This window comes from Rhizobium binxianense, assembly GCF_028994275.1.
Lineage (GTDB): Bacteria > Pseudomonadota > Alphaproteobacteria > Rhizobiales > Rhizobiaceae > Rhizobium > Rhizobium binxianense.
In genome coordinates, this window is the sequence record NZ_CP118713.1 from 2193777 (window position 1) to 2421079 (window position 227303).

General features: G+C 61.8%; 217 protein-coding genes, 6 pseudogenes and 1 riboswitch (2 of these 224 cut by a window edge). Of the genes and pseudogenes, 111 read left to right on the forward strand and 112 right to left on the reverse strand.

Features of this window, described 5'->3' with window-relative positions; all coding sequences use genetic code 11:
- The 5 genes from PO860_RS10955 to cobU all read right to left on the reverse strand — a co-directional run.
- A protein-coding gene (locus tag PO860_RS10955; RefSeq protein ID WP_273883847.1) for a cysteine hydrolase family protein crosses the window boundary here: on the reverse strand, window positions 1-498 show its 5' portion. The gene continues 159 nt to the left of window position 1, outside the view; the window shows 498 of its 657 coding nt (coding positions 1-498); it begins with the start codon at window positions 496-498; its stop codon lies off the left edge, out of view.
- A gap of 129 nt (window positions 499-627) precedes the next feature.
- Complete coding sequence (cobO, locus tag PO860_RS10960; protein ID WP_273883848.1) at window positions 628-1266, reverse strand: cob(I)yrinic acid a,c-diamide adenosyltransferase; 639 nt, start codon at window positions 1264-1266, stop codon at window positions 628-630.
- Complete coding sequence (cobN, locus tag PO860_RS10965) at window positions 1266-5198, reverse strand: cobaltochelatase subunit CobN (RefSeq protein ID WP_273883849.1); 3933 nt, start codon at window positions 5196-5198, stop codon at window positions 1266-1268. The genes cobO and cobN overlap by 1 nt, the downstream gene beginning before the upstream one ends.
- Before the next feature lie 3 nt (window positions 5199-5201).
- Complete coding sequence (gene cobW / locus PO860_RS10970; protein WP_273883850.1) at window positions 5202-6257, reverse strand: cobalamin biosynthesis protein CobW; 1056 nt, start codon at window positions 6255-6257, stop codon at window positions 5202-5204.
- Window positions 6258-6261: 4 nt separating this feature from the next.
- Entirely contained in the window at window positions 6262-6786 is a 525-nt protein-coding gene (cobU, locus tag PO860_RS10975; protein ID WP_273883851.1) for a bifunctional adenosylcobinamide kinase/adenosylcobinamide-phosphate guanylyltransferase, read from the reverse strand.
- A gap of 41 nt (window positions 6787-6827) precedes the next feature.
- Between cobU and PO860_RS22330 the strand changes: the two are divergent.
- Together PO860_RS22330 and PO860_RS10980 are read left to right on the forward strand one after the other, a co-directional pair.
- A pseudogene (locus tag PO860_RS22330) lies at window positions 6828-6983 on the forward strand (tRNA lysidine(34) synthetase TilS); the annotation flags it as partial.
- Window positions 6984-7134: 151 nt separating this feature from the next.
- Window positions 7135-7527, reverse strand: a riboswitch (cobalamin riboswitch).
- A 252-nt stretch (window positions 7528-7779) separates the two neighbouring features.
- Window positions 7780-9570: a chloride channel protein gene (locus PO860_RS10980; protein ID WP_273883852.1), complete on the forward strand. Its 1791-nt coding sequence runs from the start codon at window positions 7780-7782 to the stop codon at window positions 9568-9570.
- 64 nt (window positions 9571-9634) lie between these two features.
- Here PO860_RS10980 and PO860_RS10985 read toward each other — a convergent pair whose 3' ends face one another.
- The 3 genes from PO860_RS10985 to PO860_RS10995 form a co-directional block, all read right to left on the reverse strand.
- Entirely contained in the window at window positions 9635-10723 is a 1089-nt protein-coding gene (locus PO860_RS10985; protein ID WP_411196252.1) for an adenylate/guanylate cyclase domain-containing protein, read from the reverse strand.
- Window positions 10724-11126: 403 nt separating this feature from the next.
- Window positions 11127-11897 carry an SDR family oxidoreductase gene (locus tag PO860_RS10990; RefSeq protein WP_273883853.1) on the reverse strand — a complete coding sequence of 257 codons (771 nt, stop codon included), beginning with the start codon at window positions 11895-11897 and terminating at the stop codon, window positions 11127-11129.
- Between the two features lie 332 nt (window positions 11898-12229).
- Window positions 12230-13684 (reverse strand): cobyric acid synthase, encoded by a 1455-nt coding sequence (locus tag PO860_RS10995; protein ID WP_273883854.1) that lies wholly within the window; start codon window positions 13682-13684, stop codon window positions 12230-12232.
- Between the two features lie 565 nt (window positions 13685-14249).
- Between PO860_RS10995 and PO860_RS11000 the strand changes: the two genes are divergently transcribed.
- Together PO860_RS11000 and PO860_RS11005 are read left to right on the forward strand one after the other, a co-directional pair.
- The gene (locus tag PO860_RS11000) at window positions 14250-15251 is read left to right on the forward strand and encodes a glycine betaine ABC transporter substrate-binding protein (protein WP_272782375.1); all 1002 of its coding nucleotides are present in this window, start codon (window positions 14250-14252) and stop codon (window positions 15249-15251) included.
- Window positions 15252-15285: 34 nt separating this feature from the next.
- A complete protein-coding gene (locus PO860_RS11005) occupies window positions 15286-15636 on the forward strand; it encodes a hypothetical protein (RefSeq protein ID WP_183607010.1) in 351 nt (116 codons plus the stop codon).
- Between the two features lie 124 nt (window positions 15637-15760).
- On the opposite strand, the gene PO860_RS11010 is transcribed toward PO860_RS11005, so the two are convergent.
- From PO860_RS11010 to PO860_RS11020, 3 genes are all read right to left on the reverse strand, one after another.
- On the reverse strand, window positions 15761-15916 hold the full coding sequence (locus PO860_RS11010; RefSeq protein WP_003560194.1) for an entericidin domain-containing protein: 156 nt from the start codon (window positions 15914-15916) through the stop codon (window positions 15761-15763).
- Between the two features lie 98 nt (window positions 15917-16014).
- Window positions 16015-16956: a LysR family transcriptional regulator gene (locus PO860_RS11015; RefSeq protein WP_183607009.1), complete on the reverse strand. Its 942-nt coding sequence runs from the start codon at window positions 16954-16956 to the stop codon at window positions 16015-16017.
- A gap of 268 nt (window positions 16957-17224) precedes the next feature.
- The gene (locus PO860_RS11020) at window positions 17225-17833 is read right to left on the reverse strand and encodes a LysE/ArgO family amino acid transporter (RefSeq protein WP_272782374.1); all 609 of its coding nucleotides are present in this window, start codon (window positions 17831-17833) and stop codon (window positions 17225-17227) included.
- Between the two features lie 100 nt (window positions 17834-17933).
- Between PO860_RS11020 and PO860_RS11025 the strand changes: the two genes are divergently transcribed.
- Complete coding sequence (locus PO860_RS11025; protein ID WP_183607007.1) at window positions 17934-18827, forward strand: LysR family transcriptional regulator ArgP; 894 nt, start codon at window positions 17934-17936, stop codon at window positions 18825-18827.
- Between the two features lie 197 nt (window positions 18828-19024).
- Here PO860_RS11025 and greA read toward each other — a convergent pair whose 3' ends face one another.
- From greA to PO860_RS11040, 3 genes are all read right to left on the reverse strand, one after another.
- Complete coding sequence (gene greA, locus PO860_RS11030) at window positions 19025-19507, reverse strand: transcription elongation factor GreA (RefSeq protein ID WP_183607680.1); 483 nt, start codon at window positions 19505-19507, stop codon at window positions 19025-19027.
- Between the two features lie 193 nt (window positions 19508-19700).
- On the reverse strand, window positions 19701-19886 hold the full coding sequence (locus PO860_RS11035) for a DUF3008 family protein (protein WP_028756545.1): 186 nt from the start codon (window positions 19884-19886) through the stop codon (window positions 19701-19703).
- Window positions 19887-20011: 125 nt separating this feature from the next.
- Window positions 20012-20245, reverse strand: a complete 234-nt coding sequence (locus PO860_RS11040) for a DUF2171 domain-containing protein (RefSeq protein WP_171602806.1) — start codon at window positions 20243-20245, stop codon at window positions 20012-20014.
- A 277-nt stretch (window positions 20246-20522) separates the two neighbouring features.
- Between PO860_RS11040 and PO860_RS11045 the strand changes: the two genes are divergently transcribed.
- Window positions 20523-20723 (forward strand): hypothetical protein, encoded by a 201-nt coding sequence (locus PO860_RS11045; RefSeq protein ID WP_183607006.1) that lies wholly within the window; start codon window positions 20523-20525, stop codon window positions 20721-20723.
- Window positions 20724-20909: 186 nt separating this feature from the next.
- On the opposite strand, the gene PO860_RS11050 is transcribed toward PO860_RS11045, so the two are convergent.
- Window positions 20910-23702, reverse strand: coding sequence for a DEAD/DEAH box helicase family protein (locus PO860_RS11050; RefSeq protein ID WP_275038314.1), 2793 nt, complete (start codon window positions 23700-23702; stop codon window positions 20910-20912).
- Between the two features lie 460 nt (window positions 23703-24162).
- Between PO860_RS11050 and PO860_RS11055 the strand changes: the two genes are divergently transcribed.
- Window positions 24163-25182: a GlxA family transcriptional regulator gene (locus PO860_RS11055; RefSeq protein WP_273880898.1), complete on the forward strand. Its 1020-nt coding sequence runs from the start codon at window positions 24163-24165 to the stop codon at window positions 25180-25182.
- Window positions 25183-25275: 93 nt separating this feature from the next.
- Here PO860_RS11055 and PO860_RS11060 read toward each other — a convergent pair whose 3' ends face one another.
- The 6 genes from PO860_RS11060 to PO860_RS11085 all read right to left on the reverse strand — a co-directional run bounded on the left by PO860_RS11060 (window position 25276) and on the right by PO860_RS11085 (window position 29955).
- A complete protein-coding gene (locus PO860_RS11060; protein ID WP_183607004.1) occupies window positions 25276-26607 on the reverse strand; it encodes a diguanylate cyclase in 1332 nt (443 codons plus the stop codon).
- A 186-nt stretch (window positions 26608-26793) separates the two neighbouring features.
- Entirely contained in the window at window positions 26794-27624 is an 831-nt protein-coding gene (locus PO860_RS11065) for a response regulator (protein WP_183607003.1), read from the reverse strand.
- Window positions 27625-27770: 146 nt separating this feature from the next.
- Complete coding sequence (locus PO860_RS11070; protein WP_183607718.1) at window positions 27771-27914, reverse strand: hypothetical protein; 144 nt, start codon at window positions 27912-27914, stop codon at window positions 27771-27773.
- Between the two features lie 248 nt (window positions 27915-28162).
- A complete protein-coding gene (locus PO860_RS11075) occupies window positions 28163-28777 on the reverse strand; it encodes a TetR/AcrR family transcriptional regulator (RefSeq protein WP_272782368.1) in 615 nt (204 codons plus the stop codon).
- 16 nt (window positions 28778-28793) lie between these two features.
- Window positions 28794-29297 carry a DinB family protein gene (locus tag PO860_RS11080; protein ID WP_272782367.1) on the reverse strand — a complete coding sequence of 168 codons (504 nt, stop codon included), beginning with the start codon at window positions 29295-29297 and terminating at the stop codon, window positions 28794-28796.
- A gap of 133 nt (window positions 29298-29430) precedes the next feature.
- On the reverse strand, window positions 29431-29955 hold the full coding sequence (locus PO860_RS11085; RefSeq protein WP_183607000.1) for a DUF6428 family protein: 525 nt from the start codon (window positions 29953-29955) through the stop codon (window positions 29431-29433).
- Between the two features lie 42 nt (window positions 29956-29997).
- Between PO860_RS11085 and PO860_RS11090 the strand changes: the two genes are divergently transcribed.
- The 6 genes from PO860_RS11090 to arsK are packed head-to-tail and all read left to right on the forward strand — an operon-like array spanning window position 29998 to window position 33924.
- Window positions 29998-30354 (forward strand): ArsR/SmtB family transcription factor, encoded by a 357-nt coding sequence (locus tag PO860_RS11090; RefSeq protein ID WP_183606999.1) that lies wholly within the window; start codon window positions 29998-30000, stop codon window positions 30352-30354.
- On the forward strand, window positions 30351-30878 hold the full coding sequence (locus tag PO860_RS11095; RefSeq protein ID WP_272782366.1) for an arsenate reductase ArsC: 528 nt from the start codon (window positions 30351-30353) through the stop codon (window positions 30876-30878). Before PO860_RS11090 ends, PO860_RS11095 begins: the two co-directional genes overlap by 4 nt.
- The gene (locus tag PO860_RS11100; RefSeq protein WP_275038315.1) at window positions 30878-31573 is read left to right on the forward strand and encodes an MIP/aquaporin family protein; all 696 of its coding nucleotides are present in this window, start codon (window positions 30878-30880) and stop codon (window positions 31571-31573) included. The genes PO860_RS11095 and PO860_RS11100 overlap by 1 nt, the downstream gene beginning before the upstream one ends.
- Entirely contained in the window at window positions 31570-31992 is a 423-nt protein-coding gene (arsC, locus tag PO860_RS11105) for an arsenate reductase (glutaredoxin) (RefSeq protein ID WP_272782364.1), read from the forward strand. The genes PO860_RS11100 and arsC overlap by 4 nt, the downstream gene beginning before the upstream one ends.
- The gene (gene arsH, locus PO860_RS11110; RefSeq protein WP_272782363.1) at window positions 31967-32692 is read left to right on the forward strand and encodes an arsenical resistance protein ArsH; all 726 of its coding nucleotides are present in this window, start codon (window positions 31967-31969) and stop codon (window positions 32690-32692) included. Before arsC ends, arsH begins: the two co-directional genes overlap by 26 nt.
- Window positions 32689-33924: an arsenite efflux MFS transporter ArsK gene (gene arsK / locus PO860_RS11115; protein WP_273880906.1), complete on the forward strand. Its 1236-nt coding sequence runs from the start codon at window positions 32689-32691 to the stop codon at window positions 33922-33924. Before arsH ends, arsK begins: the two co-directional genes overlap by 4 nt.
- Window positions 33925-33941: 17 nt before the next feature.
- Here arsK and PO860_RS11120 read toward each other — a convergent pair whose 3' ends face one another.
- The 4 genes from PO860_RS11120 to PO860_RS11135 all read right to left on the reverse strand — a co-directional run bounded on the left by PO860_RS11120 (window position 33942) and on the right by PO860_RS11135 (window position 39611).
- Window positions 33942-34208: a hypothetical protein gene (locus PO860_RS11120; protein WP_003560251.1), complete on the reverse strand. Its 267-nt coding sequence runs from the start codon at window positions 34206-34208 to the stop codon at window positions 33942-33944.
- Window positions 34209-34320: 112 nt separating this feature from the next.
- Window positions 34321-36858 carry a mechanosensitive ion channel family protein gene (locus tag PO860_RS11125; RefSeq protein WP_272782361.1) on the reverse strand — a complete coding sequence of 846 codons (2538 nt, stop codon included), beginning with the start codon at window positions 36856-36858 and terminating at the stop codon, window positions 34321-34323.
- Window positions 36859-36949: 91 nt separating this feature from the next.
- Window positions 36950-37501, reverse strand: coding sequence for a DUF924 family protein (locus PO860_RS11130; RefSeq protein WP_272782360.1), 552 nt, complete (start codon window positions 37499-37501; stop codon window positions 36950-36952).
- 337 nt (window positions 37502-37838) lie between these two features.
- On the reverse strand, window positions 37839-39611 hold the full coding sequence (locus tag PO860_RS11135; protein ID WP_272782359.1) for a hypothetical protein: 1773 nt from the start codon (window positions 39609-39611) through the stop codon (window positions 37839-37841).
- A gap of 263 nt (window positions 39612-39874) precedes the next feature.
- On the opposite strand from PO860_RS11135, the gene PO860_RS11140 reads away from it, so the two are divergent.
- On the forward strand, window positions 39875-40342 hold the full coding sequence (locus tag PO860_RS11140; RefSeq protein WP_183606990.1) for a hypothetical protein: 468 nt from the start codon (window positions 39875-39877) through the stop codon (window positions 40340-40342).
- 25 nt (window positions 40343-40367) lie between these two features.
- Window positions 40368-40871: a CYTH domain-containing protein gene (locus PO860_RS11145; protein WP_272782358.1), complete on the forward strand. Its 504-nt coding sequence runs from the start codon at window positions 40368-40370 to the stop codon at window positions 40869-40871.
- A gap of 122 nt (window positions 40872-40993) precedes the next feature.
- Here PO860_RS11145 and PO860_RS11150 read toward each other — a convergent pair whose 3' ends face one another.
- From PO860_RS11150 to PO860_RS11160, 3 genes are read right to left on the reverse strand one after another with little or no spacing between them, the layout of a single operon-like run.
- Window positions 40994-41932 (reverse strand): DUF2950 family protein, encoded by a 939-nt coding sequence (locus tag PO860_RS11150; protein WP_183606989.1) that lies wholly within the window; start codon window positions 41930-41932, stop codon window positions 40994-40996.
- 29 nt (window positions 41933-41961) lie between these two features.
- Complete coding sequence (locus PO860_RS11155) at window positions 41962-43350, reverse strand: DUF3300 domain-containing protein (RefSeq protein ID WP_272782357.1); 1389 nt, start codon at window positions 43348-43350, stop codon at window positions 41962-41964.
- 42 nt (window positions 43351-43392) lie between these two features.
- On the reverse strand, window positions 43393-43707 hold the full coding sequence (locus PO860_RS11160; protein WP_183606987.1) for a hypothetical protein: 315 nt from the start codon (window positions 43705-43707) through the stop codon (window positions 43393-43395).
- 312 nt (window positions 43708-44019) lie between these two features.
- Here PO860_RS11160 and PO860_RS11165 point away from each other — a divergent pair, with 312 nt between their 5' ends.
- The 5 genes from PO860_RS11165 (at window position 44020) to PO860_RS11185 (ending at window position 49449) form a co-directional block, all read left to right on the forward strand.
- Window positions 44020-44361 (forward strand): DUF3302 domain-containing protein, encoded by a 342-nt coding sequence (locus tag PO860_RS11165; RefSeq protein ID WP_272782356.1) that lies wholly within the window; start codon window positions 44020-44022, stop codon window positions 44359-44361.
- Window positions 44361-45518 carry an HlyD family secretion protein gene (locus tag PO860_RS11170; RefSeq protein WP_183606985.1) on the forward strand — a complete coding sequence of 386 codons (1158 nt, stop codon included), beginning with the start codon at window positions 44361-44363 and terminating at the stop codon, window positions 45516-45518. The genes PO860_RS11165 and PO860_RS11170 overlap by 1 nt, the downstream gene beginning before the upstream one ends.
- Before the next feature lie 51 nt (window positions 45519-45569).
- Window positions 45570-47261, forward strand: a complete 1692-nt coding sequence (locus PO860_RS11175) for a SulP family inorganic anion transporter (RefSeq protein ID WP_272782355.1) — start codon at window positions 45570-45572, stop codon at window positions 47259-47261.
- 26 nt (window positions 47262-47287) lie between these two features.
- Window positions 47288-48130: a polyphosphate kinase 2 gene (ppk2, locus tag PO860_RS11180; protein ID WP_183606983.1), complete on the forward strand. Its 843-nt coding sequence runs from the start codon at window positions 47288-47290 to the stop codon at window positions 48128-48130.
- A gap of 164 nt (window positions 48131-48294) precedes the next feature.
- Window positions 48295-49449, forward strand: coding sequence for an AI-2E family transporter (locus tag PO860_RS11185; RefSeq protein ID WP_272782354.1), 1155 nt, complete (start codon window positions 48295-48297; stop codon window positions 49447-49449).
- Window positions 49450-49484: 35 nt separating this feature from the next.
- Here the strand turns inward: PO860_RS11185 and PO860_RS11190 are convergent, their stop codons facing one another.
- The 5 genes and pseudogenes from PO860_RS11190 to PO860_RS11215 form a co-directional block, all read right to left on the reverse strand.
- Window positions 49485-49721 carry a hypothetical protein gene (locus PO860_RS11190; RefSeq protein ID WP_028756251.1) on the reverse strand — a complete coding sequence of 79 codons (237 nt, stop codon included), beginning with the start codon at window positions 49719-49721 and terminating at the stop codon, window positions 49485-49487.
- 121 nt (window positions 49722-49842) lie between these two features.
- Window positions 49843-50208 carry a potassium channel family protein gene (locus PO860_RS11195; protein ID WP_272782353.1) on the reverse strand — a complete coding sequence of 122 codons (366 nt, stop codon included), beginning with the start codon at window positions 50206-50208 and terminating at the stop codon, window positions 49843-49845.
- Window positions 50205-51299 (reverse strand): calcium/proton exchanger, encoded by a 1095-nt coding sequence (gene cax, locus PO860_RS11200; protein WP_272782352.1) that lies wholly within the window; start codon window positions 51297-51299, stop codon window positions 50205-50207. Before cax ends, PO860_RS11195 begins: the two co-directional genes overlap by 4 nt.
- A 183-nt stretch (window positions 51300-51482) precedes the next feature.
- Window positions 51483-52286, reverse strand: a pseudogene (locus tag PO860_RS11210) (arginine deiminase family protein); the annotation flags it as partial.
- A gap of 148 nt (window positions 52287-52434) precedes the next feature.
- The gene (locus PO860_RS11215) at window positions 52435-52641 is read right to left on the reverse strand and encodes a hypothetical protein (RefSeq protein WP_183606980.1); all 207 of its coding nucleotides are present in this window, start codon (window positions 52639-52641) and stop codon (window positions 52435-52437) included.
- A 455-nt stretch (window positions 52642-53096) separates the two neighbouring features.
- Here PO860_RS11215 and PO860_RS11220 point away from each other — a divergent pair, with 455 nt between their 5' ends.
- From PO860_RS11220 to PO860_RS11230, 3 genes are all read left to right on the forward strand, one after another.
- Complete coding sequence (locus PO860_RS11220) at window positions 53097-54347, forward strand: two-component system sensor histidine kinase NtrB (protein ID WP_275038316.1); 1251 nt, start codon at window positions 53097-53099, stop codon at window positions 54345-54347.
- Window positions 54313-54981 carry a response regulator transcription factor gene (locus PO860_RS11225; RefSeq protein ID WP_183606978.1) on the forward strand — a complete coding sequence of 223 codons (669 nt, stop codon included), beginning with the start codon at window positions 54313-54315 and terminating at the stop codon, window positions 54979-54981. Before PO860_RS11220 ends, PO860_RS11225 begins: the two co-directional genes overlap by 35 nt.
- Before the next feature lie 92 nt (window positions 54982-55073).
- Window positions 55074-56876, forward strand: a complete 1803-nt coding sequence (locus tag PO860_RS11230) for a hypothetical protein (RefSeq protein WP_275038317.1) — start codon at window positions 55074-55076, stop codon at window positions 56874-56876.
- A 373-nt stretch (window positions 56877-57249) separates the two neighbouring features.
- Here the strand turns inward: PO860_RS11230 and PO860_RS11235 are convergent, their stop codons facing one another.
- Window positions 57250-58209: a hypothetical protein gene (locus tag PO860_RS11235; protein WP_272782349.1), complete on the reverse strand. Its 960-nt coding sequence runs from the start codon at window positions 58207-58209 to the stop codon at window positions 57250-57252.
- A 157-nt stretch (window positions 58210-58366) separates the two neighbouring features.
- Here PO860_RS11235 and PO860_RS11240 point away from each other — a divergent pair, with 157 nt between their 5' ends.
- Window positions 58367-59008 (forward strand): helix-turn-helix domain-containing protein, encoded by a 642-nt coding sequence (locus PO860_RS11240; RefSeq protein ID WP_273880920.1) that lies wholly within the window; start codon window positions 58367-58369, stop codon window positions 59006-59008.
- Between the two features lie 77 nt (window positions 59009-59085).
- Window positions 59086-59445, forward strand: coding sequence for a hypothetical protein (locus PO860_RS11245; protein WP_275038318.1), 360 nt, complete (start codon window positions 59086-59088; stop codon window positions 59443-59445).
- A gap of 28 nt (window positions 59446-59473) precedes the next feature.
- Here PO860_RS11245 and PO860_RS11250 read toward each other — a convergent pair whose 3' ends face one another.
- From PO860_RS11250 to PO860_RS11270, 5 genes are all read right to left on the reverse strand, one after another.
- Entirely contained in the window at window positions 59474-61408 is a 1935-nt protein-coding gene (locus PO860_RS11250; protein ID WP_275038319.1) for a mechanosensitive ion channel family protein, read from the reverse strand.
- 11 nt (window positions 61409-61419) lie between these two features.
- The gene (locus tag PO860_RS11255; protein WP_275038320.1) at window positions 61420-62631 is read right to left on the reverse strand and encodes an alpha/beta hydrolase; all 1212 of its coding nucleotides are present in this window, start codon (window positions 62629-62631) and stop codon (window positions 61420-61422) included.
- Window positions 62632-63318: 687 nt separating this feature from the next.
- Window positions 63319-64383, reverse strand: coding sequence for a sensor histidine kinase (locus PO860_RS11260; RefSeq protein ID WP_272782345.1), 1065 nt, complete (start codon window positions 64381-64383; stop codon window positions 63319-63321).
- Window positions 64384-64662: 279 nt separating this feature from the next.
- Entirely contained in the window at window positions 64663-66108 is a 1446-nt protein-coding gene (locus PO860_RS11265; protein WP_272782344.1) for an MFS transporter, read from the reverse strand.
- 174 nt (window positions 66109-66282) lie between these two features.
- Window positions 66283-66555 carry a hypothetical protein gene (locus PO860_RS11270; protein WP_272782343.1) on the reverse strand — a complete coding sequence of 91 codons (273 nt, stop codon included), beginning with the start codon at window positions 66553-66555 and terminating at the stop codon, window positions 66283-66285.
- Between the two features lie 71 nt (window positions 66556-66626).
- Here PO860_RS11270 and PO860_RS11275 point away from each other — a divergent pair, with 71 nt between their 5' ends.
- The 13 genes from PO860_RS11275 (at window position 66627) to PO860_RS11335 (ending at window position 78447) form a co-directional block, all read left to right on the forward strand.
- Window positions 66627-67952: an ABC transporter substrate-binding protein gene (locus PO860_RS11275; RefSeq protein ID WP_126829532.1), complete on the forward strand. Its 1326-nt coding sequence runs from the start codon at window positions 66627-66629 to the stop codon at window positions 67950-67952.
- A 121-nt stretch (window positions 67953-68073) separates the two neighbouring features.
- The gene (locus PO860_RS11280; protein WP_272782342.1) at window positions 68074-69042 is read left to right on the forward strand and encodes a carbohydrate ABC transporter permease; all 969 of its coding nucleotides are present in this window, start codon (window positions 68074-68076) and stop codon (window positions 69040-69042) included.
- A complete protein-coding gene (locus tag PO860_RS11285) occupies window positions 69039-69992 on the forward strand; it encodes a carbohydrate ABC transporter permease (protein WP_097619133.1) in 954 nt (317 codons plus the stop codon). Before PO860_RS11280 ends, PO860_RS11285 begins: the two co-directional genes overlap by 4 nt.
- A complete protein-coding gene (locus PO860_RS11290) occupies window positions 69989-70207 on the forward strand; it encodes a hypothetical protein (RefSeq protein WP_272782341.1) in 219 nt (72 codons plus the stop codon). The genes PO860_RS11285 and PO860_RS11290 overlap by 4 nt, the downstream gene beginning before the upstream one ends.
- Before the next feature lie 3 nt (window positions 70208-70210).
- Entirely contained in the window at window positions 70211-71308 is a 1098-nt protein-coding gene (locus tag PO860_RS11295; protein WP_273883861.1) for an ABC transporter ATP-binding protein, read from the forward strand.
- A complete protein-coding gene (locus PO860_RS11300; protein WP_275038321.1) occupies window positions 71301-72308 on the forward strand; it encodes an ABC transporter ATP-binding protein in 1008 nt (335 codons plus the stop codon). The genes PO860_RS11295 and PO860_RS11300 overlap by 8 nt, the downstream gene beginning before the upstream one ends.
- Before the next feature lie 53 nt (window positions 72309-72361).
- Window positions 72362-74005, forward strand: coding sequence for a dihydroxyacetone kinase subunit DhaK (locus PO860_RS11305; protein WP_275038322.1), 1644 nt, complete (start codon window positions 72362-72364; stop codon window positions 74003-74005).
- A 47-nt stretch (window positions 74006-74052) separates the two neighbouring features.
- Window positions 74053-74673 carry a dihydroxyacetone kinase subunit DhaL gene (dhaL, locus tag PO860_RS11310; protein ID WP_183606964.1) on the forward strand — a complete coding sequence of 207 codons (621 nt, stop codon included), beginning with the start codon at window positions 74053-74055 and terminating at the stop codon, window positions 74671-74673.
- A 14-nt stretch (window positions 74674-74687) separates the two neighbouring features.
- The gene (dhaM, locus tag PO860_RS11315; protein WP_273883864.1) at window positions 74688-75086 is read left to right on the forward strand and encodes a dihydroxyacetone kinase phosphoryl donor subunit DhaM; all 399 of its coding nucleotides are present in this window, start codon (window positions 74688-74690) and stop codon (window positions 75084-75086) included.
- Complete coding sequence (locus tag PO860_RS11320) at window positions 75086-75430, forward strand: HPr family phosphocarrier protein (protein WP_273883865.1); 345 nt, start codon at window positions 75086-75088, stop codon at window positions 75428-75430. Before dhaM ends, PO860_RS11320 begins: the two co-directional genes overlap by 1 nt.
- Complete coding sequence (locus PO860_RS11325; RefSeq protein ID WP_275038323.1) at window positions 75414-76994, forward strand: putative PEP-binding protein; 1581 nt, start codon at window positions 75414-75416, stop codon at window positions 76992-76994. The genes PO860_RS11320 and PO860_RS11325 overlap by 17 nt, the downstream gene beginning before the upstream one ends.
- 1 nt (window position 76995) lies before the next feature.
- Window positions 76996-77403, forward strand: a complete 408-nt coding sequence (locus tag PO860_RS11330) for a hypothetical protein (RefSeq protein WP_183606961.1) — start codon at window positions 76996-76998, stop codon at window positions 77401-77403.
- Window positions 77404-77454: 51 nt separating this feature from the next.
- Window positions 77455-78447, forward strand: coding sequence for a dihydroxyacetone kinase subunit DhaK (locus PO860_RS11335; protein ID WP_183606960.1), 993 nt, complete (start codon window positions 77455-77457; stop codon window positions 78445-78447).
- 16 nt (window positions 78448-78463) lie between these two features.
- Here PO860_RS11335 and PO860_RS11340 read toward each other — a convergent pair.
- The 4 genes and pseudogenes from PO860_RS11340 to PO860_RS11355 form a co-directional block, all read right to left on the reverse strand.
- Window positions 78464-79191: pseudogene (locus tag PO860_RS11340) on the reverse strand (esterase family protein).
- Window positions 79188-80147, reverse strand: coding sequence for an acetylxylan esterase (locus tag PO860_RS11345; RefSeq protein ID WP_275038324.1), 960 nt, complete (start codon window positions 80145-80147; stop codon window positions 79188-79190). The pseudogene PO860_RS11340 and the gene PO860_RS11345 overlap by 4 nt, the downstream one beginning before the upstream one ends.
- A 246-nt stretch (window positions 80148-80393) precedes the next feature.
- Window positions 80394-81176, reverse strand: coding sequence for an alpha/beta fold hydrolase (locus tag PO860_RS11350; RefSeq protein ID WP_275038325.1), 783 nt, complete (start codon window positions 81174-81176; stop codon window positions 80394-80396).
- A gap of 140 nt (window positions 81177-81316) precedes the next feature.
- Complete coding sequence (locus PO860_RS11355) at window positions 81317-81622, reverse strand: hypothetical protein (protein ID WP_275038361.1); 306 nt, start codon at window positions 81620-81622, stop codon at window positions 81317-81319.
- Between the two features lie 326 nt (window positions 81623-81948).
- On the opposite strand from PO860_RS11355, the pseudogene PO860_RS11360 reads away from it, so the two are divergent.
- Window positions 81949-82720: pseudogene (locus tag PO860_RS11360) on the forward strand (siderophore-interacting protein).
- A 153-nt stretch (window positions 82721-82873) separates the two neighbouring features.
- Here the strand turns inward: PO860_RS11360 and PO860_RS11365 are convergent.
- The 6 genes from PO860_RS11365 to PO860_RS11390 form a co-directional block, all read right to left on the reverse strand.
- Window positions 82874-84085 carry an FAD-dependent oxidoreductase gene (locus tag PO860_RS11365; protein WP_275038326.1) on the reverse strand — a complete coding sequence of 404 codons (1212 nt, stop codon included), beginning with the start codon at window positions 84083-84085 and terminating at the stop codon, window positions 82874-82876.
- Window position 84086: 1 nt separating this feature from the next.
- Entirely contained in the window at window positions 84087-85316 is a 1230-nt protein-coding gene (locus PO860_RS11370) for an Atu1372/SO_1960 family protein (RefSeq protein WP_273883872.1), read from the reverse strand.
- Window positions 85317-85339: 23 nt separating this feature from the next.
- Window positions 85340-86002, reverse strand: coding sequence for an amino acid ABC transporter permease (locus PO860_RS11375; RefSeq protein ID WP_273883874.1), 663 nt, complete (start codon window positions 86000-86002; stop codon window positions 85340-85342).
- A complete protein-coding gene (locus PO860_RS11380; protein ID WP_183606952.1) occupies window positions 85999-86658 on the reverse strand; it encodes an amino acid ABC transporter permease in 660 nt (219 codons plus the stop codon). Before PO860_RS11380 ends, PO860_RS11375 begins: the two co-directional genes overlap by 4 nt.
- Window positions 86659-86665: 7 nt before the next feature.
- Window positions 86666-87418, reverse strand: coding sequence for an amino acid ABC transporter ATP-binding protein (locus PO860_RS11385; protein ID WP_273883875.1), 753 nt, complete (start codon window positions 87416-87418; stop codon window positions 86666-86668).
- A 183-nt stretch (window positions 87419-87601) separates the two neighbouring features.
- Window positions 87602-88480, reverse strand: coding sequence for an ABC transporter substrate-binding protein (locus PO860_RS11390; protein WP_183606950.1), 879 nt, complete (start codon window positions 88478-88480; stop codon window positions 87602-87604).
- Window positions 88481-88642: 162 nt separating this feature from the next.
- Between PO860_RS11390 and PO860_RS11395 the strand changes: the two genes are divergently transcribed.
- The 3 genes from PO860_RS11395 to PO860_RS11405 all read left to right on the forward strand — a co-directional run bounded on the left by PO860_RS11395 (window position 88643) and on the right by PO860_RS11405 (window position 90756).
- Window positions 88643-89698, forward strand: a complete 1056-nt coding sequence (locus tag PO860_RS11395) for a GlxA family transcriptional regulator (protein ID WP_273883876.1) — start codon at window positions 88643-88645, stop codon at window positions 89696-89698.
- A 116-nt stretch (window positions 89699-89814) separates the two neighbouring features.
- Window positions 89815-90318 (forward strand): MarR family winged helix-turn-helix transcriptional regulator, encoded by a 504-nt coding sequence (locus tag PO860_RS11400; protein ID WP_273880938.1) that lies wholly within the window; start codon window positions 89815-89817, stop codon window positions 90316-90318.
- A gap of 27 nt (window positions 90319-90345) precedes the next feature.
- Window positions 90346-90756, forward strand: a complete 411-nt coding sequence (locus tag PO860_RS11405) for an NUDIX hydrolase (protein WP_273881014.1) — start codon at window positions 90346-90348, stop codon at window positions 90754-90756.
- A 43-nt stretch (window positions 90757-90799) separates the two neighbouring features.
- Here the strand turns inward: PO860_RS11405 and PO860_RS11410 are convergent, their stop codons facing one another.
- From PO860_RS11410 to PO860_RS11435, 6 genes are all read right to left on the reverse strand, one after another.
- The gene (locus PO860_RS11410; protein ID WP_273883877.1) at window positions 90800-92098 is read right to left on the reverse strand and encodes an epoxide hydrolase family protein; all 1299 of its coding nucleotides are present in this window, start codon (window positions 92096-92098) and stop codon (window positions 90800-90802) included.
- Between the two features lie 131 nt (window positions 92099-92229).
- A complete protein-coding gene (locus tag PO860_RS11415) occupies window positions 92230-93294 on the reverse strand; it encodes a DUF3095 family protein (protein ID WP_183606945.1) in 1065 nt (354 codons plus the stop codon).
- Between the two features lie 107 nt (window positions 93295-93401).
- Window positions 93402-93797, reverse strand: coding sequence for an Ohr family peroxiredoxin (locus PO860_RS11420; protein WP_183606944.1), 396 nt, complete (start codon window positions 93795-93797; stop codon window positions 93402-93404).
- A gap of 318 nt (window positions 93798-94115) precedes the next feature.
- Window positions 94116-94463: a CAP-Gly domain-containing protein gene (locus PO860_RS11425; protein ID WP_097619117.1), complete on the reverse strand. Its 348-nt coding sequence runs from the start codon at window positions 94461-94463 to the stop codon at window positions 94116-94118.
- 113 nt (window positions 94464-94576) lie between these two features.
- Window positions 94577-95923, reverse strand: coding sequence for an extensin-like domain-containing protein (locus PO860_RS11430; RefSeq protein ID WP_183606943.1), 1347 nt, complete (start codon window positions 95921-95923; stop codon window positions 94577-94579).
- A gap of 157 nt (window positions 95924-96080) precedes the next feature.
- Complete coding sequence (locus tag PO860_RS11435; protein WP_097619115.1) at window positions 96081-97901, reverse strand: methyl-accepting chemotaxis protein; 1821 nt, start codon at window positions 97899-97901, stop codon at window positions 96081-96083.
- Between the two features lie 236 nt (window positions 97902-98137).
- Between PO860_RS11435 and PO860_RS11440 the strand changes: the two genes are divergently transcribed.
- Together PO860_RS11440 and PO860_RS11445 are read left to right on the forward strand one after the other, a co-directional pair.
- The gene (locus tag PO860_RS11440) at window positions 98138-98524 is read left to right on the forward strand and encodes an acyl-CoA thioesterase (protein ID WP_183606941.1); all 387 of its coding nucleotides are present in this window, start codon (window positions 98138-98140) and stop codon (window positions 98522-98524) included.
- Between the two features lie 19 nt (window positions 98525-98543).
- Complete coding sequence (locus PO860_RS11445; protein ID WP_183606940.1) at window positions 98544-99131, forward strand: hypothetical protein; 588 nt, start codon at window positions 98544-98546, stop codon at window positions 99129-99131.
- Window positions 99132-99430: 299 nt separating this feature from the next.
- On the opposite strand, the gene PO860_RS11450 is transcribed toward PO860_RS11445, so the two are convergent.
- The 3 genes from PO860_RS11450 to PO860_RS11460 all read right to left on the reverse strand — a co-directional run bounded on the left by PO860_RS11450 (window position 99431) and on the right by PO860_RS11460 (window position 102660).
- A complete protein-coding gene (locus PO860_RS11450) occupies window positions 99431-100603 on the reverse strand; it encodes a DUF1501 domain-containing protein (protein ID WP_273883878.1) in 1173 nt (390 codons plus the stop codon).
- Window positions 100604-100615: 12 nt separating this feature from the next.
- The gene (locus PO860_RS11455; protein WP_273883879.1) at window positions 100616-102127 is read right to left on the reverse strand and encodes a DUF1800 domain-containing protein; all 1512 of its coding nucleotides are present in this window, start codon (window positions 102125-102127) and stop codon (window positions 100616-100618) included.
- Between the two features lie 185 nt (window positions 102128-102312).
- Window positions 102313-102660, reverse strand: a complete 348-nt coding sequence (locus PO860_RS11460) for a DMT family protein (protein ID WP_003560330.1) — start codon at window positions 102658-102660, stop codon at window positions 102313-102315.
- 285 nt (window positions 102661-102945) lie between these two features.
- Between PO860_RS11460 and PO860_RS11465 the strand changes: the two genes are divergently transcribed.
- Window positions 102946-103776, forward strand: coding sequence for an RDD family protein (locus PO860_RS11465; protein WP_273883880.1), 831 nt, complete (start codon window positions 102946-102948; stop codon window positions 103774-103776).
- A 62-nt stretch (window positions 103777-103838) separates the two neighbouring features.
- On the opposite strand, the gene PO860_RS11470 is transcribed toward PO860_RS11465, so the two are convergent.
- Entirely contained in the window at window positions 103839-104648 is an 810-nt protein-coding gene (locus PO860_RS11470; RefSeq protein WP_183606936.1) for a class I SAM-dependent methyltransferase, read from the reverse strand.
- Between the two features lie 231 nt (window positions 104649-104879).
- Window positions 104880-105761 carry an NmrA/HSCARG family protein gene (locus PO860_RS11475; protein WP_272782319.1) on the reverse strand — a complete coding sequence of 294 codons (882 nt, stop codon included), beginning with the start codon at window positions 105759-105761 and terminating at the stop codon, window positions 104880-104882.
- A gap of 100 nt (window positions 105762-105861) precedes the next feature.
- Here PO860_RS11475 and PO860_RS11480 point away from each other — a divergent pair, with 100 nt between their 5' ends.
- On the forward strand, window positions 105862-106782 hold the full coding sequence (locus tag PO860_RS11480) for a LysR family transcriptional regulator (protein ID WP_272782698.1): 921 nt from the start codon (window positions 105862-105864) through the stop codon (window positions 106780-106782).
- A gap of 33 nt (window positions 106783-106815) precedes the next feature.
- Here the strand turns inward: PO860_RS11480 and PO860_RS11485 are convergent, their stop codons facing one another.
- Both PO860_RS11485 and PO860_RS11490 read right to left on the reverse strand, forming a co-directional pair.
- Window positions 106816-107055, reverse strand: a complete 240-nt coding sequence (locus PO860_RS11485; RefSeq protein WP_411196864.1) for a hypothetical protein — start codon at window positions 107053-107055, stop codon at window positions 106816-106818.
- Between the two features lie 64 nt (window positions 107056-107119).
- Entirely contained in the window at window positions 107120-107503 is a 384-nt protein-coding gene (locus PO860_RS11490) for a response regulator (protein ID WP_272782317.1), read from the reverse strand.
- 328 nt (window positions 107504-107831) lie between these two features.
- Between PO860_RS11490 and PO860_RS11495 the strand changes: the two genes are divergently transcribed.
- Window positions 107832-108422: an ankyrin repeat domain-containing protein gene (locus tag PO860_RS11495; RefSeq protein WP_183607677.1), complete on the forward strand. Its 591-nt coding sequence runs from the start codon at window positions 107832-107834 to the stop codon at window positions 108420-108422.
- A gap of 44 nt (window positions 108423-108466) precedes the next feature.
- Window positions 108467-108991 (forward strand): YHS domain-containing (seleno)protein, encoded by a 525-nt coding sequence (locus tag PO860_RS11500; RefSeq protein ID WP_183606932.1) that lies wholly within the window; start codon window positions 108467-108469, stop codon window positions 108989-108991.
- Between the two features lie 19 nt (window positions 108992-109010).
- Here the strand turns inward: PO860_RS11500 and PO860_RS11505 are convergent, their stop codons facing one another.
- The gene (locus tag PO860_RS11505; RefSeq protein ID WP_275037830.1) at window positions 109011-111227 is read right to left on the reverse strand and encodes an adenylate/guanylate cyclase domain-containing protein; all 2217 of its coding nucleotides are present in this window, start codon (window positions 111225-111227) and stop codon (window positions 109011-109013) included.
- Between the two features lie 338 nt (window positions 111228-111565).
- Here PO860_RS11505 and PO860_RS11510 point away from each other — a divergent pair, with 338 nt between their 5' ends.
- Together PO860_RS11510 and PO860_RS11515 are read left to right on the forward strand one after the other, a co-directional pair.
- Window positions 111566-112333 (forward strand): adenylate/guanylate cyclase domain-containing protein, encoded by a 768-nt coding sequence (locus tag PO860_RS11510; protein WP_273883886.1) that lies wholly within the window; start codon window positions 111566-111568, stop codon window positions 112331-112333.
- A gap of 161 nt (window positions 112334-112494) precedes the next feature.
- On the forward strand, window positions 112495-112950 hold the full coding sequence (locus PO860_RS11515; RefSeq protein ID WP_097619096.1) for a DUF805 domain-containing protein: 456 nt from the start codon (window positions 112495-112497) through the stop codon (window positions 112948-112950).
- A gap of 268 nt (window positions 112951-113218) precedes the next feature.
- Here the strand turns inward: PO860_RS11515 and PO860_RS11520 are convergent, their stop codons facing one another.
- From PO860_RS11520 to PO860_RS11535, 4 genes are all read right to left on the reverse strand, one after another.
- Complete coding sequence (locus PO860_RS11520) at window positions 113219-113596, reverse strand: hypothetical protein (protein ID WP_097619095.1); 378 nt, start codon at window positions 113594-113596, stop codon at window positions 113219-113221.
- A gap of 220 nt (window positions 113597-113816) precedes the next feature.
- Window positions 113817-114206, reverse strand: coding sequence for a hypothetical protein (locus PO860_RS11525; RefSeq protein WP_273883887.1), 390 nt, complete (start codon window positions 114204-114206; stop codon window positions 113817-113819).
- Window positions 114207-114352: 146 nt separating this feature from the next.
- Window positions 114353-114586: a DUF982 domain-containing protein gene (locus PO860_RS11530; RefSeq protein WP_245433135.1), complete on the reverse strand. Its 234-nt coding sequence runs from the start codon at window positions 114584-114586 to the stop codon at window positions 114353-114355.
- A gap of 377 nt (window positions 114587-114963) precedes the next feature.
- Window positions 114964-115305 carry a lipoprotein gene (locus PO860_RS11535; RefSeq protein ID WP_097619213.1) on the reverse strand — a complete coding sequence of 114 codons (342 nt, stop codon included), beginning with the start codon at window positions 115303-115305 and terminating at the stop codon, window positions 114964-114966.
- 388 nt (window positions 115306-115693) lie between these two features.
- Between PO860_RS11535 and PO860_RS11540 the strand changes: the two genes are divergently transcribed.
- Together PO860_RS11540 and uvrB are read left to right on the forward strand one after the other, a co-directional pair.
- A complete protein-coding gene (locus PO860_RS11540; RefSeq protein WP_273880957.1) occupies window positions 115694-117484 on the forward strand; it encodes a glycoside hydrolase family 15 protein in 1791 nt (596 codons plus the stop codon).
- 276 nt (window positions 117485-117760) lie between these two features.
- On the forward strand, window positions 117761-120712 hold the full coding sequence (uvrB, locus tag PO860_RS11545; RefSeq protein ID WP_273883888.1) for an excinuclease ABC subunit UvrB: 2952 nt from the start codon (window positions 117761-117763) through the stop codon (window positions 120710-120712).
- A gap of 766 nt (window positions 120713-121478) precedes the next feature.
- On the opposite strand, the gene PO860_RS11555 is transcribed toward uvrB, so the two are convergent.
- A complete protein-coding gene (locus tag PO860_RS11555; protein ID WP_272782307.1) occupies window positions 121479-122177 on the reverse strand; it encodes a hypothetical protein in 699 nt (232 codons plus the stop codon).
- Between the two features lie 122 nt (window positions 122178-122299).
- Window positions 122300-123022, reverse strand: a complete 723-nt coding sequence (locus tag PO860_RS11560) for an SOS response-associated peptidase (RefSeq protein ID WP_273883889.1) — start codon at window positions 123020-123022, stop codon at window positions 122300-122302.
- A 334-nt stretch (window positions 123023-123356) separates the two neighbouring features.
- Here PO860_RS11560 and PO860_RS11565 point away from each other — a divergent pair, with 334 nt between their 5' ends.
- The 4 genes from PO860_RS11565 to dusA all read left to right on the forward strand — a co-directional run bounded on the left by PO860_RS11565 (window position 123357) and on the right by dusA (window position 126358).
- On the forward strand, window positions 123357-123743 hold the full coding sequence (locus PO860_RS11565) for a GNAT family N-acetyltransferase (RefSeq protein ID WP_273883890.1): 387 nt from the start codon (window positions 123357-123359) through the stop codon (window positions 123741-123743).
- 83 nt (window positions 123744-123826) lie between these two features.
- Window positions 123827-124294 (forward strand): DUF3828 domain-containing protein, encoded by a 468-nt coding sequence (locus PO860_RS11570; RefSeq protein ID WP_273883891.1) that lies wholly within the window; start codon window positions 123827-123829, stop codon window positions 124292-124294.
- A 660-nt stretch (window positions 124295-124954) separates the two neighbouring features.
- Window positions 124955-125167 carry a cold-shock protein gene (locus PO860_RS11575; protein WP_003540801.1) on the forward strand — a complete coding sequence of 71 codons (213 nt, stop codon included), beginning with the start codon at window positions 124955-124957 and terminating at the stop codon, window positions 125165-125167.
- Window positions 125168-125356: 189 nt separating this feature from the next.
- On the forward strand, window positions 125357-126358 hold the full coding sequence (dusA, locus tag PO860_RS11580) for a tRNA dihydrouridine(20/20a) synthase DusA (protein WP_183606920.1): 1002 nt from the start codon (window positions 125357-125359) through the stop codon (window positions 126356-126358).
- Between the two features lie 38 nt (window positions 126359-126396).
- On the opposite strand, the gene PO860_RS11585 is transcribed toward dusA, so the two are convergent.
- Window positions 126397-127353, reverse strand: a complete 957-nt coding sequence (locus PO860_RS11585) for a S1C family serine protease (RefSeq protein ID WP_273883892.1) — start codon at window positions 127351-127353, stop codon at window positions 126397-126399.
- A gap of 499 nt (window positions 127354-127852) precedes the next feature.
- On the opposite strand from PO860_RS11585, the gene PO860_RS11590 reads away from it, so the two are divergent.
- The 5 genes from PO860_RS11590 (at window position 127853) to PO860_RS11610 (ending at window position 130904) form a co-directional block, all read left to right on the forward strand.
- Window positions 127853-128689: an alpha/beta fold hydrolase gene (locus PO860_RS11590; protein ID WP_273883893.1), complete on the forward strand. Its 837-nt coding sequence runs from the start codon at window positions 127853-127855 to the stop codon at window positions 128687-128689.
- Between the two features lie 73 nt (window positions 128690-128762).
- Window positions 128763-128999 (forward strand): hypothetical protein, encoded by a 237-nt coding sequence (locus PO860_RS11595; protein ID WP_179874152.1) that lies wholly within the window; start codon window positions 128763-128765, stop codon window positions 128997-128999.
- Window positions 129000-129184: 185 nt separating this feature from the next.
- Complete coding sequence (locus tag PO860_RS11600) at window positions 129185-129394, forward strand: hypothetical protein (protein WP_272782299.1); 210 nt, start codon at window positions 129185-129187, stop codon at window positions 129392-129394.
- Window positions 129395-129605: 211 nt separating this feature from the next.
- Window positions 129606-130094 carry a BA14K family protein gene (locus tag PO860_RS11605; RefSeq protein WP_273883894.1) on the forward strand — a complete coding sequence of 163 codons (489 nt, stop codon included), beginning with the start codon at window positions 129606-129608 and terminating at the stop codon, window positions 130092-130094.
- Window positions 130095-130313: 219 nt separating this feature from the next.
- Complete coding sequence (locus PO860_RS11610) at window positions 130314-130904, forward strand: GNAT family N-acetyltransferase (RefSeq protein ID WP_273883895.1); 591 nt, start codon at window positions 130314-130316, stop codon at window positions 130902-130904.
- Between the two features lie 26 nt (window positions 130905-130930).
- Here PO860_RS11610 and PO860_RS11615 read toward each other — a convergent pair.
- Window positions 130931-131071: pseudogene (locus tag PO860_RS11615) on the reverse strand (NAD(P)H-dependent oxidoreductase); the annotation flags it as partial.
- 176 nt (window positions 131072-131247) lie between these two features.
- On the opposite strand from PO860_RS11615, the gene PO860_RS11620 reads away from it, so the two are divergent.
- The 3 genes from PO860_RS11620 to PO860_RS11630 are packed head-to-tail and all read left to right on the forward strand — an operon-like array spanning window position 131248 to window position 133870.
- Window positions 131248-132267 (forward strand): ABC transporter ATP-binding protein, encoded by a 1020-nt coding sequence (locus PO860_RS11620; RefSeq protein WP_273883896.1) that lies wholly within the window; start codon window positions 131248-131250, stop codon window positions 132265-132267.
- Entirely contained in the window at window positions 132264-133064 is an 801-nt protein-coding gene (locus PO860_RS11625) for an ABC transporter permease (protein WP_183606914.1), read from the forward strand. Before PO860_RS11620 ends, PO860_RS11625 begins: the two co-directional genes overlap by 4 nt.
- A 2-nt stretch (window positions 133065-133066) precedes the next feature.
- Entirely contained in the window at window positions 133067-133870 is an 804-nt protein-coding gene (locus PO860_RS11630) for an ABC transporter permease (protein WP_273883898.1), read from the forward strand.
- Between the two features lie 15 nt (window positions 133871-133885).
- Here PO860_RS11630 and PO860_RS11635 read toward each other — a convergent pair whose 3' ends face one another.
- Window positions 133886-134407 carry a winged helix-turn-helix transcriptional regulator gene (locus PO860_RS11635; protein ID WP_273883899.1) on the reverse strand — a complete coding sequence of 174 codons (522 nt, stop codon included), beginning with the start codon at window positions 134405-134407 and terminating at the stop codon, window positions 133886-133888.
- 90 nt (window positions 134408-134497) lie between these two features.
- On the opposite strand from PO860_RS11635, the gene PO860_RS11640 reads away from it, so the two are divergent.
- Window positions 134498-135139, forward strand: coding sequence for a dihydrofolate reductase family protein (locus PO860_RS11640; protein WP_272782293.1), 642 nt, complete (start codon window positions 134498-134500; stop codon window positions 135137-135139).
- A 469-nt stretch (window positions 135140-135608) separates the two neighbouring features.
- Window positions 135609-135812: a hypothetical protein gene (locus PO860_RS11645; protein ID WP_273880966.1), complete on the forward strand. Its 204-nt coding sequence runs from the start codon at window positions 135609-135611 to the stop codon at window positions 135810-135812.
- A gap of 135 nt (window positions 135813-135947) precedes the next feature.
- On the opposite strand, the gene PO860_RS11650 is transcribed toward PO860_RS11645, so the two are convergent.
- On the reverse strand, window positions 135948-136823 hold the full coding sequence (locus PO860_RS11650; protein WP_273883901.1) for a bifunctional helix-turn-helix transcriptional regulator/GNAT family N-acetyltransferase: 876 nt from the start codon (window positions 136821-136823) through the stop codon (window positions 135948-135950).
- A gap of 278 nt (window positions 136824-137101) precedes the next feature.
- On the opposite strand from PO860_RS11650, the gene PO860_RS11655 reads away from it, so the two are divergent.
- Entirely contained in the window at window positions 137102-137914 is an 813-nt protein-coding gene (locus tag PO860_RS11655) for a hypothetical protein (RefSeq protein WP_273883902.1), read from the forward strand.
- Window positions 137915-137941: 27 nt separating this feature from the next.
- Here the strand turns inward: PO860_RS11655 and PO860_RS11660 are convergent, their stop codons facing one another.
- Window positions 137942-138319, reverse strand: coding sequence for a winged helix-turn-helix transcriptional regulator (locus PO860_RS11660; protein ID WP_183606907.1), 378 nt, complete (start codon window positions 138317-138319; stop codon window positions 137942-137944).
- Window positions 138320-138447: 128 nt separating this feature from the next.
- On the opposite strand from PO860_RS11660, the gene PO860_RS11665 reads away from it, so the two are divergent.
- Window positions 138448-139287, forward strand: coding sequence for an SDR family oxidoreductase (locus PO860_RS11665; RefSeq protein ID WP_273883903.1), 840 nt, complete (start codon window positions 138448-138450; stop codon window positions 139285-139287).
- A 189-nt stretch (window positions 139288-139476) separates the two neighbouring features.
- Here PO860_RS11665 and PO860_RS11670 read toward each other — a convergent pair whose 3' ends face one another.
- On the reverse strand, window positions 139477-139944 hold the full coding sequence (locus tag PO860_RS11670) for an Lrp/AsnC family transcriptional regulator (RefSeq protein WP_273883904.1): 468 nt from the start codon (window positions 139942-139944) through the stop codon (window positions 139477-139479).
- Window positions 139945-140069: 125 nt separating this feature from the next.
- Between PO860_RS11670 and PO860_RS11675 the strand changes: the two genes are divergently transcribed.
- The 5 genes from PO860_RS11675 (at window position 140070) to PO860_RS11695 (ending at window position 143507) form a co-directional block, all read left to right on the forward strand.
- Window positions 140070-141284: an argininosuccinate synthase gene (locus PO860_RS11675; RefSeq protein WP_183606904.1), complete on the forward strand. Its 1215-nt coding sequence runs from the start codon at window positions 140070-140072 to the stop codon at window positions 141282-141284.
- 245 nt (window positions 141285-141529) lie between these two features.
- Entirely contained in the window at window positions 141530-141703 is a 174-nt protein-coding gene (locus PO860_RS11680) for a hypothetical protein (protein ID WP_164735915.1), read from the forward strand.
- A 264-nt stretch (window positions 141704-141967) separates the two neighbouring features.
- The gene (locus PO860_RS11685) at window positions 141968-142744 is read left to right on the forward strand and encodes a phosphodiester glycosidase family protein (protein WP_183606903.1); all 777 of its coding nucleotides are present in this window, start codon (window positions 141968-141970) and stop codon (window positions 142742-142744) included.
- 155 nt (window positions 142745-142899) lie between these two features.
- Complete coding sequence (locus PO860_RS11690) at window positions 142900-143349, forward strand: LysE family transporter (protein WP_246718257.1); 450 nt, start codon at window positions 142900-142902, stop codon at window positions 143347-143349.
- A gap of 5 nt (window positions 143350-143354) precedes the next feature.
- Window positions 143355-143507 (forward strand): hypothetical protein, encoded by a 153-nt coding sequence (locus PO860_RS11695; protein ID WP_246718256.1) that lies wholly within the window; start codon window positions 143355-143357, stop codon window positions 143505-143507.
- A 19-nt stretch (window positions 143508-143526) separates the two neighbouring features.
- Here the strand turns inward: PO860_RS11695 and PO860_RS11700 are convergent, their stop codons facing one another.
- Window positions 143527-145395 (reverse strand): ABC transporter ATP-binding protein, encoded by a 1869-nt coding sequence (locus PO860_RS11700; RefSeq protein ID WP_183606902.1) that lies wholly within the window; start codon window positions 145393-145395, stop codon window positions 143527-143529.
- 428 nt (window positions 145396-145823) lie between these two features.
- Here PO860_RS11700 and PO860_RS11705 point away from each other — a divergent pair, with 428 nt between their 5' ends.
- Window positions 145824-146225, forward strand: coding sequence for a GFA family protein (locus PO860_RS11705; RefSeq protein WP_275037831.1), 402 nt, complete (start codon window positions 145824-145826; stop codon window positions 146223-146225).
- Between the two features lie 103 nt (window positions 146226-146328).
- On the opposite strand, the gene PO860_RS11710 is transcribed toward PO860_RS11705, so the two are convergent.
- Window positions 146329-146802: a VOC family protein gene (locus PO860_RS11710; protein ID WP_183606900.1), complete on the reverse strand. Its 474-nt coding sequence runs from the start codon at window positions 146800-146802 to the stop codon at window positions 146329-146331.
- A gap of 208 nt (window positions 146803-147010) precedes the next feature.
- Here PO860_RS11710 and PO860_RS11715 point away from each other — a divergent pair, with 208 nt between their 5' ends.
- Window positions 147011-147613, forward strand: coding sequence for a histidine phosphatase family protein (locus PO860_RS11715; protein ID WP_273883905.1), 603 nt, complete (start codon window positions 147011-147013; stop codon window positions 147611-147613).
- Between the two features lie 110 nt (window positions 147614-147723).
- On the opposite strand, the gene PO860_RS11720 is transcribed toward PO860_RS11715, so the two are convergent.
- Window positions 147724-148113: a VOC family protein gene (locus PO860_RS11720; RefSeq protein WP_273883906.1), complete on the reverse strand. Its 390-nt coding sequence runs from the start codon at window positions 148111-148113 to the stop codon at window positions 147724-147726.
- Between the two features lie 186 nt (window positions 148114-148299).
- On the opposite strand from PO860_RS11720, the gene PO860_RS11725 reads away from it, so the two are divergent.
- The 3 genes from PO860_RS11725 (at window position 148300) to dapB (ending at window position 149763) form a co-directional block, all read left to right on the forward strand.
- Window positions 148300-148515: a hypothetical protein gene (locus tag PO860_RS11725; RefSeq protein ID WP_183606898.1), complete on the forward strand. Its 216-nt coding sequence runs from the start codon at window positions 148300-148302 to the stop codon at window positions 148513-148515.
- Window positions 148516-148577: 62 nt separating this feature from the next.
- The gene (locus PO860_RS11730; protein ID WP_273880978.1) at window positions 148578-148931 is read left to right on the forward strand and encodes a hypothetical protein; all 354 of its coding nucleotides are present in this window, start codon (window positions 148578-148580) and stop codon (window positions 148929-148931) included.
- 13 nt (window positions 148932-148944) lie between these two features.
- Complete coding sequence (dapB, locus tag PO860_RS11735; RefSeq protein ID WP_273883907.1) at window positions 148945-149763, forward strand: 4-hydroxy-tetrahydrodipicolinate reductase; 819 nt, start codon at window positions 148945-148947, stop codon at window positions 149761-149763.
- A 246-nt stretch (window positions 149764-150009) separates the two neighbouring features.
- On the opposite strand, the gene PO860_RS11740 is transcribed toward dapB, so the two are convergent.
- The 3 genes from PO860_RS11740 to PO860_RS11750 all read right to left on the reverse strand — a co-directional run bounded on the left by PO860_RS11740 (window position 150010) and on the right by PO860_RS11750 (window position 152310).
- Window positions 150010-150942 carry an ornithine cyclodeaminase family protein gene (locus PO860_RS11740; protein WP_273883908.1) on the reverse strand — a complete coding sequence of 311 codons (933 nt, stop codon included), beginning with the start codon at window positions 150940-150942 and terminating at the stop codon, window positions 150010-150012.
- A gap of 221 nt (window positions 150943-151163) precedes the next feature.
- The gene (locus PO860_RS11745) at window positions 151164-151670 is read right to left on the reverse strand and encodes a GNAT family N-acetyltransferase (RefSeq protein ID WP_183606894.1); all 507 of its coding nucleotides are present in this window, start codon (window positions 151668-151670) and stop codon (window positions 151164-151166) included.
- Window positions 151671-151947: 277 nt separating this feature from the next.
- Window positions 151948-152310, reverse strand: a complete 363-nt coding sequence (locus PO860_RS11750) for a hypothetical protein (protein ID WP_183606893.1) — start codon at window positions 152308-152310, stop codon at window positions 151948-151950.
- Window positions 152311-152734: 424 nt separating this feature from the next.
- Here PO860_RS11750 and PO860_RS11755 point away from each other — a divergent pair, with 424 nt between their 5' ends.
- A complete protein-coding gene (locus PO860_RS11755) occupies window positions 152735-154132 on the forward strand; it encodes a pyridoxal phosphate-dependent decarboxylase family protein (RefSeq protein WP_273880982.1) in 1398 nt (465 codons plus the stop codon).
- A 276-nt stretch (window positions 154133-154408) separates the two neighbouring features.
- Complete coding sequence (locus PO860_RS11760; RefSeq protein WP_272782277.1) at window positions 154409-155194, forward strand: class I SAM-dependent methyltransferase; 786 nt, start codon at window positions 154409-154411, stop codon at window positions 155192-155194.
- Between the two features lie 36 nt (window positions 155195-155230).
- On the opposite strand, the gene PO860_RS11765 is transcribed toward PO860_RS11760, so the two are convergent.
- Window positions 155231-155653, reverse strand: a complete 423-nt coding sequence (locus PO860_RS11765; RefSeq protein WP_183606890.1) for a TIGR02594 family protein — start codon at window positions 155651-155653, stop codon at window positions 155231-155233.
- Between the two features lie 489 nt (window positions 155654-156142).
- Window positions 156143-157318, reverse strand: coding sequence for an MFS transporter (locus tag PO860_RS11770; protein WP_275031338.1), 1176 nt, complete (start codon window positions 157316-157318; stop codon window positions 156143-156145).
- A 412-nt stretch (window positions 157319-157730) separates the two neighbouring features.
- Here PO860_RS11770 and PO860_RS11775 point away from each other — a divergent pair, with 412 nt between their 5' ends.
- Window positions 157731-159632, forward strand: coding sequence for a potassium transporter Kup (locus PO860_RS11775; RefSeq protein ID WP_275031340.1), 1902 nt, complete (start codon window positions 157731-157733; stop codon window positions 159630-159632).
- A 144-nt stretch (window positions 159633-159776) separates the two neighbouring features.
- Here PO860_RS11775 and PO860_RS11780 read toward each other — a convergent pair whose 3' ends face one another.
- On the reverse strand, window positions 159777-161357 hold the full coding sequence (locus PO860_RS11780; RefSeq protein WP_273883909.1) for a Na+/H+ antiporter: 1581 nt from the start codon (window positions 161355-161357) through the stop codon (window positions 159777-159779).
- A 333-nt stretch (window positions 161358-161690) separates the two neighbouring features.
- Between PO860_RS11780 and PO860_RS11785 the strand changes: the two genes are divergently transcribed.
- Window positions 161691-162467: a dioxygenase family protein gene (locus tag PO860_RS11785; protein WP_273883910.1), complete on the forward strand. Its 777-nt coding sequence runs from the start codon at window positions 161691-161693 to the stop codon at window positions 162465-162467.
- A 175-nt stretch (window positions 162468-162642) separates the two neighbouring features.
- Window positions 162643-162924 (forward strand): nodulation protein, encoded by a 282-nt coding sequence (locus tag PO860_RS11790; RefSeq protein WP_183606886.1) that lies wholly within the window; start codon window positions 162643-162645, stop codon window positions 162922-162924.
- Window positions 162925-162989: 65 nt separating this feature from the next.
- On the opposite strand, the gene PO860_RS11795 is transcribed toward PO860_RS11790, so the two are convergent.
- The 7 genes from PO860_RS11795 to PO860_RS11825 all read right to left on the reverse strand — a co-directional run bounded on the left by PO860_RS11795 (window position 162990) and on the right by PO860_RS11825 (window position 172661).
- Window positions 162990-164474 carry a right-handed parallel beta-helix repeat-containing protein gene (locus tag PO860_RS11795; RefSeq protein ID WP_183606885.1) on the reverse strand — a complete coding sequence of 495 codons (1485 nt, stop codon included), beginning with the start codon at window positions 164472-164474 and terminating at the stop codon, window positions 162990-162992.
- Between the two features lie 594 nt (window positions 164475-165068).
- Window positions 165069-166556, reverse strand: coding sequence for a right-handed parallel beta-helix repeat-containing protein (locus PO860_RS11800; protein WP_183606884.1), 1488 nt, complete (start codon window positions 166554-166556; stop codon window positions 165069-165071).
- Window positions 166557-167001: 445 nt separating this feature from the next.
- On the reverse strand, window positions 167002-168219 hold the full coding sequence (locus tag PO860_RS11805) for an ABC transporter permease (RefSeq protein WP_273883912.1): 1218 nt from the start codon (window positions 168217-168219) through the stop codon (window positions 167002-167004).
- A gap of 4 nt (window positions 168220-168223) precedes the next feature.
- Window positions 168224-169363, reverse strand: a complete 1140-nt coding sequence (locus PO860_RS11810; protein ID WP_275031347.1) for an ABC transporter permease — start codon at window positions 169361-169363, stop codon at window positions 168224-168226.
- Window positions 169360-170064, reverse strand: a complete 705-nt coding sequence (locus PO860_RS11815; protein ID WP_273883914.1) for an ABC transporter ATP-binding protein — start codon at window positions 170062-170064, stop codon at window positions 169360-169362. The genes PO860_RS11810 and PO860_RS11815 overlap by 4 nt, the downstream gene beginning before the upstream one ends.
- A 130-nt stretch (window positions 170065-170194) precedes the next feature.
- On the reverse strand, window positions 170195-171388 hold the full coding sequence (locus PO860_RS11820; RefSeq protein WP_273883915.1) for an efflux RND transporter periplasmic adaptor subunit: 1194 nt from the start codon (window positions 171386-171388) through the stop codon (window positions 170195-170197).
- Window positions 171389-171629: 241 nt separating this feature from the next.
- Window positions 171630-172661: a helix-turn-helix domain-containing protein gene (locus tag PO860_RS11825; protein WP_430523305.1), complete on the reverse strand. Its 1032-nt coding sequence runs from the start codon at window positions 172659-172661 to the stop codon at window positions 171630-171632.
- Between the two features lie 27 nt (window positions 172662-172688).
- Here PO860_RS11825 and PO860_RS11830 point away from each other — a divergent pair, with 27 nt between their 5' ends.
- From PO860_RS11830 to PO860_RS11870, 9 genes are all read left to right on the forward strand, one after another.
- Window positions 172689-173039 (forward strand): hypothetical protein, encoded by a 351-nt coding sequence (locus tag PO860_RS11830; RefSeq protein WP_273880992.1) that lies wholly within the window; start codon window positions 172689-172691, stop codon window positions 173037-173039.
- A 38-nt stretch (window positions 173040-173077) separates the two neighbouring features.
- Window positions 173078-173662, forward strand: a complete 585-nt coding sequence (gene msuE / locus PO860_RS11835) for an FMN reductase (RefSeq protein WP_273883917.1) — start codon at window positions 173078-173080, stop codon at window positions 173660-173662.
- A 28-nt stretch (window positions 173663-173690) separates the two neighbouring features.
- Complete coding sequence (gene sfnG, locus PO860_RS11840; protein ID WP_183606877.1) at window positions 173691-174800, forward strand: dimethylsulfone monooxygenase SfnG; 1110 nt, start codon at window positions 173691-173693, stop codon at window positions 174798-174800.
- Between the two features lie 112 nt (window positions 174801-174912).
- On the forward strand, window positions 174913-175824 hold the full coding sequence (locus PO860_RS11845; RefSeq protein WP_273883918.1) for an ABC transporter ATP-binding protein: 912 nt from the start codon (window positions 174913-174915) through the stop codon (window positions 175822-175824).
- On the forward strand, window positions 175824-176720 hold the full coding sequence (locus PO860_RS11850; RefSeq protein ID WP_273883919.1) for a branched-chain amino acid ABC transporter permease: 897 nt from the start codon (window positions 175824-175826) through the stop codon (window positions 176718-176720). The genes PO860_RS11845 and PO860_RS11850 overlap by 1 nt, the downstream gene beginning before the upstream one ends.
- A gap of 3 nt (window positions 176721-176723) precedes the next feature.
- Entirely contained in the window at window positions 176724-177770 is a 1047-nt protein-coding gene (locus PO860_RS11855; RefSeq protein WP_273883920.1) for a branched-chain amino acid ABC transporter permease, read from the forward strand.
- A 72-nt stretch (window positions 177771-177842) separates the two neighbouring features.
- Complete coding sequence (locus PO860_RS11860; RefSeq protein WP_183606873.1) at window positions 177843-179186, forward strand: ABC transporter substrate-binding protein; 1344 nt, start codon at window positions 177843-177845, stop codon at window positions 179184-179186.
- A gap of 102 nt (window positions 179187-179288) precedes the next feature.
- Window positions 179289-180068: an ABC transporter ATP-binding protein gene (locus tag PO860_RS11865; RefSeq protein ID WP_273883921.1), complete on the forward strand. Its 780-nt coding sequence runs from the start codon at window positions 179289-179291 to the stop codon at window positions 180066-180068.
- A 37-nt stretch (window positions 180069-180105) separates the two neighbouring features.
- A complete protein-coding gene (locus PO860_RS11870) occupies window positions 180106-181344 on the forward strand; it encodes an SfnB family sulfur acquisition oxidoreductase (RefSeq protein WP_183606871.1) in 1239 nt (412 codons plus the stop codon).
- Between the two features lie 141 nt (window positions 181345-181485).
- Here the strand turns inward: PO860_RS11870 and PO860_RS11875 are convergent, their stop codons facing one another.
- From PO860_RS11875 to PO860_RS11915, 9 genes are all read right to left on the reverse strand, one after another.
- Window positions 181486-181689: a Rossmann-fold NAD(P)-binding domain-containing protein gene (locus PO860_RS11875; protein ID WP_183606870.1), complete on the reverse strand. Its 204-nt coding sequence runs from the start codon at window positions 181687-181689 to the stop codon at window positions 181486-181488.
- 37 nt (window positions 181690-181726) lie between these two features.
- The gene (locus PO860_RS11880) at window positions 181727-182323 is read right to left on the reverse strand and encodes a dienelactone hydrolase family protein (protein WP_272782260.1); all 597 of its coding nucleotides are present in this window, start codon (window positions 182321-182323) and stop codon (window positions 181727-181729) included.
- 27 nt (window positions 182324-182350) lie between these two features.
- Window positions 182351-182719: a cytochrome C oxidase subunit IV family protein gene (locus tag PO860_RS11885; RefSeq protein ID WP_273880996.1), complete on the reverse strand. Its 369-nt coding sequence runs from the start codon at window positions 182717-182719 to the stop codon at window positions 182351-182353.
- A gap of 7 nt (window positions 182720-182726) precedes the next feature.
- Window positions 182727-183446: a heme-copper oxidase subunit III family protein gene (locus PO860_RS11890; RefSeq protein ID WP_273880997.1), complete on the reverse strand. Its 720-nt coding sequence runs from the start codon at window positions 183444-183446 to the stop codon at window positions 182727-182729.
- A gap of 9 nt (window positions 183447-183455) precedes the next feature.
- Window positions 183456-184169, reverse strand: a complete 714-nt coding sequence (locus tag PO860_RS11895) for a cytochrome c oxidase subunit 3 (protein ID WP_183606866.1) — start codon at window positions 184167-184169, stop codon at window positions 183456-183458.
- Complete coding sequence (gene ctaD / locus PO860_RS11900; protein ID WP_273883922.1) at window positions 184166-185935, reverse strand: cytochrome c oxidase subunit I; 1770 nt, start codon at window positions 185933-185935, stop codon at window positions 184166-184168. Before ctaD ends, PO860_RS11895 begins: the two co-directional genes overlap by 4 nt.
- A 104-nt stretch (window positions 185936-186039) precedes the next feature.
- Complete coding sequence (locus tag PO860_RS11905) at window positions 186040-186858, reverse strand: cytochrome c oxidase subunit II (RefSeq protein ID WP_273883923.1); 819 nt, start codon at window positions 186856-186858, stop codon at window positions 186040-186042.
- A 147-nt stretch (window positions 186859-187005) separates the two neighbouring features.
- A complete protein-coding gene (locus PO860_RS11910) occupies window positions 187006-187395 on the reverse strand; it encodes a c-type cytochrome (protein WP_183606863.1) in 390 nt (129 codons plus the stop codon).
- A 198-nt stretch (window positions 187396-187593) separates the two neighbouring features.
- Window positions 187594-188517 (reverse strand): MYG1 family protein, encoded by a 924-nt coding sequence (locus PO860_RS11915; protein WP_272782256.1) that lies wholly within the window; start codon window positions 188515-188517, stop codon window positions 187594-187596.
- Between the two features lie 208 nt (window positions 188518-188725).
- On the opposite strand from PO860_RS11915, the gene PO860_RS11920 reads away from it, so the two are divergent.
- A complete protein-coding gene (locus PO860_RS11920) occupies window positions 188726-189223 on the forward strand; it encodes an HIT family protein (RefSeq protein ID WP_272782694.1) in 498 nt (165 codons plus the stop codon).
- Here PO860_RS11920 and PO860_RS11925 read toward each other — a convergent pair.
- Window positions 189214-189783, reverse strand: a complete 570-nt coding sequence (locus tag PO860_RS11925; protein WP_273883924.1) for a hypothetical protein — start codon at window positions 189781-189783, stop codon at window positions 189214-189216. The genes PO860_RS11920 and PO860_RS11925 overlap by 10 nt on opposite strands.
- 155 nt (window positions 189784-189938) lie before the next feature.
- Window positions 189939-191219, reverse strand: a complete 1281-nt coding sequence (gene blh, locus PO860_RS11930; protein ID WP_273883925.1) for a bifunctional sulfur transferase/dioxygenase Blh — start codon at window positions 191217-191219, stop codon at window positions 189939-189941.
- A gap of 205 nt (window positions 191220-191424) precedes the next feature.
- Here blh and PO860_RS11935 point away from each other — a divergent pair.
- Window positions 191425-191593, forward strand: a pseudogene (locus tag PO860_RS11935) (AraC family transcriptional regulator); the annotation flags it as partial.
- A 126-nt stretch (window positions 191594-191719) separates the two neighbouring features.
- On the opposite strand, the gene PO860_RS11940 reads toward PO860_RS11935, so the two are convergent.
- Entirely contained in the window at window positions 191720-193420 is a 1701-nt protein-coding gene (locus tag PO860_RS11940) for an acetolactate synthase 3 large subunit (RefSeq protein WP_273883940.1), read from the reverse strand.
- Window positions 193421-193792: 372 nt separating this feature from the next.
- On the reverse strand, window positions 193793-194191 hold the full coding sequence (locus PO860_RS11945) for a hypothetical protein (protein ID WP_273883926.1): 399 nt from the start codon (window positions 194189-194191) through the stop codon (window positions 193793-193795).
- 236 nt (window positions 194192-194427) lie between these two features.
- Here PO860_RS11945 and ftsZ point away from each other — a divergent pair, with 236 nt between their 5' ends.
- Window positions 194428-195450 carry a cell division protein FtsZ gene (ftsZ, locus tag PO860_RS11950; protein ID WP_275037832.1) on the forward strand — a complete coding sequence of 341 codons (1023 nt, stop codon included), beginning with the start codon at window positions 194428-194430 and terminating at the stop codon, window positions 195448-195450.
- Window positions 195451-195558: 108 nt separating this feature from the next.
- Here ftsZ and PO860_RS11955 read toward each other — a convergent pair whose 3' ends face one another.
- The gene (locus PO860_RS11955) at window positions 195559-197091 is read right to left on the reverse strand and encodes a cadherin-like domain-containing protein (protein WP_273883928.1); all 1533 of its coding nucleotides are present in this window, start codon (window positions 197089-197091) and stop codon (window positions 195559-195561) included.
- A 252-nt stretch (window positions 197092-197343) separates the two neighbouring features.
- Entirely contained in the window at window positions 197344-198174 is an 831-nt protein-coding gene (locus PO860_RS11960) for a helix-turn-helix transcriptional regulator (RefSeq protein ID WP_273883929.1), read from the reverse strand.
- A 91-nt stretch (window positions 198175-198265) separates the two neighbouring features.
- On the opposite strand from PO860_RS11960, the gene PO860_RS11965 reads away from it, so the two are divergent.
- Complete coding sequence (locus PO860_RS11965; RefSeq protein WP_273883930.1) at window positions 198266-199156, forward strand: SDR family oxidoreductase; 891 nt, start codon at window positions 198266-198268, stop codon at window positions 199154-199156.
- 104 nt (window positions 199157-199260) lie between these two features.
- Here the strand turns inward: PO860_RS11965 and PO860_RS11970 are convergent, their stop codons facing one another.
- Window positions 199261-199464, reverse strand: a complete 204-nt coding sequence (locus tag PO860_RS11970; RefSeq protein WP_273883932.1) for a hypothetical protein — start codon at window positions 199462-199464, stop codon at window positions 199261-199263.
- Window position 199465: 1 nt separating this feature from the next.
- A complete protein-coding gene (locus PO860_RS11975) occupies window positions 199466-199666 on the reverse strand; it encodes a hypothetical protein (RefSeq protein ID WP_183606853.1) in 201 nt (66 codons plus the stop codon).
- Between the two features lie 156 nt (window positions 199667-199822).
- Here PO860_RS11975 and PO860_RS11980 point away from each other — a divergent pair, with 156 nt between their 5' ends.
- On the forward strand, window positions 199823-199996 hold the full coding sequence (locus PO860_RS11980; RefSeq protein ID WP_183606852.1) for a hypothetical protein: 174 nt from the start codon (window positions 199823-199825) through the stop codon (window positions 199994-199996).
- A 208-nt stretch (window positions 199997-200204) separates the two neighbouring features.
- Here PO860_RS11980 and PO860_RS11985 read toward each other — a convergent pair whose 3' ends face one another.
- The 4 genes from PO860_RS11985 to PO860_RS12000 all read right to left on the reverse strand — a co-directional run bounded on the left by PO860_RS11985 (window position 200205) and on the right by PO860_RS12000 (window position 211120).
- Window positions 200205-208397 (reverse strand): beta strand repeat-containing protein, encoded by an 8193-nt coding sequence (locus PO860_RS11985; protein ID WP_275037833.1) that lies wholly within the window; start codon window positions 208395-208397, stop codon window positions 200205-200207.
- Between the two features lie 896 nt (window positions 208398-209293).
- Window positions 209294-209737: an SRPBCC family protein gene (locus tag PO860_RS11990; protein ID WP_272782227.1), complete on the reverse strand. Its 444-nt coding sequence runs from the start codon at window positions 209735-209737 to the stop codon at window positions 209294-209296.
- A gap of 136 nt (window positions 209738-209873) precedes the next feature.
- Complete coding sequence (locus tag PO860_RS11995) at window positions 209874-210287, reverse strand: GFA family protein (RefSeq protein ID WP_273883945.1); 414 nt, start codon at window positions 210285-210287, stop codon at window positions 209874-209876.
- A gap of 140 nt (window positions 210288-210427) precedes the next feature.
- Entirely contained in the window at window positions 210428-211120 is a 693-nt protein-coding gene (locus PO860_RS12000) for a type 1 glutamine amidotransferase domain-containing protein (protein ID WP_272782226.1), read from the reverse strand.
- Window positions 211121-211388: 268 nt separating this feature from the next.
- Between PO860_RS12000 and PO860_RS12005 the strand changes: the two genes are divergently transcribed.
- The 14 genes from PO860_RS12005 to PO860_RS12070 form a co-directional block, all read left to right on the forward strand.
- Window positions 211389-212390: a LacI family DNA-binding transcriptional regulator gene (locus tag PO860_RS12005; RefSeq protein WP_273883947.1), complete on the forward strand. Its 1002-nt coding sequence runs from the start codon at window positions 211389-211391 to the stop codon at window positions 212388-212390.
- Between the two features lie 151 nt (window positions 212391-212541).
- Complete coding sequence (locus PO860_RS12010; protein ID WP_273883948.1) at window positions 212542-213576, forward strand: sterol desaturase family protein; 1035 nt, start codon at window positions 212542-212544, stop codon at window positions 213574-213576.
- The gene (locus PO860_RS12015; protein ID WP_273881023.1) at window positions 213573-213884 is read left to right on the forward strand and encodes a MocE family 2Fe-2S type ferredoxin; all 312 of its coding nucleotides are present in this window, start codon (window positions 213573-213575) and stop codon (window positions 213882-213884) included. The genes PO860_RS12010 and PO860_RS12015 overlap by 4 nt, the downstream gene beginning before the upstream one ends.
- Window positions 213885-213956: 72 nt before the next feature.
- Window positions 213957-215162 carry an NAD(P)/FAD-dependent oxidoreductase gene (locus tag PO860_RS12020; protein ID WP_273883989.1) on the forward strand — a complete coding sequence of 402 codons (1206 nt, stop codon included), beginning with the start codon at window positions 213957-213959 and terminating at the stop codon, window positions 215160-215162.
- Window positions 215159-216010, forward strand: a complete 852-nt coding sequence (locus PO860_RS12025) for a sugar phosphate isomerase/epimerase family protein (RefSeq protein WP_273881025.1) — start codon at window positions 215159-215161, stop codon at window positions 216008-216010. Before PO860_RS12020 ends, PO860_RS12025 begins: the two co-directional genes overlap by 4 nt.
- A gap of 436 nt (window positions 216011-216446) precedes the next feature.
- A complete protein-coding gene (locus tag PO860_RS12030; RefSeq protein WP_273881026.1) occupies window positions 216447-217025 on the forward strand; it encodes a TetR/AcrR family transcriptional regulator in 579 nt (192 codons plus the stop codon).
- 2 nt (window positions 217026-217027) lie between these two features.
- Window positions 217028-217630, forward strand: coding sequence for a 2-hydroxychromene-2-carboxylate isomerase (locus PO860_RS12035; protein ID WP_273883949.1), 603 nt, complete (start codon window positions 217028-217030; stop codon window positions 217628-217630).
- Between the two features lie 158 nt (window positions 217631-217788).
- Window positions 217789-219165 carry an FAD-binding oxidoreductase gene (locus PO860_RS12040; RefSeq protein WP_273883950.1) on the forward strand — a complete coding sequence of 459 codons (1377 nt, stop codon included), beginning with the start codon at window positions 217789-217791 and terminating at the stop codon, window positions 219163-219165.
- A gap of 45 nt (window positions 219166-219210) precedes the next feature.
- Window positions 219211-221571, forward strand: coding sequence for a molybdopterin guanine dinucleotide-containing S/N-oxide reductase (locus tag PO860_RS12045; RefSeq protein ID WP_273883951.1), 2361 nt, complete (start codon window positions 219211-219213; stop codon window positions 221569-221571).
- Between the two features lie 96 nt (window positions 221572-221667).
- A complete protein-coding gene (locus tag PO860_RS12050) occupies window positions 221668-223320 on the forward strand; it encodes an ABC transporter substrate-binding protein (protein WP_183606840.1) in 1653 nt (550 codons plus the stop codon).
- Between the two features lie 37 nt (window positions 223321-223357).
- The gene (locus PO860_RS12055) at window positions 223358-224368 is read left to right on the forward strand and encodes an ABC transporter permease (RefSeq protein ID WP_273883952.1); all 1011 of its coding nucleotides are present in this window, start codon (window positions 223358-223360) and stop codon (window positions 224366-224368) included.
- A complete protein-coding gene (locus tag PO860_RS12060; RefSeq protein WP_272782217.1) occupies window positions 224365-225213 on the forward strand; it encodes an ABC transporter permease in 849 nt (282 codons plus the stop codon). The genes PO860_RS12055 and PO860_RS12060 overlap by 4 nt, the downstream gene beginning before the upstream one ends.
- A complete protein-coding gene (locus PO860_RS12065; protein ID WP_272782216.1) occupies window positions 225192-226919 on the forward strand; it encodes a dipeptide ABC transporter ATP-binding protein in 1728 nt (575 codons plus the stop codon). The genes PO860_RS12060 and PO860_RS12065 overlap by 22 nt, the downstream gene beginning before the upstream one ends.
- Window positions 226916-227303, forward strand: the start of a protein-coding gene (locus tag PO860_RS12070; RefSeq protein WP_272782215.1) for an LLM class flavin-dependent oxidoreductase. Its footprint extends 704 nt past the window's final position; only the first 388 of its 1092 coding nucleotides appear in the window; the start codon lies at window positions 226916-226918; its stop codon lies off the right edge, out of view. Before PO860_RS12065 ends, PO860_RS12070 begins: the two co-directional genes overlap by 4 nt.

Below are 227303 nucleotides of genomic sequence, written 5' to 3' on the forward strand. Positions count from 1 at the left end.
ATAGGCGGCTGTGTTCAGCACCGCCCCTTCCGAGGCCGTGCCCGTGACGATGACCGTCTTGATGCCCTTATCCTTCAGGATGTTTTCGAGATCGGTATTGATGAACTTGTTGGCGCCGGATTGCACGACCGGATCGCCCTCCTTTGGCGCCAGCACGTTGGCGATGTCACCTGCCGTCGCGCCACCGGTGATGCTGTAGACGACGGGAACGCCGCTTGCGCGCGCCTCTTTCATCAGCTTTTCGACCTTCGGCAACGAAGCGATGCAGCGCTGCTTGGTCTTGGTGTTGCAGGGCCCCTTCTCCGGGTTCTGCGCACCGTTGAAATCGAGGAGCAGAAGCGCCGTCTCCGAGGCCTTCACATCGACCGGTTTCAAAGCAGGGGCAGCCGGCGCCTTCACTGTGCTCCAGTCGTCGATGATCGTCGCCTTGGCGGCGGATGCGCCGAGAGCGGCAATCAAAAGAAAGCCGGCGAATGCGGCTGCGGCCTTGGTTTTCATGATGGTATTCTCCGGGGGCAAAGGGTCGCGGCAAATCTCCGGATAGGCCATCCGCCTGTCAAATCACCAAGCCGCGACCGGTATGTGATCGGCGTTCGATTACCGCTTGGGATGGATGTCGCCTGCCTCTCAGAACTCGACGCCCGGCTGACCCCTGATACCGGAGCGGAAGGGGTGTTTGACCAGTTCCATCTCGGTGACCAGATCGGCGATCTCGATCAGCTCTTCCTTGGCATTGCGACCGGTCAGCACGACATGCGTCATGGCGGGCTTCTCGCTCTTCAGGAAGGTGACGACATCGTTGATGTCGAGATAGTCGTAGCGCAGCGCGATATTGATCTCGTCGAGCAGCACCATGGAATTGCGCTCGTCGCGGATCAGCTCCTTGGCCTTTTCCCAGGCGGCCGAGGCTGCGGCGACATCGCGGGCGCGGTCTTGCGTTTCCCAGGTGAAACCCTCGCCCATCGTGTGGAACTGGCAGAGATCGGAGAAATGCTTCTCGATCAGATCGCGCTCGCCGGTCCACATCGCGCCCTTGATGAACTGCACGACGGCGGACGGCTTGCCATGGGCGATGTGGCGGAAGATCATCCCAAAGGCAGACGACGACTTGCCCTTGCCTTTGCCGGTATGGACGATGATCAGGCCCTTGCCATCGGTCTTGGTCGCCATGATCTTGTCGCGCGCGACCTTCTTCTTCGCCATTTTCTCGGCGTGCCGCGCATCGTCCTTGCCGCCCGCGTTGTTGTCCGGGGTCTCGTCGCTCATCAGTTTACCTCATTGCGTTGTATGGCGGCCAAGTCGAACCGGGCCGAATTGCTGCGCGGCGTCCAGAGGCTGCGGTCGATCGCTTCGCTGAGCCGCTCCCGCATCTCGTCGAATGCCGCCGGGTTCTTCTCCATCATGAAGCTGCGCACAGTGGGATCGGCGACGAAGGCTTGGTAGACGGCCTCGAAATGATGTTCGCCGACCGCCCCCGTCGTCGCCGAAAAAGCGAAGAGATAATCGACGGTGGCGGCGATCTCGGCCGCGCCCTTGTAACCGTGGCGCATGACGCCCGCTATCCATTTCGGATTGACGACGCGGCCGCGCACGACGCGGCCGATCTCCTCTTCCAACGACCGGATCACCGGCTTTTCCGGCCTCGAATGGTCGTTATGATAGATCGAAGGGCGCGCGCCGGCGAGCTGTTCGGCCGCCGCTGCCATGCCGCCCTCGAACTGGTAATAATCGTCGCTGTCGAGCAGATCGTGCTCGCGATTGTCCTGGTTCTGAATGACCGCCTGCACCGAGCGCAGCCGTTCCTCGAACAAGCCGCGTTCGGCCTTGCCCTCCTCGCCGGCCCCATAAGCATAGCTGCCCCAGACGAGATAGGCCTCGGCAAGATCGGCGCGCCGCTCCCAGCCCTTTTGGTCGATCAGCGCCTGCAATCCGGCGCCGTAAGCGCCGGGCTTCGAGCCGAAAACCCGGTAGCCCGCCCGGCGTTTCGCCGAGGCCGCGTCGAGACCGGCGGCGGCAAGCCTTGCCATCTCACCGCGCATGCGCGCTGCAATCGGGTTGTCCGTCTCGTCCTCTTCGAGCGCGCCGACGGCGCGGACCGCCTTGTCGAACAGGGCGATCTGCTCGGGAAAGGCATCGCGGAAGAAGCCGGAGATCCGGAGCGTCACGTCGACGCGCGGCCGCCCGAGCATCGCCGGCGCGATGATCTCATAGCCGGTGACCCGGCGCGAACTCATGTCCCAGAGCGGCTTGACGCCGATCAATGCCAAAGCCTGGGCGATATCATCGCCGCCGGTGCGCATGTTCGAGGTGCCCCAGGCCGTCAAGCCGAAGGAAACCGGCCATTCGCCGTGATCCTGCACGTAACGGCGCACCAAAAGCTCGGCGGATTTCTTGCCGAGCTCGTAAGCCGCCGGCGTCGGCACGGCGCGGCTGTCGACCGAATAAAAGTTGCGGCCGGTGGGCAGCACATCAGGCCGGCCGCGGGTCGGGGCGCCGGAGGGACCGGGTACGACGAACCGGCCATCGAGGCCTCTGAGCAGCCCTTCGATTTCCGCGGCGCCGCAAGCGAGGATGGAAGGCTTGAGACGGGTTTCGATCTCCGCGAGCACCGATCTGGTTTGGGACCAGAGGAGCGGGCACGCCATCTCGCCGGAAACGAACTTTGCGGCGAGCAGTTCGATGCGCTCGACGGTGTCGCCGTGGGTGCGCCAAAGGGTGTCGCGAATTTCTGCGAGGATATCCGGCCGTGGGCCGCTCCAAACGGCTGCCATATCGGTGTCGAGAGGGTCGAAGGAAGACCCCTCCCCAACCCCTCCCCACAGGTGGGAGGGGCTTATCGCTGCACTCGCGGCAACCTCTGCGACCAAAGCTGATGCAGAGACGGCGCGCCCAGCAAGCCCCTCCCCCTTGTGGGGAGGGGTTGGGGCGGGGTCTTTTGGCTGAAAGGGGTTTCCGAACGCATCCCCAGCGATCGCCCGCTGCAAGCTCGCATCCCCGCCCTCACCCAGTCCGCGCGGCACCCGCGCCAGCGCCACGGTCAGATCGGTCAGCAACCGTCCCTCGGGCGACACGCCGAACACATGCAAGCCATCGCGGATCTGCATTTCCTTGAGATCGCAGAGATAGGCGTCAAGCTTCTTCAGCGCCTCGCCTTCGCTCTCGCCCTTGGCAATGCCCGCATCCCGGTCGAGTCCGATATCGGTCACAAGATCAAGAATCTGTCGGCTGAGCAGGCGGATGCGGCGGGGATCGCCGCCGGAGGCCTCGTAATATTCGTCGACCAGCGCTTCCAGGTCCTTGAGCGGTCCGTAGCTCTCGGCCCGCGTCAAAGGCGGCGTCAGATGATCGATGATGACGGCGGCAGTCCGGCGCTTGGCCTGTGTGCCCTCGCCCGGATCGTTGACGATGAAGGGATAGAGATGCGGCAGCGGCCCAAGGATCGCCTCGGGATAGCAGTTCTCCGACAGCGCCAGCGCCTTGCCCGGCAGCCATTCGAGATTGCCGTGTTTGCCCATGTGAATGACCGCATGGGCCGCGAATTCACGGCGCAGGAAGGCATAGAAAGCGAGATAACCGTGCGGCGGTACGAGATCCGGCGAATGATAGCTCTCCTTTGGATCGATATTGTAGCCCCGCGCCGGCTGGATGCCGACGAGCACCCCGCCGAAGCGGGCGAAAGGCAGGGCGAAGACGCCCTCGCGAAAATACGGATCGTCCTCGGGATTACCCCAGCGGGCTCGCACCTCATCCTGAATCTGATTGGGAAGAGATTCCAGGAAGCCGTTGTAGCGACTCAGGGAAAGTGTCTCGCGGATGACCCTGCCGTCGCGTCCCGAGTTGGTCGGCCCCTCCATCAGATGCCGGATCAGCGCGTCGCCGTTGGCCGGAATATCGGCGGCCGGATAACCCGCTGCCTCCATCGCGCGAAGCACCTCGATGGTTCCGGCCGGCGTATCGAGGCCGACGCCGTTGCCGAGCCGGCCATCACGGTTCGGATAGTTCGCCATGACAAGCGCGATGCGCCGGCCCTGCGCCGGTGTCCCGCGCAGCCGCGCCCAGTTGGCGGCAAGCTCCGCCGTATAACGCACCCGGCCGGCATCCGGTTCGCTGGCGACGATATTCGTTTCGACCGCCGCGTCGTAGCGCGCCGCCGTCTTGAAGGAGACAGCCCGCGCCAGCACTCGGCCGTCAACCTCGGGCAGCGCAACGTTCATGCCGAGATCACGCGCCGAAAGGCCCTGAGAGGAAGCGGCCCAGGCATCCCTCGACGAGGCCGAGAGGATCGCCTGCAGCACGATCGCCCCATTCGCCTCCAGCACCGTCGGCTGCCGGTCCGCACCCGGCGCGGAGACCGCAAAGCCGGTGGTATTGATGACCACATCGGGCTTCAGCGCCGAAAACACGCTTTCGAGAATGCCTTTGGAAATCGGATCCTTGAGGCTATAGGCAAAGACCGGCAGTGGCCGAAGGCCGAGTGCGGCCAGCGCCTCGACCAGTGCCTCGATCGGCCCGGTCTCGCCGCTTTGAACGAGGGCGCGGTAGAAGCTGATGGCGACTGTCGGGGGTTCAAATCCCTCCTCCGCGACCATCGCCACACCCGAAGACACCTCCGCAGCAACAACCGGCAGCCATTCCTCAACCCCGATCAGCCCTCGCCCCGGCCACCAGATCCCCGCCTTCATCAAAGGCACCGCCGGTGCCGGCTTCTCGGCACCCGACAACATCGCCCCGGCATAATCGAGAAAAGCCCGCGCATTGGCATCGCCGCCCTCGATCAGATAGGCCCAGAGCGCATTGAGATCGTCGAGATCAACATTGGAAAAAGAAACCAGTCCCGCATCCGGCTTGGCATCGCCCGGCAGCACTGCAATCAGCGCCCCGCTGCGAGCCGCGACCGCATGCAACGCCTCCAGCGCATAGTGGAAATAGCTCGCTCCGCCCAGCGCCCGCACGATGATCAGCTTCGCATGCCGCGCCGTCCGCTCGACATAGGTATCGACCGACATCGGATGCTTCAGGCTCATCAGGCTGGCAAGCCTCAGCGCATATCCGCTCGCCCCGCCGGCATGAGCCGCGGCGATTGCCGCAAGCTCGGTGTCGGCGGCCGAGAGGAACAGGACATCGCCCGGCGACTGGCCGAGGTCGATGGCCTCGTCGCCGTCACTGATCGTCCCCTGCTGGGCCAGAAGCAGATGCATTCTCTATCCTCGGACCAGCGCTTCGATCGCCTTGCGCACCGCGTCCTGATCCATCTCGTGGAGGCCGATGACGACGAGACGCGTGTTGCGCGCTTCACCCGGTGCCCAGGCGCGGTCGAAATATTGGTCGATGCGCGCACCCACGGCCTGCAGCTGCAGGCGCATGGGCTTGCCGGAAACCTCGATGAAGCCCTTGAGGCGCAGCACATCATGCTCAGCGATGATGCCCTTCAGCTTCTCGACGAAACCTGATGTATCCGCAATCGCACCAAGCTCGACGACGAAACTGTCGAATTCGTCGTGACCGTGCGGCTCGCCGTCCTCATGCTCCAGCTCGTGATGGGACTTGCGGTTGGCGATATCGTCTTCCGCGCCGATGCCGAGGCCGAGCAGCACGCTTGCCGGCACCTCGCCATTCCTGGCTTCGATCATCACGGGCTTGCGGGCAATGCGCGAGGCGACCTCGCTCTTCACGCGGCCAAGGCCGGCGACGTCGATCAGGTCGGTCTTGTTGAGAACGATGAGATCGGCGCAGGTGAGCTGATCCTCGAACAGCTCCTCGATCGGGCTTTCGTGATCGAGCGATTCATCCTCGGCGCGGCGCGCATCGACGGCATCATGGTCGTCGGCAAAACGCCCGGCGGCCACGGCCGCACTGTCAACCACAGTGATGACGCCATCGACGGTCACCTGGGTGCGAATATCGGGCCAGTTGAAGGCAGCGACCAGCGGCTGCGGCAAGGCGAGGCCCGAGGTTTCGATGACGATATGGTCGGGCCGCTGTTGGCGCTCGAGCAGCTTCGTCATCGTCGGAATAAAATCGTCGGCGACGGTGCAGCAGATGCAGCCGTTGGTGAGCTCGATGATATCGTCCTCGCTACAATTCTCCGCACCGCAGCCTTTCAGCACGTCGCCGTCGACACCGAGATCGCCGAATTCGTTGATGATGAGCGCGATCTTTTTGCCGCCGGCATTGGTGAGCAGGTTGCGGATCATTGTCGTCTTGCCGGCGCCGAGGAAGCCGGTGATGACGGTTGCGGGAATCTTCTGCTGGTTCATGGACTTAACCCTTCATTTTCAGCGGCAGGCCTGCCGCGATGAAATAGACTTCAGCGGCCTTCGCCGCGATCGATTGGTGCAGCCGGCCTGCATGATCGCGAAAATCCCGCGCCATGCGATTGTCGGGCACGATGCCGAGGCCGACCTCGTTGGAAACGAAAACGAGCCGCGCTTTGGCGCCGGGCAGGAAATCGGCAAGGGCGGCAAATTCCGCCGCCATGTCGCGCTGCTCCATCATCAGATTGGTAACCCAGAGCGTCAGGCAGTCGATCAGCACGATGCGCCCTTCGCCGTCGATGGCGGCAAGCTTGCCGACCAGATCGAGCGGCTCCTCATGCGTCGCCCAGGACGGGCCGCGATCGACCTTGTGCTTGATGATGCGCGCCTGCATCTCCTCGTCCCAGGCGCGGCCGGTGGCGAGGTAGTGGCGATCGAGGCCGGTGGCGACGACAAGAGATTCGGCGAAGCGGGACTTGCCGGAGCGGGCGCCGCCGAGGATGAAGACGGTGTTGGATGGGACGCTTGTCATATGCAGACCGTCGCCAGAGGAAACGCGACGTTCCGCCACCCTCCCTCATTCCCTTCCTCGGGCTTTGCACGAGGGATCTCACAGGAATCCAGCCACGGCGCGTCCGCGCCGTGAATGACTCGGTTAAAGGGGAGTCCTCCGCGCCCAAGGACTTGGGCGCACTGGATTCCTGTGACGAGCACAGGAATGAGGGAGGAGAGGAATGTACCCACCAAACACGCCGCAACGGAAGGCGCCGACACCTGTAAGGTCCCGCCAAACCGCGCCGCACCAGGCCGCGCTGAATTCAATCGTTCAGCCAAGACAACCTCCGTGCTGGCAGCGGGCATAGCGCCCAGGGTTGGGCTTCTCGCCCGGCACGGGATGGCAGGTCTCCTGGCTCGCGGTTGTCGGCCGATCGGGGCGGACCGGAAACCGGTCGCCCTGATCCTGCCGGCGGATCTGCCTCGCCTTCCCGGCTGCATCGGTGAAAGAGTGGACGATTCGTAGATATAGAGGCGTCCGACCCCGGTTGATCACCATGCATGTCCAGTGGCTTTTCCGGCATATCGCCCATCCGTCCCGCCTGCACCATTGCAGGGGCCGGCCGGAAGCGCTCGATGCCGGATGGAAGACCCTGACCGCTCTACAGTCGCGGGGTCGGCTGTGATAAAGGCGCCCGGCTTGGGTCCGCCCCGTCACATTCCCTTTTCATCCGGAAGGGCGCTACACCGATCCGGAACCATCCGTTATATCAGGATGGTCAGGTGACCATCCGTTGAGGGATGGTTAGGCAAGCCCGGGAGTGAAGTCAACCGGCCTTGACGGCCGCCCGATCGCCGGTAAGGCGGCGCACTCATTCAAACATGACTTACTCCACCAGAAATATCGTCTTTTATCAGAGACTTACGTCATAAATATTTGACCCGAACGCCGGCTTTTCGCCGCAATTGCACTGCAAGCGGACTGCGCCACCGCCCTTGACCGAGCCTCTCCCCGCCTAGTTGTCTGGCCATGCTTATGAAATTGGATCGGCGCCGTCTGCGCGCGCTGCGTGTTTTCTTTGATCCGGGGCGGCTGCGTGCGCTGACCCGCCGCAGCGAGGTCGGCCTGTCGCTTGCGGGCGCTGTCGTCGGCATCGCCTCGGGGCTTGCCGTCACCGGCATGAGCTTCGTCTCCAATGAATTGCACCGGCTGGTCTTCGGCATCGCCGACGACGAAAGGCTGAGCTCGTCCGACATCGACGACAAGCTGCTGCTGCTCGCGGCCCCTGTCGTCGGCGGCATCCTGCTCGGGCTGTTGCTTTTCATCTTGGCGAAACGACGCAAGAAGCCGATGGTCGATCCAATCGAGGCCAATGCTCTGCATGGCGGCCGCCTGTCCTTGACCGACAGCATCATCGTTGCCGTGCAGAACCTGATCTCCAACGGCTTCGGCGCCTCCGTCGGGCTCGAGGCCGGCTATACCCAGCTTGCCGCCGGCATCGCCTCGAAATTCGGCCTGAAGCTGCAGCTTCGCCGCTCTGATCTGCGCGTGCTCGTCGGTTGCGGGGCGGCCGGCGCTATCGCCGCCGCCTTCAACGCGCCGCTGACCGGCGCCTTCTATGCCTTCGAGCTGATCATCGGCACCTATACGATCGTCTCGCTGACCCCCGTGGTTGTCTCGGCCCTTGTCTCCACTCTCATTGCAAGGCTGCTTGCCGACGGCGATTTCGCCATCGATATCGGCAGCTTCGGCACGGTCGTGCCGGCCGATTATATCCCGGCCCTGCTGCTCGGCGCCTTTTGCGCCGGTGTCGGCATCCTGATCATGCAGGGCGTCGCCTTCGTCGAGGAACTGGCGCGCAAGAGTGCGATCGCTCCGCCCTTCCGCCCGGCGCTTGGCGGCATCGTCGTCGGACTGCTGGCGATGATCTCTCCGCAGGTGCTTTCGGCCGGCCACGGCGCGCTGCATCTCAACCTCTCCCGCGATGTGGCGATCCCGACGCTGATCGGCCTCTTCCTCTTGAAATCCTTTGCCTCGGCGATCTCGATCGGCTCCGGCTTCAGAGGCGGCCTGTTCTTCGCCTCGCTGTTCATGGGTGCCCTGCTCGGCAAGCTCTTTGCCTATTGCGGCCCCTATTTCGCCGATGCGACGCTGACGCCTGTTATCTATGCCGTGGTCGGCATGAGTTCGCTCGCCGTCGCCGTCATCGGCGGGCCGCTGACGATGACCTTCCTGGCGCTGGAAATCACCGGCGATTTCCCGATTACCGCACTGGTGCTTGCCGCCGTCATCACCTCGTCGCTCGTGGTGCGCTCGACCTTCGGCTACTCCTTCGCCACGTGGCGCTTCCACTTGCGCGGCGAGAGCATCCGCAGCGCCCACGACGTGGGCTGGATTCGCAACCTGACCGTCAACAAGCTGATGCGATCAGACGTCAAGACCGCCAAATCAGGCATCTCGCTGGAAGAATTCAAGCAGGCCTTCCCGATCGGCTCGACCCAACGCGTCATCCTTGTCGAGGAGAGCGACAAATATGCGGGCCTGCTGCTGGTGCCGGAGATCTACGCCAATCCGACCGACGCCCAGGACGAGGGCAAGTCGCTTGCCGACTTCATCCGCTACCGCAACGATTTCCTGCAGCCGCAGATGAATGCCAGGCAAGCGGCGGCGATCTTCGACAAGAGCGAAAGCGAAGCGCTCGCCGTCGTCAACAATCTGATCGAACGCAAGGTGATCGGCCAGCTCAGCGAAAGCTACACGCTGCGCCGCTACAGCGAAGAACTCGACCGCCGCCGCCGCGAAGTGTCAGGCGAGATCTGAGCCGCTCCGACCGACAGCGCCCCACGTCTTTTCAGACGCTCAAAGGACGCTGCTGCACTTTGAATTATTCAGCGGCGTCGGCGAGCCTGAAGACATCAGCCCGCTTCGAAACCCCGCGCAGCTCGAACGATCCGAGATATTGGCAAGGCGCGGCGCAGGTCGTCGCGAAGCTCTCCGACATCAACAGGGGTTGATCCAGCGTGCCGCAGAGCTTTTCGAGCCGTGAGGCCTCGTTGACCGCCCTGCCGATCACCGTGAAATCGAGCCTGCCATGGGCGCCGACATTTCCGTAGAAAACCTCGCCGAGATGCAGAACGACGTCGACGCCGATATCGGGGCCGCCATTGCCCGTCCGCTCGCGATTGAGCGCCTCGTTTGCCTTCAGCAGGTTCCTCGCCGAAGCGAGTGCCGCCACGCAGGCCCGTTGCGGATCGTCCGCATCGGTCGGAAAGATCGCCAGCACGCTGTCGCCCATGAACTTCAGGATCTCGCCGGAATTTTCCTCGACATGCCGGTCGATCAGTTCGAAATGTTCGTTCAGAAAGCCGACGATCTCTTCGGGCTGATAGGCTTCGGTCAGGGCGGTGAAATTCCTGAGGTCCGCAAGCAGGATCGCGGCATTGATGGAGCCGCCCGTTCCCCGCTGGGTTTCGCCGGCGAGAATGCGCGCACTCGTCCTGGCGCCGGTATAGACGGCGAGGATATCGGTCGCGGTCTTCGATGCCGCCACGCGGTAGGCCGCAAGCCCCAGCGCCGGGAAGAGCGCTTCGACAACCCCAAGTTGTTGATCGGAAAATCCGCCCGGCGCGTCGCTGGTCAGCGAAAAACCAAATCCGCGCAACGCAACCTCCTTCGGGAATTCGAAAAGGCTGATGACGTGATCCGTGCCTCCGGCGAGCGCGAATTCGTGAAGCTCGCTGTAGGCGAGGCCCTCGCCTCTCTCCAAGCTCCACCGCCCTCTTCTTTCGCCACGGTTCAAAAGATAGAATATCGGCGTCTCCTCGAAGATGCGCTCCCCCGCAATGCCGTGTTCGGCATTTTCGATGGTCGTGACGCCGCCCCTGATGAAATTGGCCGAGATGCCGCGATACATGGGATGGATGGACGGCATTCGGATGCTCGCCCGCCAGATCGGAAATCCCTCGGCGATCAGCCGGTCGCACAGCCCGGCGACGAGATCGCCAATATGCTCGCTGGTGATTCCCTGCTCTATAAGCCAGTGAATATGATCGTTAATTTTCAAAACCTCCGCATCGGGCCAAGAGCCGCAGAAGCCGTTTTCACGATCGAGGCCAGGCACCGGGAACCGCAAGACAGGGGCTGAAAGAGCCATGTCGCGCATGCCATTCATTAGCCTGCTTCGCGTCGCGATACCACTCCCGGGCGAATGAGAGATGCGGAATTCGAGAGCGACAAACGCCGGTGTCACGGATGACAAATTGCCTCAGTCTCCCCGGCGATTGGCGAAACCTGCTGCAGTTTGCCTCTTGGGAGGCGATAAAAGGGATCTCGCCTCGCCACGCGGCGATGTCCTTCGGCATGGGATCCCCAGCCGCTCACATCCTGACCGTCATGCCGCCATCGACGGTCAGCACGTGGCCGTTGACGAAGGAGGCGGCGCCGCTTGCCAGAAACAACGCCGCGCCGGCGATCTCGTCCGGGCGTCCCCAGCGTTGGACCGGGATGCGCTGGCGTACGAAGGGCATCAATTCCTCATTCTGCGCCATCGCCGCATTCGTCTCGGTGGCGAACCAGCCGGGCGCAATTGCGTTGCTGGTGATCCCGTACGGGCCGAATTCGACCGCCATGCCACGCATCAGGCCGGTCAGTCCCTGCTTGGCGGCAGGATAGACGCAGTCGCCGGGCATGACGACATGGCCGCTGATCGAGGTCACCGCGATCAGGCGGCCGTGATTGCGTCGCTTCATCAGCACGGCAGCGTCGCGCGAAAGCGTCATCGCCGCCGCCAGGTCGGTGCGCAGCAGCTCGATGATCGCATCATCGTCGAATTCGGCCAGCGGCCGCCGGTCGCGGGCGCCGACATTGTTGATCAGGATATCGAGACGACCATGGATCTTGTCGATATCGGCCATCACAGCACGCTGTGCCTCCCGGTCGGCTACGTCGAACGCAGCCGCCTCAGCCGTCCCGCCCGCGGCACGGATGGTCCTGACGGCGCCTTCCAGCGTCGCCGCCGTGCGTCCGTTGACGATAACATGGGCGCCCGCCTCGGCAAGGGCGCGCGCCATTTCGAAGCCCAGACCACGGCCACCGCCGGTCACCAGCGCCACCTGACCTACCAGTGAAAATCTATCCAATACGCTCATGGTTTTCGTCGCTCTCAACCGGGTCCGCCGCGACAATTAATGGACTCAGTCAACTAATTTGGCAATAGCAGCGAGATGCCCAATGAATCGCAGGTTTTCACCCGCATCATCTCCTCTGGCAAGGCGCCTCACTTGTCCTTCGTCATTCCTGTGCTCGTCACAGGAATCCACCCACGGCGCGTCTGCGCCGTGATTGATTCTCATCCAAACAGGATGTCTTCCGCGCCCAGAGACTTGGGCGCACTGGATTCCTGTGACAGGCCCAGGAATGATGGAGGTTGGGGTGACCGGTGTGCTGTGTCGCTGACAGCCCCGCCCAGAGCACATCGGGTCTACCCAAGCAGCCCGGCCAGCCAGCGCGGGTCGAGATGTCTCTGCAGGCCACTCGCGACTTCGTCCAACGCCCGATCGACGCTCTCGCGGTAATTCCTCCGCTCAGCCGAGAGCCCGAAACTTTGAAGCAGCCGAGCGCGGTAGCTGTCGCTGCCGAACAGCCCGTGCAGGTAGGTGCCCATGATCCGGCCGTCGGCCGACAGCGCGCCGTCGGGCGCGCCGTCGATGATCGCCGAAGGCCTGATACAATCCGGGCCGCGGGTGATGCCGAGGTGGATCTGGTAGCCGGCAAGCGGCGTATCATATTCGGTCGAGCGGGCCTGGCTGTTGCGCACGGTTTTCTCCGGCGCCATCTCGGTCTCGACATCGAGAAAGCCAAGCCCCGGCGTCTCCAGTGCCCCGCCCTCGAGCCCAAGCGGATCGCGCACAGTCCGCCCGAGCATCTGATAGCCGCCGCAAATGCCGATCACCCTGCCGCCGCGCCTGACATGCGCCTGGAGATCGCGGTCCCAGCCCGCAGCCCTGAAATCGGCGAGATCCGATATCGTCGATTTCGAGCCGGGAAGCACAACGAGGCTCGCATCGGCAGGTATCCGCTCGCCTGATCGCACGAAGACCAGCTCGACATCCGGCTCGGTCCGCAGCGGGTCGAGATCATCGAAATTGGCGATGCGCGGCAGCACCGGCACGGCGATCTTCAGCGCCCCTGCTCCGCCCCGCGCCAGCCGTTCGAGCACCACCGAATCTTCGGCCGGCAGGCGCCCAGCGCCCGGCAGCCACGGCACGACGCCGAAACACGGCCAGCCGGTAAAGCCTTCGATGGCCCGGATGCCGTCGTCAAACAGCGAGATGTCGCCGCGGAACTTGTTGATGATATAGCCGGCAATCATCGCCCGGTCGCCCTCGTCGAGGATCGCATGCGTACCCACAAGTGAAGCGATAACGCCGCCGCGGTCGATATCGCCGACGAGCACGACGGGCACGCCGGCCCGCGTCGCAAAGCCCATATTGGCGATATCGCCCGGCCTGAGATTGATCTCGGCCGGCGATCCCGCACCTTCGACGATAACGAGATCGGCACCCGCAGCCACTTTCTCGAAGCTTTCGAGCACGGCGCCGAGCAGCTGCGGCTTCAGCCGCTGGTAGTCGCGCCCCTTGGCTTGGCTGAACACCCTGCCCTGCACGATAATCTGGCTGCCGTTGTCCGATTGCGGCTTGAGCAGCACCGGGTTCATGTGCACCGAGGATGGCGTGCGAGCCGCCAGCGACTGCAGCCACTGCGCCCGGCCGATCTCGCCGCCATCGTCGGCAACTGCCGCATTGTTCGACATGTTCTGTGGCTTGAACGGCCGAACCGTCAGCCCACGATTGGCCGCCAGCCGGCAGAGGCCCGCGACCAGCACCGTCTTGCCGACGTCCGAGCCGGTTCCCTGCAGCATGATCGCTCTTGCCATGGTGGCCGCCTTTCGCTGAGGCGACGCCTACAATGGGTGTCGATACAAGGTCAAGGCTTGGTCCGGGTCTGGCTGCGCGCATAAACGCGAAAACCGCGCATCGCCTTGGCTCTGCGCGGTTTGCCGAAAACTCAGGCGTCTTCACCACTACACGGCGAAGCTCGCTCTCTCCGGTACGCACTACCTGAACCAGAGAAGCGGCGGTCATTCCCGCCACGACCCAACTGATAACGGCACATTCTTACCGGAGAGTTATTGAAGGCTTACGCAAATGTTAATTTCGATCTTTTTTGACATTCTCGCCGAAATTTCTGCCGAAGCTCCGCCGGCGATCGCCAAGAGCGTGCGTTTCGCCCGAGGGCGCCATTCGGGGGATACTGACATAAATTCTTCGAATTCAACTATTTAGAGACGCAACCATGAGCAGAAGACGGTTGATTTCTGCGAGCGAACGCGTAGGCTTCGCCAAAATGCGCCATTGTTGACCATCGCCTGCGACGAGCCGCCGGACAGCCTTGTCGGTGGATTGCAAATCCGGCCGCGCGTCCGCCTAAGAATTCGGGGAATGACGATGAAGACGTATCTGATGACGGCCGTCTTTGCCGCGGCTCTTTCTACCATCGCGCCGGCCGAAGCCGCAGAGTGCGGCAAGGTTTCGATCGCCGAGATGAAATGGGCCTCGGCAGGTATAGCGGCAAACTTCGACAGGATCATCCTGGAAAAGGGCTACGGCTGCTCCGTCACCATCGTCGACGGCGACACCCTTCCGACCTTCGCCTCGATGAACGAGAAAGGCACCCCCGACGTCGCCTCGGAATATTGGATCAATTCCGTCCGGGCCCTGCTCGATCAGGCCGTCAACAGCGGCCGGCTGGTGCAGGGAGCCGAGATTCTTGCCGATGGCGCGGTCGAGGGCTGGTGGATCCCGAAATTCATCGCCGACGCCCACCCCGACATCCGTTCGGTCGAAGATGCGCTGAAACATCCCGAACTCTTCCCGGCCGAGGACGATGCGTCCAAGGGCGCAGTCTACAATTGCCCTGCCGACTGGAGCTGCCAGATATCGACCACCAATCTGTTCAAGGCACTCGCAGCGGACAAGAAGGACTTCGAGCTTGTGGAAACCGGCAGCCCCGAACAGCTCGATGCCTCGATTGCCCGCGCCTTCGACAACAAGGTCGGCTGGCTGGGATACTACTGGGCGCCGACTGCGGTCCTTGGCAAATACGACATGACGCGGCTGAGCTTCGGCGTCGGTCATGACAAGAGCGAGTGGGACCGCTGTACGGCGGTTGCCGGCTGCAACAGGCCCCAGCTCAATTCCTACCCCGTCTCGCGCGCGTTCACGTTGATGACCAGATCCTTTGCCAGCCGCGCCGGGCCTGTCACCACCTATCTCAAAACCCGCAAATGGGACAATGGCACGATCAATCAGGTGCTCGCCTGGCAAGACGAAAACCGCGAGAGCAACGAGGATGCCGCGATCTATTTCCTTCGCAATTACGAGGGCCTGTGGATGAAATGGGTGCCAATCGATGTAGCCGAGAAGGTCAAGGCGAGCTTATAAGGTCAGGAGACGATCAACGACCGGACGATTCGACATGACTGGCAACGTTCCCTTTCCCGACCGCGATACCGTTGCGGAAAAGCTTGCCGCGCTGTCGGAGGCCGACAAGTCATACTTGGCGCTGCTCATGGAAAACGCCGCGCAGGACGACAATCTGCTGGAAGGCTTGCGCCGCCATCTCGATCTTGCCGCCGGATCGCGGTTGCTGAACTCGCTGAAGCTCGAAAACCTCGGACTGTGGCTGGGGACCGAGGCGCCCGACCGTCTGCAGATCAGGCTGATGGAAACCGCCCGCTCCAGCCAGCACCCCGCCTATCAAGCCTTCCGGACCGGCCTCAGCCGATCCGGCGGCCTCGAAAAGGCTTATCCCTCGGCCATTTTATAATGGTCCGACCGGTCGTCGGTTGGGCCCCGGTCACCCGATAGGGTGGTCCGGACCCGGTCATCCCCCGGTCATCCGAAGGATGATCCGGTCAGGATCATCCCGATCAAGCAAACCTCTCAGCCGATCACTTCTTCGCAGCACGATCGACCGAGCGGCCGGCGTCCTGGGTGGCGTTCACGGTGTTTGCCGTATCCTTTCCTATGCCGCGGATCGTGTTGCCGCAGGAGGAAAGGGCAAGAAGAACCATAAAAGCTGCGGCAATTTTGGCCGTTGTCGTCATTTCGAATATCCTTGTTTGAAATCAACCCCGAACGGCACTTATGCCGTTCGCGCCGATAACGCACAAGTGAAGAAAAGGTTCAACGGTTGAAGACATCGTCAGGCAGCGACCGCCTTCGCTCTTTCGGCAAAAGCGCTGCGAATGCTGTCGGCCACCGTCTCGATCGGCCCCGACATCTGCGAAGCGGTCAGCAGGCGGATGTCGAAGGCGCCGAGTTCCGGCAGCCCTTCATTCGGGCCGAGGAGCGCCATGTCCTCGTTGACATAGGAAAGCGGCAGCGGCGCGATGGCGAGATCGGAGAGCACGGCGGCGCGCTGCGCCATCGTGTGGCCGCTGAGATAGGCGACGCGATAGGGCCGCTTGTTGCGCTCGAGCTGGGTGAGTGCCTCCTGACGCCAGATACAGCCATCCTCCCAGATCGAGATCGGCAGGGGATCGCGGCGATGCGCCGAACCGCACCTAGCGCCGGCCCAGACCAGCCGCTCGCGGTAAACCACCTCGCCGCCGGTCGGGAACGGCCGCGTCGCACAGTTGATCAACGCCAGATCGAGCCGTTGCTCCTCCATGCGCTTCTTCAACCCGATGCTCATGTCGATCGTCACGTCGACCATGATGCCGGGATAGCTTTCGGCGAAACTCTTCAGGATGCTCGGCAGCAGCCGTTCGCCAATATCCTCCGGCGCGCCGAGCCGCACGACGCCGCTGAGTTCGGGCATGATGAAGCGCGACACCGCCTCGTTCGATAGCGCCAGGATGTTGCGGGCGTAGGATAGCAGCATCTCGCCATGCCGCGTCAGGGATACCGAGCGGGCGTCGCGCAAAAACAGCGTCGCGCCGAGCTGCTCCTCAAGCTTCTTGATCTGCATTGACACTGCCGACGGCGTGCGGAAGACCGCTTCGGCCGCGGTCGAAAAATTGCCCGTCTCGGCGATGGCGACAAAGGTACGCAGCACATCGTTGTCAAGCAGCGGAATGGGACGGCGAAAGGGAATGCTCATCGTCACATCTTTCAATTTTTCTGATTTATAACCCCATATCATTTTGTTTGATTGAATGTCAATCGGCCGCATATCTTCAGTGTCAGCAGCAATGATGCCAGCAAAGGAGGCCGGACATGACGCAATCAAGCATCTGGAATATCGTACAGGCCCTTTCCGCATTCAAGTCGCAGAGGCGCCGGGATGCGAACCATGCGTATGCGATCCGGCAGCTAAAGCGGTTTCCGTCGCATCTGCTGGCGGATTGTCAGCGCGAAATGGAGTTGAACACCTCGGCTGCTGAAGCGGATGATCGACGATGGAACGGCGGTCACATGCCGCCCAACAGCTTGAAGGCGATGACCCACATCGTGAATGCGACGAGCGTTTCCAGCATCCGCCAGGACGAAGGCTTCGAGAAGATCGGCCGCAACCATGTTGCGCCATATCCGAGCGAAAAGAAGAACAGGAAGGAACCCGTCACCGCGCCGGCGGCAAACGAAGTCTGCTGCCCGGGATAGCGTGTCGATATGGTGCCGAGCAGCACGACCGTATCGAGATAGACATGCGGATTGAGCCAGGTGAGCGCGAGGCAGGTCATGAGCGTCTGACGGAAACTCGCCGTTCTGGCCTCCGCCGCCGTGAGGGTAGCGGAAGACCGCAAGGCGGAGTAGAGGCTCTTGGCACCGTACCAGACCAGAAACGCTGCCCCTCCATAACGCATGACGGGATCGAGCCAGGGCATCAACCCGGCGATCTGCTGCAGGCTGGTCACCCCGAGCACGATCAGCGCGGCATCGGAGACCGCGCATGCGAGGCAAACGGCGAAGACATGTTCGTTGCGCAAGCCCTGGCGGAGGATGAAGGCGTTCTGTGCACCGATGGCGACAATCAGGCTGAGGCCCATCATCAGGCCGGTTATATAAATTGAAACATTCATCGCTTCGGCCAACGCCCCTCATTTCGGTGAGGTTGTGCTAGCGCGATTAGGAGATTTAGACTAGTTAATCCAGCTTATTCCGATTAAGTGAAACTAATCCATGCTCGATTATCCCGCGCTGCGCGCCGTCGCAACCATTGTCCAGACAGGTAGTTTCGAAAGAGCGGCGGCCGTCCTGAACGTCACCCCTTCGGCCATTTCTCAGCGCGTGAAACAGCTGGAAGAGCGTCTCGGCGTCGTCCTCATCGTCAGAGGCACGCCGTGCACGGCGACGGAAAAGGGAGAATGGCTCTGTCGCCATATGGAGAATGTCGGCATGCTCGAAGCCGAACTCTTCGGGCAGTTGCCGGCCCTCGTCGACCCCGACGAACCACGCCAGAGGGTCACGCTTCAGATTGCAACGAATGCCGACAGCCTCGGGACATGGTTCGTCGAGGCCATGTCGAATTTCGCCAAAAGCTCTTCCTATCTGCTGAACATTGCCGTCGATGATCAGGACCACACCGCCGAATGGCTGCAGCGCGGGCGGGTGATCGCCGCCGTCACCAGCCTGGAAAAACCGGTCCGCGGATGCCGGCGTTTTGCCCTTGGGGTTCTGCGTTACCACGCCACGGCAACGCCCGATTTCGTGGCACGCCACTTTCCGCAGGGCGTAACCTCAGAGGCGATCCGCAATGCTCCGGCCCTGACCTTCAACCAGAAAGACAGGCTGCAGAGCAGCTGGATACGTAAAACGTTCGGGCGCGATCTCGATTATCCCACCCACTGGCTGCCCTCACCGCAGAGCTTCGTCGAGGCGAGCCTCTCCGGCATGTGCTGGGGAATGAACCCGACCCAATTGACCCGCGAGCATCTCGCATCCGGACGGCTGGTCGAGCTGGTGCCCGACACGCCGCTCGATGTTCCGCTCTACTGGCAGATAAACCGCCTCGCCGCCGACCGCCTGGCGGATCTGACGCGCGAAGTCGTCGCAGTGGCCAAGCGCCGTCTTTGATGCATCACTTAAATATGCAGCAGGACCGGCTCGCCTTGTTAGACGTAAGCCGTGCGGCTGCCGAAGTCGCTGGTCTCGTCTGAGCGTCACTTTCGATGATGGAATGTCATCGTTCTAGCCACGGACGGTAAAGCTTCGATAAATAAAGTACCCAATGGTACTAAAATAATGGGAAAGGCTATACAAATATCGCTCTCTTACGCGATAGCGATGATCTCCAGCTCCTGGCCGCCCGCCTCCACGACATCGCCGACAGCCTTGCCCATCAGCAACCGCGCCACCGGCGAGACGTAGGAAATCGATCCGGCCTTGGGATCGGCTTCGTCCTCCCCGACGATGCGATAGGTCTGCACGCGCGCGTCGTCGCGACGGAAAGTCACCGTATTGCCGAAGGTGACGGTGTCGCTTGACGTGGGGTAAGGCACAAGCTGGGCAGTACGAAGTCTTGCCGCTAAGTAACGAAGATCACGCAAGGGATTGGCCGTCTGCCGCCGCCGTTCGTTCACGTCTTCGATGATGCTCGCGGCATCATAGGCCTCGCGGGCCTGCTGAAGTTGCAGCTCCAGAGCCTTCAACCCCGCCTCCGTGACAAGGTTCGGGTGCGGCGACACCGGACGGTCGGGCAGCAGGGTTTCCGAAGCCGTTTCAAAACTCTCTTCCTTGGTAAAGGCGACGGCCAATCTCGGACTCCGTTTTAGGCGCAGTGCGCACTTGTAGCTGATGGGCAATTGCCCCAAATCTCTGTCGAAACCATACATCGACCGCGCACGAACCGCCAATCCTGCTTCATCGGCAGCCGCTTTCAAGGATCATGACTCCGCAGATTGGGAGCGACGGGAAGGTCCGACACCGCATGGCGGGGCTCGAATACCTTTATTTCGACACGTGCTCGGGCTTGCCCTTCCTCTTGGTTGATGCGAATTCCTCGAGCTGTTTTTCGCTCATGGATTCGACCATCTGTTTCGAGGCGCCTTTGAGTTCGCTCTTCGGCGTCTCGCCACGCTTGGCAGAAAGTGCGGCGCCTGCCGCCTTTTGCTGTGCCTTGGACTTGGCTGGCATATCGATCTCCTTTTTCTTGAGTGGGAGCCCCCGCGTCAAACTATCTTGAGTTCGTCAGGCCTGCGTATAGCGCGTTGGCTCCCTTGCAGGGAGGCTGCGGCTCGTAGGCCGCAGCCGACCGGCTGTCAGTTGATGGTGGCCCATTGCATCCGGACATCCCTGGCATTCTTCGACAAATGGACGTGTGCATCGACGTGATCGACCCAATCGATCGGGATCAAGTGGTGCTTGCCGTCTTCCGAATCGAGCTTCGTCAGCTTGATGCGCGTGGGACCGTCGAGATGATCGACTGTACCGACTTGGGTGCCGTCGGCAGCCCGTACTTCCATATGTTCGCGGATCTGATCTGCGGAAATCATCGTTTCCTCCTTTGCATCATTGTCGGGTACGAAGCGGCAACGAGGTGGAGCAGACTTGGTTCCGAGGCATCCTGTCGCGCACCGAATTATGCTCGTCGGCCCGATGTTGAGGCCAGCCTAGGACCGCCGGGCACGCTCCGATCATTCAATAACTCTGATGTTATCCATAAGCCCTATTCGTTTGAATGATGAGTGGTCCGGGCCCATATTGGCATCACGGACATGGACGAACCTCCCATCGATCCCCATGTCCCTGACCTAAGAAAGGAACCGGAAAATGACCACGCTCACCTATCGAGGTGGTGGCAAGACCCTCACCTCCAGCGACAGCCGCTTCGATCTGGCACATTATGCCCGCAAGCTCACGCTCGCCTGGACACGCTGGCAGACGGCCCGCGAAATCGAAGCCATGCCCTTCGACATCCGCAAGGACATCGGCTGGCCGAGCACGGACGACAGCAAACACCGGACCATGTAATGAATGCGACATTCCACCAGGATAAGGGCGGCGTCTGCTTTGCGCAACGCCGCCTTTTTCGTCTTTCGAATTCCCGAATCTGCTGGTCGATTGTCGTTCGCCTTTCCGGCATTGGATGGCCCCGCAACTGCATATCAGGCGCAAACGCGCTGCGGCAGGTTGGGAGCCCGCATCAGGCTTTCCCAATTACTCCCACCGGCTAATTCTATCGGTTTTCCTTGTAAACGCGGAAGCGAATGACTTCGCGCGGAATTGGAGCAGTTTCAGGCGACCCTGGGCACTGCGCGTGTATACAAGTTCCGAATAACCCACGTAACGATTCCACAGCTGGGCGAAATATATGGCATCCTCCCTTTTCCGGCCGATGATCGACGGGACTGCATGATAATCCACCCGGTTCAGCCGCCAGAATTTTGACGACCTGACGAGAATGTAGCGGGGATTCTGTGGGGGAACGAGGACTTCCCGTAGAGTGTCGAGAAAGCGGGACCGCTCAATTGTCGTGGCACCCTCAAGCCGGCAGTAAATCATGCCGTTTTGGTCGAGCGTCGCCACGACACTCACATTTCCCAACTCGGTCCTTATGACGCCCATATGATGCAGCGTCTCCAGAACGGTTATTCCCACTTGCTTCATGCTCCCTTCCAGGGAGCCGTTCCGCAGCAGCAACAGACTAGCTTTGAGTGCGCCCGGCAAGCAGAAGATGGCCAGTAATGCGAACATAACGAACAGGACCAACTCCAGTTGTTGGAGCGATCGGATGTGCGTAGCGCGAAAGCTGTGCAGGAATCCGTTCAAGATCATGCCGGCGAGCGCGGCGCTGTGCGCAAACAGAAACTTTGTCGTATTCCAGTTAACCAGCCCCTTAGGGGCATAGTTGCTCTCCAATGTTTCTTGCATCCTCGCAACGGCGCGTTTGCTGTGCAGCGCGCTATGCCAGCGGGATTTCAGTGATTTGCGGTCTGCAGCCCTCCGTTCCATCATTTTGTTGATGTCATCAACACCGCGCGCATTCCATTTGGCAGTACCCAGCATCAATCGTTGAAAACCGCTTTGGATCAGCGGAGGCTCGCCAAAGGACAAAGCCTCAAACGCATAAAATCGGCGTTTCAGCGCATCGACGTCGCTGCCCAAGTCTATTGTCATGGTGTCAGAGGGGTCGGGCGCTTTTCTATCGGTCGATTTCCTCCCGAAGCGTAACGGTATTCTCTGCTCGAGCTTTTCAGGGTCGATGACCGCCAGATGCCAGACGTTCGCAGCCTTCTGAGGGCTTCGAGGATCGATGCGAATGGCACGACCGCGTATCTGATTGGAGAGCACGTATGATCCCACCGTACTTGCCAGGATCAAAGTGTTTACGGACGGTGCGTCCCATCCTTCACCCAGCAATGCCTGGGTGCCGACCAGGACCGTGATCCCGCCGCCACTGAACAGTTCAGTGATCATATGGACAATATTGCGGCTCAGCTCGCCGCCAAGTTCCACGCTCAGAAAGCCGGTATCGAATGCTGTTGGCTGATAACGGATGTGTTCGGCACCTATGCCAAGACGGTCTGCGATCTCGTCAAGAATTCCTTTTGACCCCGCCGGAATGACAACCAGACTCCCGGTCAGAATTCCAAGCTTGAGATCAAGTTCGGATCGCCGCAGCGTCTCGAAGATCGGCACGACGCCCATTCTCTCGATGGGCTGAAGGTCCGCGGGGGCAGTGGGCAGCGCATCCTTCCTTATATAGTCGGAAAGGATAACCATACGGAGTTCGTCACGCATCGACGCGCTTTCGAGCCGGGCAATATCGACGATCGCGTTGAGCTTGCTCACGCTTGACACCAGCAGCTTCTGAACCGATCGTGGATCAGTCAGTCGCACTCTGCTGTGCTCCACTGCCCTAATTTCCCTCAGCCTGTCTTGCTGGCAGCGGATTGCCTGTTCAGCTTGTTCGAAATCATTGCGATAGGTGTAGATAGCGCCGTTCAGCAATACCTCTATCCATTCAAGCGTCAGATCCGGTATTTCACGCGCCTTGACGCCGAGAATGTCGAGAGTCGACTGCGGCAGGTCGACATATTGTGAATTCAGGAAGATCAGCATGCTGGAGAAAAAGCGTGCATCGTCCAGTATTTGCTCCACATTCTCGATCGGCTGCGTAATCCATGGATGGCGCAGAATTGCCTCCTTGAATTCTGCACTCTCAAGCAGCGTTTCGATGAAGTCCCCGATCTGCGCGCGAAACTCGGCCAGCTTCTGTGCTTCCAATGCACTCGGCAGGCTGAAGTGGACATAATCCTGATGCGGGCAAAGATCGCCTTGCAACACGAGTTCCGGCACGGAAATTTCACCGTCGATCGGCCCGCAAAGCGCCTGATAGCGGTCCCATTCCTGAGGATCTACATCATAAGGAGGCGTGGCTGTCAGCGCGACGACTGTGGGCTGGCCTAGTGCTTCCTTGAGCATCGTCAGCGCCTTCCACCACTCGTTTCTAAGATGGTGCGCTTCATCCAGCACAAGGGTGCGAACCTTCTCCTCGCGCAGCTTCGCGATGATTTTCTTTCTCGCCTTCTCCGTTTCCTGCTTGCCTGGTTCACCGGATTGCGCCCCGTCGCTGCCCTCCTCTTCACCGATGGGGATTTCTTCTTCGTACGGATGGCCCGAGAACGCCGCATGCAGAGCTTGATAGGTGATGATCGTGACGGTTCCGGGCGCTCTCACATCGTGGGAAATCCACTCCGGTTCGGCAAGGTCGGCGGGCAGGAACATCGTGCGCAGCCGATGCGCCCATTGGTCCCGGATGGTCTTGCTCGGAGCCAGAATCAAAGTCGCCTCACCGAGCCTGCGCATCACTTCAAGACCTAAAACCGTTTTACCGGAGCCGGGTGCCGCGACGATATGCAAACCGTCATCGCCTATGAGATTTGCAAGATCATCAAGTATCTTCTGCTGATATGCTCGCCACGTGCCCTGAAAAGCGAGGTCCTTCATTCAATGCTGCCTTTTGGATTAAATGCGACGAGTCGTTGTGGAAGCTGCGACTAAAATACTCTTCAGGAAACACTGCACCCATCTGGGTCAGGCAGCGCCAGTCATGCTTCCCGCACGTCTTTTGACGAAATTTCAACGACAGCGCAATGACACCCGTTGGCTGTCGTGAATGCGACATTCCTCCCAAGATAAGGGGGCGTCTGCGTTGCGCAACGCCGCCCCTTTCGTCTCTTGACCCCGCGTTTTCGATCTATTTTCAGCGTTGAATTTCAGTCGCCTATCAGCCGGTCATCCGCCCTATCCGCAGCCATTCCGGCAGTTTGACCGGCCAAATCGTGGCCGATGTCGCATATTTGCTCTTCCCGGCCGCATTTTTCCATGCCAGTGTCGCTTTCAGGACATCGGCGCGACGCATTCCGCGCAACGAATGTGTCATCGCCCCTCGAGCATGGATTTCGCTATGAACAGGATGCAGATCAAGAAGCGTTCGGTAGTCTTCTTTATGGTACCGCAATTCACCATGCTGCCCTTTTCGGCGGCCGTGGACACCTTGCGCATCGCCAATCGCATGCTCGGCTATCAGGCCTATACTTGGCGGCTGACCTCCGTCGACGGGGAAAAGGTCTATTCCTCCTGCGGCATCGGCGTCGAAGCCAATTCCTCGCTCGCCGAGGAACGCCGCCATCTCGGCGGCGAAAACCGGCCGGGCATGGTGCTCGTCTGTTCCGGCATCGATGTCGAGCAGTTCAACAACAAATCGGTCAATGCCTGGCTGCGTGAATCCTACAATCGCGGCGTTGCCGTCGGCAGCCTCTGTACGGGCGCGCATCTGCTTGCCCAGGCCGGTCTCCTGAACGGCAAGCGCTGCGCCATCCATTGGGAAAACCTGCCGGGCTTTTCGGAAGCCTTCCCGCAGGCGGAGGTCTATGCCGATCTCTACGAGATCGACGGCAATCTCTATACCTGCGCCGGCGGCACCGCATCGCTAGACATGATGCTGAACCTCGTCGGCGAGGATTTCGGCGAAAGCCTTGTCAACCGCATCTGCGAGCAGCACCTGACCGATCGCGTGCGCAACCCGCACGACCGCCAGCGTCTGCCGCTGCGCGCCCGCCTCGGCGTGCAGAACGCCAAGGTGCTGTCGATCATCGAGTTGATGGAAGGCAATCTCGCCGAGCCCCTGTCGCTGATCGAGATCGCCGACGGCGCCGGCCTATCCCGTCGCCAGATCGAACGGCTGTTCCGCCAGGAGATGGGCCGCTCGCCGGCCCGCTACTATCTGGAAATCCGCCTCGACCGTGCGCGCCACCTCCTGGTGCAGTCCTCGATGCCCGTCGTCGAGGTCGCCGTCGCCTGCGGCTTCGTCTCGGCCTCGCATTTCTCCAAGTGTTATCGCGAACTCTACCATCGCTCGCCGCAGCAGGAGCGCGCCGAGCGCAAATTGACCATGGCGACGGCAAGGCAGGCGGTTGCCGCTTGAGACAATAAGAAGGCGTCGCCGCTTGAGACGTCGGAAAGGCCTGTCGCCGCCTGATGTGAAAGGCAGCGGCTTGGCTCCGCCCTTCGGATGGCGTTATTGCGCCGCCTCTTCCGTCATCCTGGCGTCGGAATAGACCTGGTTTCGGCCGCGGTGTTTGGCCATGTAGAGGAACTGGTCGGCGGCATTGAGGTAGTTCTCGAAGGTCTCGTAACCGCCGATCTCGGCGATGCCGATCGAAATCGTAACACCGAGTTCCTCATCGTCGGCCGTCACCTTCAGCCGCGAAATGTCCGAGCGGATCTCGTCGCAGAGTTTGGTCGCGGCAGCCGAATCCATCTGCGGGAAGAGGATGGCGAATTCCTCGCCCCCGAGGCGCGAGAGAAGATTGTCGCTGCCGTCGAAGATCGTAAACAGCCTGTTTGCGACAGCCTTCAGCACCTTGTCGCCGATCTCATGGCCATAGGTATCGTTCAGCCGCTTGAAATGGTCGATATCGAGAATGGCAACGGAACTCGGCACCTTCAGCCGCAGGCACTCATTCACCAGCTTCGGGCCATTGTCATAGAAATAGCGGCGGTTATAGAGACCTGTCAGATAGTCGCAGGCCGCCGCCGCCCTCAGCTGCCGCATCTGCGCCAGCGTCTCGGCATTGTTGGCGATGCGGCATTGCAACTCCTCGGCGACGAAGGGCCGGTAGACGAAATCGCTGGCGCCGGCCTTGAGGAAACTCGCCGACAGCATGCGGTCGTTGGAGGCGGAAACGCCGATGACACGCAGTCTGTCCGAACCGAAGCGATGGCGGATGCGCCGCGTCAGTTCGTAGCCGCTCATATCGGGCATATGGTGGTCGGTGACGACGAGTTCGATATCGCTGTAGGCTTCGAGCGCTGCCAGCGCCTCGAGCCCCGAACTTGCCTCGACGACGAGATATTGCTGTGCCTTGAGCAGGTCGACGAGCACTTGGCGCGCCGAGGCGACATCATCGACGACAAGCACCCGCGTCTTGCGGTTGGAGATCGCCCGCCGGACGGTGGCGACCAGATTGTCGAGCGCGAATTCATTGTCCTTCAGCACGTAATCGATGACATTGCGCTCCATGATCTTGTTGCGCGTGTTGAGATCGAATGTCGCGGTGAAGACGATCGCCGGGATATCGTGCTCGATCGTGCAGTCGAGCGCTTCGCCATAGGGCGAATCCGGCAGGTTGAGATCGACGACGGCCATGGTGTAGCCGTGACCGTCCTCGGCAAGCTCTTTGCGAAGAGCCTTCAGAGATGGGCAGGATTTGACGGCAAGACCGAGTTCGGTCTGGAACCGGTGACAGAGTACGGCGGAAAACATCCGGGAATCTTCAACCAGAAGTATTTTTAACCCGCCGGAGCGCAGCCCGATGCCATCTCGCTGAAAATCCGCTTGAAAAGCCACGGCCGCTACTCCCCCATACGTCCGACGGGCTCGAATCGGCCCTCTCCCCGGGGCGAACGATAGCCGAGAGGCTTATGCGCGTGAAGGGGACAAATGAAGGCGGAATTACCTCTAATTGCAAAAATTCGACGACTGTTCCCGACCGCCATCTCCGGGCGCCTGGCGATACCGATGCTGGAGGAGCCGTCAGGCAACCGCCCGCTCCTTGCGCATCGATTGGATCTGCAGCAGCGTATCGAGGTTCTGGTTGACGCGGCAGTAGAATTCCTCGTCGATGAAGGGACGCAGCATGAAATCATTGCCGCCGGCCTTCAGGAACCGCGCCGACAGCAGCCGGTTCGAGGAGGAGGACACGCCGATGATGCGCAGTTCGTGCGAGCCGATATTGGAGCGGATGCGCCGCGTCAGCTCGAAGCCGTCAATGTCGGGCATGTTGTAATCGGTGATCATCAGGCCGATATCGCGGTTGGCCTTCAGGATCTCCAGCGCCTTGGCGCCGTTGTCGGCGGTACTGACACGGAAATTGTAGCGTTTCAGCCGGCTCGACAGCAGGGCGCGCGCCGTTGCACTGTCGTCGACGATCAGCACGTGATGGCGATGATTGGTCAGGAACCGGCAAATCGATTCCGCCAGAAGGTCGACGGCGAAGATATTGTCCTTGAGGATATAATCGACGATATCCTTGGCCATCAGCTTGTCGCGCATGCCTTCATGGAAGGTGCCGGTAAAGACGATTGTGGGTATGGAGAGATCGACCAGATATTCGAGCGCTTCGCCGTTTTCAGCGCCGGGCAGGTTGATGTTCGAGATCGCCAGCGTGATCGGGTCGGAAGACTTGTCGTAGGAAAACTGCAGATCCTCGAAGGTGCGGCAGATCTCGACATCAATGTCGAACAGCTCCTTGAGGCGTTTGCTGATCATCGAGGTGAATACGTTGGAATCTTCCGCGACAATAATGCGCGCGCCGGCAAACATTTCCCCGGAATATTGCATCCCCGAAATACCTAGAAACGCCATAGCAAACCTTTGATGTAAAAAACTGTCCCCGGGTCAAATCGATACATCAATTGATTTGAATAATTATTAATCAGTGGGCCTGGATATGAAACGAACAAGCGACCCGACGGGGCCGCCTCCGATTTCTTGCAGATATGATTAAGAAATCAGGCGCGAAGCGCCGCATTCTCAGCATCGAACGGGCTTTCGCCGACGACCGTCGCATTATAGGTCGCCCCGAGGATCTTGATCTTCAGCTTCGTGCTTTCCTGAGCGTGATCCAGCCGCCGCATGCAGGTGGATTCGCTCACCGCTTCAGCGTCGATTTTCCATGCCGCAGGTTGTTCCCCCTATAATGTTAAATCTCCTACTGGTTGGACGGACTTGCGACAGGATTTCCGCCTTGTTTTCCAAAGCCAATTTCCTTGCCGCTTGTGGGTCTTTCGCTGTCGATGCCAGGCTTTTCAACACGACCTGCCCGGGTGCAAGCCACATTTGGCAGGCGCCTTTCGCCATCATCCTTTGCTCTCGCAACGACGCGACGACGCGATACCGGCTCTCAATCAATGCCCGACCGCAAACCCAGCGCGCGCAGGAAATGCGCCTCGATCGCGCGCAGCAATTCGGCGCGGGCCGAGGGCGTCTCGGCAATGCCGGGCTGATCGACGACGCCGTGCAGGGCGTTGAACAGGAACACCGCCGTAAAGCCGGGATCGTCGGCCGACCAAGCGTTCTCTCCTGCCCCGTCGGCGATGAGTTCTCTCAGATGGTCGATCAGGATGTTGCGCGAAAGCCCTACCCTTGTTGCGGGGGCTGCCGCCACGAAGGCGAGATGATGCAGCCCGGCCGCATCGAGATATCCGGTGGCGCATGCCGTCGACCAGGCGACCAGCTTGCTGCGCCAGTCCTCTTGCCTGCATCCCCCGACGGCCGCGACGATGCCATCCAGCACAACTTGCACAAAGCGGGCGCGCAGTGCCTGGAGAAGATCGGCCTTCGAGGAAAAATGCAGATAGAAGGTGCCTTTGGCCACCCCTGCCCCCGTCGTAATCTCCTCGATCGTGGTCTGCTCAACACCCTTTTCCAGAAACAGCCGCTCGGCCGCGGTCATGAGCTCGTCGCGCCGCTCCTCGGGAGGCTTGGTTCTCGGTTTTGAAACAGAGTTCTCAGGCATCGGCAGGACTGGTCCCTCACTGACGGCGCGCGGGATCGGTCCTGTGCAGGTAGCCGGTAAACACGTCGCGCATCGCGGTGCTCTCGATATCAGGCAGCAGGCGACCCACTTCCCCACGATGATAACCGCTATGCGTCACCACATGGGCCAGCATCTCTTCGCGGGACATGCGCCCCCGCCCACCATCGGTGAAGGTGAAGTCGACGACTTCCTCCAACTCATGAAGGCTTATATGCGAGGTGTAGTCGGTGTACCAACGGTCCGTTTCCCGGATATCGGCCGACAGCTGCGCCAAAGGCGGCGCTTCGCTGCTCCAGCTCGCCGTATAAGAATGATCCAGCCGCTGCAGGTTAGCGGCGAAGATGCGATCGACGAGATGAGCGTGATTGAGTACGCGAAGGGCTGAGCGAAAATTGTCGGAGCGTGTCTCGGCGCCGAGCCCGTTCAAGGCGTCGAGAAGCTCGTCGTCGACGCTGGCTTTGTATCGGAACAGAGAGTTCAACAGGGTCTGCGCGCTCATTGCGGTCTCCGTACGTAAACGGGTGGCGCCGGCATCACGCCGACGATCTCCATTTACGTGGCTGACTGGCGGTCAGTCAACGGGTTTACAAAAGATCTAACCGCCACCTGTGCATCTGCCGCGCAATCTCGTATCACGCGCAGCAGCCGCCAGTTGCCGCTGCCGGCCCGCAGCAAGCCGCTGCCCTGCTGTTTTCCTCCGCCAGCCAGCGATCGCGCGGCTTGCAGCTTGCCGGCCGCGGCGATAGCGCGACATACACGGCGCCGGCGCTGAGAATCGGTGTCGCGGCACAATAGAGCTGCATCGGCCGTACTCCGTCGCTGACCTCGAAGGTCAGTTTGGCCGAACCGTCAAGCTGCACATGCTCCGTCACCTTGCGGATGATGGAATAAAACCTGCCGGCCGGCATATGTGTGCGGTCGCCCTCCTCAATGTCCCAGAGCTGGATGAAGATCTCCGTCCACGCTTCGGGATTGGCGCCGCAATCGAGGCCCGAGAATTGGCCCGCCTTGACCTCGGTGATATGATAGCCCGGCTTCACCGGCTGGCCGTTGTAGTAGAAAACCAGCGGCGCATCCTTTTCCCCGGCGAGCGTATCGAGCAGCAGACCGAGACTGATGTCGTCCTCTTGAATTTTCCCGTTGTCGATCGCGTTCATATCGGCTAATCCTCGTTTCAATAATTCAAGGATCATTGAAATATGGACCAGCGTCAAGCCCTCGCCGCATTCAGCGCGCTGTCGCAGGAAACACGCCTGCATATCATCCGCATGCTTGTCGTGTCGGGGCCGGATGGGATGGCGGCGGGCGCCATCGCTGAAAAGGCGGAGGTCTCCCCGTCCAATGTCTCCTTCCACCTGAAGGAACTCGAGCGCTCCGGTCTGATTGCTCAGCAGCGGGAGTCCCGCTCGATCATCTACACCGCCAATTACGAGACGCTTGGCGGTCTGATCCGTTTTCTGATGGAGGATTGCTGCGGCGGGAACCCGGAGATCTGTGCTCCGGCTGCTGCCGTCGCCGCATGCTGTAGACCCGCAACCAAGGAGGAACTGCAATGACTACAGACCGCGTTTACAATGTGCTCTTTCTTTGCACCGCCAATTCTTCCCGCTCGATCCTGGCGGAATCCATCCTGGAAACCGAAGGCAAGGGCCGGTTCAAGGCCTATTCGGCCGGCAGCCAGCCGAAGGGCGAGGTCAATCCCCATGCACTGAAGGAGCTTGCGGCACAGGGTTACCCCACGGCCGGCTTCCGCTCGAAGAGCTGGGACGAGTTCGCCGAGCCTGGCGCTCCGGAGATGGACTTCATCTTCACCGTCTGCGACACCGCCCATGGCGAAGCCTGCCCGGTCTGGATCGGCCATCCGATGACTGCCCATTGGGGCGTCGAGGATCCGGCCGCCGTCGAGGGCAGCGAAGTCGAGAAGGGCCGCGCCTTCGCGCAGGCCGCCCGCTTTCTGAAGAACCGGATCAGTGCCTTTTTGAGCCTGCCGCTGACCTCGATCGACAAGCTGGCGCTGGAATCGCACCTGCGTCAGATCGGCGCCATGGAAGGCGCCAGCACAAAGCCGGCGGCCGGCTGATGGCGTCTTTCGATCTGCCGCGCCGTCTGGTCGCAGAGGCCCTCGGCACCGCCATGCTGGTGGCGACCGTCGTCGGCTCCGGCATCATGGCGGCATCGCTGACCGGGGATACGGCGCTTGCCCTGCTCGGCAATACGCTGGCGACGGGCGCCATTCTGGTGGTGCTGATCACCGTGCTCGGACCGATCTCCGGCGCCCACTTCAACCCGGCGGTATCGCTGGTCTTTGCCATGTCGCGCACGCTGACGAAACGCGATCTCGCGGGATACATCGCTGCGCAGATCTTCGGCGGCATCATCGGGACCGTCGCCGCCCACCTGATGTTTGCCCTGCCGCTTCTGGAAATGTCGAGCAAGGTGCGCACCGGCGGCGCGCAATGGTTTTCCGAAGGCGTAGCCACCTTCGGCCTAGTGGCGGTGATCCTCGCCGGCATCAGGTTCGAGCAGAAGGCGGTGCCGTGGCTGGTCGGTCTTTATATCACCGCCGCCTACTGGTTCACCGCCTCGACCTCCTTCGCCAACCCGGCGGTCGCTTTGGCCCGGTCGCTGACCGACACCTTCTCCGGCATCCGCCCGATCGATCTTCCAGGCTTCTGGATCGTCGAAATATCAGGCGCGATCGCAGCCCTTCTCCTCTTCACCTGGCTGTTGCAGCCGGGCGCTTCTTCAACCCTGTCGTCAGAGGCAAAACTATGAACGTCACCATCTATCACAACCCTGCCTGCGGCACCTCGCGCAACACGCTGGCGATGATCCGCAATGCCGGCATCGAACCTGATATCATCGACTATCTCGAGACCCCGCCGTCACGTCAGGAACTGGTCAGGATGATCGCCGATGCCGGCCTGACCGTGCGCGATGCCATTCGCCAGAGGGATACGCCTTACAGCGAACTCGGCCTCGACAACCCGGAACTCAGCGACGACCAGCTTCTCGACGCCATGCTGGTGCAGCCGATCCTGATCAATCGCCCGTTCGTCGTCACGCCGATCGGCACGCGCCTTGCTCGGCCTTCCGAAGTCGTGCTCGATATCCTGCCGGAAACCCACAAGGGCGCCTTCACCAAGGAAGATGGCGAGAAGGTGCTCGATGCCGAAGGCAAGCGCATTGTCTGACCTGCCCGCAGCTTCTCCGATGCATCTGCATCAGCCGAATATGGATGCACTCAGGCCGACGTTCTCGACGCACAAGCCGCGCATCCTGATCCTTTATGGCTCCCTGCGAACAGTGTCCTACAGCCGCCTCCTCGCGCAGGAGGCCTCACGGCTGCTCGAATATTTCGGCTGCGACGTGCGGATCTTCAATCCGGAAGGCCTGCCGCTGCCCGACGCGGAACCGGCGAGCCACCCAAAGGTCCAAGAGCTGCGTGAATTGTCTGCATGGTCGGAAGGCCAGGTGTGGGTCAGCCCTGAACGGCATGGCGCAATGAGCGGCATCATGAAAGCGCAGATCGACTGGATTCCACTGTCGGTCGGCTCGATCAGGCCGACACAGGGCAAGACGCTGGCGGTGATGCAGGTCTCCGGCGGCTCCCAATCCTTCAACGCAGTAGGTCAGCTCCGCATTCTTGGCCGCTGGATGCGGATGATCACCATCCCCAATCAGTCCTCGGTCGCCAGAGCGTTTCAGGAATTCGACGCGAATGGTCGAATGAAACCGTCATCCTATTACGACCGCGTCGTCGACGTCTGCGAGGAACTGGTGAAGTTCACGCTGCTGACCCGTAATGCCTCGAGCTATCTGACCGATCGCTACAGCGAGCGGAAAGAGGAGGCTGAGAAGCTGGAGCAGCGCGTGAGCCTCAAATCCCTATGACGACGAACGACACCGAAAGGGCGCCGGTGGCCGCCATCGCCGGGCTCGGTCTGACGCAGATCATCGGCTATGGGACACTCTACTACAGCTTCAGCATTCTTGCGCCCGACATGGCCCGTGGTCTTGACTGGTCATCGGAGTGGATCTTCGGCGCGCTCTCGGCCGCCCTTCTGATCGGCGGCCTGGCCGCCCCTCTCATGGGCACGTGGATCGATCGCTTCGGCGCCGGCCGCATCATGACGGCGGGCTCGGCGATTGCCGCCACAGCCCTTGCCGCCTGCGCCTTCGCGCCAGGAAAAATTGCCTTCGTCGCCGCCCTGATCGCCATTGAGACGGCCTCGAACCTCGTGCAATATGCCGCCGCCTTCGCCCTGCTCGTCCAGATCAGGCCGCGTGTCGCCCAGCGCAGCATCACCTACCTGACCCTGATCGCCGGCTTCGCCTCGACCATCTTCTGGCCGATCACCACGGCGCTGCATGCGCACCTCTCCTGGCAGGACGTCTATCTCGTCTTCGCCGCCCTCAACTTGGCGGTCTGCCTTCCCATTCATGCCTGGCTGGCGCGCAGCACCGGCGACATCGGCAGACGCGAGGCGAGCAGCGAGACAAGGCGCATCGAGCCCAGCCTTCCCGCGTCGATCCGAACGCCGGCCTTCATTCTGATGGTCGCGGGCTTTGCCCTGCAAAGCTTCGTCAACGCAGCACTTCTGGTCCACATGGTGCCCGTCATGTCGGCCCTCGGCCTTGGCGCCATGGCGGTGATGGTTGGCACCCTCTTCGGCCCGTCGCAGGTGCTGAGCCGCTTCGTCAACATGGTCTTCGGCAGCGGCCTGCCGCAGCTGACGCTCGCCCTCATTTCCGCCGTACTGTTGCCGGCAGCCCTTGCCCTGCTTGTCTTAACCGCGCCATCGGTGCCGGGCGCGCTGGTCTTCGCCGTCGTCTTCGGCCTCGGCTCGGGCCTCAGCAGCATCGTCCAAGGCACCTTGCCCCTGGCGCTGTTCGGAAGCGAAGGTTATGGCCGGCGCCAGGGACAGGTGCTGTCTGTCCGCCTTGTCGTCTCGTCGACGGCGCCTTTTGCGCTCGCCTTCATGATGGGAACGATCGGCGTGTCGTGGTCGCTCACAGTCGCAGCGCTGCTCGGCAGCGTCGCCGTTGCCGCTTTCCTCGCCATCTTGCGGCTGACGCGCCCGGTTGCCCGGTCGGAAACTCTTCCCAAAGCAGGAGAAGCGTGAGCCCGGTCATCGCAGCATCATTTGACGACGGCCGAACCCTTGACGATGTCGATCGTCTCGCCGCCATCGAGGCCGATGCGGTCGCCGTCGGGCGTCGTCATGAAGCAGCCGGACGGGCAGAGGCTCTCCGAAGCACCGGCATCGACCACGACCTCGACGCGCTGGCCGCTCTCGGTGATAACAAGCACCACGGCGGCGGGGTCGGTGTTGGTGATGGATGCCGCCTCGGCCGCGGGCGCGGCAAGCAGCGGGACAAGCAGAACGGCGGCAAATCTTGCCATCATGTGCGGCGGCGCGAACGCGCCCTCCCCTCGAACGACCGGTGCTGCCCTCGGCAGCGATCCCGATGGTGGAGATGATGCACATGGATCTGTGAATGATGGCTGAATGAGCCGTTCAGCTCTTCAAGCTGCCATCCGCCCTGCGCCCGCGCAATTGCCGCACGGGCCGCTCTTCCTCCTCCATGGACTTGTCCCCTGGAATCTCCTGGCCATCCGACAGATCCCTGCCCGCATCGGCAAACGCGGGACGAGCGTCCCGGTGGATGGTAAGATCGGTCTGTGGCAGCGGGATCTCGATGCCCTCGGCCTTGAAGCGCTTGAGGATCTCGATCCTCAGATTGTTGCGCACCGTCATGCCGTCGCCCATGTCGGCGAGGAAGAAGCGCAGCTCGAAATCCAGCGAATAAGGCCCGAAGCGCAGGAATTCGACATGTGGCTCCGGGTTGCGCATGACGAGCGGAATCTTCGCCGTCAGTTCGAGCAGGATGTCCATCACCTGCTGCGGATCGGCGTTATAGGCGACGGAAACCGGGATTTCCGAGCGGCCGATCTTGTTGCGGTGCGTCCAGTTGCCGACGAGGCCGTTGATCAGCTCCGAATTCGGCACGATGATCGCTTGCTTGCGGAAGGTCTCGATCTCGGTGGCGCGCACCGAGATGCGCTTGACGATGCCTTCGGCCGTACCCGAGACGACATGATCGCCGACCTTGAATGGCCGCTCGACGAGCAGGATCAGGCCGGAGACGAAGTTGGAAACGATGTTCTGCAGGCCGAAACCGATACCGACCGACAGCGCCGAGGCGACGAGCGCGAAGCTCGACAGGTCGATGCCGGCGGCCGAAACGCCGATGATTGCCGCAATGCCGACGCCGAGATAACCGATGCCCGTCTTGACCGAATTGCGCACGCCGAGATCGACATGGCTTCGCGCCATCACATTGCCGTCGAGCCAGCGCTGCAGCCAGCGCGTCAGCAGGTAGACGCCGGCAAACAGCAGGATGCCGGTGCAGATGCCGAGCAGCGAAATGCTGATGCCGCCAAGCCTCACCTCCGTGAACAGCCGGTAGGCGATGAGCTGCAGGTCCTGCACATGGAAACCCCAGAGCAGCAGGATCAGCGGGATGCCGACGAGCAGCGCCACCGCATAGATGGCAAGGCCGACGACCAGGCCGGCCTGGTCGATCGCCACCGGCCCAAGCTTGAAGCGGCGCGTCAGGAAGCTTGCAAAGAAGGTGTCGCCGAAGCTTTCCTGCTTTGATATCGCCTTGCCGGAGAGCAGACCGACATACATGGTGGCAACGACCGCGCCGGTGATGATCAGCTGTGTGGCGACGAAGCGCGCCAGCCCGACATAACCGGTCAGCGCGGTTAGGATGAGGCCGGCGCCGACCACGCGCAGGATGATCCCCATGCCGCGCGGCCAATGCCGGCCCGGCGCGTCGGGATCGCCGTTCTTCGCCAGCATCGGTTTTCCGAACGAGGCCGCGATCAAGATCAGGCCGATGATCAGCGCGGCAATCAGGCTCCTGACCACGGTCAGCACCAGCGGCGAGCCCATCGCCTCGCCGATCGTACCGAACAGATAATCAAGCGCGTTGACGATCGCCATCGCCAGCACGCAATAGCCGATCGAGCGCGCGCCGAGATTGGAAAGCCGGACGAGCCGCCAGTGCGGTTCGTTCGGTGCAAAGATGGCGTTGACGAAACGGCCGACGAAATAGACGAGCCCGATCGCCGCGAACAGGGCGCCGATGACAGGTGCGATGTCGGGCCGCAGAACATTGAAACTATTGAGGAAGAAGAACGAGGTGACCAGCAGTACGGAGAGCGCCAGCGTACGGATCAGCGTCGACCAGAAGGCGATCGACAGCCGGCCGATATAGGACGGGTTCTCGATCGCCTCGTCCCGGCGCAGATACGAGCCGAACAGCCGATAGCTGCCGGATAGCAGAATGAGCGCCGACGCAAGCGATAGGAAGATCGCGGCAAACAGTGGGAACCGCTTGAACTTCCAGACGAAAGAGGCCCAGCTCGACAAAGCCTGCGAGAATTCGCTGGCCTCGTGCACGAAGGCGCTCACGGCATCGTCGAGCACCGAGACGGAGATCTCGGTGCGCCTGAAAAGCGTGTCGGCGAAAAGCCGCCGCCGCATCTCGATGATTTCGTTGAGGAGCTTCGTCACCGCGATCGACAGATTTTCGGCGTCACCGGTCACCGCGTTGATTTGCGCACGCTCGGCAGTCAGCGCATTGCGCTCGTCCGTGACAATCTTCGCCTCGGGCGGCTGCCCATCCTTCGGCGGATCGCCGATCTCGGCAAGCCGGTTCTTGATCTGGTCGAACCGCGGCCGGAGATTAACCGATATGGTGATGACAGCGCGGCTGAGCTCGTCGGCCTTGGTCGCAAGCCCGACCAGGGCATCGTCATTGTCGGCATTTTGCTTGGCGCCGTCCTGAAGCGCCGTCAGTTGGACCTTCGCCTTGTCGATCTCCTTCGCCGCCTGATCGAAGGGCGTATCGGCAAGCGGCGCCTGAGCCGCCGCCGCCGGTGCCTGCGGCTCCTGGGCGAAGGCCGCGGCACCCCTGAAATGCGCGCCGGCGACCGCCAGCGTCAGCAGAAGAATGGTGCGAAGCAGGATCGGTCTCAGCCGCAAAAGCGCCTCCGGAAAGGTTGTCGTCAGGATAGAATGCCTGCTTGTCATAGCAAACAAAGGCGACAGAAAGGCGGAATATCCCCGGAAAGCCTTAGAAGCCGGCATCGGGCCTGGAGAGATAGTCGCGCTCCGCCGCCGTCGACTCCCGCCCGAGCATGGCATTGCGGTGTGGAAAACGGCCATAGGCGGCGATCACGTCGCGGTGGCGGATCGCATAATCTAGATATTCCTCATCGCCAAGCGCGGTGAACAGCGCCACCGAACGTTCCTGCTCGTCAAGGTCTTCGGCATGTTCGAAAGGCATGTAGAAAAAGGTGCGGCAGGCTGCTTCAACCGCCTGGTCGGCGCCTGCTGCGAGCGCGAGCTTGGCTTCCCGAAGCGCCAGCCCGTCGGTCGCAACGGCAAGCGGGGTGCCGCGATAGATATTGCGGGGAAACTGGTCGAGCACGATCATAGCCGCCAGCCGGCTTGCCGGGTCGGCGCGCCATTCGTTCTCGACGCCCGCGGCGAGGGCCAGATGGGTATCACGAAAGTTCGCACGAATCTCCGCGTCGAGTTCCGGCGTCGCACGGAACCACAGCTCCCGGCCGCATCTGACGAACCAGAAATCATAGACTTCCCCAGGTCGGCGGATCGTCGTCATGCTTCCTTCCCTAGCGTGAGCGGATACAATTAAATCACTTAAATTATTGTAAATACTAGAAAATTTCGATAAAATCAACCCTTCGTCCATCCTGCCGGCACCTTTCCCGCTTGCGGGGAGAAGGGGATTTGCCGCAACCTCCCCATCCCCCGCCCTCGCCTCGTTCGGCACTCCCCTCGCCCCGTTTACGGGCTAAGGGATGTACACATCTCGCAAGGCCCAACCTGCGCTACATGCTTTGATGTATTGTAGGCCATTGAAGAAGGTGATGGGGCCCGGCGGCTTGGAGGAGGAGTAGCCGTTCCAGCCTCCGATTGGCAATGATCCGGGCTTCGCTCTATTGCACAGGCAGGCCAGCGGCTTCAATTCCCGAAATAAAACGCTTTTGATCTTCGGTCCGCGCCAGCCGCCTGGCGACCTCCTGCCTGATGTTCGGGATCAATGCGGGTGACTCGCGCCTGATCCAATCAAGCTGTTCCTCTGCTTCCTGCTTTTTTCCGAGCGTGCCGAGAATGGAGAGCAATACGAGACGATGCATCGGATTGTAATTGAGGTCCGACATGCGCGACCATAGTTCCGCAGCCTGCGTATCGCCCCGCATGAAGGCACAGAGCGCCATTCCGACCTCGTAATATCCGCGTGGTCCGGCATTCTTGCCGACTGCCTCTGAAATCAGTGTGCAGCCTCTATCCCATTCTCCCGACATCGACAGGCGCAGGCCGTATTCACCCGCCACCTCGGTATCGTTCGGATTGTTGGCATAGGCGGCGGCGCCGGCGCTGAGGGCCCCGGCCGGATCATTGCCGAAAAAGTTGGCGAGCATCAGTGCCTGAAGGGCGCGTGCATTCTTCGGGTCGAGCCGCACGGCCTGCTCGGCAAGTTCCTTCGCGAGGTCGAGCGTGGCGGCCGTCGATTTCGTGTGAAGTTGGTATGAAAAGCGGAACTCGTCGAGATGGATCAACGAAAGAAGGGCGAAGATATTGGAATCGGCCGGCATCTTTTTCACGGCCTGCTGCAGGCAGGATTTTGCCACCTGGTGAGCCTGCACGGTCATTTCGCTACGGTAGCTATAATAGGATAGCACGCATGAAAAAACGTGCGTGCTTCCGGCGATGGTCGCGGTATCGGTCTGGAACATGACGCCGAACGGACGCGCGACCGCCGTGGCGATATCCCCGGCAAGGCTCGCTTGCGTTTGCGGGATGCCTTGCACCTTCATGTCGGCATCATAATTGCTTGCCCAGATGACGGCGGCATCCGCCCGCCGCACGAGTCTGGCTGTCGAGCGCAGCCTGCTGCCTTCGAGCCGCACACTTCCTTGGAGGGCATAGAGCGGCTGCGACGAAGCTTCGCCGGTTTTATTCCGCGGCATGGCGGTGACGACAACGATATCATTGAAACGGACCAGCTTCTCGATGATGTCGTCGGTCATGCCGCGAGAGATGTCGGAGGCAAGGCTCCCGTCAGAGGCGCTTTCAAAACGCTCGACGATAATGGTAGGGCGATTATCAGCTCCTGATGTCGTTTCACGCTCCGTGCTCGGCGATCCGACCTGCCGAAGAAGAGCCGCTGCAGAGGCCAGGACAATCACCGCGCCCGCCGCAAAAAGCCAATATCGGCCCGGCGATAAGCGCCGGTCCGCCTGGTCGGGGCTGATCGTATCCGAGGCCGCACTGATCTGAGCGTTATCGTCGCCTGACGAGCTTGCCCGATCGGACTGCTTGAGCGGTGACATATCAGCGGGTGCAGCGCTGCTGATGACATCGAAGACTGGCGCGTAGCCGCCCTTGGGGATGGTGATGATGATCCGGTCCGCGTCGCCGGCGGTCAGGTAGTAGTGTTCCAGTTCTCGTCTCAGCCGGCCGGCTTCGATGCGAACGCAGGGATCCTGTTGGGCATCGAAGTTCGCGTCTCTGCCAAAAACGGCCTGTGCGATGGTAAAGGCCTTCAGGTGGTCGCGACGGCCTGCGAGCGTTTCCGTGACCACGAATTCAAGGAATTTTCTTGCCCGTTCGGGAAGGCGGAACTCCCGGCTGGAAAGAATGCGCTCAAGTTGCTGCTGCACCTCCTCCTGTGAGGCGGTGACCCTGTTTATGCCTGCACTCGTCATCGGTTCCCCCAGACTCCGATTGCGAACAACCAGCAGCACGCAGTCCTAAACAATAGTCCCCGTCAGGCGTGACGGCAATGCCGCCCAGCCGAATAACCTAACCAACGCTGACCGAATCCCATGAATAGCCAAATGACGGACGTAAGTCACAGTTTACGAAATGCCCGCGTAGGATACCGTATTCTACCTGTGCCGACATGTATTTTACTGCCTTAGTCTCCAGGCGCGCTCTATCATCGCCGTGTATTCTGGAGGAGCCTGCGATGACATCACCTGAGACCTCTACACCTCATCCCATGACAAGCGCAGAGGAACTGCGCAAACGCGCTCTGGAGCTTCAGCTTGTCGAGATGGAGCGCAGCGAAAAGATCAAGGCGCGTGAAGCAAAGAAACACGCGGAGTTCGTCGAGGATTTTTTCCGCAAGCACATTGGCGAAGCGGAACGCGCCGTCATCAAGAGGCTGGTCATGAAAGCGGCCGCAGACGGCAAATACGAGGCGCTGATCTACAGCTTTCCGTCGACGTTCTGCACGGACAGCGGCCGGGCCATCAACAACAACCTGTCCGGATGGCAGAAGACGCTGCAGGGAAAGGCAAAGGAACTCCTCGAACTCTTCGAGGAAGTTGCCAGGCCGCAGGGTTACGGGTTGAAGGCCATGGTCATCAACTTCCCGGACGGCATGCCGGGAGATGTCGGCTTCTTCCTCACTTGGGAGCCGCCCGTCGAGTGACCGGCAGCAGATAGAGGCGATCAAATTGAAAGCAATCGAGATCGAGCGCAAGTTCCTCGTGCGTAACGATAGCTGGCGCGATTGCGCCGGCATGTCGCATGTCCTGCAGCAGGCTTATCTGTCTCGAGATAAGAACTCGGTACGTGTTCGCTTGATTGACGACCGTTCTGCTTGCCTGACGATCAAATTCCGCACAGTAGGGCTCGCCAAGGACGAATATGAATACGAGATTCCTGTTGAGGAGGCACGGGACCTGCTTCTCCATGCGACGGGCCACGTCATTGAAAAGACCCGCTACCCGGTCCCGCACGAGGGCAGAACCTGGGACGTAGACGTCTTTGCCGGAGCCTATGAAGGATTGACGCTCGCCGAGATCGAGATAGCAAGCGAAGATGATCGTCCGGCCCTGCCGAAATGGCTTGGGCGGGAAGTCACGGGCAACAAACGCTATTCCAATCGCGCCATGGCGGTTGCATCATGCCGCCGCCCGCAGATGCATGGGGCGCCTGACCACGGCGCCGCGCTTTAGAGCAATTCCAGGAAAAGTGCGAAGCGGTTTTTCCAGGCAAAACGCGAAGCGCTTTTGCCGGGAATTGCGTAAAAACAAAAGGTGAGCTGAGCTTCCATCAGAAGCTCAACCGCTCTAAGATCCTATTCGCTTACAATCGTCCAATTGGTGTCCGGATTGAATTCCTTGATCGCGGCAGCGCGCTGTTCCGTTTGCGGCCCCAAATCGCGTTGATAGATGACGCTCATCCCGTTGACGACAAAGGTCTGCACGCCGGTCACCCGGTATGTGACCGGCCAGGCGACGAGCGCAAAGCCACCGGTCATATAACCATTGATGACGTAGCTTTGTTTGCCGCCCAGTACGTTGTCGCCCTGAGCGGTCAGGATGCGATAGCGATATCCGAAATAACCTTCCCCGCGTTTGGCGGCGCCGAAGGCGGCTGTCTCGACCAGCGCGCTTGCCGGGCTTTCCTCCGCATAGACGCTCGGGTCCCAGTAGAGGCCGTCCAGCTTGCCCGGACTGCTGATCAATTTCTTCGCGAATTCGTAAATACCGTCACCGTCTCGGTCATCGGATGCATATTGATACTGTGCAGCCACATATTCATGCATCGTGTCGATCGTCGCGAGTTCGTTTTCGCCGATGCGCCGATTGATGATCTCCTCGAGGCCGCGCTGCGTGTCGAAGGACCATTTCCCGTCTTTGTCCTCAGTCAGCGGAAACGGCAGAGGCCAGAGCCGATCGCCAATCGCGACGATCTTGGCACCTTCGACGTCTTTCAAGATCATCTGTCGCTCGGCGCCTTCCCGGATCAATCCATAAGCGATCATGGCCTCGTTGCTCGAGCGCAGCTTGTCTGCGTTCAGACCGAGCAGATCCCCAAGATCCCCGATATTATTGGAACCGAGCACCGATTTCAGCCGATCGAGTGCCAGAGACGGGCTATCGAATTTCGGTGCGGGCGTTGCCGCCTTGTATTCGGCGAGATCCGTCTGTACCTGCGAGAGCGCCGGCGTCGTCGGCATCGTGCAAAGCGCTGTCGCAAGCATGAACGAGATTACCATCGATTGACGTCTCATGATGTAACTCCATGGGCTCGTAAGGGGTGTCATCGCCGCCCGCCGCCACCGCGGCCACCACCACCGCGGCCGCCGCCGCCGCCGCGAGACGGCATCGGGCGCGAGTGCTGAACGGGACGGGCTGCCGGGCGGTGAGCGCCCATGCTTTGCGCGCCTCGTTTCGAGGCGACGGTCTGCTGGCGGCCGGACTGCACGTTGCCAAGTGCGCTCGACTGGCGTCCGCGATTGTCGGGCCGGGCAGCCATCTGCGGTTTGCTGGGTTTCTTGACGGATTTCTGTGCGGGCTTGGTGGAGGGGCGATTAGCCGAATTTTGAGAACGGGTTTCGGGCCGGGATACGTTCTGACGATTGGCCGCCGTCGGCCTGTTTGCCTGCGGTTTGGCCTTCAGCCCTTGCGCCGTGTTTTTTCGGATATCTTCCGCGCGAGCGGCCGTCCCGCGATTGCCCGGCCTCTGACCCGCCTGCATATCTGCGGCCTTGTTGCGCAGTTGATTGCGATTGTCGGCCTGAAGTCCAGACTTGATCGCCGACCGGTCCAGCTTGGCAAGTTGGTCTTTGCCGATGCTCAGCTTGCTGCGGTCGACATTCGCCCAGTCGACGTCGTTCCACTTCAATTTTCCGTTGAAGTTGCGATCATTCAGGCAATTGTTGCAATCGATGTCGATATCGCCGTCCCAGCGACCACCCCATACGCCCCAGTCGTCCCAATTGACGACGGCCGCCCAGGCAAGCCCGGTGACCGCGCCGGCAAAGAACGCTGCGCCCGGATAGTAATAGCTGTCGTAATAATCGGGATAATAGGAGATCGGCGCCGCGGCATAGTCCGGTTCATAAAGCATTTCCGGCGGATATTGGGGGATATAGATCTTCTCGGGATCGGTCGGCCGGATAATGACGTTGTCGTTTTCGGTGACGACCGTCACCTTGTCATCCGTCTTGATGATGTTCTTTGCCACCGCCTCGTCGCGAAGCTGCTGGATGGCAATCAGCACGTCCTTCTGCTGATTGGCGAGCGCATCGGCGAGTGATTGAGTCCAATCGAGATCCTCGCTCATCATCTTGATGATGTCAGGGTAGTTGAGCAGCGAAACGACGCTGCCGTCCCAATCGCTTTTGGGCTTGAGATCGGAATTTTTCTTTTTCGCTTCCAGGAAACGCTGCGCTTCGATAATCTGCAGGGGAAAGAGGGAGGCGGCCGAAATCGCCGCGACCAGTTCGTCGGGATAAAGCGCGATCCGCGCCACCAGCACCTCGAGATCATCCTCCGAAAGAAGGGTAGCCGCGGGCTGCTCTGCGCCCGTCTGGGTGGGCGCCGCAGCCGGCGCAGGGGCCTGTGCTCGCACGGGGAAGGCTGGCTGCAGCGCAATGATCGCCAGAGCCGACAACCCACCAAGCAGTTTGCGGGAAATTGCTTTCATCGCACATGGACCTCCCTAGAATCAGTTGAATGACGGATGCGTTCACGGAGATTTCGGGCCGATGACGGGTGACCGCCGGAGCATCACAATTTTCGATTGTAAAATCGCCTCCCTCATCTCTTTTAACAGGGCATCGACCAGGCCTGCATATTCCAGCCGCCGCGCTTCTCTCAACGTGTCGGGCAACTGTTCGACATGCGCCAGAGCCTGCGCTGCGGCAGCGAGATCCTCGCACATGCTGTGAAAGGCCTCATCGACGTAGAAAAGCCGCTGCACCAGCCTCGCCTGGTCGGGAAAATAAGCCTCTGCCGTTTCAAGGACGGACAAATATGTCGAACCAGTTTCTCCCGACGCCATCTCCGCCCCCGCCGACGAAACTGCACTAAGCAGTCCGGAAACTATATAACAGGCGAACCGTCTGGAGACGTAAAATACGCGATCCTACGGCAGCCGGCTTCCGCAAGGCGCATCCCATCCGAGACGGCGAACGGGATTCGTCGCCGATCTCGCACCTTTCCTTCCCACGCTGACAAATTCCCCGGCGGATCGTCCGCGAACGCCCCGATAGAGATTACGCGATGCTACGGGCCTTTGCCCCGAAACGGGCCTACAATTCCCCCTTCGCTTGCGATCGACGGCTCGGGGAGACCAAGCCGGAAGGGAGGGGTCGTGTTTCTCGACTATTTTGCCTTGGGCGTATTGGCCTTTGTCGTGGTCACCCTTTTCTATGCCGTGATTGCCATTCACGACATTCCACATCTGATCGCTAAGGCGCGCAATCACCCCCATCAGGATGCCATCCATGTCGCCGGATGGGTCAGCCTCTTCACGCTTCATGCGATCTGGCCGTTTCTGTTCATCTGGGCAACGCTTTACCGTGAAGACCGCGGCTGGGGTATCCGGCAGGACGGAAAATTATCGGCGGAAGGCGAAGCGAATGCGGAAATTGCTCGTCTCCATGCCCGGATCTCCGAGCTCGAGGCGCAAACGCCGGAGAAGGAGACCGCCTGATGGATCTGCTCCTCATACTGACCTATGCCGCGATCTGCTGGACGATCTTCAAAGTATTCAGGATTCCGGTGAACCAGTGGACGCTCGCGACGGCCGTCCTCGGCGGGATCTTCCTCATCTCCACCCTGCTGCTGTTGATGAGCTACAATCATCCCTATTCGAGCGACGGGCGCATCTATTTCACCTCGGCTCCCGTTATTCCCGTCGTCGGGGGGCAGGTCGTCGAGGTGCCGGTGACACCGAATGCACCCTTGAAGAAGGGCGACATCCTCTTTCGCATCGATCCCCGGCCCTATCAGTTCGTGGTCGATCAGAAGAAAGCCGCACTCGCCGAAGCCGAGCAGTCGGTTCTGCAATTGAAAGCGGCCGTGGACGCAGCCAATGCGGCGGTCACCGGCGCCGAGGCCTCGAGGGACAGGTCCCTGCAGGCCTTCGAAAAATTCCAGCAGTCGAACGAGAATGCAAAGTCGAGCGGCAGGGGCGCGGTCTTTTCCGAACTCGAGGTCGAAAACCGGCGCGGCATCTATCTGACGTCGGAAGCTACGGTCGACACCGCACGCGCACAAGCCGCGCAGGCAAGACTCGCCTACGAGTCTGACATCAACGGAACCAACCCGACGGTTGCAAGGCTGCAGGCGGAACTGAACAATGCCGAATACGAGCTTGATCAGACGGTGGTGCGGGCGCCGACCGACGGCTACGTCACGCAGGTCTTCCTCCGCCCTGGAATGATGGCCAATCCCCTTCCGCTGCGGCCCGTCATGGTCTTCATCGACAGTCAGGACCGCATGCTGGGTGCAGCCTTCATCCAGAATTCGCTGCAGCGCGTCCACGTCGGCGACGAGGCCGAGGTTGCCTTCAAAGCCGTACCCGGCAAGATATTCAAGGCGCGGGTGCAAGAGGTCATCGATGTGATGGCCCAGGGCCAGTTGCAGCCGAGCGGCGCGCTGATCGACCCGCAATCGCCCGAGCGCCTATCACCCGGACAAACACTGGCTCGGATCGAGCTGCTCGAAAACACCGATGATTATCAACTGCCGGGCGGCGTGGTCGCGGAGGTCGCGGTCTACACCCACCATTGGCACCATGTCGCCGTCCTGCGCAAGGTGCTGCTGCGCATGAGCAGCTGGATGAACTACGTGTTCCTCGAACATTGATGCGTGCCAGCAGCAAAGGATAAGGAGCCAGCGGTGATAGGAAGTCTTCCGATGATGAGGGGCTTGGCCGGCTTCAACAGAGACTGGCTCCGCAGTGACATCCCGGCCGGGCTGTCGATCGCCGCAGTCGGCTTGCCGAGCGCCATCGCCTATCCCGCCATCGCCGGCCTGCCGCCGGAGACCGGCATTTATGCCAGCATCGTCGCCCCGATCGCCTATGCGATCTTTGGTCCTTCCCGGCTTTTGGTCGTCGGGCCCGACGCCGCGACCATGACCGTCCTGGCCGCCGCCATGGGCGCCATCATCGCGGCCGAACCCACGGCGGCAGGTGCCGACAGGGTCGCCATCGCGTCCGCCCTTGCGCTTGGCGTCGGCGTCTTCTGCATCGCGGCGAAATTGCTGAGGCTCGGCGTTCTCGCGAGCTTTCTGTCCCGTCCAATTCTGGTGGGCTTCTTCGCCGGCGTATCGCTCTCGATCCTTGTCGGACAAATCGGTCGCTTCACCGGAGTGAAGATCGAATCGGACGGACTGATCCCGCCGCTTGTCGAAATGCTCGCCAAGAGCAGCTTGATCCACTGGCCTTCGCTCGTTCTCGGCCTCATCATGTTCGCCCTGTTATGGATCGTCCGAGCCTTCCGGTTCAGAGTTCCGGGCCCTGTCCTGGTGGTTGTCCTCTCGGTCGTCCTTTCAGCGATCTTCGACTTCCAAGGCCGGGGGATTGCCGTTGTCGGCGATATCCCAAGCGGACTGCCGAGCCTATCCCTGCCTGCATTGCATCAGATGCCTCTCGATAAGATCGTTCTCGGTTCGGCCGCGATCTTTCTCGTCAGCTTCGGCGCAGGCATCGTCGCGGCAAGAAGCTTCGGGTCACGGACCGGAGAGGAGGTCGACGCCAATCAAGAATTGATCGGACTTGGCGCCGCCAATATCGCGCCCGGCTTGTTCGGTTCGTTTCCCGTCAGCGTCTCGGATTCCCGAACCGCGATAAACTTGTCGACGGGCGGCGTCTCTCAGGTGGCAGGGCTGGTATCGGCCGCGACGCTGATCGCCGCGCTTGTTTTCCTTCAGGGTGCGCTGCGGATACTCCCCATTCCCGCGCTCGCCGCAATCCTCGCGACAGCGGCGATCAGCCTCATCGATATTCACGAATTGAAAAAGATCTGGCGCATCAGCCGCATGGAATTCATTTTTGCGCTGATCGCCATGTGGGGCGCAATCAGCTTCGGTGTTCTCAACGGCGTCATCGTCGCGGTTGCGGCAACGCTCGTCTATCTATTGCGTCAGACGATGTTTCCCCGCGACGGTCTTCTTGGCCGTATCGAAGGGCGGCACGGCTTTTTCGATCTCGCCCGCTTTCCGGAAGCTCGCCCCATCGAGGGGGCCGCCGTCTTCGCCATCCAGGGCAGCATTCTGTTTTACAACGCCGATTACGTGCGCATGCGGCTGACGTCGGTAGCGAAGGGACTTCCTGCCGAAACCAGATGCCTCGTGCTCGATGCCAGCGCCATCACGCATATCGACAGCACCGGCGCAGCCGCGCTGGATGCCGTGGCCGAGATCCTGGCAAAGCGGAATATCGTCTTCGCAATGAGCGACCTCGGCGAACAAAGCCGCGGCATCCTTGAGCGCGCGGGGGTCGTCGAAGCGATCGGCGTCCACAATCTTTTCAACGGCAGGGAAGAGGCCTTGCGAGCGCTGATCGGAAGTGGCGGCGAGGCCGGCGGCACCGCGTCGGCAGGCTAGGATATGTTCGCGCAAGGGAGAGAGAAATGGACGAGAATTACGAGCCCGCAAAGGCGGATGGAGGGGCAGATCGCGTCGGAAAGGATAAGAAGAAAAAGAAATCATGGAATTATGACAAGGAAATCGAGCGCCTGCAGGTCGAGTTGGCTCATTTGCAAGCCTGGATCAAGAAATCCGGCGCGAGAGTCGTCATCGTCTTCGAGGGGCGGGATGCCGCCGGCAAAGGCGGCATGATCAAGCGTATAACGGAAAGAGTCAGTCCGCGGGTCTTTCGGGTCGTGGCATTGCCGGCGCCCACCGACCGCGAGAAATCTCAGATCTACATGCAGCGTTATATCGCTCATATGCCGGCCGCCGGCGAAATCGTCATATTCGACCGCAGTTGGTACAACCGCGCCGGCGTCGATCGTGTTATGGGATTCTGCAGCGAAAAGAAGGCGCAGCGCTTTCTTGAACTGGCGCCCCGCTTCGAGGCTGCGATCGTCGAAAGCGGCGTCGTTCTGCTGAAATACTTCCTGACGGTCAGCGAGGAAGAGCAGGAACGCCGTTTCAGGCGCCGGATCGACGACCCGATGCGACAGTGGAAACTCAGCCCCATGGATGTTGAATCCTATCAGCGCTGGTGGGACTACACGCGTGTCTATGACGAGATGCTGCGGATGACCGACAGCAACCATGCGCCGTGGTGGGTGGTGCCCTCGGACGATAAGAAACGTGCCCGGGTCAATTGCATCTCGCACATCCTGCAGTCCATCCCTTATGAGCGAGTGAAGTTTGAAGCACCCGATCTCGGCAAACGTCAGAAGCGGCCGGCGGATTTCGTGGAGGACCGCAGCATCCGCCATGTTGTGCCGGACGCGACGTCATAAGACGACCTCAGCCTGGAGCAATTCCAGGAAAAGTGCGAAGCGGTTTTCCCAGGCAAAGCGCAAAGCGCTTTTGCCGGGAATTGCGTCAGAACAAAAGGTTAGAGCGGTTCTGCGTTTCCGCGAAAAGCTGAACCGCTCTCGAACATGGCGGACGGGACGCAACGATGGAGAAAACAGGCGATACGGCGGCGCAGGGAGCCGGGTCAGGGCAGATTTCGATAGAGGCGAGAATAAGCGATCTTGTCCGATTGGGCATCGTCGGGCTTTTTGCCTACTGGACGGTCGTTCTGATTGCTCCCTTTGCGCTGATCGTCATCTGGTCGGCCATCCTTGCAGTTGCCCTTTTCCCGATATTCGAGGCGCTTTCCAGGCTGATCGGAAACAGGCCCGTTATCGCGGCCGTCATCATCGTCGTCTTTTGTCTCGTGCTGATCATCGCGCCCCTGGCCCTCGTTGCGGTCAATTTTGCCGACACCGCGCAGGCGTTGATCGGCGAGTTACGGGCGGGGAACTTCACGCTCCCCTCAGCGCCGGCCGCTATTCGGGAATGGCCTGTCGTTGGCGAGCGGATCCACGACGCCTGGAATAAGATCGCAAGCGATCTGGCCGCTACCATCATCAAGTTTCAGGCGCCCATTCGTGAAGTGACGGGCGTTGTCGTCACGAAGCTTGCCTCGATCGGCGGCGGTGTTTTGAGCTTTGTCGTTTCGATCATTCTTTCGGGCGTATTGCTCACGCAGTCAGCACGCCTGGCTGCAACCATACAGGTGCTGGCAAGCCGGATTGCCGGTGAAAAGGGTGTTGGCTTTGCCCGGCTGGCGGGAGCCACGGTACGCAATGTATCGCGAGGCGTCATTGGCGTTGCCTTCCTGCAAGCGCTGTTATGCGGACTGTGTTTTACCGTTTTTGGCGTTCCGGCGGGCGGGCCTTTGACCTTTCTTGTGTTCGCCCTGTGCCTGATGCAGCTCGGGCCTGCACTTATTCTTTTGCCGGTGATCGTTTGGGCATGGTTCTCCTGGCCCCTGTGGATCGCCTTGGCTTTCACCGCCGTTGCGATCCCCATCATGATCGTCGACAACATACTGAAACCGATCTTGATGGCGCGCGGCCTCTCCACTCCAATGCCGGTGATACTGATCGGCGTCATCGGCGGCACTTTGTCACAAGGCCTTCTGGGGCTGTTTTTGGGGCCGGTCGTTCTCGGTGTCTTCTACGAACTGCTGAAAGCCTGGGCCTGGCCTTCGGTTTCGACCGGATCGGAAAATAGCCGCCCCCCGAGATTCGATGCTCAACCGGAACGCATCGAACACACGCAATGACGGTCCGTCGAGGCGCCAGCGGCGCCTGGCGGGACTCACCTATTCTTGCAGTAGACGACAACCTCCTGCTCGATTTCGCGGCAGAGCTGTTCATACTCGATGATGAGCTTCTCCTCCCTCGGGCTCTTACTTCGGAACCGCTCCAGCGCATCGACAGCAAGATCGTAGGATTCAAACATCTCCGCGAGCGCTTCACTGGTCATGCTCTCCAGAAGATGCCGGATATCGGGGAGCCGCAACATCAGTTTTCTGCGGCCACGCTCTTTGCTCATGGATCAGCTCCGCATTCAACGCACCCCTGCAACGGATACGAAGTCACCAAGGGATCGTTCCCCGAGATCACGAATAAATGTACGAGAGCCCGGCGGTGCCGGCAATCTGACCCGGAGAGGTCTAGCTGCTGTCTCGGTCCGTCATGCTCAAGGCCTTTACCGTGATGGCGGCAATGACGCCGGTCAGCACGATCCCTGCAAACCCGATGACCAAAGCCAGTATTCGTGCCGAAACATGTTTGGGCGTGAAGTCGCCATAGCCGATGGTAAGTCCCGTCACGAAGGTAAAATAAAGCGCTTCATCGATCCGCCAATTCTCGATCCGCCAAATTGCAAGTCCGGATGCGACCATGATCGACACGATGCCGGAGAGGATCGGCCAGATGACACGAAGCTGCTTTGCAAGTGCGACGAAGAATAGCCTTCTCACCTGCCGGGTATGCGGTCCGCCGCCCGATCGCTCCTGTTTGGGAACGCGGGATCTCATCGCACTGCCGGCGGCAGGACGTACAGCGTTATGGCGAAAATCATGTACACCATCAGCACCAGGACGCCGACAAACCATGCCGATCGCCCGCTGTTGGTGACGAACATCGCAGTCACCGTCGCAAGGAACATCATCGTCACGGCACCTGGCCAGAATTGCAGATCCATCGGTGACGGACCGATGATATAACTCATCAAGACCAGAACGGGCGCAACGAATAGGGCAATCTGGGAAGCGCTCCCGAGGGCGATGCCCACGCTCAGATCCAGCCGGTTCTTGCGCGCGCCGGCAAACGCCGAGGCCATTTCGGCGGCGCCGCCGACCAAGGCGACGACGATGAAACCGACAAAGGCGGGAGTCATTCCGAAGGCTTCGGCCGCTTCCTGCACGGACTCGACGAAAATCTCGCTCACCAAGGCCACGATTATGGTGACGCCGGCAAGCGTAGCCAGAGCAAGGCCGATCGGCCACGGCGCTTCGCCAGCCTCGGCATGTTCCGTTGAAGAAAAAAATTCCCGGTGCGTCCCAAGCGTGAACAACAGCCCAAGCCCGTACCCGACGATCAGCAAGGCAGCCAGGCTGAGACTGAGCGTTTGCGTGACTGGTGCGACCGAGGCCGCGTCCAATCCGCCAAGCGCCGAAGGCATCAGCAGGGCGATTGTGGCCAGGAAAAGCAGGCCGGATTGAATACGCGCGCTGGCCCGGTTGAACTCCTGAATGTGGTATTTGAGCCCGCCGAGCAGAAACGAAGCGCCCAGCATGAACAGCGTGTTGGTGACGATCGCTCCGGCGATGGATGCCTTGACCAGCGTATATTCTCCGGCCTGCAGGGCAGCCAGCGCGATGACTAGTTCCGTAAGGTTGCCGAGGGTCGCATTCAGCAGCCCGCCCGCGGCGTCACCCGTCTTGGCGGCAACGGATTCGGTCGCATGACTAAGCAGGCCGGCCAACGGGACGATGGCCAGCACCGACAGGACGAAAAGCGCCGTGTGGGCCTCGGGGAAGAGCGCCGCAGCTGCGAACACCACCGGCACGGCGGCCAGCAGCCAGAGTATGGGGCTATCGCGAATCTCTTTGAAAAGAAGGCTCAACCTTCACTCCCCTCTGATCACCTGGCCTCTGATCATCTGGCCCCTGATTACCTGGATCGCGATGATCTGTTGCCGCTCGCTCCCGGCCGACGCCGATGATCCCTGTCTTGCTCATCTTCCCTCTGCGCTCGCGGCCTCATTCCGGAAGAGCCATCTGCTGGAAGAAGGTCACGACCGCATCGTCAGGCTGGCCAAACCATGTTGTAAAAAACAACCGGAAATTCTGCGCCGCATAGGGAACAGCGCCTGCGCCACCTGGCCGACGGCCTGATAGGTCGTACGCTCGCCCCTGCCGATCAGGACCGTGCCGTTGCCGATCGGCATGACATCGCCTCCCTCCATCGAGGCATTGGCGAACTGATGGTCTGAATCGCCCCACCAGATCTGGAAATCGCCGCCGAGGAAGATCTGATGAAACTTGTAGATCGCACGCTGGATCAGCGTTTCCGCGCGTCTTGCCGGCCAGAACATCGGGTTGCAGGTCACGCCGCCGTAAATCCAGCAAGAAGGGTCGCGCTGGAACAGAGTGTTCGGAATCGGCGGAATGACGAAATCCGTCTCCGGCAAGGCGCTGAGCATCAGCGACTTCGCCTTGACCTCAGGCAGGTCGGAGATTGCGACGCCGCCGATCATGAATGCGGCAAGCTGCGTGGGCGGCATTTCGTCAAGCCAAGGTCGCATCGCCTCGGCGATCTGCGAGCCGAGCACATTCGGGGTAATGCGCCGGTCCAATACGAAATCGCGCGCCTGTTTGTTGGCAAGCGCCTGGCCAAGCAAGTCGTGGAGCTCGAGAACTTCAACGCCCCGTTCCTGCATCTTCAGCACAAAGTCAAAGTGATCTTTCTGAGCCTCATGTACCCATAGGACATCGTCAAAAAGCAGATCATGGCAGTTGGCAGGTGTCAGGCGCTGATGAGCCAAAGACGGTCTGCAAACCATGACGGTTCTCAATTTCCCGACCTCCGAGTGAACCCCGAAACCACGCATGTGGTCCTCCTTCCAGCTTTCCGGATCGCGGCCGCGTCGGCCGTTCTTCGAAAACCAGACTATTTCGGCCCGATCGGTCGTGTCATTGATCGCAGACAATCCGCGGCACAGTATGTTGCGGCGCTTCCGCCAGCTGTGGCGCGGGAGTTCATTGAAGACCCGGAACATCGCAGCGATGGATTTGCCATAAGCGCCAATGGGTAGGATGAATGTCGAGCGCGTCGCCGGTCACCGCATTGATCCAGCCATCGGGTAGACGCTGGCAGGGGAAAACCAGGGCATGGACGCCTTCGTCGTCGATGACGGCGAGCTCTATATCCTGTTCGAACGGAGCTTCGATTGGCAATCGCCACATCACCAAACCCTCCCGATGACCCACTCAACCGGACACGAGGTTGTCATTCCGGCACGGCAATCATCCAACCGGCGTGTTTTGGCCTGACCGGCCATCAGCCGGAAATTGTGGATCTTGTCTGCAGAAATAGATCAGACGAGCTTTGGCCATCACTCGATCGCCGATATTCCTTGCGGCTCATCCGCCCACGGGCGGCAAGGGCGTCCCTATCCTTTGACTCCCTCAAAACGGCCACTTGCCCTCTGTTCCCCACCATAGCGGAACAATGAGGCGGAGGCATTGAGCCGGATCAACGCCCGCTGTGGGTTTGCGCCGAAGGTTGGCGAGGCAAGACCAATAGAGGCTACGCGATACTACACGGACTACCCGCCCATTGGTGGTATTGTAACGTCATTCTGGAGGACAAAAAAAACGGTCCATGGGCCAAGACTTCTCAAGGGACGGAGGAGACCATCATGTCCATCAAGATGGAGGCGCCGCGTGTCGCCGCCGAAGCCGGTTCCACCGTCGCGGTCATGGCAGGACAAGTCCCATCCGGAACGTCGCAGACGCTGTCTCGCGAGCCGGCGCGCGGTTTGCGCGAAGGAGACGGCGGACTGCGGATGGACTGGATCCGGCAACTCCACGAACACATGCCGGACGCGGTGTTTTTTTTCGGTGACCGCCATAGAATTTCAGCTTGCAACAAGGCTGCGGTCGCCATGTTCGGTTATGAAGAGCCCGAATTGATAGGCCGAGAGATCAGCTTCGTCTGGCGTCCGACACCGAATGTTCGATTGAATGGGCGCTGGGCAGATCATGGGGCGGTGCGTGCCGGTCTGGCGATCACCAAGAGCGGAGTTCAATTTCCGACCGCCCTTACCATTATCAGGACGCATGATGAAAAAGGCGTCTTCACTGCGGCGATTTTTGAGGACTTTCGAACCGAACGCGAGACTTTGCAGCAAGTTCAGGAGCTGCAGCAAGAGATTGCCCGTCTTGCAAGAATGACTGAACTCGGAGAGATGGCGTCCACACTTGCCCATGAACTTTCCCAGCCGCTGTCGTCTATCGCAGCCTATTCAGAGGGGTGCGGGCGCCTTGTCAGGGGCAACCGTCGCCGGCGCGGTGAAGAGCTTCGCGAAGCGCTGCTGGAAATTACGCAGCAGGCGCTCTGGGCAGGAAGTATCGTCCAGAACGTCAGAGAATTCGTCGAGCGTGGCGCTTCCGAGAGGAAGCCGGAGGCGATGCACGACCTGATCCATAGGGCAACAAGGCTCGCGCTGATTGGGGCGCGGCGAAAAGACCTTCGCACCGACTTTCGGCTCGAAGCATCACAGAACACTGTCCTTGGAAACCGCGTTCAGATCGTGCAGGTGCTGACGAACCTCGTTCGCAACGCCCTGGAGGCGACCGAGTGTGTCGAGCAGCCCTCGATTGCGATCCGGACAACACTGGAGAATTCCTCGCATGTCGTTGTTGACGTGTCCGACAATGGCTGCGGGATTGCAGCCGAGATGGAAGAGTCGTTGTTTCGTCCCTTCGTGACCGGCAAGCCGCATGGCCTTGGCATGGGCTTGGCATTGTCCAAGCGCATTATCGAGGCGCATGGAGGCCGCATAAGCGCGCGCAGAAGAACAGAGAATGGTTCAGTCTTCTCTTTCTCGCTTCCTTTGGTGGAGACCGAAATCGATGACGAACGACCTTACGATCCATCTCGTCGATGACGAGGAGGTATTGAGACGATCTTTGACATTCTTGCTGGTATCGGCAGGTTTTGCCGTGCGAGCGCATAGCTGCGCAAAGGCATTTCTGGATATTCTGCCTCTTTCGGGCAGAAACTGCCTGGTGACGGATCTGCGCATGCCTGATGTCAACGGCATCGAATTGCTCCACCGTCTGCGCCGGTTCAGCGCGGACGTTCCGGCGATCGTCATTACCGGCCAGGGCGATATAGCTGCGGCCGTTCAAGCAATGAAGGCAGGAGCGTCGGACTTCCTGGAAAAGCCCCTTGGGGAGGAAGCGTTGATCGCGGCGATCAATCTGGCGATGGGACAAAGGCGGCCAGGCTGCGCAGTCGCCGATTCCGAAAGCGTCGCAGCACGAGTTCGTCAGCTCACGGACCGCGAACATCAGGTTCTGAACGGCGTGCTCGATGGTCTGCAGAACAAGATGATCGCCTATCATCTCGGCATCAGCTCGCGCACGGTGGAGGTCCATCGCGCCAATGTGATGGCGAAGATGGGAGCTCGCAATCTTGCAGAACTCATGCGCATGGCCATCGCCATCGACGCGGTTGAGCAGCCTACCGAAACCGGCCGGATCTCACCGGCCGACACCTGGCCAGCCTGCGCCCGATAATTCGAAAAGCGATGCTTGCAACTGGACGCCCCTAAGATATTGTGCTTTAGAAGATGCTTATATAATTGCGTGATCTAGTCGTAGGGGCGATCATGAGAAACGCAACAAAGATCGATGTATTCAGCAGTCTTGGACCGACGGCTGAGGAAATCTGCCGGCAAGTCGAACGAATTCTCGCGAGTGAAGAATTTCACGCGCCGAAGCGCGGGCGAAATTTTTTGGAATTTGTTGTCAGTGAGACGCTCGCTGGCCGATCAAGCTTCCTGAAGGCGTTTACCATCGCAAATATGGTTTTTGGTCGGGAAGCGTCATTCGACCCGCGGAATGATCCGGTCGTCAGGATCGAGGCGGGCCGAATACGAAAGGCCCTGGAACGTTATTATCTCGTCGCAGGCCAGGCGGATGACGTCATTATTACCGTGCCGAAAGGCGGATACGTGCCGCATTTCGAATATACCCGCGACGCGCCGGTGCCGGCTCGGCCAGAAGAAGACCCGGAAAATCCGCGGATCGGAGAATTTGCAGATCAAGATCAATCGCCTCAGGAGACGCGCCGTCCGCAGCCGCCGGTCGCTCGTAGTCCCAGAACCGGTCTGCTGGCCATCCTTCTTCTTCTTCTTCTTCTTCTTCTTCTCGTCCTCGCATTGGCATTTTTTGTGACGGGAAGTGCCCTTATCAGGCCATTGCCGTCGGAAGCCTCCCCGCCGACGGTTGCTGTCGAGGTTTTTGCAGAGAGCAGCTCCGTCGATTCCGCTTCGGATATCGCCCACGGCCTCAGGGACGATATTATCGGCCAGCTTGCCCAGCTCGATGACATCGTCGTGGTCGCCGATCCCGATCCGCCGACGGGTGATCATGTCGCTGCTGCCGACTACGCGCTTCAGGGCAACGTCCAGACGGACGGAAGCCGGTTGCGCTCCGTTGCCAGGCTGGTGCGTCGGGCAGACGGGGCGGTCATCTGGGCCAATAATTTCGATGCCGATCTTCGCGCTCAGAACAAGCTCTGGATTCAAACAAATGTCGCCCGGCAAATCGCCGGTGCGATAGCGCAGCCTCACGGCGCCATCTTTCAAGCCGAAACAGCCATGATCGCTCAGCCGGCGCAGAAGGCAGACCAGGATGCCCATGCCTGTATCCCGGCCTACTATAGCTATCTCCAGGCGATGACTGCGCAAAGCCATGGTGCGGTGCGCGAATGCCTGCAACAGGCGATCCAGCGCACACCCGATAATGCGACGTCATGGGCGCTCTTGTCCCTGGTCTATCTTGACGAAATGAGATTTCGCTACAGGCTCGGCACACCATCTTCGGCCGAGGCCCTCGCATTGGCAACGGCTTCGGCGCAGCGGGCGGCATCGCTGGCGCCGGATAATCCCCGCGTGCTTCGCGCCGTTATGCTAGTGAACTTCTTCCGGGGAGATATCGACAAGGCACTGGCGGCCGGGACGGCAGCCTATGCCGCGGATCCCGACGATGTGGAAGTTGCGGGCGAGTACGGCTTGCGATTGGCGATGTCGGGAAAATGGCAATCGGGTTGCGAGTTGATATCGATCGCGCTTGACAAAAATGCCGGCCCCAGTGGCTATTACGAGGCGGGTATGGCGATGTGCGCATTTATGAGAGGCGATATCGAAGCGGCGGAACAATGGTCGCGAATATCAGATCTCGATTGCAACCCCATGCGCCACCTTGCCTTGCTGTCCATTCTCGGAACCGCGGGCAAAATGGACGAAGCCAAGTTGGAGCAGGATTGGCTGCAGTCCCACGCGCCGGCATTGATGACGAACATCCGCCAGGAGATTTCGCTGCGCTTGCAGCGCCCGGCGGATCGCGAAAGGTTCTTTGCCGGCCTGCGCGCCGCGGGGGTGGCCGTTGACTTGCCATCGGGAGGATAGAGCCTTTCCGGGTTAGATTGAAGCATTCTGCCGGAGCAGGTTTTCGTCAGGGCAGAGGCGATTGGCGAAGGGCATACCCCTTGGTACGTCCGAGCCGATCGCCTTTGATCCTGGTTAGAGATGCCCGGCCCACCGGCCGCACCGCTTCGCCATGGCGAAGCGACAAGTGCGCCCGGCGATTCTTAAGTCTTGCGGATTTGCCAGGCAAATCTGCGGGAGGGTTGGCTGAAACAGGCCGGCTGATCGACCGGCCATCCGACTCCGTTTGAGCCAACAGAATGCTTCAATCTAACCCGGAAAGGCTCTAACGGCGCGAACGATCCCGAGTGGGCGGTCCCGGCCGCGATCCGAGGCGCGATCGCTTGCGATGCGCCTATGGAATCGGGTCTGCGCCGCTCAGTTTGCGGTCGCCAGAAATTTCCATGATGATTTGAGCGGCAATTTCGTCCTCGACATCGAGAATGGTTTGATCGCGCAGCTCGCGGTCATATTGGTTTGCCCAGACGACCGCGCCGTCGGCGCCGTTGATCAGGCGGACATGCAGATGCAGGACCGTGCCCTCGACAAGGACGCTTCCCTGCAGATTGAATAGCGAGCCGGTCGTCTCCATGCCGGATCGATCGGGAGCAAGCACGACAAGGTTGTCCACTTTTATGAGCTTTGCGATCAGCTGATCGGCCAGCCCCTTGGCAAAATCCGCGCCGCGCGCAGTACCGCCGAGGGCAGCGAAGGGTTCGACAACGATCCTGGTTTTGCTTTTCAATGTCGAGGCGGCAGCCGGCGGCGTTTTCGGCGGCGAGAGGTAGGATTCGAGCGGACGGATGAGGGCGAGTACCGCCATTGCACCGAAGAGGGCGGGAATGCCGATCGGCAGGAGAAGATCGCGATATCGCATCGATCGCTCATGCCCGGGATGGCGGCGCTTGTTCTCCGGATTTGGTACATCGGCGGCCTTGACGTTCGAAGTGTCTTCATCGCTCGAAAAATGTGGAGCATAGCCCCCTTTGGGAATGGTGATTTGTATCGGGTCACTGCTTCCGCAGACAAGATAGTATCGTTCAAGGGCGCGACGGATACGCCCCGCTTCGATACGGACAACCGGATCGTTCTGTGCATCGAAGGAGGCATCACGGCCGAACACCGCCTGTGCAATCGTAAAGGCCTTGAGCTGTCCGGCATGCCCTTCAAGCGTCTCTTCCACAATATATTGCAGGAAGCGGCGCCCGCGTTCAGGCGCGAGAAATTCCGGGCTTGCGAGTATACGATCAAGCTGCGCGCGAACGCTTTCGTTGTCTTGACGTGCCTGGCTGCCCCCTCCCTCTTCCGGTGCCATCTAGACCTCCCGCGATACCGCCGTATCACTCTCAAGGGGTGGAAGCATTATACACCCGTCGGCGGTCGCTTGCTTCCGTAGCAATACGTAAGGGGTATCTCGAATACCGAGGCAAGCAACGATTGCTTATGATGGACGCGGATGGGGGACGACGCACATGTTCCAGGGTCACGCGATCGGAAAATACGCAACGGTTCCCGGCCACCACCATGGAACGGTCGCGATAGCCAAAGATCAGTCGATCAAACTCAGCGCCGACGAAACGATCTACAGCGAAGGCGAATACGCCCTTGCCATCTACCAGGTCGAGGCAGGCGCCGTGCGGATTTACCGCCTGACGTCGAACGGCCAGCGGCATATCCTATCCTTCTGCGGCAAGGGCGAATGGTTCGGGCTCGAAAACGGGAATGTCCGAACCGATTTCGCAGAGGCCATCTGCGAAACGCGCGTAAGGCCGTTTCGCACCAATCAGGACGCAGTCGTCCCCATCGATCTTTTGCACATTGCCCTGACGAACCTGGCAAAGGCGCAATGCAAACAACTCATCATCAGCGAGCAAAGCGCCTTGAAGCGCCTTGCAGCCTTCGTTCAGGAGATGGCCGACCGCCATCCCGACGATCCGGAATTCGATATGATGATGTCTCGCAGCGATATTGCCGACTATCTCGGGCTGACAGTCGAAACGGTTGCCCGCTCCTTTACGAAGCTCCGGGAAAAACGCATCCTTCGTCTTGCCGGCAAATCACAACGGATTGTTCGGCTTCTCGATCGCGATGCGCTCGTCGCCTTGACGATTTAGCAATGCAGAGTGTGACAGCGTCCTTGCGGATCTGACGACACGCGCGGCGCTGCAGGCCACGATAGAGGGATTGAACCATGACATATGCGTCCCGCCGAAAATCGATCGCATTGCCCAAAAGAGTTCTTGCCGGCTTGGTCGCCGCCCCAACTCTGGTGGCAGTTTTTCCACTGCACGCCGTCCATGCCGAGGATGATCCCTTCTCTCAGTTTCCGTTGGTCATCCATTGCAAGTACAACGAAACCTACCATGCCTTTTACATATCGCGTGTCTCGCAAGACGGCGTGGCGACCTATGTCGCATCCGACCGGATCGCCGGGACGATCACGCTCGATGGACAGGCAAAGGCGATCGGCGGTGCCGGCGGCGGCAGCTGTGTCGGCAAGACGCTGGTGGAGCTTCGTGCGTCTCAGCAGGCCTATGATCTGAAACCTTAGCGCCGTTCATCTGCCTTGGCCGACGAGGTCACTTTGCCGGCGTCGCTGCGCTTGCCGCCTGCTGCGCAAGGATCGCTTGAGCGGCCGCCGCGCCGCCGCCCTTGTCGTCGCCTCCGACTTGCACCGTTGGCTGTGCGAATGCGATGCCGTTTGCCAGGAACAGTTCGCGAATCTTGGCATAGGCTTTGCGACGGATATAGGTCTGCATGCCTGGAACCGTAGTCATGGCGAAGCTCAACACGATGCCGTAGTCGCCGAACTGCTCGACGCCCTTCATTTTCAGCGGCTCGATGAAGTGTTGGCCGAGTTCCGGATCTTCCATCAGATCGGCTCCAACCTTCTTGGTCAGCTTGCGGGCCTTGTCTATGTCGGTATCGAATCCGACGGTGATCCTGAACTTGTCGATCACCCAGTCGCGGCTCATGTTCTCGACAGCACCCAACTCACTGAACGGCACCGTGAACACCGGGCCGCGATGATGGCGCAGACGCACCGAGCGCAGGCTGAAGCTTTCCACCGTCCCCTTGTAGTCCTTGGCCTGGATGTATTCACCCACACGGAAGGCGTCGTCGAACATGTAGAAGAAACCGTTGATGACGTCCTTGACCAAAGTCTGCGAGCCGAAACCGATGGCGACTCCGAAGATGCCCGCTCCCGCGATCAGCGGTCCGATCTGCACGCCCAATTGCGCCAGGACGATCAGCCCCGCCATGACCGCGACAGCAACGGCCAATGCATTGCGAAAGATCGGGAGAAGCGTCCGAAACCGCGCGCGCCGGGCGGCGTCGGCCGGGGCAAGCGATGTCGTGCCGGTCGATGCGCTCAGCGTTCGGTCGATCCAGCCCCGCGCCACTTGCCAAAGAAGGTCCGCGACCACGAGGATCAGGACGCTCTTCAGGCAGCCGTAAAACAGAGCCGCGATCATCGGGTCGCGCCGACCCAGCGTGTCTGGATTGAGATGCCAGACAAGCGCCAGCCATCCCACGGCGAGCGCGATAACCGCGGCGCGCGCACCGCGGGCGACCAGGATACTGCGCAGGCTACCGGGATCGCTGGTGAAGGATAGCGCCATGCGGCCGACGGCATTCAGGATCGCCGGCAACACCAGCGCGTAAATGCCGATCCAGAACAGGCCCTTCATATTGAGGCACCAGACGAGCCACAGGACGACGAGGAAGGCCGTTATCGCCGCCTTCCAGGCGCGCCTTCCTTCCAAGATCGACCATACGGCCTCGATGGCAAGAAGCAGTCCAATCACGGAGAAGCAGTAGCTGATTGCGTTGCTGACTTCAGGGGAAACGCCGAGCGGCTCGCCGACGGCTGCTGTCGCGATCGCAAAACTGATGACCCCGAACAGGATCAATAGCCTCATCCGCAGCGACGAGCCCATCGCCGCCGCGGACAGGAGCGCAGCCGCCAATCGAAACAGGATGAAGGCCGAGAGATAGGCAAGGAGCGTCACTCGCGCGAGCGGCGGCCATTCGACCGCGAAAAAGACGATGCCCATCGCGCCGGCGAATATGCCGACTGGGATAAGCCGGCCGAACAACGCCTCGCGGCGCGCGGCAAACCTGCGATACACCGCCTCGGCGGTAAGACCAAAAGCGACTAGGCCGCCGAATATGACGAATACGGGCGCATAGCCTCTGCCGGCAGCTTCGCGCCTTGCTCTTGTTGCTGCCGCCGTCACCTCTGCCGGAATCGCCGGGATTGCCGCCAGAATCGCGTTCACACGCCCCCGCGCATCGGCCTCCCACCTGGCCAAGGCCGAGCGGCCGGGCGGTGAAACGGATGGCACGGCCCCACTCTCCTGCTTGCGGCTATCAAGCCAGACCTTCACTTCGGGATCCTGTAGCAGGCGCACGAGTTCGTCGATCTTCTGCTGAGGGCTCACCGGCGGCGTTTGCGCCAAAGCACTCAGCGCGAAGAGAAAAACGGCGGTGAAGGAAAGCAGCCATTTCAACCTGAAACTCCTCATTGCGTCAGTGTCTGTTGTTTCAGGTCGCCGTCGAGCGTCTCGTTGGCGGATCGTGGCGGTCTCTTCCGCGTGATGGGCTGCTCGATGATCGCAACCGGCACCGCGACGGCGGTAGCAGCTACAGTGCCGATATTTGCCACCGTGCCGCCGACGACAGCCGTAATGCCCTGGCCCAGCGTGACCTTGGAATCGGTAAGGGGCTGGCCGGTCATAAGGCGCTGGCCGATGAGTTGGACAATCTCGGGACTTTCCGCAAATTTGCCGTGATTGAGCCTGTCGTTGGTCTTCACCTTCGTCAGGTCGATGGCGGTGATACCGGCCTTTTCCAGTTTCGAGCGGTAGGGCTCCTCAGCAGGGTTGATCGCGCCGAGACGGGATACACGTCCGGTGAGGAAGCTGGAGATTGCGAGAGCCTTGTCATCCTGGGAGATGAAGATCGTGAATTTCGGACGCGGCTCGCCCATCTCCACATATTGTTTGGCGAATACCTGAATGTCGATGTCGGGCGAGGCCAGGATGACATTGTGGATTTTCGAATTGACGCGGCCGTCGCGTATCCCCATCTGCCGCAGGGATTCCATGGCAAGCCAGGTCCCCATCGAGTGGGCCATGACGGTGATGTCCTTGACGTTGGCATCGGCCGCCAGCGTGCGAAGCGCCTGCTCCAGCGCCGTGCGCGAATAGTTCGTACTTTCCTTATCGTACTGGTAGGCAGTGATTTCCGCCCGCGACGGCCAAGTGAACAGGACGGGCGTCGCCTGCATCTTGCTGTCGTGCACGATCTGCGCCAGCCGGAAGACGGAATCCTCATAGGTGTTGTTGAAGCCATGAATGAAGACGAGTGCATGCCCGCCGTTCACGTGCTGCCGGAACCAGACGCGGCCTTGCGCGACGGTGTCGATCTGCTGAACGTTCGTTACGGCAAAGTCGGTGGCAGGATCGGGGGGAAGGCGTTTAGGCCACTGAACCGTGCCGGCTTCGCGCTTCGCCGGGATTGAAACAGAGATCTGGGTCAGATGTGGCTTTGAACTGCGCTCGCCGTTGAAGAGTGTGGCCGGGTTTCCCGAAGGCTCGCGCGTGGTCGCAACCAGCATGTCGACCCTTGATGTCGGCGGCGTCGGCGATGAAATTGAAACGGATGCCATCACGCCGCCCGGATGCCCGCAACTCGTTAGAAGAAGAAAAAGAGCCACGCTACGCTTTGCCATCCACGCATCCAGCAATCGCCCAGGAGGAGGCTTTGGAGCGGGAATACTAGCAGGTGGGTCGCAGCGGCGCCTGTAGCATCACGTAATATCTGTACGCTTTGGAAGCGATCGGTACCAGGCGTGGATAGGAGTCACGTCCCGCACAGGCCGTCCGAGCGCAGCGAAAGGAAACTTTGGCGGCAGGTGTCGGATATATAGTATAGTGTGCGGCTATCCGACGGCTGCGGGTCGCCCACCAGCAGATCATCGCGCTCTGGAGCCCGGGCGCTGCTTCAGAGCGCACAACCTTACAAGAAAAGATCGGCCGGCAAGCCTTTCCTTTACCGCAGACGAGATCGACACGCTCGCCGCCCTCGAGCAAAGCTTCAAGGGCAAGACCAAGCTGTAATCCAATCCCCATCCCAAGGCCTCACTGGCCTGGGCCGCCTGGATCATCGCCAAGCTCGGAGGCTGAAACGGCTATGCCTCCTCCAAGCCGCCAGGCCCCATCACCTTCTTCAATGGCCGCCTACAATACTTCAAAGCATGTGCCGCAGGTTGGGCCTTGCGAGATGTGTAATCCCTTAGCGTTTTTGCGGGGGTCCGAAGGACGGGTCGAACCCGTGGCGTAACCCCGGCAAGGTTAGGGTCAGGCGCAGTCTTCTTGGACTATAGACTCCATCGCGCAAAATTTCGGCTGCACAAACCCTACTTCCCCTCATGCAACGATAACACCAATGTCGCCTTGGTTCCGTCATGTCCGGGATCATAAGCGAAATCCGATTTCAAACTCGCGGCCATGGCCGTCAGTATCCGCGTGCCGAGGCCGGTTCCCCTCGCCGGGTTCGACGGGTCGAAACCAGCGCCGTCATCCTCGACGATGACCCTCAACGCCTCGTCCGCCTGGTCCACGAAGACGCGTATTTCGCCCGGCACGCTGTCCGGATAGGCATATTTGAAGGCATTGGTAACGAGTTCGCTGACGATCAGCCCGAGCGTGATCACCTTGTCGGTCGCCAGATTGACCGGCTCGGCGGTCAACACGATGCGGTGCGGCCGCTTGTCGTCGCGCATCGAGGTTTCGAGTTCGGTGAGCAGGCTGTTCAGATATTCGTCGACCTGCACCGAGCCGACCTGCCGATTGGTATAGAGCCGCCGGTGCACGCTGGCGATGGCGTTGATGCGCATCTGCGTTTCGTGCAGCGCGTCGATCGCCACCTGGTCCTTGGTCATCGAGGATTGCATGCGGATCAGCGCCCCGACCAGACCGAGGCTGTTGGCAATGCGGTGATTGACCTCGGCAAGTAGCATCTCGGCAAGGTCGCGCTGCTGGCGGATCACTTCCTGTGCCTGTGCCGTCTCGCGGCGGAAGCGCGCCCGCTCCAGCGCCTGTTCGAGGGCGGCGGCCAGCAGGTCGAAATAATCCGCCGAGATCCCCTTGAGCATATAGTCGTCAGCGCCCGCCTTCAGCGCCGCGACCGCGATTCCGGTATCGTCCGAACCGGTGGCGTAGATGACAGGCGGATGATCCCGCATCGCCGTGATGCAGGGCAGAATGTCGAGACCGGTCTCGTCGGCTAGGATATGATCGAGCACGACGGCATCGATGCCGCCTTCACGGAGCCTGGCAAGACCGGCAGCGCCGTTCCGCGCCCACTCGACAGAAAAGCCGCGCCGACTGAGGTTCTTCTGCATCAGCAGGGCCAGCCCTTCGTCATCGTCGATATAGAGGATGCGGAACAGGGCATCCGCATCGCCGCTAGAATTGCTCATTCCGTCTCCCGGCGTTCTCTCTGAGCGACGAACGCCCGCAAGCGTCCGAGTCGTCCGCATGGCAATGTGGTATTGCATTGGCCCCCTGAGGTAAACAGCGGCTATTCCTCGCTCTCGGCGCAGGCGGGGCGGAAGGAGGATGTCGGGCAGCCGGCATTTTCAGAACATGACCCTGGCCTGGGGAGGACCCCATCAAAGCCGTTGAAAGAGGTTGGGAAACGAAAACCCTGAAATGAAATTCATGAACGCCGAACGGCCCGATTGGTTCCGCAGGCCAAGCTAATTCTTCTGGAATTTCCGATGGCCGGATACTTCGGCCCCAGCCTCTACCGGCAATTGCAGGAAGCGCAGCGACGAGGCGACGCCGATCGCGCCGACCACGACGAAGGCCCAGCGGAAATCGGCAAGAACGGGATTGTCGGCGCCCCTCAGGGCCGAGGAAATATTGAGCACGGCGGCCGCCACCGCGACGCCGAGCAGCATCGACACCTGCTGCAGCATGCTCGACAGCGTCGAGGCCGAGCTTCTCTGCGCCGGGCCAATATCGGCGAAAGCGAGCGTGTTGAGCGCCGTGAACTCCATCGACCGCGACAGGCCGGCAACAAAAAGCAGCGCATGGATGAAAAACTGCGGCGTGTCAGGCGAAAGGAAGGCGCAGGCGAGGATCGAAAACGCGGCGATCAACCCGTTCAACACCAGCACCGTGCGGAAGCCGAAAAAGCGCAGGAGCGGCGTCGTCACCGTCTTCATGCCGAGATTGCCGAGGAAATAGACGAGCAGATAGGCGCCGGCGGCAATCGAACTCAGCCCGAAGCCGAGCTGGAACAGGAGCGGCAATAGGAACGGCGTCGCATTGATCGCCGTCCGGCAGGCCGTGCCCGCCGACAGCGTCGACATCGAGAAGGTCTGCACGCGGAAGGCGGAGAGATCGAGCAGCGGATTGTCGACGGCAAGGAAATGCCGCGTCGCCAGGAAGGACAGCACGATCCCCGCCGCCAGCATCGCGATGACAGGCAGAAGCCCGCCGTCCCATTTGACCGAGAGCTCCAGGGCGGCAAGCAGGAAGGTCAGCCCTGCCGCACTCAGGATGAAACCGAGGATATCCAGCCGGCCGGGATCGGACTCGCGTTGCTCTGGAACGAAGCGCAGCACCAGACCCATGCCGATGACGCCGATCGGGATGTTGATCAGGAAGTTCCAGTGCCAGCTGGCATAGGTGGTGATGAAGCTGCCAAGCACCGGGCCGATGACGGGCGCCGTCAGCGCCGGCCATGTGATCAGCGCGATCGCCTGGACGAGTTCGGACTTGCGGGCGTACTTCAGCACGATGATGCGCCCGACCGGCGTCATCAGTGCGCTGCCCGCCCCCTGGACGGCGCGCCAGAGCACGAATTCCGCAAGGCTGCCGGAGAACGCGCAGAACAGCGAGGCAACCGTGAAGACGCCGATCGACGTCAGGAAGACACGCCGCGCGCCGAACCGGTCGCCGAGCCAGCCCGACAGAGGAATGAAGGCGGCCATCGTCAGCATGTAGACGGTGATGCCGATGCTCATCGATACCGGCTGCACGCCGAAGCTCGCCGCCATCTGCGGCAGCGACGTGGCGACGATCGTGCCGTCGAGGATCTGCATGAAGAAGGAAACGGCAACGACCAGCGCCACGATCTTCGCCTGGCGGCCGCGTGCCGCCTCTTGCCCCTGCTCGCTCGTCTCTGCCGTGGTCATCGATCTGCCAATGGAAATTCCGGGTGTCGCGACAGGGAACGGGAAGGAAGCTGATTGGAGATCTGCCGCGGGAGGCGCGGACAAACCGCGCACTGGCTGAATACGCCCGTTGCATCAGGCCGGAAAGGCTAAATCTCGCACTGCGACGGAATATTCCCGAGGTGGCGCGTCCACTTAAGAAAAAGGCCCCACCGAAGCGAGGCCAAGTTTGAACCGCTCCGGGAAAACAGGAGCGGCGTGGAGGTCCATATCCTGCGAGCCCTCCGGCAGCGAGGCCAGATTTCGCCGTATCGGTACGCTTGGGAATGAAATCCCCGGATCGCCCGAAAGACCGCTCCCAAAGAAAGGCGAAACGCCTGTGCACTGCAGCAACGATTGCCACTTGCAATGTTTATAAAAGAGGATATCACTAAACATATTGCTAAACATGATAAATGAGGAGTTCATGTGAGCATTCTCTGAAGTGGGTGAACATGCGACGCCGGCGGGGAGCCGGCTTTTGGTTCTGGGAGGAACTTATGCAGAAAACATCGAAAGCCCTTTTGGGGCTGGCCACGGCATTCGTCATGTCGTCGGCATTGCCCAATCTCGCCAAAGCCGATGAACTGACGCTGTGCTGGGCCGCATGGGATCCCGCGAATGCGCTGGTCGAGCTGTCGAAGGATTTCACCGCCAAGACTGGCACGCAGATGAAGTTCGAATTCGTTCCCTGGACGAGTTATGCCGACCGCTTCCTCAACGAGCTGAATTCCCACGGCAAGCTCTGCGATCTCATCATCGGCGACAGCCAGTGGATCGGCGGCTCGGCCGAGAACGGCCATTACGTCAAGCTCAACGACTTCTTCGACAAGGAAGGCATCAAGATGGATGACTTCGTGCCGGCGACGGTCGTCGGTTACTCGGAATGGCCGAAGAACACGCCGAACTACTGGGCGCTGCCCGCCATGGGCGACGTCGTCGGCTGGACCTACCGCAAGGACTGGTTCGAGAAGCCGGAACTGCAGAAGGAATTCAAGGCGAAATACGGCCACGATCTCGCAGCCCCGAAGACCTATGACGAGCTGAAGCAAATTGCCGAGTTCTTCCAGAAGCGTCAGATCGACGGCAAGACCGTCTATGGCGCCTCGATCTATACCGAGCGCGGCTCCGAAGGCATCACCATGGGCGTGACCAACGTCCTCTATGACTGGGGCTTCCAGTACGAGAACCCGAAGAAGCCTTACGACATGGAAGGTTTCGTCAACTCGGCCGACGCGGTCAAGGGCCTCGAATTCTACAAGTCCCTCTACGACTGCTGCACCCCGCCCGGCAGCTCCAATGTCTACATGGTCGAATCCGCCGATGCCTTCAAATCCGGCCAGGTCGCCATGCAGATGAACTTCGCCTTCACCTGGCCCGGCCTCTACAAGGACGAGAAGGTCGGCGGCGACAGGATCGGCTTCTTCCCCAATCCTGCTGAAAAGGCGCACTTCGCCCAGCTCGGCGGCCAGGGCATCTCGGTGGTCTCCTACTCCGACAAGCGCGATGCCGCCCTGCAATACATCAAGTGGTTCGCACAGCCCGACGTGCAGGCCAAATGGTGGGAACTCGGCGGTTTCTCCTGCCTGAATTCGGTCGTCAACGCGCCCGATTTCGCCAAGAGCCAGCCCTATGCCCAGGCCTTCCTGGACTCGATGGCGATCGTCAAGGACTTCTGGGCCGAGCCGAGCTATGCTTCGCTGCTGCAGGCCATGCAGAAGCGCGTCCATAACTACGTGGTCGCAGGCAACGGCACCGCCAAGGAAGCGCTCGACGGCCTGGTGAAGGACTGGAGCGACGTCTTCAAGGACGACGGCAAGATCTAGTGCCGGACGACGGGACGGGCGGCATCCCTCTCTGCGCGCCATCCTCGCCAGGATGGCGGCCCGGATCGGCAAACGAGCCGGGCCGCCGGATCTCTCATATCCTAAAAGACCGGGTGAAGACTTGACCATTTCCCATTCCTCCATCGTCGAGAAGGCAGCCGACGCGACAGCAAGAGCAACGCCGGTCTCGGTCGCCCGGCGCGTCCGCGGTCTCTCCGACAGGGCGATCGCCTGGCTGTTCATTGCCCCCGCCATCAGCCTGCTTTTGGCGATCAACATCTTTCCGCTGCTTTGGGCGGTCTATCTCTCCTTCACCAATTACCGCGCCAACCGGCCGAATGCGCCGGTCCAAGGTGTCGGCCTTGGAAATTACCAGCGCGTCCTCAACGATCCCGATATCTGGCAGGCGATGCAGACCACCGCGCATTTCGTTTTCTGGACGATCGTGCTGCAGACGGTAATCGGCTTCACGCTGGCTTATCTAATCGATCGCAAGTTTCGCGGCCATGCCTTCTGGACGACGATCATCCTGATCCCGATGATGCTGTCGCCCGCCGTGGTCGGCAATTTCTGGCGCTTTCTCTACGAACCGCAGATCGGCCTCTTCGCCTATGCCGTGTCGCTGGTCTCTGGCATTCCGACTTCCGATATCCAGATGCTCGGCAACGTCTCTCTGGCGCCCTGGGCAATCATCATCGTCGATACCTGGATGTGGACGCCCTATGTGATGTTGATCTGCCTCGCCGGCCTGCGCTCGATCCCCGACTATATCTACGAGGCCGCCGAGGTCGACCGCGCTTCGCCCTGGCGCCAGTTCTGGTCGATCACCGTGCCGATGGCCCTGCCCTTCATCATGCTCGCCGTACTTTTCCGCGGCATCGAGAATTTCAAGATGTTCGACATGGTGACGCTGCTCACCGGCGGCGGACCGGGCTCAGTCACCGAGGTCGCCTCGATCACGCTGAAACGCGCCGCCTTCGAAAGCTGGGCGACCGGCCGAGCCTCGGCCTTCGCCATCATCCTCTTCGTCGCGGTGTTCGGCCTCGCCAACATCTACGTCAAGGCATTGAACAAGGTGAAGCAACGATGAGCGCCGCCAACTCCGCCCATTCGGTCGTCGAACCGAGCCTCAACAGCAAGCGCATCGCCGGCACGATCGTCGTCCTCTACGCGCTGATCACCCTCATTCCGCTCGTCTGGATCTTCCTGACCAGCATCAAGTCGCCACCGGATTCGATCAGCTATCCACCCAAGATCGTCTTCACGCCGTCGCTCGAAGGCTACTGCAACCTGTTCACCACACGCACGCGGCAGACGCCTGATTATATCGCCTCGCTGCCGGCGCCGGTCGGCACCTGCGATGAGGTGACGCGCAAGCGCAATATGGTGATAGCGGGCCCGTCGAACTTCGTGCCGCGCTTCGTCAATTCGCTTGTCATCGCCTTCGGCTCCACCTTCCTCGCGGTCTTCCTCGGCACGCTCGCCGCCTATGGCTTTTCCCGCTTCAAGGTGCCGCTCGCCGACGACCTGCTGTTCTTCATCCTGTCGACGCGCATGATGCCGCCGATCGCCGTCGCCATCCCGATCTACCTGATGTATCGCGAGCTCGGCCTGTCGGACACGGCACTCGGCATGATCCTGCTCTACACCGCCGTCAATGTCTCGCTCGCCGTCTGGCTGCTCAAGGGCTTCATCGACGAAATCCCGCGCGAATACGAGGAAGCGGCAATGATCGACGGCTATACGAGACTGCAGGCCTTCCGCAAGGTCGTGCTGCCGCAGGCAACGACCGGCATTGCCGCGACCGCGATCTTCTGCCTGATCTTCGCCTGGAACGAATATGCCTTCGCCGCCCTTCTGACCTCGGGCGAGGCCCAGACCGCGCCGCCCTTCATCCCGACGATCATCGGCGAAGGCGGACAGGACTGGCCGGCCGTTGCCGCCGGCACGACGATCTTCCTGATCCCGATCCTCGTCTTCACCATTCTCCTGCGCAAGCAGCTGCTGCGCGGCATCACCTTCGGAGCCGTCCGCAAATGAGCCATCTGATCGAGACACGCACCCGCACCCCTCCTCGCCCGAAGCGGCCCTTCTTTCTCCGGCGTGGCCCGATGGAGGCCATCGCCACCATGCTGATCGGGCTCGGCTTCCTCATGCTGTTCCAGCCCTTCCTGCTGGTGCTCTACACCTATTCGCTGGTCATCCTGCTTGCAGGCACCGTCATGTTCATCATCGTTTCGAAATTCCCGGAGTGAGCCATGGCGGATATCCGGATTGAAAATCTCCGCAAGGAATTCGGCAGCTTCGTCGCCGTTCAGGATTCGAGCTTCACCGTCCATGACGGCGAATTCCTGGCGCTGCTCGGTCCATCAGGCTGCGGTAAGACGACGACGCTTCGCATGATCGCCGGCCTCGAGCTGCCCTCGAGCGGCAAGATCTATCTCGACGGCGAGGACGTCACCTTCAACCGCGCCAGCGCCCGCGACATCGCCTTCGTCTTCCAGCTCTTCGCGCTCTATCCGCATATGAATGTGCGCAAAAATATCGGCTTCCCGCTGCTGTCGCAGGGCATGCCCAGGGCCGAGATCCGTCAGCGCGTCGAAGAGACGGCCCGCCTGCTGCAGATCGATCATATTCTCGACCGCTCGGTTTCCGGCCTTGCCGGCGGCGACCGGCAGCGTGTGGCGCTCGGCCGCGCCATCGTCCGGCGTCCGAAATGCTTTCTGATGGACGAGCCGCTCGGCACACTCGACGCCGAGTTCCGCGAGATCATGGTCCATGAGCTGCGCGAACTGCACAACCGCATCCACGCGACCACCGTCTACGTCACCCATGACCAGCATGAGGCGATGGCAATGGCCGACAAGATCGCCGTCATGAACCATGGCGTCATCGAGCAGTTCGGCACGCCGCAGGAGATCTATGCGAAGCCGGCGACCATGTATGTCGCCGATTTCATCGGCTCGCCGCCGATGAACTTCATGCGCTTCACCTCCGGCCTGAAGAGCGGCGACCGTTCCATCCTGCTCGACGGCGTCGATGTCGCCGTCCCCGAAATCCATAAGGATATGGCCGAAGGCGAGCTGGCGCTCGGCGTGCGGCCGGAGCATATCCGCTTCAGCGACGCCTCGCGGCTGCGCGGCGCCGTCTACGGCAGCGAATATCTCGGCACCAACCAGGTCGTGGCTGTGGAAACCCCGGGCGGCCTGATCAAGGCCCGCGTTCCCGCCAATCGCAGCTTCCGGATCGGCGAGACCGTCGGCCTGGAATTCAACCCGGCGAAACTCGCGCTCTTCGACTGCACGTCGGGCCGTGCCGTACCGTCCTCGCTCTATCAGGAGACCCGGCATGGCTGATGTCGTTCTCAGGAACCTCGCCAAGCGCTTCGGCGACACCCAGGCTCTTGATGAGCTCGATCTTTTTATCCGAGACGGCGAGTTCGTCGTGCTGCTCGGTCCCACCGGCGCCGGCAAGACCACGACGCTGCGGTTGATCGCCGGCTTGGAAAAGCCCGATAGCGGCCGCATCGAGATTGGCGGCCGCAATGTCGCCGCCGAAGCCCCCGCCGAGCGCGACGTTGCCTTCGTCTTCCAGCAATATTCGCTTTATCCGCACATGACGGTTTACGAGAACCTCGCCTTTCCGCTGAAGGCGCCGGTCCGCAAGCTGAGCGCCGAGGAGATCGACCGTCGCGTGCGCGAGGTCGCGCGCATGGTTCGGATCGACCACAAGCTGGAGAACCGTTCGACCAGGCTTTCCGGCGGCGAGATGCAGCGTGTCGCGATCGGCCGGGCGCTGGTGCGCCGGCCGGCGATCTATCTGATGGACGAGCCGCTGTCCTCGCTCGACGCTAAACTTCGCGCCGAACTGCGCCTGGAGCTGAAGCGCATCCAGAAGGAACTGGGCTCGACGCTGCTCTATGTTACCCACGACCAGGTGGAAGCCATGACCATGGCCGACCGTATCGGCATCGTCGCCGAGGGCCGGCTGATGCAAGTGGGAACGCCGCGCGAGATCTACGGCAATCCCGCCAACCTGCATGTCGCCGCCCGCCTCGGCCAGCCGCACATCAACCTGTTGCCGGCAGATCTGCTTCCCGGCGGCCGGCCGCCGGCCGGTACGAAAACGGTCGGCGCCCGCACCGAACATCTCGATATCGTCGTCGGCCGGGATGCCAATGCCGAGATCGACTGGATCGAGCATCTCGGTGACCAGAACCATCTACACATCAGGGCTGGCAATCACAAGCTCGTCACACTTGCAGATCCATATCTGGCGATCGCGCCGGGCGACCGGATCAACCTGACCCTGCGCGATCCGCTTTACTTCGATGCGGCTGGACAGCGCCTGGCCTGACCGGCAAACAGACATGACGATGGCATGAAAAACAAACAGACGGGTCTCAATCGATGAAACACTTCTTCAACCGCAGGGAAAACATCGTCACCGAAGCTCTGGACGGTCTGCTTCTGACGAGCGGTGCCGGCCGTCTTGCCCGCCTCGACAGCTATCCCGACATCAAGGTGATCCTGCGCGCGGACTGGGACAAGTCGAAAGTGGCGATCATCTCAGGCGGCGGCGCCGGTCATGAGCCCTCCCATGCCGGCTTCGTCGGTAAGGGCATGCTGACGGCTGCCGTCTCCGGCGAGATTTTCGCCTCGCCGAGCGTCGATGCCGTTCTGACGGCGATCCGTGCCGTTGCGGGCCCGAAGGGCGCGCTGCTGATCGTCAAGAACTACACCGGCGACCGCCTGAATTTCGGCCTCGCCGCCGAAAAGGCGCGCGCCGAGGGCTTCGATGTCGAGATGGTCATTGTCGCCGATGACATCGCCATCCCCGGCATCAACCAGCCGCGCGGCCTCGCCGGCACGCTGTTCGTCCACAAGATATCAGGCTATCACGCCGAAAGGGGCGAAGACCTGAAGACCGTCGCAGCCCATGCTGCAGCAGCAGCCGGCGACATCGTCTCGCTCGGCATGTCGCTGTCCACCTGCAGCGTGCCCGGCCAGGCGCATGAGGACCGTCTCGGCGCTGATGAAGGCGAACTCGGCCTCGGCATCCATGGCGAACCGGGCGTCGAACGTATCGCGCTGCAGCCGGTCGCCGATATCGTCGCCACCATGGTAGCGCGCCTGACCCCGGCCTTGCGCGAAGGAGCAAGCCACGCCCTCCTGATCAACAATCTCGGCGCCGTGCCGCCGCTCGAAATGACCGTGATCGCGAATGCCGTGCTGTCCTCGCCGCTTGGCCGCCGCGTCCGGCTAATCATCGGCCCGGCGGCGATGATGACCGCGCTCAACATGAACGGTTTCTCTTTGTCGCTGATCCGGCTGGACGCCGCGCGCGAGGCGGCGCTAACGGCAGCGGTCGAGCCGCACGCCTGGATGCCGGCCGTCGAACGCCACGAAATCCAGATCATCGCCGCACCGAGAACATCAGCCGCCTTGAACGGCGCCAATGGCACAGCCGGGGAAAATGAACGCAACCGGCGCCTGATTACGGCGCTCTGCGAGCATCTGATCTCGCAGGAAAGCGAACTCAACCGGCTGGACGGCCGCGTCGGCGACGGCGATACCGGTTCGACGGTGGCGACAGGCGCCCGCAGCGTGCTGGCCCGCCTCGATACCTTGCCGCTCGACCGGCCGGCGGCAACGTTTGCCTCACTCGGCGATATCCTCGGCACCAGCATGGGCGGATCGAGCGGCGTGCTGCTGTCGATCTTCTTCACCGCGGCGGCAAAGGCGATGGCCGACAAAGCCGATATATCGGCGGCCCTTCTTGCCGGGCTCGCCAGGATGACGTTCTATGGCGGAGCCGCAGTCGGCGACCGGACGATGGTCGATGCGCTCTCACCTGCCCTGCATGCGCTCGCATCCGGCGATGTCGCCGCCGCGGCAAGGGCAGCGGCAGCGGGTGCGGAGTCGACCAGGACGATGACGAAGGCGAGAGCCGGACGCGCCTCCTATGTCGGCGAAAGGGATCTGGCGGGTGTTGCCGATCCCGGTGCGGTCGCCGTTGCCGGCGCGTTCGGCGTGGTGGCAAGCTTCGCCTGACCGGCGTAAAGTTTGAGAGCCGCGCGGGAGACGCGGCGACAGGGAGGATCGCAGTGCAGGCGGAACCGGTGCTGGTGGCAGGATTGATCGAGGTGTGCCGCGCAACGATCGCGGCAAACAGCGATCATCTCTGCGCGCTCGATCGCGCCATCGGCGATGGCGATCACGGGACCAACATGCGGCGCGGCTGCGAGGCAGTGAGCGCCGAAGGCGAAAGCCTGTCCAGCCTGCCCTTTCCCGACGCCGTGGAAAAGATCGGCCTGACGCTGGTGATGAATGTCGGGGGGGCGGCCGGGCCGCTCTACGGCACGCTGCTGATGGAGATCGGCCGCGAGCTTCGCAAAAGTGAGGAAACGGCCGATTTTCCGCAGGTGCTGAAACAGGCGATCGACGCGGTGGCAAGACGCGGACGCGCCCATGCCGGCGACAAGACGCTGCTCGACGTGCTCTATCCCGTGCATGCGGCACTGGCGAAGAGGTCACCGCTCGGCGACATCGCCCGCAAGGCCGAGCGGTCCGCCGACAGGACCGCCGCGATGAAGGCGATGCGCGGGCGCGCGGCCTATCTCGGCGATCGTTCGATTGGCCATGTCGATCCCGGCGCGTCGAGCTGCGCACTGTTGACCACGGCGATCTGCCGCTATCTCGGGGAGCATCGCCCCCAATGAATGCAAGGACCGACATGACTGCAAAGACCGCAAACGTGGGCATCGTGATCGTCTCCCACTCGCCGCTGGTGGCACGGGGCATCGCCGACATGGTGCGGCAGATGGTCGGCGACTGCGTGCCGATCGCCTGGTCGGGCGGTAACGTCCATGGCGAGCTCGGCACCGATGCCGGCGGCATCCTGCGGGCGATCGAGGCCGCTTGGTCCGATGCCGGCGTCGCTGTCTTCGTCGATCTCGGCGGCGCCGAAACCAACAGCGAGATGGCGATCGAAATGCTGGGCCTTCCACGCGCGGCCCTCGTCTCCATCTGCAACGCGCCTTTGGTCGAAGGCGCCGTCATCGCCGCTGCCGAGGCGTCGGGGGGCGCGTCGCTGGCCAAAGTCGTCGCCACAGCCGAGGAACTGTCCCCCTGATGACGAGCGGATTGCATAGTGAAAGACAGGAGCCCGATCCATTGCACGTGAATTGCCAGACGGAGGTGGAAGTCAAGCACGGTGTCGGGCTGCATGCCCGCCCCTCCGTCACCTTCACCCGGCTTGCCAAGTCCTTCCCCTGTTCGATCGAGATCGCTGTCAACGGCAGCGACGTCTGGCTGAACGGCAAGAGCATCATCAAGATCATGGGCGCGAGAATCCGCAAAGGGTCGATCCTCAGGATCCGCGCCGACGGCATTCTCGCCGAAGAGGCGATCCGCGCGCTGAAGGAACTCATCGAGCGCAACTTCGATGAGGAAAAGAAACATGGCCGAACCGCTTAGGCTGAAAGCAAAGAGCGCATCCCCCGGCGTCGCATCCGGCCCGGCCTTTCTGGCCGAGCGGCCAGGCGGCGCCCCTGCGCCTAGAACTGCCGGCGGATACGGCGCGCTGGAGACGGCGATCTATATCTCGATCGGCGAACTCGAGCGCCTTGCCGAGGGCGCCGATGCCGAAAGCCGCGATATCATCGATTTCCAGATCGAGGTGTTGCGCGATCCGACAATCGCGGAGGCGACCGGCGCACGCATGCTGGCCGATGAGAACGTCGTCTTCGCCTGGGTCGCCACCCTCGACGCCTATATCGGCGAACTCGAAGCGGCCGACGAGGAACAGATGCGGGCGCGCGCCGTCGATATTCTCGACATCAAGAACCGCGTGCTCGGCGCACTCGCCGGCACCCCGATCGCCGATTTCCCGCCCGGCTCGGTCTTCGTCGGCAAGGACATGGAACCGAGCCGTTTTCTCGCCCATGACTGGTCGAAAGGCGGCGGCATCGCGTTGTTTGCAGGCAGCACCGCCGGCCACGTCGCCCTGCTCGCCCGGGCGAAATCGGTACCGATGGTGGTCGGCACCGGCCGCTTTTCGGCAGCAGACGGAGATCCTGTCAGCGTGGATGGCGACGCCGGCGCGGTCATCCTGAAAGCCGGCGGCAAGCTGATCCCGCCGCTCGCACCCGCTCAAGCGCCTGCTAGTGACGCGCAAATTGTAAGCGGCGAGCTACGCACGGCGGACGGCGTGCCGATCCTCATCTCCATCAACATCAACGATCCCGCCGAGATCGATGCCCTCGATCCGGCAACGGCGGGCGTCGGCCTGATGCGCTCGGAATTCTCGGTCACCTCACTCGCCGATGCCGCCAATGAGGAGCGCCAGCTGGCGATCTATCGCCGCGTGCTGGAGCAGGCGGGCGACAAGCCGGTGATCATTAGAATGCTCGACATCGGCGGCGACAAGCCGCTTGCCGGCCTGGAAGACCTGCCGGCTCCCTCCAATTCGGGCCTGCGCGGCATCCGGCTACTGCTTGCCCGGCCGGAAATCGCCCGGGTGCAGGCGCGCGCCCTGCTGCGCGCCGCTGTCTTCGGCAAGCTGTCGGTGATGCTGCCGATGGTGACCTTTCCCGACGAGATCGACAGGATGCGCGAGCTGTTCCGCGAAGAAGCCGAAAAGCTCGGCCGCCGCGCCCTGCTCCACCGGATGCCGCCGATCGGCATGATGGTGGAGGTGCCATCGGCCGCATTGATGCTCGACACGTTCGGGTCGGCGGCATTCTTCTCGTTCGGAACCAACGATCTGACCCAGTACCTCGCCGCATCCACCCGCGACGACCTCGACGCCGATGCCGGCAAGGCAGCGCCCGCCGTGCTCCGGCTGATTGCCCAGGCGGTGAAGCTTGCCGCCGGCAAGCCCACCAGCATCTGCGGCGACATGGCCGGCGATCCCCGCTATCTCTCGGGGTTGCTCGCCGCCGGCCTCCGGCATTTTTCCGTGGCGCCGGCCCGGCGTCCCGCGATAAGATCGGCGATCATCGGTCTCAATGCCGATGGCACAAAGGCAGCCGGAGAATAGAATGGCGCGCGAAGACACCGAAGACGCCATTATCGCCTACAAGTCCATTCTGGCGCAGATCATCGACAACAGGCCATCGGGCACGCGCCAGCGGCTGGCGACGGCGCTTGGCAAACATCGCAGCTTCGTCACCCAGATCACCAGCCCGACCTATGCGACACCGCTGCCGGCGCGCCATCTGGCCACCATCGTCGGCGTCTGCCATTTCAGCGCGGCCGAACAGGAGCGCTTTCTCGAAGCCTACCAGGCCGCCCATCCCGGCAAGCTGCCGGATCTCGGCCATTCCGAGAAATTGCGGCACCTGTCGCTGATGGTGCCCGACTTCGGCGACGACAGGAAAAACCGCCTGCTGGAAGAGGCGATTTCCGATCTGGTGCAGAAGATCGTCGCGATATCGGGTGCGGAATGACGCGTGAGTCGCTTAACGTAACGTAATGCTTTTGGCCTTGGGAGGGGCTTGATGAAGAAGTTCATGAACACTGCGGAAACCATGGTCGCCGAAAGCGTCGAAGGCTTCGTGCGCGCCCATGAGGCCTTCGTGGTGTTCGGGGCCGAGCGCAAATCCATCCGCCGCCGCCATCTCACCCCAGGCAAGGTGGCGCTGATATCAGGCGGCGGCGCCGGCCACGAACCGATGCATATCGGCTTCGTCGGCCACGGCATGCTGGATGCCGCCTGTGTCGGCCATATCTTCACCTCGCCGACACCGAGCCAGATCATCGCCGCCATCGAGGAGGCCGATACCGGCGTCGGCTGCCTGCTCGTGGTCAAGAACTACGACGGCGACCTGATGAATTTCGAAATGGCGATCGAGATGGCCGGCAACCGCCACAGCCTCGACATGGTGGTCGTCAGCGACGATATCGAGACATCGAGAACAGGCGAAGGCCGCGGCCGGCGCGGCGTCGCCGGAACGCTGATCGTCGAAAAACTCCTGGGGGCAGCAGCCGAGCGCGGCATGTCGCTTGCCGAATTGAAGCAGCTTGGCGAGGGGTTGAACACACGCATCCGCTCGATGGGTGTGGCGCTCAACGGCGTGACGGTGCCGCAGACCGAGCGCACGACGTTTGCGCTCGGACCCGACGAAATGGAAATGGGCGTCGGCATCCATGGCGAGCCCGGCCATGCCAGGCAGCCCTTCGCCGCCGCCGACGCCATCATCGGACATCTCTGCGAAACCATCGCCGCTGACATCGCGGCAGCGCCGGGCATGCGAGCCTTGCTGTTCGTCAACGGCCTCGGCGGCACGCCACCGGCCGAACTCTACCTCGCCTATAACGGCGCCCGCCGTTTCATCGAGGAAAGAGGCATTCCGATCGAGCGCTCGCTGGTTGGAACCTACGTCACCTCGCTCGACATGCAGGGGCTGTCCGTCACCCTTGCCTTGCTGACCGACGAGGAGATCGCGCTCTGGGACGCGCCGGTGGCGACGGCGGCACTGCGTTGGCCGTGACGGCATCCCAAGGGTGTCAGATGTAAAGCGCTGCCATCTTCCTCCAGGCGCCGGCGCGGTGGGCGCGTCCGTCCCAGACATGTAACTGATGGCCGACATTCTTCTCGCCCAGCAGCCGGCTGAGATAGCGGTTGTTGTCGAGGAAAGGGTCGGCATCACCGATGGTGAGAACGATATCGATCTCGCGCAGCCTGTCGAGCCGCCAGTCGGAGCCGAGGCCGGGCAGGAAATGCGTCGGCGTGTGGAAGTAGACGCTGTCGTCGTAATAGCCGTCGAATAAGTCGCCGAAGGATTCCACCTTCATCGTCAGGTCGTAGCGGCCGGAAAAGGCGACGAGCTTACGGAAGAGATGCGGGTGGCGGAAGACGAGGCTCGCCGCCTGGAAGGCGCCGAGGCTGCATCCATGCACGATGGTGCAGTCATGCGCATTCTTCGCCGCCATCAGCGGCAGCACCTCGTTGAGGATATAATCCTCCAGCGCCGCATGCCGGCGGATGCGCTCGGCCGGGTGGTGGTGGAAGCCATAGAGGCTGTCGGCGGCCAGGCCCTCGATGCAATAGAGCTGGAGATGACCGGCCTGCAGCTTGTCGGCAAGGCTCGCGACCAGGCCGAGCTGTCATATTCGAAAAAGCGCCCTTCCCGCGTCGGAAACACCAGCACCTTGGCGCCGGCATGTCCGAACACGAGCATCTCCATGTCTCGATGCAGCCGCTGACTGTACCAGCGCAGATATTCGCGGTTCATGGCACCCTGAAAAATTGTCCGATCTTGTTGCGGAGAACCGCCTCTTGGTCAGCACTTCCAGGGTAATCGAAATGCCCTGCATCCAGGATGAAGATTTCATTAAATTTCGGTATCGCATTGGCGACAGCGAACTGGCAGGGCGGCGCGACCGAAGGATCGAAAAGCGCAACGGCCGTCAGCATCGGCACCTTGATCCGGCGGGCAGCGGTCGCCGCATCATAAAGGCGCAGCGTCTCGAGCGCATTTCCATGCTCCGCCTGATATTGCTGCACCGATTGCGCGCTGCCGACGCTCGGCAGCTTGAGGCGCAGCGGCTGGTGGCCGAAGCTCGGCAGCGCGAGGTGCCCGCGGTCGATGCGCTCGTCAGAGGCAATGACCATTGCCCCGATGCCGCCGCCGAAGCTGATGCCGCTATAGCCGATATGCCCAGAAAGCCAGGGATAGAACGCGACGAGCGTCGAGACGGCCAGCCAGATATCTTCGACGCAGCCGCCAATGATATAGGCCTCCGGCTTATCGATATCGTGCAGCACATGCCAGGAGGGATTCTCGGAAATCGGCGGATGAGCGCTGCGCGACAGCCCGCGACAGCAGGGAAAAAGCACTGCTGTTTCCTTGACCGGCAAATCGAATTCAGGCCGATCGCGCCCGCCGTAACCATGCCCGACGACGCGACCGCGCCTCACCTCCTGCCCGCGCGGCAGAAGCAGCCAGCCGCCGATCCGGAACGCATCCGTGGAGAGATAGACGAGGTCGAGCACGTGCCAATCGGGATGGGTGAGTTCGCTGCGGGAAAGCACCGGCTGCGGATCAATCGTCAACGCCTTGCGATACCGCGCGCCCCAGAACGCGTCGAAACCGTCAGGCTCCTCCGGCGGCCCGATCGCCAGAAGCTCTTCGAGCCGCATGCCGTAGGTCGGATCGAAATCGAAGGGATGTGTCGTCGGAATGCTCATCCGGCTTTGTCCCGTGAAACGGTCGGTTGCGCAAGGCTCTGGCTGCACCACGGGCAAAAGCCGCCCGTCACGCGCCAAGACTCGACAGCGACTTGCGCGCCTGCCGGCGTCAACAATGCTCACGGGCGCCGGAAAGCGCCGACAGACCCCGCGGCCGCGTAGGCTGGCAAGGTTCATGTTCGGCCAACCGGCCCGTTGCCGAAACAAGCCGCCGATCGCTCAGCGCAACGGCTTCACCGCCCCGGCTCAGTCCGCGTTCTGCCCCGCCGCTTCGAGGATCAGCCGGGTGATCTCGTCGGGATGGGAAATCAGCGAGAGGTGGCTGGCCTTCAGCTCTATCGTCTTTGCGCCCATGCGCTTGGCCATGAAGCGTTCGAGATCGGGATCGATCGTCCGATCCTCCGTCGAGACGGCATACCAGCTCGGCTTCGAACGCCAGGCAGCCGCGGTGGTCTTGCCGGTCAGCAGCGGCTTCTGGAACGGTTGCTGCACGGCATAGAGCACTTTCGCCCTCGCCTCCGGCAGGTCGCCGGCGAAATCACGCAGGAAAGCCGCTTCGCTCAGACGCCCCTCGTCGCCATCGAAGACGATGCCGGCGGACGCAGGCGGCGTTGGGAAGGTCTTGGCAAGAGCGGTATAATCCTCACCCGCATCCGGTGCCCGCGCAGCGACATAGACGAGCGCCGAAACGTTGGGATGCACGCCGGCCTCCGTGACCATCATGCCGGAAAACGAATGCCCGACCAGAACCGTCGGGCCATCCTGCCGATCGAGCACCCGCTTTACCGAAGCGACGGCCTCGGGCAATGTCGTCAGCGGGTTCTGCACCGCCGTGGCGTTCAGCCCGGCCGCCTGCAGGCGCGTGATCACCTCGGTCCAGCACGAACCGTCGGCAAACAGCCCATGCGCCAGCACGATATTGCGTGCTTTGACGGGAGCTGATGTCGCGGCGATGCCGCGGGTGGTTAGTAGAGAGGCGGCGGCGCCGGCAACGAGGGCAGCCGAGAAAGCGCGTCTGTTGATCATCATGATCTGGTTTCCTTCCGAATGGAGAGCATTGAAGGATCGAAAGCATGCTGGCTCGAGGCCGGAGCTCCCGCGCCGCTGAAAATCGGTGGGTCTATGACGCTGTGTCGGGCGGCTGATCCCACCCGGCGTTACGCGAGCTCTCATGCGTATTTCAATTCGGCATTGCAGCGGCCTGCCAATGCGCAAGCCCGCCTGCTGAAGATATATCTATTCCCGATATCCAGAAAGTCACCTCGCTTAGCCGCTTCATCGAAGCCGGCAAGCTGGCGTGACTTGCGGGCCAGATACTCGTCCCTGTTCCATTTATCGAACCAACCGGCTACGTATCCGACGACAAATTGCCGCGAACCGCTGCAATCGGAATAAAGCAGGTCACCGCTGGAAAACCCGGCGGGAATCTTTGCTGAAACCGTTGCCAACAAAGTGGCGATAAGAATGCCCGACATCACACTTTCCAAGCGCTCGACGGAGCGGAGCTTTGATCGGGAAAGTGTCGGAAATTAGCTTCAACCTGTCATCTTTGCTGGCCGTCGATCGGCCGATCATTGCCCGATCGAAACCGCACCGGAAAGTTAAACTTTGGCAATCATCGCCATTGTCCGTTCCCCCACGGTTGCACATGCCGCCATCGTCGGTTACATCAAACCTCAATGGTCGGGTCACCCGGCCACGTAAGCGTTAACGTCACTCAACGCGTATGATCGAACGGCTTTGCGGCTTCGATCTGCGCGACTGTGTCCTGCGGATCGAGCTTTCAAGTTCCTGAGGATACATGGATAACAATCACTTCAAAGAACAGGTTTCACCTGCCCCCGCCATCGAACGGGTCCGCCACGACACCCGGCGGCGCACGCTCTCGGTCGAAAGCGTCGTCGATATCACCCCCGGCATGCGCCGTATCAGTTTGGCCGGCGACGATCTTGCCGATTTCACCAGCCTGGCGCCCGACGACCACATCAAGATCTTCATTCCCGGTGCCGATGGCGACGAAGAACGCCGTGACTACACCCCGCGCCGCTACGACAATGCCGAGCGGAGATTGACCATCGACTTCGCCTTGCACGAGGCAGGCCCGGTGACGCGATGGGCGATCGGCGCGCGCCTCGGCGACAGGCTCGATATCGGCGGCCCCAGAGGCTCCGCCGTAGTTTCGCCGACGGTCAAACGCTGGCTGCTGATCGGCGATGAAACGGCGCTGCCGGCGATCGGTCGGCGCATCGAGGAGAGCGGTGCCGGAACCGTCATCACCACCATCGCCGCCGTCGCCGGCCCGCAGGACGAGCAGAGCTTCGACACCCGTGCCGAACTTGATGTCCCGCTGGGCACACCGACCTCTCTCGCAGGCAATCGATGCCGCAGCGCTGCTGAAGCTGTTGAGCACAGTCGATATCCAGCCGGAGACCTTCGTCTGGGTCGCGGCGGAGGCCTCAGTGACACGCGCTGTCCGCGCCCATTTGCTTGAACGAGGCTATCCGCTGAGCTGGATCAAGGCATCCGGCTACTGGGTATTCGGCAAGGCCGATACGACGGAAAAATTCGGCTGAGGGGTCAATCCACATTCGAGATTCCATTTGCCGACGAGAGATCTGACACTTCGTTCCGGATTTTTATGATCCGGAACGATCAGGCGGACATGAAGTGTATGAATTGAGCGAAGTCCCACGTCTGCCGGAACACACCGGACGCCAGCCACCGACCTATTGAAAGAGATCGACCACGCGGCGGGCAGAGCCCAATGCGAGCGTCCATCCCAACATGCCGTGACCGGCATTGATGTAGAGACCTTTGATGCGTCGGGAGGCGGCGATAATGGGCTTGGAGGTCGGAGTCATAGGCCTCTCGCCCGACCATCTCATCAGTTCGTCCGATCGCTCGAAAAGGTCGGGCAGCACTGCAGACGCGGCCAGCTTGAGCGTGTCGAAACGTCTGGCATCAAAACCGGCCCCGGGACGCTCGATGTCTGCCAGTCCGGCGACACGAAAACGGTCGCCGATGGCTGCAAAGGCAAGCTTTCGCTTGACGTCCGTCAGGCTGATACTGGGTGCTAGGCCAGTTCTCGGAATGGTGAGCGAGTAGCCTCTCACGGGGCGTATGTCCCGGGCCTCAGGCAAATCGGATATGAGGGAACCGATCTGCGGTCCTGCGGCAACTATGGCTGCGTCGACGCGAAGCTCGTCGCGGTCCTCGAACCTCAATCCTGTCAGCACGCCTCCCGTTTGGACGAAGCTCGAGACCTTCCTGCCGAAAAGCACCGACACCTGCCGGCGCTCGATCATCCAGGCGGTGAGCTGGCGGCAATATCCGGCCGCATCCCCGAGGGCATCACTTGGAGTGTAAACGGCCCCGGCAATCTCTCCCTGATACGCGGCGAGCGCAGGTTCGATCTCTTCCGCCTCCACCCGCGTCAGCAGGCGCTGTTCGAAGCCAAGGGCGTTCTTGCGCGCGACACCGGAATCGGCGGCAGCAAAACTTTGCCGATCGGCGTAGAGATGCAGTTTTCCGGCGACACGGTAATCGAATTCGACATCGGTTTCCTTCAGCAGGATTGCGAGCTCGTGACGGGATTGTTCGGCAAGGCGCAGGATGTCCTGCGTATTGTTCCACCAACATCTGAACGGGGCATTGGCAATAAATTTCAGGCCCCAGCAGAGAAAGTCCCGGTCGAGTTGCCACTGGATGCGGAAGGCCGGATCGCGGCCCATCGCAATGGCAGGCAGATGCTTCAGCAGGGCTGGTGATGCCATAGCATCACCATAGGCCCAGGACAGCTGCGCGGCGTTGCCGGCACTCGCCCCCATGCCCGGCTCACTTGCCGCATCGATAAGTGTCACATCATGCCCCGCCCGGGCCAGAAGATAGGCCGACGATACGCCGATGACGCCGGCGCCGATCACCGCAACGCGCGCCATCTCAAGCCTCGTCGCCGACGACGGCCGCCAACTCGACCTCAACGGGAACCCCGCGCGGCAGGGACGTTACGCCGATCGCGATACGGGCATGCGCCCATCGATCCGGGAAAAGCTCTCGGAGCAGTTCCGAAGCGCCATCGACGACGGCGCCGTGGCGCTCGAAAGCAGCATCCGCCGCGACATAGCCCGCCAGCCGGACGAAGCCCAGAATGTTGTCAAAGCCGCCCGCAGCCCCCTCCAGCTGCGCAAGCGCATTGAGAAGCGCCCAGCGCGCGCATTCTCGCCCCTCTTCGATGGAGACGTCCGCTCCGAGGTGTCCGGTCTGCAGCACTACGCCGTCCTTCAGCGGCACCTGACCGGAAACGGTGATGACATTGCCGGTCCGCACAGCCCCGGAAAATGCACCTGGCGGCGAGGATGCTTCCGGCAGAGCAAGCTCGAGCTGTGCCAGCCGTTGGCGTACGCGATCGCTTCCAGCCGATGAAGCATCGCGTGCCTTGCGGACCGCCGCTTCTGCGCTGCGGTCGACGAAGGCCGCTATGATATTCCTGTCGAGTTCGGTCAACCGGTATTCAGGGTGCCACTGGATACCGAGGCAAAAGCCGTCCGTCTCCCCTTCGAATGCTTCGATAGTGCCGTCCGGCGCCCTTGCAGCGATACGGAAGCGCCCGTAGCCAGCCAACGCATGGCGGTGCAGGCTATTGACGCGTGCCGGCCCCTTCCCCACCCAATCGGTCAGCACGCTGCCCGGCTCGACGATGATCTCGTGCGCCAAAACGTCGGGGATATCTTGCGGGATGTGGGATACGGCGGCGGCCGGCAGTTCGGTTTGAAATTTGCCTCCAAGGCATTCACCGATCAGTTGCATGCCGTGGCATATGCCAAGAAGCGGCTTGCCCGTTTTCAAGGCCTGCTCGACCAGCTGAATTTCGAACTGTCTGCGCGCGCCTGTCACCTCAGTCCCCGGCCGCGCACCGGTGAGGACGATCCCATCGGCGAGCGCCAACGCCGATGCCAGGTTCTCGGTGTTGTAAGGCAGGATCAACGGAATTCCCCCGGCCTCGGCTATGGCGTCCGCATAGTTGGCACGCACCACATACTCCGTTTCGGTCGGCGCATCAGGCGCCTCGCTAACATCGGGCGTCATGAGGATCACCGGCCAACGCGGTTCATGCGATTGCGTTGCATGCCGACGTGCGTTGCCCGTGGCAACGGTCGTTTCAATGGTCATGGTCTTGGCCTTGTGATGACGAGTTAGCGGGCGGCCGGAAGGGCTAGCCGGCGCGCGAGGACCGAGAAAGGCCAGGCTATCGCGAAATAGCAGAGGCCGACGGCAATGTAGATTTGCAAGGGCAGGAAATACTCGGTCGCCATTGACCGCCCGGTGAGGACCAGTTCGTTGACGGTAATCAGCGAAGCGAGAGAAGAATCCTTGAGCAACGAGACGAAGGTGATGATCATCGGCGCCAGAATGACACGCGCGACCTGCGGCAGGATGATCAGGACGAAGCTCTGGGCCGGGGTGAAGCCCGCAGCCAACGCTGCCTCGCTTTGGCCGGCCGGTATAGCCTTCAGGCCGGCGCGGAAAAGCTCTGCGACCTGAGCCGCGAAACACAACGCCAGGCCTGCAATCGCCGCGCCGAAAGCATCAAAGACGATTCCGATACCCGGCAAGCCGAAATAAAGCAGAAACAGAACCGCCAGCAGCGGCACGCCACGCACGATCGTCACGTAAAGGGCCGCAAGATACCTTAGCGCCGCGAAACTGGATTTCTGGCAGAGCGACAGCAGCAGGCCAAAAACGAATGCCAGGGCAAAGGCACAAACGGAAAGCAGGGCCGTATTCACCATCGCCCGCAGCAGCAGAGGCAGCCATTCGACACCATAATCGCCATAGGGCGCTAGAAAAGCGCTCATCCTTTCAATCTCCCGTAACGTCTTTCGAGGAACCGCGTTGCCTGCATCAATGGCAAGCTCAGCAACAGGTAGAGTGCCGCCGCCGTCGCGTAGATCATTGTTGTCTGGAAGGACGACGTCACCATTGAACGGGCAAAGAACATGATTTCCGGCGCCGCAATGGCCGAGACGACGGATGTATCCTTGAGAAGCTGCACCGCGTAGTTCCCGAGCCCTGGAAGCGCTATCCGCATGGCCTGCGGCGTCAGGATCTCAAAGATCGTCTGGAGCGGGGTCAGCCCTGCGGCAAGCGCCGCCTCCGCCTGCCCACCCGGCAGCGCGGCGAAACCGGCGCGAAAGATTGCGCAGGTGATCGCCGCGCCGATGAGCCCGAGGCCGAGGATGGCCGCCGTGATCGACGTCAATTTCACGCCGAGGCTGGCAAGCCCGAAATAGAGGATGAACAGATGCGTCAAGGCCGGCACATTGCAGAGAATCTCGCAGCAGGCATCGATCGCCAGATCGATGAATTTGATCCCGGCAAATTGCCTGAGCAGGGCGAGAAGGAACCCGAAAGCGGCTGCGAGCGCCAGTGAGGCGACCGTGACGAAAACGGTTACGCCAAGCCCGGCGACGAGCCCCTCGACGACCGAGAAGAATAGGGAAAATCCGGTCATGACGCGCCTAGTGCCGGATCTTGTTGAGAAACGCTTGCGTGCGCGCTTCGCGGGGTGCGGTTATGACCTGGCGTGCCGGCCCGGTTTCGACGATGGTGCCGCCGTCAAGAAACAGGACGCGGTCGGCAATGTCGCGCGCAAACGCGATCTCGTGCGTGACGATCAGCATCGTGCGTCCTTCGGCCGCCAACTCCTCCATCACTTTCAGAACCTCCTGGACCAGTTCGGGATCGAGTGCGGATGTCGGCTCGTCGAACAGCATGAGCTTTGGCTTCTGGGCAAGCGCTCGCGCAATCGCGACACGTTGCTGCTGGCCGCCGGACAGCTCGAGCGGCGAGGCGTCGGCGCGGTGTGTCATATGGACTTTGGCCAACATCTCCAAAGCCAGTTCGCGGGCCTCGGCAGCAGGCAGACCGCGCACCTTGCGCGCCGCGATCGCCACGTTTTCCGTCACCGATAGATGCGGCCAGAGATTGAAGAGCTGGAAGACCATGCCCATCTCGGCGCGCTGCGGTGCAAGTTGCCGGTCGCTCATAACCTGGCCGTTGCGCACGCCGATCCGCTCGCCATCGAGGCGGATCTCGCCGGCACTGGGCTTTTCCAGAAAATTCATGCAGCGCAGACAGGTGGATTTCCCGGAGCCGGACGGACCGATCAGGGCAATCTTCTCACCCGGCGCGACATCGAAATCGATGCCTTTGAGAACTTCGATAGGACCATAGCTCTTGCGCAGGCCTGCAACGCTGAGAAGCGCGTTCATCGCCGTTTCCTTATGTGATCATATCTACAGCGCCGCGCGTCTTTTCAGACGCGCCAAGGACGCTGTAGCACTTTGAATTGCTGCATAATTTTCTCCTGAAATCGATTCCGATTGAAGGAATTATGCAGTAGGCGAAGAGGGTGGACGAAAGCCGCCGATTGCAGCTTCCGTCCACACCGCCGTTCAGCCGCCAGCTGCGCAGGACGGCAGCTTGTAATCTGCGGGGCGATCGACGCCGGCGCGGAAGTTTTGACCCACGGGCTTGAACCAGACATCCGACGACAATCCGTAGCGGGCGCCGATTTCCTTCATCTCGCAGGTCTTCCACATGTCGGCGATGATGGCGTCCATCTTCTGGCGCAGATCGTCGTTCTTCTGGTTGAGGCCATAGACGACCTGGCCGAGACCGGTCAGCAGCGGAAAATCCGGACTGTTATCGGTGAAGGCGAGGAAGTGCATATTCCAATCGGGGTTCTGCTTGATGGCGTAGGAGATCACCGGCGGATCGCCGATGACAGCGTCGATGCGCCCGGCGATAAGATCGCGCACAGCCGCATCGGAAGTGTCGTAGAGCGAGAGCTGGAGATCTTTGATGCTCTTCAATTCCGGAATGAACGAAAAGCCGGTGATCGTACCGATCTTCTTGCCTTCCAGGTCGGAAAGCTTGTCCCAGCTCGTCTTCGTCGATTGCATGATGCCGTTCTTGAAGTAGTGGATCGGCTCGGACAGAGTCATGATTTTCGTACGTTTTTCGGTCCAGCCCATGGTGCCGAGCATGACGTCGACGCGGCCCGACTGAACGGAGGCGATCGTACCCGACCATTCCATGAGCGCAGGCTGAATCTTGAGGCCGAGCTTGTCGGCAATGCGCTGCATGATTTCACCGTCATAGCCTACCAGCTTCCCGTCCTGCCAGCCGGAGCCGGGCATGTCGCCGGTGAAGGCAACCGTCAGCTTGCCCTGCTCGGCAAGTTCGAAAGCATTGGCGATAGATGAAAGGGACATGAAGCTGCCTGCCAGCAGAGCGCACGTCACCATCCTTCTCGAAAGAGAAAGTGCCATTGTTCTGATCCTTGATTTGTTGGTTCCCCGGTCCGGTGGTTTCTGTCCCCGGATGTCGCGTTCGACGAGAGCAAACTTGACACTGAAGACTGCCGCTGAATTTTATAAATCAGACATTTTCTTTGAAAAAAGGACATGGTTGTTCTATCATTGCCGTGCGCCATGATCACATCCGAGGAACCTTCCGAAATATCTGCCAACGAGCCGGACTATGTGCGCTGGCTCGACGATCTTTGGGCCGAGCGGCTTCTGGTCGCACGCGACCGAAAGGCCGATCTCTCTGTCGGCATTCTCCTCTGGCCGACCTTCCCGATGATGTCGCTGACGGGTATCGTCGAGCCTCTCAGGCATGCGGCGGACTTTGCCGACAATTCCCGTCCACTGCATTGTCGCTGGTCGATCATGGGGGCTCCGGGCCATGCGGCGGTCGCCAGCTGCGGCATCCGGGTTCACGCCGATGCGCCCTACATTAACCCGACCGACTTCGACTACGTCGTGGTTATCGGTGGCCTCCTGCCACATCTGCGCGCCGCACCTAGCAAGCATCGCGACTATCTCAGGGTGGCGGCATCGGCAGGTGTGCCGGTAATTGGCGTCTGCACCGGCGCCTTCATATTGGCGCAGGAAGGACTGCTCGCCGGACGCAAGGCGTGCGTTCATCCCTTTCACGCGGAGGATTTCCGGATTGCCTTCCCGGGCCTTGCCTTCTCCACGCGCGATGACTTCCTGATCGAAAACGGCCGCATTACCGTGCCCGGCGGCGTATCGATCCTGTCGCTGATGACTGAACTCATCCGCACGCATTGCGGACCGGATCGGGCGGCCAAGGCCGTGCACCAGCTTTCGCTCTCGGAGCAGAAGCACATGAGCGCCTTCGATCACGGCCGCGCCACGACATTTCGCCGCACAGAAGATTCGCGCATACAGCGAGCCGTCGTGCTCATCGAGAGTCGGAAGGGTCGCGACGTCTCACCGGAACAGGTGGCCTCTCTGGTCGGCCTGTCACCACGCCAGTTCGCGCGTCTGTTCCAGGACAATATCGGCATGACTCCGAAGCGCTTTATCGTCGAGACGAGATTGCGCTATGGCCGGTTTCTGGTCGAAAACAGCACACTGCCCATGACGGCGATCGCCTTTGAAATCGGATTCTCCGACTCCGCCCATTTCGCGACCGCTTTTCGCAAGAAGTATGGGAAGCCTCCCAGGAGTTTCCGCTGATCTTTGTCGAGTCACCACAAACGGCAGGATCGAAAACCGACTTCGACGCTATTGCGATTTAATCGGATGCGATTTATATAGAGATCATCGTCAGAAAGCTTCGACAGGATGGACCGATGCCGACATCTAAAGCAGCTAAGGGGCCGGATATGCCTGCGCCCACTTCCTCGCCAGCGGGCAAGGAAGGCAGGAAACTTTCGAATTTCCTGTGCTTCGCGGTCTATTCGGCAAATCTCGCCTTCGGCCGCGCCTATAAGCCGATCCTGGATGAGCTTGGCCTGACCTATACCCAGTATATCGCCATTGTGGCCCTCTCCGAGGAGGACGACCAAACGGTCGGCATGCTGGGGGAAAAATTGTTCCTCGAATCCAACACGCTGACGCCGATTCTCAAGAAGCTGGAGTCGGTCGGCTTTATCACCCGCCATCGCGATCCCGCCGATGAACGGCAGGTGCGCGTGAGCCTGACGACGGCGGGACGCGATCTCCTCGAAACCGATCCCAGCTCCGAGCTGATCACCGCCACCGGTCTCGGCGAAGACTTTCCCGTCGTACAACAATCGGTGACGCGGCTGCGCGACAACCTGTTGCGGGCGCCGGTCGAACCGGCAAAATCGTGATCGCGGCACATGTCAGCGCCTGGTGACATGCCCGAAATCGCAATAGGCGCCCTGATCGGGAATGGGACCGTCCTTCTGGCCAGGCGAAATTCGCAGCGCCGGACGCACCCCGATCGTTGGAGCCTGCCGGGCGGCCATGTCGAAGACGGCGAAGATGCCGAGACGGCAATGCGCCGGGAATTGCTGGAAGAAATCGGCGTAACGCGACAGCACTGGCAGTTGGCCGCAAAGTTCCGGTCGGAAGGCCCGCCCGGGGCATCCGCCACCTTCCATGTCTATATCGTAGACCGCTGGCATGGTGTCCCAAGGCTTGTCGATGATGAACACACCTCACTGCGATGGTTTACCGCCGCCGAGATAGAATGCGAAACCGAGTTGGCATTGCCGCAGCTCAGCAAAATACTCGCAAACCTTGCCTCGCAGGGCAGCAAAGACTGAAACCGCGTCGCACGAAGCCGATTCCGCACAACGCAGCTTTGCCTTACTGGCGTAAGGTCCGGAACGCCGTCCTGAGCTCAGCCGTCATGGCCATGGGCTGTTCCCAGGCGGCAAAGTGACCACCCTTCTCGAGCCTGTTGTAGTGAATGAGCTTCGGATAGGCCTTCTCCGCCCAGCTGCGCGGCGCCGCATAGATCTCGTCGGGAAAAACGCTCACGGCAGCCGGGATCTTCACGCCCCTGGGATCGAAGAAGCCTCCCGACGGGAAATGCGCGTTGTCCCAGTAGAGTCGCGCCGAGGAGATTGCGGTATTCGTCAGCCAGTAGAGCGTGACGTTGTCGAGGATGTCGTCCTGCGTCAGCCCTTCCGGTTTTCCATCAAAAACGCGGGCGATCATCTGGTAGCTGCGAATGTCGTGGTCGAGCATCCATGCCGCCAGGCCGACCGGCGAGTCGACGATCCCGTAGAGCGTCTGCGGCCGGTTGTTCATCTCGATGGCATAGCCGAGCCCGTTCTTGTAGAAGTCGTCGAGCTGGTCCCAGGCTTGCTTTTCCTCTGGCGAAAGACCCGCGGGCGGCGGCCCGCCGGAACCGAGCGCCTTGGCGATATCGGCCGGAACCGTGGCCGCCATGTTCGTGTGGATGCCGAGCAATCCCGGCGGCTCCTGCAGAGCCATCAGCTCGGTGACCGCGTTGCCCCAGTCGCCGCCCTGCGCCACGAATTTCGTGTAGCCGAGGCGCTGCATCAGCGTCGCCCAGGCGCGTGCGATGCGAGGAGGATTCCACCCCGGCGCCGTCGGCTTGCCGGAGAAACCGTAACCCGGCAGCGACGGGATCACCACGTCAAACGCGTCCGCTTCGCTCCCGCCATGCGCGGTCGGATCGGTGAGCGGCTCGATGATCTTCAGCTGCTCGACGATCGATCCCGGCCAGCCATGGGTGACGATCAAGGGCAACGCATTGTTGTGCTTCGAGCGGACGTGGATGAAATGAATATCCAACCCGTCGATCTCGGTGACGAATTGCGGCAAAGCATTGAGCCGCGCCTCCATTTTGCGCCAGTCGTAATCCGCCGCCCAGTGGTTCGCCAGCTTCTGGATCGTCGCGAGCCGCACGCCCTGCGTGTCGTCCGTGACCGTCTCCTTATCGGGCCAACGGGTCGCCGCCACGCGCCGGCGCAGGTCGTCCAGCTGCTCTTGGGGGAAGTTGACGCTGAAGGGGCTGATCGCATCGCCGTTCGCCTGCGCGCCGCCCGCCGCAGCAAGCAGGCTGACGGCCCCGGCGGCGGCCGTCGCCGCAAGCAGCTCGCGCCTTGTAGGCGATGATAGGGATGTCGGTGACATGACGCTCTCCTCTCCGTTCGATCTGTTGAATGGGACGAGGGGACTGGCCGACCTCGTTGTTAGGGCAGGTCATTCGCGTCTGGCCGGGACTATGCGCCTGGGCAATCCCTGGGTCAACTTGCCCGGTCAGGCTATGCGACAGTCGCCACGACCGGCCTTTCCGGCCGGCGCGATGACCGCGCGGCCACTACGCCCTCCTCCATCATCTCGGCCGCCTTGGCATAACCGCCGCCCATTCCGTCGAGGAAATGCAGGTGTGACTCCGACCGGCCGGATGGCACGAGGCAGGTCATCAGCGCATGCGACTGGCGGTGCAGCCCGAAATCGATTTCGCCGCGCTCCCTTGCCGCAACGAGGATGGCTTCGACGCTGTCGATCTGGTCCGCCGTGCAATCCAGCGTCAGGCGCAGGCCGTCGTCGAATTTGCGGAAATCCGAATTGGAGGCGACCTCCGACCAGCGTTGCGCATCGACCTGCCCCCCGCTGATACCCGCGACATCCCCGGGCAGCGGATGAGATCGGCGCGGCGCGGCATCGAAAACCTCGAGCAAGCGCTTCGCCAATGCCGCAAAGACGTTGGGATTCGTGTGGTCGCGCGGCTCGACCAGCAGCGACAGGATCTCGCCGCGCTGGCTCGGGAACGGCGCCCAGTCGCAGCTCAAGCCTCTGAGGTCAGGCCTCATTGCATAACGGCCGGGCTTGATGAGAAAGCGGCCGTTCTTGATCTGCTGCTCCGCCCATTTGAGCCCGCCTCCGGCAAACATCGCATAGATCGCGCTCTCGGAAGCGGCATAGCGCGCGGTCCTGACGTCGCGCCCGTTCGCGCGGATTTCGCCGACGGTGACGAGCCCGACACGCAAGTCGAGATGAAGATCGGTTTTGGCGAAGCCCGCCACATCACGCAAGGCCGATGTCGCGGCCATGATGCCGTTCGCCGGCAAGGCGAAGGCTGCCCCGTCTCCGCGAAACACGAAGGGAAAATCGAACGAACCCCAGGCATTGCCGAGGGCGGCAATGATTGATGCACCGGCATAATTGACGTCTTCATAGCGCCCCGATCGGATCGCCGCGGTCGAGCTGACGACGTCGGTGATGCCGATCAGCCAATCGTCCGGCAGCGGCTCGTAGACATCGGGATCGAGCACAAGCGAAAACTCGTCATAGGCCTGGCGCGGCTCCGCGTGGCTGTTGGTCATGGCATGTTCTCCGGATCGGCAGCTTTGGCTGCTGGCTCAGAAACGGGCCTACCGCCTTTCGGCAGACCCCCGCTTGAAGATGACGGCGACGAGGCCGCCCTTCCCGTTCAGACAAGCCTGGTGTCGACGTCGATATTGCCGTGGGTCGCCTTGGAATAGGGGCAAATGCCATGGGCTGCCTCGATCAGTTCCTGAGCGATGGCGCGATCAATACCCGGCAGGCTGACATCAAGGCGTGCGCGCAGGAAGAAAGAACCGTTATCGGCATGGAGAGAGATCTCGGCATCGACCTCGGGACCGGCCGGCAGCGCGATCTTCCGCTGCGCGGCGGCGAGCTCGATGGCGCCGATATAGCAGGCCGACCAGGCGGCGCCGAACAGGTTTTCGGCCGCCGGATGCGGCTGCGGCAGTTTGATGTCGAGCGTGCCGTCGCTGCTGCGTGCATAGCCGTTGCGGCCGCCGGCGATGTGGGTCTTGCCGGTGAAAAGAAGCTTCTCGGTCATTGTCGTATCCTTTCGGCTTGATCAATTATAACGCATCCGCTTAAATCGGATGCGCCTTAATATGCCGAGATGAATTCGATGTCAACAACATTCCGATTTAATCGGATACGATTTGTTTCGCTCGCGAACGAAGGACGCGGATAGTGCTGTCTTGCCTGGGAACGAGGCCCTCTATAGGCTCCGCCTTGGCTCCTGAGATTTGACTGGGAAGGCGGAGAATTGAGATGTCCTCCATAGACGGGCTGACAGGATGCAGCTGCCCATGACACATTCCGCATCCGGTAAAACGCGACACGCTTTAGCGCCCCCGGGCGAGGCTCAAACCTTCTCTTTTTTCCTGGTCTTTTCCTTCGGCTCGACCGGCGCATCGGGCGTCGGGGCCAGAAGCTTGCGCAGCGACGCGATCTTGTCCTTCACCAGCGGTCGGAAGCGCGTCGCGCGATAGGGCATGTCGGCGGCACCGTAACCTTCCGGCCCGTCATCATTGCCGCGATGGATTTCCGCGAGCTTTACCCCGATGAAGGTGCCGTCGACATAATGGGTATATTCGCCCACCCAGCGGATCGTATAGATCTCGCCCTTGCGGATGAGCTGGTCGATGCTGACATGCTTGAAGGTATCGTTGATGCAGACGACCTTCTGGCCGACGTGAAAATCATAGCTCATGGATCAAACTCTCAAACGGCAATCCGCCCCACCGATCTATACCGCGCCCGGCCCGGCCGGGTCTAGCCGCCGCGACAACAGCCGCACCGCGCCGACGGTTTAAGGCGAATGCATCAGTCGCAATAGACCTTGCCGCCCTTGCGGGAGCGCAGGTCGAAGTGGAAGTGGTTCCAGTGTTCCGGGTTGCTGCCCGGCCCGAGCACGGTATTGAAATAGCGGCAGCTATCGGTGCGCACTGCCTTCAGCAGCCGGCCCTCGCGCAGCGAGAACAAGCCCTTCTTGCGCACGTCGATCTCGTGGCCGTTCTTCAGCACGAACTTGCCGACGTCGATGGCGTTGCCGCGGGCGTGTTCCGACATCGGATTGTATCGCTGCCGGCTGTTGTTCATGCGCCGGCAGGAATAGCCGCCGAGCGGCTGGATCGTCCTGATGCCGCTCCAATAGCGATAGCGCGCCGACGGCGCCAGCTCGTTCTTCACCCATTTGGCGAAGGCGAGCGTTACCTGGCAGTTCAGCGTCACGGCCGGCTGCACGCCGATATTGCCGGAGAGCCCCTTCAGCGACACCGGATACGGCACCTGGCAGGCCGGGCCTTGCGAGATCGGCGGCTTGTCGTCGAAGAGCACGCCCATGCGCTTCAGCTCGCGCCGGCAGGCAAGCTCGGAGGCCGGCATGACGCTGGGATCGACGGGTGCTGCCGGTTCGCTCATCATCGGATTGTTCGGCCGCAGCATCGCGACCTCTTCGCTCTCATCCTCTTCGGGAACACGGGCCGGCGCCACGACCGGGCTGCCGTCGCTCCAGGCAGGCGCCCGGCTCATCTGCGCTTCTGCCGCCGGCTGCGGCATGGGTTGCCGCAGGGCCCGCGGTGCGGGCTGGCGCCCGGGCTGGTTCAGCTGCATCGGATTGTCGGTGCCGATGCCGTCGACGACGGGTTCGGTGGCGTTGCCCTCGGCGATCTGCTGCTGTTGCTCCTGCGCCAGGCCGACGACCGGCTCGGCTCCGAGCTCGTCATCCATGTTGACGCCGCCGGAAGGGATCGCAAGGTTCTGCGTGCCGCCCCAGTTGCCGCTCGGCTGGCCTGCAGCCAGCGCCTCGTCGCTGTCGATCATCGGCAGTCCGCGCGCACCCCGTGCGCCCGCCGACCCCGGCGCGCTGCGCGCCGCCGGGGCTGCATGGCCGGTGCCGGCAAGGTTCGGCGTATCGAGATAATCGACGGAACCCTGGCTATTGCCGACAGGCGCGCTGGAAACGGGATAGGAGGCCTGGCTCTCCACCGGCGCCATCCGGACGGAAGGCGCCATGCGCGCCGCCCCCCGTGCCGGCGAGATCGAGCTGACCCTGGTGCCGCTGTCGACATTGGCCGGCGGCACCAGCCCATCGCTGATCGAACAGGTCGTCAGCGCCACCGAAAGCAGCACAGGCAAAAGGGATCGCCGAGGAAAGGAAACAAACGCCATACTCTTATCGCTTCCGCAGGCCGGCAGTGACCAAAAAAACTCGGTCCAATTTTAATTAAAAACGGTGAACGAAAACTTACCGGCACAATCTGAACGCGACGGAAATGAAAAAGGCCGCTTCCGCGGCCTTTCATCTGTCGTTTCATCTGTCTTTAACTCACGCTGCCCGTGTGTATCGGGCTTCAAGCGATTGCCCTGCCCCACGCAGGCGGAAGTTCGACAGCAGCGTCTTCAGCTGGGTGCTCTCATCGGCGAGTGTGCGGCTTGCCGCCGTCGTCTCCTCGACCATGGCCGCATTCTGCTGCGTCATCTGGTCCATATGGTTGACGGAACCATTGATCTCGTTGAGCCCCGTCGACTGTTCGCGCGCCGCCGTCGCAATCGAGGCGACGTGGTCGTTGACCTTATTGACCAGCGACTCGATCTCCAGTAGCGCGTCGCCGGTCGAGCGCACCAGTGCCACCCCGCCCTCGACTTCCGCCGCCGAGCGGCTGATCAGTTCCTTGATCTCCTTGGCCGCATTGGCCGAACGCTGGGCGAGTTCGCGCACTTCCTGGGCGACGACCGCAAAGCCGCGGCCCGCCTCACCTGCCCGCGCCGCCTCGACCCCGGCATTCAGCGCCAGCAGGTTCGTCTGGAAGGCGATCTCGTCGATCACCGAGATGATCTGGTTGATGCGGCTCGACGATTCCTCGATCCGGCCCATCGCCGTCACCGCATTGCGGACGATATCGCCGGAGCGGCCGGCGCTCGCTTTGGTTTCGGCCACCATCTCGCGCGCCTCGTTCGCCCGCTCGGATGCCGTTTTGACCGTCGCGGTGATCTCGTCGAGCGCTGCCGCCGTCTCTTCGAGAGCCGCCGCCTGCTGTTCCGTCCGCTTCGACAGATTGCCGGTCGCCTCGCTGATATCGGAAGCACTTTCGTTGACGACATGGCTCGATTCGGCGATTGCATGGATGACGCCGTTCAGCGCATCGACGGCGGCGTTGAAATCGCCCCTGAGCTTGGCGTAATCCTCGCCGATATCGCCGATCGCAACCGTCAGGTCGCCGCCTGCGAGCTTCTCCAGGCCGACGCCGATCGCCTGCATCGCACGGGTCTGCCGCTCGGAAGCCGAACGCAGGCTTGCCTCGTTGCCGCGGCGTTCTTCTTCGATCTGCTGCTGCCGTTCGTCTTCCCGTCCGCGCAACGCGCTGCGCTCGTCGACGGAATCGCGCAGCACCAGCAGCGCCTTGGCCATCTGGCCGATCTCGTCGCGGCACTCGCTGCCGGCGATTTCCACCGATGCTTCTTCTTCCGCAATCGCATTCATCGCCGTCTTCAGCCGGGCGATCGGCGCCGTCACGCTGCGCACGATGGCATAGGCGATGGCAACCGTGGCGGCCGCGCCAAGCAGGCAGAGGACCGCCGCCCAGATCGCATTCTGGCGATAGAGCGCGGCAAGGTCATCGGCGTAAACGCCGGTGCCGACGATCCAGCCCCAGGGCTCGAAACCGGCAACATAGGAATATTTGAGAACCGGCTCATCGGCGCCCGGCTTCGGCCAATAATAATCGACGAAGCCCTTGCCGTCCTTCTTGACCTTGTTGACGAATTCGACGAACAGGAACTTGCCGTTCGGGTCCTTCATCTGCGAGATGTCGGTGCCGTTCAACTGCGGCTTGATGGGGTGCATCACCATGGCGGGACGCATGTCGTTGATCCAGAAGTAACCGTCCGTGCCATAGCGCATCGCACCGATCACGTCCTTGGCCGCTGCCTGCGCCTGCTCGCGGGTCATCACGCCCGCCTGCTCCATCTTGTAATATTTGTCGAAGATACCGAGCGCCGTCGCCTCCATCTTCTCCAGCCCCGCCTTCCGCTCCGCTTGCAGCTCGGAATAGGAATAATTCAGAAAGAAGACCATGGTCGCCGCAAGCACGGCAAGCGTGAAGCCGACGAGGCAGTAAAGGCGGGTGGAAATCTTGACGTTGCGCATGAGGTTCCCGGCGATTCTAATGTGAAATCCATCACATTCTGAACCACCGGAATTACTGGAGCGTAAAGCTTAATTAGGAGATGATCAAATAACGTAAGGTGAGGTGCCGGTTGTAAAATTCAACCAGTTGAAATCGAACCAAAATAAATCGGTGCGGCTCACCGTCTTTTACAGCTCACGGTCTTTGCACTAGGCTGCTCTCCAGTGAATCGCCCCCCTCAGATGGAGAACCCTTGATGACCGATGCCGCCAAGCCGAGAGGCGAACTGACGCTGCGCACGCTTGCGATGCCCGGCGATGCCAATCCGGCCGGCGATATCTTCGGCGGCTGGGTCATGGCGCAGATGGACCTTGCCTCCGGCATCCGCGCCGCCGAGCGCGCCAAAGGCCGGGTCGTCACCGCCGCGGTCAAGGAAATGGCCTTCGAGCTGCCGGTCAAGATCGGCGATACGCTGTCGGTCTATACCGATGTCGAGCGTGTCGGGCGCACCTCGATCACGCTGATCGTCGAAGCCTGGGCGCACCGCTCGCGTTACGCCAAGATGGAAAAGGTCACGGCCGGCACCTTCATCATGGTGGCGCTCGACGAAGAGGGAAAGCCGAAGCAAGTCCCCGAAGAGTGACAGACCGGGGATCGACAGCATGGAAACGGTCAGCTCGCCGGAGGTCTTCCTTCACATCAAGGTGGTGATGGGCATGGTCATCAGCCTTTCGCTCGCCAGGGTGCTGACCGGCGTTGCCGGCATCGTCCAGCATCCCGGCAAGGCGAAAGTCTACCCCGTCCATCTCGGCTGGGCGCTGTCTCTGTTCCTGTTCATCATCCATATCTGGTGGTGGGAATATCGCCTGCAGGCCGTGCCGGTCATCGGTTTCGGCATCTATCTCTTCCTCGTCTGCTTCTGCAGCCTGTTCTTCCTGCTCTGCGCCCTGCTCTTCCCGGCGAGCCTCGACGAATATGGCGGCTACGAGGAATATTTCATTTCCCGGCGCAAATGGTTCTTCGGCATCCTCGGCCTCACCTACGCCATCGATATCCTCGACACCGCGATCAAAGGCCACGAGCGCATCCTCTCGCTCGGCTGGGAATATCCCGCCCGCAACATCGTCTACATCCTGCTCTGCGCCATCGCTGCCTGGACCCCGAACCGCCGCTTCCACACCGCCTTCGTCATCGTCAACCTGATCTATCAGGTGAGCTTCATCTTCCGGCTTTATGATGTGCTGGGGTGAGATACGATCCCGCGAAGCGGGAGCAATCGATCCAGTGAATCGTTTGCAGCAACGAACGCCCTGAGCCCAGCCGAAGGGCCGGCCAGCAACAACTCCATAGCCTTCACCTCAAAGCCCGCACCCTCTCTCGAGCCTCGTCCTGAGGTGCCCCGCAGGGGCCTCGAAGGACGAGGCTGGCCACCCGCCTCGGAAAATACGGATGCCGGCGTAGCGTCCAGCCACCGCCCCCGTGGTTCGAAACGGCCCTTCAGACCTCCTCACCATGCGGGCTGGTCGGTGTGCCGCGGCACCTCCGCTCCTCACGCCTTCAAAAATTGCGAGCCCTTATCAAACCCCAATCCCGGAAAAATCTTCCCCGTCAGGTCATCCACGCCAACATCGAACTGCCTGTAAAGCATCGCCGCCGCCACCTCGCGCACGTCCGCCGTCGGCATCAAATCGCGGTCGTCAAGCAACTGGCCATCCCCAACTCCGGGCCAGCGGCCGAGGATGCGGCCGCCGTTGATGGCGCCGCCTGATAACAGCGCGCAGCCGCCGGTGCCGTGGTCGGTGCCCGCTGAGCCGTTCTGGCGGACGGTGCGGCCGAATTCGGTCATGGCAAGCACCACCGTTTTTGACCAGATCTCCGGCCCGAGCGTGGTCTTCAGCGTGTTGATCGCCTGCGCAAGGTCCTGCACCGGCCGCTTGAACTGGCCGGCCTGGCCGATATGCGTGTCCCAGCCTGATATCGAGAAACTGGCGATGCGGTAATCGCCCTTCAGCATGTGGGCCGCGAGTGCTGCCACATCCGCAACCTTCTCGCCGCGCTGGCCGTCCGGCTCGACCATCATCGAAGCGGTGTCGGCCCGCGTCGCCTCGGCGAGGGCAGCGGCAAACGGCGGATCGCCGGCATAGAGCCGCGCCAGGAACTGCATCTCGTCGCGCGCCGGTGCCAGATTGGAATCCGAGGCCCAGACGTCGACATTGTTCGGCCCGGAGAGGATCAGCTCGGTCGAAGTGTTGACGTCGATCGCCCTGCGCGCATCCAAGCGCGGAATGACAGCGAGCGCCCGGTTCAGCCAGCCGGTCTTTTCCTCGGCGACATGCTCCCCGCCTGACTCCAGCATGTCCTGCCCGTCGAAATGGCTGCGCTGGTCGCGATAAGGCGTCGAGACGGCGTGCACGAAGGCGAGTTCCCGGCTCTTCCACAGCGGCATCAGTTCGGCGCCGGCGGGATTGAGGCCGAAATGCCCGTCGAGATCGAGAAGCCCGGTGTCGGGCGTCAGCGCCAGGGTCGGCCTGAGCGCGGCAAAACCGGCATCGCCATAGGGCTGCACCAGGTCCAGCCCGTCCATCGCGCCGCGCAGCACGATGGTGACGAAACGGTTGTCACCCGGCATCGCCGCGAAGGTGACCGGCGTGAAGGCGGGGGCGGCGGCGAGACAGCAGGCCGACGTCAGAAAGCCGCGGCGGGAAAGCAGGATCTGGCTCATGGGCAGACGCTCCTATCGGCGATTGAATTCGGGGGATGCCAGCACCAGCGTCAGCCCGCTGATCTTGTTCGGCGCCTGCGACACCACGCGGATCGTCTCGTCGCGCGCCGCATCGGCAAGCGTCGACTTGAGGAACTCGCGCGGATCTTCGTCGCGGCCGAACTGCGCTGCGGCCCGCCTTGCCCAGGCCAGCCGCTCGGCGAGCTGGCTGCCGGTGATCCAGGCCGAAAAACCTTCCTCGAAGCCGGCCGGGCTCGGCGGCAGCCAGGTCGGCTGGCCCATGCGCTTCAACGCGCCCGGCCCCAGCGCCCGCGCCGCACGGAAGGCCTTAAGGCGCTTATCCCTTGCCTCGCCGGCGGGATCCGTCGTCACCGGCGCCCCTGCCATGCCAGGCGTATTCGCCGCCATGTCTCCCTCTTCAGTGCCCTGCTGGTTGGCAGCCAGGAAGCTGCCGACGACGCCGTTGACCGGCCCCGCATTCAACGCCCTGAGACCGGCGACGACATAATCGAAGGGTTGGCGCGCCTTGGCGCCCTCGTCGCGCCAAGCGGCGGGATGGTCGAGCATGGCGGTATAGACGGCCGTCAAATCGCCGCCCGTCTTCTTCCAGGCCGCAGCCATATCGGACACCATCCCTTCATCGGGCTGGTCGGAGACGAAATGCACCGCCAGTTTGCGGCTGATATGCGCCGCCGTTTTCGGATGGACGGCGAGATCGTCGAGCATATCGAGATAATCGTCGCGCGAGCGCCTGCGCCCGCCGTAGCTGACGCCGAGCACCGCATGGGTGCCGGGCTCGGAAATATTCGGCCGGAAGGCGATGTCCATCTCCTTGCGGTCGATGGTGAGCCCCGTCAGCACCATCGCCGCCGCCGTGACATCCGCCTGGGTATAACCGCTGCCGGCGCCGAGCGTGTGCAGCTCCAGCAGCTCGCGGCCGAGATTTTCGTTCAGCCCCTTGTTGCGCTTGATGCCGCCGGCCGAATCCGGCCCGAGCGACTCCGCCTGGTCGAGATAGATCAGCATGGCGGGGTGAGCGGTGGCGCTTCGCAGCAGATCGCCGAACCTGCCCGATATGAACGGCCGGATCGCCTCAGCCTCGTAGAGCGGCACGATGAGACGCATCGGCAGGCTCTTGTTGGCGCTGGTGGAGAAGTGATCGGTCCAGAAGGTCGCCAGCCGCTCGTAAAAACCGTAGGGCGACAGCACCGCCTGCATCAGCCGCAGGTTCGAATCGTGCTGGAACTGCTGCTGCGCCTGCCGCTGCACGCCCTTGCGCATCTCGCGCTGCGTCGTGTCGTCGGTCACCGTTTTGGCATCCTCCCGAATCTGCGCCAGTTGCGACTGCAGGCTGAGGATCGCCCGATGGCGCATGTCGGGGCCGCCCATGGGAAAGTCCGGCATCGCGGCCGCACCCTCGCGCAGCTGGCCGATGAGCTCGTCCTTGCTCTCAGGCGGCGCCTCGCCCGGCCGGAAGCCATAGCCGAACCGGATCGCCGCCATAGTCGGGAAAGACAGGCTCATGGCAGTTCACCTCCTGATCACTGCTGAAGCAATTCCAGCAAAAGTGCACAGCGGTTTTGCGCCCGGAATTGCGCAAAACAAAAAGCTAGAGGTGACAGGCTGCCAGCCGATTGCGACCGCAATCTGTAGGAAATGCGGCGATATCGAGACATGGACGATTTGTAATCTATTGAAAAGGCTAAATTTTATGCACGGAAGATGAAGGATGCTCCGATTGCGATCAGGGCGAAGCCGATCGCGTGGTTCCAGGTCAGGTTCTCGCCGAGCCAGAAGATCGAGAAGCCGGAAAAGACGATCAGCGTGATCACCTCCTGCATCGTCTTCAGCTGCGCCGTCGTATAGACCGCCGAGCCGATACGGTTGGCCGGCACCGCCAGGCAATATTCGAAGAATGCGATCCCCCAGCTGACGATGATGGCCAGGAAGATCGCGCTGCTTTTATGCTTGAGATGCCCGTACCAAGCAAAGGTCATGAAGATGTTGGAGGCAAACAGCATGACGACGGGCCAGACGGCGGCGGGAGAAAAGGACATGGGCTAACTCGGGGGCTGTGAAGGAAAACTGATCCGGCGAGATACCGGCGGGCCTTACCTAGCACGCTGTCGTTCGGCGGCAAGTCCCGGGGCGCGGACCGATCGTTTCATGCCATCGAGGCGGCAGGCATCGCCGGCGACAGCAAGGCCGAATTGCCTGCCCCGAAGCATTCGGGGAGACGAGAACGCAAAAGCGCCTGTATCAATCACCTCGAAATTTGCTACTTCATGTTGAAAGGACTCTATGCGCCTGACCAGGCTGCGTCGATGTTATCAGGGGAGCACATGGATAATACAGCCGAGATGCCGCAATCCATGACTTTACCTTTCCGCCACTTCTGGCGGCGCTTCGCGGCTTTCGCTGTCGACATCATCATCTTTCAGGCCGCCATCCTCATAGCAGTCCACTACATTTCAACGGTTTTCCCGCTGGACTTCCGTTTTCCCGGCCGGACATCCACTTGGTGCACCGAAGCGATCCCCAGTCAGCTTGCACAGCGAATTGAAGCGGGATGGCCGTTGCCAACAGACGAAATTCGTACCAGCGAGATCTGCGAGGTAGGTCAAATCGGTTCGACGACGGAGAGATATCTACGGACAGGCAACAAAACCGAAGATGACTTTTGGACATCAGGCCAGGAGTTGACCATCCCTCTAGATGCAGACAACAATCCGGTGGTCCAGCCCATGCCTGCCTATTCCAGCTTGATATCAGGCATAGCCAACACCGTGCTGATCGCGCTAGCTTTCGCCTGCTTTTCGGCGAATGGCCGCCGCACATTCGGAAAGGCGGTTTTCTTCCTGAGAGTACAGTCAGTCGACGGTAAATATCCCGACATCGGCGCCGCGTTTAAACGCGAAATCCTCAAATTTAGCCCGTTTCTCCTTATTAGCGCTGTCGTTTTCGTAATCTCGCTGTTTCCGATCTATCCGACGCAAGATTTCGAGGCATTGCTTGACATGGTCCGCGACGGATATACGCCTCCGGACAATGACACTACCGAGCTGTACGTCATCTGGGCAACGGCGGCCATGGCCTGGTGGCTCTTGCCGTTCGTCTGGCGAGGACATGCATTTTACGATCACATCTGCGCCTGCGAGGTGGTGAATGCTTGAAAGGCGTTCGCAATCAGGCGGCCAGGCAAAAGAAAGCCCGGCGACACCAGCCGCCGGCCTCTTTAGCTCTTGCCCGGCACCCTGCCCCGGCACGCCCACGCCACCGACGCAAACGATCGCGGCCCGTCCGGCTCGCCCGCCTCATATGCCGCCCTGACCGCATCGCCGACGGCCTTCCGCTTGGCCGGGTCCAGACCGGCGACATATTTGCCGAGCGGCCCCTCGCCGGCAGCGATTGGTTGCCAGTAGTCCTCGAAGGAGCCGTATTCCATCCGGATCAGCAGCGACGTCTCCTCGACGTCGACAAGGCCCTGGCTAACAAAGCTCTCCCTCATCTCCCCAGGCCGCATCATCGGCTGGAAACAATATTTGCGCCGCAACGGCAATGCATGCTCGTCAAGCATCGCCGCCGTGTCCCACATCATCCGCATACCTGACATGCCGCCATAATGATCCCAGACGGCTGCCGCGACCATGCCGCCCGGGCGCACGACACGGGCCATCTCGGACACCGCCTTTCCCGCTTCGGGCACGAAATGCAGCACGAGCAGCGACATCGCCCGGTCGAAGCGGCCGTCCTCGAAGGGGAGCGCGCAGGCATCGGCCTGCCGTATCGTGATCCGTGGATCGGTATTGCGCCGTTTCGCCGCCTCGACGAAAACCGGCGAATAGTCGACGGCGACGATCTCTCGCAGGCCAGGCGTTTCCGCCAAAGTAAATGTCAGGCTGCCGGTGCCGCAGCCGACATCGAGCACACGATCACCGCCCGCAAGGCCGGCGAAATTGATCAGCATCGGCGCCAGCCTCCTGCTCCAGCGCCCCATCAGCCGTTCATAACCATCAGCACTTTCGACATTGAAACTCGACGGCATCAAAGCCTCCCTTTCAAGGACGCAGGTCTGCCGTCAAACAATAGGATTCGCCGGCGACTGTGCAAGCGGGCTTCTCCCAGGTGGAAGCGGTCAGGCTAGGCGCCCAGGCGCCCGCCTGCGGAGGAGGCGCCAAGCGCCGCCTCTGTTCCGAAGCGGCCGTGAAGCAACCCCCGATCGATCCGCTTCCAGCAAATATCACCAAGCGGCGACATCGCCGACGCGACGACTAACTCAGCCCGCCGCCTTACCGAGCACACTCCAATCGAAGCCCCGCGCCCAGTCGGCGTAGCTGTGCCAACCGACCTCAGGAAAGTCGCGGCGCAGGGCGGCGATATCGGCGTCGTAGCCTGTACGGTCGAACCATTCGAACATCAGCGCCGTATCCTCGCTCTGCTGCCGTATCGCCGCTATCGGCAATTCCCGGTAAGTGATTGGGCGGCCGAGCACCTCGGACAAGATGTTCGCCTGCTGTTCGCCCGACAATTCGTCGCCGGCAATATCGAAACGCTTGCCGAACACCTGTTCGCGCCGTTCGGCCAATGCCGTGACGAAAGCGCCGATGTCATCGATGGTGATCTGCTGCAGCACGCGCGCCGGCGCCAGCGCGGCGGCGTAGACGCCCTGGCGCAGCCCGTCGATCGCCCAGGGCGCCACGGTGTTCTCCATGAAGGCGACGGGCGCACTGATTGTATAGGGAATGCCGAGGCCGGCGATATGCTTCTCGATCAGATATTTGCTGTCGAAATGCGGAATGCCGGTCTTCTTGTCGGCATCGGCGACGGAGGAATAGATCAGGTGGCCGATGCCGGCGGCCTTTGCCGCATCCGCGACCGTGATGCCCTGGCGGGTTTCCGCCTCCGTCCCGGCCTCGTAGCTGCTGCCCATCAGGAACATCGTGTCGATGCCGCTTGCGGCTTTGACGACGGATGTTGCATCATCGAGATCGCCGGCGACGACCTCGACGCCTGCAGCATCAAGCCGTTTCGCGCCTTCGCTGTCCGGCCGGCGGCTGATAGCCTTGACGCGGTGTCCCCGCGCGATCAGCGCGCGCACGACCGCGCCGCCCTGCTGGCCGGTGGCGCCTGTGACCAGAACGTTTCGTGTGTTGCTCATCTGTCTGCTCCTTGTTGTGACGGATGCAGCAAAGTTAGGGCCTGTCGCATTGAACCATAATGGCATATAGTTGGGAAACATCGTGCCATCCCAGGATACAATGCTCGATCTCAACGATATCATGATCTTCGCCCGCGTCATCGAGGCAGGCAGCTTTACTGCCGCGGCGCGCCTGCTCGGCATGCCGAAGACGACGGTCAGCCGCCGCATCGCCACCCTCGAGCGCGAACTCGGCGTCCGGCTACTGCAGCGCACCACCCGCAGCCTCAACCTGACCGATGCGGGCCGCCTCTATTATGAAGAAAGCAGCCAGGCGCTGCGCACGATCGAGGGCGCCAACCTGCGGCTTGCCGAAGCGCGGGCCGAGCCCGCCGGCACGATCCGCATATCGGCGCCCGTCGGCTTCGGCGGTCCCTTCCTTCAGGAGGCGATCTTCGATTTTCTTTCGACCTACCCGAAGACGAGGGTCGAACTGCGGCTGACCGACGACAGGCTGAACCTTGTCGAAAACGGCATAGACCTCGCCTTCCGCACCGGCATCCTCGAGGATTCGACGCTGATCGCCCGCAAGCTCGGCTCCACGCACAGAATCCTCTGCGCCAGCCCCGAATACGTAGCCCGCTGCGGCACGCCCGACCACCCGGCGGATCTCACCCGCCACGACTGCGTCATCGCCGGCCAATCCGCCCATACGCCGTGGCTGCTCGAAGGCCCGCACGGCCGGGAGACGATCTCGGTCTCGGGACGTTTCGCCGCCAATGAAATGCAAGCGGTGATGGCCGCCGCGATCGCCGGCTACGGCATCGCCCAATTGCCCTACCGAGTCGGCCAGACCTGCATCAAGGACGGCCGGCTGTGCCGCGTTCTCGACGGTTACGCGACCCCGGTCGGCGGCCTGTACGTCGTTTATCCCAGCAGCCGGCACCTGCCGCCTTTGGTCAAGTCCTTCATCGAACTTGCGGCCAGCCGGCTGGATGCGGGAACCGACGGCAACGACGAATTTGTGATCGTGTCGCCTTAGCCCCGACATCCGCCGGGATGTCGCTATCCTCTCTCACTGCCAAAGGAAGTCCGGCCCCGTGCTCTGGGACGTCAGCTTGAGCGTCCCGTCAGGCTGAACGACGTAGGTCTCGAAGACGCGATAACCGAAATCGCCAAGAAAGGTATTCTTGACCACCGTTCCGGGACGATAGGGCGAATGGACGACTTTCCCGCCATAGGTCAGGCTACCCGGAAGAGGCTGCGGGTTTCCTGAGCTGGCGCAGGCCGCAAGGGCGGCGAAGAGAACGGCCATGAGCACGTGCTTCACAGGACTATCTCCTCCAAAAGGCATCGGTCGCCGAGCGCGGCCGATTTCACTATGACAGCACGGCCTTGCTGCTGTCGAAATCTTTGCGTCGGGCAGCCTCCGCCCGCGAGAGCGCGCCGACGATCCTCTCATCGGTGAAGGGCTTGGAGATCACGTCAAGCGCGCCTTCGATGCCGTGACCGACATTCTCGGGACGACCGGTCACGAAGATGACGTCGACCCGGTGGCGGTCGATCAGCCGGCGCGCAAGCTGGGCGCCGGTCATCCCATCGGAGAGACTGAGATCGACGAGCGCAACATCGCTTCTTTGCGCGTGGGCGAGAGCCTGCTCCATCGTCGAGACCGGCCCGATTGTCTGGTGCCCGGCCTCCTGCGCAATGCGTTCGAGTTCCAGCGCGATAATATTCTCATCTTCAACGATCAGGACGTTCATGTTTAGCCTCCCTCATCAACATTGCGGGCAAGCTGCCGGCAACCGGTACAACGCATTCTCCGCCGAATGTTTCCACTTTGCATTGAATTTCTTTCACGGCGTCATGTGCCACCGTTCAGTGATGCCGTTGCGCCTGTTCGCATCTGAAATCGAACAGAGGGTAGTAACAAGTGTGACCGTATTCCCCGGAACCGTCGGTCGCAGCCGTGGCGCGTGAGTGGTGTTGCCTGGGCGAGCGTCCATTAGCACAATCTTGTTTACGAATGGGACGCGTGCTAAAACGCCACAAACGGCGCATGCAAACCCCAATCAAGCCGAGATCGTGCCCGTGAATATTCATATCGCGACTTTGGCTGCGCTTCTCATCGGCGCCGTGCCATCATCGGCTGGCCCTTTGGATGAAGCGGCCAAGGACGGCGATCTCGCCCGCGTCGAACAGTTGCTCGACCGAGGCGCCGATGTGTCGGAGGCCGATGAGGCGGGTGAGCCGGCGCTGATCATAGCGGCTTTGGCGGGGCATGCCGATGTCGTGGCTCTTTTGCTGGACCGCGGCGCCGACATTGAAGCTCGCAACAAAGGCGGGCTGACTGCATTGCATGCTGCAGCCTATGCAGGAAATCTGAAGGTGGTGGAACTGCTTGTCGCAGACGGGGCTGATGTCAACGACAGCAAGAATTTCTATCAGATGTCGCCCTTGCATGGTGCCGCCGAGGAGGGCCACGCCGACGTTGTCGCCTTTCTGTTGACGAAGGATGCAGACGTCGAAGCGACCGAAAGAAACGGCTATACGCCCCTCACTCAGGCCGGGTGGCGGGCGCATTGGGATACGGCAAAATTACTCATGGAAGCGGGAGCAGTCTGCCAGAAAGCCGAGCTTGTTGGCGAACCGCTCTACAAGGAATGCACCAAACGGCAATAGGCTTTCGCCGGAGTAAAAGACCGCATCCGGAAACGGAGCATCTTATGTCTTACCATATGCAAAAATGCGGAATGCTGACGGCAGTGGCTCTGGGCGCTGCAGTCATGCTGCTCTCCTTCACGCGGCCCGCGGGGGCCGAAGATTTGGTCAATACCGGCTATTTCGGCGATATCGCGATCAAGGGCTACGACCCGGTCGCCTATTTCACCGAAAACCAGGCCGTCGAAGGGTCCGAGGACTATTCCTACCGCTGGCTTGGCGCCACCTGGCATTTTTCCAGTGCTGAAAATCGCGACCTCTTCAAGAGCGATCCTTCCAGATACGCGCCGCAATATGGCGGCTATTGCGCCGATGGAGTGTCCTTTGGAACGGTGACCACCAATATCGATCCGAAAGCCTGGCGGATCATCGATGGCAAACTGTATCTCAGCTATGATCCCGGCGCGGCGGAAGGCATGGAGAAAAACCCGACCAAGGTGACCGACTCCAAGAAGCATTGGTCCGAAGTTCAACAGACGCTGATTTCGGAGAAGATGCACACCGTCTGGCAGCAACCGGCGACGAAATGAAGCCGCATCGCCCGGCACGTCAGGGTGCTGACGAAAAGAACGTCAGGGCACGCGGCGTGACGTGGATGTAGGGCCTGTCGCCCTGCTCGCCTGTGGTGTTGCGGTAAACATATCCACACACCATCCGGTCGAGGAAATAGCCGTCGAATTTTTCGCAGATTCTGTCGCCTCGCACCTCGATCGTGCCGGTGATGTTGGTATTGGCACTGCGATAGGCGGTATTTCCGTCCTTGTCGAAATACTGGATGAAATCCGTGCCGTTCTTGTGTTTGCCGGTCCAGCTCTTGCCATCGACGAGAGTGCGCAGCTCCGCCTCGCCGAGCCTGTCGGCTTGATTGCCCGTAAAACCGAAGGGCCATTCCGGAATGCCGGCCTTTCGCAATCCGGCCAGATGACGCTGAAGATCGCCGTCCCGCCAATAATCATAGAGATAGCCGTAATAGGTCAGATTGCTTTCCGGGAAGAGCTCCAGCAGCTTTGCCCTCTCCGTCGCGGCCCTGGTTTCATTGCCCTGATCCGCATAGGCAGCCGCCAGATATTCACGCGCCGGCTCGACCTTCGGCAGGCTGCCGAGCGTCGGCTCTATCAGCGAGATCGCCCGCTGGTCGTCGCCTGCGGTATAAAAGACGATCCCCGCCAGCAGTTGAAAACTCGACGCCGGCGATGGGTCGAGCCGCAAGGCCTTTTCCATCTCGGTGACGGCCTGGCCGCTATCTCCGGTGTGGACCAGAATGAGCGCGAGATTGGCGGCGGCCTCGGCATCGTTCGGCTGCATCGCGACGGCCATATTGGCGGAATTCCTGGCCTCCGTCTCACGCCCATCCACCCATTGCAGCAGGGCAAGGACCGTATGCGCCCTGGCATTGTTGGGATCGAGCTTGAGCGCCTGTCCGGCGGCGTCATAGGCGATCTTGCGGGCAACGGCGGCCGACCAGAGGTAGTTGTAGTCGTTGCGCCAGACATCGACGGCGACGCGCGCAATTCCCGCATGGGCATTGGCAAAGCCCGGATCGAGGTCGATCGCCTTCTGATAGAAGGACAGCGTCCGGCGATAGGTATCGACATCCCTGAAAATGAAGCCCTCCTGCTCGGCCCTCATGTAATAATCATAGGCTTCGAGATTTTCGGTCGGGATTCGGGCCAGTTGGTCGCGCTCGCGCGCGCTGAGCTTGACCGACAGGGCGGCGATGATCTTGCCGATCACATCGTCCTGAACGGCAAAGAGGTCGGCATACTGGCGATCGTAGCGCTCCGCCCAGAGCGACAGGCCGGTGACCGCGTCGATCAGCTTGACATTGATCCGCAGCTGCGGCCCGGCCCGCTGCAATGTCCCTTCGAGCACATAGTGAACGCCGAGTTCGGCGGCCACATCCTGGATCTTGCCGACGGAGCCCTGGAGGGCGAAGACGGAATGGCGGGCGATGACGAAGAGGCCCGATACTTTCGACAATTCGGTGATCAGATCATCCGTCAATCCCTCGGCGAGATGGTCGTGCTCGGTATCGCCGCTGACATTGATAAAGGGCAGAACTGCGACCGACGGCTTGTCCGGCAGCGGATAGGCGAAACGTTCGCCGAGCCCCGGGGATCTTGCCGGGATCCACGGCTGCCACCAGAGCGCCGCTCCGGCGAGAGCGAGGATGACGGCCGCCGCGATGCCTGCAACGAGGGGCCGCATCGGCAGGCGCCGGCGGGTCCTCAGCGTTTTGCCGGCGGCGACGGGATCGAGCAGGACGCGATAGACCCGGACCGGTTCGGTTATGCCCTTCAACCGCTGCTCGCCGAGCGAAGCGAAACCGACCGGGACTTTCGATTTCACCTGGTCGTAGGTCGTTCCCGATATGACGATGCCGCCCGGTTCCGCCAGCGCCTGCACGCGATCGGCGATATTGACGCCGTCGCCCTGAATATCCCAGCCCTCGACGATGATATCGCCGAGATTGATGCCGATCCGGAACTCGAGCCGGTGTTGCAGGAGGGCTGCGGCATTGCGGGTGGCTTTCCGTTGCTGAACCTCCGCCGCGCAACGCAAGGCATCGACCACACTCTGGAATTCGACCAGCAAACCATCGCCCATGGTTTTGACCAGCCGGCCGTGATGTCGCTCGATCGCCGGCTCGAAGACATCATCCTGATCCGCCTGAAAACGCGCACGCGTGCCCTCCTCGTCGATCCGGCTCAATCGACTGTAACCGACGACATCGGCGATCAGGATTGCTGCAAGACGGCGCTCCATCCCCGGTCTTTCCTGGAGAGCGAAGGTATTGTTAACAACATCCTACAGTAGGTACCATCACGATGCTATCGCCGGGTCGCGTGATATTCGACCTGGCGGTGATCTGCCCGATAAGAATGGGCCGCACGAAATAATTCGAGCCATCGTCGACTTCGATGATCGGGAGAGTTGCCAAAAGCAGGCGAGTAGCGGAAGCTTGTTCCTTGGCGAGAACAAGATGATTTTAGGTCGGGTCGGCCTGAAGTCTTCCTGTTCCACATTAGATAGTGAGAGCATGATGTCATGAGAAAACCGCTCTCACGTTCCGGCATCATGCTCTGGGCGACGGATTGTTCGATATGACGACAGCCTCAACAAATGAGCCGGCCAGGCACGGCAGCGCCAGAATCTGCCGCGGCTGTTGGGACCAGATGCATATGCCGATCCCGATCGGCGGCCCGCTCGCGCTTCCCTTCCGCGCCTTCGGCATCACCCGCAGCAAGATGAACCCCGATATCTGCACGATCTGCGAGCGCTCCTTCCAGTATGTGAAGAAGCAGCGCCAGATCACCGTCGAGGCCACCATCCTGTTTGCCGATATCAGGGGCTTTACCGATCTTTCCGAGCGCATCGAGGCGGTGCAGCTCAGCGAAATCGTCCGCCTGTTCCAGGATCGCTGCGCCCAGGCGATCTGGGCGCATCACGGTATCGTCAACAAGCAGATGGGCGACGGCCTGATGGCGATCTTCAATTTCCCGATCGTCAGCAGGGATCACGCCGCCGCCGCAATCTTGGCCGGGCAGCAAATACAGCGCAATTGCGCCGCCGCGCTGAACGACCTGGCGCTTGATCTAGTGCCCGGCCGGACCCTCGGCGTCGGCGTCGGCATCCATTCCGGCGAGGTCCAGATCGGCGAATTCTCCAGCTTCCGCAGCGATTTCACCGCGATCGGCGGCGTCGTCAACCAAGCCGCACGGCTGGAATCCCAGGCCGCCGCCGGGGAGATCCTGATCTCGGCCGAGACGGCCGCCAAGGCTCCCGACCTCGCGGCGGGCGCAGAAACGCGTATGCTGGCGCTGAAGGGCATCGAGCAGCCGGTGCAGGCAAGCGTGCTGCTCAAGCGCTGAGCGACGGCGATTGCGGCCGTCTCAAAGCATCATCGCGCCGCCAACATGGCAGCCGCAATTTCACAAGCTGTGATTGCGAAACACATCGGATCACAAGCAAGTTAATCCTCCGGAAACAAACATCGCTTATCTCTAAGCTGTTCTAACAGCTGGGGTATCTCATGGGCAGTTTTTCTCTGTTTCACTGGTTGATCGTCTTGATCCTGATCGGCGTGCCATTGATCTTCATCTTCAGAAAACCGCCGGCCGGGCCGAACCGCTTCGGCGGCCTGCCGCAGGCCATGGGTTTCGGCCAGGCGATCGCAAGCTACTTCAAGAATTATGTGACCTTCAGCGGCAGAGCGAGCCGATCGGAGTTCTGGTATTCGACGCTCTTCGTCCTTCTCGTCGGGATCGCTTTGTATGTCGTCGATCGGAGCGAAACCTTGAATCGGATCTGGTCTCTGGCCACGTTTCTTCCGTCGATCGCCATGGCGGCACGACGCCTTCACGACGTCAACCGGAGCGGATGGCACCAGCTTCTCGGACTATTAGCTCCCATCGGAACGATTGCAGTGCTGGTGTGGTATTGCAAAGCGCCGACGGCGGATCATTCCAGGGAAGCCGTGTTTGCCTGAGCAAAGTGTGCCTCGCGGACTGCGCAATGCGCAGTTCGCTTAGGGACCGCCTCCTACACCCACTCCGGCAAGAAACCCGTCGCTCGAAATACTGTTTTGCCCGGCCGTCAACCAGCGGCCCCGGAACTCGCCGCCGACTGCCGATCGACCATTTCGATGGCCTCGACACATTCGACGACATCCCTCGATGGCCGTTGCGTGAGGTATCTCTGATTTTGATGGCGTCCGAAAGGGACCGGCGAGGCTGGCAAAGACCCCCGCCTCTGCTTCAGTACTTCATGTTCCGCAGTTCCGGAAAATCATAGTAACGCAGCCGCTTGTCGTGGCAGCGGTAGTCGTCCTTTTTCAGGTACAATATCATGTCGTGCTGCAAGCCCACGCCGATATAGGACCAGTTTGGGTAGGCACGTTCCGTCGTCCGCGTACAATAAGCATATATCTGCTTTTGCGGATCAAGCAAAACCACGCTGGATATCTCGGCCTTTACGAAGTTCCCCGCTTTAATGGTTCCCCGCAGAGCATCGACGTACTCGCGTCGGACCGCGTTGGAGGGCGGACGCTGGGAATCTGCAACGGATTGCGGCGCAGGAGTTTGGCAGCCGGCCAGTGCCAGCAGGGCAGCGTAAGCAATGAATTTGATCTTCATTCAGTTGAATCTCCTATTTCGACGTCGATAGATCGGCCTTTTCCAAGAGGCGATGGCTGCAAGCAGCAACGTCACATCCCGTACTTCGAGGCTCCGCCCTGCGGCTAAGCACTCCGCATGAGGAAGGTTGGAGAATGCCGCGCCCCCGCAATGCTGGAAGCATGTCGCGCCGCCGCTCAACAAAGCCTCGAACGGCGACGCGGCCGGAGCCCTCGCCCTGTCAGGTCTTCATGCCGTTCATCTCAGGAAACGGGTAGTAACGCAGCCGCTTGTCGCGGCAGCGATTATCATTCACCGTCGCGCCTAATATTTTGTCATCCGTGAAGGAGACGCCGAGATAGGCCCAGTCTCCCCAGCTGCGCTTGGGCACCACCCGCACACAGTAAGCGTAGATCTTTTTTTCAGGATCGAGCAGAACCACACTGGAGATGCGGGCCCATACGACTTCTCCCGCTTCGTGCCGGTAGGTTCTCTTGAACACGATGTTGATGAACTTCTGCCGGACGTCACTCGAGGGAGGACGCTGCGAATCCGCAACGGATTGCGACACCGGCGCATTGCAGCCGGCGAGAGCCAGCAGCGCGGCGCAAACAAGGACTTTCAATTTCATTTAGCTAAATCCCTAAAAGAATCGGAGCGCAAACGCTGCCTATTCCTACAAACACAGCGAGAATAATATTTGCAATACATCGTGGGAATATTGCTGCTGCTGCGGGATACCGGCTGCGTGACGCGGATATATCAGCGTTGGCTCATCTACACTGAGGGATTCAAAACAGAGCTTCCGGCCCCATCTTCATCATCATCGTGGATCGCCACCCCGGCTTCCAGCGCCGCCAGGATAAAGGCCTGCCGCACCGTCTCGGCCGGCATACGGCCGGCAAGCCAGGCACGGCAGAAATCGACCGCCCGCTGCTGATGGACGCCGCCCTTGACCGGCCAGTCGGAGACGAGTGCGTAAAGTGCATCCTGCGGCGATCGGAGAACCATTCGTTCGCCGCTATCGAGATCGATGGTGATCGGTTTTTTCCAGAAGGCGGAATGGTCGCTAATGGCAGTCGCACCTGCAGCTCAATTGACAGGAAACTAACTGCGGAAGGCTGATTTCGGTTCCAGTGCGGGGCCGGTCGATGATGCGCCGGCAGTTGATGGATGCAAGGAGTAGCCCTCGAGCGCGTGCTTCGAGGCTCCGCCCTGCGGGCTGCGCGCCTCAGCATGAGGGGCTTGGGAGGATGCCGCATCGATAAGCGGAAAAGCCACCGTTCGCTGGGTAGGCTATAGGGAGATCGCGCCAACGCCTGAGAGAGCCTCACCCTCAGGTGCCCCGCCAGGGGCCTCGAAGGGCAATGCGGATGGCGCCCCGACTGTCAGCCTGACAGCTTGCAGCCCTTGCTCATGCCAGCGGACTGCATGGCCGAGACCTTGCCTTTAGAAGCGGCAATTTCCCCTTCCTTGTCGCCTCCGGCGACGCTGCCGATAGGGACGCCAACGAGGAAGACGCCGAAAGCATCGCCGTTCGCTGCGCTGATCTGCTGCTTGGAAAGGTCGTCGAGCTTGGCCTTCTCTTTCTTGAGTTCCACGCCGAGCGCCTGGCAACTGAGATTTGTATAGGCCGCCATCGGAATATCGACCTGGACGATGGCGTCAGGACGTTTGGCGCAGCCGGCAAGTGCCGCGGTCGCTGCGAATGCAATGATGATCTTGTTCATGAAATTTTCGGTCCCCAATTCCCGCAGCAGCTGTAACATCGCCGCGCGCGTTGCGGGAGGCGGCCCATCCTTCAACCACAGACTTTTATTTGTGGGTCGGTACTTCCGAAAGCGGATTCGATTCCGGTAACCGGGGTCAGCACTCTCAGCCTGATTGACAGCTCGCTTTTCGCCTGACCTGGGCAATGGCGAACAAGGGAAACGCGCTTTCCGTGCAGATATCATCCGTCAGAGCGCGGCAGTCAAAGCTGCGTCGGAGAGCTTCCCACAATTGATAGCCGGAGTTTTGCATGATAGCGGGCACGCCTACCGCCCCGTTAGTTTCCGCGCTTGACCTCCGCGCACGGCCTCTACCTAAAAGCCCGACTGCTATGCAAAGGAGGCTCCGGTGTCGGTACCCATTGAGGACTACGCGCTCATCGGCGATTGCGAAACCGCCGCACTCGTCTCGAAGAACGGCTCGATCGACTGGCTCTGTTTTCCGCGCTTCGATTCCCCCTCCTGTTTTGCCGCCCTGCTCGGCGCTGGGGATAACGGCTTCTGGTCGCTGTCACCGTCAGGTGAAAATGTCCGCGTCACGCGCCGCTACCGCAACGATACGCTCATTCTCGAAACCGAGTTTCAGACCGAGACCGGCACCGCCGTTCTCATCGACTTCATGCCGCTTCGCGATGGCACGAGCGATCTGATGCGCATCGTCGAGGGTAAGAGCGGCACTGTCGCCTTCGATATGGAGCTCAACCTTCGCTTCGATTACGGCCGAACCGTTCCCTGGGTCACGCATGGCGAGGATGGCGGCATCACCGCCATTGCCGGCCCGGACAGGCTAACCCTGAATTGCGCCGTCCCGCTCGAAGGCCGCGGCCTGAGCACGGTCGGCTCCTTCCAGGTTGCCGCTGGCGAGAGCCAGATCTTCACCCTGACCTGGTCCCCCTCGCATATGCCGCAGCCGGCTCAGCGGCAGGTGGAATATGCGCTGCCGGACACGGAGGAATTCTGGTTATCCTTTGCCGCGACCTGCCCGAAGGTCGGCCAGTGGACGGAACAGGTCAAACGCTCGCTCATCACGCTCAAGGCACTGACCTACATGCCGACGGGCGGCATCATCGCCGCGGCGACGACCTCCCTGCCGGAAAAGATCGGCGGGCCGCGCAACTGGGACTATCGCTATTGCTGGCTGCGCGACGCGACGCTGACCCTGCTCGCCCTGATGAAACTCGGCTACTACGAGGAAGCCAGCGCCTGGCGCAAGTGGCTGCTGCGGGCGGTCGCCGGCGCCCCGGCGCAGATGCAGATCATGTATGGCGTCGCCGGCGAGCGCAATCTGCTGGAATGGCAGGTTCCCTGGCTGAGTGGCTACGAGGGCTCGACACCCGTGCGCATCGGCAATGCCGCTGCCGAACAGGTGCAGCTCGATGTCTATGGCGAGGTAGCCGACGCCATGCTGCAGGCCCGCAAGGGCGGGCTTCCGCCGCATCACCGCGAACGCGAACTGGCGGCGGCCATTCTGCCCTATCTCGAAAAAATCTGGGTGGAGCCCGATGAAGGCATCTGGGAGGTGCGCGGCCAGCGCCAGCATTTCACCTATTCGAAGGTCATGGCCTGGGTGGCCTTCGACCGCGCCGTCCAGATTGCAGAGGCGGACGGCGAGCCCGAGGCCGCCGCACGTTGGCGCACGCTCGCAGATCACATCCATGCCGAGGTTTGCGAGAAGGCTTTCGATCCCGAACTCGGCTGCTTTACGCAGGCCTATGGCTCCAAGGCGATGGATGCCAGCCTGCTGCAGCTCGGCATGGTCGGCTTCATCCCGCCTGATGATCCGCGCTATGTCGCGACAGTCGAGGCGATCGAGCGCAAGCTGCTGCGCGATGGCCTGCTGCTGCGCTACGAGACGCAGGAGGTGGACGACGGCCTGCCGCCCGGCGAAGGCGCCTTTCTGGCCTGCAGCTTCTGGCTCGTCGACGCCCTCGGCATGATCGGCCGCCGCGACGATGCGCTGCGCCTGTTCGAGCGGCTGCTTAATATCTGCAACGATGTCGGGCTTCTGGCGGAAGAATATGATCCCGCCGCCCGCCGCATGCTCGGCAACTTCCCGCAGGCCTTCAGCCATATCGGGTTGATCAACAGTGCGTTGAACCTCGCGCGGCTGGAGGGGCCGGCGGACCAGCGTTCGGCTTGATGAGTGTAGAACCGCTGAAGAAAGACCCCGCCCCAACCCCGCCCCACAGGTGGGAGGGGCTTAACCTACTGCGCCGGCTTTCCAAAGCCTCAACGTTTCGGAAGAGGCAAGGCGGTGCCGCCGGATTAGCCCCTCCCACCTGTGAGGAGGGGTTGGGGCGGGGTCTTTTAGTATCACGCGACCGGGAGACTATTCATAAATCCGAACGATTCATTCGTTTCCCTTTTGTACTCTTTCCCTCTTCCCTTTCGCACTGACTCTCTCCATATTCCCGCCATGGCCAAATCTCCGAAGAAATCCCCCGCCCCGAACGGCTTCGAGGAAGCCCCGCAATCGTCCTTCGAGGGCGCGCCGCTCTCCGGCTCGGTTGCCGATTGGGTGAAGCAGTTGGAGGCCGATGCGGAAGCCTCGGGCGTCGAGACGCAGCGCCAGATCGCCTCCAAGGCCGGCAAGCATCGCAAGAAGGTGGAGATCGCCGCCTCGAAATCGGCGCGCGGCACCTCCATGGGCGGCTCCACCGATCCGAAGACGCGCGCGGCGGCCGGGCTCAATCCCGTCTCGGGCATGGATACGACGCTGGAGGAAGCCTCGTCGCTGCAGGCAGGCACCGCCGTCACCGCCACCGTCGAGGCGCTGTCGGCGCTGATCGAGAGCGGCAATCCGCTGCACAAGAACGGCAAGATCTGGACACCGCACCGCCCTGCCCGGCCGGAAAAATCCGAAGGCGGCATCCGTATCCGCATGCAGTCGGATTACGAGCCGGCCGGCGACCAGCCCACCGCCATCCGCGACCTCGTCGAGGGCCTGGAGAACGGCGACCGCAGCCAGGTGCTGCTCGGTGTCACCGGCTCCGGCAAGACCTTCACCATGGCCAAGGTGATCGAGGCGACGCAGCGCCCGGCCGTGATCCTGGCGCCGAACAAGACGCTGGCCGCGCAGCTCTATTCCGAATTCAAGAACTTCTTCCCCGACAATGCGGTGGAGTATTTCGTTTCCTACTATGATTATTACCAGCCGGAAGCCTATGTGCCGCGCTCCGACACCTATATCGAGAAGGAATCCTCGATCAACGAGCAGATCGACCGCATGCGCCACTCGGCGACGCGCTCGCTGCTCGAACGCGACGACTGCATCATCGTCGCCTCGGTTTCCTGCATCTACGGTATCGGCTCGGTCGAGACCTATACGGCGATGACCTTCCAGATGTCGGTCGGCGACCGGCTCGACCAGCGCCAGCTGCTGGCCGACCTCGTCGCCCAGCAATACAAGCGCCGCGACATGGATTTCACCCGTGGCAGCTTCCGGGTGCGCGGCGACACGATCGAGCTCTTCCCTGCCCACTTGGAAGATGCCGCCTGGCGTATCTCGATGTTCGGCGACGAGATCGACGCCATCACCGAGTTCGACCCACTCACCGGCCAGAAGGTCGGCGACCTGAAATCGGTGAAGATCTACGCCAATTCGCACTATGTCACCCCGCGCCCGACGCTGAACGGCGCCATCAAGTCGATCAAGGAGGAGCTCAGGCTGCGCCTCGCCGAGCTGGAGAAGGCCGGCCGTCTGCTGGAGGCCCAGCGCCTGGAGCAGCGCACCCGCTACGATATCGAAATGCTCGAAGCCACAGGCTCCTGCCAGGGCATCGAGAACTATTCGCGCTATCTCACCGGCCGTGACCCCGGCGATCCCCCGCCGACGCTGTTCGAATATATCCCCGACAACGCCCTCGTCTTCATCGACGAAAGCCATGTCACCGTGCCGCAGATCGGCGGCATGTACCGGGGCGACTTCAGGCGCAAGGCGACGCTGGCCGAATACGGCTTCCGCCTGCCCTCCTGCATGGACAACCGGCCGCTGCGCTTCGAGGAATGGGACGCCATGCGCCCCGACACCATCGCCGTTTCGGCCACCCCCGGCGCCTGGGAGATGGACCAGTCCGGCGGCGTCTTCGCCGAACAGGTGATCCGCCCGACCGGCCTGATCGACCCGCCGGTCGAGGTCCGATCGGCCCGCACTCAGGTGGACGACGTGCTCGGCGAGATCCGCGAGACATCGGCCAAGGGCTACCGCACCCTCTGCACCGTGCTGACCAAGCGCATGGCCGAGGACCTGACCGAATATCTGCATGAGCAGGGCGTGCGCGTCCGCTACATGCACTCCGACATCGACACGCTGGAGCGTATCGAGATCCTCCGCGATCTCCGCCTCGGCGCCTTCGACGTGCTCGTCGGCATCAACCTTTTGCGTGAAGGCCTCGACATTCCCGAATGCGGCTTCGTCGCCATCCTCGACGCCGACAAGGAAGGCTTCCTGCGCTCCGAGACCTCGCTGATCCAGACGATCGGCCGCGCCGCACGCAACGTCGACGGCAAGGTCATCCTCTATGCCGACAATGTCACCGGCTCGATGAAGCGGGCGATGGAGGAAACCAGCCGCCGCCGCGAAAAGCAGATGGTCTACAACGCCGAACACGGCATCACCCCGGAATCGGTCAAGGCCAGGATCTCCGACATTCTCGACAGCGTCTACGAACGCGACCACGTCCGCGCCGATATTTCGGGCGTCTCGGGCAAGGGCTTCGCCGATGGCGGCAACCTCGTCGGCAACAACCTGCAGACCCATCTCAACGCGCTCGAAAAAAGCATGCGCGACGCCGCCGCCGACCTCGACTTCGAAAAAGCCGCCCGCCTCCGCGACGAAATCAAACGCCTCAAGGCCGTGGAACTCGCCGCCATGGACGACCCGATGGCGCGCGAGGAAGCGAAGGCGATGGAAGGAAAAGCGCGCGGCTCCGCCGCTCCTCCGTCATCCCAGGGCTTGACCCGAGGATCCAAGCCGGCAACCGAGACGCAAGCCTCCTACTTCTCCAGACCCAGCCTCGACGACATGGGCCCAGGCACCGACACCGCCACCCCTCTCTTCCGCAAACCGGATCTGGACGACATGGGCCGCGACATCGCCGAACCCGCCAGAAAGAGCCTCTTCCGCAAAAACGACCTCGACGAAATGACCGTCGGGCGGACGGAAAAGCCGGTCATCGGCCACGTGCCGGAAAAGCCGGATGCCGCCAAGGGCACCAAGCGGTTTTCACCATTGCTTGAAGGGCAGCCGGAACGCGATGACGTGCGGCCGGTCGTGCGTGGGAAGACGGGTGTCGGGAGCTATGAGGACCCGGGTGAGCAGAAGCGCAAGGGGCGGACGAAGGGGAAGACTGGGCGGCCGGGCCGGTGATGAGAAGAAAGCCGTGCTAAACTAATGGCGCGCGACGATCTGCCCGAGCACCGGCACAGGGACCTAATAAATGAGAGTCTTTGCCGCAGCCTTGATTGTCATTAAAGATGGGATAAACATTGTCACAAGTCCTCCCCCAAAACATGCTGCGACCAAATATCTGACCAGAACGAAACGTCGATCATTAGCCAGATAATAGAGTCTGGCTATATTGATCAATTGATCGCTCATTTCTGGAAGACTAAATTTATCATTCTCCAAGACAGATATCGCCGTGGAAATAGCGCCACCGTATCATTGAACGACTTGCGGTATGTCTGGCCCGCCGCGTTCGGCCGCTTTGCTCTCGAGGCGCACAATCCAGGCATCGGCAATACCACTGAGGAGCAGGACCGAAAAATGGCTGAATGCCTTGGAACGCCACTGCGGAAAATATGGGCGCATGTTTAGCTTATCCCCGCTCCTCTTTTTATGAAGCCAACCAACAGGGCGAGGAACCATGGAGTTGAGCGCGTTTCTGGCTGATGTGGAGTAGTGGAGGCATGCCCTCTCTTCCCTCATTCCTGTGCTCGTCACAGGAATCCAGCCACCGCGCGTCCGCGCGGTGAATGACCTCACCTCGGTAAAGGCTTCTCCCGCGCCCAAGGACTTGGGCGCACTGAATTCCTGTGACGAGCACAGGAATGTCGAAGGGGAGGTGGTCGCTCTGCCGCGATCCTGGCGAAGGAGTCAGCAACTCCACCTAAACGCCCCATGCCCTTCCCGCTCACCCAAACACAACTCTCCCCTCCCCAGCCACCAGCGCAAAATAAATCCGCTCCACCCGACAGGCCGCGCTCCTGGCGCTCGCCTCATAGCCTGCCGCCGGCCATCCCAGCCGTGGGCTGCCGTCGGCCGCGATCAGCCAGTACCAGCGCTCGTCGGACCCTGTCAGATCGATCCTGAAAATCCGCCCCATGCAGGCATCACCGTCAAAGCCGATGAAATCGTCGCCCGGCTTTTCCTTCCACGCGTGACGCCATTGTCCCTTCGGCTGCTCGCCGCTGACAATCATCTCCCAGCTCTTCCAGCCATTATAGTCCGACCGCGCCGTCAGCGAGCCGTCATAGGGTTTCCGATCGAACTCCATGCCGCCTTCCAGAAAGACAGCGACCGACTCGCAGACAACACTCCACGCTTCGTCCTGGCGTGATGTCAGCCTGTAGGCGAGTTCATCGGACACATTCCGCAACGCCTGTGCGATCGCCAAGGCGACACCTTCCCTGGTGGCCGGCCGGCCGTTCGCCTTGATGTCGAGATAGGTGCAGAGGAAATCGGCCGCGTCGCCGGCAATCGCGTCGATGACATCAAGCTTCCGGCGCTTGCCGATCTCATAGCCGCCGAAATCCCGTATCCGGCGCTGTGTCTGGCGGCGAAGGACATTGTTGAGGAACGACCTTAACAGCGTTCCGATATCGTCTTGCATGCGTGGTCCTCTCCTCGCGAGGATGTTTTCTGCCGCATGGTTTCGTGAATGGCTCCCGCCCGAGCCAGTGAGAGTCAGAGCAATTGCGGACGCAAACTGCGACGTGCCATTGCCTGATTTGTTTAGATCAGCGTCGGTTCCGGATCGTCCTCGACTTCCTCGATGATCTCAGGCCCGTCATTCCTCGGCGAGCCGACGCCGCGGCCGATCTTCCACATCGTCATCAGCTCGGCCGGGAACGGTGTCATGAGATCTCCGGGATCGGGCTCAGCTGACAGCCACCGCTCGTAATCCTCGCGATGCAGAATGACGGGCATGCGGTCGTGAATCGCCGCCATCATCTCGTTCGGCTCGCAGGTAACGATGGCGAAGTTGCGGATCGACACCGCATTGTCGTCCTTCCACGTCTCCCAGATCCCGGCGAGCGCAAAGGCAGAGCCGTCCTTCATCGCGATGGCATAGGGTTGCTTGTTCTTGCCGGTGCCGTGAATGTCCTTCCATTCGAAGAAGCCGTTGATCGGCACGAGGCAGCGGCGCGACCGGTATGCCGAACGGGACATGCCGTTGGAGCCGATCGTCTCGCATCGAACATTGACCGGCGGCGGCCTGCCGCCGGGCTTGGCCCAGGGAGGCATCAAACCCCAGCGCGCAGTCACGAATATCGGGCCTGACGTATCGGGTTCGCGGACGATGTCCCTGATGATGATAGGATAATCTTGCGACGGGGCGCCATTCCAACGGGGAAAGCGGTTTCCAAGCCCGTCGATATCCCCGCCCTTGACGGCAAGGGCGAAATTGCTGATCAGTTCTTCAAGCGATGTCTTGACGAAGATGCGTCCGCACATAAGCCCTCCCTACCGGCTGAGAATGCTGGATGTTCTGATTATGTTCTCATCCGGGACATCGTCAACAAAGCGTCAGTTGTGTTCCATCAACAATGCCCTTAGCCGCTCGGATCGGACGTGAGATCCTGTTGCGTTGACGAGAGCCGTTCACCGCACAGAAGGGCAATGGCTGCATTCCTGTGACAAGCTCGGGAACCACCGACCAGAAGTTGGCGGCCTTTGTGTCGAGGCTGAAAGGAGCCGGTTCGACGCAACAATCAACCCATTGCGAAACCGGCAAAACTGGCGGAGAAGCAATCCCGGAGAGTTTCTCGATGAAGGAAGCGGAACGCCCATGCCAGAACTCCGCATCGACCCCTTCCCCTCCGCCGCCGAATTGAACGCCCTCTTTTCCGCCGCCTGGGGCACCCTGGCGCCGCGCGACTTCACGCCCATCCTGTCCCGCAGCCTCGCCCATATCGGCGCCTACCACGACGACAGGCTTGTCGGCTTCATCAACGTCGCCTGGGATGGCGGCGTCCATGCCTTCATCCTCGATACTTCGGTCCACCCCGACATGCGAAGGCAAGGCATCGCCACACGGCTGGTCCGGGAGGCGACAAGGGTTGCGCGGGAGCGCGGCGCCGCGTGGCTGCATGTCGATTTCGAGCCGCACCTGACCGGCTTCTACCGCGCCTGCGGTTTCAGGCCGACGAAGGCAGGACTCATCAAGTTGGCCTAAGCCCGAAACACTGGCCCCGAAAATGCCGCTGCACCTCGACGCCGTTTCAGCTATGATTCCTCGCTCATCGGAGGAGAGCCCGCATGCGTCTGCCCACATTCATCCTCGCCCTCGCCGTGTCGGCGCTCGCCGCCTTGCCCGCGTCGGCAGAGACCTACAAGACACCGAAGGCGCTGCTCAAGGCGCTCTACAGCTACAACACCGACAACAGCGATGCCGAGGCGCCCTCGCCCTATTCGATCTTCTTCTCCGACCATCTGAACGGGCTCCTCCAGGCCGATCTCGACAACACGCCGGAAGGTGGTGCCGGCGCCATCGATTTCGATCCTGTCATCGCGGGCCAGGATGGCGTGGCCAGCGACGTCAGGATCGGCCAGCCGATCCTGCTGGATGACAAGGCCGAGGTGGAAGTGGAGTTCGAAAACGGCCAGGAGGTCACACTCTTCTATAGCCTGGTGCGCGAACACGGCGGCTGGAAAGTGGACGACATCGCCAACCAGAAGGGCGATAATCCGTGGAGCCTGAGCGGGTTGCTGGGGGATGCGCAGTAAGGGGCTGATGAGGGCTGGTCTTCTGTCTGCTGCCACGTCTCTCCGCCTCATACTGAGGTGCCCCGTAAGGGGCCTCGAAGGACGGGGCGGCCACCTGCGTCTCATCTCCGATATCGGCATACACCCGCCCTCGTCGTTCGAGACAGACCCTACGTTCATCGATTCACTGGATCGATCGCTCCGCTTCGCGGATCGCTTCTCACCCTCACCATGAGGGCTGATCGCGGTGCCTCTATATTCCCGACAGGCCCCGGCAAAATCCGCCTCCGGCTATCGAATCTGCCGCTCATCTCATTCCGGCACAGAATCCCGATATGGCACAGCCGTGCAAGGAACCGCTAACTCTTCCTCAAGTATCTGAATCTTCGGCATTTCCTGACATCGATGCAGGCATGCCAAAATAATCCCGCTTGCCTTTTGCCCGAAAAGCTGGCACCAATTCACCTACTCGGGCATTTGCATGCCGGTGACTGGACTGATGTGGTAATCCCTTCCGTTTGGAAGGCGGCGCGGGACTACCCGCCTACGTAGACGTTCTTTCCCCGTACGTGACTTCTCCGACTGACCCTTCGTCCCAATCGATCGGGGCGAAAGCTAAAGCCGTCCGCTTCCTCTCGGGGGCGCGGATACTACACAGACTAAGGGAAAAGGACGATCCCAATGGCCACCAAGGGCACCGTAAAATTCTTCAACCAGGACAAGGGTTTTGGTTTCATCACGCCGGACGGCGGCGCTAAGGACGTTTTCGTCCATATTTCTGCGCTGCAGGCTTCTGGCATCCAGTCGCTGCGCGAAGGCCAGCAGGTTACCTTCGACACCGAGCCGGACCGCATGGGCAAGGGCCCGAAGGCCGTCAACATCTCGGCTTCGTAAGTCAGATTTCCGCTCAGGCGGCATAAACGGCGCTCCGCAAGGGGCGCCGTTTCTGTTTGGTGTCGAGCGGCAGTCATTTGTCGATCGCGCGGCCAAGTGTTATATGCGCGCGGATGGATGATCCCGCCCATAGGGCGTAGACCGCGCGATGCAATGGCACCACACGAACCAAGGAACAATGGAACGTCGATGACCTATAGCAGGCCGATTTTCGCCGTGGCCCCGATGATCGACTGGACGGATCGGCATTGCCGCTATTTCCACCGGCAGATCAGCCGGCAGGCGCTGCTCTATACCGAGATGGTGGTGGCCGATGCGATCATCCACGGCCCGCGCGACCGGCTGCTCGGCCATGACGCCGCGGAGCACCCGCTGGCGCTGCAGCTCGGCGGGTCGGACCCGGCAAAGCTTGCCGAGGCGGTGACGATCGCCGAGCCCTATGGCTATGACGAGATCAACCTCAATGTCGGCTGCCCCTCCGACCGCGTGCAGTCCGGCACCTTCGGCGCCTGCCTGATGCTGACGCCGGACACGGTGGCCGAGTGCATCGCCGCGATGAAGAGGGTTGCGACCGTGCCGGTGACGGTGAAATGCCGGATCGGCGTCGACGAGCAGGAGCCGGAACAGGCGCTGCCCGAGCTGATCACCCGCGTCCTCGATGCCGGCGCCGACGCAATCTGGATCCATGCGCGCAAGGCCTGGCTGAAGGGCCTGAGCCCCAAGGAGAACCGCGAGATCCCGCCGCTCGATTATCAGATCGTCTACCGGATGAAACAGCGCTGGCCGGATGTCTTCATCGGCATCAATGGCGGCATCCGCACGCTGGATGAAGCCGCAGCCCACCTCGAACAGGTCGACGGCGTCATGCTCGGCCGCGCCGCCTACCAGAATGCTGCAATCCTTGCCGACATCGACCAGCGCTTCTTCGGCGCGCCGGCGGTCGAGCCGGACTGGGAGGCGCTCTGCGGCCGGATGATGGCCTATGCCGAACGCCATATCGCCAGCGGCGGCCGGCTGCAGCACGTGGCCCGCCACATGGTCGGCCTCTTCACCGGCCTGCCCGGTGCCAGGCGCTACCGCCAGATCCTCTCGACCGACGCGGCCAAAAACGGTGCCGGGCCGGAGGTGCTGGCCGCAGCCTTTGCCGCAGTGGATTTTTCAGGAACGGAGCAGGAGGCGGTCAGCGCCTGACGCGACGTGATGTCTCGTCATGGCGCCGATGCGCGGCGTCATGAGCGCGCCATCGGCAGCAAGATCTTCTGCTCGATCCGGCCCGCCACCGAAAACACCAGGATCTCCGTCTCCCTGCCGATCCGGCTGCCATCCATCAATCGGACGATATCATCGACGCCGCCGACCGGGCTGCCGTCGATGGCGAGGATATAATCGCCTTCCTGCAACCCGCCCTTTGCCGCCGGCCCCTCCGGCTCGACCCGGCGGATGCGAACGGAGGTCGTCTGCACCGTGCCCGCGGCAAGCGCCACCCGGCGCGGCAGTACGATGGTGTCGCCTGATATGCCGATGAAGGCACGCCGCACCTGCCCATAGCGGAGAATTTCCGAAACCACGAAATTGGCCGTGTTCGACGCCATGGCAAAGGCGATGCTCTGCGCACCCTGGATGACGGCGGTATTGACGCCGATGACTTCGCCGCTCGAAGACACCAGCGGCCCGCCCGAATTGCCGGGATTGAGCGCCGCATCGGTCTGGATGACATCGTCCATCAGCCGGCCGCTGGCCGCCCGCATCGACCGGCCGAGCGCCGAGACGATGCCGGCGGTAACAGTCCATTCGAAGCCGAGCGGGTTTCCGATCGCGATGGCGATATGGCCCCGGCGCAAGCGCTGGGAATCTCCGAGCTTCGCCCAGGCGCCGGTGCTGGTATTGGCGCGAATGAGGGCGATATCGGTATCCACATCGCGGCCGAGCACCCGACCCTCGGTGACGAAGCCATCGGGCGTGGTGATGCGAACGGCCTTGGCGTCGTCGACGACGTGGCTGTTGGTGATGATCAGGCCGTCAGGCGAAATGGCGAAGCCCGAACCGTGCCCCTGCCGGCCACCTACCCTCTCGATCCGGCTGACCGCCGGCCCGACGATATCGACTGCTGCTGCGATCGATTGCGAATAGGCATCGATCAGCGCCCCGTCATTCTGGGGCGCGATGTCCTTGTCCATGTAACCCATTGTTTGATCCTCAGGCGGCAGTAACGGCCGTTCCGCCGCCGGCGAAGCGGTCGCGGTTGCGACGGTTCGCCATTGTGCTGTTGTGTAAGGATTAGATGGTTGGGCGTCGATCCGCGTTCAAGTGAGCGCCGGCGGCGGGCCTGCAATGCAGCATCCTCCAACGTCCCCCATCCCGCGCGCAGCCCGCAGGCGAAGCCTCGAGGGACATGCCGCAGCGCCGCTTCGCGCATATCGCCTCTGACAGCCGAGGACCCGCCTCGCCCTTCGAGGCTCCGGCCCTTGGCCTGCGCACCTCAGGGGGAGGCTCTGTTGAGCGAAGAATTCCCTGGCCTAGACAAAATTCTGTTGTCAATTGAATATAAAGAATAGCTTGATGATAACATCAGCATATACCAACCTGACCGTGCGCAACCGTGCCCATGGCCTTGTCAATTTTGCCGGCAACGGCGCAAATTCACCCCGCCTTCATCCAATCCAACCCAACCAAGGGAATCAAAAGATGAGCACAGTCACCACCAAGGACGGCGTCGAGATCTTCTACAAGGATTGGGGGCCGAAGACCGCCCAGCCGATCATGTTCCATCACGGCTGGCCGCTCTGCTCCGATGATTGGGACGCCCAGATGCTGTTCTTCCTCGATAAGGGCTACCGCGTCGTCGCCCATGACCGGCGCGGCCACGGCCGCTCCACCCAGGTGGGCGACGGTCACGACATGGATCATTACGCCGCCGATGCCGCGGCTGTCGTCGAACATCTCGATCTCAGGAACACCGTCCATATCGGCCACTCCACCGGCGGCGGCGAGGCGACCCATTATGTCGCCCGCCATGGCCAGCCGCAGGGCCGCGTCGCCAAGCTCGTCATCATCGGCGCCGTGCCGCCCATCATGGTGAAAACCGATGCGAATCCCGGCGGCCTGCCGATCGAGGTCTTCGACGACCTGCGCCGGCAGCTTGCCGCCAACCGCTCGCAATTCTATCGCGACCTGCCGGCCGGCCCGTTCTACAGCTTCAACCGGCCGGGCACGAAAGTGTCGGAGCCGATCATCAACAATTGGTGGCGCCAGGGCATGATCGGCGGCGCCAAGGCGCATTACGACGGCATCAAGGCCTTTTCGGAAACCGACTTCACTGAAGATCTCAAGATCATCACCGTGCCGACCTTCGTCATGCACGGCGACGACGACCAGATCGTGCCGATCGCCGACTCCGCCCTGCTCTCGTCCAAGCTGCTGCAGAACGCGACACTGAAGGTCTACGAGAAATTTCCGCACGGCATGTGCACCACCCATGCCGACATCATCAATCCCGACATCCTCGCCTTCATCAAGGGCTGATCCGTGATGTCACCGGGCGCCGACGAGGGCGCCCGGCGGCCACGATGGCTTTGATACGGGCCACGTCGATCGATTGACGGCCAGTTACGCATTTTCCCATGAAACCGTTTTCGCCGATTTGCGTTTAGCGGCCATGACAAGAGAACGTGAACCCTCATCAAAGGCTTATCGGCAGGATCGCTTCGAAAACACCGAGCGAGCCGCCAAGGAAACCATCGAGGCGGAGCAGAGGGCTCGCCGGGAGAAAACCAAGCGGCTGAAGGAGCTGCGCCTGTCGCAGCAGAGCGGCAAGGACCCCGCAACCAAGTAGATCTCCCCCCTGTCGCGCCGATGCGCCCATGGATCTGATACTCATGCCGCCCCCCTTGTCGGCATCTTTCCGCGCGTCACGAATTGTTTTTGTATTTCGGACCTTCGCCCGTCTTGCAGAGCCAAGATCGCGAAATTATCTTTTTTTCGATAGCGATTCACGGCATCGAAAAGGGGCAGATCGCGATGTCAGACAAGCTGTTCAGTACGCGTGACGAACCGCTCGCATCCGAAGACCTCGATGTGTGCAGGCGTGTCCACGAAGCCCTCTGTAACGGGCTCGATATCGACAGATCAGGCGCGGAAGCCGACCGCCTTGGCGCTCTCATCATCGAGCTTTACCGGCAAGGTGTGCATGACGAGAACCAGCTTCGATTGCTGGCCGGCGGAAGATGAGGCTGATAACGCGCCGTCCGCTGACGCGCAAATTCAGCATTTGCTCCAGTCTCCGGCAGGGACGCGCCTCTGCATCGACCGGCGACGGCCAAGCGCCGCCTTCGCCCATGCGTTAGCATATACGCACATACATCGACCCTCGCATCCTAATGAACCTATTGCCTTTCCCTGCGTTATCCCTCCGATACATCCGTTGACCCAGGTGAGTGAAATGAACAGATTCGCCATTATTGCTCTGTCGATAGCGACGGCCTTCTCCGGAATGCCGGCCTCGGCAGGTCCGGCTTTCGTGCCGAGCCCGGTACAATCGGCGCAGCCGTCGTCTCAAAATACCGACGCCCGTATCATCACCGTCGGCTGCAATAACTTCACGAACTGCCCGGGTCAGTTCGGGAACGATGATCGCAGGTGGTATCGCCACCGCCACCACTATCGCGATCGGGACTACTACCGCGACGACCGCTATGGCTGGGATCGCCGCTACGATCGCCGATATCGACATCATGACAATACCGGCGCCATCATCGGCGGCTTGGCGGCCGGTGCCCTCATCGGCGGCATCATCGCTTCGCAACCGCGCGCCTATTCGGCACGTGGCTACAGCTCGCACGCAGACTATTGCTACAGCCGCTACCGGTCCTACCGCGCTTATGACAACACTTACCAGCCGAACTACGGCCCGCGCCGCCAGTGCCGCTAGAGCAATTTCAGGAAAAGTGCGAAGCGGTTTTCCGTCCGGAATTGCGTAAAACAAAAGGATAGAGCGGTTCTGCGCTGCCGTTATAAGCTGAACCGCAGTCCGGTCCATCCATCAGAGCAAGCCCCGCATGAAGATGCGGGGCTTTTTGATGGCCGAAGGCCCCTTGCACGGCTTCTGCGCGGCCAAGATTGTTGTAGGCGACACGAACCTAGGTGCGAAATGACATCTGGAAATACAGCAAAGCCCGCCGGCCGCGTCGTCCTGCTGCCGCCGGATCAGGAAAACCTGTCGGGCTTCGAAGCGGCGCTCGCCGCCGGCTGGTCTCTCGATCCGCGCCGCGCCGGCGACGCGGCCTATAACCGCGGCGAGCTTCAACGGCTGCGCCAGGACAGATCGAGGTTTCTCGACGATCTCATTGCGGATGGCAGGCGGCGCACCGGATCGGGACCGCCGCCGCTGACCACCCGTCTGTTCTGGATCTCAGACGGCGAATTCTGCGGCAGCATCAGCCTGCGTTTTCAAGCAGGCACCGAGGCGCTGCCGCCCAACGTGTCAGGCCATGTGGGTTATTCCGTCGTGCCGTGGAAACAGCGCAATGGCCACGCGACGACGGCCCTCGCTCTTCTGCTGGCCGTGGCGGCAAAGGAAGGCCTCAACCGTCTCACCATCCTCTGCAACGAGGACAACGACGCCTCGCGGCGCGTGATCAAGCGCAATGGCGGTGAATTGTTCATGCGCGGCCCGCATTCCTCCGACAGGCCCGATCAGATCAAACTGTATTTCTGGCTGAAGCCCGGAACCGCCGGCTGACGTGAAACCCGCGACGAATTTCCAGACGGACGGAGCGCACCGCAAGCGGCCACGCCGTCGAAGATCGAAATCTCGATCTCTTCAGGCGCAACGGCGCGCACGGCCCGCAGCATTGATGTATTGGTGGACTTGCGCCGGGCGCTGCCGGATATTCCGTGAATCTTCATGTTCCCTAACAGGAATCGGTTGATCATGGCTGTCAACGCAAAATGCTACAGCGCCTGCAGGACTCTGAATTGCTCAATTGAGTCACGGCCAAAAGCGACTTTTGCTTGCACTGTCTTCGCCCCGCGTTAGCCTGAGTTCCCAATCCTCGCAGCTGCCGAATCGGCGGGAAACACACATGACGGCTTTGATCGAGGCACGGGGCGTCAGCAAACGCTTCCGGCAGCACAAGAGATTTCCGGGCCTGCTCGGCGCCCTGAAGACGTTGGTGACCAACGAATACACCGAAGTTGTGGCGGTTTCCGACATTGGTTTCGACATCACGGCAGGCGAAGCCGTTGGTTATCTCGGCCCCAATGGCGCCGGCAAATCGACGATGATCAAAATGATGACCGGCATCCTGGTGCCGAGCGCCGGCACGCTCTCGGTGCTCGGGCGCACGCCGCATCTCAAGCGGATGGACAATGCGCGGGAGATCGGCGTCGTTTTCGGCCAGCGCAGCCAGCTGTGGTGGGATCTGCCGCTGGTTGACAGTTTTACCTTGCACCAGCGCATCTATGACATCCCCCACGCCCGCTATGCGGACAATCTCCGGCGCTTCAGTGAGTTGCTCGACCTCACGCCCTTTCTCGACCGCGCGGTGCGCCAACTCAGCCTGGGCCAGCGCATGCGCGCCGAGATCGTCATGTCGCTGCTGCACGACCCCAAGATCCTCTTTCTCGACGAACCCACAATCGGGCTCGATGTGGTCGCCAAGGATGCGGTGCGGCGCTTCCTCGCCGAGATCAACCGCGAGCGCGGCGTCACCATCATTCTCACCACCCATGACCTTCAGGACATCGAAACCATCTGCCCGCGGCTGATCATGGTCGATCATAGCAGGCTCATCTTCGACGGCGAGTTGAGGAGCCTGCGCACGGCCCTGGGCTCTGCCCGGCGGCTGACGCTCGAATTTGCCAGCGACCCTGGACCGCTGCCGTTGCGCACCGCGGCCCTCGTCAGCGACGAGGGCTTGCGCAAGAACTATCTTATCGAGCGGGAAGATATTTCGCTGGTCGCAATCCTGCAGGAGGTCGGCAGCGGGCGCAGCCTCAAGGACGTGGCGTTGCACGAGCCCGACATCGAAGAGGTCATCCGCACCTTCTACCAGCGCCGCAACGCCGACCAGCGTAGCAATCCCAAGGCCCGGGCATCATGAGCGCCTATTTCGCCTTCGCGCGCAGTTCCTTCCATTCGCAACTCGCCTACCGCAACGAAGTATGGGCCAATATCTTCGGCAAACTCGTGCAGGTCTTTGCGCGTGTCGCCATCTGGCAGGCGGCCTATGCCGGCGTCGGCGCAATCGTGGTCGACGGGGTCTCCCTGCAGCAGATGGTCACCTATGCCCTGCTGGGCGGCGCCGTGATGGGCGCAACCCGCCCCGAAAGGATCATCGGCGAGATCGGCCGGTCGCTCAAGACCGGCGATGTCGCGATCTGGCTGCTCAAGCCCTTGTCCTATCCGCTCTACCTCTTCGCCAACGAATGCGGCAGCTTTGGTTATCGCCTGATGACCCAGGTCATTCCGACCGTCGCCTTCACCGCGTTGTTTTACGGCATGCTGCCGCCGGCAAGCCTGTTCGATGGCCTGATGTTCATCGCCTTCTGGGCGCTGTCCTTTACGCTGCTGTTCCTGATGTCGGCGTTTTTGGGCCTCATCGCCTTCTGGCTGATGACGAGCTTCTCGCTCGACTGGATCCTGGGCGCCCTGCTGCAATTATTCTCGGGCCTGCTGGTGCCTTTCTGGTTCTTCCCCGAACCGCTGGCCACGATTGCCCGCCATCTGCCCTTTGCCTGGATCGTCTATTACCCCAATGCCGTCTATCTCGGCAGGCTTTCCACGGCCGAGATCGGGCTTCATCTCGGCCTGGGGCTCGGCTGGGCCGCCTTGTTCCTTGCCGGGTTCCTCTGGCTGTGGCGCTGCGCCTCCGGCCGCATCACCGTGCAGGGAGGTTGATCATGCTCATGCATCACCTGCGTGTCCTGCCGCTGCTGGTGCGGATGCACGTCCGCTCCAAGATGGAATATCGCGGCGCTTTCTGGCTCGACCGTTTTGCGCAGATCCTCTCCTATGGCAGCGTCTTCGCCACCATCGGCATCCTGCTTGCCCGCTTCGACTCGCTCGGCGGCTGGACCTGGCCGGAGCTTGCGCTGCTGTTCAGTTTCCAGCTGCTGGCTTATTCGCTCGGCGCTGCGATGAGCTTCGTGCAATTGCGCGAGCTTGAAGAACTGGTGCGGCTCGGGACTTACGACACGTTGCTGGTCAAGCCTTTCAGCCCTTGGGCCTATCTGGTCTTTTCCGGCCTCAATATCGGCTATGCCGGCCACATCATCCTCGCCGTGGCGCTGATGATGTGGGCGGTTCTGTCCGTCGACTTCGTTTGGTCGGTCTGGTCCGCGTCATTCTTCATTGCGGCACTTATCAGCGCGACACTGCTGACGGGTGCGCTCATCACCATGATCGGCGCCACCGCGCTGATCTGGGTGCGGTCCAACCACTTGTTCTCGATCTTCTTCGGCTTTTGGGAATTGAACCGCTACCCGCTCAATATTTTCCCTGGTGGCATACAGCTCATCCTCATAACCGCAGTCCCGCTGGCGCTGACCAGTTCCGTTCCCGTCGGCGCCCTGCTCGGCAAGCCTATCCCGATCCTCGGGAGCTGCGCCGGGCCGGTGTCTCTTGTCGCCGGGCCGATCTGGGTGTTGCTGGCAATCGCTCACTGGCGATACGCCACCGGCAAATATCAGGGCGCCGGCGGCTGATCGGGCCAGCCGGCGTCACGGCGCCTGCAACGACAATCTCGCGCGGACCTCGAGGAATGCCGCCGTCAGCTTCGCCAGCACCGGTGAGGTGCATGTGCCATTGGCGCCGCCGATCGGATCGACGATATGGATCTGCCGGAGATCCTCCATGAACTCGTCCCAGAGCGGCGGCCCGCCTTCCTCGAGAAGCTCAGCGCGGATGCTGAGCTCCTCGCTCACCGGCAGATGGCGCCGCCCCCAGGCGCCGATCATGGCGAAGATGGGCACGAGCTGGATCGCCGGCTCCGTCAGGCTGTAGATTGTTTTCTGGCTGTGGCTCGGGTCGTCCCGCTTGCTGATGAACCCGAGCGAGAGCAGACGCTTCAATCTGGCGGCGAGAATGTTGGAGGCAATTCCCTCCTCCGAATGGGTCAGAAGCTCGCGGAAATGGCGGCGGTTGCCGAACATGATGTCCCTGATGATGATGAGGCTCCACCGGTCGCCCAGCACTTCCATCGTCAGGTTGATCGGGCAGCCCGACCGCAGTTCGATATCCACGAAACTCTCTCCTATAAAAACCAGTTGCAATATAGGATCACTTATGCGACAACGCAACCAGTTTCAAAACGAAACCAGATGGAGGAAAGCATGTCCAAAGTGCGTGTTGCAGCGTTTTCCCTTTCCGTGGATGGCTTCGGCGCCGGGCCGGAGCAGAGCATGAACGATCCGCTCGGACAGCGGGGGCCGGAAATGTTCCAATGGTTCTTCCCCACCCGCACCTTCCGGGCGATGATCGGAAAGGACGACGGCTCTTCAGGTGTCGACGACGATTACGCCGCCCGCGGCATGGCCAATTTCGGCGCCTTCATCCTCGGACGGAACATGTTCGGCCCCATTCGCGGCGATTGGCCCGACGAGGCCTGGAAGGGCTGGTGGGGGCCGAACCCGCCCTACCACGCACCGACCTTTATCCTGACGCATTACCCGCGCGAACCGATCGTGATGGAGGGCGGCACGACGTTCCACTTCGTCACCGGTGGCATCCATGAGGCCCTCGACAAGGCGAAAGCGGCCGCAGGCGACAGGGACGTCAAGATCGGCGGCGGCGTCAGCACCGTCCGCCAATATCTGCAGGCCGGTCTGATCGACGAATTGCATTTTGCGATCTCGCCCGTCGTGCTCGGCAAGGGCGAAGCAATGTTCACAGGCATCGACTTGCCCGCCCTCGGCTTCCGCGTCGTCGAACATGTCGCAACCGAACACGCCACGCATATCGTACTGGCGAAATAACCAGCGGCCGATCGGGATCGGTATGCTTCACGCCAGTGCATGCCGCAGGGTGCCAGTGGCGGCAACGGCAATGATGACGGTCGGAAGCACCGGCAGTCAGGCTGCCGCCAGCATCGTCAGCACAAGAGCAATCGGATCCGCCGGCCGGCCGGTCACGAAGTCGGGCGCGATGACGCGCAGGCGCGGGCCGAGCGTGCGGTTGCGCAGGAAGAGATAATGCGCGTGAGATAGGTGATCGTCGCCATCCCGTTTTAGACGATCAAGCAGTCCTGGCAGGTGCCGGTCTGATGGCCCTCCGTTCGATGGCGCCGGGCCGCCCCCGGGGACACCGGGCCGGCGCCAAACCGTGTCAAAATAGCTGTGGTGTTGTTGGGAAATGGGCGTAAAGTGAACGCCATCGGCCCATCGGCATCGGCACGACCGCTTGAGAGACCATAGGTGCTCTTGCCGCTTCATGGAGGGCACGACGATGCTTTTATCACTCATTTCACTCAACGATGATGAAATAACAATCGTCACCGATGCCGTTCGGCAATGGTGCTGCGAGAGGAAGCTCGACATCGACAGCATCGAAGGACGCCGCGCCATCACCATTGCCGTCGATCTCGTCCAGATGAACACCGACCACAACAAGCTTTTTGTCGAGCTATCGAAGCAGTTGAGCCACCAGTAGGGCCATTGAACCGTCCCAGAGAGATGTAGGGAGCAACGCTGCGCACGCCAGCATGTAAAGAGAGCCTGATCCCGAGCTGCCCCGCAGGGGCCTCGAAGGGCGAGGCGGGCACTCAGCCCGATCGAATTTGTTTGGCTAAAGGCGCTTCTCGAAGAATGTGTCCGGGTACGGATCGTCGTTGAAACGGTCGATCTCATTCCAGCCGGTTCCGCGATAGAGCTTCTGCGCCTCCGGCAGCGCGCTGTTCGTATCCAGACGCAGGCGCTTGACACCCAGCTCGCGGGCAATGTTCTCGGCTGATGTCATCAGGCGTTTTGCGAGCCCAAGGCCGCGCGCGGACGGGGCAACCCATAGCCTTTTGATTTCCGCGACCGCGCCACCACTGCCCTTCAACCCGACGCAGCCGATCGGCAGCTCATCTAATATCGCCACCAGGAACGCCCCACGCGGACGCACCATATCCCCGGCATCGGGATCGCGCGAAAGCGATACCTCGAAACCTTTCTCGAAACGGCGCGCAAGTTCGCCGTAATATTCGCTCAGGCAATAGCTGGCATCCGGGTGGCGAGGGTCTTTCTCCTCAAGCACGATCCGGTCGCGTCTCAGCGAGGAAGCAACGATATCCATGGCGCGCAGAAGTTCTTCCGGGTGGCGATGCCGCGCCAGAAATGATGTCGCCTGCGCATTGGAAAGTGCTTCATAGGCCTGAAACTCGGACCGGCCGGTTTCGGTCAATCTTGCGACGCGGCGACGCGCGTCCTGAGGGTTCGGCACCGTCTCGATGAGCCCCTCTTCTTCCAGGCCGCGCAGCAGACGGCTCATCAAGCCCGAGTCGAGGCCGAGATAATCGCGGATCACCGCAACATCCGATTGTCCCCGGCCGATCGAGTTAAGCACGCGAGCTGCACCCAGCGGACGCCCGCGCCCGAGGAAAGACGTATCGAGAGCGCCGACTTCGGAGGTGACGGCACGGTTGAAGCGACGGACGCGAGAGACGGGGTCGTAAACCATATTACCTGACTTAAGTCAGATAAATTCCCCTGTCAATTCACAGCACCAAAGGCGGACTTGCAGCGAGCCGAACTCTTCCATGGGTGAGGCGGGTGTGCCGGCTAGTTGATGCCTGCAAGGAGCGGCGCTGTGGCGCGTGCTTCGAGAGGCTACCACCTCACAGCAGGCGGGGCATTGGAGAATGCCGGCCTCGAAGGGCGAGGCGGGGCGCCGACCACCTTGCGCATCTCCACTCCCTCACCTATGGCAATGCAACTTCCCTAGCGCAAGGCTGCCCGGTGCTCCGCTTTATCCTCCACGCCCTAATTGTCGTCATCCTGACGCTGCTCACCCAGATCGGCGGCCTCGCCTATCTCATCGCGCTGGCCGCGGCGCGCGCCTGCTGCATCCGGCGCTTTCCGGCGAAGCTCGCCATCTTCATGCTTTGTTATGCCGGTGTGTCGTTCGCAGCAGGCCTCGCCGCTCCGATGTTCGGGCGGGTTCCCCTCTCCTGCGTGTCAAGCAGCACAGACAGGCTCGTGGTCCGCTCCCCGATCTATTGCCTGCTGAACCGCAACTACGTCACCTCAGGGGTACGCGACCTGGCAAAGGCGCTGGCTGCCCACATGGACGAGGAATTTCCCGGAACTGTCACCATTGCGCTGGATGCAAATTTCCCCTTCCTGAACGGCTTTCCGCTGCTGCCGCATCTGTCGCATGCCGATGGCAAGAAGCTCGACTTCGCCTATTATTACAAGGATGCGGACGGCGCCTTCCTGAATGGCGTCACCCGCTCCCCAATCGGCTATTTCGCCTTCGAAGAGCCCGCGCCGGGCGATGAATTGCCATGCGAAGGCCGCCATGACTGGCTCACCACCCGCTGGGATTTCGACGCGCTGCAGCCGTTGTTTCCCACCTATCGGCTCGAAGAGCAGCGGATGTCAGCCGCGGTTCGCTGGCTGACCAGCGAAGGCGTCGCGCGCTTCGGCCTGCAGAAGATCTTCATCGAGCCGCATCTGAAGAATGCGCTGGGGATTACCGACAGTCATGTCCGCTTCCAAGGCTGCCGCGCTGCCCGCCACGACGACCATATTCATATCCAGGTCGAGTGATCTTAAAACCCGCGTTGCACCAAACCGTCAAGCCGCATGGGTTTGGTCATAAGCGCGTTGTGCCGCAACGATGGCATCCATATTCTTCTCCGCCCAGTGGGCAAGGGCGGAAACGGTGTCCGTCAGGGTGCTCCCCAGCGGCATCAGCGCATATTCGACGGTCACCGGCACGGTCGGGAAGATCGTGCGCGAGATCAACCCATCGCGCTCCAGCTTCCGCAGCGTCTGCGAAAGAACCTTCTGCGATATGCCCTTGATGTCGCGGCGGATGTGATTGAAACGCACCGGCCCGCCTTCCAGCCGGTCGAGAATGAGCAGTGCCCATTTATCCGCCAGCCGGTCCAGCACCAGCCGCGTCGGGCAGCGATCCTCATAAACATCGTAAGCCTGTTGTATCGCCGTCATCTCTTTTCCTTCCCGCCCGGTTTCCAGGAGGAAACCAGGTGACAAAAAAGTGCTCTCTTTTCCAATCCGAATTTACCTGTATCTATCCCACAGTAAGATAGTTTCCAATAGATACCAAGGAGAGTGACATGAGCAACAAGATTCTCGTTGTCGGCGCGACGGGCACAGTCGGCAGGCATGTGGTGGATGGGCTTCTGGCCAAGGGCGAGACCGTCAAGGCCGCCTCCCGCACGGGCAAGCCCGTGACCGGCGCCGAAGGCGTTGTCTTCGACCATGGCAAACCGGAAACCCATGGCCCAGCCTTCGAGGGCGTCGACCGCGCCTATGTGCTGCTGCCTTCCGGCTATGTCGATGCCAAGGGCCTGCTGCTGCCCGTCATCGAAGCGGCCGCCAGCCGCAAGGTCAAGGTCGTGTTCCAGAGCGTTTTCGGCGTCGACGCCGATGACTCCATTCCCTATCGCCAGGTCGAGATCGCGCTGGAGAAATCAGGAACACCTTACGTCATCCTGCGCCCGAACTGGTTCGCCGACAATTTCCACACGTTCTGGAAACCAGGCATCGACCATGGCCAGATCGCGCTTCCGGCGGCCGAGGGCAAGTCGAGCTTCATCGACGCCCGCGACATCGCGGCAAGCGGCGTCGCCGCCCTCACCTCCGCGGCGTTCGACGGCAAGGCGTTCAACCTGACCGGACCGGAAGCCCTCTCCTATACGCAAGCCGCAGCAATCCTTTCCGAGGTCACCGGCAAGCCGATCGCTTACAACGCCATCATGGACGAAGCCTTCATCGGCATTCTCACCGGCGCCGGCGTGCCGGCCGACTATGCGAGCTTCCTCGCTTCGATCTTCTATCCGGTCCGCCAGGGCTGGACGGCCGTCGTTACCGGCGATGTCGAGACGCTGACCGGCAAGGCACCGCGCTCGCTGAAGACTTACGCAGCTGATTATGCCGCGGCGCTGAAGGCGTAACCGCGAGAACGAAGCGCAGACGGCGGTGTCTGCCGTCTGCGCTGCTGCAATGATAATGAAGTCCGGCAATCGCCGCTGCTGCCGCTCCAGGCGATATCCCGCAGGGAGCAGCAGGCCGTGCCGTAAGCCGAACTGCCGTCTCTCTCCAGCCTCATCCTGAGGCGCCCCCGCAAGGGGCCTCAATGACGCCTATCGCAACGGCAGTTCGTAGCTCCGCTTCAGCGTTTCCATCGGCACGTCGGTCTTGACGCTGAGGACGCTCGGGATGCGCGTCAGGTGATCGGCCTGGAAACGCCAGTAGCTGTGCAGATCGGTGGTGACGATCCGAAGCACGGCATCGCATTCCCCCGTCGTCAGGTAACATTCCATCACCTCGGGAAACCGCCTGACGGCTTCTCCGAAGCGGAGCGTCACCTCAGCGTCCTGGGTCTTGAACCACACGCGTGCGAAAACCGTCAGCCCCGCCCCAACCTTTGCCGGGTCCAGCACGGCGACGTAGCGATCGATGATCCCGGCCTCTTCCAAGAGGCGCACGCGGCGCAGGCAGGGCGAAGGCGAGAGCCCCACTTCCTTTGCCAGTTCGACATTCGAAATACGCCCGTCGCGCTGAAGCACGCGCAGAATATGGCGATCGATCGCGTCCAACATGTCTGGCATTTCATGGCTCCAAATTTTCACAAAATGGCATAATATGCCAAAAATTTACATTTTTGAAGAAGATTTGCAAGCTCATTGCGTATGAACTGGCCTATCGTTCTTCTCGTTAAATCGGAGATGGGCTGGTGGCAAAAAACATAAAGAAAATCGTGCTCGCTTATTCGGGCGGGCTGGATACCTCGATCATCCTCAAATGGTTGCAGGAGACTTACGGATGCGAGGTCGTGACCTTCACCGCCGATCTCGGCCAGGGCGAGGAGCTCGAGCCGGCGCGGGCAAAGGCGGGAGTGTCCGGGGTCAAGGACATCCGCATTGTCGATCTACGGGAGGAATTCGTCCGCGATTTCGTCTTTCCGATGCTGCGGGCCAACACGCTCTATGAGGGACAATATCTCCTCGGCAGTTCCATCGCACGGCCGCTGATTGCCAAGCATCTGGTCGCCATAGCCCGGCAGGTTGGCGCGGATGCCGTTGCCCACGGTGCCACAGGCAAGGGCAATGACCAGGTCCGGTTCGAGCTGGCCGTCAATGCGCTCGATCCGTCGCTTCAGGTCATTGCTCCCTGGCGCCAATGGAACATCCGCTCCCGCACGCAGCTTCTCGAATATGCCGAGAAGCATCAGATCCCGGTGCCGAGCGACAAACGCGGCGAGGCGCCGTTCTCGACCGACGCCAACCTGCTGCACACCTCGACCGAAGGCAAGATCCTCGAAGATCCGGCGGAAGTGGCGCCCGATTATATCTATCAGCGCACGGTCGATCCCCTCGACGCTCCCGATGTCCCCGAGAGCGTCACCATCGGCTTCGAAAGCGGCAACCCGGTTTCCCTGAACGGCCAGGCGATGACGCCGGCAACATTGCTCACCGAACTCAATGGCCTCGGCGGCCGACATGGCGTCGGACGGCTCGATCTCGTCGAAAACCGCTTCATCGGCATGAAGTCGAGGGGCGTCTACGAGACGCCGGGAGGCACGATCCTGCTTGCGGCGCATCGCGGCATTGAATCGATCACGCTCGATCGTGCCGCCGGACATCTGAAGGATGAGATCATGCCCCGCTACGCCGAGCTGATCTACAACGGCTTCTGGTTCGCGCCCGAGCGGGACATGTTGCAGGCGTTGATCGACCGAAGCCAGGCCTTCGTCAGCGGCGAAGTGACGGTCAGGCTCTATAAGGGAAGCGCCTCGGTCATTTCCCGCACCTCGCCCTGCTCACTCTATTCCGCCGATCTCGTCACCTTCGAGGAAAGCGCCGTCGCCTATGATCATCATGATGCCGAAGGCTTTATCAGGCTCAATGGCTTGCGGCTCAGGAGCTGGGCGGCCCGCAACGGACGATGACCACTCGATCTCACGTCAGCCAGATGGGCCGATAGGTCAATGCCCACATCGGCACCTCCCTCTCTCGGAGGGCGGAGCAGTCAAGACATCCGCGGAGAAGCACCGCACCAAACTTCAAACGATTTAAAATCAGCGACCCGAGAATTAATCGATTTTAATTTTATCGTTAAAATTTTCTTGTTGCACCGCGAAAGAATTTAGACATTAATTTTTGCGGATGCTCAGTTTATTCGTTGGAGAATCGCATGACTGTGACATTTCCGCTGACCGAAAAGCGCGACCCGGAGACATTGCTGAAACACTTGACGTTGCACAAGCTAAGCGTTCCGGGAAACTGCGTCGTGTCGCTCAAAGCCAACGTCGCCCACGTCTCATCCTCCCATACCACCGCGCTCGGCACCGCCCGTACCGCCTGGTAGGGATCGGGTGGCATTCTCCAGTTCCCTCATCCTTGAGGGGCGATTCGTAGGATCGCCTCGAAGGACGCGCGCAACGCTGCTTCCTGCATGTCGGACGCCTGCGGCGCCGATCCCCATGGCAGGGCAAATTGAACATTCCCCGAGACATCGGAGAGTGGCAATCGAGCTGACCTCAGCCGTCGTAGACGACAGCCGCCCCATCAACTATTGCAATCCGACAAACAGACGCTTCATTGGCGATATAGAGGAGCGGATGTAGCCCCAATGACCTGTCTCAAACACGGCTTACTCGCCGCGGCCATCATACTGGCAGCAACGCTGACATCGCTGCATCAGGCAGATGCGCAACCATGCGAGCAGCAAACCTTTGAAGAAGCAAAATACGTCGTCTGCACGCTGGAACCGGGCAAAGCCGACCTGCGATTGTTCTGGAAGAACGCCAACGGCGCGCCCTACCGCGCGTTTTCAAGCCTTGCCGAAGCCGTGCGCGCCGAGGGGAAAACCCTGGCTTTCGCCGTCAATGCCGGGATGTATCGAGCCGATTTTTCGCCGATGGGACTTTATGTCGAGAACGCCAGGGAATTGCAGCCCGCCAATACGACGAAGGCCGAAAGCAGCGCCGGTCAGGTGCCGAATTTCTACAAGAAACCGAACGGCGTGTTCTTTCTGGGTGAAGCAGGCGCCGGCATACTCCCGACAGCTGAATTTCTAAAGAGTCGGCCCAAGGTGCGGTTCGCCACACAGTCCGGCCCGATGCTTGTTATCGCCAACAAGCTGAACCCGATCTTCATCGTCGGCTCGACGGACCGAACCCGCCGAAGCGGTGTCGGCGTCTGTACGGGCGGTATAATTCGCTTCGCAATCAGCGAAGACGGGGTCAATTTCCACGATTTCGCACGGCTCTTTCGCGACCATCTGAAATGCCCCGACGCGTTGTTTCTCGATGGTGGACGCGGTGTTGGGCTTTACTATCCGGCATTGGGCCACAACGACTGGTCCTGGCACGGCGGCTACGGCCCCATCTTGGGGCTTGTCGAATAGCGCAAGGAAAAGCCGGCTTCTAGCAGGCCCACGATCCTGTCAGTCGACCTTTCACTGCCAAGCCAAAGCCTGATGCATCCAGCCTTGGATGACGAGCCCTTTCAAAAACCGCCAGCCGCGCATAGGCTCACGGCCAGCAACTTTGAGAAAGCCGGATGGAATATATCGATTCACTCGCATTGCTCGTCAGCGTCTACGTCGCCTCCCTTGTCAGCCCCGGACCGAATTTCATCATCGTCACCAACACCAGCATGACGGTGTCGCGCGCGGCCGGGCTCTTTGCGGGTCTCGGACTTGCGATCGCATCCCTGACCTGGGCAGTCTTGGCGATGGCGGGGCTCGGCTTTCTCCTGACGCATTTCGAATGGCTGCATATAACGTTGCAGGTGGTCGGCGCGCTGTATCTGATCTGGCTGGGTCTGAAGATGATCCGCGGCGCGACCAAGCCCCTAAAAGCGACGGGGCCGACTGAGGCCACATGGCGCTCCGCCATGCGCCGCGCTTACGTCGTCGGCATGACCAATCCGAAATCGGTGGCTTTCTTCGGCAGTATCTTTGCGCTTGTCATCATGCGCCTGTCTGGCTCTATTGCGTCATCGCCCTGACCTGCTTGCTGCTTTCGGCTGTCTGGTATTGCGGCCTGGCCTTTTTCTTCTCCAACCCCCGCGTATCCGCCGGCTTCCTGCGGTTCAAGGCCGGCATCGAGCGCGTGATGGGCGCCGCCCTCATCCTCATCGGCGGTCGCCTGCTCTGGGCTCGCTGACGTCACCCCGGCGTACGGCTTATCCCGGCAAAGCTTCGTCGATCTCCTCTGGAATGAAGCCGCTGGTCTGGCGTTTCCACAGGCGGGCAAACAGGCCGTCCTGTTCGACCAGTTCGTCCGGCCTGCCCTCCTCCACGATCCGCCCGCGATCGAGCACGATGATCCGGTCCATCCTGGCAATGGTCGACAGGCGGTGCGCAATGGCGATCACCGTCTTTCCCTCCATGACGAGGTTCAGCCTTTCCTGGATGGCGGCTTCGGATTCGCTGTCGAGAGCCGAAGTCGCCTCGTCGAGCACCAGGATCGGCGCGTCCTTCAGGAGAACCCGGGCGATGGCGACCCGCTGCCGCTGGCCGCCGGAAAGTTTGATGCCGCGGTCGCCGACAAAAGCATCATAACCCCTGCGGCCCTCGCCATCGGCAAGATCGGCAATGAAGGCATCGGCGCTGGCCAACTTCGCCACCGCTTCGATCTCGTCCGTCGCCGCCTCCGGCCGGCCGTAGCGGATATTGTCGCCGACAGAACGGTGCAGCAGCGCGACATCCTGCGCGATGACGCCGATGGCGCGGCGAAGGCTTGTCTGCGTGACCGCGCGGATGTCCTGCCCGTCGATCAGGATCGCGCCGTTGCCGATGTCGTAAAAGCGCAACAGCAGGTTTGCGAGCGTCGTCTTGCCAGCCCCGGAGAGACCGACCAGACCCACCTTTTCGCCGGGCCGGATCGTCAGCGACAACTCATCGATGACAGGTTTGCCGGACTTGTAGGCGAAGCCGACATCTTCGAAACGGATTTCACCACGCTCGACCACGAGGTCCTTCGCATCCGTCCGGTCGGTGATGGTGGGCGGTGTCGTCATAACAGGCATGGCGTCCTTGATCGTGCCGATCGCCTGGAAGATCTGTTGGCCCATCTGCAGGAAAACGAAGATCTGCGACGACAGCCGGTTGAGAATGTAGACGGCGCCGACGAATTCGCCGACCGTGAGAAAGCCTTTGACGAGGCCGGAAAATCCGATCGCCAGCATGGTCAGCCACAGCAGCGTGTTGAGAACCACGACCGTCAATTCCGACGAACGATAGATGCGCTGTTCGCTGTGCTGCGTCTGCACAGCCTTTCCTATGATGCGGCGGATCGCGCCTGCCTCGCTATCTTCAGCCGCAAACTGCTTGATCATCTGCATGTTGGTATAGAGATCGGTGATGGCGCCGGCCACCAGGCTGCGCTGCTTCGCGGTGCGGCGCGAGCGCTCGACGAAGATCGGCACGATCCTGGCGGTGAATATGACATTGAGCACGATCCAGATGACAACAGGCAGGGCAAGCTGCCACGCCAGCGCGCTCAGCAGGATCACGGAGCCGACCAACTGCGTCAGGAAGCGCGGGATGGACTGGAAGGCCGCGAGGATCTGCTGCTGGACGGCGGAAGAGACCTGCTGCAGCCGTGAGGAAACCTGGCCGGCATAGAGATCATGGAAGAAGGCAAGGTCCTGCCGCTCGACAGCCTTGTGGCCCTGCCACTGAATGGCGGCCGGCATGCCGATGCCGAGCGTGTGCGAGTTCAGCGTATTGAGCATGAAGGACACGATCGGCATGACCGGAAAGATCAGAAAGCCGAGAATGGTCAGCAGCAGCCATTCATCGCGCAGGAAGGTGGAAGCGCCCTGTTGCGTCACACCATCGACGATGACCGAAAGTCCCCAGACGATCGTCAGGTTGATCACCTCGAACACCATGGAGCAAAATGCCAGCGCAATCAGCACACCCCGAAACATCGAGATGAAATGCAGGAGCACCATGACTGGCCCCTTCGACGGCAGCGGCCGGTAGGGGATATCGAGCGGCCGGATCAAGGTTTCGAAGGGACGATAGATCGCATCTGAAATCGACATGGGCCGCTCGGATCAAAATCGGGAGGAGGCGTGGAGTCAGCTACGCTGGGTCGCAGAAAATCATCTTCTGCCCGTTATCTCAATTAGAAATTTCAGAAAATCTCCCAAACAGACGTTTGTCGCAAAAGTTCGGTCCGCGAGCGCGAGGAAGCAAGCCACCCATTCAGCCGATCGTTTCAATCCGATGAACGCCACTGCGCCGAAGGCAGCAATGCGGGACGAAGGGGTGGCCTGGCTCGCAAGCCTCCTGCGGGCATCCATGGATAAACGCGATCGATAAACCCGTGCTCGCAGCAAAAGTCGAACAGCCCCGCCAGAGACGGGCACGGGAACCGCCGACCTTCGCACCCGGATCGCCCAATTGCGATCATCGCGCCGTTGAGGCAGGATGCCGTCATGGAACAGGAAGCAGGATCGGACGGACCATCATGCTGACGGGCTCATGTCATTGCGGCAAGGCGAGTTGGACACTTAAGGGTGATCCGGGCTCGATCACCGCCTGCAACTGCACGCTCTGCCGGCGTTACGGCACGCTGTGGGCCTATGATTACGAAGGAGAGCGTATCGCTCTCGCCGGTGAGACCGCCTCCTACACCCGCGCCGACAGGGACGAGCCGTCTCTCGAAATATTGTTCTGCCCATCCTGCGCCTGTGTCTCGAGCTGGCGCGGCCTGCGGCTTCGAAAGGATGGCCGCCGGCGCATGGCCGTCAACATGCGGCTTGCGCCGCCGGATCTCGTTCAGGATCTGGCTATCGATCATTTCGACGGTCTGGAAACGTTTGAAGACCTTCCGTCCAAAGGGCGCTGCGTGCGCGACCTCTGGTTCTGACAGCCTGCCGCGTGCAGACCTCCGGCCGATTGCGAAGATCGCCACCTGGCCGGAGCGCACCGGCTACGGCGCTCTGACAAAAAACGTTCCGCGCGAGGCTACCTCAGCCCCGCCGGGCGGCCTCGATCGCCGCGACGTCAATCTTCCTCATGGTCATCATCGCATCGAAAGCACGCTTTGCCTGACCGCCACCCGCGGCAAGCGCCTCGGAGAGGATGCGCGGCGTAATCTGCCAGGACACACCCCACTTGTCCTTGCACCATCCGCACTCGCTTTCCTGGCCGCCATTGCCGACGATGGCGTTCCAGTAACGATCGGTTTCTTCCTGATCGTCGGTTGCGATCTGAAAGGAGAAGGCTTCGTTGTGTTTGAACACGGGACCGCCGTTCAGGCCGATGCAGGGAATACCCGCAACGGTGAATTCCACGACCAGGACGTCTCCCTGCTTCCCATCGGGATAATCCCCCGGCGCACGAATGACGGCGCCGACGGCGCTGTCGGGAAACGTCGCGGCATAAAAGCGGGCTGCAGCCTCGGCGTCCTTGTCGTACCATACGCAGATCGTGTTCTTTGCCATTGCGTGATCCTCTCGCATTTCGTTCGGCATTTCCGTTCTGAAATAAGAGGCAAACCGTCTTTCTCCAGCCCGGTCCGAGCGATTTCATCCGGGCCACTGCCGAGCGCTGCCGAACGGTCGAAGTACCTCGCATCACCTGGCTGCAGAAACCGCGCCTCGGGCGGGCAGATCAGCCAATTGTTTCATCAATTCATTTAGGACAACACCAATGATTTACCTGCTTCGCCATGGCGAGACCATTTGGAACACCTTGGGTCGGTTCCAGGGCCAAAAAGATTCACCGCTGACAGAGCGCGGTATCGAACAGGCCGAACAAATGGCGAGGCTTCTGAGGAAGGAAATTGCAGGCAGCGAACCATCGTTCCAGCTCCACGTCAGCCCTCTTGGCAGAACGCAGGAGACTGCGGCCCGCATCGGCCGGGTATTGCCGCTGGCGGCTCGTCCGGAACCGCGGCTCATGGAGGTGACCATCGGTTCTTGGGACGGCATGACCAAGTTCGAGATCGACAACGAGTTTCCGGGAATGCTGGACGGGTCCGACGCATTTGATTGGTATTTCAAATCTCCCGACGGAGAGAGCTTCGACGACGCCTGTGCGCGAGCAAAGGACTGGATCGCGGGCATACATGGACCAACCGTTGCGATTTCTCACGGGCTGTTTGGCAGATTGGTACGCGGCGTATATTCCGGCCTTTCAAAACGGGAAATGTTGGAACTGCCCGTTCCTCAAAACGGATTCTATCACCTTTGCGATCGTGAATTCTGTCTGGTAAGCGCTTCGGCCGATGCGATATCCCTCCTGAGTCCATAATCACCGGGTGACCGCAGCGGCCTGCTAAGGTCATTGCCGATTATGGCGCGGCTTGATGTCGGAGATCGACACATGCGGCTACATCGGCGTCGCGGCGGGCGCCGAGATCCCTAGTCGGACCTGCGGCCTTGATCCACCCGCCACGGCGGATCGACGCGGTTCGATCCCGCAAAATAAAGGATGATGCGGTTGCCGCCGGGATCGAGGAGCTCTGCCTCGCGCCAGAGCCAACTCTTATCCTCGGGGCCGCTTACGAAGGGAAGGCCGGCCTCGCCGAGACTGCGGACCGTTTCGTCCAGGCTCTCGCACTCGAAATAGACTGTGGTTCCACCACCGCCACTTTCGCCCTGATGCAGGGAAAAGGTGCTGTCCCCATCCGGGCAGACGAAGCGCGCATACCGCGGACGGGAGTCAACGACAGGCTTGAGACCGAGGGCGCAGTAGAAGTTCCAGCCTGCATCGAGGTCAGGCATGGTAACGGTCACTTGGTTCAGGCGCATGATCTCTCCTTCTCGGCTGAGTTCACCCAAAGGGTGCAGCGGTCCGCTACGACGGCTTGTATAAAAACAAAGACCTGCGACCGTCGCATGAATCAAATTCTAAACGACGCGCTTTTTGTGTCCTTGACACAAAACTCGTGGCAAACTGCACAGACGCCTGCGCGACGCTCGAGAAGGCCCGAAGCCATGCACAAGTTCACCGTCACCATCACCCGGGAAATCGAGGCCGACACCGCCGAGGAAGCCGCGTTGCTCATGTACCAGGAATTATCAACGGGGCCGATCCCTGACCGCTACTCCGTCACCGACGAGACGAAGGCTACCACGGAGGTGAAGCTGGACCGGGAAGAGGCCGACGAATTCGCCACCATCGATCACACCGCCGACCCCGGCAACTGGTAAGCCTCAGCTGACCCGCTGGGACCGGCCGACATCCCATCGATAGCAGTCTTTGAGAAAACCTGATGGAATATGATCCGCATTACCCGACAATCCTGCCGGAGTTCATCGCGCTTTCGCTTGTCTTCGTTTTGAACGTCCTCATCCCTGCTTCAGCAATTTTCATTGCGCGAAGGCTCAAACGGCGTAGATGGCTACCACACACAATCGCATTTCTTTGGGTGTTCTTCTCGCCATTGACGCTCGCCATACTGGCGACGCCAACGATGGCGCCAGATGAAGTTGGCGGACCTGGCGATGGCTTCATCATACTTCCGATCTTGGGGGAAACACCAATCGTACTCGTTATTTATGCTATCGTTTTGCTTGGTCTGCGTGCAAAACGCCAAAGCTCCTCCGCACCACACCTGCCCTCCTGAGTTAGGAAAGACCGTGAGCCCACCAATCAAAATAGCCGTCGCCGGCGCGAACGGGCGCATGGGTCGCGCGATCCTGCCGCTGCTGGCCGCCGATCCGGCTTTTGTCTTCGTCGGCGGCATCGGCCGTGAGGGCTCCATGGGTGCCGGGCTGATCGATCGATCGGCTGCGATCGCCCAAGCCGACGTGATCCTGGATTTCACGACGGGAAGTGCTGCGGCCGAACTTGCCGGCTTCTGCGCTTCGGCCGGCGGGCCGGCGCTGGTGATCGGGGCGACAGGTTTCGAGCCGGATGAACTGGAACGGATCGCGGGCGCCGCCCGGACGATTCCGATCCTGCGCTCCGGCAACTTCTCCATCGGCGTCAACATGCTGGTCGGCCTTGTCGCCCAGGCCGCGCGCGCCCTTTCCGCTGAAGGCTGGGATATCGAAATCCTCGAAGCCCATCACAGCAGGAAGATCGATGCGCCGTCCGGCACGGCGTTGATGCTCGGCGAAGCGGCCGCCGAGGGCCGCGGCGTTTCCCTTTCATCCGTCGAGCGGCGCGGGCGCGACGGCATCACCGGCGAGCGGCCGCCCGGCGAGATCGGCTTCGCCGTCTTGCGCGCCGGCGGGCTTGTCGGCGAACACAGCGTGCTCTTTGCCGCCGCCGAGGAAGTCGTGACGCTCTCGCATTCGGCGCTCGATCGCGGCATGTTTGCCTGCGGCGCACTTGCCGCCGCCCGTTGGATCGCAGGGCGCGCACCCGGCGAATACGGCATGCGGGATGTCCTGGGCCTAGCGGCAGAAGGGGCGAACAGAGCGAGTGAACAGCGTCTTCAAGCGCGTCTTTGAATCAAATTCTAGGCGCATCGCCAATTCGGGGATGGCGGCGGATGAATGCCGGGAGCAGCGCTGCGGCGCGTCCTTCGAGGCTCCGCCCTGTGGGCTGCGTGTTTCAGGACGAGAGGCGTGGCGGATGCCGCGCCCTCCATTTGAGGTCGTCGATTTCCCTGCCCTTGTCCCAAATCCTGCGACCTAGAATCCCCACGATGACCTGTATGAAAAACAAGGACTTGAAGCCCGCTCCTGAATCAAAATCTACCCCGGCACACTCAACCTATCGAGGATCGCAGAGGCGACGATGACTTCGGTTCCGGCGAGGCCTACGGAGCAAAACAGCGTTATCTCCTCGGGCGATTCCCGCCCGGCCGTTTTCCGGGCAATGATGTCGGCAAGGTCGGCCATGCGAACTTCGTTGCCGGAACCGGCGAGGAAAAAGGGCGAAGCGTAGGCATGCGCCTGTTCGGGAGAATCCGTCGCGATCACGGCGGCGGCATCGGCGACATCCAGGCTGAGCTCGTGTCCCTGAAGCGTTTTCGGGCCGACGGTGTTGACATGCACGCCGGGCTTCAAATCACGCGCGTGGACGACGGGCGTTTGGCTGGTCGTCGCGCAGATGATGATGTCGGCGTCGGCAACGGCTTCCCGGGCGCTGTCGGCAGGCTCGATATCAAGTCCCAAGGCGTGATGCATCTCGCTTGCGAAGGCGAGACGATTTTTCTCGTCGCGGCTGTAGACGCGGGCGTGATCCAGTTTTCGAACGGCGGCGGCCGCGGCAAGCTGGGTTCGCGCTTGCGCTCCGCTGCCGAGAATCCCGACGATCCTGGCATCCGGCGCGCTGAGATGTCGGATGGCGAGACCTCCGATCGCGCCGGTCCTGAGGTTGCCGAGCCGTTCTCCGAGAACAATGCCCTTGAGCCTGGCGTCGTCGGCCGACCAGACCGCGACGATCTGCGAATGCTCCGCCCCTTCGAATGTTTCGTAGACCCGGAAGCCCGCGAGCGGTTTGTCGCCAAGGATGCCGCCGACGGTGAAGACGAGATCGCCGCGATCGGGAAACGAGACATGATGCCGGGGCGGAGACATCAGCCGATTGCCGGCTCTCGCGAGAAAAGCGCTCTCGAGCGCATCGATCGCCACCGCCATTAACCCGCCGTCCGCAAGATCCTCATCGCTCAAAATTTTCGTCACCGCCGAACCTCCAGTTGGTGCCGGGCATGCTGCAACCCCAACCCCGCTTAAGGTCAAGAGATCGGGTAAATCCATGCGCCTCCGTCCCTGGGCATGGCATGCTCGAACGCCTCTCGTTGGGTGAGGCATGCTGGATGAGGCTCTCTGGAGTGTCTGCGCAGAGCGGTGGCATAGCGGCGACGGCAAACAAAATCCGCAGCATCAACCGACCGTCCCTGGTCCTATCCGCTCAAACGCCGCGCCATCATGACGTCGTCTATCTCCCTGCCCTCCTCCAAAACCCCACCCGGGATTCGGCCGATCTCGGCAAAGCCCTGCCGCTGATAGAACCGTATCGCCGCCGGGTTCTCCGCGCTGACGAAGAGTTCCAGCTGCCGGACGCCGATACCGCGTGCGTGGTCGGAAACCACCTCCAGCAGCTTCCCGGCAAGTCCCGTTCCACGCAGGTTGGCACGGACATAGACCATGACGATCGTGGCGCGATGGACCATCTTGCTCGGCCGCTGCCGAAACAGTCCCATGATGCCGACCGGGGCGCCGTCCTGGAACGCGATGAAAACCGGCTCGTTCAGACGATTGGCCCACTCCTCGTCGGGCAAGACCTCCCAATCTTCGTAGCGGCTCGCAAAAGAGGAAGGCTCGGCGCGCAGCGCTTCCAGACGGATACGCCGGAAAACCTCCACTTCATCTACCTGGATAAGCCTGATCGTCGCGCCGCCTGCATCCATCGGGGACCTCGTGGGATATCTCAGTTATCGTCATTGCAGAGAGCTTCGGCCGATGCAAGAAGCAGCGCTGCGGCGTGCCCTTCGGGCTCTGCCCGATGGGCTACGCGCCTCAGGATGAGGGACGTTGGAAGATACCGCGCTTCAATAACAGGCGGTGGATTGCCGCGGTTTGCTCCGGGCGACGATTACGCCACCGGCTCGCGCCAGCGCCAAGAGAGCCTCATCCTGAGGCGCCTCGCAGGGGCCTCGAAGGACGAGGCGGGTGCTCCGCTTGCAACTACTGAGCCGGAGTTCCCACCCGGCCGCCCTTGCGGACGCCCGGTTGATCGGAGGGCTGGGCCGGTTGGTTCGTTGGCCGAAGGTTCCATTGATCGGGCGGCTGAGCACCCGTTCGCTCACTCGGTTCGCGCGTCGAGCGCACGACCAGATTATCCGGCTGATCGGTTGACCCCGTCGCGGTTTCATCGGGAGACCCGGTCGCCGATTTATCGGCTGACCAATCGGTCGCTTGATCGTTCGGTCCGTCCATTTTGAAGGGTGTAACCTGATGGATGAAGACGAGAAGAACTATCCCGACCACAGAGCACACCAGCGCGTAGAGAACGAAATACTTCAGTGCATATCCCTCGCTGATTGACATAGCGGCCTCGACAGCGGCGCGAATGATATTTCCAAATTATTGAACGATACTTAGATAAAATGCAATAGATTTTAGACAAATGTTAGTATTTTTAGAAATTGACGGCAGATTACAAGTTGTTATTGGAGAGAATTAGGAAACAACTCCCGCATTGCTCGATTTATCTTAAGTATCCCGGCAAAGGCGAGACGCCCGATGGCGGCTGCCGCGGTCACGAGATCCTCCAGTATCGCGCCTGGAATTCGAAACCCGGCGAGTTCCGCGACGCCTCGCCGTGCGCTGGCGCGGGGGCTTATTCCAGGCTGCCCCATTGGCGGGAGGCTCGGCCAAGACAGCGCCGGCTATATCGGCTAGATTGCATATCGTCGACAGCCAGCTTCGAGGGGGCAGGCCCTGCGGGATCGGCGGCGGCAAGGGGGATCCGATGTCGGCAATTGCATCTCTGTTTCAGGAAGCCGCCCGGCTTGCGGCGGGGTTCAGGCAGGCAGCACCTCGCCGCCATGTACCCACGCACGACTACGCAACCTCGCTTGCCTGTTTCGACGAGCCGCTGCCGGCCGCCGGTTCCGATATGCTTGACGTCATCAAGCAGCTGGCGAATGACGCCGAACCGGGGTTGCATGCAACGACAGGCCCGCGTTTTTTCGGCTGGGTCATCGGCGGCTCCCATCCGGTCGGCGTCGCCGCCGATTTCCTCACCAGCGCCTGGGGCCAGAATGCCGGAAACCATACCGCCGCTCCGGCCGCGGCCGCCGTCGAGACTGTCGCGGCGAGATGGCTGCTTGATCTCCTGAAGCTGCCGGCCGAAAGCTCGGTCGGCTTCGTGACGGGCGCGACGGTGGCGAACTTCACCTGCATTGCCGCCGCGCGTGGCGAGGTGCTGCGCCAAGTGGGCTGGGATGCCGATGCCAACGGCCTGTTCGGGGCGCCCGAGATCACCGTGCTGATCGGCGACGACGCCCACACGACGGTGTTCTCCGCGCTGCAATTCCTGGGCCTCGGGCACGATCGCGTGCGGCGTCTGCGCACCGATCCGGTGGGGCGGATAGACCCGGCCGCGCTGCTGGGCACGCTCGATACGGTCTCTGGTCCCGTCATCGCCATTCTCCAGGCGGGGCAGATCAATACCGGCGCCTTCGACGATTTCGCCGCCATCATCCCGCTGTTGAAGGCGAAGCGTGCCTGGGTGCATGTCGACAGTGCCTTCGGCCTCTGGGCGCAGGCATCGGGGAAGACCAGCCATCTCAGCCGTGGCATCGAAGCGGCCGACAGCTGGGCCACCGACGGCCACAAATGGCTGCAGACGCCCTATGATTGCGGCTATGCGATCGTCCGCGACGAGCTCGCTCATCGCCGCGCCATGACGATTGCCGCAAGCTATCTGCCGCTCGCCGGCGAAGGCGAACGCGATCCGTCCCATTACGTGCCGGAGCTTTCGAGAAGGGCGCGCGGCTTTGCCACCTGGGCGATGCTGAAACATCTCGGCCGCGAAGGTGTGGCCGCCCTCATCGATCAGTGCTGCGCCTCGGCGCACGAGGTGGCCGATCTGCTCGCCCGCGAGCCCGGCATCGCCATTCTGAACGAGGTGACGCTGAACCAGCTCGTCATCCGCTTCGGCGCCGACCTGCCCGCCGAAGACGGCGACGCCCTGACCCGAAAGACGATCGAGAAGATCCAGGCGGACGGCATGATCTTTGCCGGCGGCGCCAAATGGCGCGGCCGCGACGTGCTGCGCCTTTCCGTCACCAATTTCCAAACGACATCCGATCAGGCGCAACTCGCCGCACACAGCATCATTGCCGCGTTCAAGAGTGTCAGCTAGGGCTGATGTCGTTAATTGGATCCATGGCAGCACGTGAGGCGCTTGGGTTCGACGAGCACAAGGACGGCCACCTCGTGGAGTGAGCGTGGATGCAAGAAGCAGCGCTGCGGGCGCCGCTTGGTGCGCCAACGCCCAAGAGAGAACGCCCAAGAGAGCCTCATCCTGGGGCGTCCCGCAGCGGCCTCGAAGGACGATGCGGACGCTCGCCCGTCTTCCCATTGTCACCCGCTCCGCCTATAGCTCCCTGCCCGTCCCGATCGAGCAAGGAGCAGAGCCATGAACGCCAACGATGTCGCCGCCCATTGGGAGAGCAATGCCGAGACCTGGACGATTTATAGCCGCGCCGGCTACGACAGATATCGTGACGCGCTGAACACGCCGGCCTTCCTCGAGATTCTGCCGCCAGTGGCAGGCCTTACCGGGCTCGACCTTGGCTGTGGCGAGGGCTCAAATACCCGCACCGTCGCCCGTCTCGGTGCCCGCATGACCGGCCTCGACATTGCGCCGACCTTCATTCGCTATGCCCGCGAGAGCGAGGCAGAAGCGCCGCTCGGCATAAATTACGTGCTCGGCGACGGCCAGAGTATCGATTTCCCCGAGGCGAGTTTCGATTTCGTCACCGCCTTCATGTCGATGATGGACATGGCCGACCAGCGCGAGGTGCTGAAGGGCATCCACCGCATCCTGAAACCCGGCGGCTTCCTGCAGTTTTCGATCCTGCATCCCTGCTTCATGCCGCCGACGCGGCGCAATATCCGCAACGAGGCGGGCGAGCGCGTCGCGGTCGAGATCGCCGATTATTTCGACGAGAGCGACGGCCGCATCGAGCGCTGGATCTTTTCCTCCATCCCTGAGGCCGAACGCGCGACGCTAACGCCGTTTGCCATCCCGCGCTTTCACCGCACGCTGTCGACCTGGGTGTCGATGATCGTCGAAGCGGGGCTTGCGATCGAGGCCTTCGGCGAGCCGAGGGCTTCAGTCGAGGTGGCGCTGGCCGAACCAATCGTCGCCGACACCCGCATTGCGCCGATCTTCCTGCATATCAGGGCACGCAAGGCATAGGGCCTGTTTCCCACCGCCGTCGAGGTTTGACCGGCTTCATCGTCGCACGGCGACCACCGAACTGGCACGATAACGCGACAGTTGAACCCGGTTGGATTGGTTGCCGCCGAACAGATAGACATATTGCCGGCGCTGGTCGATGTGATCGAACAGGCTGACATGAAAGCGCCGGCCGGTGCGGATCACCACGACATCCCCTCGCCTGGCGGCGCGGAAGAACACCGGCTTGCCGAATTTCCTCCAGGACGCCGCCATGTTGGGGTTGGGCGGCGGCTGCCGGAACGATCGCTTGGCGACAAAGGCCAGGAACGCCCCGCACCACGATACTCTGCGCGGATTGATGCTGAGGAAGGAGATCGAACGTTCGTGCATGCTTTTATACCTGGATGCCGTGCCCAGCATGTCCGCCTCACAGGGCACGGCAAGTGCCGTGAGGACGATGACGAGAATAACCTTCATAGTTACCCACCATTGTTTGTATAATGTTGAAATTCCGAAATGTGGCGAAGAATAAAACAGGCGCGGCAACGTAGATGCGAATTATGGCGTGATTTAGAAACAACTAATACTGGCATTTTGACGGCGAAAGCATGTCTGAACAAAGGCGCAGCCGGTAGCCGACAAGCCTCTTTTTTCGGCCTGACGAGACCATCGAAAACCCATGGAACCCTTGCCTTCCGGGCCGAAGGACTTGAGTGTCGCTACCCAAACCAAGTTCATTCAGAGAATGATTGACCATGCCCGCAAGTGCTTGAGCGGCAAGACTATTCGCCAAGAATTGAAGACAGTGCGAGACCCACGCCCTCACCTATATGAGCTATAGTTACAACGGCTGTTAGTAATACTTAGAGATGGTGGGAAATACATTGCTCCCTCCATTCACCAGCGAAAGCCGGTGGTCACCCCTGCCGGTTGCAGACCTGAAGGACTTGAGGACGCCGCGGCGCGTCAACCGTGTGGCTGCGCCGGTTCGGGCTGGCCGGTGACCGGGGCAGAAGCAGCGGCAAGCGCCCTGGTGACCAGGAGTGCGGCGGCGATGACCGGGACGACAACCCAGTAGGAAAAGCGGATACCGAAGTGTTCGGCGACGAAACCGAGCAGCGGCGGCCCGGCGAAAAACACCAGGAACGTCGTTTGCCCGAGCGCTGCAACGCTGACCGATACGGGTCGATCCGTGCGCCGGGCCGCTGCCGAGATGGCAAGCGGATAGACCGAAGAGCAGCCGATCCCTGTCAGGCCAAAGCCTGCGAGCGCGACAACAGGGTGTGCCGCCATCGCAACCATGACAAGACCGATGGCCGCGATCCCGAGGAGAGTCATTGTGACCGGGCGCGGATTGAAGCGGTCGATGACAGGGTCCATAGCCAACCGTCCGATGGCGATGAACGCGGAGAAAATGGCCACGCTGAGCCCGCCGATGAATGGCTCGGCCGCGAATACGTCGCGCATATAGATCGCCGACCAATCGACGCTCGCGCCTTCGGCGAGAAGCGGAGCTGCGCCGATGAGGCAAAGGGGCAGCAGCCCGATCGTCGGAAAAGCGACGAGCGGAGCATCGCCGGGGTGAGCGTCATGCCGCCGGGGCGCATTCTCGATCCCGGAGAAAACGATCGATCCCGCAATCAAGACCGTCACGAGGACGATAAAACTATGCAGTTCGATGGAGACGGCGGCCTGCCGCATGCCAGCGGCAACGAGGGCGGTGATGCAGAAGCCGAGGCTCCACATGCCGTGAGCCCGGCTCATGATGCGGTAGCCGAGCAGCGCCTCATGGCGATCGGTTTCGATATTGGCGTTGATTTCGAATGCCCCGGCGAAAACGCCTGAAATAAAGAACAATGGCATCGCCAGGGGAACTGAAGGCATCCAGGGGATCAGCGCATAAAACAACGCCGCACCAAAGACGGTGACGAAAGCCGTTGCGCGCGCGCCAAGCCTCTCGGTAAACCTCGCCGCGAACGTCAAGCCGCAGAGAACCCCGAGGGACATGATGGCGAGCAAAAGACCCAGCCCTCCTTCGGTCAGGCTAAACTTGAGCTGGAGGTCAGGCAACCGTGAGAGAAACGCACCTACGGAAAGGGCCACGGCGAACTGAATGAAGAAAATACGATGGTGCGGCTTCATCTCGGGGGACTCTGCTCCGATTGGCGGGATTAAGCTCAACTATCCCCCGTGGGATAGCTGGACATTCCGACGAAATGGCGACTGGCTCGGAAACCCGCGGTTCCGCATTGTCGACCACCATTGCTGACAGCCCCTGTCATCATGATGATGACGCCGCTGATTGAAGGAGAACGTGCGCTTCTTGCCGACGGACAGCCGGATGACGCCATCCTGGACGTCGGCGTACCAAGCTGCGTTGCCTCGCCGTTTACGCTGGCGCCGTTCATCCGCAAACCTCCGCCGACGATCAATACACCCGCCCCTCCCCACGCCGCTCCGCCCCACAAAAAATTCACACCCGCATCAATTTACTTGCCGTTCTGCAATGCGGCATATGTTTGTGTTCATAGGCAAGGGGCATAAGCGGGGAACCATGGCGTCGACGCATAGAGACAATACGGGTGAAGGTGCCGACCGAAAGGGCTTTATCGGACTGGTCGTCGGCGCGGTCGGCGTGGTCTATGGCGATATCGGCACCAGCCCGCTCTATGCGTTTCGCGAGGCACTGAGGCCCTTTGCCGCCGATGGCGTACACGAGGCCGAAGTCATCGGTCTCATTTCGCTGATGGTCTGGACTCTGACGATCATCGTGACCTTCAAATATGTGCTGTTCCTGCTGCGGGCAGACAATGACGGCGAAGGCGGCGCGCTTTCACTCCTCGCCCTCCTGATGAAGAAGATGGGGCGAAATGTGCCGGTGCTCTTCTTCGCCGGCCTGATCGGCGCAGCCCTCTTCATCGGCGATGCGATGATTACGCCTGCCCTGTCCGTCATGTCGGCGCTCGAAGGCTTGAAATTGGTCACACCCGCCTTTGCCGAATACGTCCCACTTGCGTCGGCGGGGATCATGATCGTTCTCTTTGCAGTCCAGTCGAGGGGAACTGCTGCTGTTTCGACGTTTTTCGGTCCGATCACGGTGTTGTGGTTCCTGGCCATGGCAGCGGGCGGCCTGATCCATATCGGCGACGACTGGAGAATTCTGGCCGCGCTCAATCCGGTCAATGCACTCCTGTTCCTAACCCATGCCGGCAGCGTCGGCCTCATCGTGCTCGGCGCCGTCTTTCTGACAGTGACGGGCGCCGAAGCGCTCTATGCCGACCTCGGGCATTTCGGCCGCCGCCCGATCCAGATGGCATGGTTCGTGCTCGTCTTTCCGGCACTGTTGTTGAACTACCTTGGACAAGGGGCGCTCGTTCTCGCTCATCCCGAAACGGCCGGCAATCCTTTCTTCCTGATGTATCCCGACTGGGCCTTGCCGCCGATGGTTCTTCTGGCGACGATGGCAACGATCATCGCCAGCCAGGCGGTGATAACAGGCGCATTTTCGCTGTCCCGCTCGGCGGTTCACCTCGGCTTCCTGCCGCGGCTCAGGATCAAGTTCACGTCGGAAACGAACACCGGCCAGATCTACGTGCCGGCCGTCAATCTTCTCCTGCTGGTCGGCGTCTTGATGCTGATCTTTTCCTTCGGCGACTCCGAGTCTCTGGCGACGGCCTACGGCATCTCGGTGACGGGAACCATGGTCATCTCGACCATGCTGGTCTTCCAGTTCCTTCGGGTCGTCTGGGGCTACTCCCTCGTGCTCGCCGCCGCCTGGCTACTGCCGCTCTTCACCATCGAAGTCATGTTCCTGGCGGCCAATCTGCTGAAGATCTACGATGGCGGCTGGGTCCCGGTCGCTCTTGCGCTGGCGATCATGATCCTCATGTGGACATGGACCCGAGGCCAAGCCTATCTGAAGAGACTGCGGGCCAACAACGAGATCCCGCTCGAGTCCTTCATCCGGTCGATCGAGCGAAAATCGGACCATTCGCCGGTCACCGTTCCGGGAACGGCAGTCTTCCTGACCAGCGTCCCGGATCGCACGCCGAATGTTCTGCTCCACAATCTCAAGCACAACCACGTGCTCCACGAACAGAACGTCATCCTGACCGTGTGGACCGAAGACGAACCTTATGTTCCCGACAGCCGCCGCATCAAGATCAGCCAGCTGTCGCCGCGTTTCGTCCGTCTGGACATCACCTTCGGCTTCATGGACGACCCTGATGTCACCAGGGCATTGGCTCTCTGTCGTGAGGGCGGCTTCAAGTTCGAGATCATGAGGACCTCCTTCTATCTCGGCCGCCGGAACCTCGTCAGGACGCCGAACACCGGGCTGCCCGCCTGGCAGGAGCGCATATTCATGGCGCTGGAGGGCTTGGCCATCGATCCTTCCGACTATTTCAACCTGCCGTCCAACCGCGTCGTCGAACTCGGCGAGCAGATCGCCATTTAGAGCAATTCCAGCAAAAGTGTGCAGCGGTTTTGCCAGGCAAAGCGTGAAACGCTTTTGCCGGGAATTGCGTGAAAACAAAGAGATAGAGCATTTTCGTGATTCGAAGAAAAACGGAAATGCTCTAGAGCATGATGACGGTGCCCCTCAGGCCTTGGCCGAGATCGCGCTCAGTTCCTCGAGATCGAGATCCCGTTCCAGCTCCCGCAACGTCTCGTCATCGATCTCGCCGGCGCGGTGGAGGCGGATGAGTTCCCGGCGTCCCGTTGCAACCGCTTCGAGAACGACGTCGAAATGCGCATGCAGCACCGGTATGTAGTGCTCGGTTCTCTCGGCATAGTCGACGATCGACGTAGCCCGGCGCTGGTAACGCTCCAGCAATTGCGGATGGATGAGTTTCCCCTCTGCGTCATATGCCAGGTTTTGGACGGTCCCGAACTGCGCCTGCGCCATGGCGGCTTCGGCCTGGCTCATGGTCAGGCGCGCTCTTTCCGTCTCCGGCGCCAGCCGCGCCCAGGCAATCACCCGCCCCAATGTCGTGCCCTGCACGAGCACGGTTCCGAGAATGACGGCAAATGCGGTGGCGAGGATGAAGTCACGGCCCGCAAATCCCTCAGGCAGGCTCAGCGCCAGGGCGAGCGTGACCACGCCGCGCACGCCCGCCCAGCTGAGCACGGTCGCACCACCCACACCGAGCGGTTGGGCGCGGGTGAACCCCAGGGCAGCACAGAACCTGATGACGGAGTCGGAGGCGAAGACCCAGGCAAAACGCGCAACCACCAGCGTGATGAGGATCGCCAGCATCGGCAGTCCCAGCGTCGCGATCACGGTGGTCAAGCCGCCACCGCGTTCGACGACATCCCGGAGCGACAGCCCGATCAAGGTGAAGACCGCAGCCTCCATCAGGAAGATCATCACCGTCCAGAACGATGTGCCGCGCATGCGCGTTGCCGCTGAAAATACGGTGTGCTGGTGCCAGGAGGCGATCAAGCCGGTGGTAACGGTGGCGATGACGCCGGAAACATGCAGCAGCTCGCCGAGCAGATAGGAAATCCAGCCGAGCAGCACGGTGGCTGCGATGATGAGATAGTCGTCGCCGAGATGCCGGATGAGTTTGACCCATGCCGCTCCGACCACGATGCCGACGATGGCGCCGCCGAGCGCCAGCACGAAGAAGCTGCCAACGGCCTCCCCCGCGCTGAACGCTCCCGTTGCGGCGGCGGCAACGGCAAAACGGAAGAGAACCAGGCCGCTCGCATCGTTGAGCAGGCTCTCGCCTTCCAGCAAAATCTGTAGCCGCCGCGGCAGCCTGACGCGCTCCAGCACGGCGCGGGCCGAAACCGCGTCCGGCGGCGCAACGATGGCGCCAAGTGCCGCGCAGGCCGCCCAGGGAAGTGAGGGAAAGAGGAAATGGGCCACAACCGCGACGACGGCACAGGTGAAGAGCACCGCGCCGACGGCGAGCGAGGCGATGCCGATCATATGACGCCGCAGCCGCGCCAGCGCGATCGACCAGGCGCCGTCCATCAACAGCGGCGGCAGGAAGATGACCAGCACCAGCCCGGGATCGACCGATATCGCCGGCAGCCCCGGCACAAAGGCCAGCAAGGAGCCACCGGTCAGCAGCGCGACGGACGGCGGCAATCCAAGCCTGTGGGCGGCATAATGCAGCGCGATGATCGCGAGAAACATCGCGATGACAAGCTCGAATAAGTGGGTTGGTTCCATCTGCCTCTGCCCCCGCTCAGCAACGGATGTCGGATGCCTGCTGCATAATTCAAATCTGGAGTCGATTCAAAGAATTATACAATAATTCAAAGCGTTACCCTGTATATTCGCGACGAACCCGGTGGACGCCTTAGAAACCGTCCATGTGCTAGCATCGGCAGAATACGCTTTCTCGTCAATGCGCCGCGTGGAATGCCGCTCGGGACCGCAGCCTACTGTCTCGGCAGGCATTTGATGCCAGACATCGCGTTGCCGTCGACATTGCCTGGATTTAATTGGAGTTTGCTGGGCATCCTCCTTACACCGGCGTCTTGAGGCAAAGGAGGAAGATATATGAAGAGGCGGACCCTCGTGCTTGGGGGCGCGGCCATTGTCGCTTCCTCCGTGGCTGCGGTGGCGATCTGGCCACGGCGGCATATCACCGTCGCCGCCAGGGCATTCGACTGGAAGGGAACGGATTTCCTGAGCGGCGGCACAAAGTCGATCGCCTTGGAAAAACTGCCCGCGCCGCTCTTCCGCACCCATCCGAATTGCGTCGCGCCCCTCGTCCAGACCCTTGGTCCCTGCCACGTGAATAATATTCCCGTCCGTCAGGACGTCTCGGAAGGAAAGGCCGGACTGCCCTTGCGGCTGGCCGTTAGGATCGTTCATGCAGCCGATTGCCGGCCGGTCGAAAACGCCGATATCGAAATCTGGCATACCGATCGCCGTGGCGTCTATTCCGGCCGCGAGGCTGCGGAGATGTGTACACTCGGCGATGCCGAGGCGATCAGCGGGCTCGCCTTCCGCGGCCGCCAGTTGACTGACGGGAACGGCCAGGCGAGCTTCCTGACGGCCTATCCCGGATGGTACAAGGGCCGCACGCCGCATGTTCACTGTCGCATCCTGTTCGACGGCAAGGAGCTTCTCGTCAGGCAGATCTATTTCGACGATACGCTGAGCGACATCATCTATGGCGAGCATCCCGATTATCTCGGGCGCCCTGCCCGCGATATCCGCAATGACGAGGACGGCATCTTCCCCGAGGACGCCGCCGATCACATATTCGATTTCGAGAAACTCGACGGCGGCGTGCTGTCCGCCACCATCACCATCGGCCTCTCTTCCTGAGCCGATAGCGGCTGAGAAAGCCGACAATCGCCGGCTGCGGCCTTCCGTGTCGCCATGCCAAGCGCAGCGGAAGACGCGTGGCAGTCGCATCAATCCTGCATCCGGCATGAAACCAGATGCAGTATTCGTGCGTACTAACCCTCAGGACAGGAGAACGAAGGCGAGGGTTGATGGCATGGTCAGGAGAGAAGGCCGAGCACACATTCCCCGGCAGGCCGCCGAACAGGGGCTGGCCAGGCTGATGATGCGGCTGCCCGCGACGCGGGCAACGATCAGGGTGACCGCGGCGAGGCGGCCCCATCTTTACGAACTGTGCGCAGCCTATGGCGAGGCCTGCGCCGCCCTAGATCGCATGCGTAGGGATATGTCGGCCGATCCAGCGATCATCACCGAATACGAGATCATCTGCGCCGAAATCGAAATCGACGTCACCAGGATCCTGTTCGACGACCGGTGAGACATGTGCTCTCCACCGCCGCGCCTCGAACCGGGCGAGGCGCCGTTTGCTGCCGGCATCCCTGTTCAGGTCAGCACGTCATCCACATGGATGGAGATGCTCAGCGTATCCGTGTCGAAATGATGCGCGGCCCCATCGGAGATCTTATACTGGAAGGTCTCGCTCACCTCACCGCTAAGCCCGGCGAGCTTCGTCGCGTCGATCGTGTAGCTATAGTCGCCGTGATCGTCGACATGGATGGTGCCGTATTGGCCGGTCAGCGTCAGACCGTTCTTGTTGACCAATTCGCCGTCGAAGCGGCGAAGGAGCAGGATCCCATTGGCCGAGCTGTCGTTTTCGAGGAGATTGCCGTGATGGGCGCCGTCCGTTTCGGCTGAGATTTTCAGGCTGTCATGCGTTGCGACGATCGTCGGGGTCGCGTCCGCATGCGTAGTATCTCCCGCAACGTGGCTATCAAGGATCGCAAGCTGGGCCTCATCGAGCGTCGTATTGTTGCTGACGGGAAAGGTGTTCGCGGCGATGATGGCCGGCGATATGCTGTAGGGCGTAACATCGCTGGCGATGACATTATCATGAAAAGAGCCCGATGCCGGTCTGTCGACCTTCAGCGCCGCCTGCGACAGGTCGTCGAAGACGTTGCCGTAGATCTCGATACCCTCGCGAACGTAACTGGTCGTGCCGGCAGAGCTGACCGCCACGCCCCATACGCCGTCATGGATATAGTTGCCTGATATATCGTAGTCGCGCGTATTGCCCTGGTCGCCGAGACCGATGGCGTAGGACCAGCTGTAACCGCCATAGCCCGAAATATCATTGTCGTGGATGGCGATATTCGTACCCGCTTGGGCGCTGACCCCGAAGCCGCCACCAATCAGCGTATTATCCTCGACCACGGCATTCACCGGCCGGACGAGCGTAATGACGCCCTTCGGCGTCGCGGCGCCCGTCTGGTCGAGGTAATTGCCGCTGATGACGATATTGCTGCTGTCGTTCATCTGCACGGCATCTGCCGCGGTGCCGTGGGCGTTGGTGACGGTGTTGTTGAGAAAATTGACACCGTTGACCTTTTCGATCCAGACGCCGTCGCCGTTGACGCCCGTGATCGTGCTGTTTTCGATGGTGATGTTCGAACCGGTCCTGAAGGTGACGGAGCCGGACTTGGTGGAACTGCCGGTATTTTCCACCTCTACATTGCGGACGGTCCAGTTCGAAACATAGCCGCCATAGATGGCCGCGCCCGCCGTGTCCGAGATCTTGAGGTTCTCAATGACGATGTTCGATGCATAGAGGCTGTGAATGCCGTCGCCGGGGCTATGGATAACAGGCGCATCGCCGACCCCATAGCTGCCGATGGTGATCGGGGCGCTGGCGGTGCCGGAATATTTCAGGTCGAGCTGGTCGTTGAACACGCTTCCGGCGGCGAGCAGCACGCTGTCGCCGGGCTGCAGCTTCAAGTTTTCCACCGCCCAGAAGGATGCAAACGGCGTGTCTTCGCTCGTTCCATTGTTGCCGTTGGAGCCTATCGCAGGATTCACATAATAGATTGCCATATCGCCTTGTTCTCGAATTGCCGCGCAGCCGTCTGGAGCGGCTGCAACGCGTGGATCGGATGCGGTCGGGGTTAAAGGCCATCAAGAGGGCCTTCGGTATTGCCTTCACGGCGGTTGACAGACCCTATGGGCCTGCCTTGCTCCCGAGAAACGCCTGGCGGTGGCGGTATATTAGAGACTACAACTTATACGAAAACAATCTACAGAACAACGATCGAAAGGTGAACGAACCGTATCGCAGACCGCGACCAATGGTCACCTGAGATGACAATGAACACGCTTTTGCAGGCTTTCCGGTGCATTTGAATGCAGCGGCGGTTCATCATGAGACACTGCAACGTTCCGCGGGCAAGGACGAGGTGCGCGCCCTGGAAGGCGGTACTCCGCCAATGCGCGATCGGGTTGCAGCTGCGGTGAAGGTTGTGCTCATTCGGTCGCTGCCTGAATCCAATCCCGCAGCAATGAAGCGGCCAGCGAAAACTTACGGTTGAGCTTGAAAAAACGCGTCTGCGCTCCGGACGGGGGCTGACGGCGGCCCATGAAATCCCGGAATTTTTCCGGGATTTCTCTTTGTGTCAATTGCAGCCCGCACTCTCACCTCAGCAGGCCATCCAGATGGATGTAGACTGTCAGCGTATCCCCATCACTATGCTGCGAGGTTCCATCGTTGACCCCGTAGCTGAAGGTCTCGCTCACATGTCCGCCATGGTCAGGGAGCTTCGTTTCATCGAGCGTGTAGGCATAGTTGCCTTCCCGGTCCACGTGGATGTCACCGTACTCTCCGGCGAGCGTCAGGCCGTGCTTGCCGACGCTTTCATCCCCGAAGCGGCGCAGCGCCAGGGTTCCATTATCGGAGCTGTCGTTTTCGAGAAGATTGCCGCGATGGGCCTCGCCCGTATCGGTGAAGATCTTCAAATTGTCATGGACGGCGACAACAGCCGGATCCGCGGACGCCTCCGTGACTCCGGCAGTCTTCGCAACCGGGCTCGCCAGTGCCGTCTCGACATTGGCGACCGTATGGTTGTTGCTGACGGTGAAGGTGTGCGCGTCGACGATGGAAGGCGATATGGCGGTGGCCTTGGTGCCGGTCTCGATCGTATTGTTGGTGAAGGAGCCGGAAGCCGGCCTATCGACCTTCAGCGCCGCCTGCGAGAGGTCGTCGAAGACATTGTCGTGGATCTTGATATTCGTGCGGCTATAGCTGGTGCCGCTGGCGTCGCTGATGGCAACACCCCATGCGCCGTCGTGAATGTGGTTGCCTGAAATATCATAGTCCCGCGCATTGCCCTGATCGCCGAGGCCGACGGCGAAGGACCAGCTGTAACCGTGAAATCCGGATATGTCGTTGTCGCGGATAGCGACGTTCTTGCCGGCCGGCGCGCTGATACCGAAGCCGCCGCCGGTGAGCACATTGTCCTCGACCACGGCATTGGTGGCCCGCACCAGCGCGATCACGCCCTTGGGGCTATCGGCGTTGGTCTGGTCGAGATGGTTGCCCTTGATCAGTATATTGCTGCTGTCGTTTACCTGCACGGCATCGGCGGTCGAGCCGTTCGCGCTGGTGACGGTGTTGTCGAGAAGCTTGACACCGGCAACCTTCTCGATCCAGAAGCCGTCGCCCTTGACCCCGGTTATCTTGCTGTCTTCGACCGTGATGTTCGTGCTGCTGCGGAAGGTGACGGCGCCGGCATTTTCCGACATTCCCGTCTTGGTGATCTCGACATTGCGGACCGTCCAGTTCGTGACGCTGCCGCCATAAATGCCGGCGGTCCCGGTATTCGATATTTTGAGGTTCTCGATGACGATGTTCGAGGCATAAAGACTGTGAATGCCGTCGCCGCCGCTGTGAATGACGGGCGCTGTCCCCGTCCCGTAACTGCCGATCTTGATCGGCGCGCTTTCGGTGCCGGAATATTTGATATCAAACTGCTCGTTGAACACGCTTCCCTTGGCAAGAAGCACGCTGTCGCCCGGTTTCAGCTTAAGTGATTCCACTTTGGACAAAGTCGCAAAAGCCGAGTTCTGGCCGGTTCCGTTGTTGCGGTCGGAGCCAGTCGCTGAGTTCACATAGTAGATTGTCATATCGCCAATGTTGCCCTGTTCGTCGGATCGCTATGTCGCCGTGAAGATCGACCGGGATCGGCCGATCGGACGCGGCGGGAGCAACCGTCCACGGCAAGAAAGGCGACAAAATGTTGTCAATGGGGCAGCGGCCGGTTCTTGGGCCGTCTTCCACAGCGGGCGCCGGTCGGAGGCTCGAAAGTTTCAACTTCGGCCGAGAAACAGCGACTTCGAGGCGAATAAATCGAGGAAGCTGGGAGGAACGCACCTCATCTTCAGGCTGTGCGGCAGGTGATTCTGCCCTTTGCTTGCGCTCATCTCACAGCGGCATGGCACACCGATCAGCCCTCATGGTGAGGGTGAGAAGCGATCCGCGAAGCGGAGCAATCGATCCAGTGAATCGATTGCTGTGACGAACGAAGGGCCGTCTCGAACCAAGAGGGCGGGTGATAATCACGAGGCGATTTCACCCCCTCGCCCGCAACGCCGCCCCCAACGGCTGCCGCGTCGCCGCCAGCGCCGGCAAAGCGCCGCCGATCAGCCCGACCGCCAGCCCCAACAGCCCGGCGGTTATAATCACATCAGGCGTCACCTCGAGCTGAAAGGCCATCTTCGTATTGTTGGCGCCCATCGTGCTCGCCTGCCAGCCATCGAAAGCGAGCCGCGAGCCCATCACGCCGACGACCGCCCCCGCCGCCGACAAGAGCATCGCCTCCATCCAGGTCGCGGCAAAGGCCGGCAGGCGGGAAAAGCCTAAGAGTCGCAGCGTGGCCATTTCGACGGCGCGGTCGGAAACCGAGCTCATCATCGTATTCAGCGCGCCTGCCGTGGCACCCACCGCCATCAAGAGCGCGATCGGCCAGCCGAACAGGCGGATCAGACTCTCGGTACGCGCAGCCTGCGCCGCATAAAGATCGGCCTCGGAAACGGCAGCGAGCGCCGGACCGGAAAGACCCGAAAGCCGCCCACGCAATGCCGCCATCCCGCCGGCGCCATCGAGCCGCACCCGCAGGCTCTGCACCTGCCCTTGCCGGTCGAAGGCCGATTGCACCGCTTCGAGATCGGCCCAGATCTCGGACTCGAAGGCGCTGCCGCCGGAACTGAAATGGCCGGCGACCGTCCAGTCGACCGCGCCGAGCCGCACCTTCTCACCCACGGCAAAGCCGGAAAACATCTCGGCGATGCGGGCGCCGACGACGAGCTCGCGTGCGCCTGGCGAAAACAGCCGGCCTTGAGAAAGCCGGGCGCGCTCGCGCAGGCCAGGCCCTCCCGCATCCATGCCCCTGAGCGACAGCGTCTGCTCGCCGCCGTCGCTTCCCCTGATATCGATCGGAACGACCGTCTCGCGCGACAGCGAAAGCCCGCCCGCACTGTTGCGCGCATTCCCGGGGTTGCGAGCAATCCCCATATCGCCGCTCATGGCGGCAAGGCTGCGGATCGCATCGGCCGGCACGTCCGAGCCGCTTTCCTGGTTGGTGCCGCCGCCGAGGATGACGGCGATATCGGGCGAGCCGGCCCCGGCAAGGGCGGCCTCGAAGCCGCGCGCCATCGCCAGAAAGCCCGACAGCACTGCTACTACGAGGGCGACCGACAGCACCACCGACAGCGATATCCACAGCCGCCTGGGCAGGCTGCCGAGATTGCCTCTGATCATGAGAAAGGTCTGCTTGAGCGCTGATGACATTGGTTTATCTCGTTCTGAAGGCGTTGACGATGGGCAGCCGCATGGCGTTGGCGGCGGGGAGCAGGCCGGTCAGCAAGCCAAGCCCCGCAATGATCGCGGCGGACTTCAGCAGCACCTCACGGCTGAAGACGAGGCCGAATTCCGGCCCGATCACCAGCGTTGCGAGCTTTGCCAGAATGAGCCCGCCCGCCCCGCCGACGGCAAAGATAAACAGCGTCTCGCCGAGAATGAGCGCCACGATCCGCCCGCGGGAAAAGCCCAGCACCTTCATCACGCCGATCTCGAAGCGGCGCTCGCTGATGGCGAAGAGCATGGTGTTGACCGATATCATCAGGATCGTCACGAAGGCGGCGCCGACGACGAGGCTGACGATCAGGCCGACATCGGCGAACTGCCGGAGAAACGCTTCGAGGAACTGCTTTTCCGATTGCGTCCTGGTCTGCGTCGCCGAATTGGCAAACAGCGCGTCGATGCGCGCCGCCAGCACGCCGGATGATACTCCCTCGCGCGGGCGCACCACGAAGGCGTCGACCGTATCCTTGTCCCGCGCGCGGGCCGCATTGACCATGTCGTAGCGGGCCAGCATGAAATAGGTGTCGGTGCTGGCATCGGCACCATCGAAGATGCCCGATATGGTGAAACTCCAGTTCCGATTACCGTCGGCCTTCATGATCTGGCTGGTGACGCCGATGCGCTGGCCGATCGACCAGCCCTGCGCCTCAGCCAACACCCTGCCGACGAGCACCCGGTCGCCCCCCTCTTCCAGCGCCGCGATCAGATCAGGCGTCAGCCCGATTTCGGCACCGTTGGCGGCGGCAATCGCCCGCGGATCGACCGCGCTGATGGCCACGACATTCTTCTCGACCTCGACGAAGCCCCGCATGCGCGCGGTATAGGCGACGGCCGCGACATCGCCCTCCGCCGCGATCCGATGGAGATAGGCAAGCGGCAGCGGCAGCCCCCGGCCCGATCTGTTGAACACGCCGAGCAGGTCGTCGCTGGCGCCGGCCGCCCCCTGGCTGCCGCTGACGAAACTCGCCGTCAGGCCGTAGATCAGGAAGGCGACGCCGACCGAAAACATCAGCAAAATGGCCCGCAGCCGCTTGCGCCAGGCATTGCGCCGCATGAGCTGGAAGAAGGTCATCGGCCCCTCCCTTGCTGCTCGACGAATTCGCCCTTGTTGAGATGCAGCGTGCGCCGGGAAAAGGCGGCGGCCTCGGGATCATGGGTGACCATGATGATGGTCTTCTCAAGCTCACGATTGAGGAAGCCCAGCATCTCCAGAATATCATTGGCCGATTTCCGGTCGAGATCACCGGTCGGCTCATCGCAGAGAATGAGATCGGGATCGGCGACGATGGCGCGGGCAATGCCGACACGCTGCTGTTGGCCGCCCGACATGCTCGACGGAAACTGCCGCTGCCGCCCGGCGAGCCCCACCAGATCCATCACCGTATCGACGCGCGCCCGCCGCTCCTTGCGCCCGAGCCGCTTGAGCAGCAGCGGCAGCTCGATATTCTCCGCCGCATTCAGCATCGGCAGCAGATTGTAGAATTGGAAGACGATGCCCATGCTGTGCGCCCGCCAGGCAGCCCTTGCGCCTTCACCCATCTGCTCGAGATGACTGCGCCCGATGCGGATCTCGCCCCCATCGGGGCTGTCGATGCCGCCGAGCATATTCAGCAGCGTCGATTTCCCCGAACCAGACGGTCCCATGACCGCGACGAAATCGCCGCGCGGTATGGAAAGGTCGAGCCCGGAAAAGATCGGTATCGTCTCCGTGCCGATCCTGAATGCCTTCCTGACGCCCCTCAAGGCGATGTAGGATTCCCCAATGTCTGTCACTGCTCTGCTCCTTACTGATGGGTTATCGATGTCGCGGCCGGAGTCTCTCGGCCTGAAAACCGGAGGCCGACCTCGTCCTTTGAGCCCCTGCGGGGCGCCCCAGGATGAGGTCGGAGAGACGGCCTGCCGATCAGCCCTCATCCCGAGGCGCGGCGGCCAAAGGCCGAAATCTCGAAGGACCAAGGGCGGGTGACTGGGCGCCCAAGCCGGCCTCTTCCCCCACCACCAACCGGATGCGCGCGGCCATCGCAGGGCGCATGCCGGATGGCGGCGAAGACAGCGACAGGCGAAGCGTCACTGTTCCCTTCTCCCGCGAAATCATGGGCGCGATCTTCGACACTTCGACCGCAAAGGGCCGATCGGGAAAGCCGTCGAGCACCGCCTCACCGGACAGGCCTGGCCGGATCTGCGCGATATTGGTCTCCGCCACATCGGCATCGATGACCATGTTGGCCGTGTCGGTAATCGCAAGCAGGCTTTCATTCTCCCGCACACTGTCCTCGCGCGACAGCACGGTGTCGCCGGCATGCACGTCGAGCCGCGTGACGGTGCCGGAGATCGGCGCCCGCACGGTCAGCGCCTCCACCTGCTCGCGTGCTCTGTCGATATCGAGATCCGCCTTGGCGACATTCTGGCGTGCCTGCAGGGTGGCATTTTCGGCCCTGTCGGCGGCCGTTTTCGCCTCCTCCAGCGCCTGCGCCGACATGGCATCGCGCCCGGCCAGCCGCTCGGTGCGCGTCAGGGAAGACCGCGCTTGCGCGAGATCGATATTCTTTGCATCAAGCGCCAAAGCCGCCGCCCGCCCGGCAATCTCCGCCCCCCGAAGCGCAAAGCGCGCGCCGGCATCGTCGAGCCGCACCAGCACCTGCCCCGCCGCCACCCTGTCCCCCGCCTCCACCTCGACCGCGACGATCCGGCCCTCATATTTCGAAAAGACGGTGGCGATATCGGGTGCGACGACGTAGCCGGAGCCGGTGATTTCCCGGGCCGACGAGGCCGGAGCCACCAGCCCGTCCGCAACACGTGACTGTACCTGCTCGGAAACGACACCCTCGGCAGGCGCCTCCGCTCCGTCCATCGATGTCGTCGCCCCAGGCTTGCCCGTGAAGCTCGCAAGCACGGTTTCGATGCGCTCCGGCGTTTGGGACCGAGAAAGAAGAACCACCGCAAGCGATACGGTCGCGGCAAGCGCCAGCATAACCAGCGGCATCACACGCCGCCGGGCTTGGCGCTCCGGCAGCTCTGTCTTGAAGGCCGCGGACTCGATCGAAAGCGATCTCAGCTTGGCGGCGAGGTTTCGGTCATGTTCTGATGTCGTGTTCATGCCGACAGAATGGCCGACGGTAGCAAAACCGCGACCTCGAACATGTTTCTGGCCGTCTTTGATCGCGATTGTGTACGTGGTGCGGCAATGCCCCCGGGTCAGTCCTCATGGTGAGGGTGAGAAGCGATCCGCGAAGCGGAGCAAGCGATCCAGTGAATCGATTGCAGTGACGAACGAGGGGCCGTCTCGAACCACGATGGCGGGCGATTGCCTGAATGTAGACTGAGGGAGATACGCCACTTCAGGAAGCCGGAGGGCCCCCCGCCCCGCCCTTCCTCTCCCGCCAGGCAAGCGGCGTCATATCGGTCACCCGCCGGAATTCGCGGTTGAAGTTGGATTTGGTCTGGAAGCCGACCTCGAACATGACCTCGGTCACCGATTTCTGGGTCGCGGCAAGCAGCCGGCAGGCCTCGCCGATCCTGTAATCATTGACATATTGCGAGACGTTCTTGTCCATCGCCCGGTTGATTGCCACCGAGATCTGGCGGGCGGGGATGCCGGCCTTGCGTGCCAGCCTGTCGAGATTGAGATTGGCGTCGCGATAGAGTTTGCGGGTCTCCATCAGCGCATCGACCGTGGCGATCGTCTGCTTGTCCTCGCTCGTTTCCGGCCGCGGACCCGTCTCCACCATCTCAGCCGGCGCCCGGCTTCGGCTGGCGGCGGCCGCCGCGGTACCGAGGATGACGAGCGCGGCAAGATTGCTGACACTGATCAGCGTCAGCGCATGCTCGCCATGCGCCCAGGTGAAATCGAGAAAGACGAAGATATCGACTGCGGCCGAGAGAGACAGGGCGGCGGCCGTAAAGATGATCGCCCGATAGGCCGGCACCGCCCCTTCGAAGGGCGCCAGCCGCAGCGCATCGGCGCCGGGTCGCATCAGAAGCAGGATCGCCAGGGCATAGCCGACAAAGATCAGCACCAGTGCGATATCGATCGCCTCCCGCCAGACGGCCATCAACGCCAGGATAAGGGCGGTGGGAACGGCATGCAGCGCGATCCGTAGCGGCAGCGGCCTCCGGCTCGTCCTCACCAACCTGGAGACCCCGGCATAGGCAAGCGGCGGCACCAGCGCCGCGATCACAGGCATGATCACGCCTATTGCCTGCACCTCATAGCCCCAGCGCAGGCCGGAGAGGACGGATTGCAGCGCGGCGAGCAGGATGAGCACCAGAAACGGCCGATTGGGCTCATCCTCTTCGTCGCGTCTGAGGACGACGACGAAGAGGATGAGCAGCAAAAGGGCGACGACAAAGGGAAGTGGAATGAAGATCATGGCCTGGCAGGTCGGGGTGACGAATAGGTGGCCATCATTGCCGAGATCGCCACCCGGCGCGACCTCCATCATGTTTTAGGACCTGTTTTCGGATGGGATTTTTTTGATGGCCGACATGTCTTGTCGGCCCATCTGGCTTTGAGGCGCACCTTCTCCGACCAACTCCTTCCCCCCGAAAGCCTCCACGGGAGATTCGCCAGGGACCGCGGCAAGGACAACTGGCCAAAGGCCGGAATTCGCCCGTGGGATGTTGCGGCGACCGCTTTTCACGTGCCGGCACCTTCGAAGGCAGATGAAAATATTTCTAAAAATGGACATTCTTTGGAATTTGATATTCCGATCGCCGGTCAAATCGGACGGTCAGCTCATTGCCAGTAATCTAGTTAATTTATAGGTTTTATGCATTGGAGGATCCCATGCACAAACTGCGCATCGTCGGAATATCAGGAAACGTAAAGGCGCCATCCCGCACATCGGCGCTGGTCGCGTCCGTCCTTCGACGCATCGAGTCCGAACTTGGCCTCCCTGGACGGCACATTGACTTGGCTGTCTCTGCACCAGCGCTGTTTCGAGCCTTGCGGGCTGACCAACTGGATGAGGAAGGCGCGGAGATCGTGCGCACGGTTGAGAGCGCCGATGTCCTCATCGTCGGCTCCCCGGTCTATCGCGCTTCGTATAGCGGGGCGTTCAAGCATCTGTTCGACCTGGTTCATTATGAGGCGCTGATCGGCAAGCCGGTGATCCTCGCCGCAACGGGCGGAACGCCGTTGCACGGTTTGATGATCGACCATCAGCTCCGGCCCCTGTTCAGCTTCTTCAAGGCACTGCCGCTGCCAACTTCGGTCTATGCACTCGAAAGCGAGTTCGACTCCTATGCCGTTGCAAGTTCAGACATCCAGAAACGGATCAGAGCGGCCGTGCGCGAGTTGGAACTGATCCTTCCGCACGCCAGGACACTCGCCTTGTCCCGCGCAGAAGAACAATCGCGGCTAACCGCCTGACAAATCACGAATAAGCACGGAGAGACCGATGTCACAATCGAAGAAAGAACCCTTGAAATTTGCCTACTGGGTGCCGAACGTATCGGGCGGCCTAGTCATCAGCTCGGTCGAACAACGCACCGATTGGGGCATCGACTACAATCGCAAGCTCGCCCAAATCGCCGAACAGTCGGGATTCGAGTTTGCCTTGAGCCAGATTCGCTTCACGGCCGGATATGGCGCCGACAACCAGCACGAGTCGGTCTCCTTTTCCCACGCCCTTCTTGCGGCCACCGAAAAGCTCCGCGTCATTGCCGCCGTCCTGCCCGGGCCATGGAATCCGGCGCTGCTTGCCAAGCAGATCGCCACCATCAGCCACCTCACCAACGGCCGTGTCGACGTCAATATCGTCTCCGGCTGGTTCCGCGGCGAGTTCGCCGCCATTGGCGAGCCCTGGCTGGACCATGACGAACGCTACCGTCGCTCCGAGGAGTTCATCCGTGCGATCCGCGGCATCTGGACGGAAGACGTCTATAATCTGCGCGGCGATTTCTATCGCTTCACGGATTATTCGATGAAGCCGAAGCCGATCGGCGGCATTCCGCAGGTATTCCAGGGCGGTTCCTCGCGCGCGGCCCGCGACATGGCGGCACGCGTGTCCGACTGGTACTTCACCAATGGCAATACGCCGGAAGGTCTGAAGGCCCAGGTGGATGACATCCGCACCAAGGAAAAGGCTTTCGGCAAGAGCTGGCGCACGAAGATCGGCATGAATGCCTTCGGCATCGTCCGCTCTTCGGAGAAGGAAGCGCAGGAGGTCCTCCAGGAGATCCTCGACAAGGCCATTCCGGAAGCGGTCAAGGGTTTCCATCACGAGGTCCAGAATGCCGGGAATTCCTCGCCGGAGCGCGAAGGCAACTGGGCGAAGTCCACCTTCCAGGATCTGGTGCAATACAATGACGGGTTCCGTTCGAACCTGATCGGCACGCCGGAACAGGTGGCCGAACGCATCATCGGTCACAAGCGGGCGGGCGCGGACCTCATTCTCCTTGGCTTCCTGCATTTCCAGGAAGAGGTGGAATACTTCGGCAAGCACGTCCTGCCGATCGTTCGCGAACTGGAAGCGATCGAAGATCAGCGGCTGGAAGCCGCCGAGTAACGGCTTCCTTCCCAAATTGAAATCGCGAACGGCTCCCCATTCCAGGGGAGCCGGATGGTGGCGCGTGTCTGCAGGCAAGGCCCTGCGGTTCCTGCGCACAACGGAGCAGACGATGGTGAATGCGCATTACACGGCACTTGATGAGACCTCTGCGGTGAGGGAATATTCCCCGCTGCCAGTGTCCGGTCCATCGACCCGTCGCGTGGCGAATGTCGACAGCAATGCGCTGAGCCAGCCGCCGATATTGGCGCTCGCGGGTATCACGCTCTCCTTCGGAGGCGTCACGGCGATCGTCAATGTCGATCTTGCGGTCCAGCCGGGCGAGATTCGCGCGATCATCGGCCCGAACGGCGCCGGCAAAAGCTCGTTGATCAATGTGATTTCAGGGCAATACCGGCCGGATGCCGGCGATGTCAGCCTCAATGGCAAGACCTATAAGCAGGTGCCGGCGCAAAAAGCCGCACGGCTGGGCATCGCCCGCACCTTCCAGAACCTTGCCCTGTTCAAAGGGCTGACGGTTCTTGAAAACGTCATGACCGGGCTGACATTCCAGCGCCGCTCGACGTTCATCGGCCAGGCGTTCGGTTCGCCCCGCGCCCGCCGCGAAGAGCGCGAGGCGCGCGAACGGGCACGGCAGGTCATCGATTTCCTGCGTCTCGGCCATGTGCATGACCGGCTGGCCGGCTCGCTGCCCTATGGCCTGCAGAAGCGCGTCGAACTTGCTCGCGCACTCGTGCCCGATCCGCAGATCCTGCTGCTCGACGAGCCGATGGCCGGCATGACCGCCACCGAAAAGCAGGAAATGGCCGGCTTCGTCCGCGCCGCGCGGGAGGATTACGGCACGACGATCATCCTGATCGAACACGATATCGGCGTGGTCATGGGACTTTCCGACCGAATCGCCGTGCTCGATTACGGCCGCAAGATCGCCGACGGCACGCCGGCGGAAGTCCGCGCCGACCAGGCCGTCATCGACGCCTATCTCGGCGTTGCCCGCGAAGACCAGGAAGAGGCAGACGTGTGATGGAAAGTTTCGACTATCTCTTCTTCGTCGAGGTGCTGACCGGCGGATTGCTTTCCGGCGTCATGTATTCGCTCGTCGCGATTGGCTTCGTGCTGATCTACAAGACCTCGGGTGTCTTGAATTTTGCACAGGGGGCATTGCTCCTGTTTGCCGCTCTCACATTCGTTTCGCTGGTCGAGCGCGGAGTGCCTTTCTATCTCGCACTTGTGCTCACCTTCGCCATCATGGTGCTGCTGGGCATCGGTATCGAACGCGCCGTGCTTCGGCCGCTCGTCAACAAACCGCCGATCACGCTGTTCATGGCGACGCTCGGGCTTTCCTACGTCATCGAGGGTGCTGCCCAGCTTCTCTGGGGCACGCAGGTCCATGCCCTGGAACTCGGCATCGAGGACGTGCCCTTCGAATTTTATGGTGTCTTCATCTCGCAGTTCGATCTCTTCGCTTCGGCGGTCGCAGCGCTCATGGTCATCGGGCTGACGCTCTTCTTTCGCTATACCCGGGTCGGCCTGACCTTCCGCGCGGTGGCGGACGACCAGTTCGCGGCACTCGCCGTCGGGCTTCGCCTGCCGCGCATCTGGGCCACGGTCTGGGCAACCTCGGGTCTCGTTGCCCTGGTCGCAGGCCTTCTCTGGGGTGCGCGCAGCGGCGTGCAGTTCTCGCTGTCGCTGGTGGTGCTGAAGGCCCTGCCGGTGCTCGTGCTCGGCGGTTTCGATTCAATTGCCGGCGCCATCGTCGGCGGCCTGTTGATCGGCGCCTCGGAAAAGCTCGCCGAAGTCTATATCGGCGAATATTTCGGCGGCGGCATCGAGGGCTGGTTCGCCTACGCCATCGCGCTGGTCTTCCTGCTCATCCGCCCATCCGGCCTGTTCGGCCAGAAGCTCGTGGAAAGGGTCTGAGCCATGGCTGCCATCACCTCCCAACCCATCGTTTCGGCAAAATTTCCGGGCTGGATCGCGCCGCTTGTCATCCTCGTCTTCGCCTTCGGCATCGTGCCCTTTATCGGCTCGAGCTATCTGATCGAAGCGCTGCTGCTGCCGTTCCTGGCTTTGTCGCTGGCTGGCGTCGGCGTTAACCTGCTGACCGGCTATGCCGGGCAGGTATCGCTCGGCAGTGCGGCCTTCATGGCCGTCGGCGCCTTCGCCGCCTTCAATTTCAATCTGCGTGTCGAAGGCTTGCCGCTTCTTGTCTCCATCGCGCTCGCCGGCGGCATCGCCGCTGCGGTCGGCATCGTCTTCGGCCTGCCAAGCCTGCGCCTGCGCGGCTTCTATCTCGCCGTTTCCACGCTTGCAGCACAGTTCTTCGTGCAGTGGGCGCTGACCAAGTTCGGCTGGTTCTCCAACGACAACCCGTCAGGCGTGATCGACGCGCCGAAGCTCACCATCGCCGGCATCGATTTCGACAGTTCGACCGGACGCTACTATTTCGCGCTGATCGTCGTCACTGCGCTGACCTTCTTCGCCTGGCGCGTCGCATCCTCGCAGACCGGCCGCAACTTCATCGCCATTCGCGACAACGAGACGGCGGCCCGGATCATTGGCGTGCCGGTGCTGCGCACCAAGCTGCTCGCCTTCGCACTTTCGTCCTTCATCATCGGGGTCGCCGGTGTGCTCTGGGCCTTTGCCTATCTGCGCACGGTGGAGCCGGCCGGCTTCAATCTCGACCGGTCGTTCCAGATTCTGTTCATCGTCATCATCGGCGGGCTGGCGACGATCCGCGGCGCCTTCCTGGGCGCGGCGCTGATGGTGGTCTTTCCGGTCGTGCTGTCGCGGGTCGGATCGTTCTTCCTGGGCGATCTGTTCGATTCCGGCGTGCTCGACATGAGCCAGCGCATCGTCATCGGCGCACTCATCATTGCCTTCCTGATCCTCGAACCCGATGGGCTCGCTGCGCTCGCAAGGCGGCTGACCGGACGGTTCAGGCCCAACACGCCCGAACCCGTCGGCTGAGCTGCCACATCATCATCATCTTTTAACGCATTGGAACGCCGGCGGCGCCGGTCAACAGAGGGAGTTTGTCCAATGAAAAGTCTGAAAACCACAGTCAAGGCGGCGGTCGCAGCGCTTGCCATCATCGGCGGGGTCGGTCTGGCGCCTGCCCATGCCGATGAGCAATATTTCCCGCTGCAGAGCTATCGCGTCGGACCTTATGCCGCCGGCGGCACCGGATTCTTCGGTGGCTTCATCGACTACCTGAACCTGATCAACACCCGCGATGGCGGCGTGAACGGCGTCAAGCTCACCTGGGACGAATGCGAAACCCAGTACGAGGTCGAGCGCGGCGTCGAATGCTACGAGCGCCAGAAGAGCCACCCGAACGCGGCGGCCTGGAACCCGCTTTCGGTCGGCATCGCCTATGCCATGATCGACCGCATCACCGGCGACAAGGTGCCGCTGATCACGGTGAACCATGGCCGTACCGACTCTACCGACGGACGCGTCTTCCCCTACGTCTTCCCGCTGTTGCTCAACCCCTATTCGGAAACGTCCGGTATCGTGAACTACCTTGCCTCTAGGGAAGGTGGTCTCGAAAAGCTCAAGGGCAAGAAAATCGTCGTGCTCTATCACGGCTCGCCCTATGGCAAGGAAACCATTCCGATCTATGACTTGCTGGCCGAGAAGTATGGCTTCACGGTTCAGCAGATCGAAGTGCCGCATCCCGGCAACGAGCAGCAGTCGCAGTGGCTGACGATCCGTCGCGCCAAGCCGGACTACGTCGTTCTGCGCGGCTGGGGCGTGATGAACCCGGTGGCGCTGAAGACGGCGGCCAAGGTCGGCTTCCCCGCCTCCAAGATCGTCGGCAATGTCTGGTCGAATTCGGAAGAAGACGTGATCCCCGCCGGCGAGGCGGCGGTCGGCTATACCGCGATCACCACCCAGGCTTCGGGTCAGCAGTATCCAGTCCTGCAGGAGATCGTGAAGACGCTCTACGATCAAGGCAAGGGTAATCTCGAAGACAAGAAGCGCATCGGCTCGGTCTACCACAACCTCGGCATCGTCAATGGCATCCTGAACGTCGAGGCGATCCGCACCGCACAGGAAAAATTCGGCAAGCGTACGCTGACCGGCGACGAAGTGCGCTGGGGCTTCGAGCACCTGAAGCTCGATGAGGCCAAGGTCGCAGCACTGGGCGCCAAGGACCTGTTCCACTCCATCAACGTCTCCTGGGATAACCATGAAGGCGATGGCTATGTGACCTTCCAGCAATGGGACGGCAAGAAGTGGAACGTCGTCTCCGACTGGATCGCGCCGGACTGGAAGCTGCTGCGTCCGATCATCGAAAAGTCCTCGGAGGCCTACGCCAAGGAAAAGGGCATCAAGCTGCGCACGGCGGCCGATGCCGAAGGCATCGCGACCACGAACTGACGAGTCAAGGGATGGCGCAAGCCGCCATCCCTCATCCCATGGTGCGGCGGATCCGGTTGCTACGCCGCGCCTCTCTTGCCGATTGATTTTGGAACGAGCGACATGTCCGACGAAACGATCCTTCTTGATATCAAGTCCGTGCATGCCGTCTACAACAAGACGATCAAGGCCCTGAACGGCGTGAGCTTTCAGTTGCGGCGCGGAGAAATCCTCGCCCTGCTCGGATCGAATGGTGCGGGTAAGACGACGGCGCTGAAGGCTATCTCGAACCTGTTGCCGGCCGAACGAGGCCAGGTGACATCGGGCACGATCCGTTTCGAAGGCCGCGATGTGCTGAGCGAGAAGCCCGCCAATCTGGTGCGATCGGGCCTGGTACAGGTGCTCGAAGGGCGGCATTGCTTCAAAAGCCTGTCGGTCGAGGAAAATCTCATCTCCGGCGGTCTCGGGCGCTCGTCATCCAGGCGCGAGATCGCTGCCGACCTCGAGCGCATCTATGCCGTTTTCCCCCGGCTCAAGGAGAAGCGCCGTGCGGCGTCAGGGCTTACTTCAGGCGGCGAGCAGCAGATGACGGCGATCGGCCGCGCGCTGATGTCGCGACCGCGGCTGCTTGTTCTCGACGAGCCCTCGATGGGTCTGGCACCGCTGGTGATCAAGGATATCTTCCGTTCGCTCAAGGCGCTCAACCGGGAGGACGGGCTTTCCATCCTAGTTGCCGAACAGAATTCGACGGTGGCGCTTCAATACGCCGACCATGCCACCGTCATCGAAAACGGCGTCGCCGTGCTGTCGGGTTCCGCGGCCGAATTGCGCAGCCGTGACGACATCAAGGCTTTTTATCTCGGCGAAGGCGCGGCCTTCGCCCATGACAGGCCGGCGGCCTGATCCACCCTCATATCCATCATTCAGAAGGGAGACCGAAATGAACGTCATCGCTAAAACAGACAGGGTTGCCGTACCCGGTGTCAAACGCCCGGAAAAACCTGCGCATATCATCAAGGACGACGCAGAAGCGATCGCGGTCGCCCACCGGCTCGCCGCGGAGTTCGTCAAGGGCTCAGCAGAGCGTGACCGCGAGCGGATTTGGCCGGCGGAAGAGTTGGATGCCTTCTCGCAGAGCGGGCTCTGGTCGATCAATGTGCCCAAGGCGTTCGGTGGACCGGAGGTCTCCTACGTCACGCTTGCAAAGGTGGTCGAGATCATCTCCGAGGCGGATTCGTCGATCGGCCAGATCTCGCAGAACCATCTCGGCGTCGTAGCGGCAATCCGTACGGCTTCGGACAAAGCGCAGCAGGAATTGCTGTTCGGCGAAATCCTCAAGGGCACCCGCTTCGGCAATGCCTTTTCGGAATTCGGCTCCAAGCGCGCGGTCGATTTCGAAACCAAGTTTGTCGACCATGGCGACCACGTGGTGGTGACCGGTCGGAAATTCTATTCGTCCGGCGCCTTGCTTGCCCATAAGGTGCCGATCGTCGCGCTCGATGACGAGGGCCGCGCCTGGTACGCGATCGCCGATCGCGATGCGCCGGGTCTGACCGTCATCGACGACTGGTCGAGCTTCGGCCAGCGAACCACGCTCTCGGGCACCGTCATCCTCGACAATGTCAAAGTCGACAAGACCTGGCTGGTGCCGGGATACAAGGGGTACGACAAGCCGACGGCGGACGGCGCCATCTTCCAGATCATCCAGGTTGCCGTCGATACCGGCATCGCATCGGCAGCGATCAAGGAGACGATCGACTTCGTTCGGACCAAGTCCCGCGCCTGGGTGGACAGTGGTCTCGACCACGCCTGGGACGATCCCTACACGATCCAGGCAGTCGGCGCCCTCCAACTCCGCCTGCATGCGGCGCAGGCGCTGCTCGACAAAGCCGGACATGCGATCGACCGGGCGGTTGCCGATCCCACTGCCGATACCGTGGCGGAAGCCCAGGTCTTCACGGCCGAGGCCAAGATCCTCTCGACCGAGATCGCTATCGAGGCGACCAACAAGCTGTTCGAGCTGGCGGGCACGCGCTCGACGCTTGCCGAACACAATCTCGACCGCCACTGGCGCAATGCCCGGACGCATACGCTGCACGATCCGGTGCGGTGGAAATACTCGATCCTCGGCAAATACTTCCTCAATGGAGAGAAGCCGCCGCTGCACGCCTGGAGTTAAACCAGGCTGTCATTCGCGCTTCGAAAATCAGAATATTGCAGTGGCGAGAGGAACCTCATCGCCACTGTATATATACCGAGATCGTTCAGGGAGCTCGACGTTTCGAAATGATCTGCTCCCTGGAATGTCAGCGGTTTGAGGTCAGCCGCCGTTCAACCGCTCGAACATTCCCTCACGGTGCTTTCGCGCGTGGACCGACGTGCCGACCAGCAGCTCGTCCTGGTCATTCTCCAGCTGGGCAAGCGCCTCCATGGCGAATTCCTCCGGCGACATCATGTATTGCCGCTTCGCACCCCCGGCACGCACGCCGCCGCCGAGGTTGGTGTCGACCATCGGCGGAGCCATCTCGACCACCCTCACCCCGTCGCTTTGCCCTACGGCCTCAGCCAGACGTGTCCTCCAAGGCGTCCAGGAACGCGAGCACTCGGCTGGTGAGGAGCGCGGTCGCATCCGCGTCATAGGACGGGAGCGAGCTGTCGGCGAAATAATGCTGATCGCCGGGGTAGAGGAAAAGCTCGGCATTCTCGACCGTCTCGACGATCTCGCGGGCGGCATCGATGTCGCCCTCGCCAACGAAAATCGGATCGTTGTCCATACCGTGGATCTGGACCGGCACTCCATCCGGCCAGGGTCCGAAGGCCCACTCGCCACGGATCGGCAGACAGGAATAGAAGAGCAGAGCCCCGCGGGCGCCAGACCGCGTCTGCGCCAGCTTCTGCGCCGGCAGCACACCGAACGAAAACCCGGCATAGACGAGCTCGGCTGGCAGTTCGTCGGCGACGCGGACGCCACGCTCCCTGATGGCGTCGAACCCGATCTCACCGATATAGGCGAGCCCTTCTTCGATGCTTGGGAATGTGCGCCCGTCGAACAGATCAGGCATGTGCACGATGTGGCCGGCTGCCCGTAAAGCGTCGGCGAACGTACGCACACCTGGGGTCAGCCCCTGTGCGTGGTGAAACAACAAGACCTCAGCCATACCGAGCCTTCCACCGATGATCGCTATCTACGGTGTCGTACCAAAGAAGGCGAGCCGGGTGAAGATCGTATAATCCGCTTCCGAGACCATCAGCGCCACGAAAACCAGCACCAGCACCGGCGGCAGCAGGATGGCGTAGACGAGCGCCAGCCTTTCCCAGGCCATGTGCATGAAGACGGCGACGATCAGCCCGGCCTTCAGCATCATGAACAGCAGGATCAGCGTCCATCTCAGATAGCCTTGGACGCCGAGATAATCGACCATGTAGGACGCCGCACTGAGCACGAAGAGCAGGCCCCAGACGAAGAAATAGAGCCCGATCGGGTGCTGCTGCCCGGTATGTGGTGCCTCAGCATGCGCCGTTTGGACTTGTGCATGCGCCGTTGTCTCGCTCATGACGACCTCACCACAGATAGAAAAATGCGAAGATGAAGACCCAGACCAGGTCGACGAAGTGCCAGTAGAGGCCCATGATCTCGACGGCCTCGTAGCGGCCTTTCCGGCTGGTGAAGAAGCCGCGCCGTTCCACGTCGAAATCGCCGCGCCACACCTTGCGGGCGACGATGAGGAGGAAGATGACGCCGATCGTGACATGGGTGCCGTGAAAGCCGGTGATCATGAAGAAGGTCGATCCGAACTGTGCCGCCCCCCACGGGTTTTCCCAGGGGCGCACGCCTTCGGTGATCAGCTTCGTCCATTCGAAGGCCTGCATGCTGACGAAGGTTGCGCCGAGAAGAGCCGTCAGCAGCATCAGGATCGCGGTCGTGCGGCGGTCGCGGCGATAGCCGAAATTGACCGCCATCGCCATGGTGCCGCTGCTCGAGATCAGCACGAAAGTCATGATCGCAATCAGGATCAGCGGCACGTCCTGCCCGCCGATATGCAGCGCGAAGACCTCGCTCGGATTGGGCCATGGGACTGGCGTCGACATGCGGGCGGTCATATAGGCGATCAGGAAACAGCCGAACACGAAGGTGTCACTGAGCAGAAAGATCCACATCATCGCCTTGCCCCAGGAGGCGGTCTTGAAGGCGCGCTGATCCGAGCTGAAATCGGCGGCGACACCGCGAAGGCCCGCCGGCCTGAGGTCCGCCCCGCTGTGTGTCTCGATAGTCTGTGCCATCTGCACCCCCTAGCTAATCAACGTGCGGCAGAGATCGACGAAGTCATTGGCCCAGCCGGCAAAGAGCGCGAAGAGCAGCAGCCAGACGGCGAGCATGAAATGCGAATAGATGGCGGAAAGATCGACGCTGAGGCGCAGCCTCTCCGGCGCGACGTCGGCTGAAAATGCCCTGACCGTCGTGTGCGCGAGCACGGCAAGCCCGCCGAGGATATGCAACCCGTGCAGGCCGGTCAGCATGTAGAAGAAACTGTTGGAAGGGTTGTCGGCAAGCACATAGCCGGCCGCCGTCAGCTCCCGCCATGCCTGGATCTGCCCGGCGAGAAAGAAGACGGCAAGCGCAAGTGCCGTAACGAGCGCCGGCCGCAGGCTTTCCATGCGGCCCTGCCCCGCTTCTCGTTTCGCCCATTGCAGCGCCGCACTGCTCAAGGCCAGTGCCGCAGTATTCACCCAGAGCAACCGCGGAACCGGTGTGGCCCACCAGTCGGCCGACGCCGCACGCATGAAATAGGCGCTGACGGCAAGGCTGAAGACGGCGCCGACGACGCCGAGAAACACGAAGAGGCCGATCTTCACCGCCGGCACCGGCGGCCGCTCAGTGCCGTCATGAACCGGCATCTGCACCGAGCCGGTCTCCAGCCAGGGCTTCGAAGTCAGCCGCTGCCCGGAGAGCCACCAGATCATGATGGCGGCGATGGCGGCCAGAAAGATCAATACGACGCTCATGCCGGGGCCTCGCGGGTGACGCCATCGCTTGACGGCACATTCTGCGGGATGAAATCTTCGGCGGCCCCTGGCACGCTGTAATCATAGGCCCAGCGATAAACGACGGGCAGGTCCCTGCCCCAGTTGCCGTGCGCCGGTGGCGTCTGCGGCGTCTGCCATTCCAGCGTCGTTGCCCGCCATGGATTGCCGCCGGCCTCCCTGCCCCGGAAAAGGCTCCAGACCAGATTGAACAGGAAGACCATCTGCCCGGCGCCGACGACGAGGGCCATGACTGTTATGAAGATATTCAGCGTATGGGCCGAAGGCGGAACGAAGGCCGTCTCTCCCATCTCGAAATAGCGGCGCGGCACGCCGAGCAGGCCGAGATAATGCATCGGAAAGAAGATCGCATAGGTGCCGAGGAAGGTGATCCAGAAGTGGATCTGGCCGAGCACCTCGTCCAGCATGCGTCCCGTCACCTTCGGATACCAGTGATAGATCGCCCCGAAGATGACGAGGATCGGCGCAACCCCCATGACCATGTGGAAGTGGGCCACGACGAACATCGTATCCGACAGTGGCACGTCGACAACGACATTGCCGAGGAAGAGGCCGGTCAACCCGCCATTGACGAAGGTGACGATGAAGGCGAGCGCAAAGAGCATCGGCAGCGTCAGGTGGATATCGCCGCGCCAGAGCGTCAGCACCCAGTTGTAGACCTTGATCGCCGTCGGGATGGCGATGATCAGCGTCGTGGTGGCGAAAAAGAAGCCGAAGGCCGGGTGCATGCCGCTGACATACATGTGGTGCGCCCAGACGACGAAACTCAGCGCCCCGATGACGACGATCGCCCAGACCATCATCCGGTAACCGAAGATGTTCTTGCGCGCATGCGTGCTGATCAGGTCTGAAACGATGCCGAAGGCCGGCAGCGCCACGATATAGACCTCGGGATGGCCGAAGAACCAGAAGAGGTGTTGGAAGAGGATCGGGCTTCCGCCGCTGTGCTGCAGCTGCGTGCCCATCTCGACGATGGCGGGCATGAAGAAGCTGGTGCCGAGCACGCGGTCGAACAGCATCATGACGCAGGCGACGAAGAGGGCGGGAAAGGCGAGCAGCGCCATCACAGTCGCGGTGAAGATGCCCCAGACGGTGAGCGGCATCCGCATCAGCGTCATGCCCCGCGCCCGCCCCTGCAGCACCGTTACCACATAATTCAGCCCGCCCATGGTGAAGCCGATGATGAAGACGATCAGCGAGGTGAGCATCAGCAGGATGCCCCAGTCCTTGCCGCCCGGTGTGCCTGACAGAACTGATTGCGGCGGATAAAGTGTCCAGCCGGCCCCCGTCGGGCCGCCGGGAGCGAAAAAGCCGGCGGCGAGGATCAGCACCGCAAGCAGATAGATCCAGTAGCTCAGCATGTTGGCATAAGGAAACACCATGTCGCGGGCGCCGACCATCAGCGGAATGAGGTAGTTGCCGAAGCCGCCGAGGAAGAGCGCGGTCAGCAGATAGATCACCATGATCATGCCGTGCATGGTGATGAACTGGTAATAGTGATCGGCATCGATAAAGGCGAAAGTGCCGGGAAAGGCGAGTTGAATCCGCATCAGCCAGGAGAGCACCAGCGCCACCAGGCCGATCGCAATGGCGGTGATCGAATATTGCACGGCGATGATCTTGGCATCCTGGCTGAACACATATTTCGTCCACCAGCTGTGCGGGTGATAAAGCTCGACATCCTCGACTTCGGCGGAGGGGATGCTGCCGGATGGAATCTCGACCATGATCTCTCTTCCCTTTCCCCGCCGGTTCCTTGAACCGGCTGCCGTCTGCGACTGCTTCTCCGGTTCGTTGAACCGGCACGCGGCCTCCAGGCCGCAGCGCCACGTCAGTTGACCGGCGGCGGCTCTCCCGAAGACGCCGTCAACTGGGTGAATGTCTGCTGCTGCCCGAGCCAGGTCTGGTAGTCCGCCTCGTTATCGACGACAACCGTGCCGCGCATCTGCGGATGGCCGACGCCGCAGAGTTCGGCGCAGAGGATCTCGAAGGTCCCCGTGCGCGTCGGCGTCAGCCAGAAATAGGTGACCATACCGGGGATCATGTCCATCTTGGCGCGAAACTCGGGCACGTAGAAATCGTGGAGCACATCGATCGAGCGTAGCAAAATGTGCACCGGTTTGCCGATCGGCAGATGCAACTCGCCGCCCTCGACGATCACATCGTCCAGACCGCTCGCGTCGTTCTTGTCGAGGCCGAGCGGGTTTTCGGGCGTGACGTCGCGTGTCTCGGCGCGGCCGAGCTTCCCGTCCGCCCCCGGCAGGCGGAAGCTCCACAGCCATTGCTGGCTGACGACCTCCACCGAAGCGGCATCGGCGGGCACCGTGATGAACTGGTTCCAGACAATGAGGCCGGGCGCCAGCATGGCGGCGACGCCGACCGCCGTTCCCGAGGCGAGTATCACCTCCAGCCTGCGGTTCTCAGGTTCGTAATGCGCCCGGTTGCCCGGCTTGTGACGAAAACGGTAGACGCAATAGGCCATGAACAAGACCACCGCCACGAAGACGATGCCGGTGATCCAGAAGGTAATGACGAGAGTGCTGTCGATATAAGTCCAGTTGGACGCGATCGGCGTCCACCACCACGGGCTCAGCACATGGAACAGCACGGAGCCGACGACAATCAGGACGAGGATCAGCACGACAGCCATGTCCGCTCCTCCTCGAGCAGGTTGACCCGTGAAACCACATTCCGCAAAAAGTTCGTCTTTATTATCGCACAGATAGAAAATATCGGCAATTACGGCGATTTAGGCATGCGACGCCGATCAAAGGCCCGTCGTTTGGAGTATTGCCCATCACTGAGAATATTGTTTGAGGTAGGCGATGAGATCGGTGATCTCCTGATCGTCCTTCACGCCGACAAAGGCCATCTTCGTGCCCTTCACCTTTGCTTTCGGATTGTGCAGATAGTCGCGCAATACTGTCTCGTCCCAGACGAGACCGCCTTCGCCGGCAGCCTTCATTCCGGCCGAATAGGCGAAATTAGGATGCGTCCCGGCCTTCCTGCCGAACAGCTTGTTCAGCGACGGACCGACCTTGTTCGTATCGGAATCGGCGACATGACAGGTCGCGCATTTCTTGAAAACGACGGCACCGGCCGTCGCATCACCCTCCTGCGCCCCGGCGCTACCAGGGAAAAGGGCAATGACGGATGTGGCGATCAGCAGAACAATACGGTAATCCACGGCAAACCTCATCCTCCTCAAGGTCGCCAGCCACTCGCACCCTCTGCGATCTCTCGCGTATGGGTAGTGGTTGTTATTGCTAAAGCTTAGTCCTTCGCGGCCGCAAGTCAATCCGTTCCACAATTGGGGCTACCTGAACGCGATCTGATCTTCGGTGGATCCGGCGTGGATGACCTGCCTGAGCTTCCGCCATTCGACCTACATCCCGATCGAGAGCGCCTCATCTACCGCCAACTCGGCCATGGCAATCGCCGCCTCGCGGGTCCTGGCAGCGGCGATGAAGCGGCCGTTGTGGCAGAAGCTCGCGCCCTCTATGCCGCACGCCGCCTCCAGCGCGCCATTGGTCAGGCCGGCCCAAGCCGCCGGCAGATCGGCCCTGAGCTCGAAGCCCTCCTCGGCGCGGCGGATGCCGGTCACACACCAATCCTTTTCGCGCGGGTGGACGACGAACAGCAGATGATCGGCGCCCGCCTTGACGATGGCTGGACGAAAGGGCATTCCCCTCGGCAACTCCAGCACACGCCCCTGCCCCGTAGCCTCGATTGCCCGGTGCACGATCGCCTCGGCCCGCAATTTTGCGGCACTTTGAGCGATCCTGGCCTCGACGAAACTGCGGGCGATGGCCAAGGCAGCGTGGAAGGCGCGATCGTCGGCCTCCGGCTCCGCTTCATCGAAAACCGGTTTCAGGGTTTCCAGCAGCACCGGCAGCGTCAAGCCGGCCAAAGGCCCTGAGGGGCTGAGCGCGCCATTGTCGGTCAGATCGATCGGCAGCACGAAGCTGGCGTCGAAAGAGCCATGCATCGCCTCGACATGTGCCTCTGGAAGACCGGTGGCTGCAAGATAATCACGGCCGTAGTGCTTCCAGATCAGGCCGAACGAGCTGTAGGGCTGGCCATCTTCGCGCAGCGGCGCGCCGCGCTGATGGTGATCGAATATCCCGGCAGCAGGGTCATAGGTTCCGCCGACATCGTAGATGATGCGGTCTTCGCCCGGCGTGATCCATTCCGGCGCGCGGCTGCGGACGATACGCGCCTGCGGGAAAAGCCGGCTCAGGACGACGCTCGACAGCAATTCGTCGGCATGAAAGCCACCGGAATGGGTGACGAGGAAATCGGGGATCATGAAAGGCCTTATCGTTTTCGGCGGGTTCGCCTGGGTCAGCACCAGATAGCGGTTGGCGGATATGACGACAAGTCTCTCTAGGATGAGGCTCTTGGACTTCGGCCTTGGTTGTGTCTCGGATGCGCCATTTGCAGCCCTCGCAAAACTGCCTATTCTGCGGCCATCAGAAGTGAACGGCGACATTTGCGAAAACGAAAAGAGGCAGAGCTTGGAGATTCCTCCGCACTTTCATGTTGCCGAAACGTCCGGCTGGCTGGTGAACCACCGGATGGACTCCGCCCTTCCCGGCTATCTCATGATCAGCTCCAAGACCAACACCAACGATCTGTGGAATTTGTCCGTAGACGCCTTGGCCGAATTCGGCCCGTTGCTCGCAAGGGCTCAGAGCGCTCTGAAACGGGAACTGAATGCGCAGCGCGTCTATATCGGCCGATATGGGCACACGCCCGGTTATCCGATCCATTTCCATGTGATCCCGATATATGACTGGGTGGAAGAGTTATTCTGGAAGGATGCTCGCTATCGCCTGCTCCGGAATTTTGCGGAGGGACCGGGGGAAACCGCAACGGATGGCGCGGAACTGACGCTGTTTGTCTGGCGCGAGTTCTGCGAACGTGCAGAGCCGCCGCCGGTTAAAGGGCCATCGGTCTCAGAGGTCATCCAGTTGTTGCGGGAAGCAATGTGGTTTCAGCCGCCTCAAGCTTGAGACAGCGCCGGTCCCGGCTGGCGTACGACGAACGCACGGCCGACTGCCGCGCCGGCATGCAGGCAGATCAGCCCGATCGCGGCCAGGGAATTGATCAGCAGGACATCGGCCACGACGGATGCCGAAAACGCGCCCTCGCCTGACGGAAGCACCGCCGTGGCGGCAAAGAGCACACCTTCATAGGTTATGAAGCCGGCCAGGAAAGCGCCGGCCATGGTGACGGCAAGGTCGGCCGCGAGACGCAGCACCCCAAGCGCTGCGGCGAGCGCTGCAAATGCCGCAACACCGATCGCCAGACCCCAGGCACAGCTGTCCCAGGTCTGGGGATAGCCGAGCACGAGATATCCGACCATCTGGTTGGCGAGCCAGGCCAGCGGGGCCGCCGTTACCGCCATCCGCCGGGGAAGAATGACCGCCGATACCGCCGCCAGGGCCACGAAGGGCGTGACGCAGGCAAAAAGCAGGCTGAGGGCGACGCTCGCACCTGAAATGACGACGACCCAGGCGACAGCAAAGCCGGGGACGACGGGGCGCAGGGGAAACTGATTTCGTTCGAGCATCTCGAAACTCCGTTCGACCGGGCGCGCGGGCGGCGCTCAGAAATCATACGCCAGTCCAGGAAAAAGGCCAGTGAGGTCGCGCCGCCGCCTTAAGGTCGAATTCCCGGCAGAAAATGCGCCTTGAACGATTCGGCTGTTGCCAGCACCAGCCGCCCCTACAACGCATCCAGCGGAATCTTCAGATATCGCCGGCCGTTCTCCTCCGGCTCGGGCAGCCTCCCGCCGCGGATATTGACCTGCAGCGCGTGCAGCATCAGCTTCGGCTTCGGCAGCGTGCGGTCGCGCGCCTGGCGCAGCGCCACGAAGCCGGCCTCGTCGATGCCCGATATATGCGGATTGGTGCGTTTCTGGGCGGCAACCGTGCTTTCCCAGCGCGGGTGGCGGCCGCCAGGCTGATAGTCGTGACCGGAAAAGAGCCGTGTCTCCTCAGGCAGCGACAGGATTGCCTGGATCGAGTGCCAGAGGGCGGCAGCACTGCCGCCCGGGAAATCCGTGCGCGCGGTGCCGGAATCCGGCGTGAACACCGTATCGTGCACGAAGGCGGCGTCGCCGATGACATAGGTGATCGAGGCAAGCGTATGGCCAGGTGAGAACATCACGCGGGCTCCAAGCGCACCGATCTCGAAGGTGTCGCCTTCGGCAAACAGCCGGTCCCATTGCGAGCCGTCGGTTGCGAGTGCCGGCCAGTTGTAGATCTCCTTCCAGAGCGCCTGCACATCGGTGACATGGGCGCCGATTGCCGTCGCCGCACCGGTCTTTCCTTGGAGGTAATGTGCGGCGGAGAAATGATCGGCATGCGGATGCGTGTCGAGGATCCACTCGACGGTCAGCCCTTCGCTCTCGATATGGGCGAGGATGGCGTCGGCATTGACCGTGCCCGTCGCCCCGGACATCTCATCGAAATCGAGCACGGGGTCGATGATGGCGCAGCGCTTCGTCACCGGGTCGGCAACGACATATTGCACGCTGCAGGTGCGGGGTTCGAAGAAGGCCTTCACATCAGCCGCCTGCCCTGTCCGCTTCTCCAGCCAGCGGCGCGCGCTGGCAAGATCGAAGCCGAGGTTTTGACCGAAAGTCTCGACATCCCCGGGTTTCATCCGCCCGTCGAGCACCTCGCCCAGCGCATAGAGCGTCAGCGCCCGCATGCCGCTCTTGCAATGGGCGACAACCGGCCCCCTGGCCTCGGCCATCGCTGTCTGGAAGGCGCGGATGTCGGCCTCGGTAATCTCCTGCCCCTTCACCGGTATGAAGCTGTAGGAAAGCCCGGCAGCGGCGGCGGAAGCCCTTTCCGCCGCATTGCCGGGCTGCCCCGGCTCCTCGCCATCCGGCCGGGCATTGATGACGCCGGCAAAGCCGTCTGCCGCAAAAGCGGCAAAGCCCGCGGCATCGGGCTGTCCCGCCACCGATATCAGCTCATTGACCCTCACGGATGTCATCGAAGCCCCCGCGCTGCCCTGATCAGGCATTATCGCATGTATATCGATACAATCTCACAAGTATATTGCCGAGCGCAAGAATAGACGCTTGGCACTCCCTGCGCTTGCAGCCCAGCCGGAAAGCCCGACGATACCGGCGAGAGGCTTTTCCCAAACTCCCGCCCGGCCCCGGCTCCCCGGTCAAAACGACAGCGTCGCAGCCAGTCTTTCGGGATCGCTGCAATTCTGCTTAATGCCGACCGGCGATTGGACCGATGCCGCGCCGTCGCTGGCCAGTCTTTCAACGAGACGGCATGCTGGTGCTGCCGACCAGCGACCTGCCGCAGAAGCCGTGGCGTGAGATTCCCGTGCTCCGCCGCGGCGTTCATACCCAAGAGAGCCTCATCCTGCGGTGTCCCGGAGGGGCTCGAGGGACGAGGCGGGTGCGTCAGCGTCCGACGCATGCGACGCATACGGCCTTGATGTTGCCGTCGCGGTGCGCGCTTCAGGGCTGCCCCTTTCTACCAAGGTCTGCCGACGCCAAATGGCGGATTGTCGAGCCCGCCGGGCAGCAGCATGTCATTGTGTGCCCGGCCGCTGCGGATCATCGGCAGGCAATTGGCGAGTTCTGCGACGCGGCAGTCAAACAGAACAGGCATGTCGACCTCGATCATCTCCAGGATCGCGTCGTCGAGTTCGCCGGGTTTCTCGCAACGAATGCCGTGTCCGCCATAGGCTTCCGCAAGTTTCACGAAATCCGGGTTTCCGTGCTGCCGCTGCCGAACCGTTCCCGAACAGCCATTGTTGAGAATGAAGATCTTGATCGGCGCCTCGTACTGCACGGCGGCCGACATTTCCTTCATCGTCAGTTGCACGCAGGCATCGCCCGCTATGTCGATGACGAGGCTGTTGGGATTGGCGATCTGCACGCCGAGGGCGGCGGGCAGCCCGTATCCCATGGTCCCCAGGCCGCCTGATGTCATCCAGCGGTTCGGCCGCTCGAAGTCGTAATATTGCGCCGCCCAGATCCGATGCTGGCCGACCTCCGTCGTGATGTAAGTATCCCGATCCTTCGTCAGCTGATGGAGCCGCTCGATGGCATATTGCGGCATGATGACGTCGTCGCGCATCGCGTAGGAAAACGATCGCCGCGCCCGCCAGCCCGCAATCGTGCCCCACCACTCGGTCAGTCCCGCCCGCTCCGGCGCCTGCGGCAGCGCCCGCCACAGACGAACGAGGTCGGCGAGCACGTGGGCGGCATCGCCCCGGATGCCGATATCGGCGCGCACAGTCTTGTTGAGCGAGGAAGCATCGATATCGATATGAATCTTCCGGGAATTCGGCGAGAAGCTATCGATGCTGGAGGTGACCCCACCGTCGAAGCGCGCCCCGATGCAGAGCATGAGGTCGCAGTCGTGCATCGCCATATTGGCCTCATAGGAACCGTGAAGCCCGGCCATCTTCAGCCAGTTCGGGCTGGAAGCCGGATAGGCGCCGAGCCCCATCAGCGTCGACGTGACGGGGAAGCCGGAGAGATCGACGAGCTCCCGCAACAGCTTTACCGCTTCAGGGCCGGAATTGATCATGCCGCCGCCCACGCAGATGACCGGCCGGCGCGCCGTCGCCATCAGAGCGACGGCAGCCTCGATCTTCCCGATGTCGCCGCGACGGTCCGGCTGGTAGCTCACTCTCGGGGCGACGGCCTCCGGCGGCGTGTAGCTGCCGCTCGCAAACAGCACGTCCTTGGGCATGTCGACCAGAACGGGGCCGGGCCGGCCGGATCGGGCAATGCGAAAGGCCTCGTGGATGGTCGCCGCAAGGTCGTTGACGTCGCCGACCAGCCGATTGTGTTTCGTGCAGGCTCGGGTGATGCCGACGGTATCGCATTCCTGGAACGCATCGGACCCGATCAGCGTCGTCGGTACCTGGCCGGACAGGCAGACGAGCGGGACGGAATCCATCAAGGCATCCTGGAGGGGCGTGATCGCGTTGGTGACGCCGGGACCCGACGTGACCAGCATGACGCCGACCTTGCCCGTCGAGCGGGCATATCCCTCGGCGGCATGGCCGGCGCCCTGCTCATGGCGAACCAGAATGTGCCTGATGTCTTCCTGCTGGAAAAGCTCGTCGTAGATCGGCAGCACGGCAGCGCCGGGATAGCCGAAAATATGCCGGACGCCGTTGTCTCTCAGCGCCTGGAGAACGATTTCCGCGCCTGTCATCTGCGCGCGCGGGATGTCGATGGAATGACGGGATCTCATGGTTCCGTTCCTTGATCAGTGTGATGATGTGTGGAAAGTCCGACGAGGCGCGCGCCCGGATTCAGGGCATAAAAAAAGGCCCCGTCAGGAGCCTGCTTACCGCGCATGGGTGCCTTCGCCGGATGGTTACACCACCCTGCCCATGCGCCCGATCACCACTGTCAGAACCATTGCGATTTTCATGGCAGCATAGCTAAATGCAAATTGGGGCGTCGTCAATGCTCCCGGAGAAATTGTACTTGAGGAGCCCGACAGCCGGTCGGAAGCGGGAGACCCGAGACGCGGTTGGTCGCATCGTCGCCGGCATCCCGTTTCACGCGCGGATGAGCAAGGTTAATCCTGGCCCTGCAAACGATCCATCACCTGCAGCAGCAGATCGGCGCAAGCCTTCATCGGTTCGTCCTCGGCGCATTGCAGATCGATCCGGGTGTTCCCGTCCTCGATCCGGAAATGCGCTGCCTTGGACAGCGGCGGTGGCGGGTGATGGCCCCGGAAACCACGAAAGCCCATGTGGCCTCTCGAACCGTGCCATCGGTAATCGGGACGGTCTCTCGGCGGCCCATCCGGCCCGCCCCGCATCACCCCCTCATCGCCGGATGCAGGCGGAGGCGGAGAGCTTGGCTCGGCCGCCGCGGGCGGCGTCCCGGCGGATGGCGGGGCGGACGGCTCTTGCGCGAAGGCAGCGCCGGCTAGCGCCGCAAGGGCAAGGCCCGATAGAAGAAGACTTTGCATGGGAACCGTCCTTTCGGGAGATATGAGACATGTCGGTAAACACCCCGGCGCGGCTTTGGTTCACGCCCCGTCGGGGCTTTTGTCGAAATCCGCAACTCATTCGTGCGGCGGGCTTTCGACGGCGGCCCCTAAGACTTCTTTCGCCTCGCCTCTGCCTTGTTGGGCGGCTATCCTAAGCGCCGATTCGCTGGCCACGACGAGGGCGTGGCGTGAACGAAGCATCAAAGGAGAGTGCGATGACGGACGCCAAGAGCGGCATTTCGGGACTGCGGCCGCATATTACAGTCATCGGCGTCGGCGGCGGTGGCGGCAATGCGATCAACAATATGATCGCGGAGAAGCTGGCAGGCGTTGAATTCATCGCCGCAAATACCGACGCCCAGGTCCTCGCCACGTCCAAGGCGACGCGGCGCATTCAACTCGGCGCGAACGTGACGGAGGGTCTCGGCGCCGGGTCACTGCCTGAGATCGGCCATGCGGCGGCCGAGGAGTCGATCGATGAAATCATGGATCACCTGGCAGGATCGCACATGTGCTTCGTCACCGCCGGCATGGGCGGCGGGACGGGCACAGGTGCTGCACCTGTCATCGCGCGCGCCGCACGTGCCGCCGGCATCCTGACGGTCGGCGTCGTCACCAAGCCCTTTACCTTTGAGGGCAATCGCCGCATGCGGACCGCCGAAGTCGGCATCGAGGCACTCCGTCAGGCAGCCGATACCGTCATCGTTATTCCCAATCAGAACCTTTTCCGCATCGCCGACGCGAAAACGACTTTCGCCGAGGCGTTCATGACGGCCGACCGCGTGCTCTATGCCGGCGTCGGCTGCATTACCGATCTCATCGTCAAGGAAGGCCTGATCAACCTCGATTTTGCCGACGTGAAGTCGGTCATGCAAGGCATGGGCCGCGCCATGATGGGCACTGGCGAAGCCTCCGGCGAGAGCCGCGCGATGAAGGCGGCGGAAGCGGCAATCGCCAACCCGCTTCTCGACGATATCTCGATGAGAGGCGCCAAAGGCGTGCTGATCTCGATATCGGGCGGATCGGATATGACGCTGTTCGAAGTGGACGAAGCGGCAAGCCGCATTCGCGACGAGGTGCAGGATGACGCCGATATCGTCGTCGGCGCCATCTTCGACCGCAGCCTTGACGGCAAGTTCCGCGTCTCGGTCGTTGCGACCGGCCTGGAAGGCAGCTCCCTGCCCGCATCCGCTTCTCACGCGCCGGCTGAACAGGTCCAGACGCGTACGCTGCAGTAAGCGGCCACTGTTATATTGGTCTGTTCACCACGACACTGAGCGGATAAACGCCACCCCACCCTGTGGAAAACGGGCGGGGCGGCGTCACTCTTGGGCCAGTAAAGACCGTCAGGCGAAGAGTATGTTCGAAACGTTGTGCACCACGGAGATTTCGTCGGTCATGCTGTTGGTGATGTAGAGATTATCCGCTGCTGAGTCATAGACTACATTGGTGGTGGAGTCGTCTCCTGATGTGGCGATATTGACATCGACTGCAGTCTTGACCCCGGTCGCAAAGTCGAATGCCGTGCCGATATGCTCGCTGCCGGAGGAATCGCCGAAGAAGAACGTGCCGTTGACGGCAAAGCCGTATCCGAGCCCGCCGGCCGAAAAGGTCTTGGATTCGATCGGGTTCAGCGTATTGGGATCGATTTTGGAGACCTGCCAGGTGGAATCATTGATGCGGCCGACGACGTAAATGCCGGTCGAATCCTGCATCGTATTGACCGCGGTGAATCCGCCCCAGTCGAACGTACCCGCCCCATTCTCACCGATAAGGCCGGGAATCGAAGCACCCTTCTGATCGAGCGAGCCGTCGGCGGCATCCCACTTTGCGAGATAGGTCTGATCGGGGAAAGGGTCCTCCTCGCCTCTCGCCTCGTTGGTTCGGCCGATGATCTCGCCGCCGCGGACCGAAAAATAGGTTCCGCCGATGTCATATTCGCCCTTGTCATAGTCGCCGAGAGAGGTGGCGCCGCTGGCCTTGCCGGCCTCGAATGCGGCGGCGTTGTCGTAAATGCTCACCATGGAATCATCCGGGAAACCATGGCCGGAGCTGACGTAAAATTTGCCCGTCAGCGGATCAATCGCCACCCCCTGGATTTCGTAGTGGTCATCGAAGGGGCGCACGACATCGGCCTGGGCCTCGACATGATCCGTATTCAACGACTTCCCGTCCGTCGCGCCGTCGACGGTCAGCGTGATCACGCCGGCATCCGCATGGCCGGCGCCATCGGAGACCTTGTACTGGAGCTTCTCCGTGACATGCTCGCCGTCGTCGAGGCCGCCCTTCACTGCCGGATCGAGATCGTAGGTAAAGCTTCCATCGCCTGCGAAATGGAAGGTGCCGAATTCCCCCGCCACGTCGGTCGTCTGGCCCTGCCCGGCAGCAATGCTGGTGCCGTTGACCGAGCGCAAGAAGAGCGCATCCACCTCTCCCGCGCGATCATTGGCAAGCACGTTGCGGGCCATCTCGCTTCCCTCGTGAAAGGAGAAGCCGTCATCGACCGCGACCGGCGGGCTCGTGACGCCGTGAATGTCGAGCTTGAAGTGGCCGACATCGGTATTGCCGGCGCCGTCGGAAATCTTGTAGCCGATCGTCTCGGTCAGCGTCATCCCCTGGAGAAAACCCGCCTTGGAGGCCTCGTTCAGCGTATAGCTGTAGGAGCCGTCAGCCCTGACGTGAAACGTGCCGTGTTCTCCCTCGATATCAGTGATCGCACCACCCTTCTTGGCAAGCACCCGCTCGCCGTCGAAGAAGCTGAGAAACAGGTTCCCGGAGCCTCCGGCCAGATCATTATCCAGCAGATTGCCTGAAATCACATCATTCTCGGAAGCGCTCCCGACATCATCGACCGCCACAGGTTTTGCAAGCTCTGTCATGGATATCTCCTTCAAGATCCATTCGCCTCTGTCTATCGGGAGGAAAGCAGCCAGGACCGGGCAGGTCAACAGATTTTCTATCAGGAGTAGTATTTTAGAGTTTCACAGCTTTGTCACGCAAAAGAGCTCGGAGGATGCCTGCGCCCACGCTCAGGACAGCCTCATCCTGAAGCCGAAGGCTGCAGCTTTGAGGCGGGCGCGCCCATCCTCAGAGGCGATGATGATCGCTATATCATCGATGGACGATTGCCCTCACCTCTCGGCCAGCAACCCCTTGATCTTCGCCGCATCCTCCGCCGTCGCCGGGTTATACACCACCATGCTGAGATCCGGCCGGCCATCCACCTGGAAGGCGGAATATTCGAAAGCGAGTGGGCCGAGGATGGGGTGTTTGATGTGCTTGGCACCCTCGCCGTGGGTGCGCACGTCGTTGTCACGCCACATCGCCAGGAATTCGGGGCTCTTGCGGCAGAGTTCGTCGACGAGGGGCTCGACCTCGGCCGCGGCGCCCGCGCGGGCCGCATCCACGCGGAAGGCGGCGACGACGAAGCGGGCGACACTTTCCCAGTCGTACTGGGCAGCGCGCACGCGGGGATCGAGGAAGATGAAGCGCAGCACGTTGCGCTCTTCCGGCGGCAGCGCGCCGTAATCGGTCAAAAGCACGGTTGCCGCCCGGTTCCAGGCAATCACGTCCCAGATGGCGTTGCGGATCAGCGCCGGGCTTGGGTCCAGCGCATCGAGCACGCCCTGCAACCTCGGCGTCACGCCCTCTTGCCTGTGGTAGCGCACCTCGGGCGGCCGGCCGAGACCGATGAGGAAGAGATGCTCGCGCTCGACATCAGTCAGCATCAGCGCGCGAGAAATCCGGTCGAGCACGTCGGCAGACGGCGCCCCGCCGCGCCCCTGCTCCAGCCAGGTGTACCAGGTCGGGCTGATATTGGCGCGGCTCGCCACCTCCTCGCGCCGCAGACCCGGCGTGCGCCGCCGCTCCCCCGCAAAACCGAGGGCGGCGGGATCGAGCCTGACGCGGCGATCCTTCAGATAGGCGCCGAGCCGGTTCTCCGAGGTGACGAATTCACCCATCCTGTTAGCCTTTATACCATGATAATGTCACTACTTTACCATGATATAGGCAGGGCCGATATGTGTCTCCGGCAAAAACTGGAGATACCACATGCTCGTATTCGTCACTGGAGCCGCCGGCTGGGTCGGCTCGGCCGTCGTCAATGAATTGATCGCCGCCGGCCATCAGGTGCTCGGCCTCACCCGCTCGGACAAGGGAGCGGATCAACTGGCGGCAGCCGGTGCTGCGGTCCATCGCGGCACGCTCGACGACCTGGGCAGTCTGAAGAGCGGTGCAGCTGGGGCGGACGCCGTGATCCATACGGCTTTCAACCACGATTTCTCGAAATTCGCCGAAAACTGCGCCGCCGACCGGCGCGCCATCGAGGCGCTCGGCGAAGCCCTCCAAGGCTCCGATCGTCCGCTGCTGGTCACAGCCGGCCTCGGCTTTGCCCCCGGCCGCGTTGGCACCGAGAAGGATCCGCCCATGCCGACGTCGCAGACCTACCCTCGCGCCTCCGAAATCACCGCAGTATCGCTTGTCGCGCGTGGCGTGCGCGCCTCCACCGTCCGGCTGCCGCCCTCGGTGCATGGCCATGGGGACCACGGCTTCGTGCCGATCCTGATCGATCTGGCCCGGCGCAAGGGCGTCTCGGCCTATATCGGCGAAGGGCAGAACCGCTGGCCGGCCGTACACCGGCTCGATGCCGCCCGCGTCTATCGCCTGGCGCTGGAGCGCGGTGCCGTCGGCGGCCCGTTCCTGGCAGTCGCGGAAGAGGGAGTTTCCTTCAGGCAGATTGCCGAGGTCATCGGCCGGCGTCTCGATGTGCCCGCTGTCTCGCTCTCACGAGAAGAAGCGGCCGAGCATTTTGGCTGGTTCGGCATGTTCGCCGGCTTCGACGTCCCGACATCGAGCGAGCATACCCGCGCGCTGCTCAGCTGGCAGCCAAAGCAGCCCGGCCTCCTCGCCGATATCGATCATCCCGCCTATTTCGGGGGATAAGAACAGGTGTCTAGATATGATTGGAGCAATTTCCGTGACTGGAGAAAACGGAAATACCTCGCGGCGTGGCTCGTGAGGAGAAGCAGCGACAGCCGGAGCTAGTGCTAACGGCTCTCGTTCCTGTCGGCCGGATCGTAGTTGATATCCCAATCCTTCTCGGGTTTCTTCTTGCCGGGCGGGTTCTTTTTCACCGTGGCATCTTCCGACCCGGTGATGACGGTCGGTTTGGCGGAGGCCACACCGCTGCTTTTCCGGTCGGCCTGGGATTTGGCGAACTGGCCGGCTGCGTCTTTTTTGGGATCAGCCATCTCATTCGCCCTTCTGCTTCAGTCCATCGCTGATATTCTTCGTTTCGGGATCGCGGTTGTTTTCGCCCTTCGCGTCGCGATCGCGATCCGGATCATCCTTGGCTTTCATGTAGCCGCGCGGCCTATTGCCCTTCGGACCCTCCCAGCGGGGGGACTGGTCGGTGGTGCCGGGAGCGCCATCCCTCGGTGTCGTCATTCCCATCTTCGTTCTCCTTGGTTTGAGTAAGGAAAACCGCAAAGAGCCGGAACTGTTCCACGCTTTTGCGAGATCACGGCGGGGAGTTGGCACAGAAAATATGGAACAGTGGCGCCGCCCATCGGTTGGTGTGAGGTCGCAACCTGAAACATGGAGCCGAAGATGAGCAAGACCAACGTTCGTGACCTTCAGAAACGCGCCGAGCGACAGGTCAGAAATACCAGCGCCGGCGGCCACCTTGGTGGCACCTATTTCGGCCAACAGCCGGACGGGAAAACCGCCTCGGACAGCAGCAATGACAGCGCCAAAGCACGGCCAAACGACGGCAGCAATTGAGGTCGGCAGGCTGCCGCAACGCGTGTGACCTGATGCTCACCCGATGAATCCTTCGCGCCCAGCGCGCTGGGCGCACAAACTTCCGGGACCTCCCCGTCAGGCCCGAGCACGGGAATGAGTGCAGAATCTCGCTGCTGTCGGAAGACACCTGCCCGCGCCGCCGATGGATCCTGTCATTGACGCCGCAGTCGAGTGATCACAGCTCGCCTCAGCTAAACAAGAAGTCGCCCGAGTTGAAGTTTGAAAGCCCGCCGAGGGTGGTGACGTTGTCGAATTCAGCGACCAGCACCGCTCCGCCGGCTGAACTTGGGTTCTGATCGTAGTAGACCGCCGCATGGCCGAGATCCGTGTTGTGGAACACGAACAATGCCCCTGTGGTTATGTTGCTGTAACTATTGATGGTGCTCTGGACGGTCGCGTTCGTGACGCTCACGTCCGTTTTGACGGCAACCTCCGTTCCGGCAACATTGATCGTGCCGTTGTTTCCCACCTTCACGTTGTCCACGCTTGTATTGTTGTTGCCGACGGCGAACTCGAACGTGCCGCCTCCAACGTCCAATTGGAACCTGTCCACGGTTGTGCTATTCGTCCCAGCATTGAAGTCAGTCATATGGTTCGTGGTGGTGGCAAATCTTTGGAAAAAGAAGGTGTCATTTCCCACGCCCCCGGTCAGGGTGTTGTTGCCAACACCACCGTTTAGGGTGTCATTGCCGTCTTGGCCAAAAAGAGTGTCGTCACCTCCGAGCCCGAACATCATATCGTTACCGCCACCGCCGTAGAGCACATCGTCGCCCGTTCCACCGCTCGGATCGTCCTGTGTATTGCCATTGCCACCGGTGATAATCGCGAACGTCTCGGTCTTTTCGAAGGTCGGCCCAATAGGATCACCGGTCTGCGTCGCCATTACCGTCACTGAAAACGAACCGTTCGTCGATAGCTCACCCGAACTAAGCGTATTGCCGGTTATCGAAAACAAGCCCGGATTCGACTGCGAGGCAATGCTGAAGCTGAACCCACCTGTGTCGGGATCAGTCGCCGACAGCAAACCACTGAACTCAAAATTATTGAAGTTGACGCTGTCCGCCGGAACGACAGGCGTCAGCTTAATGTCGGTCGGTGCCTGCCTATCTGGTCCATCGTTGGCGCCGGTGATGGCGACGACGATGTTGTGGCTGGCCGTGCCGTCGAGCGAGCTGACGCTCAGCGTGTCGCTGACGGCGTCGCCCTGGTTGAGCGCCTGCGTCGCTGCCCGGCTGTTGTCGAGCGCATAGGTCCAGCTGCCGCTGGCGGCATTGAAGGTGAAGCTGCCATAGATGCCGTTGAGGGAGGCCGGGACGGCAAACGCCGCCTCGCCGTCGTCGACATCGCTGACCGTCAGCTTGCCGGAGGCACTCGCATCGCCGCTGCCGGCCGCACCCGCCTCGACCGTCGCCCGATCGTCGGTGACCGTCGCATCGACGACGATCGAAGCCGCATCGTTGGCGCCGGTGATGGCGACGACGATGTTGTGGCTGGCCGTGCCGTCGAGCGAGCTGACGCTCAGCGTGTCGCTGACGGCGTCGCCCTGGTTGAGCGCCTGCGTCGCTGCCCGGCTGTTGTCGAGCGCATAGGTCCAGCTGCCGCTGGCGGCATTGAAGGTGAAGCTGCCATAGATGCCGTTGAGGGAGGCCGGGACGGCAAACGCCGCCTCGCCGTCGTCGACATCGCTGACCGTCAGCTTGCCGGAGGCACTCGCATCGCCGCTGCCGGCCGCACCCGCCTCGACCGTCGCCCGATCGTCGGTGACCGTCGCATCGACGACGATCGAAGCCGCATCGTTGGCGCCGGTGATGGCGACGACGATGTTGTGGCTGGCCGTGCCGTCGAGCGAGCTGACGCTCAGCGTGTCGCTGACGGCGTCGCCCTGGTTGAGCGCCTGCGTCGCTGCCCGGCTGTTGTCGAGCGCATAGGTCCAGCTGCCGCTGGCGGCATTGAAGGTGAAGCTGCCATAGATGCCGTTGAGGGAGGCCGGGACGGCAAACGCCGCCTCGCCGTCGTCGACATCGCTGACCGTCAGCTTGCCGGAGGCACTCGCATCGCCGCTGCCGGCCGCACCCGCCTCGACCGTCGCCCGATCGTCGGTGACCGTCGCATCGACGACGATCGAAGCCGCATCGTTGGCGCCGGTGATGGCGACGACGATGTTGTGGCTGGCCGTGCCGTCGAGCGAGCTGACGCTCAGCGTGTCGCTGACGGCGTCGCCCTGGTTGAGCGCCTGCGTCGCTGCCCGGCTGTTGTCGAGCGCATAGGTCCAGCTGCCGCTGGCGGCATTGAAGGTGAAGCTGCCATAGATGCCGTTGAGGGAGGCCGGGACGGCAAACGCCGCCTCGCCGTCGTCGACATCGCTGACCGTCAGCTTGCCGGAGGCACTCGCATCGCCGCTGCCGGCCGCACCCGCCTCGACCGTCGCCCGATCGTCGGTGACCGTCGCATCGACGACGATCGAAGCCGCATCGTTGGCGCCGGTGATGGCGACGACGATGTTGTGGCTGGCCGTGCCGTCGAGCGAGCTGACGCTCAGCGTGTCGCTGACGGCGTCGCCCTGGTTGAGCGCCTGCGTCGCGGCCCGGCTGTTGTCGAGCGTATAGGTCCAGCTGCCGCTGGCGGCATTGAAGGTGAAGCTGCCATAGATGCCGTTGAGGGAGGCCGGGACGGCAAACGCCGCCTCGCCGTCGTCGACATCGCTGACCGTCAGCTTGCCGGAGGCACTCGCATCGCCGCTGCCGGCCGCACCCGCCTCGACCGTCGCCCGATCGTCGGTGACCGTCGCATCGACGACGATCGAAGCCGCATCGTTGGCGCCGGTGATGGCGACGACGATGTTGTGGCTGGCCGTGCCGTCGAGCGAGCTGACGCTCAGCGTGTCGCTGACGGCGTCGCCCTGGTTGAGCGCCTGCGTCGCGGCCCGGCTGTTGTCGAGCGTATAGGTCCAGCTGCCGCTGGCGGCATTGAAGGTGAAGCTGCCATAGATGCCGTTGAGGGAGGCCGGGACGGCAAACGCCGCCTCGCCGTCGTCGACATCGCTGACCGTCAGCTTGCCGGAGGCACTCGCATCGCCGCTGCCGGCCGCACCCGCCTCGACCGTCGCCCGATCGTCGGTGACCGTCGCATCGACGACGATCGAAGCCGCATCGTTGGCGCCGGTGATGGCGACGACGATGTTGTGGCTGGCCGTGCCGTCGAGCGAGCTGACGCTCAGCGTGTCGCTGACGGCGTCGCCCTGGTTGAGCGCCTGCGTCGCTGCCCGGCTGTTGTCGAGCGCATAGGTCCAGCTGCCGCTGGCGGCATTGAAGGTGAAGCTGCCATAGATGCCGTTGAGGGAGGCCGGGACGGCAAACGCCGCCTCGCCGTCGTCGACATCGCTGACCGTCAGCTTGCCGGAGGCACTCGCATCGCCGCTGCCGGCCGCACCCGCCTCGACCGTCGCCCGATCGTCGGTGACCGTCGCATCGACGACGATCGAAGCCGCATCGTTGGCGCCGGTGATGGCGACGACGATGTTGTGGCTGGCCGTGCCGTCGAGCGAGCTGACGCTCAGCGTGTCGCTGACGGCGTCGCCCTGGTTGAGCGCCTGCGTCGCTGCCCGGCTGTTGTCGAGCGCATAGGTCCAGCTGCCGCTGGCGGCATTGAAGGTGAAGCTGCCATAGATGCCGTTGAGGGAGGCCGGGACGGCAAACGCCGCCTCGCCGTCGTCGACATCGCTGACCGTCAGCTTGCCGGAGGCACTCGCATCGCCGCTGCCGGCCGCACCCGCCTCGACCGTCGCCCGATCGTCGGTGACCGTCGCATCGACGACGATCGAAGCCGCATCGTTGGCGCCGGTGATGGCGACGACGATGTTGTGGCTGGCCGTGCCGTCGAGCGAGCTGACGCTCAGCGTGTCGCTGACGGCGTCGCCCTGGTTGAGCGCCTGCGTCGCTGCCCGGCTGTTGTCGAGCGCATAGGTCCAGCTGCCGCTGGCGGCATTGAAGGTGAAGCTGCCATAGATGCCGTTGAGGGAGGCCGGGACGGCAAACGCCGCCTCGCCGTCGTCGACATCGCTGACCGTCAGCTTGCCGGAGGCACTCGCATCGCCGCTGCCGGCCGCACCCGCCTCGACCGTCGCCCGATCGTCGGTGACCGTCGCATCGACGACGATCGAAGCCGCATCGTTGGCGCCGGTGATGGCGACGACGATGTTGTGGCTGGCCGTGCCGTCGAGCGAGCTGACGCTCAGCGTGTCGCTGACGGCGTCGCCCTGGTTGAGCGCCTGCGTCGCTGCCCGGCTGTTGTCGAGCGCATAGGTCCAGCTGCCGCTGGCGGCATTGAAGGTGAAGCTGCCATAGATGCCGTTGAGGGAGGCCGGGACGGCAAACGCCGCCTCGCCGTCGTCGACATCGCTGACCGTCAGCTTGCCGGAGGCACTCGCATCGCCGCTGCCGGCCGCACCCGCCTCGACCGTCGCCCGATCGTCGGTGACCGTCGCATCGACGACGATCGAAGCCGCATCGTTGGCGCCGGTGATGGCGACGACGATGTTGTGGCTGGCCGTGCCGTCGAGCGAGCTGACGCTCAGCGTGTCGCTGACGGCGTCGCCCTGGTTGAGCGCCTGCGTCGCTGCCCGGCTGTTGTCGAGCGCATAGGTCCAGCTGCCGCTGGCGGCATTGAAGGTGAAGCTGCCATAGATGCCGTTGAGGGAGGCCGGGACGGCAAACGCCGCCTCGCCGTCGTCGACATCGCTGACCGTCAGCTTGCCGGAGGCACTCGCATCGCCGCTGCCGGCCGCACCCGCCTCGACCGTCGCCCGATCGTCGGTGACCGTCGCATCGACGACGATCGAAGCCGCATCGTTGGCGCCGGTGATGGCGACGACGATGTTGTGGCTGGCCGTGCCGTCGAGCGAGCTGACGCTCAGCGTGTCGCTGACGGCGTCGCCCTGGTTGAGCGCCTGCGTCGCGGCCCGGCTGTTGTCGAGCGTATAGGTCCAGCTGCCGCTGGCGGCATTGAAGGTGAAGCTGCCATAGATGCCGTTGAGGGAGGCCGGGACGGCAAACGCCGCCTCGCCGTCGTCGACATCGCTGACCGTCAGCTTGCCGGAGGCACTCGCATCGCCGCTGCCGGCCGCACCCGCCTCGACCGTCGCCCGATCGTCGGTGACCGTCGCATCGACGACGATCGAAGCCGCATCGTTGGCGCCGGTGATGGCGACGACGATGTTGTGGCTGGCCGTGCCGTCGAGCGAGCTGACGCTCAGCGTGTCGCTGACGGCGTCGCCCTGGTTGAGCGCCTGCGTCGCGGCCCGGCTGTTGTCGAGCGTATAGGTCCAGCTGCCGCTGGCGGCATTGAAGGTGAAGCTGCCATAGATGCCGTTGAGGGAGGCCGGGACGGCAAACGCCGCCTCGCCGTCGTCGACATCGCTGACCGTCAGCTTGCCGGAGGCACTCGCATCGCCGCTGCCGGCCGCACCCGCCTCGACCGTCGCCCGATCGTCGGTGACCGTCGCATCGACGACGATCGAAGCCGCATCGTTGGCGCCGGTGATGGCGACGACGATGTTGTGGCTGGCCGTGCCGTCGAGCGAGCTGACGCTCAGCGTGTCGCTGACGGCGTCGCCCTGGTTGAGCGCCTGCGTCGCTGCCCGGCTGTTGTCGAGCGCATAGGTCCAGCTGCCGCTGGCGGCATTGAAGGTGAAGCTGCCATAGATGCCGTTGAGGGAGGCCGGGACGGCAAACGCCGCCTCGCCGTCGTCGACATCGCTGACCGTCAGCTTGCCGGAGGCACTCGCATCGCCGCTGCCGGCCGCACCCGCCTCGACCGTCGCCCGATCGTCGGTGACCGTCGCATCGACGACGATCGAAGCCGCATCGTTGGCGCCGGTGATGGCGACGACGATGTTGTGGCTGGCCGTGCCGTCGAGCGAGCTGACGCTCAGCGTGTCGCTGACGGCGTCGCCCTGGTTGAGCGCCTGCGTCGCTGCCCGGCTGTTGTCGAGCGTATAGGTCCAGCTGCCGCTGGCGGCATTGAAGGTGAAGCTGCCATAGATGCCGTTGAGGGAGGCCGGGACGGCAAACGCCGCCTCGCCGTCGTCGACATCGCTGACCGTCAGCTTGCCGGAGGCACTCGCATCGCCGCTGCCGGCCGCACCCGCCTCGACCGTCGCCCGATCGTCGGTGACCGTCGCATCGACGACGATCGAAGCCGCATCGTTGGCGCCGGTGATGGCGACGACGATGTTGTGGCTGGCCGTGCCGTCGAGCGAGCTGACGCTCAGCGTGTCGCTGACGGCGTCGCCCTGGTTGAGCGCCTGCGTCGCGGCCCGGCTGTTGTCGAGCGCATAGGTCCAGCTGCCGCTGGCGGCATTGAAGGTGAAGCTGCCATAGATGCCGTTGAGGGAGGCCGGGACGGCAAACGCCGCCTCGCCGTCGTCGACATCGCTGACCGTCAGCTTGCCGGAGGCACTCGCATCGCCGCTGCCGGCCGCACCCGCCTCGACCGTCGCCCGATCGTCGGTGACCGTCGCATCGACGACGATCGAAGCCGCATCGTTGGCGCCGGTGATGGCGACGACGATGTTGTGGCTGGCCGTGCCGTCGAGCGAGCTGACGCTCAGCGTGTCGCTGACGGCGTCGCCCTGGTTGAGCGCCTGCGTCGCGGCCCGGCTGTTGTCGAGCGCATAGGTCCAGCTGCCGCTGGCGGCATTGAAGGTGAAGCTGCCATAGATGCCGTTGAGGGAGGCCGGGACGGCAAACGCCGCCTCGCCGTCGTCGACATCGCTGACCGTCAGCTTGCCGGAGGCACTCGCATCGCCGCTGCCGGCCGCACCCGCCTCGACCGTCGCCCGATCGTCGGTGACCGTCGCATCGACGACGATCGAAGCCGCATCGTTGGCGCCGGTGATGGCGACGACGATGTTGTGGCTGGCCGTGCCGTCGAGCGAGCTGACGCTCAGCGTGTCGCTGACGGCGTCGCCCTGGTTGAGCGCCTGCGTCGCTGCCCGGCTGTTGTCGAGCGCATAGGTCCAGCTGCCGCTGGCGGCATTGAAGGTGAAGCTGCCATAGATGCCGTTGAGGGAGGCCGGGACGGCAAACGCCGCCTCGCCGTCGTCGACATCGCTGACCGTCAGCTTGCCGGAGGCACTCGCATCGCCGCCGCCGGCCGCACCCGCCTCGACCGTCGCCCGATCGTCGGTGACCGTCGCATCGACGACGATCGAAGCCGCATCGTTGGCGCCGGTGATGGCGACGACGATGTTGTGGCTGGCCGTGCCGTCGAGCGAGCTGACGCTCAGCGTGTCGCTGACGGCGTCGCCCTGGTTGAGCGCCTGCGTCGCGGCCCGGCTGTTGTCGAGCGCATAGGTCCAGCTGCCGCTGGCGGCATTGAAGGTGAAGCTGCCATAGATGCCGTTGAGGGAGGCCGGGACGGCAAACGCCGCCTCGCCGTCGTCGACATCGCTGACCGTCAGCTTGCCGGAGGCACTCGCATCGCCGCTGCCGGCCGCACCCGCCTCGACCGTCGCCCGATCGTCGGTGACCGTCGCATCGACGACGATCGAAGCCGCATCGTTGGCGCCGGTGATGGCGACGACGATGTTGTGGCTGGCCGTGCCGTCGAGCGAGCTGACGCTCAGCGTGTCGCTGACGGCGTCGCCCTGGTTGAGCGCCTGCGTCGCGGCCCGGCTGTTGTCGAGCGCATAGGTCCAGCTGCCGCTGGCGGCATTGAAGGTGAAGCTGCCATAGATGCCGTTGAGGGAGGCCGGGACGGCAAACGCCGCCTCGCCGTCGTCGACATCGCTGACCGTCAGCTTGCCGGAGGCACTCGCATCGCCGCCGCCGGCCGCACCCGCCTCGACCGTCGCCCGATCGTCGGTGACCGTCGCATCGACGACGATCGAAGCCGCATCGTTGGCGCCGGTGAGCGAGATCGAGACATTTGCCTCGCTTAGTGTGCCATTGCCGAGCCGTATCGCGTAGACAAAACTATCTTTGAGGATTTCACCGGCAGACAGCGTGTTGATATCCGCGCCCGAGCCCGCGATGCCGCTTCCATCACTAAGACGGTATTCGATCTTTGCATTATTGATCCTGACCCAATTGCCGAGCAGGGTCTTCTCCCAGGCAGATGTCCCATTCGTTCCGACGTCTTTCGCAAGAAGCTCATAGTCGGTGGTAATTGGATTGCCATCTCCGTCGTCGACCGAAAAGAGGGATTTGGCATTCCCGCCAAGATCGTTCGACATCACGTCAAGGGTTATGGTTTTGGTAGCCGCATTGTAAAGCTGGAGACTGAGCAGTTGGTCTTCTGTCCAGATGTAAGAGTCATCCTTCGCCTGCGGCGTATTGGAGAAAGAAGTCGTGCTGCCGCCGCCGGTGCTTTGCGTACCCATCAAAATACTCCCATAACACAAAACAAGTAACCCGGCGATGATTCAAGACTATCAAACCAGAACGACACGCGTGAATACGCGGCCGCGCCGGCACTATCGGCAACAACGCCAATTTTTCTTAAATTATAGCCGGAATACTCCCCATCCCTAATAAAGTGTTAACACATATACTGTGAAATGAAAGACGATTTTCTTGCGATGGTAAATTTATCCAGGAATTCGCCGCGAGAGACGCCGAAGTCGCAGACCTCGATCCTGACGAGCAGTGGGGGTGGGATGGCGGCGCGCAAGCCGCTTGCGAAGCGCAGGCCCAAACTTTAGAGCCTTTCCGCTTTTCCCCGATTAGGTCAGCACCGGCTGCTTCACGCCGATCATTTCATCGGGATGTTGTCCCGGATCGGCTTTCTACAACGAAGCAAAAAGAAGGAGCTCCAAATGTCCGACGAAGCCGAAAATAATGGTACAACCGCCATCATTCCAGCTTAGAACGCGTCACCAGCCGAACAAGCAGCCACCGCGTCCGTGCTCGAAGATATGCGAAAGACTGGACACCCCGCCCGCGCTGTTCTCCTGGGAGCTCGATCCGCAGGGAATGGCCAAGCTGGTCTCTGAGATGATGACACTGCCGATGATCGTGTGGTCGACGGGCATGTCCCTGGCGTATTCCCTCTGGTTAACGTCGCTGCTTCCCGCACGCGAGACGATCGATCAGAGCGCGGATTATGCTTAACAAATCGATCGATGCCGTCGGGTCGCACCCCAGCCACCTCTGGAACGCTCAACTCTCCGCCCAGAATTCCGAGGATATTCGCGGAATGACGGGCGGAGGCAGAGGGCCGAGCCATGCGCAGACGCAGCAAGCGGCTGCGAGCGGCTATGCTTCAACCTGACGAAACTTAATCGTTGATATCCGGCTCGATGACCCGGGCAAGATTGCGCAGCGACTCCTGCCAGCCGAGGTAGCAGGCTTCGGGCGGGATGACGTCGGGCACGCCGGCCTGGGTGATGTCCACCTCGGTGCCGACCGAGACTTTCTTCAGCGTCACGGTGACTTCCATTTCGCCCGGCAGGTTGGGGTCGTCGAACTTGTCGGTGTAGCGGACGCGTTCGCCAGGGACGAGTTCGAGAAATTCGCCGCCGAAGGCGTGGCTGTTACCCGTCGTGAAGTTGCGGAACGACATTTTGAAGGTGCCGCCGACGGCCGGCTCCAGATGATGCACGGTGCAGAGGAAGCCGTTCGGCGGAAGCCATTTGGCAAGCGCGTCGGCCTCGATGAAGGCGCGATAGACCTTTTCCGGGCTGGTCGCGAGAACACGGTGCAGGCGTATGGTGTTCGGCATGATCGTAATCCTTTGAATGAACGGAATGGACGAAGCTAGGACGGGTGTGGTTTGGCTGATCCGACACCGGATCGAATATTTCTTCAAGAAAGTTGCTCGGCGCGCGCCACGTTCACTGCGCATGCAGTCGAGCAGTTCAGCCGGGCATGCCGTCGAATTGCGGGAGATCGAGCGGCCTTGCCCATTTCAGCCGGCGCCTGATGAACATCTCGACCCCCGGCTCGATCAGTTCAGGTCGGTCAAGGCTGCCAAGCGTCACGAAGACAAGGCCGGGAAAGCTTTCCAGGTTGCTGCTGAACAATCTGGCGCCACAATCCGGGCAGAAATTGCGGTCGAGTCCCTTGCCGGAAGCGGCGATGTAATGAAACGCTTTCGGCCGGCCGGCGATCAAGGTGAAATCATCCTGCGGTATGGCGAAGAATGTCGCCGCCTCGCCGCCCGACGCCTTCTTGCAATCCAGGCAATGGCAGTTGGCGACAAAATTCGGGTCGGTACCGAATGCAAATTTCACCGCGCCGCAGGCGCACTGCCCCGTATATTTCCCGGTCATGTCAGGCGCCTTTCATCAGTTCGCGCGTCTTACGATTGGCTGCCGAGGCCGTCATGCCGCAGGCCGTCGTGGAGACGTCCCTGCGGCCCGGCCGACGAGCCGAATGAACGATTGTCTATGATTCGCCGAGCGGTCGCCGCCTAAGCCGCATCTTGTTTTTTCAACGCCTCAAGGAGCGTTCTGGCGCCCTCTTTCGACGAAGCCGGATTCTGGCCGGTGATCAGCAGACCATCCTGAACGACATGCACGCCCCAATCCGCCGTCTTCGAAAACTTTGCGCCCTGCTCTTTCAGCACGTCCTCGAGCAGATAGGGAACAACGTCGACAAGGTGCATGGCTTCTTCTTCGGAATCGGTGAACCCCGTGACGGCCCGGCCCTTGGCGATGGGCGTTCCATCCGGCGCCTTCACATTCGTCAGGATACCGGGGGCGTGGCAGACGAGCGCCACGGGTTTTCCCGCTGAAAGCATGTCCTCGATGAGCGACAGCGCATAACGGTCGTTCGTCAGGTCCCAAAGCGGGCCGTGCCCTCCGGGAAAGAATACGCTGTCATAGTCCCCCTGGTTGATTTCGGACAGCTTCACGGTGTTGGCGAGCCCAGCCTTTGCGGCCGTGTCTTGTTCAAACCGTCGCGTCGCTTCCGTCTGGAAGGCCGGCTCATTGCTCTTTGGATCGAGCGGAGGCTGACCGCCCTTCGGCGAAGCGAGCGTGATGTCGACCCCGGCATCACGGAAAACGAAGTAAGGAGCGGCAAGCTCCTCGAGCCAGAAACCCGTCTTCTTGCCGGTGTTTCCCAACTGATCATGCGATGTGAGAACCATGAGAATTTTCATTGCTCAGCTCCTTCAAAGCCGGCCGGCGGACAAACCGTCGGCACCCGGATTTACGGTGAAATACTGCCTGCAATCTCATGCTGAAACCGGAGGGGACATAGAGCGGCTGCGCCGCGAAACAAGCTCTCTCGCATGGTGTTTGCGGGAATTGCTTTAGGCAACCTCACCAAGAACCGGTGTCGCGCGCCCCTTAGCCTCTGTGAGATTTGAGGCTAAGGTGTATGAAGAGGAAACGACGTCGCGTAAGGCCATTCGAGGGACCTGGAAAGTGAGCAAGCCGAATTACCGGGACATCGCCCGCCATGCCGGCGTGGGAACAGCCACGGTCGAGCGGGTGCTGAACGGGCGTGGGGGCGTTCGCCCCGAACTGGTCGAGAAAGTCGTATCCGCCGCACGTCGCCTGGATTACCCGCGCAAGCTTCCCGAAACCCATCGCGGCCTGCTCAGGATAGAAGTGCTGATGGTTCGCCCGGAGACGAGCTTCTACCGTCGCCTTTCGCATGCTTTCGAAAGAATAGCCGCTACCCTCGACCCGCTGGTCGTCGTGCACCGCAGCTTCACCGACGAACTCAATCCGGAGGCAATTACGCGGCGTATCCTGTCGACCGACCTTTCCCGCGCCGGTCTGATCCTTGCTGTGCCGAGCAGCCCGGTGATCAGTGCCGCAGTGGAAAAGGTAAATGCGCAAGGTCTGCCGGTCGTGCACGTCGTGACACGCGCGTCCGAGCGCGTCGGCGAATTTATCGGCATCGACAACAATGCCGCCGGCCGGACGGCCGCGCTCTACATCAGCCGAATGGCTGCCCGGACCGGGCCTGTCGTTGCAATCTGCCACCCCATCTATCAGGTGCACCGCGATCGGATCCGCGGGTTTTCAGCCTATTTTCATGAACATCCCGGCGCCTCCAGCTTCGAATGGCTGGGATTCGGCGGCGATGAGGAGCGCTCCAGCGCCGATCTCCTGTGGTCGGCCCTGGAGATGTATCCCAGCCTTGCCGGTCTCTACAATGCCGGCGGCGCCAATTCCGCCCTCATCAAGGTGCTTCGCCGGCATCCGCGCGGCCGCGACGTGTTCTTCGTCGGGCACGAGTTGACGGAATACACGCGCGCAGCCCTGCTGGATGGCATCATGGATGTGGTGCTGGATCAGGCGCCGGAGGCGCAGGCGCGCCGCGCACTCGACGTCATCCTGCGCCGCATCGGTTTGACCGATATCGAGCCGGACCGGGCTCCCATTCACTTCATCACCATCACCAAGGAAGGCCTTTGATCTAATCAGATCAAAGAAGGCTTCGGCGTTCGCAAGCGCCCCTGCTACTCTCCCGTCGGGGAGGAGACCCGGCGCGAGACGAGCGACACCGGATCACCCCACCAGAGATATGTGGGGGCACGGAGATCTCCGGCGCCCGGAGGAGATGCCAATGGATGATATGAAATTCGGTAAGCGCAACAAGCGCGGCGACTGGGCGCCGGACCAGCCGGCCGAGACCGCGCCGCTTTTTGCCTTTCCGCCGCGGCTGACGGCGATCCTGAAATGGCTGCCGCACTACTTCCTTCCCTGGAACGTGATTTTTGCCCTGTCTGCGCTCGCCTACTGGGCCTGGGTCATTCCCCCGGTCGATACGATGAAATCGCTGAGCTTGGGCTGGGTCGCGTGGCTCTATGCCGTCAACGCCGTCTCGGTCTTCCTGTTCTACGGCGCTTTCGAGCTTCATCTTTATGTGTTGAAGCGCCAGGAAAACCGCTTCAAATACAATGGCAAATTCCCGGCCGAGCAGAAGAGCAAGGCGTTCTGGTTCGAAAGTCAGAACCTCGACAACATCCTGCGCACCTTCCTGTCCGGCGTGGTGATCTGGACCGCCATCGAGGTGGGGATGCTTTGGGCCTATGCCAATGGCTACGCGCCGTGGCTGAGCTTCGCGGAAAACCCGTGGACGCTGGCGCTCGTCGCGCTCGTGGTGCCGATCATTCACGAGTTCCACTTTTTCTGCATTCACCGGCTCATCCACACACCTCTCCTCTACAAGTGGGTGCACTCGGTTCACCACAATTCGGTGAACCCCTCGCCCTGGTCATCGCTGTCGATGCACCCTGTCGAGCATCTGCTCTATTTCGGAACGGCCCTCTACCACCTGTTCCTGCCCTCCAACCCGATCATCATGCTCTACCAGATCCACTATGCGGGTTTCGGGGCAATTCCCGGCCATGTCGGCTTCGACAAGGTCGAGATCGGCAAGGACGGGCTGGTCGATAGCCACGCCTATGCACATTACCTCCACCACAAATACTTCGAGGTGAATTACGGCGACGCCCTGATCCCGCTCGATAAATGGTTCGGCACCTGGCACGACGGCTCCCCCGAAGGCGAAGCACAGATGCAGGAGCGCTACCGCAGACGGAAGGAAAGGCTTGCGGCTCGCAAGGCCCGCCTGGAAGTCGGAGGGACGGCCGAATGACCTGGGTTTCAGTTGGCAAACTCGACGATATCGAACAGGAAGGGGCCATCCGCTTCGACCACGGCGGGCGCACCTACGCGATCTACCGTGGGCCTGACGACAGCGTCTACTGCACCGCCGGCCTCTGCACCCACGAGGCGATCCACCTCGCGGAAGGCCTGGTCATGGATTTCGAAGTGGAATGTCCAAAACATTCCGGCGCCTTCGACTATCGCACCGGCGAGGCCCTCAGGCTTCCGGCCTGCGAAAACCTGAAGACCTATCCGGCAGAGGTGATCGACGGAGAGGTTCGCGTCGCCCTCGGCTAGGCCGCGCGTATCGGATGGCCCCGATGCCCTTCGGGAGGAAGCCGGGTGACCCGGCGTTTTTATGGAGAAAACATGGACGGCATCGTCATCATCGGCGCGGGCGAATCCGGCACCCGGGCGGCCTTTGCCCTGCGCGAGGCGGGCTATTCCAGGTCCGTCACACTGGTCGGAACCGAGCCTCACTTGCCTTATGAACGGCCTCCTTTGTCGAAGACCGTCAACGATGCGGTGCAGATGAAGCTGATCTGCGCGGCAGAAGCGCTGGATGCGGCCGGCATCGCCTATCTCAAAGGGGTGTCGGCATCGAGGCTGGATACCGGCGCAGCAATGGTGACCTTGAGCGATGGGCGGGCGTTGCGTTACGAAAAGCTGCTTCTCACCACCGGCGCGCGGCCAAGACGGCTCACATGCCCCGGGGCAGAGCGCGCGCTCGACTTCCGTACCCACGCCGACGCCGAAGCGATCTTCTTCAATATTGCGCCGGGCCGGAGTGTGGCGATCATCGGCGCGGGTCTGATCGGGATGGAACTTGCATCGGTCCTTCGCGGAAAGGACGTTGAGGTCAGCGTGATCGAAGCCGCGCCGAAACCTTTGGGCCGCGCCGTCCCTGCCCGTTTTGCCGAAAAGCTCCATGCCAGACATGCTGCCGAAGGCGTGCGCTTTCACCTCGATCGCGGCGTTGCTGCAATCGGCGATGATGGCGTCACCCTGACCGATGGCAGCCTGGTGGCCGCCGATCTTGTCGTCGGTGCGATCGGCGTCCTGCCGGAAACAGCCCTCGCGGAAGCGGCCGGATTGGCCACGGGCAACGGAATTCTGACAGACATCTGTCTTCGCACCAGCGCACCGAATGTTTTCGCCGCAGGCGATTGCGCGGCGGTGGCCCAACCCGGCGGCGGACATATTCGTTTTGAAAGCTGGCGGAACGCCAGGACGCAGGCCGAGACCGCAGCGCGGAACATGCTCGGTGCCGCCGAGAATTTTACCGCCCTCCCCTGGTTCTGGTCCGACCAGTATGATCTCGGCCTCCAGGTGGCGGGGCGGCCGCAGCCCGCGCATCAGATCATTCTGCGTTCGATCGCCGACGGCGAGCTTGAATTCTATCTGGACGATGGGCGTCTGGTGGCTGCGGCGGGTCTCGGCATCGGCAATAGCCTCGCCAAGGACATCAAACTCGCCGAGATGCTGATTGCCGCAGGTATCAGCCCCAGCCCTGTGGAACTGGCCGACCCCGGCATAAACCTCAAAACGCTTCTGAAGAGCGCGCGGGCCGCATGATGCAGAAGCTGCTGATCTTCCAGTCGCTCTGGGCCATGGAGCGCCGGCACACAGACGGGTTCGAGCGCAGTCTCGACGAGAACATCGCAATGATCTCCGAGGCCGGGTTCGACGGCATCAGTGCGCACTACACGAACCGCCGGGATGTCATTCGTCTGAACGACGCAACCCGGGGCACCGGCTTGAAGATCGAGGCGGTCTGCTTCCCTCGCTGCGTCGACGACCTGCGTCTGCCACTGGAACTTGCCGCGGAATTTCCGGTCAGCCACATCAACCTGCAGCCTGATATCCGTCCGCGCCGCATCGAGGCCTGCCTGCCGCTCCTCGACGGCTGGATGCGGCTCGCGGGAGAAGCCGGCATTCCGGTGTTCATCGAAACCCATCGCGACAGGATGACGACGGACCTGTTCTTCACGCTGGATCTTTTGGACCGGCGTCCCGAGCTGCCGCTATTGGCCGACCTGTCGCACTACCTCGTCGGCCGCGAATTCGCCTTTCCCGTCGACGAGGAAAACCACGTGCTGATCCACCGCATTCTGCAGAACGCCCACGCATTTCACGGCCGGGTCGCCTCGCGCGAGCAGGTGCAGATCGAGATCTCCTTTCCGCATCACCGGACCTGGGTCGATCTCTTCCTGCAGTGGTGGGAATATGGCTTTCGCCATTGGCGATCACGCGCCGCCGATGACGCCGAGCTGGTCTTCACCTGTGAACTGGGGCCAAAACCCTATGCGATCACCGGCAGAGACGGCAACGACCAGACGGACCGGTGGGCGGAGGCCTTGGCGCTTCGGCAGATGATCCGTGAACTTTGGGTAGCGACTGGCCTCGAGGCTGCTGCGCCTTAAATCGGGGCCGGCGTCCCGAGATTCGCGAAAGCCATGGTCGACGGACCCGCGCATGAGATTGCCGCCTATGGCCGCGAAAAACTCCGCTGTCTGCAACAGCCGCGGACGAAACATTTTCTACAAATTCAGTAGAAAAAGAACGACCTGTCTTTCTCGACATCTCTCAATCCTCTAGCTTTCGCATGACAAATCGAGCGGAATCATCTGCCAACGGTCGATAGGGAGTGCCAAGCGAGACGAAAAACAAAAACGACCTGTTCCTTAAGGACTCCACCGGTCGAAGGCAGCATAGCCAAACCTTTGACTTCTCGGTTTCTCGTCCGTTCGACGCAACCGATCGCCAAACAATGCACCGAACCCCGGCAGGAACGCTTGCAATGGCCTGATGATATAGGCTTGCTGATCCCATGAGACATTCCCAACCCGAAGCGATCCAATGAAAGAGCCTATATCAGATCAGATCCTGACCGCCGCCAGCGCGCTTTTTTACAGCGAGGGCATTCGCGCCGTCGGCATAGATCGAATCATCGAAGAAGCGAATGTTGCCAAGGCGACACTCTATCGACACTTCCCCTCCAAGGACCATCTCGTGGCAGCCTATCTCCAGGATCGCCACGACCGCGTCATCCGGTCGCTACGGGAGGTTTTGGATGCGGCGAGCGCTCCGAGGGATCAGATCAAACTGATTTTCGAACGCTTGTACGAAAAGGCCGATAGCCCGGAGTTTCGGGGCTGCGCCTTTGCACTTGCCGTCGCCGAGCACGGCGATTCCGAACGTGTCCTGACCGTCGCGCGAACGCACAAGAAGGTCGTGAGGGACATATTTCGCACCATCCTGTCGAAGGCCGATGTCAGGCCCGATCAAGCGGCGGCTCACCTTTCCCTTCTCTATGAGGGCGCCCTTGCCACGGTCGCGGTCGGACGCGATCCCCAGGCCGTTCTCGTCGCCCGGGACTGCGCACTTTCCGTATTCGACGCGGCAATCTACTCGACCACATCTCCTAAGAAGAACTGAACATGACAAAGACCATCGATTACTTCTTCGGCATTGGCTCTCCTTGGGCTTTTATCGGCCTCGAGCCGTTTGCAGCTCTCGCCTCGGAGCATGGGGCATCGATCCGCCCCTATGTGATCCCTTTGATCGAGGATAATGGCGCGATCTATTCACGCAACCGGCCGGAAGCGCGCCGCGCCTATTGGGTTAAGGACCTGAAACGTTGGGCCGCGCTGCGGGGCAAGGTGCTCAACTTCGAAAACCGCGCCGCCCTGTCTGATCCGACGCCCGCCGGTTTCCTGGTCATTGCCGCCATCGATGCGGGGCAGGATTGGCTCAGGCTGACAAAGGCTCTTCAGGAGGCCTTCTGGACGCGTGGCGACGATATCGGCCGAGCCGAGGTTCGTCGCGCAATTGCGGATAAGGCAGGGTTCGACGGCGCAACTCTGGAGCAACGCGCTCAAGCCGAGAACACCCAGGCGATCTGGAAATCAAACGCCGAGACCGCCAAGGCCGCCGGCGTTTTCGGGCTTCCGACCTTCCGATACGAGGATGAACTGTACTGGGGGCAGGACAGCCTGCCATTCCTCGAGCGCCATCTCAACGGCGACAAAATCGCCGCCTGACCCACAACCGTGCAGGTCGGCGCCAGACGGCTACGGCCCGTTCGCCCGCACGCCAGAGCACATCCGGAGCACTCCATGTCCATCATCTCCACCGAATGGCCGGTGGCGCATCCGGATCATCCGAACCTCATCATTCCTGACGGGCGCGGAGACGGCAAATGAGTGCATTCTCTCCCGCTCTTTCCGAAACGCTTCGCATCCGTTTCGGCGATCGCTTCTCCACCTCGCGGGCCTTGCGCGAACAGCACGGCCGCGGTGAATCTCACCACACACCCGCCATCCCGGATGCCGTCGTGTTTGCGGAAACAACCGAGGACGTGGCCGAGATCGTCCGGCTCTGCGCGGCGGAAGACGTGCCGGTGATCGCCTTTGGCGCGGGCACCTCGCTCGAAGGCCATCTGACGGCGGTGCGCGGCGGCGTCTCGATCGATCTCTCCCGCATGTCGCAGATCGTCCGCGTCAGCGCCGAGGATCTCGATTGTACCGTCGAGGCCGGGGTGAGCCGCGAGCAACTGAACACATATTTGCGCGATATGGGCCTGTTCTTCCCGATCGATCCCGGCGCCAACGCCTCGATCGGCGGCATGGCCGCAACGCGGGCATCGGGGACGAACGCCGTGCGCTACGGCACCATGCGCGAAAACGTCCTGTCGATGACCGTCGTCCTGCCGAGCGGCCAGGTCATCCGCACCGGCGGCCGGGCGCGCAAATCGTCGGCCGGCTACGATCTGACCCGACTGTTCGTCGGTTCCGAGGGCACGCTCGGCATCATCACCGAAGTGACACTCAGGCTCTACGGTCTCCCGGAGACGATTTCCGCAGCACTCTGCTCGTTCGAAAGCGTCGAGCAGGCGGTCAATGCGGCGATTGCGGTCGTGCAGCTCGGCATACCGGTTGCCCGCATGGAGTTGATGGACCGCGGCCTGATCGCGGCCATCAATGCCTATTCCAATCTGTCGCTGGAGATCGAGGACACGCTCGCCTTCGAATTCCATGGCTTTCCGGCTGGGGTTCAGGAGCAGGTCGAGATGGTCAAGGCCATCGTCGAGGAGAATGGCGGCAAGGATTTCGAATGGGCAAACGCAGCCGAAGAGCGCAACCGGCTGTGGAAGGCGCGTCACAACGCGTTCTACGCGGTCGTCTCCCAGCGACAGAACGCCAAAGGCTGGTCATCCGACGTTTGCGTCCCTGTCTCACAGCTCAGCAACTGCATTCTGAAGACGCGCGAGCTTCTGCGCGACTGCAGCGTTCCCGCCGCCATTCTCGGCCATGTCGGCGATGGCAATTACCACGTCGTCTTCGCCGTCGATCCGACGAACCAAGTTGAACTCGATGAGGTCGCAGCCATCAACAAAAAGATGGTGCAACATGCGATTTCGGTAGGCGGCACCTCTACCGGCGAACACGGCGTGGGCACCGGCAAGATCGGTTATCTGCGCGGGGAATACGGCGATGCCGTGGATCTGATGGCCGTCATCAAGAATGCCGTCGATCCGACAGGCATCATGAACCCGGGCAAAGTCTTGCCCGGATAGACGCCGGCGGCTCGTTGAAACCCTTGTTTGCCTGGAGCTTTACAGATGAGTTCGTTTCAGACCCATAGCTCCCACTGGGGCGCCTTTTCCGGCCGCTACGAAGACGGAAAGCTCGAAATTCGGCCCCATCCGGCCGACCCGCATCCATCGCCCCTGCTGGGCAATCTGCCGGCTGTCGCTCATAGCCCCGCGCGCATCAGGCGTCCGGCCGTCCGGCGCGGCTGGCTCGAGGGCAGCACCGGAAACGCACAAAATCGCGGAGCGGACGATTATGTCGAACTCAGCTGGCCGCAGGCGCTGGACCTCGTTTCGAAGGAGCTTCGGCGCGTTTATGCAGATTTCGGCCCGCAAGCCGTGTTCGGCGGGTCCTATGGCTGGTCGAGCGCTGGACGCTTCCATCATGCACAGAGCCAGATCCACCAGTTTTTGAATGTGTTGGGTGGATATGTGCGATCCGTCAACACTTACAGCTCCGGCGCGGCGATGGTCATCATCCCGCACGTCTTGGGACCATATGACCATTTCGACCGCAAGAGCGTCACCTGGGACGCCATCGAGCGGAGCAGCGAACTGGTCGTCGCCTTCGGCGGAATGGCGCTCAAGAACACCGATGTGCATGGCGGCGGCATCAGCGCCCATATCGTGCCCCGGACGCTGAACGGCGCGCACGCGCGAGGTGCGCGTTTTGTCCTCGTCAGCCCTCTGAAAGACGATTTTCCTGCTGAGGTGAATGCACAGTGGCTGCCGATCATGCCACGCACCGATGTCGCGCTGATGCTCGGTCTTGCGCATGTATTGGTCAGCGAGGGATTGCACGACCGTGGATTCCTCGACCGTTACACGGTGGGCTACGAACGATTTGAAGATTACCTGCTTGGCCGGATCGATGGTGTCGAAAAAAGCCCGGAATGGGCGTCCCACATTTGCGGCATCGGCGTTGACACCATCAGGAAGCTCGCGCTTTCCATGGCGCGCGCCAGGACGCTGATCACCGTCAGCCATTCCCTGCAGCGTGCCGACCATGGCGAACAGCCGGTCTGGATGGGCATCGTGCTCGCCGCCATGCTCGGCCAGATCGGGTTGGATGGCGGCGGCTATTCCTATTCCCTTGGGGCATTGGGCAATATCGGCAAACACCAGCTCGCCGTCCCGCTGCCGACCTTTAGCCAGTTCAAAAATCCGGTGCCGGATTTCATTCCCGTCGCGCGCATCGCCGACATGCTCCTCAATCCGGGCGACCCATTCCACTATAACGGCCACGCGATGCGGTATCCCGATATCCGCCTCGTCTATTGGGCAGGAGGCAACCCGTTCCATCACCATCAGGATCTCAACAGGCTGCGGGCGGCGTTCAGGAGGCCGGAGACCATCATCGTGCATGAGACGGCCTGGACGTCCTCCGCCCGCCACGCCGATATCGTGCTGCCGGCAACGACCACGCTCGAGCGGGACGACATCGGCGCGGCGGACCGCGATCCGCTGATGATCGCCATGAAGAAGCTGATCGAGCCGGTCGGCGAAGCGCGGGACGACTATGAGATCTTCTCCGAGATAGCCCGCCGTCTCGGCAAATTCGAAGAGTTCACCGAAAACCGCACCAGCCGGGAATGGCTAACCTTCCTTTTCGAAACAACGCGCAAGGCGCTCATCGCCGGTGGACACGAAGCTCCGGACTTCGAGACGTTCTGGGAACGCGGAGAGATACGCCTGCCGCTCAAACCCGACGACGGCGGACCGGCGCGTGCCTTTCGCGATGATCCGCTTGCATCTCCGCTGCAAACGCCATCCGGAAAAATCGAGATCTTTTCCGAGACGATCGAGAGCTTCGGTTACGACGACTGCCGCGGCCATCCGCGATGGTATCCTGCCAAGGTGGAGGCAGAGGCCGACGAGAGCCGCTACCCGCTCCATCTGGTCTGCAACCAGCCGCATCAGCGGCTGCACAGCCAGCTGGACTATGGCGATTTCAGTCGTTCCACCAAGATCAAAGGCCGGGAACCGGTCCGGATCAGCCCAGCCGACGCGGCCGAGCGCGGCATCGCCCATGGCGACATCCTGAGGCTCTTCAACGCCCGCGGCAGCTGCCTTGCGGCAGCGGTGATCAGCGAGGACGTGCGAAAAGGCGTGATGCAGCTTGCGACGGGTGCATGGTTCGAGCCCGACGGCCCGACTGCCGAGAAGTCCATGTGCATCCACGGCAACCCGAACATCCTCACCCGCGACGTCGGAACCTCGCAATTGGCTCAGGGCTCGACCGGACAGCTTACCAGGGTTGAGGCGGAGCGGTTCGCCGGCGAACCGCCTCCGGTGCGGATATTCGAGGGAATGACGTTTTTGGACCAAGCTGAGAAGTCTCCGGAAAAGCTGATCCGCACACACCCGGAAACCGAACAAAATAATCCATAAATTTAGTAGAAAAAGAACAACTGGTCTTTCTCCCTCCTGTTGCCCTGCTTAGGCTATGCGTCGTGATCTCCTCGGCAAACAATACAGGACCGCATTATGATCGAACGCTTTTCCCCGTTCTCCCTTCCCCGGCGTCGTCTGCTGATCGCCACCTCTGCACTGGCAATCGCCGCCTTGGTGGTAACGGCGGAGTTCAATCCGGCTCTGAGTGCCGATAGCCCGCACAATGGCGGTGACATCACCTTCCTTATCGACTCGCTGGGCGATACCTGGATCCCGAACAACAGCGCGATCTCAAGCTTCCAGGGCCATATCTGGGGCCACGTGACCGATAAGCTCCTTTACGTCGATGCCGACGGCAAGGTCAGCCCCTGGATCGCCGAGCGCTGGGAGCAGAACGACAAAGCCACCGAGTTCACCCTACACCTGAAGAGCGGCGTGACCTTCTCGGACGGCACGCCACTTGACGCATCAGCCGTCGTCGCCAACCTCGACATCTGGTACGCCGGCCGCAAGAGCGAAGGCATCAACCCGATCGGCCTCTTCCCGAAAACCTACGACCACGCCGAGGCCGTCGACGCGAGCACAGTGAAGGTCTTCTTCAAGAAGCCGACGCTCGGCTTCATCCCGACGCTCGGCTACCACGGCTCGATCCTGATCTCTCCCAAGACCCTCGCGCAGCCTGCCGCCCAACAGGCCGACCTCAGCAAGACCTCCGGCAGCGGCCCCTATGTGGTCGATTCCTGGAAGGAAGGCGACTTCGTCAAGCTGGTCAAGCGCAAGGATTACAACTGGGGTCCCTCAGCGGTCGGCCATACCGGCCCGGCCTACCTCGACACGATCACCTATAAGCTGGTGTCCGAGCCGTCGCTGCGCGTGGCTGCTGTCCAGTCGGGCCAGGCCGACGTCGCCTACAACGCCTCGCCGCAGGAGCTGGAGTCTCTGAAGGCAGAGGGCTTCACCGTCGCGACACCACGCTATCTCGGCTTCGTCAACGGCTGGGCTGTCAACACCAAGCTTGCGCCATATGACGACGTGAAAGTACGCCAGGCCCTGCAGGCCGGCATCAATCGCCAGGAGATCATCGACACCGTCTATACATCAGACTGGAAACTGGCGACCTCCTTCATCCAGAGCAACGTGCCGGGAGCGACCGACCAAAGCGCGCTTTTGGCCTACAACCCCGAAAAGGCCGAGAAGCTTCTGGACGAAGCGGGCTGGACAAAGGGCGCCGACGGCATCCGCACCAAGAACGGCGAGCCGCTGGTGCTGACGCTGAATTCCAACCCCTACCTCGCAACCTCGAAATCGGTCGATGAGCTTATCGCCCAGCAACTCGGCAAGATCGGCTGGAAAGTCGCTATCCGTTCCTACGATGTCGTCACCTACGGCCAAAAGGTCAAATACGGCAGCCCCGCCGTGCCGGCCTACGAGGTGACCCGCAGCTTCATCGACGCAGGCACCGTCGCCAGTATCCTGACGAACGCCAACAACGGCGAGAATTGGTTCGCCCTCGACGAGAGCGACAAGACCCTCAACGAACTCCGCGACAAGATCGCCGGCGCCGGTTCCATCGAAAGCCGCAAACCGCTCCTCGACGAACTGCAGAAATACATCCTTGAGCAGGGCTACTTCATCCCGCGCACGCAGATTGTCCAGCGGATCTATGTGCAGTCTCCGAAGCTCAAGGGCGAGGTCTATAACGGTGTCGCCTATGCCAGCTACTACACGGCCACGAAAAGCGAATAACCCGCAATTCCACCGAGCAACGTAAGAGGGTGACGGCATGAGCAAAGCCTACCTAAACTACGCCGCAAAACGCCTCGTACAGGCGATCGTCGTGATCCTGCTGGCTTATGTCTTCACCTTCGTCGTCGTCAGCATCCTGCCCGGCGACCCGATCACCAATGTCCTGAACAACCCTCAGAACGGCTTCACGCCGGATGAGATCAAGGAGATCATCGCCGCCCAGGGTCTGGATAAGCCGATCCCCGTTCAGCTATGGACGTCGTTTTCCGGCTTCGTGACCGGCGATCTCGGCCTGTCGATGCGGACCAATCGGCCCGTATCGACCCTGATCGCCGAAGTGCTGCCGTCGACCTTGGTCCTTGCTTCCGCAGGCCTCGTCGTCGCACTGCTGCTGTCGGCGGTGATCGCCTATGGCACGCAGTTTCTGCCAAAACGGTTCGGCCAAGGCCTGCTGCGCGGTTTCCCGTCCCTGTTCCTGTCGGTGCCGAACTTCGTGATCGGCCTGGTGCTGATCCATCTCTTCGGTTTCCAGCTCGGCGTCTTTCGCGTGATCGAGCCTGACAGCTTCTGGGCAACCCTTTTTGCGGCCATCGCGCTCGGCATCCCCATCTCCGCGCAAATCGCCGAAGTGCTGATCGCCAACCTCGATCATGAGTCCGGGCAGGAATACGCCGCCGTCGCAAGGGGCCGCGGCCTCGGGCAAATGCGCCTGTTCGCCAAGCACCTGCTCAAGCCGTCATCGCTGCCGGTTATCACCGTCATCGCGCTGACGATCGGCGAACTGCTCGGCGGCTCGCTGATCACCGAGACGGTGTTCGGACGCACCGGTCTCGGCAGCCTGGTGCAGCGGTCGGTGAGCACGCAGGACCTGCCCGTCCTCCAGGCGGTCGTCTCGCTGGCGGCGGTGGTCTTCGTGATCGCCAACCTGATCGCCGATCTTACCTACCCGCTGCTCGACCCGCGCGTGAAACTGCTTGGCGCTCCCGAGCGCCGTCCAACCACGGCTGACGAAGGCTCCGCCGGCATCCCCAAGGCGGTGACGTCATGACCCTCGCTTCCGCATACTCCAGCTCGCGCGCCACGGCGATCAGCCGGCTGACGGCCCTGCGCGTGCCACCGGTCGTCGCGCTGTCTTTCGCTATCGTCGCGCTTGCCATCGCCTGGTCGCTCGCCCCGGGCCTGTTCACGATCTATGACCCGGTCAACGGCGTTCCCGCTCAAAAGCTGCTCGGCCCCAGTGCGGCGCACTGGTTCGGCACCGATCACCTCGGCCGCGACCTCTACACCCGCGTCGTCTTTGGCACGGCCTCCTCCGTGGCGAGCGCGTTGATCGCCGTCGTCATCGGCGTTGTCGCCGGTGGCCTCATCGGCCTCCTGGCCGGCTTCTTCGGCGGCTGGGTGGACATCCTGTTCGCCCGCCTGGTCGACGTGCTGCTTGCCATTCCAAAATTCCTGCTGGCCGTCATCGTCGTCACCGCGATCGGCTTCGACACCACGAATGCCGCCATCGCAACCGGCGTTTCGGCCGTCGCCCTGTTCGCCCGGGTGATGCGCTCGGAAGTGATCAAGACCCGGCAGGCGACATTCGTCGAGTCTTCCTTTCTGCTCGGTGGATCACGCTGGCACATCCTGTGGCGCCACGTGCTGCCGAACGCCTCGCGCTCGGTGCTGCCGCTTGCCGTGCTGCAGTTCGGCGACTCGATCCTGGTGATCGCCAGTCTCGCCTTCCTCGGCTACGGCGACCCGCCGCCGGCTTCCGACTGGGGCCTGCTGATCTCGATCGGCAAGGACTATCTCAAATGGCCGTGGCTGGTTTACGCGCCCGCCTTCGTCACGATCGCAACCGTCCTCTCCGTGAACAGGATCAGCCGATGGCTTCGCAAGACAGACTGACTGAGCTTTTCGCCCGCAACGACGCCGGCTCGGCACCCCAGCGATCAGCCCCCCTGCTCCGGATCGACGGGTTGTCGGTTTCCTACGGACCGCACGAAGTCGTCAGCAACGTCGGGTTTGAACTCGGCCGCGGCAAGAGCCTTGCCCTCATCGGCGAGTCGGGCTCGGGCAAGTCGACCATCGCCCGCGCTGTGTTGCGGCTGCTCCCCGGCGGTGGACGCGCTGCCGGCCGCGTCGAGTTCGACGGGCAGGAGGTGCTAAGCCTCCCGGAGCGCCATTTCCGGCCGCTCAGAGGACGGGCGATCGGGTTCGTCCCGCAGGATCCCGGCAACTCGCTCAACCCGGTGCGGACAATCGGCGCCCAGGCGATGGAAGCGGCCGCACTCCTCGACGAGCCCAATAAGGCAATCCGCAAGGCGCTCATCCTGGAAACCTTCGCCCAGGTCGGGCTCGACAACCCTCAGCGTGTCTACGACTCCTACCCGCACCAACTCTCCGGCGGGATGCTGCAGCGTGTGCTGATCGGCCTTGCTGTCCTGCCACGGCCATCGCTGCTGGTCGCGGACGAGCCGACCTCTGCGCTCGACGTCACGATCCAGAAGCGTATCCTCGACCTGCTTTCCAAGTTGCAGCACGAGCTTGAGATCAGCCTGCTTCTCATCACCCACGACCTGGCGATCGCCGCCGAGCGGGCGGACTCGCTGGTGGTGCTCAAGGACGGCGTCGTCCAGGAAGCCGGCAGCACCGCTTCCGTCTTCTCCGCGCCCACCTCGGCATACGCCAGGAAGCTGCACGCCGACGTCCCTGCCCTCAACCCCGATCGCTACTGTGCGCTGCGCGACCCCGGCTTCCGTTTCCTCGGGACCAAGGCCGGCAAGGCACCGAAGATCGAGGTCAGCGGCGTCACCAAGACTTTCACGGTGGACGGCAAGATTCTCACCGCCGTCAATGACGTGTCGTTTGCCGTCCCGGCTGGCACCACACACGCGCTGGTCGGCGAATCCGGTTCGGGCAAGACAACGGCAATCCGGCTGCTGCTCGGGCTCGAGCAACCCGACACCGGCAATATCGCTGTCGCCGGCGAGCAGCTCGCCGGTCGCTCGCCCGAGTCCCTGCGCGCGGTATGGCGTCACCTTCAGCTTGTTTACCAGAACCCGTTCACGTCACTGGACCCGACCTGGAAAGTCGAGCAGCTGGTGCGAGAACCGCTCGACCGGTTCAAGATCGGAACCAGCGAGGAGCGGTCCGCGCGGGTGCGCGAAGCGCTGGAGAATGTCGGGCTCGGCGAGCACCTACTCTTGCGCAAGCCGGAAGCCCTGTCAGGTGGCCAGCGCCAGCGCGTCGCCATCGCCCGTTCGCTGGTGCTCAAGCCTGATGTGATCGTGCTCGACGAGCCGACCTCCGCGCTCGACGTCAGCGTCCAGGCCGACATCGTCGAGGTACTACTGTCGCTGCAAGCCAGGCTCGGCCTGACCTATGTCTTCGTCTCCCACGACCTGGCTCTGGTGCGCCAGCTCGCCCACACAGTCTCGGTGATGCAGCGCGGGCGCATCGTCGAACATGGGACCGTCACCGACATCTTCGAACGCCCCCGGGAGCCGTACACACGCTCGCTGCTGGAGTCGATCCCATCAGGCGCCGCCGGTATCGCCCGCGTGCCCAACCCTAGACCGCAGCGTTTCGTCAACGAGGAAAAGATCGCATGACCATCGCCGCGCCTGCCGTCCCCCTGCCCGCGCCGTTCCGTCCGAAGCAGCGGCTCGGCTTCAACACCCGGGTGTCCTTCAACGACGACGCCGGGCCGGCGCAGGGGTTGCGCGACGGGATCGAGCTGTTCAAGGCCGCCGAGCGGCTGGGTTATCAGTCGGGCTGGGCCTACCAGCGGCACTTCGACCACTACCTCTCTTCACCGCTTCCGTTCTTCGCCGCGGCCGGCCAGCATACAAAGCATATCACGCTCGGCTCGGCTGTTATCCCGATGCGCTACCAGGACCCGATCCTGCTCGCCGAAGCGGCCGGCACGACCGACTTGCTGATCGGCGGCCGCTTGGAACTGGCCATCTCGACCGGCGCCAATGCGGCGTTCGACG

Bases quoted from the DNA above. Each gene is read 5' to 3' on its own strand.
- PO860_RS11705 (WP_275037831.1), top strand. From the start codon at position 145,824: ATGCTGACGGGCTCATGTCATTGCGGCAAGGCGAGTTGGACACTTAAG.
- PO860_RS11090 (WP_183606999.1), top strand. From the start codon at position 29,998: ATGGACCAGCGTCAAGCCCTCGCCGCATTCAGCGCGCTGTCGCAGGAA.
- PO860_RS11875 (WP_183606870.1), bottom strand. From the start codon at position 181,689: ATGGCTCCGCCGATGGTCGACACCAACCTCGGCGGCGGCGTGCGTGCC.
- PO860_RS11160 (WP_183606987.1), bottom strand. From the start codon at position 43,707: ATGGCGTCGGGAGAAACTGGTTCGACATATTTGTCCGTCCTTGAAACG.
- PO860_RS11405 (WP_273881014.1), top strand. From the start codon at position 90,346: ATGCCCGAAATCGCAATAGGCGCCCTGATCGGGAATGGGACCGTCCTT.
- PO860_RS11665 (WP_273883903.1), top strand. From the start codon at position 138,448: ATGAGCAACAAGATTCTCGTTGTCGGCGCGACGGGCACAGTCGGCAGG.
- dhaM (WP_273883864.1), top strand. From the start codon at position 74,688: ATGACTGCAAAGACCGCAAACGTGGGCATCGTGATCGTCTCCCACTCG.
- PO860_RS11855 (WP_273883920.1), top strand. From the start codon at position 176,724: ATGGCTGCCATCACCTCCCAACCCATCGTTTCGGCAAAATTTCCGGGC.
- PO860_RS12045 (WP_273883951.1), top strand. From the start codon at position 219,211: ATGAGTTCGTTTCAGACCCATAGCTCCCACTGGGGCGCCTTTTCCGGC.
- PO860_RS11015 (WP_183607009.1), bottom strand. From the start codon at position 16,956: ATGATATGGGGTTATAAATCAGAAAAATTGAAAGATGTGACGATGAGC.
- PO860_RS11660 (WP_183606907.1), bottom strand. From the start codon at position 138,319: ATGACGGCGATACAACAGGCTTACGATGTTTATGAGGATCGCTGCCCG.
- PO860_RS11365 (WP_275038326.1), bottom strand. From the start codon at position 84,085: ATGGCGCGCGTTGCGGTGATCGGCGCCGGCGTCATCGGCGTATCGTCG.
- PO860_RS11605 (WP_273883894.1), top strand. From the start codon at position 129,606: ATGAACAGATTCGCCATTATTGCTCTGTCGATAGCGACGGCCTTCTCC.
- PO860_RS11725 (WP_183606898.1), top strand. From the start codon at position 148,300: ATGCACAAGTTCACCGTCACCATCACCCGGGAAATCGAGGCCGACACC.
- PO860_RS11225 (WP_183606978.1), top strand. From the start codon at position 54,313: ATGACGAACGACCTTACGATCCATCTCGTCGATGACGAGGAGGTATTG.
- PO860_RS11450 (WP_273883878.1), bottom strand. From the start codon at position 100,603: ATGAGCCAGATCCTGCTTTCCCGCCGCGGCTTTCTGACGTCGGCCTGC.
- PO860_RS11985 (WP_275037833.1), bottom strand. From the start codon at position 208,397: ATGGGTACGCAAAGCACCGGCGGCGGCAGCACGACTTCTTTCTCCAAT.
- PO860_RS11870 (WP_183606871.1), top strand. From the start codon at position 180,106: ATGAACGTCATCGCTAAAACAGACAGGGTTGCCGTACCCGGTGTCAAA.
- PO860_RS11990 (WP_272782227.1), bottom strand. From the start codon at position 209,737: ATGCCGAACACCATACGCCTGCACCGTGTTCTCGCGACCAGCCCGGAA.
- PO860_RS11575 (WP_003540801.1), top strand. From the start codon at position 124,955: ATGGCCACCAAGGGCACCGTAAAATTCTTCAACCAGGACAAGGGTTTT.
- PO860_RS11470 (WP_183606936.1), bottom strand. From the start codon at position 104,648: ATGCCGTCGAGTTTCAATGTCGAAAGTGCTGATGGTTATGAACGGCTG.
- PO860_RS11440 (WP_183606941.1), top strand. From the start codon at position 98,138: ATGACCGATGCCGCCAAGCCGAGAGGCGAACTGACGCTGCGCACGCTT.
- PO860_RS11215 (WP_183606980.1), bottom strand. From the start codon at position 52,641: ATGTGGCGATTGCCAATCGAAGCTCCGTTCGAACAGGATATAGAGCTC.
- PO860_RS11000 (WP_272782375.1), top strand. From the start codon at position 14,250: ATGACGATGAAGACGTATCTGATGACGGCCGTCTTTGCCGCGGCTCTT.
- PO860_RS11560 (WP_273883889.1), bottom strand. From the start codon at position 123,022: ATGTGCGGACGCATCTTCGTCAAGACATCGCTTGAAGAACTGATCAGC.
- PO860_RS11670 (WP_273883904.1), bottom strand. From the start codon at position 139,944: ATGCCAGACATGTTGGACGCGATCGATCGCCATATTCTGCGCGTGCTT.
- PO860_RS12055 (WP_273883952.1), top strand. From the start codon at position 223,358: ATGAGCAAAGCCTACCTAAACTACGCCGCAAAACGCCTCGTACAGGCG.
- arsH (WP_272782363.1), top strand. From the start codon at position 31,967: ATGCCGAAGGCAAGCGCATTGTCTGACCTGCCCGCAGCTTCTCCGATG.
- PO860_RS11410 (WP_273883877.1), bottom strand. From the start codon at position 92,098: ATGTCACCGACATCCCTATCATCGCCTACAAGGCGCGAGCTGCTTGCG.
- PO860_RS10990 (WP_273883853.1), bottom strand. From the start codon at position 11,897: ATGAGCGTATTGGATAGATTTTCACTGGTAGGTCAGGTGGCGCTGGTG.
- PO860_RS11710 (WP_183606900.1), bottom strand. From the start codon at position 146,802: ATGGCAAAGAACACGATCTGCGTATGGTACGACAAGGACGCCGAGGCT.
- PO860_RS11475 (WP_272782319.1), bottom strand. From the start codon at position 105,761: ATGAGCAACACACGAAACGTTCTGGTCACAGGCGCCACCGGCCAGCAG.
- blh (WP_273883925.1), bottom strand. From the start codon at position 191,219: ATGACATCCGTGAGGGTCAATGAGCTGATATCGGTGGCGGGACAGCCC.
- PO860_RS11350 (WP_275038325.1), bottom strand. From the start codon at position 81,176: ATGATGATCAACAGACGCGCTTTCTCGGCTGCCCTCGTTGCCGGCGCC.
- PO860_RS11785 (WP_273883910.1), top strand. From the start codon at position 161,691: ATGAAGAGGCGGACCCTCGTGCTTGGGGGCGCGGCCATTGTCGCTTCC.
- PO860_RS12015 (WP_273881023.1), top strand. From the start codon at position 213,573: ATGACCTGGGTTTCAGTTGGCAAACTCGACGATATCGAACAGGAAGGG.
- PO860_RS11240 (WP_273880920.1), top strand. From the start codon at position 58,367: ATGTTCCAGGGTCACGCGATCGGAAAATACGCAACGGTTCCCGGCCAC.
- PO860_RS11335 (WP_183606960.1), top strand. From the start codon at position 77,455: ATGAAGAAGTTCATGAACACTGCGGAAACCATGGTCGCCGAAAGCGTC.
- PO860_RS11390 (WP_183606950.1), bottom strand. From the start codon at position 88,480: ATGGCACTTTCTCTTTCGAGAAGGATGGTGACGTGCGCTCTGCTGGCA.
- PO860_RS10995 (WP_273883854.1), bottom strand. From the start codon at position 13,684: ATGGCAAGAGCGATCATGCTGCAGGGAACCGGCTCGGACGTCGGCAAG.
- PO860_RS11295 (WP_273883861.1), top strand. From the start codon at position 70,211: ATGGCGGATATCCGGATTGAAAATCTCCGCAAGGAATTCGGCAGCTTC.
- PO860_RS11435 (WP_097619115.1), bottom strand. From the start codon at position 97,901: ATGCGCAACGTCAAGATTTCCACCCGCCTTTACTGCCTCGTCGGCTTC.
- PO860_RS11395 (WP_273883876.1), top strand. From the start codon at position 88,643: ATGATCACATCCGAGGAACCTTCCGAAATATCTGCCAACGAGCCGGAC.
- PO860_RS11465 (WP_273883880.1), top strand. From the start codon at position 102,946: ATGGATAATACAGCCGAGATGCCGCAATCCATGACTTTACCTTTCCGC.
- PO860_RS11080 (WP_272782367.1), bottom strand. From the start codon at position 29,297: ATGAGCGCGCAGACCCTGTTGAACTCTCTGTTCCGATACAAAGCCAGC.
- PO860_RS11795 (WP_183606885.1), bottom strand. From the start codon at position 164,474: ATGGCAATCTATTATGTGAATCCTGCGATAGGCTCCAACGGCAACAAT.
- PO860_RS11915 (WP_272782256.1), bottom strand. From the start codon at position 188,517: ATGATCCCCGATTTCCTCGTCACCCATTCCGGTGGCTTTCATGCCGAC.
- PO860_RS11065 (WP_183607003.1), bottom strand. From the start codon at position 27,624: ATGGCGTTTCTAGGTATTTCGGGGATGCAATATTCCGGGGAAATGTTT.
- PO860_RS11170 (WP_183606985.1), top strand. From the start codon at position 44,361: ATGGATCTGCTCCTCATACTGACCTATGCCGCGATCTGCTGGACGATC.
- PO860_RS12035 (WP_273883949.1), top strand. From the start codon at position 217,028: ATGACAAAGACCATCGATTACTTCTTCGGCATTGGCTCTCCTTGGGCT.
- PO860_RS11525 (WP_273883887.1), bottom strand. From the start codon at position 114,206: ATGAAATTGAAAGTCCTTGTTTGCGCCGCGCTGCTGGCTCTCGCCGGC.
- PO860_RS11690 (WP_246718257.1), top strand. From the start codon at position 142,900: ATGGAATATATCGATTCACTCGCATTGCTCGTCAGCGTCTACGTCGCC.
- PO860_RS11265 (WP_272782344.1), bottom strand. From the start codon at position 66,108: ATGACCACGGCAGAGACGAGCGAGCAGGGGCAAGAGGCGGCACGCGGC.
- PO860_RS11150 (WP_183606989.1), bottom strand. From the start codon at position 41,932: ATGAGACGTCAATCGATGGTAATCTCGTTCATGCTTGCGACAGCGCTT.
- arsC (WP_272782364.1), top strand. From the start codon at position 31,570: ATGAACGTCACCATCTATCACAACCCTGCCTGCGGCACCTCGCGCAAC.
- uvrB (WP_273883888.1), top strand. From the start codon at position 117,761: ATGGCCAAATCTCCGAAGAAATCCCCCGCCCCGAACGGCTTCGAGGAA.
- PO860_RS11020 (WP_272782374.1), bottom strand. From the start codon at position 17,833: ATGAATGTTTCAATTTATATAACCGGCCTGATGATGGGCCTCAGCCTG.
- PO860_RS11600 (WP_272782299.1), top strand. From the start codon at position 129,185: ATGTCAGACAAGCTGTTCAGTACGCGTGACGAACCGCTCGCATCCGAA.
- PO860_RS11805 (WP_273883912.1), bottom strand. From the start codon at position 168,219: ATGTCATCAGCGCTCAAGCAGACCTTTCTCATGATCAGAGGCAATCTC.
- PO860_RS11800 (WP_183606884.1), bottom strand. From the start codon at position 166,556: ATGACAATCTACTATGTGAACTCAGCGACTGGCTCCGACCGCAACAAC.
- PO860_RS11320 (WP_273883865.1), top strand. From the start codon at position 75,086: ATGACGAGCGGATTGCATAGTGAAAGACAGGAGCCCGATCCATTGCAC.
- cobW (WP_273883850.1), bottom strand. From the start codon at position 6,257: ATGAACCAGCAGAAGATTCCCGCAACCGTCATCACCGGCTTCCTCGGC.
- cobO (WP_273883848.1), bottom strand. From the start codon at position 1,266: ATGAGCGACGAGACCCCGGACAACAACGCGGGCGGCAAGGACGATGCG.
- PO860_RS11050 (WP_275038314.1), bottom strand. From the start codon at position 23,702: ATGAAGGACCTCGCTTTTCAGGGCACGTGGCGAGCATATCAGCAGAAG.
- PO860_RS11185 (WP_272782354.1), top strand. From the start codon at position 48,295: ATGGAGAAAACAGGCGATACGGCGGCGCAGGGAGCCGGGTCAGGGCAG.
- PO860_RS11535 (WP_097619213.1), bottom strand. From the start codon at position 115,305: ATGAACAAGATCATCATTGCATTCGCAGCGACCGCGGCACTTGCCGGC.
- PO860_RS11790 (WP_183606886.1), top strand. From the start codon at position 162,643: ATGGTCAGGAGAGAAGGCCGAGCACACATTCCCCGGCAGGCCGCCGAA.
- arsK (WP_273880906.1), top strand. From the start codon at position 32,689: ATGACGACGAACGACACCGAAAGGGCGCCGGTGGCCGCCATCGCCGGG.
- PO860_RS11630 (WP_273883898.1), top strand. From the start codon at position 133,067: ATGCTCATGCATCACCTGCGTGTCCTGCCGCTGCTGGTGCGGATGCAC.
- PO860_RS12030 (WP_273881026.1), top strand. From the start codon at position 216,447: ATGAAAGAGCCTATATCAGATCAGATCCTGACCGCCGCCAGCGCGCTT.
- PO860_RS11285 (WP_097619133.1), top strand. From the start codon at position 69,039: ATGAGCGCCGCCAACTCCGCCCATTCGGTCGTCGAACCGAGCCTCAAC.
- PO860_RS11860 (WP_183606873.1), top strand. From the start codon at position 177,843: ATGAAAAGTCTGAAAACCACAGTCAAGGCGGCGGTCGCAGCGCTTGCC.
- PO860_RS11905 (WP_273883923.1), bottom strand. From the start codon at position 186,858: ATGGCTGTCGTGCTGATCCTCGTCCTGATTGTCGTCGGCTCCGTGCTG.
- PO860_RS11765 (WP_183606890.1), bottom strand. From the start codon at position 155,653: ATGAAGGTTATTCTCGTCATCGTCCTCACGGCACTTGCCGTGCCCTGT.
- PO860_RS11685 (WP_183606903.1), top strand. From the start codon at position 141,968: ATGACCTGTCTCAAACACGGCTTACTCGCCGCGGCCATCATACTGGCA.
- PO860_RS11445 (WP_183606940.1), top strand. From the start codon at position 98,544: ATGGAAACGGTCAGCTCGCCGGAGGTCTTCCTTCACATCAAGGTGGTG.
- PO860_RS11485 (WP_411196864.1), bottom strand. From the start codon at position 107,055: ATGGCCGTTCTCTTCGCCGCCCTTGCGGCCTGCGCCAGCTCAGGAAAC.
- PO860_RS11345 (WP_275038324.1), bottom strand. From the start codon at position 80,147: ATGAGCATTCCGACGACACATCCCTTCGATTTCGATCCGACCTACGGC.
- PO860_RS11235 (WP_272782349.1), bottom strand. From the start codon at position 58,209: ATGGCACCGGAAGAGGGAGGGGGCAGCCAGGCACGTCAAGACAACGAA.
- PO860_RS11810 (WP_275031347.1), bottom strand. From the start codon at position 169,363: ATGACCTTCTTCCAGCTCATGCGGCGCAATGCCTGGCGCAAGCGGCTG.
- PO860_RS11045 (WP_183607006.1), top strand. From the start codon at position 20,523: ATGACCACGCTCACCTATCGAGGTGGTGGCAAGACCCTCACCTCCAGC.
- PO860_RS11430 (WP_183606943.1), bottom strand. From the start codon at position 95,923: ATGGCGTTTGTTTCCTTTCCTCGGCGATCCCTTTTGCCTGTGCTGCTT.
- PO860_RS11095 (WP_272782366.1), top strand. From the start codon at position 30,351: ATGACTACAGACCGCGTTTACAATGTGCTCTTTCTTTGCACCGCCAAT.
- PO860_RS11980 (WP_183606852.1), top strand. From the start codon at position 199,823: ATGAGCAAGACCAACGTTCGTGACCTTCAGAAACGCGCCGAGCGACAG.
- PO860_RS11515 (WP_097619096.1), top strand. From the start codon at position 112,495: ATGGGCAGTTTTTCTCTGTTTCACTGGTTGATCGTCTTGATCCTGATC.
- PO860_RS11850 (WP_273883919.1), top strand. From the start codon at position 175,824: ATGGAAAGTTTCGACTATCTCTTCTTCGTCGAGGTGCTGACCGGCGGA.
- PO860_RS11730 (WP_273880978.1), top strand. From the start codon at position 148,578: ATGGAATATGATCCGCATTACCCGACAATCCTGCCGGAGTTCATCGCG.
- PO860_RS11820 (WP_273883915.1), bottom strand. From the start codon at position 171,388: ATGAACACGACATCAGAACATGACCGAAACCTCGCCGCCAAGCTGAGA.
- PO860_RS11970 (WP_273883932.1), bottom strand. From the start codon at position 199,464: ATGGCTGATCCCAAAAAAGACGCAGCCGGCCAGTTCGCCAAATCCCAG.
- PO860_RS12065 (WP_272782216.1), top strand. From the start codon at position 225,192: ATGGCTTCGCAAGACAGACTGACTGAGCTTTTCGCCCGCAACGACGCC.
- PO860_RS11460 (WP_003560330.1), bottom strand. From the start codon at position 102,660: ATGTCCTTTTCTCCCGCCGCCGTCTGGCCCGTCGTCATGCTGTTTGCC.
- PO860_RS11325 (WP_275038323.1), top strand. From the start codon at position 75,414: ATGGCCGAACCGCTTAGGCTGAAAGCAAAGAGCGCATCCCCCGGCGTC.
- PO860_RS11245 (WP_275038318.1), top strand. From the start codon at position 59,086: ATGACATATGCGTCCCGCCGAAAATCGATCGCATTGCCCAAAAGAGTT.
- PO860_RS11750 (WP_183606893.1), bottom strand. From the start codon at position 152,310: ATGTCAATCAGCGAGGGATATGCACTGAAGTATTTCGTTCTCTACGCG.
- PO860_RS11845 (WP_273883918.1), top strand. From the start codon at position 174,913: ATGGTGAATGCGCATTACACGGCACTTGATGAGACCTCTGCGGTGAGG.
- PO860_RS11380 (WP_183606952.1), bottom strand. From the start codon at position 86,658: ATGACCGGATTTTCCCTATTCTTCTCGGTCGTCGAGGGGCTCGTCGCC.
- PO860_RS11755 (WP_273880982.1), top strand. From the start codon at position 152,735: ATGTCGGCAATTGCATCTCTGTTTCAGGAAGCCGCCCGGCTTGCGGCG.
- PO860_RS11620 (WP_273883896.1), top strand. From the start codon at position 131,248: ATGACGGCTTTGATCGAGGCACGGGGCGTCAGCAAACGCTTCCGGCAG.
- PO860_RS11865 (WP_273883921.1), top strand. From the start codon at position 179,289: ATGTCCGACGAAACGATCCTTCTTGATATCAAGTCCGTGCATGCCGTC.
- PO860_RS11230 (WP_275038317.1), top strand. From the start codon at position 55,074: ATGAGAAACGCAACAAAGATCGATGTATTCAGCAGTCTTGGACCGACG.
- PO860_RS11375 (WP_273883874.1), bottom strand. From the start codon at position 86,002: ATGAGCGCTTTTCTAGCGCCCTATGGCGATTATGGTGTCGAATGGCTG.
- PO860_RS11355 (WP_275038361.1), bottom strand. From the start codon at position 81,622: ATGTCGGGCATTCTTATCGCCACTTTGTTGGCAACGGTTTCAGCAAAG.
- PO860_RS11035 (WP_028756545.1), bottom strand. From the start codon at position 19,886: ATGCCAGCCAAGTCCAAGGCACAGCAAAAGGCGGCAGGCGCCGCACTT.
- PO860_RS11255 (WP_275038320.1), bottom strand. From the start codon at position 62,631: ATGGCAAAGCGTAGCGTGGCTCTTTTTCTTCTTCTAACGAGTTGCGGG.
- PO860_RS11610 (WP_273883895.1), top strand. From the start codon at position 130,314: ATGACATCTGGAAATACAGCAAAGCCCGCCGGCCGCGTCGTCCTGCTG.
- PO860_RS11650 (WP_273883901.1), bottom strand. From the start codon at position 136,823: ATGGTTTACGACCCCGTCTCTCGCGTCCGTCGCTTCAACCGTGCCGTC.
- PO860_RS11960 (WP_273883929.1), bottom strand. From the start codon at position 198,174: ATGGGTGAATTCGTCACCTCGGAGAACCGGCTCGGCGCCTATCTGAAG.
- PO860_RS11640 (WP_272782293.1), top strand. From the start codon at position 134,498: ATGTCCAAAGTGCGTGTTGCAGCGTTTTCCCTTTCCGTGGATGGCTTC.
- PO860_RS11175 (WP_272782355.1), top strand. From the start codon at position 45,570: ATGATGAGGGGCTTGGCCGGCTTCAACAGAGACTGGCTCCGCAGTGAC.
- PO860_RS11745 (WP_183606894.1), bottom strand. From the start codon at position 151,670: ATGGATGCAGGCGGCGCGACGATCAGGCTTATCCAGGTAGATGAAGTG.
- PO860_RS11625 (WP_183606914.1), top strand. From the start codon at position 132,264: ATGAGCGCCTATTTCGCCTTCGCGCGCAGTTCCTTCCATTCGCAACTC.
- PO860_RS11120 (WP_003560251.1), bottom strand. From the start codon at position 34,208: ATGATGGCAAGATTTGCCGCCGTTCTGCTTGTCCCGCTGCTTGCCGCG.
- PO860_RS11100 (WP_275038315.1), top strand. From the start codon at position 30,878: ATGGCGTCTTTCGATCTGCCGCGCCGTCTGGTCGCAGAGGCCCTCGGC.
- PO860_RS11995 (WP_273883945.1), bottom strand. From the start codon at position 210,287: ATGACCGGGAAATATACGGGGCAGTGCGCCTGCGGCGCGGTGAAATTT.
- PO860_RS11975 (WP_183606853.1), bottom strand. From the start codon at position 199,666: ATGGGAATGACGACACCGAGGGATGGCGCTCCCGGCACCACCGACCAG.
- PO860_RS11505 (WP_275037830.1), bottom strand. From the start codon at position 111,227: ATGGAGCGCCGTCTTGCAGCAATCCTGATCGCCGATGTCGTCGGTTAC.
- ctaD (WP_273883922.1), bottom strand. From the start codon at position 185,935: ATGGTCGAGATTCCATCCGGCAGCATCCCCTCCGCCGAAGTCGAGGAT.
- PO860_RS12020 (WP_273883989.1), top strand. From the start codon at position 213,957: ATGGACGGCATCGTCATCATCGGCGCGGGCGAATCCGGCACCCGGGCG.
- PO860_RS11825 (WP_430523305.1), bottom strand. From the start codon at position 172,661: ATGATCTTCATTCCACTTCCCTTTGTCGTCGCCCTTTTGCTGCTCATC.
- PO860_RS11520 (WP_097619095.1), bottom strand. From the start codon at position 113,596: ATGAAGATCAAATTCATTGCTTACGCTGCCCTGCTGGCACTGGCCGGC.
- PO860_RS11700 (WP_183606902.1), bottom strand. From the start codon at position 145,395: ATGTCGATTTCAGATGCGATCTATCGTCCCTTCGAAACCTTGATCCGG.
- PO860_RS12025 (WP_273881025.1), top strand. From the start codon at position 215,159: ATGATGCAGAAGCTGCTGATCTTCCAGTCGCTCTGGGCCATGGAGCGC.
- PO860_RS11645 (WP_273880966.1), top strand. From the start codon at position 135,609: ATGCTTTTATCACTCATTTCACTCAACGATGATGAAATAACAATCGTC.
- PO860_RS11945 (WP_273883926.1), bottom strand. From the start codon at position 194,191: ATGCAAAGTCTTCTTCTATCGGGCCTTGCCCTTGCGGCGCTAGCCGGC.
- PO860_RS11890 (WP_273880997.1), bottom strand. From the start codon at position 183,446: ATGGCACAGACTATCGAGACACACAGCGGGGCGGACCTCAGGCCGGCG.
- PO860_RS11955 (WP_273883928.1), bottom strand. From the start codon at position 197,091: ATGACAGAGCTTGCAAAACCTGTGGCGGTCGATGATGTCGGGAGCGCT.
- sfnG (WP_183606877.1), top strand. From the start codon at position 173,691: ATGTCACAATCGAAGAAAGAACCCTTGAAATTTGCCTACTGGGTGCCG.
- PO860_RS10980 (WP_273883852.1), top strand. From the start codon at position 7,780: ATGCTTATGAAATTGGATCGGCGCCGTCTGCGCGCGCTGCGTGTTTTC.
- PO860_RS11220 (WP_275038316.1), top strand. From the start codon at position 53,097: ATGTCCATCAAGATGGAGGCGCCGCGTGTCGCCGCCGAAGCCGGTTCC.
- PO860_RS11715 (WP_273883905.1), top strand. From the start codon at position 147,011: ATGATTTACCTGCTTCGCCATGGCGAGACCATTTGGAACACCTTGGGT.
- PO860_RS11530 (WP_245433135.1), bottom strand. From the start codon at position 114,586: ATGGTTCTCCGATCGCCGCAGGATGCACTTTACGCACTCGTCTCCGAC.
- PO860_RS11195 (WP_272782353.1), bottom strand. From the start codon at position 50,208: ATGAGATCCCGCGTTCCCAAACAGGAGCGATCGGGCGGCGGACCGCAT.
- PO860_RS11780 (WP_273883909.1), bottom strand. From the start codon at position 161,357: ATGGAACCAACCCACTTATTCGAGCTTGTCATCGCGATGTTTCTCGCG.
- PO860_RS11275 (WP_126829532.1), top strand. From the start codon at position 66,627: ATGCAGAAAACATCGAAAGCCCTTTTGGGGCTGGCCACGGCATTCGTC.
- PO860_RS11305 (WP_275038322.1), top strand. From the start codon at position 72,362: ATGAAACACTTCTTCAACCGCAGGGAAAACATCGTCACCGAAGCTCTG.
- PO860_RS11720 (WP_273883906.1), bottom strand. From the start codon at position 148,113: ATGCGCCTGAACCAAGTGACCGTTACCATGCCTGACCTCGATGCAGGC.
- PO860_RS11420 (WP_183606944.1), bottom strand. From the start codon at position 93,797: ATGACCGAGAAGCTTCTTTTCACCGGCAAGACCCACATCGCCGGCGGC.
- PO860_RS11155 (WP_272782357.1), bottom strand. From the start codon at position 43,350: ATGAAAGCAATTTCCCGCAAACTGCTTGGTGGGTTGTCGGCTCTGGCG.
- PO860_RS11760 (WP_272782277.1), top strand. From the start codon at position 154,409: ATGAACGCCAACGATGTCGCCGCCCATTGGGAGAGCAATGCCGAGACC.
- PO860_RS12040 (WP_273883950.1), top strand. From the start codon at position 217,789: ATGAGTGCATTCTCTCCCGCTCTTTCCGAAACGCTTCGCATCCGTTTC.
- PO860_RS11490 (WP_272782317.1), bottom strand. From the start codon at position 107,503: ATGAACGTCCTGATCGTTGAAGATGAGAATATTATCGCGCTGGAACTC.
- ftsZ (WP_275037832.1), top strand. From the start codon at position 194,428: ATGACGGACGCCAAGAGCGGCATTTCGGGACTGCGGCCGCATATTACA.
- PO860_RS11940 (WP_273883940.1), bottom strand. From the start codon at position 193,420: ATGACAGGCGCGGAAATCGTTCTCCAGGCGCTGAGAGACAACGGCGTC.
- PO860_RS11370 (WP_273883872.1), bottom strand. From the start codon at position 85,316: ATGACCATTGAAACGACCGTTGCCACGGGCAACGCACGTCGGCATGCA.
- PO860_RS11135 (WP_272782359.1), bottom strand. From the start codon at position 39,611: ATGACGAGTGCAGGCATAAACAGGGTCACCGCCTCACAGGAGGAGGTG.
- dusA (WP_183606920.1), top strand. From the start codon at position 125,357: ATGACCTATAGCAGGCCGATTTTCGCCGTGGCCCCGATGATCGACTGG.
- PO860_RS11190 (WP_028756251.1), bottom strand. From the start codon at position 49,721: ATGAGCAAAGAGCGTGGCCGCAGAAAACTGATGTTGCGGCTCCCCGAT.
- PO860_RS11965 (WP_273883930.1), top strand. From the start codon at position 198,266: ATGCTCGTATTCGTCACTGGAGCCGCCGGCTGGGTCGGCTCGGCCGTC.
- PO860_RS11895 (WP_183606866.1), bottom strand. From the start codon at position 184,169: ATGAGCGTCGTATTGATCTTTCTGGCCGCCATCGCCGCCATCATGATC.
- PO860_RS11925 (WP_273883924.1), bottom strand. From the start codon at position 189,783: ATGCTCGAACGAAATCAGTTTCCCCTGCGCCCCGTCGTCCCCGGCTTT.
- PO860_RS11330 (WP_183606961.1), top strand. From the start codon at position 76,996: ATGGCGCGCGAAGACACCGAAGACGCCATTATCGCCTACAAGTCCATT.
- PO860_RS11680 (WP_164735915.1), top strand. From the start codon at position 141,530: ATGACTGTGACATTTCCGCTGACCGAAAAGCGCGACCCGGAGACATTG.
- PO860_RS11085 (WP_183607000.1), bottom strand. From the start codon at position 29,955: ATGAACGCGATCGACAACGGGAAAATTCAAGAGGACGACATCAGTCTC.
- PO860_RS11885 (WP_273880996.1), bottom strand. From the start codon at position 182,719: ATGAGCGAGACAACGGCGCATGCACAAGTCCAAACGGCGCATGCTGAG.
- cobN (WP_273883849.1), bottom strand. From the start codon at position 5,198: ATGCATCTGCTTCTGGCCCAGCAGGGGACGATCAGTGACGGCGACGAG.
- PO860_RS11040 (WP_171602806.1), bottom strand. From the start codon at position 20,245: ATGATTTCCGCAGATCAGATCCGCGAACATATGGAAGTACGGGCTGCC.
- PO860_RS11385 (WP_273883875.1), bottom strand. From the start codon at position 87,418: ATGAACGCGCTTCTCAGCGTTGCAGGCCTGCGCAAGAGCTATGGTCCT.
- msuE (WP_273883917.1), top strand. From the start codon at position 173,078: ATGCACAAACTGCGCATCGTCGGAATATCAGGAAACGTAAAGGCGCCA.
- PO860_RS12060 (WP_272782217.1), top strand. From the start codon at position 224,365: ATGACCCTCGCTTCCGCATACTCCAGCTCGCGCGCCACGGCGATCAGC.
- PO860_RS11260 (WP_272782345.1), bottom strand. From the start codon at position 64,383: ATGAGCAATTCTAGCGGCGATGCGGATGCCCTGTTCCGCATCCTCTAT.
- PO860_RS11005 (WP_183607010.1), top strand. From the start codon at position 15,286: ATGACTGGCAACGTTCCCTTTCCCGACCGCGATACCGTTGCGGAAAAG.
- PO860_RS11075 (WP_272782368.1), bottom strand. From the start codon at position 28,777: ATGCCTGAGAACTCTGTTTCAAAACCGAGAACCAAGCCTCCCGAGGAG.
- PO860_RS11130 (WP_272782360.1), bottom strand. From the start codon at position 37,501: ATGACGACGATCCGCCGACCTGGGGAAGTCTATGATTTCTGGTTCGTC.
- PO860_RS11565 (WP_273883890.1), top strand. From the start codon at position 123,357: ATGCCAGAACTCCGCATCGACCCCTTCCCCTCCGCCGCCGAATTGAAC.
- PO860_RS11585 (WP_273883892.1), bottom strand. From the start codon at position 127,353: ATGGGTTACATGGACAAGGACATCGCGCCCCAGAATGACGGGGCGCTG.
- PO860_RS11055 (WP_273880898.1), top strand. From the start codon at position 24,163: ATGAACAGGATGCAGATCAAGAAGCGTTCGGTAGTCTTCTTTATGGTA.
- PO860_RS11010 (WP_003560194.1), bottom strand. From the start codon at position 15,916: ATGACGACAACGGCCAAAATTGCCGCAGCTTTTATGGTTCTTCTTGCC.
- PO860_RS11400 (WP_273880938.1), top strand. From the start codon at position 89,815: ATGCCGACATCTAAAGCAGCTAAGGGGCCGGATATGCCTGCGCCCACT.
- cobU (WP_273883851.1), bottom strand. From the start codon at position 6,786: ATGACAAGCGTCCCATCCAACACCGTCTTCATCCTCGGCGGCGCCCGC.
- PO860_RS12000 (WP_272782226.1), bottom strand. From the start codon at position 211,120: ATGAAAATTCTCATGGTTCTCACATCGCATGATCAGTTGGGAAACACC.
- PO860_RS11500 (WP_183606932.1), top strand. From the start codon at position 108,467: ATGTCTTACCATATGCAAAAATGCGGAATGCTGACGGCAGTGGCTCTG.
- PO860_RS11510 (WP_273883886.1), top strand. From the start codon at position 111,566: ATGACGACAGCCTCAACAAATGAGCCGGCCAGGCACGGCAGCGCCAGA.
- PO860_RS11290 (WP_272782341.1), top strand. From the start codon at position 69,989: ATGAGCCATCTGATCGAGACACGCACCCGCACCCCTCCTCGCCCGAAG.
- PO860_RS11590 (WP_273883893.1), top strand. From the start codon at position 127,853: ATGAGCACAGTCACCACCAAGGACGGCGTCGAGATCTTCTACAAGGAT.
- PO860_RS11555 (WP_272782307.1), bottom strand. From the start codon at position 122,177: ATGCAAGACGATATCGGAACGCTGTTAAGGTCGTTCCTCAACAATGTC.
- PO860_RS11415 (WP_183606945.1), bottom strand. From the start codon at position 93,294: ATGACCAACAGCCACGCGGAGCCGCGCCAGGCCTATGACGAGTTTTCG.
- PO860_RS11455 (WP_273883879.1), bottom strand. From the start codon at position 102,127: ATGAGCCTGTCTTTCCCGACTATGGCGGCGATCCGGTTCGGCTATGGC.
- ppk2 (WP_183606983.1), top strand. From the start codon at position 47,288: ATGGACGAGAATTACGAGCCCGCAAAGGCGGATGGAGGGGCAGATCGC.
- PO860_RS11300 (WP_275038321.1), top strand. From the start codon at position 71,301: ATGGCTGATGTCGTTCTCAGGAACCTCGCCAAGCGCTTCGGCGACACC.
- PO860_RS12050 (WP_183606840.1), top strand. From the start codon at position 221,668: ATGATCGAACGCTTTTCCCCGTTCTCCCTTCCCCGGCGTCGTCTGCTG.
- PO860_RS11775 (WP_275031340.1), top strand. From the start codon at position 157,731: ATGGCGTCGACGCATAGAGACAATACGGGTGAAGGTGCCGACCGAAAG.
- PO860_RS11480 (WP_272782698.1), top strand. From the start codon at position 105,862: ATGCTCGATCTCAACGATATCATGATCTTCGCCCGCGTCATCGAGGCA.
- PO860_RS11770 (WP_275031338.1), bottom strand. From the start codon at position 157,318: ATGAAGCCGCACCATCGTATTTTCTTCATTCAGTTCGCCGTGGCCCTT.
- PO860_RS11270 (WP_272782343.1), bottom strand. From the start codon at position 66,555: ATGAACTCCTCATTTATCATGTTTAGCAATATGTTTAGTGATATCCTC.
- PO860_RS12010 (WP_273883948.1), top strand. From the start codon at position 212,542: ATGGATGATATGAAATTCGGTAAGCGCAACAAGCGCGGCGACTGGGCG.
- PO860_RS11425 (WP_097619117.1), bottom strand. From the start codon at position 94,463: ATGAGCTATGATTTTCACGTCGGCCAGAAGGTCGTCTGCATCAACGAT.
- PO860_RS11880 (WP_272782260.1), bottom strand. From the start codon at position 182,323: ATGGCTGAGGTCTTGTTGTTTCACCACGCACAGGGGCTGACCCCAGGT.
- PO860_RS11570 (WP_273883891.1), top strand. From the start codon at position 123,827: ATGCGTCTGCCCACATTCATCCTCGCCCTCGCCGTGTCGGCGCTCGCC.
- PO860_RS11025 (WP_183607007.1), top strand. From the start codon at position 17,934: ATGCTCGATTATCCCGCGCTGCGCGCCGTCGCAACCATTGTCCAGACA.
- PO860_RS11140 (WP_183606990.1), top strand. From the start codon at position 39,875: ATGACATCACCTGAGACCTCTACACCTCATCCCATGACAAGCGCAGAG.